Source organism: Geodermatophilus sp. DSM 44513 (assembly GCF_032460525.1).
In the GTDB taxonomy this organism is placed as follows: Bacteria; Actinomycetota; Actinomycetes; order Mycobacteriales; family Geodermatophilaceae; genus Geodermatophilus.
This window is the reverse complement of sequence record NZ_CP135963.1, coordinates 1-230,686: the sequence shown is the minus strand read 5'-3', so window position 1 is coordinate 230,686 and position 230,686 is coordinate 1. Positions and strand designations below refer to the sequence as shown.

General features: G+C 75.3%; 209 protein-coding genes, 3 tRNA genes, 3 rRNA genes, 1 pseudogene and 2 riboswitches (1 of these 218 cut by a window edge). Of the genes and pseudogenes, 104 read left to right on the top strand and 112 right to left on the bottom strand.

From position 1 onward, the window contains the following. Positions 1-1,012, bottom strand: the 5' portion of a protein-coding gene (locus RTG05_RS01080) for an ArnT family glycosyltransferase (RefSeq protein ID WP_166527089.1). Its footprint begins 512 nt before the window's first position; 1,012 of the gene's 1,524 nt are visible here — the first part of the coding sequence; it begins with the start codon at positions 1,010-1,012; the stop codon falls past the left edge of the window. Positions 1,013-1,295: 283 nt separating this feature from the next. On the opposite strand from RTG05_RS01080, the gene RTG05_RS01075 reads away from it, so the two are divergent. Continuing rightward, complete coding sequence (locus tag RTG05_RS01075) at positions 1,296-2,942, top strand: long-chain fatty acid--CoA ligase (RefSeq protein WP_315912200.1); 1,647 nt, start codon at positions 1,296-1,298, stop codon at positions 2,940-2,942. Between the two features lie 123 nt (positions 2,943-3,065). Then, positions 3,066-4,424 (top strand): glycoside hydrolase family 6 protein, encoded by a 1,359-nt coding sequence (locus tag RTG05_RS01070; RefSeq protein ID WP_208104733.1) that lies wholly within the window; start codon positions 3,066-3,068, stop codon positions 4,422-4,424. A gap of 110 nt (positions 4,425-4,534) precedes the next feature. On the opposite strand, the gene RTG05_RS01065 is transcribed toward RTG05_RS01070, so the two are convergent. The 6 genes from RTG05_RS01065 to RTG05_RS01040 form a co-directional block, all read right to left on the bottom strand. After that, a complete protein-coding gene (locus RTG05_RS01065; protein ID WP_166527088.1) occupies positions 4,535-6,010 on the bottom strand; it encodes a glycosyltransferase family 39 protein in 1,476 nt (491 codons plus the stop codon). Positions 6,011-6,123: 113 nt separating this feature from the next. Then, positions 6,124-7,788: a glycosyltransferase gene (locus RTG05_RS01060; RefSeq protein WP_166527087.1), complete on the bottom strand. Its 1,665-nt coding sequence runs from the start codon at positions 7,786-7,788 to the stop codon at positions 6,124-6,126. A gap of 6 nt (positions 7,789-7,794) precedes the next feature. Continuing rightward, on the bottom strand, positions 7,795-9,099 hold the full coding sequence (locus RTG05_RS01055; RefSeq protein WP_166527086.1) for a family 8 glycosyl hydrolase: 1,305 nt from the start codon (positions 9,097-9,099) through the stop codon (positions 7,795-7,797). Then, positions 9,089-10,534, bottom strand: coding sequence for a glycosyltransferase family 4 protein (locus tag RTG05_RS01050; RefSeq protein ID WP_166527085.1), 1,446 nt, complete (start codon positions 10,532-10,534; stop codon positions 9,089-9,091). Before RTG05_RS01050 ends, RTG05_RS01055 begins: the two co-directional genes overlap by 11 nt. Beyond that, positions 10,531-11,262, bottom strand: a complete 732-nt coding sequence (locus RTG05_RS01045; RefSeq protein ID WP_166527084.1) for a dolichyl-phosphate beta-glucosyltransferase — start codon at positions 11,260-11,262, stop codon at positions 10,531-10,533. The genes RTG05_RS01050 and RTG05_RS01045 overlap by 4 nt, the downstream gene beginning before the upstream one ends. A 52-nt stretch (positions 11,263-11,314) precedes the next feature. After that, positions 11,315-11,806, bottom strand: a complete 492-nt coding sequence (locus tag RTG05_RS01040; protein WP_166527083.1) for a GtrA family protein — start codon at positions 11,804-11,806, stop codon at positions 11,315-11,317. 504 nt (positions 11,807-12,310) lie between these two features. Between RTG05_RS01040 and RTG05_RS01035 the strand changes: the two genes are divergently transcribed. Next, on the top strand, positions 12,311-13,444 hold the full coding sequence (locus RTG05_RS01035) for a glycosyl hydrolase family 8 (protein ID WP_166527082.1): 1,134 nt from the start codon (positions 12,311-12,313) through the stop codon (positions 13,442-13,444). A 4-nt stretch (positions 13,445-13,448) separates the two neighbouring features. Here RTG05_RS01035 and RTG05_RS01030 read toward each other — a convergent pair whose 3' ends face one another. Beyond that, entirely contained in the window at positions 13,449-13,778 is a 330-nt protein-coding gene (locus RTG05_RS01030; RefSeq protein ID WP_315912555.1) for a rhodanese-like domain-containing protein, read from the bottom strand. A gap of 60 nt (positions 13,779-13,838) precedes the next feature. After that, the gene (locus RTG05_RS01025) at positions 13,839-15,461 is read right to left on the bottom strand and encodes a methyl-accepting chemotaxis protein (RefSeq protein WP_166527080.1); all 1,623 of its coding nucleotides are present in this window, start codon (positions 15,459-15,461) and stop codon (positions 13,839-13,841) included. Positions 15,462-15,567: 106 nt separating this feature from the next. Here RTG05_RS01025 and RTG05_RS01020 point away from each other — a divergent pair, with 106 nt between their 5' ends. Then, entirely contained in the window at positions 15,568-16,092 is a 525-nt protein-coding gene (locus RTG05_RS01020; RefSeq protein WP_166527079.1) for a PH domain-containing protein, read from the top strand. Further along, positions 16,089-17,612, top strand: a complete 1,524-nt coding sequence (locus RTG05_RS01015; protein WP_315912199.1) for a PH domain-containing protein — start codon at positions 16,089-16,091, stop codon at positions 17,610-17,612. The genes RTG05_RS01020 and RTG05_RS01015 overlap by 4 nt, the downstream gene beginning before the upstream one ends. Positions 17,613-17,707: 95 nt before the next feature. Here RTG05_RS01015 and RTG05_RS01010 read toward each other — a convergent pair whose 3' ends face one another. Continuing rightward, the gene (locus RTG05_RS01010; RefSeq protein WP_166527078.1) at positions 17,708-18,397 is read right to left on the bottom strand and encodes a response regulator; all 690 of its coding nucleotides are present in this window, start codon (positions 18,395-18,397) and stop codon (positions 17,708-17,710) included. Positions 18,398-18,456: 59 nt separating this feature from the next. Between RTG05_RS01010 and RTG05_RS01005 the strand changes: the two genes are divergently transcribed. From RTG05_RS01005 to RTG05_RS00995, 3 genes are all read left to right on the top strand, one after another. Next, positions 18,457-19,191, top strand: a complete 735-nt coding sequence (locus RTG05_RS01005) for a sensor histidine kinase (RefSeq protein WP_166527077.1) — start codon at positions 18,457-18,459, stop codon at positions 19,189-19,191. 203 nt (positions 19,192-19,394) lie between these two features. Beyond that, positions 19,395-20,255, top strand: coding sequence for a manganese catalase (locus RTG05_RS01000; protein ID WP_166527076.1), 861 nt, complete (start codon positions 19,395-19,397; stop codon positions 20,253-20,255). A gap of 94 nt (positions 20,256-20,349) precedes the next feature. Next, on the top strand, positions 20,350-20,547 hold the full coding sequence (locus RTG05_RS00995; protein WP_166527075.1) for a hypothetical protein: 198 nt from the start codon (positions 20,350-20,352) through the stop codon (positions 20,545-20,547). 129 nt (positions 20,548-20,676) lie between these two features. Here RTG05_RS00995 and RTG05_RS00990 read toward each other — a convergent pair whose 3' ends face one another. Both RTG05_RS00990 and RTG05_RS00985 read right to left on the bottom strand, forming a co-directional pair. Beyond that, positions 20,677-22,320, bottom strand: a complete 1,644-nt coding sequence (locus RTG05_RS00990; RefSeq protein WP_166527074.1) for a monocarboxylic acid transporter — start codon at positions 22,318-22,320, stop codon at positions 20,677-20,679. After that, on the bottom strand, positions 22,313-22,708 hold the full coding sequence (locus RTG05_RS00985; protein ID WP_166527073.1) for a DUF485 domain-containing protein: 396 nt from the start codon (positions 22,706-22,708) through the stop codon (positions 22,313-22,315). Before RTG05_RS00985 ends, RTG05_RS00990 begins: the two co-directional genes overlap by 8 nt. A gap of 259 nt (positions 22,709-22,967) precedes the next feature. Here RTG05_RS00985 and RTG05_RS00980 point away from each other — a divergent pair, with 259 nt between their 5' ends. Next, positions 22,968-24,182 (top strand): MBL fold metallo-hydrolase, encoded by a 1,215-nt coding sequence (locus RTG05_RS00980; protein ID WP_315912198.1) that lies wholly within the window; start codon positions 22,968-22,970, stop codon positions 24,180-24,182. A gap of 128 nt (positions 24,183-24,310) precedes the next feature. Here the strand turns inward: RTG05_RS00980 and RTG05_RS00975 are convergent, their stop codons facing one another. Further along, positions 24,311-24,958, bottom strand: a complete 648-nt coding sequence (locus RTG05_RS00975; RefSeq protein ID WP_166529411.1) for an HAD family hydrolase — start codon at positions 24,956-24,958, stop codon at positions 24,311-24,313. 86 nt (positions 24,959-25,044) lie between these two features. Beyond that, entirely contained in the window at positions 25,045-25,899 is an 855-nt protein-coding gene (locus RTG05_RS00970; protein ID WP_166527072.1) for an Fpg/Nei family DNA glycosylase, read from the bottom strand. Positions 25,900-25,997: 98 nt separating this feature from the next. On the opposite strand from RTG05_RS00970, the gene RTG05_RS00965 reads away from it, so the two are divergent. Continuing rightward, positions 25,998-26,177 carry a hypothetical protein gene (locus tag RTG05_RS00965; RefSeq protein ID WP_166527071.1) on the top strand — a complete coding sequence of 60 codons (180 nt, stop codon included), beginning with the start codon at positions 25,998-26,000 and terminating at the stop codon, positions 26,175-26,177. Positions 26,178-26,189: 12 nt separating this feature from the next. On the opposite strand, the gene RTG05_RS00960 is transcribed toward RTG05_RS00965, so the two are convergent. The 4 genes from RTG05_RS00960 to RTG05_RS00945 all read right to left on the bottom strand — a co-directional run bounded on the left by RTG05_RS00960 (position 26,190) and on the right by RTG05_RS00945 (position 29,398). Further along, complete coding sequence (locus RTG05_RS00960) at positions 26,190-26,708, bottom strand: SRPBCC family protein (protein WP_166527070.1); 519 nt, start codon at positions 26,706-26,708, stop codon at positions 26,190-26,192. A gap of 139 nt (positions 26,709-26,847) precedes the next feature. Further along, positions 26,848-28,275, bottom strand: a complete 1,428-nt coding sequence (locus RTG05_RS00955; protein ID WP_166529410.1) for an NAD-dependent malic enzyme — start codon at positions 28,273-28,275, stop codon at positions 26,848-26,850. Between the two features lie 153 nt (positions 28,276-28,428). Then, complete coding sequence (locus RTG05_RS00950; protein ID WP_166527069.1) at positions 28,429-28,869, bottom strand: SRPBCC domain-containing protein; 441 nt, start codon at positions 28,867-28,869, stop codon at positions 28,429-28,431. A gap of 10 nt (positions 28,870-28,879) precedes the next feature. Continuing rightward, complete coding sequence (locus RTG05_RS00945) at positions 28,880-29,398, bottom strand: DUF309 domain-containing protein (RefSeq protein ID WP_315912196.1); 519 nt, start codon at positions 29,396-29,398, stop codon at positions 28,880-28,882. Between the two features lie 159 nt (positions 29,399-29,557). Between RTG05_RS00945 and egtA the strand changes: the two genes are divergently transcribed. The 8 genes from egtA to RTG05_RS00905 all read left to right on the top strand — a co-directional run bounded on the left by egtA (position 29,558) and on the right by RTG05_RS00905 (position 36,882). Continuing rightward, entirely contained in the window at positions 29,558-30,808 is a 1,251-nt protein-coding gene (gene egtA / locus RTG05_RS00940) for an ergothioneine biosynthesis glutamate--cysteine ligase EgtA (RefSeq protein WP_315912194.1), read from the top strand. Further along, positions 30,805-32,127: an ergothioneine biosynthesis protein EgtB gene (egtB, locus tag RTG05_RS00935; RefSeq protein WP_166527067.1), complete on the top strand. Its 1,323-nt coding sequence runs from the start codon at positions 30,805-30,807 to the stop codon at positions 32,125-32,127. Before egtA ends, egtB begins: the two co-directional genes overlap by 4 nt. Beyond that, positions 32,128-32,817, top strand: a complete 690-nt coding sequence (gene egtC, locus RTG05_RS00930; RefSeq protein ID WP_166527066.1) for an ergothioneine biosynthesis protein EgtC — start codon at positions 32,128-32,130, stop codon at positions 32,815-32,817. It abuts the gene before it with no gap. A 16-nt stretch (positions 32,818-32,833) separates the two neighbouring features. Further along, positions 32,834-33,823, top strand: a complete 990-nt coding sequence (egtD, locus tag RTG05_RS00925) for an L-histidine N(alpha)-methyltransferase (RefSeq protein ID WP_166527065.1) — start codon at positions 32,834-32,836, stop codon at positions 33,821-33,823. A 79-nt stretch (positions 33,824-33,902) separates the two neighbouring features. Beyond that, on the top strand, positions 33,903-34,712 hold the full coding sequence (locus tag RTG05_RS00920; RefSeq protein WP_166527064.1) for a DUF4397 domain-containing protein: 810 nt from the start codon (positions 33,903-33,905) through the stop codon (positions 34,710-34,712). A gap of 25 nt (positions 34,713-34,737) precedes the next feature. Further along, positions 34,738-35,412, top strand: a complete 675-nt coding sequence (locus RTG05_RS00915; protein ID WP_166527063.1) for a class F sortase — start codon at positions 34,738-34,740, stop codon at positions 35,410-35,412. Between the two features lie 89 nt (positions 35,413-35,501). Further along, positions 35,502-36,101 carry a sigma-70 family RNA polymerase sigma factor gene (locus RTG05_RS00910; RefSeq protein ID WP_315912192.1) on the top strand — a complete coding sequence of 200 codons (600 nt, stop codon included), beginning with the start codon at positions 35,502-35,504 and terminating at the stop codon, positions 36,099-36,101. Next, complete coding sequence (locus RTG05_RS00905) at positions 36,082-36,882, top strand: anti-sigma factor (RefSeq protein WP_315912191.1); 801 nt, start codon at positions 36,082-36,084, stop codon at positions 36,880-36,882. The genes RTG05_RS00910 and RTG05_RS00905 overlap by 20 nt, the downstream gene beginning before the upstream one ends. A gap of 51 nt (positions 36,883-36,933) precedes the next feature. Here the strand turns inward: RTG05_RS00905 and RTG05_RS00900 are convergent, their stop codons facing one another. After that, positions 36,934-38,868: a putative bifunctional diguanylate cyclase/phosphodiesterase gene (locus RTG05_RS00900; RefSeq protein ID WP_166527060.1), complete on the bottom strand. Its 1,935-nt coding sequence runs from the start codon at positions 38,866-38,868 to the stop codon at positions 36,934-36,936. 128 nt (positions 38,869-38,996) lie between these two features. Here RTG05_RS00900 and egtE point away from each other — a divergent pair, with 128 nt between their 5' ends. Then, the gene (gene egtE / locus RTG05_RS00895; RefSeq protein WP_166527059.1) at positions 38,997-40,127 is read left to right on the top strand and encodes an ergothioneine biosynthesis PLP-dependent enzyme EgtE; all 1,131 of its coding nucleotides are present in this window, start codon (positions 38,997-38,999) and stop codon (positions 40,125-40,127) included. Positions 40,128-40,182: 55 nt separating this feature from the next. On the opposite strand, the gene RTG05_RS00890 is transcribed toward egtE, so the two are convergent. The 7 genes from RTG05_RS00890 to RTG05_RS00860 all read right to left on the bottom strand — a co-directional run bounded on the left by RTG05_RS00890 (position 40,183) and on the right by RTG05_RS00860 (position 50,780). Continuing rightward, positions 40,183-41,565, bottom strand: a complete 1,383-nt coding sequence (locus tag RTG05_RS00890) for an 8-oxoguanine deaminase (protein ID WP_166527058.1) — start codon at positions 41,563-41,565, stop codon at positions 40,183-40,185. 22 nt (positions 41,566-41,587) lie between these two features. After that, positions 41,588-41,872, bottom strand: a complete 285-nt coding sequence (locus RTG05_RS00885) for a DUF4333 domain-containing protein (RefSeq protein ID WP_166527057.1) — start codon at positions 41,870-41,872, stop codon at positions 41,588-41,590. A 255-nt stretch (positions 41,873-42,127) separates the two neighbouring features. Continuing rightward, positions 42,128-42,244, bottom strand: a 5S ribosomal RNA gene (rrf, locus tag RTG05_RS00880). A gap of 115 nt (positions 42,245-42,359) precedes the next feature. After that, positions 42,360-45,507, bottom strand: a 23S ribosomal RNA gene (locus tag RTG05_RS00875). A 466-nt stretch (positions 45,508-45,973) separates the two neighbouring features. Next, positions 45,974-47,493 (bottom strand): 16S ribosomal RNA (locus RTG05_RS00870). Together the 16S, 23S and 5S rRNA genes form the textbook arrangement of a ribosomal RNA operon. A gap of 365 nt (positions 47,494-47,858) precedes the next feature. Continuing rightward, positions 47,859-48,482 (bottom strand): alpha-ketoglutarate-dependent dioxygenase AlkB, encoded by a 624-nt coding sequence (locus RTG05_RS00865; RefSeq protein WP_166527056.1) that lies wholly within the window; start codon positions 48,480-48,482, stop codon positions 47,859-47,861. Positions 48,483-48,521: 39 nt separating this feature from the next. Next, positions 48,522-50,780, bottom strand: coding sequence for a RecQ family ATP-dependent DNA helicase (locus RTG05_RS00860; protein ID WP_166527055.1), 2,259 nt, complete (start codon positions 50,778-50,780; stop codon positions 48,522-48,524). A gap of 59 nt (positions 50,781-50,839) precedes the next feature. Here RTG05_RS00860 and RTG05_RS00855 point away from each other — a divergent pair, with 59 nt between their 5' ends. From RTG05_RS00855 to RTG05_RS00835, 5 genes are all read left to right on the top strand, one after another. Next, positions 50,840-51,679: a PHP domain-containing protein gene (locus RTG05_RS00855; protein WP_208104730.1), complete on the top strand. Its 840-nt coding sequence runs from the start codon at positions 50,840-50,842 to the stop codon at positions 51,677-51,679. Between the two features lie 89 nt (positions 51,680-51,768). After that, positions 51,769-52,719: a carbamate kinase gene (locus RTG05_RS00850; RefSeq protein ID WP_166527054.1), complete on the top strand. Its 951-nt coding sequence runs from the start codon at positions 51,769-51,771 to the stop codon at positions 52,717-52,719. A 13-nt stretch (positions 52,720-52,732) separates the two neighbouring features. After that, positions 52,733-53,836: a barbiturase gene (locus tag RTG05_RS00845; RefSeq protein ID WP_166527053.1), complete on the top strand. Its 1,104-nt coding sequence runs from the start codon at positions 52,733-52,735 to the stop codon at positions 53,834-53,836. 164 nt (positions 53,837-54,000) lie between these two features. Then, the gene (locus tag RTG05_RS00840) at positions 54,001-55,248 is read left to right on the top strand and encodes a Cache 3/Cache 2 fusion domain-containing protein (protein WP_166527052.1); all 1,248 of its coding nucleotides are present in this window, start codon (positions 54,001-54,003) and stop codon (positions 55,246-55,248) included. A gap of 242 nt (positions 55,249-55,490) precedes the next feature. Beyond that, positions 55,491-56,492: a bestrophin family protein gene (locus RTG05_RS00835; RefSeq protein WP_208104729.1), complete on the top strand. Its 1,002-nt coding sequence runs from the start codon at positions 55,491-55,493 to the stop codon at positions 56,490-56,492. A gap of 11 nt (positions 56,493-56,503) precedes the next feature. Here RTG05_RS00835 and RTG05_RS00830 read toward each other — a convergent pair whose 3' ends face one another. Genes RTG05_RS00830 through RTG05_RS00815 form a run of 4 tightly spaced genes read right to left on the bottom strand, consistent with a single transcriptional unit; the run spans position 56,504 to position 62,043 of the window. Continuing rightward, a complete protein-coding gene (locus RTG05_RS00830) occupies positions 56,504-57,118 on the bottom strand; it encodes a hypothetical protein (RefSeq protein ID WP_166527051.1) in 615 nt (204 codons plus the stop codon). Between the two features lie 41 nt (positions 57,119-57,159). Further along, positions 57,160-58,560, bottom strand: a complete 1,401-nt coding sequence (locus RTG05_RS00825) for a YlbE family protein (RefSeq protein WP_166527050.1) — start codon at positions 58,558-58,560, stop codon at positions 57,160-57,162. Next, on the bottom strand, positions 58,557-60,029 hold the full coding sequence (locus tag RTG05_RS00820; RefSeq protein ID WP_208104728.1) for an AllF/FdrA family protein: 1,473 nt from the start codon (positions 60,027-60,029) through the stop codon (positions 58,557-58,559). The genes RTG05_RS00825 and RTG05_RS00820 overlap by 4 nt, the downstream gene beginning before the upstream one ends. A 43-nt stretch (positions 60,030-60,072) precedes the next feature. Continuing rightward, on the bottom strand, positions 60,073-62,043 hold the full coding sequence (locus RTG05_RS00815) for a methyl-accepting chemotaxis protein (protein ID WP_315912190.1): 1,971 nt from the start codon (positions 62,041-62,043) through the stop codon (positions 60,073-60,075). A gap of 238 nt (positions 62,044-62,281) precedes the next feature. Between RTG05_RS00815 and RTG05_RS00810 the strand changes: the two genes are divergently transcribed. The 14 genes from RTG05_RS00810 (at position 62,282) to RTG05_RS00745 (ending at position 78,737) form a co-directional block, all read left to right on the top strand. After that, the gene (locus RTG05_RS00810) at positions 62,282-63,745 is read left to right on the top strand and encodes a uracil-xanthine permease family protein (RefSeq protein WP_166527049.1); all 1,464 of its coding nucleotides are present in this window, start codon (positions 62,282-62,284) and stop codon (positions 63,743-63,745) included. Then, positions 63,742-64,617, top strand: coding sequence for an FAD binding domain-containing protein (locus RTG05_RS00805; RefSeq protein ID WP_166527048.1), 876 nt, complete (start codon positions 63,742-63,744; stop codon positions 64,615-64,617). Before RTG05_RS00810 ends, RTG05_RS00805 begins: the two co-directional genes overlap by 4 nt. Further along, positions 64,614-65,138, top strand: coding sequence for a (2Fe-2S)-binding protein (locus tag RTG05_RS00800; RefSeq protein WP_166527047.1), 525 nt, complete (start codon positions 64,614-64,616; stop codon positions 65,136-65,138). Before RTG05_RS00805 ends, RTG05_RS00800 begins: the two co-directional genes overlap by 4 nt. Further along, positions 65,135-67,549: an aerobic carbon-monoxide dehydrogenase large subunit gene (gene cutA / locus RTG05_RS00795; RefSeq protein WP_166527046.1), complete on the top strand. Its 2,415-nt coding sequence runs from the start codon at positions 65,135-65,137 to the stop codon at positions 67,547-67,549. The genes RTG05_RS00800 and cutA overlap by 4 nt, the downstream gene beginning before the upstream one ends. Then, the gene (locus RTG05_RS00790; RefSeq protein WP_166527045.1) at positions 67,546-68,193 is read left to right on the top strand and encodes an SRPBCC family protein; all 648 of its coding nucleotides are present in this window, start codon (positions 67,546-67,548) and stop codon (positions 68,191-68,193) included. The genes cutA and RTG05_RS00790 overlap by 4 nt, the downstream gene beginning before the upstream one ends. Before the next feature lie 114 nt (positions 68,194-68,307). After that, positions 68,308-69,159: a DUF4240 domain-containing protein gene (locus RTG05_RS00785; RefSeq protein WP_208104727.1), complete on the top strand. Its 852-nt coding sequence runs from the start codon at positions 68,308-68,310 to the stop codon at positions 69,157-69,159. A gap of 341 nt (positions 69,160-69,500) precedes the next feature. Next, complete coding sequence (locus tag RTG05_RS00780) at positions 69,501-70,427, top strand: IclR family transcriptional regulator (RefSeq protein WP_315912187.1); 927 nt, start codon at positions 69,501-69,503, stop codon at positions 70,425-70,427. A 4-nt stretch (positions 70,428-70,431) separates the two neighbouring features. After that, the gene (locus RTG05_RS00775; protein WP_208104726.1) at positions 70,432-71,859 is read left to right on the top strand and encodes an aldehyde dehydrogenase family protein; all 1,428 of its coding nucleotides are present in this window, start codon (positions 70,432-70,434) and stop codon (positions 71,857-71,859) included. After that, the gene (locus RTG05_RS00770; RefSeq protein WP_166527043.1) at positions 71,856-73,343 is read left to right on the top strand and encodes a sugar ABC transporter ATP-binding protein; all 1,488 of its coding nucleotides are present in this window, start codon (positions 71,856-71,858) and stop codon (positions 73,341-73,343) included. Before RTG05_RS00775 ends, RTG05_RS00770 begins: the two co-directional genes overlap by 4 nt. After that, positions 73,340-74,350, top strand: a complete 1,011-nt coding sequence (locus RTG05_RS00765; RefSeq protein WP_166527042.1) for an ABC transporter permease — start codon at positions 73,340-73,342, stop codon at positions 74,348-74,350. Before RTG05_RS00770 ends, RTG05_RS00765 begins: the two co-directional genes overlap by 4 nt. A gap of 91 nt (positions 74,351-74,441) precedes the next feature. Next, complete coding sequence (locus RTG05_RS00760; protein WP_166527041.1) at positions 74,442-75,407, top strand: substrate-binding domain-containing protein; 966 nt, start codon at positions 74,442-74,444, stop codon at positions 75,405-75,407. Positions 75,408-75,456: 49 nt separating this feature from the next. Next, positions 75,457-76,500, top strand: a complete 1,044-nt coding sequence (locus RTG05_RS00755; RefSeq protein WP_166527040.1) for a sugar kinase — start codon at positions 75,457-75,459, stop codon at positions 76,498-76,500. Further along, positions 76,497-77,165 (top strand): bifunctional 4-hydroxy-2-oxoglutarate aldolase/2-dehydro-3-deoxy-phosphogluconate aldolase, encoded by a 669-nt coding sequence (locus RTG05_RS00750; RefSeq protein ID WP_315912186.1) that lies wholly within the window; start codon positions 76,497-76,499, stop codon positions 77,163-77,165. Before RTG05_RS00755 ends, RTG05_RS00750 begins: the two co-directional genes overlap by 4 nt. Positions 77,166-77,252: 87 nt before the next feature. Next, positions 77,253-78,737, top strand: coding sequence for a mucin-5B (locus RTG05_RS00745; protein WP_166527039.1), 1,485 nt, complete (start codon positions 77,253-77,255; stop codon positions 78,735-78,737). 96 nt (positions 78,738-78,833) lie between these two features. On the opposite strand, the gene RTG05_RS00740 is transcribed toward RTG05_RS00745, so the two are convergent. From RTG05_RS00740 to RTG05_RS00730, 3 genes and pseudogenes are all read right to left on the bottom strand, one after another. Continuing rightward, positions 78,834-79,835, bottom strand: coding sequence for an oxidoreductase (locus RTG05_RS00740; protein WP_166527038.1), 1,002 nt, complete (start codon positions 79,833-79,835; stop codon positions 78,834-78,836). Then, a pseudogene (locus tag RTG05_RS00735) lies at positions 79,832-80,398 on the bottom strand (peroxiredoxin family protein); the annotation flags it as partial. The gene RTG05_RS00740 and the pseudogene RTG05_RS00735, both read right to left, overlap by 4 nt. A 130-nt stretch (positions 80,399-80,528) precedes the next feature. Then, positions 80,529-81,647: a serine hydrolase domain-containing protein gene (locus tag RTG05_RS00730; RefSeq protein ID WP_166527037.1), complete on the bottom strand. Its 1,119-nt coding sequence runs from the start codon at positions 81,645-81,647 to the stop codon at positions 80,529-80,531. Positions 81,648-81,780: 133 nt separating this feature from the next. On the opposite strand from RTG05_RS00730, the gene RTG05_RS00725 reads away from it, so the two are divergent. Both RTG05_RS00725 and RTG05_RS00720 read left to right on the top strand, forming a co-directional pair. Next, positions 81,781-82,479, top strand: a complete 699-nt coding sequence (locus RTG05_RS00725) for a CHRD domain-containing protein (protein ID WP_166527036.1) — start codon at positions 81,781-81,783, stop codon at positions 82,477-82,479. Beyond that, positions 82,476-83,093, top strand: a complete 618-nt coding sequence (locus RTG05_RS00720) for a class F sortase (protein ID WP_166527035.1) — start codon at positions 82,476-82,478, stop codon at positions 83,091-83,093. Before RTG05_RS00725 ends, RTG05_RS00720 begins: the two co-directional genes overlap by 4 nt. Positions 83,094-83,168: 75 nt before the next feature. Here RTG05_RS00720 and RTG05_RS00715 read toward each other — a convergent pair whose 3' ends face one another. The 3 genes from RTG05_RS00715 to RTG05_RS00705 all read right to left on the bottom strand — a co-directional run bounded on the left by RTG05_RS00715 (position 83,169) and on the right by RTG05_RS00705 (position 85,941). Further along, on the bottom strand, positions 83,169-84,266 hold the full coding sequence (locus tag RTG05_RS00715) for an alkene reductase (protein ID WP_315912185.1): 1,098 nt from the start codon (positions 84,264-84,266) through the stop codon (positions 83,169-83,171). A gap of 60 nt (positions 84,267-84,326) precedes the next feature. Beyond that, positions 84,327-85,154 (bottom strand): LuxR C-terminal-related transcriptional regulator, encoded by an 828-nt coding sequence (locus RTG05_RS00710; RefSeq protein WP_315912184.1) that lies wholly within the window; start codon positions 85,152-85,154, stop codon positions 84,327-84,329. Positions 85,155-85,266: 112 nt separating this feature from the next. Continuing rightward, positions 85,267-85,941 carry a LuxR C-terminal-related transcriptional regulator gene (locus RTG05_RS00705; RefSeq protein WP_315912183.1) on the bottom strand — a complete coding sequence of 225 codons (675 nt, stop codon included), beginning with the start codon at positions 85,939-85,941 and terminating at the stop codon, positions 85,267-85,269. 441 nt (positions 85,942-86,382) lie between these two features. On the opposite strand from RTG05_RS00705, the gene RTG05_RS00700 reads away from it, so the two are divergent. The 15 genes from RTG05_RS00700 (at position 86,383) to RTG05_RS00630 (ending at position 100,976) form a co-directional block, all read left to right on the top strand. Further along, positions 86,383-86,709 (top strand): TcmI family type II polyketide cyclase, encoded by a 327-nt coding sequence (locus RTG05_RS00700; protein WP_166527033.1) that lies wholly within the window; start codon positions 86,383-86,385, stop codon positions 86,707-86,709. A gap of 28 nt (positions 86,710-86,737) precedes the next feature. Then, positions 86,738-88,447: an acetyl-CoA carboxylase carboxyltransferase subunit alpha gene (locus tag RTG05_RS00695; RefSeq protein WP_166527032.1), complete on the top strand. Its 1,710-nt coding sequence runs from the start codon at positions 86,738-86,740 to the stop codon at positions 88,445-88,447. A 29-nt stretch (positions 88,448-88,476) separates the two neighbouring features. Next, complete coding sequence (accB, locus tag RTG05_RS00690) at positions 88,477-88,974, top strand: acetyl-CoA carboxylase biotin carboxyl carrier protein (RefSeq protein ID WP_315912182.1); 498 nt, start codon at positions 88,477-88,479, stop codon at positions 88,972-88,974. Next, the gene (locus RTG05_RS00685; protein ID WP_315912181.1) at positions 88,971-90,491 is read left to right on the top strand and encodes an acetyl-CoA carboxylase biotin carboxylase subunit; all 1,521 of its coding nucleotides are present in this window, start codon (positions 88,971-88,973) and stop codon (positions 90,489-90,491) included. The genes accB and RTG05_RS00685 overlap by 4 nt, the downstream gene beginning before the upstream one ends. After that, a complete protein-coding gene (locus RTG05_RS00680; protein ID WP_166527030.1) occupies positions 90,455-90,715 on the top strand; it encodes an acyl carrier protein in 261 nt (86 codons plus the stop codon). The genes RTG05_RS00685 and RTG05_RS00680 overlap by 37 nt, the downstream gene beginning before the upstream one ends. Positions 90,716-90,727: 12 nt before the next feature. Next, positions 90,728-91,234 (top strand): SRPBCC family protein, encoded by a 507-nt coding sequence (locus tag RTG05_RS00675; RefSeq protein WP_166527029.1) that lies wholly within the window; start codon positions 90,728-90,730, stop codon positions 91,232-91,234. After that, positions 91,231-92,211 carry an ACP S-malonyltransferase gene (locus RTG05_RS00670; protein WP_166527028.1) on the top strand — a complete coding sequence of 327 codons (981 nt, stop codon included), beginning with the start codon at positions 91,231-91,233 and terminating at the stop codon, positions 92,209-92,211. The genes RTG05_RS00675 and RTG05_RS00670 overlap by 4 nt, the downstream gene beginning before the upstream one ends. Continuing rightward, positions 92,208-92,642, top strand: a complete 435-nt coding sequence (locus RTG05_RS00665; RefSeq protein ID WP_166527027.1) for a cupin domain-containing protein — start codon at positions 92,208-92,210, stop codon at positions 92,640-92,642. Before RTG05_RS00670 ends, RTG05_RS00665 begins: the two co-directional genes overlap by 4 nt. 61 nt (positions 92,643-92,703) lie before the next feature. Continuing rightward, positions 92,704-93,999: a beta-ketoacyl-[acyl-carrier-protein] synthase family protein gene (locus RTG05_RS00660; RefSeq protein WP_166527026.1), complete on the top strand. Its 1,296-nt coding sequence runs from the start codon at positions 92,704-92,706 to the stop codon at positions 93,997-93,999. Next, positions 93,996-95,339, top strand: coding sequence for a beta-ketoacyl synthase N-terminal-like domain-containing protein (locus tag RTG05_RS00655; RefSeq protein WP_166527025.1), 1,344 nt, complete (start codon positions 93,996-93,998; stop codon positions 95,337-95,339). Before RTG05_RS00660 ends, RTG05_RS00655 begins: the two co-directional genes overlap by 4 nt. After that, entirely contained in the window at positions 95,336-95,677 is a 342-nt protein-coding gene (locus RTG05_RS00650; RefSeq protein WP_315912180.1) for an antibiotic biosynthesis monooxygenase, read from the top strand. The genes RTG05_RS00655 and RTG05_RS00650 overlap by 4 nt, the downstream gene beginning before the upstream one ends. Continuing rightward, positions 95,674-98,502, top strand: a complete 2,829-nt coding sequence (locus RTG05_RS00645) for an FAD-dependent monooxygenase (RefSeq protein ID WP_315912179.1) — start codon at positions 95,674-95,676, stop codon at positions 98,500-98,502. Before RTG05_RS00650 ends, RTG05_RS00645 begins: the two co-directional genes overlap by 4 nt. Positions 98,503-98,530: 28 nt before the next feature. Further along, the gene (locus tag RTG05_RS00640; protein ID WP_166527024.1) at positions 98,531-99,796 is read left to right on the top strand and encodes a cytochrome P450 family protein; all 1,266 of its coding nucleotides are present in this window, start codon (positions 98,531-98,533) and stop codon (positions 99,794-99,796) included. Between the two features lie 41 nt (positions 99,797-99,837). Next, positions 99,838-100,548 (top strand): TcmI family type II polyketide cyclase, encoded by a 711-nt coding sequence (locus tag RTG05_RS00635; RefSeq protein ID WP_166527023.1) that lies wholly within the window; start codon positions 99,838-99,840, stop codon positions 100,546-100,548. Beyond that, positions 100,545-100,976 (top strand): VOC family protein, encoded by a 432-nt coding sequence (locus tag RTG05_RS00630; protein WP_166527022.1) that lies wholly within the window; start codon positions 100,545-100,547, stop codon positions 100,974-100,976. Before RTG05_RS00635 ends, RTG05_RS00630 begins: the two co-directional genes overlap by 4 nt. Before the next feature lie 449 nt (positions 100,977-101,425). Here the strand turns inward: RTG05_RS00630 and RTG05_RS00625 are convergent, their stop codons facing one another. After that, positions 101,426-102,082 (bottom strand): RHS repeat-associated core domain-containing protein, encoded by a 657-nt coding sequence (locus RTG05_RS00625; protein ID WP_166527021.1) that lies wholly within the window; start codon positions 102,080-102,082, stop codon positions 101,426-101,428. 562 nt (positions 102,083-102,644) lie between these two features. Beyond that, a riboswitch (cyclic di-AMP (ydaO/yuaA leader) is annotated at positions 102,645-102,789 on the top strand. Between the two features lie 269 nt (positions 102,790-103,058). Here RTG05_RS00625 and RTG05_RS00620 point away from each other — a divergent pair. Further along, complete coding sequence (locus RTG05_RS00620; protein WP_315912178.1) at positions 103,059-103,661, top strand: aggregation-promoting factor C-terminal-like domain-containing protein; 603 nt, start codon at positions 103,059-103,061, stop codon at positions 103,659-103,661. A gap of 117 nt (positions 103,662-103,778) precedes the next feature. Here RTG05_RS00620 and RTG05_RS00615 read toward each other — a convergent pair whose 3' ends face one another. After that, the gene (locus RTG05_RS00615) at positions 103,779-104,768 is read right to left on the bottom strand and encodes an LLM class flavin-dependent oxidoreductase (protein WP_166527019.1); all 990 of its coding nucleotides are present in this window, start codon (positions 104,766-104,768) and stop codon (positions 103,779-103,781) included. A 41-nt stretch (positions 104,769-104,809) separates the two neighbouring features. After that, the gene (locus tag RTG05_RS00610) at positions 104,810-106,654 is read right to left on the bottom strand and encodes an ABC transporter ATP-binding protein (RefSeq protein WP_166527018.1); all 1,845 of its coding nucleotides are present in this window, start codon (positions 106,652-106,654) and stop codon (positions 104,810-104,812) included. A 62-nt stretch (positions 106,655-106,716) separates the two neighbouring features. On the opposite strand from RTG05_RS00610, the gene RTG05_RS00605 reads away from it, so the two are divergent. The 3 genes from RTG05_RS00605 (at position 106,717) to RTG05_RS00595 (ending at position 108,769) form a co-directional block, all read left to right on the top strand. Next, on the top strand, positions 106,717-107,136 hold the full coding sequence (locus RTG05_RS00605; RefSeq protein WP_315912177.1) for a MarR family winged helix-turn-helix transcriptional regulator: 420 nt from the start codon (positions 106,717-106,719) through the stop codon (positions 107,134-107,136). Between the two features lie 117 nt (positions 107,137-107,253). After that, positions 107,254-107,682, top strand: a complete 429-nt coding sequence (locus RTG05_RS00600) for a DUF1707 SHOCT-like domain-containing protein (RefSeq protein ID WP_166527017.1) — start codon at positions 107,254-107,256, stop codon at positions 107,680-107,682. 1 nt (position 107,683) lies between these two features. Then, a complete protein-coding gene (locus RTG05_RS00595) occupies positions 107,684-108,769 on the top strand; it encodes a DNA glycosylase AlkZ-like family protein (RefSeq protein ID WP_166527016.1) in 1,086 nt (361 codons plus the stop codon). Here RTG05_RS00595 and RTG05_RS00590 read toward each other — a convergent pair. From RTG05_RS00590 to RTG05_RS00580, 3 genes are all read right to left on the bottom strand, one after another. Continuing rightward, positions 108,759-110,177 carry an amidase gene (locus RTG05_RS00590; protein WP_166527015.1) on the bottom strand — a complete coding sequence of 473 codons (1,419 nt, stop codon included), beginning with the start codon at positions 110,175-110,177 and terminating at the stop codon, positions 108,759-108,761. The genes RTG05_RS00595 and RTG05_RS00590 overlap by 11 nt on opposite strands. A 2-nt stretch (positions 110,178-110,179) precedes the next feature. Next, on the bottom strand, positions 110,180-110,902 hold the full coding sequence (locus RTG05_RS00585; protein WP_166527014.1) for an alpha/beta fold hydrolase: 723 nt from the start codon (positions 110,900-110,902) through the stop codon (positions 110,180-110,182). Between the two features lie 89 nt (positions 110,903-110,991). Beyond that, positions 110,992-111,930, bottom strand: a complete 939-nt coding sequence (locus RTG05_RS00580; protein ID WP_166527013.1) for an AraC family transcriptional regulator — start codon at positions 111,928-111,930, stop codon at positions 110,992-110,994. A gap of 150 nt (positions 111,931-112,080) precedes the next feature. Between RTG05_RS00580 and RTG05_RS00575 the strand changes: the two genes are divergently transcribed. Beyond that, positions 112,081-112,242, top strand: a complete 162-nt coding sequence (locus RTG05_RS00575; protein ID WP_166527012.1) for a hypothetical protein — start codon at positions 112,081-112,083, stop codon at positions 112,240-112,242. Positions 112,243-112,343: 101 nt separating this feature from the next. Here RTG05_RS00575 and RTG05_RS00570 read toward each other — a convergent pair whose 3' ends face one another. The 7 genes from RTG05_RS00570 to RTG05_RS00540 are packed head-to-tail and all read right to left on the bottom strand — an operon-like array spanning position 112,344 to position 120,636. Beyond that, positions 112,344-114,155 carry a gamma-glutamyltransferase family protein gene (locus RTG05_RS00570; protein ID WP_166527011.1) on the bottom strand — a complete coding sequence of 604 codons (1,812 nt, stop codon included), beginning with the start codon at positions 114,153-114,155 and terminating at the stop codon, positions 112,344-112,346. A 59-nt stretch (positions 114,156-114,214) separates the two neighbouring features. Next, the gene (locus RTG05_RS00565) at positions 114,215-114,919 is read right to left on the bottom strand and encodes a GntR family transcriptional regulator (RefSeq protein ID WP_166527010.1); all 705 of its coding nucleotides are present in this window, start codon (positions 114,917-114,919) and stop codon (positions 114,215-114,217) included. Further along, positions 114,916-116,013 (bottom strand): ABC transporter ATP-binding protein, encoded by a 1,098-nt coding sequence (locus RTG05_RS00560; RefSeq protein ID WP_315912176.1) that lies wholly within the window; start codon positions 116,011-116,013, stop codon positions 114,916-114,918. The genes RTG05_RS00565 and RTG05_RS00560 overlap by 4 nt, the downstream gene beginning before the upstream one ends. Then, positions 116,010-117,089: an ABC transporter ATP-binding protein gene (locus RTG05_RS00555; protein WP_315912175.1), complete on the bottom strand. Its 1,080-nt coding sequence runs from the start codon at positions 117,087-117,089 to the stop codon at positions 116,010-116,012. Before RTG05_RS00555 ends, RTG05_RS00560 begins: the two co-directional genes overlap by 4 nt. After that, a complete protein-coding gene (locus RTG05_RS00550) occupies positions 117,086-118,021 on the bottom strand; it encodes an ABC transporter permease (protein ID WP_315912174.1) in 936 nt (311 codons plus the stop codon). Before RTG05_RS00550 ends, RTG05_RS00555 begins: the two co-directional genes overlap by 4 nt. Continuing rightward, complete coding sequence (locus tag RTG05_RS00545; protein WP_166527008.1) at positions 118,018-118,974, bottom strand: ABC transporter permease; 957 nt, start codon at positions 118,972-118,974, stop codon at positions 118,018-118,020. The genes RTG05_RS00550 and RTG05_RS00545 overlap by 4 nt, the downstream gene beginning before the upstream one ends. Before the next feature lie 6 nt (positions 118,975-118,980). Further along, complete coding sequence (locus RTG05_RS00540) at positions 118,981-120,636, bottom strand: ABC transporter substrate-binding protein (RefSeq protein WP_166527007.1); 1,656 nt, start codon at positions 120,634-120,636, stop codon at positions 118,981-118,983. Between the two features lie 143 nt (positions 120,637-120,779). Here RTG05_RS00540 and RTG05_RS00535 point away from each other — a divergent pair, with 143 nt between their 5' ends. Both RTG05_RS00535 and RTG05_RS00530 read left to right on the top strand, forming a co-directional pair. Next, positions 120,780-122,849 carry a hydantoinase/oxoprolinase family protein gene (locus RTG05_RS00535; protein ID WP_166527006.1) on the top strand — a complete coding sequence of 690 codons (2,070 nt, stop codon included), beginning with the start codon at positions 120,780-120,782 and terminating at the stop codon, positions 122,847-122,849. Next, positions 122,849-124,948: a hydantoinase B/oxoprolinase family protein gene (locus RTG05_RS00530; protein ID WP_315912173.1), complete on the top strand. Its 2,100-nt coding sequence runs from the start codon at positions 122,849-122,851 to the stop codon at positions 124,946-124,948. Before RTG05_RS00535 ends, RTG05_RS00530 begins: the two co-directional genes overlap by 1 nt. A 12-nt stretch (positions 124,949-124,960) precedes the next feature. On the opposite strand, the gene RTG05_RS00525 is transcribed toward RTG05_RS00530, so the two are convergent. Together RTG05_RS00525 and RTG05_RS00520 are read right to left on the bottom strand one after the other, a co-directional pair. After that, on the bottom strand, positions 124,961-125,137 hold the full coding sequence (locus tag RTG05_RS00525) for a hypothetical protein (protein ID WP_166527005.1): 177 nt from the start codon (positions 125,135-125,137) through the stop codon (positions 124,961-124,963). Positions 125,138-125,215: 78 nt separating this feature from the next. Further along, complete coding sequence (locus RTG05_RS00520; RefSeq protein WP_166527004.1) at positions 125,216-125,392, bottom strand: hypothetical protein; 177 nt, start codon at positions 125,390-125,392, stop codon at positions 125,216-125,218. Between the two features lie 155 nt (positions 125,393-125,547). On the opposite strand from RTG05_RS00520, the gene RTG05_RS00515 reads away from it, so the two are divergent. Further along, positions 125,548-127,374 (top strand): sensor domain-containing diguanylate cyclase, encoded by a 1,827-nt coding sequence (locus tag RTG05_RS00515; RefSeq protein WP_166527003.1) that lies wholly within the window; start codon positions 125,548-125,550, stop codon positions 127,372-127,374. A 12-nt stretch (positions 127,375-127,386) separates the two neighbouring features. Here RTG05_RS00515 and RTG05_RS00510 read toward each other — a convergent pair whose 3' ends face one another. Continuing rightward, positions 127,387-127,863: a DnaJ family domain-containing protein gene (locus RTG05_RS00510; RefSeq protein ID WP_166527002.1), complete on the bottom strand. Its 477-nt coding sequence runs from the start codon at positions 127,861-127,863 to the stop codon at positions 127,387-127,389. Further along, complete coding sequence (locus tag RTG05_RS00505; protein ID WP_166527001.1) at positions 127,863-128,048, bottom strand: hypothetical protein; 186 nt, start codon at positions 128,046-128,048, stop codon at positions 127,863-127,865. Before RTG05_RS00505 ends, RTG05_RS00510 begins: the two co-directional genes overlap by 1 nt. Positions 128,049-128,075: 27 nt before the next feature. On the opposite strand from RTG05_RS00505, the gene RTG05_RS00500 reads away from it, so the two are divergent. Together RTG05_RS00500 and RTG05_RS00495 are read left to right on the top strand one after the other, a co-directional pair. Further along, a complete protein-coding gene (locus tag RTG05_RS00500) occupies positions 128,076-128,321 on the top strand; it encodes a hypothetical protein (RefSeq protein ID WP_166527000.1) in 246 nt (81 codons plus the stop codon). A 53-nt stretch (positions 128,322-128,374) separates the two neighbouring features. Beyond that, positions 128,375-129,385 carry an ATP-dependent DNA ligase gene (locus tag RTG05_RS00495; RefSeq protein ID WP_166526999.1) on the top strand — a complete coding sequence of 337 codons (1,011 nt, stop codon included), beginning with the start codon at positions 128,375-128,377 and terminating at the stop codon, positions 129,383-129,385. A gap of 115 nt (positions 129,386-129,500) precedes the next feature. Here the strand turns inward: RTG05_RS00495 and RTG05_RS00490 are convergent, their stop codons facing one another. The 3 genes from RTG05_RS00490 to RTG05_RS00480 form a co-directional block, all read right to left on the bottom strand. Continuing rightward, positions 129,501-129,989: a MarR family winged helix-turn-helix transcriptional regulator gene (locus RTG05_RS00490; protein ID WP_166526998.1), complete on the bottom strand. Its 489-nt coding sequence runs from the start codon at positions 129,987-129,989 to the stop codon at positions 129,501-129,503. Between the two features lie 32 nt (positions 129,990-130,021). Beyond that, on the bottom strand, positions 130,022-130,978 hold the full coding sequence (locus RTG05_RS00485) for an anti-sigma factor RsbA family regulatory protein (protein WP_166526997.1): 957 nt from the start codon (positions 130,976-130,978) through the stop codon (positions 130,022-130,024). 115 nt (positions 130,979-131,093) lie between these two features. Next, a complete protein-coding gene (locus RTG05_RS00480; protein ID WP_166526996.1) occupies positions 131,094-136,181 on the bottom strand; it encodes a SpoIIE family protein phosphatase in 5,088 nt (1,695 codons plus the stop codon). A gap of 201 nt (positions 136,182-136,382) precedes the next feature. On the opposite strand from RTG05_RS00480, the gene uraD reads away from it, so the two are divergent. After that, positions 136,383-136,880, top strand: coding sequence for a 2-oxo-4-hydroxy-4-carboxy-5-ureidoimidazoline decarboxylase (gene uraD, locus RTG05_RS00475; protein WP_166526995.1), 498 nt, complete (start codon positions 136,383-136,385; stop codon positions 136,878-136,880). After that, the gene (uraH, locus tag RTG05_RS00470; protein WP_315912172.1) at positions 136,877-137,194 is read left to right on the top strand and encodes a hydroxyisourate hydrolase; all 318 of its coding nucleotides are present in this window, start codon (positions 136,877-136,879) and stop codon (positions 137,192-137,194) included. Before uraD ends, uraH begins: the two co-directional genes overlap by 4 nt. Positions 137,195-137,208: 14 nt before the next feature. Here the strand turns inward: uraH and RTG05_RS00465 are convergent, their stop codons facing one another. The 3 genes from RTG05_RS00465 to msrA all read right to left on the bottom strand — a co-directional run bounded on the left by RTG05_RS00465 (position 137,209) and on the right by msrA (position 139,637). Then, entirely contained in the window at positions 137,209-137,712 is a 504-nt protein-coding gene (locus RTG05_RS00465; protein WP_315912171.1) for a hypothetical protein, read from the bottom strand. A 53-nt stretch (positions 137,713-137,765) separates the two neighbouring features. Beyond that, positions 137,766-138,890 (bottom strand): class I SAM-dependent methyltransferase, encoded by a 1,125-nt coding sequence (locus tag RTG05_RS00460; protein ID WP_166526993.1) that lies wholly within the window; start codon positions 138,888-138,890, stop codon positions 137,766-137,768. A 93-nt stretch (positions 138,891-138,983) separates the two neighbouring features. Then, entirely contained in the window at positions 138,984-139,637 is a 654-nt protein-coding gene (gene msrA / locus RTG05_RS00455; protein ID WP_166526992.1) for a peptide-methionine (S)-S-oxide reductase MsrA, read from the bottom strand. A gap of 68 nt (positions 139,638-139,705) precedes the next feature. On the opposite strand from msrA, the gene RTG05_RS00450 reads away from it, so the two are divergent. From RTG05_RS00450 to RTG05_RS00440, 3 genes are read left to right on the top strand one after another with little or no spacing between them, the layout of a single operon-like run. Further along, positions 139,706-140,719: an NADP-dependent oxidoreductase gene (locus tag RTG05_RS00450; protein WP_166526991.1), complete on the top strand. Its 1,014-nt coding sequence runs from the start codon at positions 139,706-139,708 to the stop codon at positions 140,717-140,719. Between the two features lie 34 nt (positions 140,720-140,753). Beyond that, positions 140,754-140,957 carry a hypothetical protein gene (locus tag RTG05_RS00445; RefSeq protein WP_166526990.1) on the top strand — a complete coding sequence of 68 codons (204 nt, stop codon included), beginning with the start codon at positions 140,754-140,756 and terminating at the stop codon, positions 140,955-140,957. Beyond that, positions 140,954-141,649: an alpha/beta fold hydrolase gene (locus tag RTG05_RS00440; protein ID WP_166526989.1), complete on the top strand. Its 696-nt coding sequence runs from the start codon at positions 140,954-140,956 to the stop codon at positions 141,647-141,649. Before RTG05_RS00445 ends, RTG05_RS00440 begins: the two co-directional genes overlap by 4 nt. Before the next feature lie 25 nt (positions 141,650-141,674). Here the strand turns inward: RTG05_RS00440 and RTG05_RS00435 are convergent, their stop codons facing one another. Both RTG05_RS00435 and RTG05_RS00430 read right to left on the bottom strand, forming a co-directional pair. After that, positions 141,675-142,187, bottom strand: coding sequence for a VOC family protein (locus RTG05_RS00435; protein ID WP_166526988.1), 513 nt, complete (start codon positions 142,185-142,187; stop codon positions 141,675-141,677). 173 nt (positions 142,188-142,360) lie between these two features. Beyond that, entirely contained in the window at positions 142,361-144,469 is a 2,109-nt protein-coding gene (locus RTG05_RS00430) for an MMPL family transporter (protein WP_166526987.1), read from the bottom strand. An 81-nt stretch (positions 144,470-144,550) separates the two neighbouring features. On the opposite strand from RTG05_RS00430, the gene RTG05_RS00425 reads away from it, so the two are divergent. The 3 genes from RTG05_RS00425 (at position 144,551) to RTG05_RS00415 (ending at position 147,272) form a co-directional block, all read left to right on the top strand. Continuing rightward, complete coding sequence (locus tag RTG05_RS00425) at positions 144,551-145,006, top strand: MarR family winged helix-turn-helix transcriptional regulator (RefSeq protein WP_208104724.1); 456 nt, start codon at positions 144,551-144,553, stop codon at positions 145,004-145,006. Positions 145,007-145,196: 190 nt separating this feature from the next. After that, on the top strand, positions 145,197-145,826 hold the full coding sequence (locus tag RTG05_RS00420) for a superoxide dismutase (RefSeq protein WP_166526986.1): 630 nt from the start codon (positions 145,197-145,199) through the stop codon (positions 145,824-145,826). A 153-nt stretch (positions 145,827-145,979) separates the two neighbouring features. Next, a complete protein-coding gene (locus RTG05_RS00415; RefSeq protein ID WP_315912170.1) occupies positions 145,980-147,272 on the top strand; it encodes an Nramp family divalent metal transporter in 1,293 nt (430 codons plus the stop codon). Between the two features lie 97 nt (positions 147,273-147,369). Here RTG05_RS00415 and RTG05_RS00410 read toward each other — a convergent pair whose 3' ends face one another. Both RTG05_RS00410 and RTG05_RS00405 read right to left on the bottom strand, forming a co-directional pair. Further along, entirely contained in the window at positions 147,370-147,987 is a 618-nt protein-coding gene (locus RTG05_RS00410; protein ID WP_166526985.1) for a TenA family protein, read from the bottom strand. Positions 147,988-148,009: 22 nt separating this feature from the next. Beyond that, on the bottom strand, positions 148,010-148,609 hold the full coding sequence (locus tag RTG05_RS00405) for a TenA family protein (RefSeq protein ID WP_166526984.1): 600 nt from the start codon (positions 148,607-148,609) through the stop codon (positions 148,010-148,012). Between the two features lie 33 nt (positions 148,610-148,642). Next, a riboswitch (TPP riboswitch) is annotated at positions 148,643-148,757 on the top strand. On the opposite strand from RTG05_RS00405, the gene RTG05_RS00400 reads away from it, so the two are divergent. The 6 genes from RTG05_RS00400 (at position 148,746) to RTG05_RS00375 (ending at position 153,392) form a co-directional block, all read left to right on the top strand. Next, entirely contained in the window at positions 148,746-150,083 is a 1,338-nt protein-coding gene (locus tag RTG05_RS00400; RefSeq protein WP_166526983.1) for a purine-cytosine permease family protein, read from the top strand. (Overlaps the previous riboswitch by 12 nt.) Continuing rightward, positions 150,080-151,204, top strand: a complete 1,125-nt coding sequence (gene thiO / locus RTG05_RS00395) for a glycine oxidase ThiO (RefSeq protein WP_166526982.1) — start codon at positions 150,080-150,082, stop codon at positions 151,202-151,204. Before RTG05_RS00400 ends, thiO begins: the two co-directional genes overlap by 4 nt. Next, positions 151,195-151,395 (top strand): sulfur carrier protein ThiS, encoded by a 201-nt coding sequence (gene thiS, locus RTG05_RS00390; RefSeq protein ID WP_166526981.1) that lies wholly within the window; start codon positions 151,195-151,197, stop codon positions 151,393-151,395. Before thiO ends, thiS begins: the two co-directional genes overlap by 10 nt. Positions 151,396-151,400: 5 nt before the next feature. Further along, positions 151,401-152,213 carry a thiazole synthase gene (locus RTG05_RS00385; protein WP_315912169.1) on the top strand — a complete coding sequence of 271 codons (813 nt, stop codon included), beginning with the start codon at positions 151,401-151,403 and terminating at the stop codon, positions 152,211-152,213. Next, positions 152,210-152,779, top strand: a complete 570-nt coding sequence (locus RTG05_RS00380; protein WP_166526980.1) for a thiamine phosphate synthase — start codon at positions 152,210-152,212, stop codon at positions 152,777-152,779. Before RTG05_RS00385 ends, RTG05_RS00380 begins: the two co-directional genes overlap by 4 nt. A gap of 190 nt (positions 152,780-152,969) precedes the next feature. Beyond that, complete coding sequence (locus RTG05_RS00375) at positions 152,970-153,392, top strand: ATP-binding protein (protein ID WP_166526979.1); 423 nt, start codon at positions 152,970-152,972, stop codon at positions 153,390-153,392. 574 nt (positions 153,393-153,966) lie between these two features. Here RTG05_RS00375 and RTG05_RS00370 read toward each other — a convergent pair. Continuing rightward, entirely contained in the window at positions 153,967-154,656 is a 690-nt protein-coding gene (locus RTG05_RS00370) for a hypothetical protein (protein WP_315912168.1), read from the bottom strand. Between the two features lie 322 nt (positions 154,657-154,978). Between RTG05_RS00370 and RTG05_RS00365 the strand changes: the two genes are divergently transcribed. The 3 genes from RTG05_RS00365 to RTG05_RS00355 all read left to right on the top strand — a co-directional run bounded on the left by RTG05_RS00365 (position 154,979) and on the right by RTG05_RS00355 (position 158,750). Next, positions 154,979-156,319 carry an APC family permease gene (locus RTG05_RS00365; protein WP_166526978.1) on the top strand — a complete coding sequence of 447 codons (1,341 nt, stop codon included), beginning with the start codon at positions 154,979-154,981 and terminating at the stop codon, positions 156,317-156,319. Positions 156,320-157,173: 854 nt separating this feature from the next. Further along, positions 157,174-158,160: a nucleoside hydrolase gene (locus tag RTG05_RS00360; RefSeq protein ID WP_166526977.1), complete on the top strand. Its 987-nt coding sequence runs from the start codon at positions 157,174-157,176 to the stop codon at positions 158,158-158,160. 95 nt (positions 158,161-158,255) lie between these two features. Continuing rightward, positions 158,256-158,750 (top strand): ATP-binding protein, encoded by a 495-nt coding sequence (locus RTG05_RS00355; RefSeq protein ID WP_315912167.1) that lies wholly within the window; start codon positions 158,256-158,258, stop codon positions 158,748-158,750. A 14-nt stretch (positions 158,751-158,764) separates the two neighbouring features. Here the strand turns inward: RTG05_RS00355 and RTG05_RS00350 are convergent, their stop codons facing one another. From RTG05_RS00350 to RTG05_RS00315, 8 genes are all read right to left on the bottom strand, one after another. Next, a complete protein-coding gene (locus tag RTG05_RS00350; RefSeq protein WP_166526976.1) occupies positions 158,765-160,360 on the bottom strand; it encodes a YfjP family GTPase in 1,596 nt (531 codons plus the stop codon). Continuing rightward, on the bottom strand, positions 160,357-162,069 hold the full coding sequence (locus RTG05_RS00345; RefSeq protein ID WP_166526975.1) for a GTPase domain-containing protein: 1,713 nt from the start codon (positions 162,067-162,069) through the stop codon (positions 160,357-160,359). Before RTG05_RS00345 ends, RTG05_RS00350 begins: the two co-directional genes overlap by 4 nt. A gap of 30 nt (positions 162,070-162,099) precedes the next feature. Continuing rightward, positions 162,100-162,735, bottom strand: coding sequence for a flagellar brake protein (locus RTG05_RS00340; RefSeq protein ID WP_166526974.1), 636 nt, complete (start codon positions 162,733-162,735; stop codon positions 162,100-162,102). A gap of 103 nt (positions 162,736-162,838) precedes the next feature. After that, a complete protein-coding gene (locus RTG05_RS00335; protein ID WP_166526973.1) occupies positions 162,839-164,371 on the bottom strand; it encodes a phospholipase D-like domain-containing protein in 1,533 nt (510 codons plus the stop codon). A gap of 5 nt (positions 164,372-164,376) precedes the next feature. Next, positions 164,377-165,078 (bottom strand): NYN domain-containing protein, encoded by a 702-nt coding sequence (locus RTG05_RS00330; protein ID WP_315912166.1) that lies wholly within the window; start codon positions 165,076-165,078, stop codon positions 164,377-164,379. Positions 165,079-165,206: 128 nt separating this feature from the next. Beyond that, on the bottom strand, positions 165,207-167,285 hold the full coding sequence (locus tag RTG05_RS00325) for a putative bifunctional diguanylate cyclase/phosphodiesterase (protein WP_315912165.1): 2,079 nt from the start codon (positions 167,283-167,285) through the stop codon (positions 165,207-165,209). A gap of 217 nt (positions 167,286-167,502) precedes the next feature. After that, positions 167,503-168,324 (bottom strand): MFS transporter, encoded by an 822-nt coding sequence (locus RTG05_RS00320; protein ID WP_315912164.1) that lies wholly within the window; start codon positions 168,322-168,324, stop codon positions 167,503-167,505. 53 nt (positions 168,325-168,377) lie between these two features. Next, a complete protein-coding gene (locus tag RTG05_RS00315; RefSeq protein ID WP_166529389.1) occupies positions 168,378-169,604 on the bottom strand; it encodes an HNH endonuclease signature motif containing protein in 1,227 nt (408 codons plus the stop codon). 152 nt (positions 169,605-169,756) lie between these two features. Here RTG05_RS00315 and RTG05_RS00310 point away from each other — a divergent pair, with 152 nt between their 5' ends. Further along, positions 169,757-170,302, top strand: a complete 546-nt coding sequence (locus RTG05_RS00310) for a GNAT family N-acetyltransferase (RefSeq protein ID WP_166526972.1) — start codon at positions 169,757-169,759, stop codon at positions 170,300-170,302. On the opposite strand, the gene RTG05_RS00305 is transcribed toward RTG05_RS00310, so the two are convergent. From RTG05_RS00305 to RTG05_RS00295, 3 genes are read right to left on the bottom strand one after another with little or no spacing between them, the layout of a single operon-like run. Further along, the gene (locus RTG05_RS00305; protein WP_166526971.1) at positions 170,248-170,643 is read right to left on the bottom strand and encodes an SRPBCC family protein; all 396 of its coding nucleotides are present in this window, start codon (positions 170,641-170,643) and stop codon (positions 170,248-170,250) included. The genes RTG05_RS00310 and RTG05_RS00305 overlap by 55 nt on opposite strands. Continuing rightward, the gene (locus tag RTG05_RS00300; protein ID WP_166526970.1) at positions 170,640-170,996 is read right to left on the bottom strand and encodes a cupin domain-containing protein; all 357 of its coding nucleotides are present in this window, start codon (positions 170,994-170,996) and stop codon (positions 170,640-170,642) included. The genes RTG05_RS00305 and RTG05_RS00300 overlap by 4 nt, the downstream gene beginning before the upstream one ends. A gap of 4 nt (positions 170,997-171,000) precedes the next feature. Further along, entirely contained in the window at positions 171,001-172,275 is a 1,275-nt protein-coding gene (locus RTG05_RS00295; RefSeq protein ID WP_166526969.1) for a competence/damage-inducible protein A, read from the bottom strand. A 132-nt stretch (positions 172,276-172,407) separates the two neighbouring features. On the opposite strand from RTG05_RS00295, the gene RTG05_RS00290 reads away from it, so the two are divergent. After that, on the top strand, positions 172,408-172,875 hold the full coding sequence (locus RTG05_RS00290; RefSeq protein WP_315912163.1) for a hypothetical protein: 468 nt from the start codon (positions 172,408-172,410) through the stop codon (positions 172,873-172,875). 10 nt (positions 172,876-172,885) lie between these two features. Here the strand turns inward: RTG05_RS00290 and RTG05_RS00285 are convergent, their stop codons facing one another. Next, a complete protein-coding gene (locus RTG05_RS00285; protein WP_208104722.1) occupies positions 172,886-174,544 on the bottom strand; it encodes a serine/threonine-protein kinase in 1,659 nt (552 codons plus the stop codon). A gap of 361 nt (positions 174,545-174,905) precedes the next feature. Between RTG05_RS00285 and RTG05_RS00280 the strand changes: the two genes are divergently transcribed. The 3 genes from RTG05_RS00280 to RTG05_RS00270 all read left to right on the top strand — a co-directional run bounded on the left by RTG05_RS00280 (position 174,906) and on the right by RTG05_RS00270 (position 177,648). Continuing rightward, on the top strand, positions 174,906-175,088 hold the full coding sequence (locus tag RTG05_RS00280) for a hypothetical protein (protein ID WP_166526967.1): 183 nt from the start codon (positions 174,906-174,908) through the stop codon (positions 175,086-175,088). Between the two features lie 5 nt (positions 175,089-175,093). Continuing rightward, on the top strand, positions 175,094-176,755 hold the full coding sequence (locus tag RTG05_RS00275; protein WP_166526966.1) for an AMP-binding protein: 1,662 nt from the start codon (positions 175,094-175,096) through the stop codon (positions 176,753-176,755). Positions 176,756-176,856: 101 nt separating this feature from the next. Beyond that, complete coding sequence (locus RTG05_RS00270) at positions 176,857-177,648, top strand: enoyl-CoA hydratase-related protein (protein ID WP_166526965.1); 792 nt, start codon at positions 176,857-176,859, stop codon at positions 177,646-177,648. A 95-nt stretch (positions 177,649-177,743) separates the two neighbouring features. On the opposite strand, the gene RTG05_RS00265 is transcribed toward RTG05_RS00270, so the two are convergent. Beyond that, positions 177,744-178,028 (bottom strand): hypothetical protein, encoded by a 285-nt coding sequence (locus RTG05_RS00265; protein ID WP_315912162.1) that lies wholly within the window; start codon positions 178,026-178,028, stop codon positions 177,744-177,746. Between the two features lie 71 nt (positions 178,029-178,099). Between RTG05_RS00265 and RTG05_RS00260 the strand changes: the two genes are divergently transcribed. Further along, positions 178,100-178,738, top strand: a complete 639-nt coding sequence (locus RTG05_RS00260) for an MBL fold metallo-hydrolase (protein ID WP_166526963.1) — start codon at positions 178,100-178,102, stop codon at positions 178,736-178,738. Positions 178,739-178,771: 33 nt separating this feature from the next. Here the strand turns inward: RTG05_RS00260 and RTG05_RS00255 are convergent, their stop codons facing one another. The 4 genes from RTG05_RS00255 to RTG05_RS00240 all read right to left on the bottom strand — a co-directional run bounded on the left by RTG05_RS00255 (position 178,772) and on the right by RTG05_RS00240 (position 180,882). After that, positions 178,772-179,041 (bottom strand): GlsB/YeaQ/YmgE family stress response membrane protein, encoded by a 270-nt coding sequence (locus RTG05_RS00255; RefSeq protein ID WP_166526962.1) that lies wholly within the window; start codon positions 179,039-179,041, stop codon positions 178,772-178,774. Positions 179,042-179,135: 94 nt separating this feature from the next. After that, the gene (locus tag RTG05_RS00250) at positions 179,136-179,408 is read right to left on the bottom strand and encodes a GlsB/YeaQ/YmgE family stress response membrane protein (RefSeq protein WP_166526961.1); all 273 of its coding nucleotides are present in this window, start codon (positions 179,406-179,408) and stop codon (positions 179,136-179,138) included. Positions 179,409-179,532: 124 nt separating this feature from the next. Continuing rightward, positions 179,533-180,021 carry an SRPBCC family protein gene (locus RTG05_RS00245; RefSeq protein WP_166526960.1) on the bottom strand — a complete coding sequence of 163 codons (489 nt, stop codon included), beginning with the start codon at positions 180,019-180,021 and terminating at the stop codon, positions 179,533-179,535. Positions 180,022-180,141: 120 nt separating this feature from the next. Then, a complete protein-coding gene (locus tag RTG05_RS00240; RefSeq protein WP_315912161.1) occupies positions 180,142-180,882 on the bottom strand; it encodes a GntR family transcriptional regulator in 741 nt (246 codons plus the stop codon). Positions 180,883-181,064: 182 nt separating this feature from the next. On the opposite strand from RTG05_RS00240, the gene RTG05_RS00235 reads away from it, so the two are divergent. Continuing rightward, on the top strand, positions 181,065-181,631 hold the full coding sequence (locus RTG05_RS00235) for a TetR/AcrR family transcriptional regulator (protein ID WP_166526959.1): 567 nt from the start codon (positions 181,065-181,067) through the stop codon (positions 181,629-181,631). Between the two features lie 3 nt (positions 181,632-181,634). On the opposite strand, the gene RTG05_RS00230 is transcribed toward RTG05_RS00235, so the two are convergent. Together RTG05_RS00230 and RTG05_RS00225 are read right to left on the bottom strand one after the other, a co-directional pair. After that, positions 181,635-182,852: a metallophosphoesterase gene (locus RTG05_RS00230; RefSeq protein ID WP_315912160.1), complete on the bottom strand. Its 1,218-nt coding sequence runs from the start codon at positions 182,850-182,852 to the stop codon at positions 181,635-181,637. Positions 182,853-183,011: 159 nt separating this feature from the next. Then, positions 183,012-184,658, bottom strand: coding sequence for a CYTH and CHAD domain-containing protein (locus tag RTG05_RS00225; protein ID WP_166526958.1), 1,647 nt, complete (start codon positions 184,656-184,658; stop codon positions 183,012-183,014). Between the two features lie 130 nt (positions 184,659-184,788). On the opposite strand from RTG05_RS00225, the gene RTG05_RS00220 reads away from it, so the two are divergent. Beyond that, the gene (locus tag RTG05_RS00220) at positions 184,789-185,640 is read left to right on the top strand and encodes a DUF2382 domain-containing protein (protein WP_315912159.1); all 852 of its coding nucleotides are present in this window, start codon (positions 184,789-184,791) and stop codon (positions 185,638-185,640) included. After that, positions 185,637-186,032 carry a VOC family protein gene (locus tag RTG05_RS00215; RefSeq protein WP_208104721.1) on the top strand — a complete coding sequence of 132 codons (396 nt, stop codon included), beginning with the start codon at positions 185,637-185,639 and terminating at the stop codon, positions 186,030-186,032. Before RTG05_RS00220 ends, RTG05_RS00215 begins: the two co-directional genes overlap by 4 nt. 25 nt (positions 186,033-186,057) lie before the next feature. On the opposite strand, the gene RTG05_RS00210 is transcribed toward RTG05_RS00215, so the two are convergent. From RTG05_RS00210 to RTG05_RS00190, 5 genes are read right to left on the bottom strand one after another with little or no spacing between them, the layout of a single operon-like run. Next, positions 186,058-186,816: a nitrilase-related carbon-nitrogen hydrolase gene (locus RTG05_RS00210; protein ID WP_166526957.1), complete on the bottom strand. Its 759-nt coding sequence runs from the start codon at positions 186,814-186,816 to the stop codon at positions 186,058-186,060. Further along, positions 186,813-188,003: a pyridoxal phosphate-dependent aminotransferase gene (locus RTG05_RS00205; protein ID WP_166526956.1), complete on the bottom strand. Its 1,191-nt coding sequence runs from the start codon at positions 188,001-188,003 to the stop codon at positions 186,813-186,815. The genes RTG05_RS00210 and RTG05_RS00205 overlap by 4 nt, the downstream gene beginning before the upstream one ends. A gap of 24 nt (positions 188,004-188,027) precedes the next feature. Beyond that, on the bottom strand, positions 188,028-188,249 hold the full coding sequence (locus RTG05_RS00200; protein WP_396349618.1) for an RNA-binding S4 domain-containing protein: 222 nt from the start codon (positions 188,247-188,249) through the stop codon (positions 188,028-188,030). Continuing rightward, on the bottom strand, positions 188,246-188,962 hold the full coding sequence (locus RTG05_RS00195; protein ID WP_166526955.1) for an MOSC domain-containing protein: 717 nt from the start codon (positions 188,960-188,962) through the stop codon (positions 188,246-188,248). The genes RTG05_RS00200 and RTG05_RS00195 overlap by 4 nt, the downstream gene beginning before the upstream one ends. Position 188,963: 1 nt before the next feature. Then, a complete protein-coding gene (locus RTG05_RS00190; RefSeq protein WP_166526954.1) occupies positions 188,964-189,881 on the bottom strand; it encodes an aldose 1-epimerase family protein in 918 nt (305 codons plus the stop codon). Between the two features lie 174 nt (positions 189,882-190,055). Between RTG05_RS00190 and RTG05_RS00185 the strand changes: the two genes are divergently transcribed. Further along, positions 190,056-191,327 (top strand): HNH endonuclease signature motif containing protein, encoded by a 1,272-nt coding sequence (locus RTG05_RS00185; RefSeq protein WP_166526953.1) that lies wholly within the window; start codon positions 190,056-190,058, stop codon positions 191,325-191,327. A 69-nt stretch (positions 191,328-191,396) separates the two neighbouring features. Here the strand turns inward: RTG05_RS00185 and RTG05_RS00180 are convergent, their stop codons facing one another. The 3 genes from RTG05_RS00180 to RTG05_RS00170 all read right to left on the bottom strand — a co-directional run bounded on the left by RTG05_RS00180 (position 191,397) and on the right by RTG05_RS00170 (position 193,806). Next, a complete protein-coding gene (locus RTG05_RS00180; RefSeq protein ID WP_166526952.1) occupies positions 191,397-192,446 on the bottom strand; it encodes a hypothetical protein in 1,050 nt (349 codons plus the stop codon). Beyond that, positions 192,443-193,075: an RNA polymerase sigma factor gene (locus RTG05_RS00175; protein WP_166526951.1), complete on the bottom strand. Its 633-nt coding sequence runs from the start codon at positions 193,073-193,075 to the stop codon at positions 192,443-192,445. Before RTG05_RS00175 ends, RTG05_RS00180 begins: the two co-directional genes overlap by 4 nt. An 89-nt stretch (positions 193,076-193,164) precedes the next feature. Further along, positions 193,165-193,806 (bottom strand): HhH-GDP family DNA glycosylase, encoded by a 642-nt coding sequence (locus RTG05_RS00170; protein WP_166526950.1) that lies wholly within the window; start codon positions 193,804-193,806, stop codon positions 193,165-193,167. A gap of 142 nt (positions 193,807-193,948) precedes the next feature. Here RTG05_RS00170 and RTG05_RS00165 point away from each other — a divergent pair, with 142 nt between their 5' ends. Beyond that, positions 193,949-194,368 carry a DUF1707 SHOCT-like domain-containing protein gene (locus tag RTG05_RS00165; protein ID WP_166526949.1) on the top strand — a complete coding sequence of 140 codons (420 nt, stop codon included), beginning with the start codon at positions 193,949-193,951 and terminating at the stop codon, positions 194,366-194,368. A 100-nt stretch (positions 194,369-194,468) separates the two neighbouring features. Beyond that, positions 194,469-194,846, top strand: a complete 378-nt coding sequence (locus RTG05_RS00160; RefSeq protein WP_315912597.1) for a nuclear transport factor 2 family protein — start codon at positions 194,469-194,471, stop codon at positions 194,844-194,846. Positions 194,847-194,894: 48 nt separating this feature from the next. Here the strand turns inward: RTG05_RS00160 and RTG05_RS00155 are convergent. Further along, positions 194,895-194,977 (bottom strand) — tRNA-Leu (locus RTG05_RS00155). A 175-nt stretch (positions 194,978-195,152) separates the two neighbouring features. Between RTG05_RS00155 and RTG05_RS00150 the strand changes: the two genes are divergently transcribed. The 7 genes from RTG05_RS00150 to pknB all read left to right on the top strand — a co-directional run bounded on the left by RTG05_RS00150 (position 195,153) and on the right by pknB (position 204,855). Continuing rightward, on the top strand, positions 195,153-195,959 hold the full coding sequence (locus RTG05_RS00150; protein WP_166526947.1) for an FHA domain-containing protein: 807 nt from the start codon (positions 195,153-195,155) through the stop codon (positions 195,957-195,959). A gap of 57 nt (positions 195,960-196,016) precedes the next feature. After that, positions 196,017-196,478 (top strand): FHA domain-containing protein FhaB/FipA, encoded by a 462-nt coding sequence (locus RTG05_RS00145; RefSeq protein WP_166526946.1) that lies wholly within the window; start codon positions 196,017-196,019, stop codon positions 196,476-196,478. A 28-nt stretch (positions 196,479-196,506) separates the two neighbouring features. Beyond that, positions 196,507-197,937 carry a PP2C family protein-serine/threonine phosphatase gene (locus RTG05_RS00140; protein WP_315912158.1) on the top strand — a complete coding sequence of 477 codons (1,431 nt, stop codon included), beginning with the start codon at positions 196,507-196,509 and terminating at the stop codon, positions 197,935-197,937. Between the two features lie 40 nt (positions 197,938-197,977). Beyond that, entirely contained in the window at positions 197,978-199,396 is a 1,419-nt protein-coding gene (locus tag RTG05_RS00135; protein ID WP_166526945.1) for an FtsW/RodA/SpoVE family cell cycle protein, read from the top strand. Beyond that, positions 199,393-200,838 carry a peptidoglycan D,D-transpeptidase FtsI family protein gene (locus RTG05_RS00130; RefSeq protein WP_166526944.1) on the top strand — a complete coding sequence of 482 codons (1,446 nt, stop codon included), beginning with the start codon at positions 199,393-199,395 and terminating at the stop codon, positions 200,836-200,838. The genes RTG05_RS00135 and RTG05_RS00130 overlap by 4 nt, the downstream gene beginning before the upstream one ends. Further along, complete coding sequence (locus tag RTG05_RS00125; protein WP_166526943.1) at positions 200,835-202,799, top strand: serine/threonine-protein kinase; 1,965 nt, start codon at positions 200,835-200,837, stop codon at positions 202,797-202,799. Before RTG05_RS00130 ends, RTG05_RS00125 begins: the two co-directional genes overlap by 4 nt. Before the next feature lie 127 nt (positions 202,800-202,926). Continuing rightward, the gene (pknB, locus tag RTG05_RS00120) at positions 202,927-204,855 is read left to right on the top strand and encodes a Stk1 family PASTA domain-containing Ser/Thr kinase (protein ID WP_166526942.1); all 1,929 of its coding nucleotides are present in this window, start codon (positions 202,927-202,929) and stop codon (positions 204,853-204,855) included. A gap of 37 nt (positions 204,856-204,892) precedes the next feature. On the opposite strand, the gene RTG05_RS00115 is transcribed toward pknB, so the two are convergent. Both RTG05_RS00115 and RTG05_RS00110 read right to left on the bottom strand, forming a co-directional pair. After that, positions 204,893-205,552, bottom strand: a complete 660-nt coding sequence (locus tag RTG05_RS00115) for an aminodeoxychorismate/anthranilate synthase component II (RefSeq protein ID WP_166526941.1) — start codon at positions 205,550-205,552, stop codon at positions 204,893-204,895. A gap of 16 nt (positions 205,553-205,568) precedes the next feature. Then, complete coding sequence (locus tag RTG05_RS00110) at positions 205,569-206,336, bottom strand: DUF881 domain-containing protein (RefSeq protein WP_166526940.1); 768 nt, start codon at positions 206,334-206,336, stop codon at positions 205,569-205,571. A gap of 67 nt (positions 206,337-206,403) precedes the next feature. On the opposite strand from RTG05_RS00110, the gene crgA reads away from it, so the two are divergent. Then, entirely contained in the window at positions 206,404-206,676 is a 273-nt protein-coding gene (gene crgA, locus RTG05_RS00105; protein ID WP_166526939.1) for a cell division protein CrgA, read from the top strand. Positions 206,677-207,152: 476 nt separating this feature from the next. Here the strand turns inward: crgA and RTG05_RS00100 are convergent, their stop codons facing one another. Then, complete coding sequence (locus tag RTG05_RS00100; RefSeq protein ID WP_166526938.1) at positions 207,153-208,319, bottom strand: thiolase family protein; 1,167 nt, start codon at positions 208,317-208,319, stop codon at positions 207,153-207,155. Between the two features lie 92 nt (positions 208,320-208,411). On the opposite strand from RTG05_RS00100, the gene RTG05_RS00095 reads away from it, so the two are divergent. Further along, positions 208,412-208,828 (top strand): PH domain-containing protein, encoded by a 417-nt coding sequence (locus RTG05_RS00095; RefSeq protein WP_166526937.1) that lies wholly within the window; start codon positions 208,412-208,414, stop codon positions 208,826-208,828. On the opposite strand, the gene RTG05_RS00090 is transcribed toward RTG05_RS00095, so the two are convergent. The 10 genes from RTG05_RS00090 to RTG05_RS00045 all read right to left on the bottom strand — a co-directional run bounded on the left by RTG05_RS00090 (position 208,825) and on the right by RTG05_RS00045 (position 219,436). Continuing rightward, entirely contained in the window at positions 208,825-209,583 is a 759-nt protein-coding gene (locus tag RTG05_RS00090) for a rhomboid family intramembrane serine protease (protein ID WP_166526936.1), read from the bottom strand. The genes RTG05_RS00095 and RTG05_RS00090 overlap by 4 nt on opposite strands. Positions 209,584-209,714: 131 nt before the next feature. After that, entirely contained in the window at positions 209,715-210,248 is a 534-nt protein-coding gene (locus tag RTG05_RS00085) for a peptidylprolyl isomerase (protein ID WP_166526935.1), read from the bottom strand. A gap of 52 nt (positions 210,249-210,300) precedes the next feature. Continuing rightward, positions 210,301-211,404, bottom strand: a complete 1,104-nt coding sequence (locus tag RTG05_RS00080) for a S49 family peptidase (protein ID WP_166526934.1) — start codon at positions 211,402-211,404, stop codon at positions 210,301-210,303. A gap of 308 nt (positions 211,405-211,712) precedes the next feature. Then, positions 211,713-211,785 (bottom strand) — tRNA-Ala (locus RTG05_RS00075). 24 nt (positions 211,786-211,809) lie between these two features. After that, entirely contained in the window at positions 211,810-212,076 is a 267-nt protein-coding gene (locus tag RTG05_RS00070; protein ID WP_315912157.1) for a DLW-39 family protein, read from the bottom strand. Beyond that, positions 212,044-212,117: transfer RNA gene (locus RTG05_RS00065), tRNA-Ile, on the bottom strand. Before RTG05_RS00065 ends, RTG05_RS00070 begins: the two co-directional genes overlap by 33 nt. 124 nt (positions 212,118-212,241) lie before the next feature. Beyond that, positions 212,242-212,943 carry a DUF3566 domain-containing protein gene (locus RTG05_RS00060; protein ID WP_166526933.1) on the bottom strand — a complete coding sequence of 234 codons (702 nt, stop codon included), beginning with the start codon at positions 212,941-212,943 and terminating at the stop codon, positions 212,242-212,244. A 162-nt stretch (positions 212,944-213,105) separates the two neighbouring features. Then, positions 213,106-215,574, bottom strand: a complete 2,469-nt coding sequence (gene gyrA / locus RTG05_RS00055; RefSeq protein ID WP_166526932.1) for a DNA gyrase subunit A — start codon at positions 215,572-215,574, stop codon at positions 213,106-213,108. 106 nt (positions 215,575-215,680) lie between these two features. Next, positions 215,681-217,726 carry a DNA topoisomerase (ATP-hydrolyzing) subunit B gene (gyrB, locus tag RTG05_RS00050; RefSeq protein ID WP_166526931.1) on the bottom strand — a complete coding sequence of 682 codons (2,046 nt, stop codon included), beginning with the start codon at positions 217,724-217,726 and terminating at the stop codon, positions 215,681-215,683. A 285-nt stretch (positions 217,727-218,011) separates the two neighbouring features. Next, positions 218,012-219,436 carry an APC family permease gene (locus tag RTG05_RS00045; protein WP_166526930.1) on the bottom strand — a complete coding sequence of 475 codons (1,425 nt, stop codon included), beginning with the start codon at positions 219,434-219,436 and terminating at the stop codon, positions 218,012-218,014. A gap of 120 nt (positions 219,437-219,556) precedes the next feature. On the opposite strand from RTG05_RS00045, the gene RTG05_RS00040 reads away from it, so the two are divergent. Beyond that, positions 219,557-221,092 carry an SDR family oxidoreductase gene (locus RTG05_RS00040; protein WP_166526929.1) on the top strand — a complete coding sequence of 512 codons (1,536 nt, stop codon included), beginning with the start codon at positions 219,557-219,559 and terminating at the stop codon, positions 221,090-221,092. 108 nt (positions 221,093-221,200) lie between these two features. Here RTG05_RS00040 and RTG05_RS00035 read toward each other — a convergent pair whose 3' ends face one another. From RTG05_RS00035 to dnaA, 7 genes are all read right to left on the bottom strand, one after another. Next, positions 221,201-223,000: an ABC transporter ATP-binding protein gene (locus RTG05_RS00035; RefSeq protein WP_315912156.1), complete on the bottom strand. Its 1,800-nt coding sequence runs from the start codon at positions 222,998-223,000 to the stop codon at positions 221,201-221,203. A 10-nt stretch (positions 223,001-223,010) separates the two neighbouring features. Beyond that, positions 223,011-223,979 (bottom strand): hypothetical protein, encoded by a 969-nt coding sequence (locus tag RTG05_RS00030; protein ID WP_166526928.1) that lies wholly within the window; start codon positions 223,977-223,979, stop codon positions 223,011-223,013. A 59-nt stretch (positions 223,980-224,038) separates the two neighbouring features. Next, complete coding sequence (locus tag RTG05_RS00025) at positions 224,039-224,539, bottom strand: DciA family protein (RefSeq protein WP_166526927.1); 501 nt, start codon at positions 224,537-224,539, stop codon at positions 224,039-224,041. Next, complete coding sequence (gene recF, locus RTG05_RS00020) at positions 224,536-225,723, bottom strand: DNA replication/repair protein RecF (RefSeq protein WP_166526926.1); 1,188 nt, start codon at positions 225,721-225,723, stop codon at positions 224,536-224,538. The genes RTG05_RS00025 and recF overlap by 4 nt, the downstream gene beginning before the upstream one ends. A 153-nt stretch (positions 225,724-225,876) precedes the next feature. Then, entirely contained in the window at positions 225,877-226,809 is a 933-nt protein-coding gene (gnd, locus tag RTG05_RS00015) for a phosphogluconate dehydrogenase (NAD(+)-dependent, decarboxylating) (protein ID WP_166526925.1), read from the bottom strand. Between the two features lie 112 nt (positions 226,810-226,921). Continuing rightward, positions 226,922-228,085 (bottom strand): DNA polymerase III subunit beta, encoded by a 1,164-nt coding sequence (gene dnaN, locus RTG05_RS00010; protein WP_166526924.1) that lies wholly within the window; start codon positions 228,083-228,085, stop codon positions 226,922-226,924. An 843-nt stretch (positions 228,086-228,928) separates the two neighbouring features. Further along, positions 228,929-230,686 (bottom strand): chromosomal replication initiator protein DnaA, encoded by a 1,758-nt coding sequence (gene dnaA / locus RTG05_RS00005; protein WP_208104720.1) that lies wholly within the window; start codon positions 230,684-230,686, stop codon positions 228,929-228,931.

Below are 230,686 nucleotides of genomic sequence, written 5' to 3'. Positions count from 1 at the left end.
TGTACAGCGAGACCGACTCCCCGGTGTGCACCTGGTACAGCGGGGCCGCGACGCTCGCGACGAGCAGCACGGCGCCGAGCACGGGACGGCGGCGCAGCAGCACCAGTCCGCCCACCAGGCCGACGGCGATCATCGGACCGGCCTCGGCGGCGATCCGCGCGAGCAGCTCGGTGGCGGGCAGCGGCATCAGGCTCTGCCGTTCGATGGTGCTGGCGACCACGCCCGACACCAGCGACCGCGCCCAGGTGCCCGCGCTCACGGCGAGCAGGGCCAGGGCGGTGAGCCCAGCGACGACGCTCACCGCCAGCCCGCGCAGCCGCCGCGCCGGCTCGTGCAGGGTGGAGGCGGCGACGGCGAGCAGGACGAAGGGCGCGTCGATGGCCGAGGCGTACTTGAGCGCGACGGCCAGGGCGAGCAACCCCCCGACCAGGACCGCCCACCACCGCTCCCGCCCGTCGTCGCGACGGGCTGCCCAGCACCCCACGGCGAGCGCCCAGGCGACGGCCGCGATCGACGGGGCGTCGAAGGTGGCGAAGCGGGTGAGGACGAGGACCGGACCGCTCGCGGCGAACACGAGGGCGGCGAACGCGCCGACGCCCAGGTGCCCCGGCCCGCGGAACAGGGTGGTGGCCGTCCAGTAGACCGCGGCGGTCGCGCTCAGCATGCACAGGGCTGAGAACAGCCGGACCAGCGTCAGCCCGCCGATGCCGTCCAGCAGGGCGGCGAACACGGGGTACAGCTGGGGTGCGCCGGTGAACCACTGCTCGGGGTCGCCGTCCATCGGGACGCCGTCGACCCACGAGTCGATCATCCACTGACCGTAGGAGAGGTACAGCGCCTCGTCCTGGAAGGGCGAGTTCTGCAGCCGGGCGGCCGACACGGCCTGGACGAGCAGGAGGAGCGCCAGGGGGAGGTACGGCAGCGCCCGTGAGCCGTAGGACGGCGGCGTGGTGACCGCGGTGGTCCTCGTGTCGGACCTGCCGGCACCCTCGATCGGCCTGGCAACGGCCATGGCGGTGTCCCCCGAACCCCGTCGACTGGTACCTGCGGACGCCACGGAGGAGCCCCTGGCCCCTCGCCCCGGCCCACCGTCGCCCGGACCGTCGGTGACGGACGGGTGCGCAGGCATCCCCAGCGTCCTCCCCGGGCGCGCACCGGGCAAGGGCCGCACGGGCGTCCGGGGTCGGTGAGAGCAAGGACACGGAACGCCTCGTGCCCGCCCCGTCGCCGGTCGTCACCACGGCCAGGTGGACGGCGACGACCGGGGTCCCGGGCCCACCCGCCCGGCATGGAACGTGAGCGGCGTCACTGGCACGATGCTGACCATGCGCGGGCTCATGCAGGACACCCCCCTGACCATCGACGCGATGTTCCGGCACGTGGAGCAGCACTACGGCGACGGGACGATCGTCACCGCGGGCCCCGGAGGGGTCACCCGCAGCACCTACGCCGAGTGGGCCGAGCGCACCCGGCGGGTGGCCGGCGTGCTCGACACGCTCGACATCGGCGCCGACGGCCGGGTGGGCACCTTCGGCTGGAACAGCCAGCGGCACCTGGAGCTGTACTTCGGCGCCCCGAGCAGCGGCCGGGTGCTGCACACCCTCAACGTGCGGCTGTTCCCGGAGCAGCTGACCTACATCACCAACCACGCCGAGGACGAGGTCGTCTTCGTCGACCGCACCGTGCTGCCCCTGCTGTGGCCGCTGGTCGACACGATGAAGACCGTCCGGCACGTGGTGGTCATGGACGACGGCGGGGACAACGAGATCCCGGACGACCCGCGGGTGCTCGACTACGAGACGCTGCTCGCCGACGCCCGGCCGGTCGACTTCGGTGTCACCGACGAGTACTCGGCGGCCTACATGTGCTACACGAGCGGCACCACGGGCAACCCCAAGGGCGTCGTGTACTCCCACCGGTCGACCTGGCTGCACACCATGGGCGTGATGGCGCCCAACGCCTTCGGCCTGGGCATCCGGGACGTCGCGATGCCGGTCGTGCCGATGTTCCACGCCAACGCCTGGGGCATCGCGCAGGCCGCGCCGGCCGCCGGCGCGTCGCTGGTCATGCCCGGCTCGATGATGCAGCCGAAGGCACTGGCCGACCTGATCGTCGACGAGGGGGTCACCTTCACCGCCGGCGTCCCGACGATCTGGCAGGGCGTGCTGCCCCACCTGGCCGGCCGGCCGCACCGGCTGCGCGACATCGGCTGTGGCGGCTCGGCGGTGCCCAAGGCGCTGTCCGAGGCCTACCGGGAGCAGGTCGGCCTGCCGATCCTGCAGGCCTGGGGCATGACCGAGACGCACCCGGTGGCCTCCTCGGGGATCCTGCCGACCCGCTTCGACGAGCTGGACCACGAGGGCAAGGCCGCCCAGCGCGCCCGTGCCGGCATCCCGTTCCTGGGCGTGGAGGCCCGGATCGTCGACGCCGAGACCCTCGAGCCGCAGCCGTGGGACGACCAGGCCACCGGCGAGCTGCAGGTCCGTGGGCCGTGGTGCGCGCAGGACTACTACAACCCGGACGCCGGCGTGGAGCTCACGACGCCCGACGGCTGGATGCGCACCGGTGACGTCGCGGCGATGGACGCCTTCGGCTCCATCCGGATCGCCGACCGCACCAAGGACCTGATCAAGTCCGGCGGCGAGTGGATCAGCTCGGTCGACCTGGAGAACGCGATCATGAGCCACCCGAAGGTGAAGGAGGCCGCGGTCGTCGGCGTCCCGCACCCGAAGTGGGACGAGCGTCCGCTGGCCTGCGTCGTCCTCCGTGAGGGCGAGACCGCGACCGAGGAGGACATCCTCGAGCACGTCAGGCCGCTGGTGGCCAAGTGGTGGGTGCCCGACGCGGTGGAGTTCATCGACGAGGTGCCCAAGACCAGCGTCGGCAAGTTCTCCAAGAAGGACCTGCGCGCCCGTTTCACGGAGTTCCCGGTGCGTGGCTGACCCCCCGTCGGGTGAGGAGGGGCCACCCGTCGGGGTCGACTTCGCTCACCCTTCGGAGGAGATCAAATACTCTGTGTAGCCACAGGTAGTGACTTCTCGAATTCGGTCAACTACTTTGTGCTCATGGTGCTTGCCCCGCCCGCCCCCCCGTCCCATCGCGCGGCCGACACGTCGCGGGCTGCCCGCAGGCACCGGGCCGGACGAGGTCGCCGGCTGCTGTGGACGTCCGGCCTGGCCGCGGCGCTGCTCTGCGCCGGCGTGGTCACCCCGACGCTGGTGGCGCCCGAGGCCCCCGCCACCCAGCAGCCGGCCCTGGAGCAGGCCCGCAAGGCCCGCACGTGGTCCTCCGCAGCACCGCGCGTGCGGTCGGTGCCGCCGCGGACGGCGACCGCGACCACGGCTACTCCGGTCACCTCGACACCGGCGCCGACGGCCGGCGCCACCGCACCCGAGCAGACCACGACCGCCCTGCCACCGGACACGCCGGCCACCACCGCGACCGGTGGGTCCACGCCCACCTCGCCCGGCACCACCGCACTGACGGCGCCCGGGACGGCCGGGACGCCCGGGACGCCCGGGACGACGGTGGCCGCGGTCCCGGCCCCGACCGCCGTCACCGAGGCGGCGACGGGCAACCCGTTGGCCGGCATGACGTTCCACGGCCCGAACGCCGGTGCGGCGCAGGCCGCGGCCCAGCCGGGCCGCAGCGCCGAGGACACCGCCGCGCTCACCGAGCTGGCCCGCACGCCCACGGCGACCTGGTTGGGGGCGTGGAGCGGTGACGTGACCGCGGCGGTGCGCCAGTCGGTGGCCGCCGCCCGTGCCGCCGGAGCGGTCCCCGTCCTCGTCACCTACAACATCCCCGGCCGGGACTGCGGCGGGTACTCCGCCGGCGGCGTCGGCTCCTCCGCCGCGTACCTGCAGTGGGTCCAGGCGGTGGCCGCCGGCATCGGCACGGCGCAGGCCGTCGTGGTCGTCGAACCCGACGCCCTGGCCCAGCTGTGCGGCGACCCGGCGGAGCGACTGTCCGTGCTGCGGTCGGCCGTGGACCTGCTCGAGGCCAACCCGGGCACCGTCACCTACCTCGACGCCGGGCACTCCAGCTGGGTCGCCGCCTCGACCATGGCCGAACGGCTGCGGGCGGCCGGCGGGACCGCCGCGGACGGCTTCGCGCTCAACGTGTCCAACTTCCAGACCACGGCGGCCAACGTGGCCTACGGCCGGCAGGTCTCGGCGCTCCTGGGCGGTGCGCACTTCGTGGTCGACACCAGCCGCAACGGCAACGGCCCGGGCAGCGACTGGTGCAACCCGCCGGGCCGCGCGGTCGGCGAACGCCCGACCGCGGCGACCGGGCAGGCCCAGGTGGACGCCTACCTGTGGATCAAGCGTCCTGGTGAGTCCGACGGCACCTGCAACGGCGGCCCCACTGCCGGCACGTTCTGGGACAGCTACGCGATCGGGCTGGTGCGCGCCGCAGCGTAGGGACGGCCCCCCCGCAGGGGCCCGCGCCGGGCAGGTGACGTGCTGGAACGGCCCCCTCGCAGGGGCCCGCGCCGAGCGGAGCGAGGCGTGGGGGGCGAGGGGGTCCTCCTTCAGTCCGGTACGCCGTCGAGCTGACCGGCCGGGGGCAGCTCGCTGTAGCCGACGCGGTAGACCAGCAGGCGCAGCCCCGGGGACAGCTCCTGGGAGCTGATCCGCTCGAAGCGGCCCTCGAAGTGCTGGAACACCTGTTCCTCGTAGCCCTGGTCGTAGCTCAGCACCAGGTGGAGGTACTGGTGCCCGGCGATGAGGGAGTCGACCTGGCCCGGCAGCGCCGCCGCGTCGAACGCCGGTGTGGCCTCCTGCCGGTCCCAGACGGGGAGGGTGGAGACCCGCGCCGCGCCGTCGTAGTAGTACTCGAACGGGTAGACGGTGAACGGCGAGCTCAGCACCACCACGTCCTGCGGCGTGGCGTCGTCCTCGACCAGCCGGGCCGCCGCCCGGTAGTCCTCGTCGACCGGCGTGTCGGGGTTGGCGGCCTGCACCACCGTGCCGAGCACCGTGACCACGAGCAGGGTCGCGGCCAGCGCGCGGGCCACCGGCCGGGTGAGGCCGCTGAGGAACCGCAGCACGACCAGCAGCAGCGCCGGCAGTGCGGCGACCATGTAGCGGCTCAAGAAGAACGGCGTCACCAGGTGGCTGACGGCGAAGGCCAGCAGCACCGGCACGAACGCGGCGGCCAGCAGGTAGGCCGTCGCCTTCTCCAGCCGCACGCCGACGCGGACGCTGGCCAGCGCGGCCAGCACCAGCAGCGGCCAGGAGGAGAGCAGGATTGCGTTGATCGCGTCGCTCTGGAAGCCGAACAGGAACTGCGAGTAGACGTTGGCCAGGTCGATCGACGAGGGCTCGGGCAGGGACGGGCGGGTCTCCGAAGCCGAGCCGTTGGCCCGGAAGAACAGGAACCACGGCACGTAGGCCGCCCCCACCAGCGCGGCCACACCGGCCATCGCCGGGACGGCGGTCCGCGGCAGCCGCCGCCACAGGAACAGCACGAAGAGGCCCTGCGTCACCAGCACGAAGACGAAGAAGTAGTGCACGTACACGCCGACGACGGCCGCTGCCGCGTAGCCGACCCACGCCGTCCAGCGACCGGTCTGCACGACACCCAGGAAGGCGAGCTGGCTGACCAGGGTGACGAGGACCAGCAGCGAGTACATGCGCGCCTCACCCCCGTACCACTGGAGGAACGGCGAGCAGCTGAAGACGACGAGGGCGAACAGCGCCCACGGACGGCTGAGCACCTTGCGGGCGACCAGGTAGAACACCGGGACGGAGGCCAGCAGGAACAGCAGCGACAGCAGCCGGGCGGTCTCCACGTCGGGGCCCAGGACCAGCCGCCACGTGCGCAGCAGCACGTGGTAGAGCGGGACGTGCACGTCCTGGGCGATGACCCGGAGCATGTCCTCGTAGGTGCGGTTGGTCTGCCAGAGGCTCTGCGCCTCGTCCAGGCGGATGGAGTTCCGCAGGTACTCCACCCGCGCCCCCAGGACGACCAGGCCGAGGCAGAGCAGGTGCACGAAGGCCACCACGAGGGGGTCCCCGCCCCTGCGGGGCACCACGAGGGGCGACTCGTGGTTCCCGCGGGCACGGGGGCCGCCCGGTCGGGACGGTCGGGCCGACCGCAGGTCGGTGGACACGGTGCTCACGGCGATCCTGCGCTCCTCGCGGCGACGAAGTCGTGGGCCGGCTGCAGGACCGGCTCGACCGACGGCGTGGGACGCGGCGTCGGCCGGCCCACGGCGGCCGGCGTCCTGGGCGACGGCGCCGGGGCGGTGACGGGCACTGCGCCGCGGGGCGCACGGGACGGCGAGGCGGCGACGATGAACGGCACCGCGATCGCGAGGTGCACGGCGAGCCAGGTGACGTTGGCCGTCAGCGAGGCGCTGGCGCCCTCACGGGCCACCCCGACGACCAGGGCGGTGACCGCGAGGCCCGCGTAGGCGAACTGCGGGACCACCAGCCGGAGGAAGTTCGGCCGGCCACCGTCGGAGACCGTCTTGCTGGTGACCGCGAACGACGTCTTGCGGTTGGCCAGCACCGCCGCCATCGCGGTGATCTGCAGCCACCAGGCGCTCAGCGAGAAGGAGATGGCCTGGTAGCTGTAGGTGAAGTTGCTCGTCCGCTGCAGCACGTACAGGTTGATCCACATGTACGGCACGAAGGCCAGCGCCAGGGTCATCGTCGAGGTGACGATCGGGGTCTCCCCGGTGAGCAGGAAGACGATCGGGATGAGCGCGTCGACCAGGATCACCGAGCCGGAGAGGTAGTAGCTGGCCGAGAGCAGGTACTGCAGCTTCTGGGCGGTGCTCAGGCCCTCCCGGGTCAGCGGGTTGTACTTGAAGATCACCTCGAGGCTGCCGCGGGTCCAGCGGAACTGCTGCTTGTAGTAGTTGAGGAAGTCGTCGGGGGCCAGGCCCTGGGCCAGGACCTTCGGCACGTAGACGCTCTTCCAGCCCCGCTCGTGCATGAACAGCGAGGTGAGGAAGTCCTCGGCGATGTTGAACTCGCACATGCCACCGGCGTCGGCGATGGCGCTGCGCCGCACGGCCATGTTGGTGCCGCACATGAACGCCGAGTCCAACCGGCTCTTGCCGGCCATGATCGGCCCGAAGAACAGCGTCTGCTGGTCCCAGGCCACCCGGGTGATCCGGTTGTGGTCCTGGTTGGCGTAGAACTGCGGCGTCTGGACGAAGCCCATGTCGTCGGCCACGAAGTACCCCATGACCTCCGTCAGGAAGTCCGCGTCAGGGACGTGGTCGGCGTCGAACACGACGAAGTAGGAGCTGTCGGTGCAGGAGAGGGCGTGGTTGATGTTGCCCGCCTTGGCCCCGCCCGGCGTGGTCCGGGTGATGCACCGGATGCCCAGCTCGTGGGCGAGGTCCTCGACGTCGCGCCAGTCGTCCTTGCCGGCGACCAGCCCGTCGTTGAGCAGGTACACCGTGAACGGCGTCGGGTAGGTCATGTCCCGGGCGGCGCGTGCCGTCTCGCGGACGATGTCGACCGGCTCACCACACACGGTGATGAAGACGTCGACCCGGTCGGCGAAGGCCGGGTCGAACGGCCGGTCCGTGTCGCGCCCCCAGACCGTCCAGCAGTAGCCGATGATCTGCACCAGGTGGAACAGCTCGGTGGCGATCAGGAGCGACAGCAGCAACGTGTTGCCGTGCTCGAAGGCCAGGCTGATGACCAGGGTGTAGGCGACGGCGAGCGCCACGTTCGCCACGAGGAAGCCGCGGTTGGGCTCGTACCGGAGGAACGTCCGGGTGTCGGGTCGGGCGGCCGCGGTGCGACCAGGGGGTGGTGACACGTGCGCCTACTCCTCGGTGACGTTCAGGTCGGGCAACTCGTCCAGGTGCAGGGCCATCCCGAACCACACCCAGGTGGCGTCGTGGTGGTCCAGCTGCACGGTCAGGTCGCCGGTGTCGGTGTCGTAGAGCGGCAGGAGTTCCGTGGCGTACACGTCGTCGGCCAGCTCGGGGGCGACGGTGGTGAAGTACCCCATGGCCCCGCCGTACAGCGCCGGGGACTCCTCGCCGGGGACCGGGCTGCCGTCGCGGTCGTAGGCGGCCGGCAGCCGTCCGCGCTCGGTCCAGCTGTCGGCGAGCACGTCCTGGCGCTGCAGGAGCCGCAGCGCCCGTGGCTCCTGGTTCCAGGCGTGGTCCAGTGCCAGTCGCCACGGCGACCGCAGCGCCTCGGTCCCGAACCCGGTGCCCAGCTCCTCGCCGGCCGCGCGGTACTCCCCGGTGCGGCGGTCCAGCTCGACCCAGTCCGGCGGCAGCCCGCTCGGGCGGGCGGCGTCGAGCGGCTGCTCGGCCAGCTCCTCGAGCAGGGTGTAGGAGCTGTCCACGAGGGACGCCCAGTCGTGGTCCGGGTCGACCTCGGCGAAGACGCGGTAGGCGTAGGGAGCCACGTGCGAGGGGTTGACCAGCACGTCACCGCCGTCCGCCCGCTCGCGGTCGGTGGCCGCGAGCACCGGCTCGCCGTCCACGACGACGACGGACCGCGCCCAGACGGCCTCGATGACGGGGACGGCGTCGTAGAGGTGGTCGTCCTCCTGCCAGCGCGAGTAGGCCATCAGCAGGGCGAACGCGACGTCGACGTCGGCCCCGGTCACGGAGTCCTCACCGCCGAGCTCGTCCTGGACGCCGAAGCTCCCGTCGGGGCGCTCCCCGAACCGCGAGGCCAGCAGGGAGTCCTCCCGCTGCAGGTTGTCCTTGGTCCACTGCCAGCTGTCCGCGAACGTCTGCTGGTCGTCCATCCACACCGCGCGCAGCATGGTGTCGGCCTGGCCCTGAGAGGTGCTGACCCCGTCCGCGGTGGTCATCGTGCGGTTGGTGTCCGCCTGGACGTGGTTCTCCCGGTAGGCCCGCCACAGGTCGGCCAGCATCGTCTTCTCCGAGGCGACCATCGGGCGGTCCGCCGCGACCACGGCGACGGCCCGCTGGACGTCGTCCGCCGCGCGGACACCGACGGTGACCACCGCGGCCGCGGCCACCACGGCCGCGACGACCGTGCGGCGCCGGCGGCGGCGCTGACGGGTCCGGCGTCTGTCCTGCGAGCGCAGCAGCGCGTGGTCGCCCGGGCGAGGGCCCGAGGCGACGGGGGTGTCAGGCCGCATGCCCGCCACCACGCGCGTCCTGTCGTGCCACGGCCACGGGGTGCCGGTCGTCCAGCAGGTCGGCGTGCCGGGCCACCAGCACGCTCACCGACGGGTCGTCGCGGTGGATGCCCAGGCGGACGAGGATCCCCTCGACGTCGCCCTCGTCGGCCCCGGTGAGCAGGGCGCGCACGGTGTCGCCGTCGGAGACCCACACGTCACCGCTGCGCCGGGAGGACTCCCACCCCTCGGGCAGGGCGGACTGCTGGACGCTGAGCACGACCACGAGGTCGTTGCCCGATCGACGCTCCCGGTCGCCGGACCGCCGCCGCTCCAGACGCGCACGCTCGGTGTCCAGCGCCTGCAGCACGCCGTCGGCCGTCCGCGCCCAGGTGAACCGCGCGGCCCACGCCCGTGCCCGCTGCCCGAACGTCCGGGCGACGGCGGGGTCGGTGAGGGTGACGAGCGCCCGGGTGATGGCCTCGGCCAGGACGGACGGCTCACCGTCGACGAGCCACCCGGTCTGGCCGTGGCGGACGGTGTCGCGCAGACCGCTGACCCGCCGCGCGAGCACGGGGACGCCGGCCGCGTTGGCCTCGACCAGCGACACGGCCCAGTCCCCGCCGTCCGAGGCACTGACCGCCAGCCACGCGGTGCTGAGCAGCGTGTCGCGCCGGGCGTCGGAGAGCCGGCCGTGGAAGACCACCCGCGCACCGGTCTCCCGAGCCCGCGCCACCAGCTCCCGGCGCGCCGGGCCGTCACCGATGAGGTGCAGCTCGGCGTCGGGCAGCCGTGCCTGCACGTCGACCATGGCGTCGACGAGGGAGTCCAACCGCTTGTACGGCGTCAGACGCCCGACCACGACGATGCGCGGGGCGGCCGAGCGCTCCCCCCGGACCCCCAGCGTGTCGGCTCCGCAGGGCACGACCCGGACCGGTCCGTCGAAGCGCAGGCGCCGGCGCACCTGCGTGCGCCCCGAGGGCGAGAGCACGACCACGGGCCGTCGCCGGTACACCCGCCGGCTCGCGGGCCCCTCGAGCCACCGGGCCAGCCGGGCCGCGAGGGGGCGCAGCGCCCGGGTGAAGAGGTCCTGGTGCACGTGGTGCACCAGGAGGACGACGGGCGTGTGGCGGCGGGTGACCAGCGGGCTGAAGAAGGGGATGCCGTTCTGCGAGTCGACGACCGCGCCGACCGACGACCGGTGCCGGAGCAGCCACAGCAGCGCCAGTGGGTAGACGCTCCACCAGCGGCCGAGTCGTCGGATGGTGTACCCGTCGACGACCTCCCGTGCCGGGGTGTCGGCCGGGCGGCTGGTCACCAGCACGACGGAGGCACCGCGGGCGGCCAGCTCGCGGGCCAGACGCTCGCAGTACAGCTCCGCGCCGCCGGCCGAGCGGTGCCGCCGGTCGCGCCAGTTGAGGACGACCAGGGTCGAGCCGGGTGTCGAGCGCCTCACGACATCCTCGCCAGGGACGCGCGGACGGCGGCCACCTCGGACAGCACCCGCCTGCCGTGGCTCCACACGTGGAAGGACGAACCGGCCTGGTCGGTCCAGCGGACCGGCACCTCCACGACCGGCAGGCCGAGCCGGTGGGCCACCGCCAGGACCTCGACGTCGAAGGCGAAGCCGTTCACGGTGACCCGGCGGAACACCTGTTCGGCCGCCTCGGCGGAGAAGAACTTGAAGCCGCACTGGGTGTCGGCGACCTGGCCCACCAGCGGCCGGGTCAGCATCCGGAAGGTCGACGAGCCGAACCGACGCACGAGTGGCTGGGGCACCACGTAACTCGCACCCGGGGCCCGCCGGGAGCCGATGACGACCGGGGCACCCCGCTCCAGGTGGGCGACGACGTCGGTGAGCACCTGTGGGGGCGTGGACAGGTCGGCGTCGCAGAAGCCGCGCCACCGGGCGGTGCCGGCCAGGATGCCCCGGCGTACCGCGGCGCCCTTGCCCTGACGGGCGCACCCGATGAGACGCAGCGCGACGTTGTCCGGACTGAGCTCGGCGACCTCGTCGACGACCTCGGCCGACCGGTCCACCGAGCCGTTGTCGACCACCGTGACCCGCGCGTCCACCGGGAGGGTGGCCAGGTGGTCCGCCAGGGCCCGCAGGGTGGCCCCGAGCCGGGCCTCCTCGTTGTAGGCGGGGACGACGACGTCGAGATCTGGCGTGCGCTGGCTCACCGGCGGGCACCTTCCACGAGGAGCGGGGACGAGGGGGTGGTCGACGGAGCGGTCACCCGCGGTCAGCGAGTGGCGTGGGGATCGGACCGGCCAGGTCCGGGACCGGATCGAGGACGTCCACGGCGGTGGGGACGGTGGGTCGTCGCGCGAACACCAGGCGCGAGCTGAGGACGAAGGTGGCGGCCGCGCTGGCCACCGTCGCTGCCACGGCGCTGTGCAGGGGAGGCAGACCGACGACACGCAGGGCCGTGGAGAAGCCCGCGGCGTTGACGCCGAACCCGAAGGCGGCCGAGCCGTTGAACAACGCCGCCCGCCGGGCGAGGGAGCCGACCGTCTGCCGGCCGACGGGGCGCCGGTCGGACCAGGTCCAGTAGTAGCTGAGGAAGAAGTTGACCTGCGTGGCGACGAGGAAGGCGACGACGTTGGCGACCTCGGGTACCGACCACGGCAGCACGGTCTGGAAGACCGCCAGGTGCAGAGCCGTCACGGCCAGCCCGGCGGCGATGAACCGGGTGGTCGCAGCCCGCCACAGCACGTGCAACATCAGACTTCTCCCTCACCGGCGAGGTCACCGGACGTCTCGGGAGCAGCCCCATGATCGACACCCCCCGTGGTATCCGGACCGAAGCTACAAGCGGGGGGAAGTGGGCCGGTCCCGCAGCTCAGCGGCCTCTCACGGGTGGCAGCACCCGGGTCACACACGGTCAGAGACGCGCACGGCGACGGATGACCCCCGCCACAGGTGAACGCTCCCGAGGAGCGTTCCAGATCACATGACGGGCGTCACAGCGGTACCAATGCGCTGATCACGGCCGAGTGGGTCTCTCGCGAGGACGCCTCGGTGAGGGGAGGTGCGTGACTTCCGTAACAGTTCCATAACGAATGTCCGCGATCGGCCCTGTAGCTTGCCCGGCGTGCCTGTCGAGACCACCCCGGGTGTCGGGCGCGGCCCCGGAGCACCGTCCGGCCCGGCCGGAGGTGCGGACAGCGTGTCACCACCCGTCACCCGCGTCGGGTCGGGGCCCTGGTGACGGCCCGCCGGGTCACGGTGGCCACTGTCACCGTCATCGCGCTGCTGGCCGTCCTGGCGGTCGCCCTGTCCACCGTGCGCGGTCGGGGTGACACGGACGCAGCACCGGCCCCGACCACCGGCGTCGTGCCCGTGCCCGCCCAGGAGCTGCGCCCCTACACGGCTGTCGAGGCCGGACGGGCGTTCCTCGGCGGGTACGTGAGCGAGGACGGCCGGGTGGTGCGCACCGACCAGGGCGGGGACACGGTCAGCGAGGGCCAGGCCTACGCCATGCTCGTGGCGGTCGGCCTCGACGACGCCGACGCCTTCGCCCGCAGCTGGAGCTGGACACGGGACAACCTGCAGCGCCCCGACGGGCTGCTCAGCTGGCGGTGGGCCGACGGCCGGGTCGCGGACGAGTCGTCGGCCTCGGACGCCGACCTCGACGCCGCCCGGGCCCTCGTCCTCGCCGGCGAACGCTTCGACCGCTCCGACTACACCGACGCGGGACTGGCGCTCGGACGGGCCGTGCTCGACCTGGAGACCGTGCAGACCCCGGCCGGCCGGATCCTCGTCGCCGGTCAGTGGGCGACCACCCTCCCGCACGCCTACAACCCGAGCTACGCCTCCCCCGCGGCCACCGCCGTCCTGGCGGCCGCCTCCGGTGACCCCCGCTGGGCGGAGCTGGACCAGGGCAGCCGCGCGGTCACCGCTGCGCTGCTGGCCGCCGCGCCGCTGCCCCCGGACTGGGCACAGGTGCGTCGCGACGGCACGGTCGAGGCCATGCCGGGAGCGCAGGGTCGGGGGCAGAGCGTCCGCTACGGCTACGACGCAGCCCGGACCGCGATCCGGTTCGCCGAGTCCTGCGATGCCGCGGACCGTGCCCTGGCAGCGGCCATGGCCGGGCCGCTGGACCGCGGAGGTGACGTCGCCGAGCTCGACCTCGGCGGGTCCCCGCTGACGGAGGGTGAGTCGGTGGTCGCCGCGGTCGCCCAGGCGGCAGCGGTGGCGGCCGCCGGGGACGCCGACCGTGCCGCCCGGGAACTCGTGGACGCCGACCACCTGGCCCAGTCGGTACCCAGCTACTACGGCGCGGCGTGGGCCGCCCTGGGACGCCTCGTCCTCACCGACGACGTGCTGGGGGGGTGCCCGCCGGCACCGGTGGCGCCCTAGGGACTCAGCGCACGAAGGGCTGCTGGCCGGTCTCGCTCACCATGGGCCGGCCGGCGGCCTCCCACTCACCCATGCCACCGCCGACGTTGACGGCGTCGTAGCCGTTGGCGTTCAGCCAGGCGGCGACCCGCGCCGAGCGGCCGCCGCCGCGGCAGGTGACGTAGACCGGGTCGCCCTCGGGCAGGTCGTCCAGCCGGGCCGGTACCTCGCCCATCGGGATGTGGGTGGCCCCGTCGATGTGGCCGGCGACCCACTCGTCGTCCTCGCGGACGTCGAGGACGACGGCGTCCTCGGGCAGCTCGCTGGCGGGCACGGTCGGGACCTGCTGCGGCATCACGGCACCCATCCTGCCAGCGCCCGGACGCAGCCACCCGGGAGCCGGGTGGTGCGGTCGTCAGCCGTGGTAGCGCTGCACCTGCCCCTGCAGCCGGCCGGCCATGAGGGACAGCTCCTGCGCCGCCGCGGAGGTCTGCGCGGCGCCCGACGTGACACTGCGGACGGCGGTGGCCACCGCGTCGACGTTCTGGGCGATGTCACCCGCTCCCGCGGCGGCCTCCGCGACGTTGCGCGCCATCTCGTTGGTGGTCGCGGTCTGCTCCTCGACGGCCGAGGCGATCGTCGTCTGGGCGTCGCTCATCCGCTCGATGATCGCCGAGATCTCGCCGATGGCCTCGACAGCCGCCGTCGTCCCGCTCTGGATGCCCTCGATCCGGCGGGCGATGTCCTCGGTCGCCTTCGCCGTCTCCTGCGCCAGCTCCTTGACCTCGTTGGCGACGACGGCGAAGCCCTTGCCCGCCTCGCCGGCGCGCGCCGCCTCGATGGTGGCGTTCAGCGCCAGCAGGTTCGTCTGCTCGGCGATCGAGGTGATCACCCGGACCACCTCGCCGATCTCCGTGGAGGACCTGCCCAGCTCGGTGACCGTCCGGGACGTGGTGGCCGCCACGGTGACGGCCTGCTGGGCCACGGCCGTGGCGCTGGTGGCGTTCTGCGCGATCTCGCGGATGGAGGCGCTCATCTGCTCGGTGCCGGCGGCCACCGTCTGGATGCCCCCGGAGACCTGCTCCGCCGCTCCGGACACCACCGCCGCCTGGGACGACGACTCCGCGGCCGAGGCCTGCATCGACGCCGACGTCACGGACAGCTCCTCCGACGCGGTGGACAGGGTCTGCACGCCCTCTCCCATGCGCGCCACCACGTCGGCGAGGGTGTCGAGCGCCCCGTCGAGGGCGCGGGCCATGTCGGCCACCTCGTCGCGACCGGAGACCTGCGCGCGGCGGCCCAGGTCGCCCTCGGCGAACGCCGCCGCGACGTCCCCCACGGCCCGCAGCGGCCGGGTCACCGACGAGGCGATCAGCCAGGCCAGGGCCGCGGCGAGGACGACCGCCAGCGCGGTCGAGACCCCGAGCAGGACCTGGGCGGAGTCGGCACGCTCCTCGGCCTGGGCCGCTGCGGCCTCGCTGCGCTGCCGCACGGAGTCGACGACGGCCCCGATCGCGTCGGCCATGGTCACGAAGTGCACCAGCGCCTCGCCGGAGGCGAGCTCCCCGGCGCGCACGGCGCCGCCCGGCTCGGGACTGCGGAACGCCGTGATGATCAGGTGGTCGACCTGGAGGTACTGGGTGAACGCGGCGCGGGCGACCTCCAGCTGGGCTCGTTCGTCCTCGACCAGCGGCAGCGCGGCCAACCGGTCCAGGTCCTCGGTGAAGGCCAGGGTGGAGGCGAGGAACTCCGCGCGCTGGCCGACGTCGTCGGAGGTGGCACCGGGGATGCCCCGGATGGTGTCGAAGGCGTAGCCGGTCTGCCAGCCCGCGAAGTCGGCGGTGCGGAACTTGGCCTGCCCGGCGGCCTCGGTCACGGCCCGCGCGGCGGCCAGGTCGCGGCCGGAGTCGTGCAGCGAGTCCATGCCCGTGAGACCCACCCCGGCGATGACGCCGGTCAGTGCGGTCACCAGGCCGAACCCGACGCCGAGCCGGGTCGCCAACCGGACACCGCGCAGTGACCACCTGCGATCCGTCACGTCCGACTCCTGCCCTCTCGATCGCCCACCAGGGACATCGGCCGATCGCCGCGGTTGTCGAGTCCAACGCCGGGGTCCGGCGGCGGACGCTGACAGGATGGGGGTGATGACCGCCGACGCCGCCGGGCCCGACGCCGGGACGCCCGTCCGCGACCCCGCCTGGCCGCTGTCCCGCTCCGCGATCGGCCTGTGGGTCGTCGAGGGCGTCATCGGCACCCTGTTCTGGGTCGTGGTGGTGGTCGCCGTCCTGGCCTTCCTGCCCGACGGCGGGCCGGCACCGGTGCTGGGCTGGCTGCTGCCCTCGCTGCTCGCCCTGGACGCCGTCGTCACGATCGGCATCCGCCCGTGGGTGCGCTACCGGGTGCACCGGTGGGAGGTCACCGGCGAGGCCGTCTACACCCTCACCGGCTGGCTGACCCGCACCTGGACGCTGGTGCCGATCTCGCGCATCCAGACCGTCGACGTCACCCGTGGCGTGCTGCAGCAGCTGTTCGGCCTGGCCACGGTGGCGGTGCTGACGGCGTCGTCCCAGGGCACGGTCCGGGTGCTGCACCTGGAGGCCGACGTGGCGCAGCGGGTCGCCGACGACCTCGCCCGGCGGGCCGAGCTGGTCCGCGACGAGGTGACGTGAGCCGACCCGAGCACCCCGCCGGGGAACGGGCCTGGCCGGACGCGGCTGCCGGCGACGCACTCGTGCCCGGAGAGCGACCCCGCCGGACCTCGCCGCTGGTGGTGCTGGTGCACACCGCCACCTTCCGGCAGGCTCGCCAGGCGGTGCCGGCGCTCATCCCGGTCGCCGCGGTGGTCGGCCTGGGCGACGGGTTGACCACGGTCGTCGTCCTCGCGGTGGCCGTCACGCTGCTGTCGCTGGCGACCGCCGCACTGAGCTGGTGGCGGTTCAGCTACGCCGACCGGGCGACGGCGGTCGTCGTCACCCGCGGGCTGCTGGCCCGCTCGGTGCGCACGGTGCCCAACGACCGCATCCGCGGCGTGGAGGTGGAGGCCCCGCCGCTGCACCGGCTGCTCGGGCTGGTGCGGGTGCGCATCGACGCCGCCGCGGGCTCGGTCGGGACCAACGAGGAGGAACTGGTCGTCGACGGCGTGCCGCGCGCCGAGGGCGACCGGCTGCGCGCCCGGCTGCTGAGCCGCCGCCCGGCCGCGGCGGACGGGCCCGGCCCGGACGGCCCGGGGCAGCCGGCCGAGGAGGAGATCGCCCGCCTGTCCCCCCGCTGGCTGCTCTACGCGCCGCTGGTCGGCAGCTACCTGGTCGTCCCGGTGGCCGCGGTCGGCACCCTGGTCCGCCTGCTCCAGGAACTCCCGGACGCCGTCGTCCCGGACCTCGCCGGGCCGGAGCCCTCCGCGGGGCTGGTCGTGGCCGTACTGGTCGCCGCCGTGCCGCTCCTGGCGCTGACCGCGGTCGTCGGCGCGGCCGTCGTCAACTGGCGCTACCGGCTGGTGCGCCGCGGCGGCTCCCTGGTGGCTGTCCGCGGGCTGCTCACCCGCCGGCACACCGAGCTGGAGGTCGACCGGATCCGCGGCGGCACGCTCAGCGAGGGGCTGGGCATGCGCTGGGTGCGCGCGGCACGGGTGAACGCCCTGGTCACCGGCCTCGGGCAAGCCAACCGGCGGGGCCAGCTGTTGCCGCTGGGCCCGCGCACCGAGGCGCTGCGGCTGCTGGGCCGGCTGGTCGAGGACCCCGGCCCGCTGACCGGCCACCCGCCGGCGGCACTGCGCCGGCGGCTGGCCCGCGCGCTGACCGCCGGCCTGCTGGTCACCGCCGGCGGGGTCTGGACGACCGCGGCCGCCGGGGGGTGGCCGGTGCTGGTCGCCGGCGTCGTCCTCACGCTGCTGGGCGTGCCGATGGGGATCGGCCGCTTCCGGGCGCTGGGGCACCGGGCGGGGCCGCGGTCGTTCAGCGTCCGCAGTGGCTGGCTGGTGCGCGAGCAGGCGGTCCTGCAGCGGCGCGCCGTCGTCGGCTGGCAGGTGCGGCAGAGCCCCCTGCAGCGGCGGGCCGGGCTGGCCACGGTCCTGGCCTGCGTGGGCGCCGGCAGCGGGGGCTACGCGGCGGTGGACATGGCCGCCGCGGACGTCCCCGGCTTCACCACCGCGGCGTCGTCGGGCTCCTGGGCGGAGACCCTCGCCCCCCGCTGAGCCGTTCACCTCACGGCCGCCCGCGGCGGCGCGTGTCGATCACCGTGCCGGGTAGATGGGCGGCGATGACGTGCGAGACGGCAGCGGCGCGGAACTCACTCCCGCCTGCCGTCACCACGCAGGTGCACCCGGCCGGCGAGCGCGGCGGCCTCCATGCGGGTGGCCACGCCCAGGGTGCGCAGCAGGGCGGCCACCAGCCGCTTCGCCGTCCGCTCGGACACGTGCAGCGTGGTGGCGATCTCCACGGTGCTCGTGCCGTCGGCCACCAGCCGCCACAGCCGGCGCTCGTCGGCGGTGAGCCGCTCGGCCAGCCCCTGCTCCCCGGAGGGCGCGGACTCCTCGAGCAACCGGCGCAGCAGGTCCTCGGGCAGCACCGACCAGCCGTCGAGCACGGCGAGCAGCGGCCGGACCAGCGCCTCGGGGTCGGTGGTCTTGGGCAGGAACCCGGCCGCCCCGGCGCGCAGCGCCTCCAGGACGGCGTCCTCCTCCGCCTGACCGGACAGCGCCACGACCCGCACCGTCGGGTCCGCCCGGCGGATGGCCGCGATCGCCCGCGTGCCGCCCGGCGGCGGCATGTGCAGGTCGACGATGGCCACGTCGGCGTGGTGGCGGCGCACCATCGCGGCGGCCGCCGACGCGTCGTCGGTCGTGGCCACGACGCGCACCCGCCCCTCGCTCACCCCCGGCAGCAGCAGGGCCAGGCCCCGGCTGAACAACGGGTGGTCGTCGACGAGCACGACGTCGACCTCGGGACGGCGCCCAGCACCGGCGTCGGTCGGATCCATCGCTCCCCAGACGGACGGCAGCGCCGGCGCTGCTGACCGGACGCACTCCGGAGGTGCCCATGACCCTCGCCGCCAACCCCTCCACCCCCGCCGAGACCGGTGGCGTGCTGCGCCGCCTGCTGCGCCGCCGAACCCACGACCGGGCCGGCACCCCGGACGCCCCGGCCCCCGACCAGGCACTCGTGCGGGCCCTCTGCCACGACATGCGCTCGCCGCTGGCCTCGCTGGAGGCGCTGCTGGGGGCCCTCGGACCCGCCGGCCCGTCGGCCGGGCCGGCACCGGACCCCCGCGAGGTGCTGGAGCTGGCCCGCGCGCAGACCGCCCACCTGTCCTCGATGCTGCGGACGGCCGCCGCCACGGGCGGTGCGGCCCCGCTGGGCCGCGGGCCGCGCCGGCTGGGTGACGTCGTCCGCGCCTCGGTGGCCGCCGCCGGGCTGCCCGCCGTGCAGCTGACCGTGCGGTTCTGCCCGCACGCCGGGGAGGTCGCCGTCGCCGACGCGCGGGTGCAGCGCATCCTCACCAACCTGCTGGAGAACGCCCACCGGCACGGGGACGGCGCCACCGTCCTGCTCGCCCTCCGGTGCCGTCCCGGCTGGGTCGACCTGGCGCTCACCCAGGCCGTCTCGCGGCCGGAGCGGCTGCTCGGTCACCTGTCCACCGACGCCCCGCCGCCGGACCTCACCGGCCTCGGCCTGTGGTCGGTGCGGCGGCAGACCGCCGAGCTGGGCGGCCGGATCGTGTGGGCCGAGGACGGCACGGCGCTCACGCTGACCGTGCAGCTGCCGGACCGGTGAAGGACCCTCCTGCCCCCCACCGCTCGCACGCTCGCGGCGGGCCCCTGCAGGAGGGCCACGGTCCACTGGCACGAGGGGCCGCACCCGACCGCGGTGTTGTTGGCACCGGGGGGCCAGCGGTCGGCACGGGGGGGCCAGCTGGGGCGGGCAGATCCCGGGTGTCACCGCACCGGCGGTGGCGCGACGACGCCAGGGAGAACCGCATGTTCACGCACACCCACGCCCTGCAGTACGAGGCCAAGCCCGACGGCCCCGACCCGGACTTCGCCCGGAAGATGCAGGAGATCCTCGGCGGCCAGTGGGGCGAGATGACGGTCGCCACGCAGTACCTGCTGCAGGGCTGGAACTGCCGGCTGCCCGGCAAGTACAAGGACATGCTCCTGGCCATCGGCACCGAGGAGCTGGCGCACGTCGAGATGATCATCACGATGATCGACCGGCTGCTCGACCACGCGCCGCTCAAGCCCGACGCCGCCGACCGCACCAAGGAGGCGGCCGCCGGCTACGGGCAGCACAACCCGCAGCACCTGATCGCCAACGGTCAGGGCGCGTCCTACATGGACAGCATGGGCAACCCGTGGACCGGCGCCTACGTCACCGCCAGCGGCAACCTCATGGCCGACTTCATGTACAACGCCACGGCCGAGATGCAGGGCCGCCTGCAGGTCTCCCGCATCTACAACATGACCGACGACCCCGGCGTCAAGGACATGCTGCGGTTCCTCATCACCCGCGACCACATGCACCAGATGCAGTGGCTGGCGGCGGTGGAGCAGCTCAAGGAGGACGGCATCGAGAACATCCCGGTGCCGGAGGCCTTCCCGCTGGAGGAGGAGATCGCCGACCTCGGCTACACCTTCATCGACGCCTCCGACGGCCCCGAGGCCTCGGCCGGCCGCTGGGCGTCCGGGCCGGCCCCCGACGGCCGGGGTGAGTTCCGTGCCCGCCCGATCGAGGCGATGGCCGACGCGCCGATCCTGCCGCCGGGTGACCCGCGGCTGTTCTCCTCGCCCCAGCTGCCGGGGCAGTCGCTGCTGCAGAAGGCCAAGGACCTGCTCACCTGAGCCGATCCGTCCCCTGCGCCGTCGCCGCGCCGGCGGCCGGGTCCCCGCGACCCGGCTGCCGGCCGGCGGGACGCCTCCCCTGGAGGAGAGCACCGTGCACCTGCCCGTCCCCGCCGTCCTGCTGACGGTGGTCTACGCCGCGGCCCTCGCCGTCGCGGTCACCGCACCCGGCCAGCACCTGGCTGCCGGCCTCGTCGTCCTCACCGGCCTGCTCACCCGCTGGGCCGTCCGGCACCGCCGTGCGCACACCGTCCTGGCACCCGATCCCGCACCGGCCCGGGCCGCCGCCTGAGGAGTGTCCTGAACGCGCGAGACGCGCGCCCCCGAGGTGGGGACGCGCGCCACGCAACCGACTGGAACGGCCCGGCTCCCGGGACCCGCCACGAGCGGAGCGAGTGGTGGGGAGGAGCCGGGTCCTTCTTTAGTGCTGGACGGCCTTCTCCGCCCCGATCCCGGTGAACGCCCGGACCTCCAGCTCGGCCCACTTGGGCTCGTCCGGCTTCTCCTTGGACAGCACGGTGCCCAGCCAGCCGAGGAAGAACGACAGCGGGATCGACACCAGGCCCGGGTTGTTCAGCGGGAACCAGGAGAAGTCCACGTCCTGGACCAGCGAGGGGCTGACCCCGGTCGTCGGGTTGACCGGCGCGCCGGACACCACCGGCGAGAAGATGATCAGCGTGATGCACGTGATCAGCCCGCCGTACATCGACCACAGCGCGCCCTGGGTGGTGAACCGGCTCCAGAACAGCGTGTAGAGGATGGTCGGCAGGTTCGCCGAGGCGGCCACCGCGAACGCCAGCGCCACGAGGAAGGCGATGTTCAGCCCGGCCTGCAGCGCCAGGATGCCCAGGCCGATCGAGATGGCCCCGATGACGATCGCGGTGATGCGGGCGACCTTCACCTCGCCGTTCGGCGACACGTCGCCCTTCTTGATGACCGACGCGTAGACGTCGTGGGCGAAGGACGCCGAGGCGGTGATCGTCAGGCCGGCGACCACGGCGAGGATGGTCGCGAACGCGACGCCGGCGATGATGCCCAGCAGCACCGTGCCGCCGAGCTCGAAGGCCAGCAGCGGTGCGGCCGCGTTGACGGCACCGGGGGCGGAGAGGATCCGCTCCGGGCCCACGAGCGCGCCGGCGCCGTAGCCGATGACCAGGCTGAACAGGTAGAAGATCCCGATCAGCCAGATCGCCCAGACCACCGAGCGCCGGGCGTCCTTGGCCGTCGGCACGGTGTAGAAGCGCATCAGCACGTGCGGCAGGCCGGCCGTCCCCAGCACCAGGGCCAGGGCCAGGGAGATGAAGTCCAGCCGGGTGAGGCTGCTCGCGCCGTACTGCGCGCCCGGTGCGAAGACGTCACGGCCCTGCACGGCGTTGGCCGCGGAGTCACCGAGCACCGCGGAGAGGTTGAAGCCGTACAGCGCCAGCACCCACACCGTCATCACCAGCGCGCCGGCGATCAGCAGCGTGGCCTTGATGATCTGCACGTAGGTGGTACCGCGCATGCCGCCGACCAGCACGTAGACGATCATCAGGGCGCCCACGAGGACGACGACCAGCGCCTGGGCCGCCTCGCCGGTGACCCCGAGCAGCAGGGTGACCAGGCCGCCGGCGCCGGCCATCTGGGCGAGCAGGTAGAACAGCGACACCGCCAGCGTGGAGATGGCCGCGGCGGTGCGCACCGGGCCCTGGCGCATCCGGAACGCCAGGACGTCGGCCATGGTGTACCGCGCGGTGTTGCGCATCAGCTCGGCGACGAGCAGCAGCGCCACCAGCCAGGCGACGAGGAAGCCGATCGAGTAGAGGAACCCGTCGTAGCCGTAGACGGCGATGGCGCCGGCGATGCCCAGGAACGACGCCGCGGAGAGGTAGTCGCCGGCGATGGCCAGGCCGTTCTGGGTACCGCTGATGTTGCGGCCGGCGGCGTAGTAGTCCGCGGCGCTGGTGTTGTTGCGGCTGGCCCGGAACGTGATGACCAGCGTGATCAGCACGAAGGCGCCGAAGATGGAGATGTTGACCGCCGGGCTGCCGATCGTGGCGCTCTCGGCCGCGAGCACGTCAGGCACGCGAGGCACCCCCGGTCACCGACGTGCCGCCGTCGCGGGTGCCCCGGGCGTACTCGTGGTGCTCGAGCCGCTCGCGCATCTCGTCGGAGATCGGGTCGGTCCGCTTGTCCGCGTGCGCGACGTAGACGTGGGTGATGACGAAGGTGGACACGAACTGGCCGAGGCCCAGCAGGATGCCGAGGTTGACGTTGCCGAAGACCGGCGTGGCCATGAAGTCCGGGGCGTAGGTGGAGAGCAGGACGTAGAGCAGGTACCAGGCCAGGAAGGCCACGGTCATCGGGAACGCGAAACGACGGAAGCGCCGCTTGAGCTCGACGAACTCCGGGGAGGCCTGCGCCTGGGCGTACTCCTCCGGCGTGAGCAGCCTGCGTTCTTCGGGTGGTGTCACGGTGCGGTCTCCCTGCTCGTGCTCGTCACCTGGTCTGGGTGATCGCGGTCACTCTAGATTCCCGGGCTCCGGAACGGGACCACCGGATGTCGATTCGTTGTGGGCGACCGGACCCGCCCGGGTGGTCCTGCGCCGGCCGCACCGCGGGGCGCGGGCGCCGTCGGGGCGGCCGTCCCGGCCGGGCCACGCCCTCCCGACGGGTGGTGCCACCCTCCTGGAGGACGCCGCCGTCCCGGCCGCGGCTGGGATGCTGGCGGGCGTGCCGTCCACCGCCGTCCGCCGCACCGCGCTCGCCGTCGTCACCCTCGCCGGGCCCGCGACGTGGCTGGCCCGCGCCGCCTGGGGGCTGCCCGTGGCCCTGGGCGCCAGCCAGCGGCGGGTCCGGCCGTACGCCGCCGGGTCGCCGCAGTTCTCCCAGGGTCGCTTCCACAACCGGATCAGCACCCCGGCGCGGCCCCCGGCCAGCGCCCAGCGCGGCCTGCTGCGCCAGGTCCACGAGGAGCGCGACACCGGCCTGCCGGCCCGTCCGGTGCCACTGCGCCGCCCGCAGCTGCCGGCGGAGGCCGCCGAGCTGGCGGTGACCTGGTTCGGCCACTCCAGCGCGCTGCTGGAGGTCGACGGCCGCCGCGTGCTGGTGGACCCGGTGTGGGGCGAGCGGGTCTCGCCGTCGCCGACCATCGGGCCCACCCGGCTGCACCCGGTGCCCCTGCCGGTCGACGAGCTGCCGCAGGTCGACGCGGTGCTGGTGTCCCACGACCACTACGACCACCTCGACCTGCCCACGGTGCGCGCGCTGCTGCGCACCCAGCGGGCACCGTTCGTCGTCCCGCTGGGGCTGGGGGCTCACCTGCGCCGGTGGGGCGTGCCGGAGGAGCGGGTCCTCGAACTGGACTGGGAGGGCGCGGTGCGGGTCGCCGGGCTGACCCTCACCTGCACCGAGGCGCGGCACTTCTCCGGCCGGTTCTTCACCCGCGACACCACGCTGTGGGCCTCCTGGGTGGTCGCCGGGCCGCGGCACCGGGTCTTCTTCGGCGGCGACACCGGGTACACGCCGGCCTTCGCCCAGATCGGCGCCCAGCTGGGGCCCTTCGACCTCACGCTGCTGCCGATCGGCGCCTACAACGACGCGTGGGCGCTCATCCACATGACGCCGGAGGAGGCCGTCCGGGCGCACGGCGACCTCGGCGGCGGCCTGCTGGTGCCGGTGCACTGGGCGACGTTCAACCTGGCCTTCCACCGGTGGGCCGAGCCCGTGCAGCGGCTGGTCGCCGCGGCGGAGCGCTCCCAGGTGCGGGTGGCGGTGCCGCAGCCGGGCCAGCGGGTCGACGTCGCCGGCCCGCCGCCGCTGGTCGACTGGTGGTCCGAGGTCGGTTCACCGGCCGGGGCGCCGGCCCGCGAGGGCGACGGCGGGGCGAGCAGCTCGGTGGTGGCCCGGGCGGCGTCCTGGCTGACCGCCCGCCGCCCGGCCGACTAGAGGAGGACCCCCGTGCCCCCCGCCAAGAAGGACCTTCCTGCCCCCCACCGCTCGCGAGCTCGCGGCGGGCCCCTGCAGGAAGGCCGTAGGGCTCGCGGCGGGCCCCTGCACGGGGGCCGGGACCGAGGTCAGGGCAGCAGGCGGGCGACCTCGGACAGGTCGGCGGCCTCCACCTGCGGCGTGCCGCCCTGCGGGTCCAGTCGGTGGCCGGGGCGGCGCAGCCGGACGACGTCGATCCCCGCGGCCAGCGCACCCCGGACGTCGCGGGCCGAGGTGGCCACGTGCAGCAGCCGGCCACCGGCCCGCTCCCGCGCCCGCAGGTACAGCTCCGGCGCCGGCTTGTAGGCGCCCAGCCGCTCGGAGGTGAGCACGTTGGCGTCCTCGACCAGCGGGGCCACCCGGGTGCGGGCGAAGACCGCGTCGTCCACGTTGGACAGCACCCCGACCTGCGCCCGCGCGGCGAGCAGCGGGATCCCGTCGGCGACGTCGGGCCACAGCGGCCAGTCGGCCACCGAGTCCAGCAGCGCGACGACGTCCGCGTCGGCGTCCCGGGCGACCCCCAGCTCGGCGTAGGCGGCGGCGAGTGCCCGCCGGCAGTGCTCGGCGAAGGGCACCCAGGCCGGCTCGTCGCGCTGGGAGGCCTTGTTGGCCGCGTCCCACACGTCGTACAGCCGCTCGCCGGGGGCGCCGGTGATCCGGGCCAGCGCGGCCGAGCCACCGGTGCGCGAGTCGATCAGCGCGCTGAACAGGTCCAGGGTGACGAGCACGGCCCGCATCATGCCCGTCCCCGGCCCCGCTGCAGGGCCCCGCCGCGAGCCTGCGAGCGGGTGGGGGGCAGCGGGGTCCTTCCGGGGGTCCTCTCTCAGCGGAGCAGCTTGGACATCCGCCGGTCGGCCAGCGGCTTGCCGCCGGTCTGGCAGGTCGGGCAGTACTGCAGCGAGGTGTCGGCGAAGCTGACCTCGCGCACGGTGTCCCCGCACACCGGGCAGGGCAGCCCGGTGCGGGCGTGCACCTGCAGCCCCGAGCGCTTCTCGCCCTTCAGGGTCGCCGCACGCTGCCCCACCTGGCGGGCCAGCGCCCCGGTGAGGACCTCCCGCACCGCGTCGTACAGGCGCAGGGCCTCCTCGTCGGTGAGCTTGTCGGCCATCTTGAACGGCGACAGCCGCGCGGCGTGCAGGATCTCGTCGGAGTAGGCGTTGCCGATGCCGGCGAGCAGCGTCTGGTCGGTGAGCGCCCCCTTGAGCTGGCCGCTGCGCCCGGCCATGAGCGCCACGAAGGTGTCGCGGTCGACGGCCAGCGCGTCGGGGCCGAGCCGGGCGATGCCGGGCACCTCGGCCGGCGAGCGGACGACGTACACCGCCAGGCCCTTGCGGGTGCCCTGCTCGGTGAGGTCGAAGCCGTCGCCACCCTCCAGGTGCACCCGCAGCGCGAGCGGGCCCTTGCCGGGCCGGGGCGGGGCGGGCGGCAGGCCGGTGCGCCAGTGCAGCCAGCCGGCCCGCGCCAGGTGGACGACGAGGTGCAGGCCGGAGACGTCCAGGTCGAGGAACTTGCCGTGCCGGGCGACCCCGGTGAGCTCCAGGCCGCCGAGCGCGGACAGCGGCGGGTCGAAGGTCTTGATCGCCTGGACGGCGGCCAGGTCGACGCGGGTCACCACCGAGCCCACGGCGGACTCCTGCAGGAACGCGGTCAGCGCCTGCACCTCGGGCAACTCGGGCACCCGGCCAGTGTCCCGCGCGGGGCGGCACCGCGTCGTCCTGCGATCGTGTGTACTGACCAGCGGGGGCCGCCGGCTCCCGCTCGAGGGGAGGCCCGGGGATGACCGAGAGCGAGCAGGGCCGGCCGCCGGTGGACGAGACCCGTCCGTCCGCGCCGGACCAGGACACCGACGGCGCACCCTCCGTCCCGACCGACAGCGGTGTCGGCATGGGCCTCGGGGAGGCCGACACCTTCGAGCCGGAGGAGTCCGACCCGGCCGAGGAGGACGGGGGCAGCTGACCCCGCGCCCGGTCAGGAGTCCGTCGGCGGGGCGACGTCGCCCGGGGGCTCTGGCGGGAGCACCTTGCCGCCGGTGCCCTCGACCTGCTGCTTGATCGACTGCAGGGCCGCGCCGAGCCCCTCGTGCACCGGGTCGCGGTCGCCGGACTGCGCCTGGATCTGCTCCTCCGGCCCGCCCGGACCGAAGTCCAGGTGCACCGTGAGCCGGGTACCGCCACCGTCGTCGGCGACGTCCAGCCGGCCGCTGTAGGTGCGCTCGGTCTGCGCGCCCCAGCGCAGGGTGCGGGCGTCCGCGTCGGCGAGGAACCAGCCGTCGTTCTCGAACCGGTGGCCCTTGACCTCCCCCACCAGGTGCACGCCGGTCGCGTCCTGCACGTCCGGGTCGGTCTCGGTGCCCTCGGCCAGCGGCCGCTCGGCGGCCTCCTGGATGGGTGGCAGGTAGTGGGGCAGGTGTGCCACGTCGCTGACGTAGGCGAACACCTCCTGCGGGCTCGCGTCGATCGTCGTGCTGTCCTCGTACGTGCCTGCCACGTCGCCGCCTCCTCGTTGGGTGGAGCGGCTCTACCCGCGGCCCGGGGTGGCACGCGCACGGCAGGCGGCCGGCCCCCCGACACGCGGGGGGCCGGCCGGCCCGGACGGCGGTGCGCGACCGGGACCAGGTCGCGCCGTCTCAGCCGGTGACGTCCTCGGCGGAGCCCACCGGGGCGGTCGCACCGGGCTCCTGGCGCGCCTGGTCGGCCACCGCCGCGGCGACGGCCGGCGTGACGGCCGGGTCGAAGACGCTCGGGATGATGTAGTTGGCGTTGAGCTGGTCGTCGGTCACCACACCGGCGATCGCCTCCGCGGCGGCCAGCAGCATGCCGTCGCTGATCTCCCGCGCCCGCGCGTCCAGCAGCCCCCGGAAGACGCCGGGGAAGGCCAGCACGTTGTTGATCTGGTTGGGCAGGTCCGAGCGGCCGGAGGCGACGACGGCGGCGTGCTGCCGGGCGCCCACCGGGTCGACGTCCGGGGTCGGGTTGGCCATCGGGAAGACGACGGCCCGCTCGTTCATGCCGGCCAGCGCCGCGACCGGCAGCACGTTGGCGGCGCTGACGCCCACGAACACGTCGGCACCGACCAGGGCGTCGGGCAGCTCGCCGCGGCGGCCGTCGGGGTTGGTGCGCTGCGCCAGGTCCCGCTTGGCCGGGCTCAGCCGCTCGTCGTCCGGGGACAGGATGCCCTCGCGGTCCCACACCAGCACGTGCCGGGCGCCGGCCTGCAGCATGAGGTGCACGATCGCGGTGCCGGCCGCGCCACCGCCCGCCACGACGATGCGGACGTCCTCCAGCCGCTTGTCGACGACGCGCAGCGCGTTGCGCAGGGCGGCCAGCACGACGATCGCCGTCCCGTGCTGGTCGTCGTGGAACACCGGGATGTCCAGCTTCTCGCGCAGCCGGGCCTCGATCTCGAAGCAGCGCGGCGCGGCGATGTCCTCGAGGTTGATGCCGCCGAAGCCGGGGGCGATCAGCTCGACGGTGCGGACGATCTCGTCGACGTCCTGGGTGTCCAGGGCGATCGGCCAGGCGTCGATGTCGGCGAACCGCTTGAACAGCGCGGCCTTGCCCTCCATGACCGGCATCGAGGCGCCCGGGCCGATGTCACCCAGGCCGAGCACCGCGGACCCGTCGGTGACCACGGCGACGGTGTTGCCCTTGATGGTCAGCCGGCGGACGTCGTCGGGGTTGTCGGCCAGCGCCAGGCAGACCCGCGCCACACCGGGGGTGTAGGCCATCGACAGGTCGTCGCGGGTCTTCAGCGGCACCCGCGAGGCGACCTCGAGCTTGCCGCCCAGGTGCAGCAGGAAGGTGCGGTCGCTGACCTTGCGCACCGTGACGCCCTCGACGGCGCGCAGTGCGGTGACGACCTCCTCGGAGTGCGCGGCGTCCGCGGCCGAGCAGGTGACGTCGACGGTGAGCCCGTCGGAGCGGGAGTCGACGACGTCGATCGCGGTCACCGCCCCGCCGGCCGACCCGACCGCGGTGGCGATCCGCCCGATGGAGGCCGGGTCGCCGTCGGCGGTCAGCCGGACGGTGATCGAGTACGACGCCGACGTGACCAGCCCGCGGGCCGGTGGCGGGGTCGCCGGCTCGCCGAGGGAGGTGTCGTCGGTGCTGGGCGCGGCTGCTGCGGTCTCAGTGCTCATGGCGTCGCCCATGGTCGCACCACGACCGTCCGGGCAGTAGTTCCGGTCACAGCGGTCACGCCCGGCCGCTCAGGTGGTGGGGCGGGAGGTGCGCCCCTCGGCGCGGGCCCTGAGCCCGGAGCAGAAGTGCCGGAACGAGGGGTTGAGGTCGGGGGTGGAGCGCCCGAGCAGCCCGGCCAGCGGGCCGGTGTGGTCCTCCCGGACGGTGAGCAGCGTGCCGCCGCCGTCCTGGCCGGCGAGGGAGTACGTGCGCTCGATGACCGCCAGCCCGGCCGGCAGGCCGCCGCGCCAGCGCATGAGCTCGCGCGGGCGCAGCTCGGTCACCGTCACCCGGAACGGGCGGCTGCGGATCATGGTGGCGTAGAGCGTCAGCCGCTCCCCCAGCGCCACGCGGCCCTCCACGCGGTCGACGCCGGAGTCCCAGTCCCGCCAGCTGCCGACGTCGACCAGCAGCGCCCAGACCTGCTCGGGGCCCGCGTCGATCCGCGTCGCCGCCTCGAAGCTCCTCACGTCGCCCTCCTCACCCGGCCGCCGGGCCGTCGTCGGGCCGGTGTCGGGTACCACCTTGCCCGGCCCGCAGCCGGGGCGCGAGGGCCGCGGGATCGCCGTCCCCGGGCGGCGCGGCGGCCAGCCGGCGGCCCCAGGCGACCAGGCCGGCCACGTCGACCCGGTGCGGCGGGTCGGCCGCGTACCCCTCGACGTTGCCCGCGCCGCGCTCCAGCAGCCGGGCGCCGCCCCGGGCGTTGCCGCGCGCCACGTGGGTGAGCCCGACCGCGAGCTGGGCCAGCCCCCGCCACAGCTGCCGCTCGCGCTCCGGAGCGGACTTCCAGGCGTCCTCCAGCACCTCGTGGGCGTGGAACGGGCGGCCCGCGTCCAGCAGCCGCTGCGCCTCCGCGAGCGCCTCCCCCGGCGTCCGGGGCACGCCCTCCGGCGCCCGCTCCTCCCCCGCGGCGCCGCGGGGCAGCGGCCGCCCCAGGGCGTCGCGCGGCCGGTCGTTGCGCGCCCGACCTGCGGGGTCCCTGTCCCGGTCGCCGTCCACGGACCGATCCTCGCGCGGCCACCGCATCGGGTGCCCGGGGGTGGGCAGCCGAGCGGGTGACGTGCAGGATGGGCACCGAGGACGGCTGCCACGGCGGGCCGCCCCCGCACCGACCCGCGGTCGACGTCGACCGGTCCGGACCTGGAGGGGGTGGGGCCCGTGGCCCCGATCACCGAGGAGCACACGGCCGTCCTGGACCTGGACGCCGCCGTCGCGCACGTCACCGCCGCGGCCCTGCGGGACGGTCCGCTCGGCACCGTCGGCCTGGAGCTGGAGGCCCACCTGGTCGACCTGGACGCGCCGGCCACCCGGGTTCCCTGGGCCCGGGTCAGCACACTGGTCGAGGCGCTGCCCGCCCTGCCGGGTGGCAGCCGGGTCACCCTGGAACCCGGCGGCCAGGTGGAGCTGTCCGCGCCGCCGTACCCGGACGCCGGAGCCGCGGTGGCCGCGCTGCGCGCCGACCGCAGCGTCCTCGCCGCGGCCCTGGCCGCCGAGCGCCTGGCGCTCGCCCCGGTGGGCGCCGACCCGCTGCGCCCCCCGGCGCGGGTCTGCCCGGCCGCCCGCTACGCCGCGATGGAGGCGCACTTCGCCGCCGTCGGCTGCGCCCGGGCCGGGACGGCGATGATGGCCGGCACCGCCGCGCTGCAGGTGAACCTGGACGCCGGTCCGCGGGCGGGCTGGGGCGAGCGGGTCGCGCTGGCCCACCGGCTGGGCCCCACGCTGGTCGCCGTCGCGGCGTGCTCACCGCTGGCCGGCGGGCGGCCGACCGGCTGGGTGTCGCAGCGCCAGCGGGTGTGGAGCGACCTGGACCAGGCCCGCTGCGGCCCGCTGCTCGGCGGCGCCGACCCGGCGGGCGAGTGGGCGGGGTACGCGCTCAGCGCACCGGTGATGCTGGTCCGGCACGGCGCCGGGGCGGTGCCGGTGCGCACGCGCGTCCGGTTCGCCGACTGGCTCAGCGGCGCCGTCCCCCTGGGCGGCCGGCGGCCGACCACCGCGGACCTCGACTACCACCTGACCACGCTGTTCCCGCCGGTGCGGCCGCGCGGCTACCTGGAGGTCCGCTACCTCGACGCCGCCCCCGAGCCGTGGTGGCCGGCGCTCGCGGCGGTGACCGCGGCGCTGCTCGACGACCCGGTCGCCGCCGGGCACGCCGCCGAGGCCACCGCCCCGGTCGCCGGCGCCTGGGACCGGGCCGCCCGCGCCGGCCTGGCCGACCCGGCGCTGCACACCGCCGCCCGCGCCTGCCTGGCCGCCGCGGCCGACGCCGTCCCCGCCGCCCTGCGGCCGGAGGTGGCCGCCCTCGTCGACCTGGTCGACCGGGGCCGCTGCCCCGGCGACGACCTGCTGGACACCGCCCGGGCCGGCGACGCCACCGCCGCCCTCCTCTCAGCGACGGGAGACCCCCGATGACCGACCCGACCGAGACCCTCGCCCGCGACCTGGAGACCGCCCGGGCCCGCACCCTGCGGCTCACCGACCACGACGAGCCCGAGTTGCTGCGCCAGCACACCCCGCTGCTGTCCCCGCTGGTCTGGGACCTCGCGCACATCGGCCAGCAGGAGGACCTCTGGCTGCTGCGCCACGGCGACCCCCGCCGCGCCGGGCTGCTGCCGGCCGACGTCGAGGCGCTCTACGACGCGTTCACCCACCCGCGGGCGGTGCGCGCCCGGCTGCCGCTGCTGCCCCCGGTGGAGGCGCGCTCCTACTGCGGCGAGGTGCGCGGCCGGGTGCTGGACCGGCTCGGTCGCCTGGGCCGGGACGACGACGGCGACCCGTTCGACTTCGCCATGGTGGTCAGCCACGAGCAGCAGCACGACGAGACCATGCTGCAGGCGCTGGCCGTGCGCACCGGCCCGCCGCTGCTGGGCGCCGGGACACCGCTGCCGCCCGGCCGCCCCGGCGTGGCCGGCACCTCGGTGCTGGTGCCCGGCGGGGAGTTCGTGCTGGGCGTGGACGCCGCCGAGGAGCCGTTCTCGCTGGACAACGAGCGCCCCGCCCACGTCGTCGACGTGCCGGCCTTCCGCATCGGCCGGGTGCCGGTGACCAACGCGGAGTACGCCGCGTTCGTCGCCGACGGCGGCTACACCGACCGGCGCTGGTGGTCCGCGCGGGGCTGGGCGCACCGGGTCGAGGCCGGCCTGGAGCGCCCGCAGTACTGGGGCCCCGACGGCACCCGCACCCGGTTCGGCGTGGTGGAGACCGTGCCGCCCGACGAGCCGGTGCAGCACGTCACGTGGTTCGAGGCCGAGGCGTACGCGGCGTGGGCCGCGGGCACGGGGACCGCGGCGGCCGGGGCCCGGCTGCCCACCGAGACCGAGTGGGAGAAGGCCGCCGTCTGGGACCCCGCCCTGCGCCGGCGCCGCCGCTTCCCGTGGGGCTCGGCGGAGCCGACGTCCGCGCTGGCCAACCTGGGCGGTGACGCGCTGCGGCCGGCACCGGTGGGCGCCTACCCCGCCGGCGCGTCGGCGTACGGGGTCGAGCAGCTGATGGGCGACGTCTGGGAGTGGACCTCCTCGGACTTCACGGCCTGGCCCGGGTTCCGCCCGATGCTCTACGCCGACTACTCCGCCCCCTTCTTCGGCGGCGACTACAAGGTGCTGCGCGGCGGGTCGTGGGCGGTGGGGGCCTCGATCCTGCGGCCGAGCTTCCGCAACTGGGACCACCCGGTCCGCCGGCAGGTGTTCAGCGGGTTCCGGCTGGCCTGGTCGGTGGACGGGACGGACGCCTGAGTGTGCCGCCACCTGGCCTGGCTGGGCCGGCCGCGCACGCTGGCCGAGCTGGTGCTGGAGCCGCCGTCCTCGCTGCTCGTGCAGTCCTGGGCGCCGCGGCGGCAGCGCCACGGCACGGTGAACGCCGATGGCTGGGGCGTCGGCTTCTTCAGCCCCGGCCGGGCCCGGCCGGCGCGCTGGCGCTCGGCGCGGCCGCTGTGGGGCGATGCGTCGTTCGCCTCGGTCGCCCCGGTGGTCTCCTCCGGCTGCGTGCTGGCCGCCGTCCGCTCGGCCACCGCCGGCATGCCCCTGGAGGAGAGCGCGGCGGCGCCGTTCACCGACGGGCGGTGGCTGCTGTCGCACAACGGCCGGGTCGACCGGGCGGTGCTGCCCGCCGTGCGCGACGCGGAGTCCACGGTCGACAGCGCCCTGCTGGCCGCCCTGGTGTTCACCCGGGGCCTGGACGCCCTCGGCGCCACGGTGCGCGAGGTGGCCGCCGCCGACCCGGCCGCCCGGCTCAACCTGCTGGCCGCCGACAACACCCGCCTGCTGGCCACCGCCTGGGGCGACACGCTGTCCGCCCTGGTGACCCCCGACGGCACCGCGCTGGCCAGCGAGCCGTGGGACGACGACCCGCGCTGGACCGACGTCCCCGACCGGTCCCTGGTCGAGGTCACCCCCGACGGCCTGACCACCACACCGCTGACCTGACGAGCTCTGGAGACCCGTGTCGATCCCGCTCACCAACCACCTCGCCGACGAGGACGCCGCCCGGGCGCTGCGCACCGACGCGCGCGCCGGGCTGACCGCCACGCCCAAGTCGCTGCCGCCCCGGTGGTTCTACGACGAGCGCGGCAGCGCCCTGTTCGACGAGATCACCCGGCTGCCGGAGTACTACCCGACCCGCGCCGAGCGGGCCGTGCTGGCCGCGCACGCACCCGAGGTCGCCGCCGCGTCCGGCGCCGACGTCCTGGTCGAGCTGGGCAGCGGCACGTCGGAGAAGACCCGGCTGCTGCTGGACGCGCTGCGCGACGCCGGGACGCTGCGCCGGTTCGTGCCCTGCGACGTCGACCCCACCGTGCTGCGGGCCGCCGGCGAGGCCATCACCGCCGAGTACCCCGGGGTGGCGGTCGAGGCGGTGGTCGGCGACTTCACCAGGCACCTCGGTGAGCTGCCCCGGTCCGGACGTCGGCTGGTGGCCTTCCTCGGCTCCACCATCGGCAACCTCGAGCCCGGCGAGCGGGCGGCCTTCCTCGCCGCGCTGGCCGCCACCCTGCAGCCGGGGGACTCCTTCCTGCTCGGCACCGACCTGGTCAAGGACCCCGCCCGCCTGGTGCGCGCCTACGACGACGCCGCCGGCGTCACCGCGGAGTTCAACCGCAACGTGCTGCGCGTGCTGGACCGGGAGCTGGGCGCCGACGTCGACCCCGACGCCTTCGAGCACGTCGCGGTGTGGGACGCCGAGCACGAGTGGATCGAGATGCGGCTGCGCTCGACGGTCGAGCAGGTGGTGCACGTACCCGCCCTCGGCCTAGACGTCCGGTTCGCCGCCGGGGAGGAGATGCGCACCGAGGTGTCGGCGAAGTTCCGCCGCGAGCGGGTGGCGGCCGAGCTCGCGGCGGCCGGGCTGCGGATGACGCACTGGTGGACCGACCCCGCCGGAGACTTCGGGGTCTCCCTGTCCGTCCCGGCGGAGCGGGATCACCCGGTCGGGTGACGGGGGGCTGCATCCGGGGTGGCGGGGGTCGCGGAAGGAGGGGTGTCAGGCACACCGCACCCGCCGTGGAGGAACACCGATGTCCCGCACCGCCTTCGCCCTCGCCGCCGGCGCGACCGGCACCCTCGTCGTCCTCAGCGCCTCCCCCGCGCTCGCCGACAGCCACACCGCGACGGTCTCCGTCCTGCACGCCATCCCGGACACCCCGGTCGACGTGTACGCCAACGGCGAGCGGCTGATCGACGACTTCCAGCCCGGCACCCTGACCGACCCGCTGGAGCTCCCGGCCGGCGACTACGACCTCGCCGTCTTCCCGGCCGACGCGGCCGACGACTCCGGCAGCCCGCTGCTGTCCGCCGACGGGGTCGCCGTCCCCGCCGGGGCCAACGCCACCGTGGCCGCCCACCTGACCGCGGAGGGCCAGCCCGCGCTGACCCCGTTCGTCAACGACACCTCCGAGGTCGCCGCCGGCCAGGCCCGGGTGACCGTCCGGCACACCGCCGCCGCGCCCGCGGTCGACGTGCGCGCCGGCGGCCAGGTCGTCATCGACGGGCTGACCAACCCGAACGAGGAGTCCCTGACCGTGCCCGCCGGCACCGTGAGCGCCGACGTGGTCCTCGCCGGCACCGACACCGTCGCGATCGGCCCGGCCGACCTGGCGCTCGAGGAGGGCACCACCACGATCGTCTACGCGTGGGGCTCGCAGGACGCCGGCTACGAGCTGGCCGTCCAGACGATCGCGTCGCACTCCGCGCCGTCCGGCGTCCCCGGCGGCTCGGCCGGCCTGGTCGACGACGGCGGCCTGCCGCTGCCGGTGGTCGCGGTGTCGCTGGCCGGCCTGGTGGCCGCCGGTGTCGGCGTCCGCCGGCTCGCCGGCTCGCGGGCCTGACCGCACCGGCACCGAGGAAGGGGTGATGCGTCCCGCCGCCGCCGTCGCGGCCCTGGGGGTGGCCGTCGCGGTCGGCGTGCCGACCGGCTGGCAGCTGACCCGGGAGCCGGCGGCGGCGGGCGCACCGCTCGAGCAGGTGCTCGCCGAGCCGGGCCCGCCGGTGTCGTCCGGATCGACGACGGCACCGGCGGGCCCGGGCTCCCTGCCCCCGGTGACCGTCCGGGACGCGGCACCCACCGTGGCCGCCGCCGCGCCGGCCCCGGTGCGGCTGCGGGTGCCCGATCTGGGCATCGACGCGCCGGTGGACCCGGTCGGCGTCCGGGACGACGGTCAGATGGCCATCCCCGACGACGTGGAGCGGGTGGGCTGGTACCGGTTCGGCCCGGTGCCGGGAGAGGCCGGCTCGGCGGTGCTCGCCGGGCACGTCGACGACCGCGAGCAGGGGCTGGGCGAGCTCGCGCCGCTGCGCACCGCCGAGGTCGGCACCGAGGTCGAGGTGACCGACGCCGCGGGAACCGCCACCCGCTGGCGGGTGGTGTCCCGCGAGGAGATCGTCAAGCAGGCCCTGCCGCTGGACCGGCTCTTCGCTCGCGAGGGGCCGCCGCGGCTGGTGCTCATCACCTGCGGCGGGGAGTTCCTCCCCGAGTACGGCAGCTACGAGTCCAACGTGGTCGCCATCGCGGAGCCGGTGCCATGGTGAAGGACCTCGCTGCCCCCCGCCGCTCGCACGCTCGCGGCGGGACCCTGCAACGAGGCCGACGGCGACGCGTCCCGGCTAGGGTCGGATCCGTGAGCACCGACGCCGATCCGACGCCGGGGTACCCCCCCGAGCCGGACGACGCCGAGGTGGGCCGCCGGTTCGCGGCCGGGGACGAGCAGGCGCTGGCCTGGGCCTACGAGCGCTTCGCCGGGCAGGTGCACGGCATGGCGGTGCGCGCCTTCGGCCCGGGCCCGGACGCCGAGGACGTCACCCAGCAGGTGTTCGTCTCCGCCTGGACCGGCCGCGCCGGCTACCGCCCCGAGCAGGGCCCGCTGCCGGCCTGGCTGGTCGGCGTGTGCCGCCACAAGATCGCCGACACCTGGGCCCGCCGCGACCGGCAGCGCCGCGCCGCCGAGGCCGCCATGAGCCAGGCCCGCACGGCACCGGAGACCAGCGGCCCGCAGGTGGACACCACGGTCGCCGACCGCGTGCTGCTGCTGACCGAGCTGGAGCAGCTCGGCCAGCCGCAGCGGGGCATCATCGAGCTGGCGTTCTTCGAGGACCTCACGCACACCCAGATCGCCGCCCGCACCGGCCTCCCCCTGGGCACGGTCAAATCCCACATCCGGCGCACGCTCGAACGCCTGAGGACACGCCTGGAGGTGGACGGTGCAGCACTGCACGCCTGAGCAGCTCTCCCTCGCGGCCCTGCGCGAGCCGCTGCCGGACGCCGACGCGGCACACCTGGACGCCTGCGCGCGCTGCCGCGACGAGCTGGCCGAACTGCGCCGCGGCGTCGACGCACTCGCCGTGCCGGAGCTCGCCGCGCCGCGGGCCGCCGTGCCGCCGCCACCGGCGGTGTGGGCGGCGATCGCCGCCGCCACCGGGGTGCGCACCGCGCCGCGGCCCGAGGTGCTGGCCGCCGCGGCGACGGCCCCCGCGCCGCTGGCCGCCGTCCCCCCGCCGGCCGCCCCCGCCCCCGAGCCGGCCCCGGCACCGGCGGGAGCTGCGGCGGCGGTCGTGCCGCTGCGGACCGGCCGCTCCCGGCTGCTGCTGGCCGCCGCGGCGTCCCTGGTCGTCGGTGTCGGCATCGGCGCCGGCGCGGTGGCCCTGGGCACCGGGGAGGACCGGGGTGTCTCGGTGGCCGCCGCCGCGCTGGCCCCGCTCGCGGACAGCGGCGCCACCGGCGAGGCCCGCGTGGTCGAGCGCCCCGACGGCACCCTCGCGCTGGAGGTCGACCTCGCCGCGGCCGACCCGCAGGGCGGCTTCTACGAGGTCTGGCTGCTCGACGAGGCCGTCGAGGACCTGGTGTCGCTGGGGGTCGTGCGCGGCGGGCGCGAGGTCGCACTCACCCTCCCGCCCGGCGTGGACCTCGGGGAGTACCCGATCGTCGACGTCTCCGTCGAGCCGCTGGACGGCGACCCCGGGCACTCCGGTCAGTCGATCGCCCGCGGCGAGCTGGAGCGCTGACGGAGGCCCTCCGGTCACCCGACGGCTCGCGACGGGCCCCACCGGTCCGGCTCAGGTGAGGGCCAGGCCGGCCGGGGCGGTGGAACCGGCCAGCCACGGCAGCACCGCGGCGGCCTCCATCGGCCGGGCGATGAGGTGACCCTGGGCCTCGTCGCAGCCCAGCTCGACCAGCCGGCGGCGGACCTCCGCGGTCTCCACGCCCTCGGCGACGACGACCAGGCCGAGGTCGTGGCCCAGCTGCACCACCGACCGGGTCACCGCCTCGTCGGCGGGACTGTCCAGCAGGTGGGTCACGAACCCGCGGTCGATCTTGAGCCGGTCCACCGGCAGCGTCTTGAGCAGCCACAGCGAGGTGTACCCGGCCCCGAAGTCGTCGACGGCGACGCAGATGCCCATCGCCCGCAGCGCCCGCAGGGTGGCCGCGGCGCGCTCGGGGTCCACCGTCATGGCGGTCTCGGTCACCTCGACCTCCAGTGCCGAACCGGGCAGGCCCTCCGCGGCGAGCAGCTCGCCCAGCCGGGCGGCGAGGTCGGTCTCCAGCAGCGTGCCGGGGGTGACGTTGACGGCCACGCCGACGTCCGCCCCGGCCGCCCGCCAGCCCGCGCACCGGCGCAGCGCCTCGCGCAGCACCCAGTCGGTCAGCGGGGGCATGAGCGCGGTCCGCTCGGCCTGCGGCAGGAACGCCGCGGGCAGCAGCAGACCGCGCTCGGGGTGCTGCCAGCGGACCAGCGCCTCCAGGCGCACCGGGCGCCCGGTGCGCAGCGCCACGACCGGCTGGAAGTGCAGCCGCAGCTGGTCGGTGTCGATCGCCGTGCGCAGCTGGGCGAGCAGGTCGAGCTGGTCCTGGTCGTGCGGGTCGGTGACCGGGTCGTAGCGGCGGACGCCGCCGCCGTCCCGCTTGGCCTGGTACATCGCGACGTCGGCCCGGCGCAGCAGGTCCACCAGGGTGGTCCCGTGGTCGGGGCTGAGCGCGAGGCCGACGCTGACCCCGACCTCGAGGGTCACCTCGCCGACGGTGAACGGCCGGTGCAGGGCCCGGGCGACCTGCCCGGCCACCCGCTCGGCGGCCGCGTCCGAGCCCAGGTCGCGCAGCAGGACGGCGAACTCGTCCCCGCCCAGCCGGGTGACCACGTCGGTCGGCCGCACCGCCGCACGCAGCGCGCCGGCCACCTCGACCAGCAGCAGGTCGCCGACGGCGTGCCCGAGGGTGTCGTTGACGGTCTTGAAGCCGTCCAGGTCCAGCAGCAGCAGGGCGGTGAGCGGTCCGCTCGCCGCCCGGGCCCGGCGCGGCGGGTCCAGGACGGTCAGGGCCTCCTGCCGCAGCAGCGTGCGGTTGCCCAGGCCGGTGAGCGGGTCGTGCCGCGCCTCGTGCTCGCGGCGCAGCAGCCGCTGTCGGGTGACCACGCCGACGGCCACGACGACCACCAGCAGCGTCACCCCCCCGACGTGCACGTTCCGGGTGGCGGAGTCCAGGCGGGCGACCAGGTCGTCCTGCGGGAGCAGCACCTCCGCGACCACGCCGCTGGGCCGTCCCTCGGCGTCGCGCGGCTGCACCAGCACGGTCGCGGTCGGGGTGCCCCGGTCCTCGTCCAGTTCGAAGGTCACCTGGGGGGACCCGGCCAGCACCGGCACCAGGCGGGCCAGGTCGTCGCCGGAGAGCGGGTCGGCCAGCGCCGCGTCGCTGTAGAGCAGCTGGCCCTTGGGGGTCCACAGCTGCAGCCCGGTGAGCCGGCTGCTGCGGACGAGGGACCGGACGCCGCGGTCGATGCGCTGCGTGCTCGGCGGGGAGAGGGCCGGGCGGGCGGAGCCGCGGGTGAGCTCGGCCTCGACCAGCAGCTCGGTGATGACCTCGGCGCGGTCGACGACCTGCTGGAGGGCGGTGTCGGACTGGCGACGCTCCAGGACCGTCGCGGTCCCGGCGAGGCCGGCGACGGCGACCACCAGCAGCAGGGCCAGCCCGCGCCAGGACGTCAGGACCCGCACCACGCCGGCCACCCCCTCCGTGGCCCCTCTGTTCGAGGCCGTCCCGTCCTCATCGGCCGTCGGGGTCGCCGGGTCGAGGACGCTCACCCCATCGGGTCGGGCCCCGCCGCCGGCCCGCCTAGCGTGGGGGCGTGACCGCGCCCGGACCCGCTCTCGTCCACGAGGACCTCGGCGCCGCCTGGCGCGCGGCCCGGCCCCGCCCGGCCGGCCGGCACCTGGACAGCGCCGCGTGCAGCCGGCAGAGCTCCCGCGTGCTCGAGGCCGTCGCCCACCACGCCCGGAACGAGGCCGAGCTGGGCGGGTACGTGGCCGAGGCGACCGTCGGGGAGCTGCTGCAGCAGGGCCGGTCGGTGCTCGGCGGGCTGGTCGGGATGGCCGCGGCGGACGTGGTCTTCGTCGAGTCCGCGCAGGCCGCGCTGAACGCGCTGCTCGCCGCCTGGCGGCTGCCGGCCGGGTCGCGGGTGGCCTGCCTGCCCGGCGAGTACGCGCCCAACGCCGCCCACCTGCAGGCGGCCGGCCTGGCCGTCGAGCGGCTCCCGGTCGACGGCCTGGGACGGGCCGACCTGGACGGCGTGGCGCGGCTGCTGGCCGGCGACCCGCCGTCGCTGGTGCACCTGACGCACGTCGCCAGCCACCGCGGCGTCGTCCAGCCGGCCGGCGCGGTCGCGCAGCTGTGCCGCGCGGCGGGGGTGCCGCTGGTGCTCGACGCGGCCCAGTCGCTGGGTCACGTGGACACCGACGTGGGCGCCGACGTCGTCTACTCGACCTCCCGGAAGTGGCTGGCCGGGCCGCGCGGGGTCGGGGTGCTGTGCGTGCGCCCGTCCGTGGCTGCGGCACTCACGCCGCTGCTGGCCCCGCCGGACGGCGTCCCCCCGCTGCGGGCGCTGGAGTCCGGGGAGGCGCACGTGGCCGGCCGGGTGGGCCTGGTGCTGGCCGTCGGCGAGCACCTCGCTGCCGGGCCGGAGCCGGTCCGGGAGCGGCTGGCCGCGCTCGGCCGGGCCACCCGCGAGGTGCTCGACGGCGCGGGGGGCTGGCGGGTGGTGGAACCGCGCGAGGAGCCGACCGCCACCACGACGCTGCGCCCGCCCGACGGCGCCGACGTCGTCGCCACCCGGGCCCGGCTGCTCGGCGAGCACGGCGTCGTCACCACCGCGATCGGCCCGCAGCGCGCACCGGGTGAGATGACCGGGCCGGTGCTGCGGGTCTCCCCGCACCTGGACGCGACCGCCGACGACCTGGAGGCCCTCGCCGCCGCCCTGTGACGGCCTTCCGCGCGCGAATGGCCGCCGTCGAGGGCCTTCCGCGCGCGAACGGTCGCTACAAGGCGGCCTGGATGCGGGCCGACACCCGCCGGTGGACGGCGAGCCGCTCGTCGAGGGCCGGGTGCACGGGGACGCCGTCCTCGACGACGAACCGCCCGGCGACGACGGTGTGCCGCGCCGCGACCGGGCCGCACCGCAACCAGGCCTCCACGGGGTCGGACAGCGCGCCGGCGAACGCCGGACCCTCCAGCGACCACACGGCGAGGTCCCCGCACGCGCCGACCGACAGCTCGCCGACCTCCCCGGTGCGCCCCAGGCACGCCGCTCCCCCGCGGGTGGCCATCTCCAGCGCGTCGCGGGCCGACATGGCGGCCGCGCCGTGCCGCAGCTTGCCCTGCAGCATCGCCGTCCGGGCCTCCAGCCACAGCGACGCGGAGTCCGCCGACGACGACCCGTCCACGCCCAGCCCGACCGGCGCCCCCGCGGCCCGCAGCTCCGCGACCGGCGCCAGACCGCTGCCGAGCACCATGTTCGACGACGGGCAGTGCGCCGCGCCGACCCGCGCCGCGCCCAGCCGCGCCACCTCGCCGGCGTCGGGCCACACCACGTGCGCCAGCCACACCCGGTCGGTCAGCCAGCCGACGTCGGCCAGGTGGTCGACCGGGCGGCGACCGAAGGTGGCCAGGCAGAAGGCGTCCTCGTCCCGCGTCTCGGCCAGGTGGGTGTGCAGCCGGACGTCGAGGTCCTCGGCGAGCTCGGCGGTGCGGCGCATCAGCGCGAGCGAGACGCTGAACGGCGAGCACGGGGCGAGGGCGATGCGGGTCATCGCGTGCGGCGAGCGGTCGTGGTGGGCGGCCACCAGGCGCTCCGAGTCGGCCAGGATCTCGTCGTCGTCCTGGACGACGGACACCGGGGGCAGGCCGCCGTCCTCCACCGACAGCGACATCGAGCCGCGGGTGGGGGAGAAGCGCACGCCGAGCTCGCGGGCGGCGGCGACCTCCGCGCCGATCAGGTCGCCGCCGCCGCGCGGGTGCACGTACAGGTGGTCGGTCGAGGTGGTGCAGCCGGACAGCGCCAGCTCGGTGAGCCCCACCCAGGCGCTGACGAAGGCGGCCTCCTCGTCCAGCCGGGCCCACAGCGGGTACAGGGTGACCAGCCACTCGAACAGGCCGCCGGTCAGCGCCGGGGCGTAGGCGCGGGTGAGGTTCTGGTACAGGTGGTGGTGGGTGTTCACCAGCCCAGGGGTGACCAGGCAGCCGCGGGCGTCCACCAGCCGCGCCGCCACCGGGGCGGGATCGCCGGGCCCGCCGACGCCGGTCACCACCCCGCCGGTGACCGCCACCCAGCCGCCGGCGATCTCGCGGCGGGCGTCGTCGACGGTGGCCAGCAGCTCGGCGTCGTGCACCAGCAGGTCAGCAGTCGTCTCCACGGGCGGCATCCTGCCTGCACCGGACACCGGCTCAGTCGACCCGCTCGACGTCGAAGTCCGCGACCCCGTCGGCGACCGCGGTGACCACGACCCGCCACGCCGTCCGCTCACCGGTGGCGGGGTCGACGGCGGTGCACTCGGTGCTCGCGTCGACCTCGGCGTCGAGGTCGCCGGGACAGGACACCGCGGGCGCGACGCCGGACCGGGCCTGCAGCGCGCCGGCCACCCGGGCCTCCAGCTCCGCCTGGGCAACCGAGGCGCCGCACGCGGTGAGGCCCAGGGCCAGGACAGGTGCAGCGAGGAGGTGGCGCGGCACAACGGCGACCCTAGCGACGGCGGTCTGCGCCCGTCGGCGTCACGCCCCGGCCCGCCGGGACACCGCACGAGCTGCGAGCACCGCCTCCGCCGCCCGCACCACGCGAGGCAGCTCGCTGCCCCACACGGTGGCCACCCCGCCGCCCTCCAGCCGGACGCGGCGTACGGCCGGTATGCCGGCGTCCGTGGTGGTGGCAGACGCCCTGGACGCACGTAGGGCCCTCACCGGGTGGTGAGGGCCCTAGGCGAACGGTTTGTCCGGCGGCGTCCTACTCTCCCACCCCGTCTCCGGGGCAGTACCATCGGCGCTGAGAGGCTTAGCTTCCGGGTTCGGAATGGGTCCGGGCGTTTCCCTCTCGCCATGGCCGCCGTAACACGGTGAACGGTGGAACCAGCCAATCTGGTTCGTGCGTTCAGAACCGCACAGTGGACGCGAAACACCTGCAAGTGACTCGACCGTGTCCCCGCACCCCCGCCAGGGGGTGTGTGTGGTCAAGCCCTCGGCCTGTTAGTACCGGTCAGCTCCACACCTCACGGTGCTCCCACTTCCGGCCTATCAACCCGCTGGTCTGAGCGGGGGCCTTACCCCATTGACTGGGTGAGAGACCTCATCTCGAAGCGAGCTTCCCGCTTAGATGCTTTCAGCGGTTATCCCTGCCGAACGTAGCCAACCAGCCGTGCACCTGGCGGTACAACTGGCACACCAGAGGTTCGTCCGTCCCGGTCCTCTCGTACTAGGGACAGCTCTTCTCAAGTCTCTTACGCGCGCGGCGGATAGGGACCGAACTGTCTCACGACGTTCTAAACCCAGCTCGCGTACCGCTTTAATGGGCGAACAGCCCAACCCTTGGGACCTACTCCAGCCCCAGGATGCGACGAGCCGACATCGAGGTGCCAAACCATCCCGTCGATATGGACTCTTGGGGAAGATCAGCCTGTTATCCCCGGGGTACCTTTTATCCGTTGAGCGACACCGCTTCCACCTGCCGGTGCCGGGTCACTAGTCCCAGCTTTCGCTCCTGCTCGACCCGTCGGTCTCACAGTCAAGCCCCCTTGTGCACTTGCACTCGACACCTGATTGCCAACCAGGCTGAGGGGACCTTTGGGCGCCTCCGTTACCCTTTGGGAGGCAACCGCCCCAGTTAAACTACCCACCTGACACTGTTCCTGATCCGGATCACGGACCCAGGTTAGACATCCAATTCGACCCAGAGTGGTATTTCAACGGCGACTCCACCGACACTGGCGTGCCGGCTTCCCAGTCTCCCACCTATCCTACACAAACCGAACCGAACACCAATATCAAGCTGTAGTGAAGGTCCCGGGGTCTTTCCGTCCTGCCGCGCGTAACGAGCATCTTTACTCGTAGTGCAATTTCGCCGAGCCTGTGGTTGAGACAGCTGAGAAGTCGTTACGCCATTCGTGCAGGTCGGAACTTACCCGACAAGGAATTTCGCTACCTTAGGATGGTTATAGTTACCACCGCCGTTTACTGGCGCTTGAGTTCTGAGCTTCGCACACTTACGTGCACTGACCCGTCCCCTTAACGTTCCAGCACCGGGCAGGCGTCAGTCCGTATACATCGTCTTACGACTTCGCACGGACCTGTGTTTTTAGTAAACAGTCGCTTCTCACTGGTCTCTGCGGCCGCCCACCGCTGCCCACCGCTTGGGTGTTCACAGCAGACGGCCCCCCTTCTCCCGAAGTTACGGGGGCATTTTGCCGAGTTCCTTAACCACAGTTCGCTCGATCGCCTCGGTATTCTCTACCTGACCACCTGAGTTGGTTTGGGGTACGGGCCGCTCGGAACTCGCTAGAGGCTTTTCTCGGCAGCATAGGATCATCGAATTCACCGCAATCGGCTATGCGTCAGGCCTCACCCTGCATGAGGGGCGGATTTGCCTACCCCCCGGGCCACACCCTTGCACCGGTACCACCACTCACCGGCTACGACTACCTTCCTGCGTCACCCCATCGCTTACCTACTACCACTCCGGGCCTCACGCTCCCCACCGGCGCTCCAAAGAACACCAGCAGTTCGGGTGGTTAGCATCGGTGGCCTCAGCATGGGCGTTCCTTCGCGGGTACGGGAATATCAACCCGTTGTCCATCGACTACGCCTGTCGGCCTCGCCTTAGGTCCCGACTCACCCTGGGCGGATTAGCCTGGCCCAGGAACCCTTGGTCTTCCGGCGGGGGAGGTTCTCACTCCCCTCTCGCTACTCATGCCTGCATTCTCACTCGCGTGGCGTCCACGGCTGGATCACTCCGCCGCTTCCCCCGCCACACGACGCTCCCCTACCCACCCCACCACCTGGCCGCCACCCCGCAGGGCAACGACAGGCTGACGGTGGAGTGCCACGGCTTCGGCGGTGTGCTTGAGCCCCGCTACATTGTCGGCGCGGAACCACTTGACCAGTGAGCTATTACGCACTCTTTCAAGGGTGGCTGCTTCTAAGCCAACCTCCTGGTTGTCTCTGCGATCCCACATCCTTTTCCACTTAGCACACGCTTAGGGGCCTTAGCCGATGATCTGGGCTGTTTCCCTCTCGACTACGAACCTTATCGCCCGCAGTCTCACTGCCACGCTCTCACTTACCGGCATTCGGAGTTTGGTTGACGTCAGTAACCTTGTGGGGCCCATCGGCCATCCAGTGCTCTACCTCCGGTAAGAAACACGCGACGCTGCACCTAAATGCATTTCGGGGAGAACCAGCTATCACCGAGTTTGATTGGCCTTTCACCCCTACCCACAGCTCATCCCCCAGGTTTTCAACCCTGGTGGGTTCGGTCCTCCACGCGGTCTTACCCGCGCTTCAACCTGGCCATGGGTAGATCACTCGGCTTCGGGTCTAGGACACGCGACTATTCGTCCATACGGACACGCCCTGTTCGGACTCGCTTTCGCTACGGCTACCCCCCACGGGTTAACCTCGCCACGCACCACTAACTCGCAGGCTCATTCTTCAAAAGGCACGCAATCACCGCCGCACCGAAGTGCGATTCACGGCTCTCACGGCTTGTAGGCACACGGTTTCAGGTACTGTTTCACTCCCCTCCCGGGGTACTTTTCACCTTTCCCTCACGGTACTCGTCCGCTATCGGTCACCAGGGAGTATTCAGGCTTAGCGGGTGGTCCCGCCAGATTCACACCGAATTCCACGGGCTCGGTGCTACTCGGGAACACGTCACAAGGAGGACCAGTGCTTTCGCCTACGGGGCTCTCACCCTCTCCGGCGACCCCTTCCAGAGGCCTTCGGCTAACACGCAGTCTTTCTCACTCCTCCACGTACCGGCAGATACGCACGGACGGTCCCACGACCCCGCTCCCACAACCCCTGCCGGGTATCACATGGAAACGGTTTAGCCTCATCCGCTTTCGCTCGCCACTACTCACGGAATCACGGTTGTTTTCTCTTCCTGTGGGTACTGAGATGTTTCACTTCCCCACGTTCCCTCCACACGCCCTATACATTCAGGCGCAGGTCACACCACATGACTGGTGCGGGGTTCCCCCATTCGGACATCCTCGGATCAACGCTCGGTTGGCAGCTCCCCGAGGCTTATCGCAGCCTCCTACGTCCTTCATCGGCTCCTGGTGCCCAGGCATCCACCGTGTGCCCTCAACAACTTGGCCACACACAAACACCGCACACCGCGCCCGGAAGGACACCAGTGTGCGGGCCTACAAGAACTCTGCAATCAGAGTCAAAAGATGCTCGCGTCCACTGTGCAGTTCTCAACGTACGACCAGACACCGGCCACCCGACCCCACCAGACCCGCCCACCCCCCAAGGGGCACGCGGCGGTATGAGATGCAGACCGGCCCTGCGCAGACGAAACGGTCACCCGCTCCCTCAGGACCCAACAGCGTGCCTACGAACCGACCACCCACCCCACCCCGTTCCCCACGCCGCACCCCCCGAGGAGGACACGACGCCGTACTAGGAGCAGCACCGAGCTGCCGGCCGAACTGGTCAGCGTTCCACCCTCGAGCACCACCCCAGGAACACCCCACCCCCCACAGGCGGGGGGCCGTCGCGTCCTGGGCGCGGCTCTGCACCCACCCACCCATCCGGGCGAGCAGGCGAGATGCTCCTTAGAAAGGAGGTGATCCAGCCGCACCTTCCGGTACGGCTACCTTGTTACGACTTCGTCCCAATCGCCGATCCCGCCTTCGACGGCTCCCTCCACGAGGGTTGGGCCACCGGCTTCGGGCGTTACCGACTTTCGTGACGTGACGGGCGGTGTGTACAAGGCCCGGGAACGTATTCACCGCAGCGTTGCTGATCTGCGATTACTAGCGACTCCAACTTCATGGGGTCGAGTTGCAGACCCCAATCCGAACTGAGACCGGCTTTTGGGATTCGCTCCACCTCACGGTATCGCAGCCCTTTGTACCGGCCATTGTAGCATGTTTGCAGCCCTAGACATAAGGGGCATGATGATTTGACGTCATCCCCACCTTCCTCCGAGTTGACCCCGGCAGTCTCCCATGAGTCCCCACCATCACGTGCTGGCAACATGGAACGAGGGTTGCGCTCGTTGCGGGACTTAACCCAACATCTCACGACACGAGCTGACGACAACCATGCACCACCTGTGCACGGCCCTTACGGACCCCGCATCTCTGCGAGATTTCCGTGCATGTCAAGCCTAGGTAAGGTTCTTCGCGTTGCATCGAATTAAGCAACATGCTCCGCCGCTTGTGCGGGCCCCCGTCAATTCCTTTGAGTTTTAGCCTTGCGGCCGTACTCCCCAGGCGGGGCGCTTAATGCGTTAGCTGCGGCACGGAGACCGTGGAATGGCCCCCACACCTAGCGCCCAACGTTTACGGCGTGGACTACCAGGGTATCTAATCCTGTTCGCTCCCCACGCTTTCGCTCCTCAGCGTCAGTTGTTGCCCAGAGACCCGCCTTCGCCACCGGTGTTCCTCCTGATATCTGCGCATTTCACCGCTACACCAGGAATTCCAGTCTCCCCTGCAACACTCGAGTCTGCCCGTATCGACTGCAGGCCCGGAGTTGAGCTCCGGGTTTTCACAGCCGACGCGACAGACCGCCTACGAGCTCTTTACGCCCAATAATTCCGGACAACGCTTGCACCCTACGTATTACCGCGGCTGCTGGCACGTAGTTGGCCGGTGCTTCTTCTGCAGGTACCGTCACTTCCGCTTCGTCCCTGCTGAAAGAGGTTTACAACCCGAAGGCCGTCATCCCCCACGCGGCGTCGCTGCGTCAGGCTTCCGCCCATTGCGCAATATTCCCCACTGCTGCCTCCCGTAGGAGTCTGGGCCGTGTCTCAGTCCCAGTGTGGCCGGTCACCCTCTCAGGCCGGCTACCCGTCGTCGCCTTGGTAGGCCACTACCCCACCAACAAGCTGATAGGCCGCGGGCCCATCCCCAGCCGGACGAATCCTTTCCACCACCAGACCATGCGGCCAGCGGTCACATCCGGTATTAGCCCCAATTTCTTGGAGTTATCCCAGAGCCAGGGGCAGGTTACCCACGTGTTACTCACCCGTTCGCCACTGATCACCCACCGAAGCAGGATCACCGTTCGACTTGCATGTGTTAAGCACGCCGCCAGCGTTCGTCCTGAGCCAGGATCAAACTCTCCGTAGATGTTCGAACCCCGGCCGAGAACCGAGAACTGGACGCTCTCGATCAATCAACCAAAGGAACCCACAAAGGGGTTAGTTACTTGGCACTGACTTTCGGCACGCTGTTGAGTTCTCAAAGAGCGGACGCGACCGTACTCGGGCCTTTCGGCCTTCATCCGGGGCGGTGTTCTCAATGTACACCACGCTCCGCAGCAGTCGAACCTCAGGTGGTTCGTCCGGCGGTTGACCGGGCTGGTGACCCAGCCCGTTCTCGTGCGGTGCAGAGAGGACAGTACACCCGTCGCGGGGCGCTCTGCAGGGGGTCCCCGACCCCGGTGCAGGGCCCGCCGCGAGCGCGTCAGCGGTGGGCGGCAGGAGGGTGCTCCATCAGGCCACGCCGCGGGGCCGGAACTGCACGCTGACCCGGGGGCCCACGGGGCGGGCCGTCTTCGGCACGCAGTGCTCCCACGTGCGCTGGCAGGAACCGCCCATGACCACGAGGTCCCCGTGTCCCAGGGAGAAGCGCAGGCTCTCCCCGCCACCGACCGGGCGCAGCAGCAGGGGCCGCGGGGACCCGAAGGACACGATGGCCACCATCGTGTCCTGGGTGCGGCTGCGCCCCAGCCGGTCACCGTGCCAGGCGACGCTGTCCCGGCCGTCGCGGTACAGGCACATCCCGGCGGTCACGAACGGCTCCCCGAGTTCCGGGCCGTAGTGCGCGTCGAGGTCCTCGCGCGCCCGGGTCAGCAACGGGTGCGGCAACGGCTCACCCCCGCCGTACCACCGCAACAGCCGCGGGACGGCGACCTCACGCTCGTACACCTGCCGCCGGTCGGCGCGCCAGCCGATGTCCCCGAGCAGCACCTCGAGCACCTCGTCGGAGCCGGAGACCCAGCCGGGCAGGTGGTCGACCCAGGCCCCGCGGCCGAGGTGGTGCCTGGTGACCGCCAGCGGGCCGAGTGCGGCCTCCTCGGCGAGGTCCCACATCGACGGCTGGCGGGCGAGCGACATGCGGGGAGGCTACGCCGATTCGAACGCGTGTACGAGACGCTAGGCCGTGAGGGCGAGTGCGAAGGGCAGCACCCGCGAGGCGCCGGCCAGCCGCAGCTCGCGACCGGCGACGGTCATCGTCCAGCGGGAGTCGGCCAGGTCGTCCACGAGCAGCACCGGCACCGGGCCGAGCTCCCCCAGCCGGGCCCGCAGCTCCGGGCCGACCACGATCCGCTGCCACACCCCCGCGAGCCGGAAGGCACTGTTGCCGCCCGGCCCCCCGGTCGGGCCGCCGTGCGCCAGGGACAGCTCACCCAGGTACGGCAGCCGGCCCAGCCCGGCCAGCCCCTGCGCCAGCCCGGTGACCAGCCGCGGCCGGCGCCGGGAGGGGACGGCGACCACCGCGGCCGGCCGCTCGGCCCAGTCCCAGGCGCCGAGCACGCGCGCGCAGGCCCGCAGCAGCTCCTCGTCCGGCGGCACGTCGCGGCCCCGCTGCAGGGGCCCGCGCTGAGCCCGCGAAGCGTGGGGGGCAGCGGGGTCCTTCCTGTCGAAGGCGGCGTCCGGGTCCTCCTCCAGCCCGGGGGCCTCCAGCTCCACCACGCCGCCCACGCCGTCGTCCCCGAGCAGGGTGCGCAGCCGCTGGCCCCAGCCGAGGTCGGTGAGCCGGGCGACGGCCCGGCCCGGGTCGAGCTGCTCGCCGGCGGCGATCTTGCCCTTGACCCCGACGCCGAGCCGGTCGGCGCCGGTCGGCCACTGGGCCCGCGGGGCGAGCTCCACACCCGGGCGGTCCAGCGCCGCCGACGCCGCGGCGGCCGCGCCCTCGGGGACCTCGGTGGCGTACCAAGGGCCGGCGCAGACGTCGCAGCGGCCGCAGGCCGCCGCGGTCGGGTCGTCGAGCGCCTCCTGGAGGAAGGCCATCCGGCAGCGGGCCGCCTCGACCGGCCGTGCGTAGGCGATCATCGCCCGCTGCTCGGCCTCGCGGGTCTGCGTCACCCGGGCGTACCGGTCGGCGTCGTAGACCCACGGCCGGCCGGTGGACCGCCAGCCCCCCTGCACCCGCTCGACCGCGCCGTCGACGGCGAGCACCTTGAGCAGCAGCTCCAGCCGGGAGCGGCGGACGTCGGCCACCGTCTCCAGCCGGGCCACCGACCACGCCCTCCCGTCGGCCATGGCCGCGAGCACCGCGGCGGCGTGGTCCTCCCGGGGCATGGAGGAGGTGGCGAACCACTGCCAGATGGCGAGGTCCTCCGGGCCGGGGAGCAGCAGCACGTCGGCGTGCTCGACCGCGCGACCGGCGCGCCCGACCTGCTGGTAGTAGCTGACCGGCGAGGACGGCGCCCCGAGGTGGACGACGAAGCCCAGGTCGGGCTTGTCGAAGCCCATGCCCAGCGCCGAGGTGGCGACCAGCGCCTTGACCCGGTTGGCCCGCAGCGCCTCCTCGGCGTCCTTGCGGTCGGCGTCGTCCAGCCGGCCGGTGTAGGCGCGCACCTCGTGGCCGGCGTCCCGCAGCAGGGACGCGGTCTCCTCGGCGGCGGCGACGGTGAGCGTGTAGACGATGCCGCTGCCGGGCAGGTCGCCGAGGTGGGCGGCGAGCCAGGCCAGCCGGGCCCGGTCGGTGGGCAGCCGCAGCACGCCCAGGCGCAGCGAGTCGCGGGCCAGCGGCCCACGCACCGTCGTCACCCCCACGCCGCCGACGCCGAGCTGCTCGGCGACGTCGGCCACCACCCGCTCGTTGGCAGTCGCGGTGGTGGCCAGCACCGGCGTGCCGGGCGGCAGGGTGCCCAGCAGGTCGCGGATGCGCCGGTAGTCGGGCCGGAAGTCGTGGCCCCAGTCGGAGACGCAGTGCGCCTCGTCGACGACCACCAGGCCGCACCGGGCCACCAGTCCGGGCAGCTGCTCCTCGCGGAAGCGCGGGTTGGTCAGCCGCTCCGGGGAGACCAGCAGGACGTCGACCTCGTCGGCGGCCAGCGCCGCGGCGACGTCGTCCCACTCGGTCGCGTTGGCACTGGAGATCTCCACCGCCCGGATGCCGGCGCGGGCGGCGGCGGCGACCTGGTCGCGCATCAGCGCGAGCAGCGGGCTCACCAGCAGCGTGGGGCCGGCACCGCGGCGGCGCAGCAGCGCGGTGGAGACGAAGTAGACCGCCGACTTGCCCCACCCGGTGCGCTGCACGACCAGGGCCCGCTCGGAGCGCTCGACCAGCGCGGCGACGGCGGCGTCCTGGCCCTCCCGGAACACCGCGTCGGGCCGGCCGGTCAGCTCGCGGAGGACGCCGAGGGCCTCGACGGCGACGTCGGCGGACGGGGCTGCGGTCGTCATGGCCCCGACACTAGGCAGCCCGGGAGACAGGACCGGCCAGCGCGCGCATGCTGGGGACGATGCGAGAGGATCCACAGGCGATGCGACCACCGGACAACCACGTGCACACCAGGTGGTCCTGGGACACCTCGAGCTCCTCGACGATGGCCCGGGCGTGCGAGCGGGCGGTGGCCCGGGGCCTGCCCGCCGTCGCCTTCACCGAGCACCTGGACTTCACGACCTGGCTGCCCGCGGACCGGGCGACCGCGGACGGACTGGTCGACCGGCACGCCTCCCGCCACGCGCCGATCGACGTCGAGGGCTACGCCGCCGAGCTCGAGGAGTGCCGCGCACGCTTCCCGGAGCTGCGGATCTGGTCCGGCGTCGAGACCGGCGAGCCGCACCTGTTCAGCGCCAGCGTCGCCGCCCACCTGCGCGACGCCCCCGTGGACCGGGTGCTCGGGTCGCTGCACTCCCTGCCCCAGGACGGCCGGCTCTACGGCGTGGGCCGGCTGCTCTACCCGGACCCCGACACGACGATGCGCCGCTACCTGGCCGAGGTCGTCGACATGGTCGAGGGCAGCGACGTCTTCGAGGTGCTCGCGCACGTCGACTTCCCGCGCCGCTACTGGCCCGGCGGCAGCGACCGGTACGCCGAGAAGGACTACGAGGAGGAGTACCGGGCGGTGTTCCGTGCGCTGGCCGGCACCGGCCGGGCGCTGGAGGTGAACACGACCAGCCCGCTGGCCTCGGTGGACCAGGTGCGCTGGTTCCACGAGGAGGGCGGTGCCGCGGTCAGCTTCGGCAGCGACGCGCACGCCCCGGCCGTCGTCGGCCAGCACTTCGACCTGGCGGTGGACGTCGTCGAGGCCGCCGGCTTCCGGCCCGGTCGGGACGCCTTCGACTTCTGGCGCCGCTGAGCTGGTCCAGGGCCGGGGTGCTCCAGCGCTGACGTGCTCCAGAGCCGGGGTGCTTCAGCGCTGAGAGATCTCCGGCTACGGTCGGCCCGGTGAGCCCCGGCCGCGTCGTGATCGCCCTCGGGGGCAACGCGATGACCGGCCCGGACGGCTCGGCCACGCCCGCCGCCCAGCGGGACGCGATCGCCGTGGCCTGCCGGCACGTCGCGGCCGTCGTGGCGACCGGGGCCGAGGTCGTGCTCACCCACGGCAACGGGCCCCAGGTGGGCAACCTTCTGGTGAAGAACGAGCTGGCCGCCCACGAGGTCCCGCCGGTGCCGCTGGACTGGTGCGTGGCCCAGACCCAGGCGACGATCGGCTTCACGCTGGCCGACGAGCTCGACGCCGCCCTGGCCGACCGGGGCCTGCCGCAGCGCACCGCCGTCCTGGTCACCCGCACGCTGGTGGACGCCGACGACCCGCACTTCGCCGAGCCGTCCAAGCCGATCGGCCGCCACCTCCCGCGCGAGCATGCCGAGCGGTCCATGGCCCACGGCCAGGTGTGGGAGGACCGCGGCCCGCGCGGCTGGCGGCGGGTCGTCGCCTCACCGGAGCCGCGCGGCGTGGTCGACGGGCCGGCGGTCCGGGTGCTGCTGGCGGCCGGGTTCGTCGTCGTCTGCGCCGGCGGTGGCGGTGTCCCCGTCGTGGACGACCACGTCGACGGGCACGCCCTGCGCGGCGTGGAGGCCGTCGTCGACAAGGACCTCACCGCCGCGCTGCTGGCCCGGGACCTGGGCGCCGGCACGCTGGTGATCGCCACCGACGTCCCGCACGTGGTGGTCGGCTTCAGAACGCCGACCGCCCGGCCGCTGGGCCGGGTGACCCCCGCGGAGCTGCGCGCGCACGCCGCGGCCGGGGAGTTCGCCCGCGGCTCGATGGCCCCCAAGGTCGAGGCCGGGCTGCGCTTCGTCGCCGGTGGCGGCAGCCGCGCGGTCATCACCTCCCTCGAGCACATCGCCGACGCCGTCGAGCGCGACGACGTCGGCACCGTCGTCACCCCCTAGGAAAGAGGAAGCCGTGCCCGCACCCATCGAGGTCCGCAAGATCCCGCTGCACAACGTCAGCGACGCCTCCGAGCTGACCAGGCTCATCGAGGAGGGCGTCGTGGACGCCGACCGCGTCGTCGCCGTGATCGGCAAGACCGAGGGCAACGGCGGGGTCAACGACTACACGCGGATCATCGCCGACCGGGCCTTCCGCGAGGTGCTGCTCGAGAGGGGCACGCGGAGCAAGGAGGAGGTCGGGGAGATCCCGATCGTGTGGTCCGGCGGCACCGACGGCGTCATCAGCCCGCACGCCACCGTCTTCGCCACCCTGCCCGAGGACGCCGTCGAGAAGACCGACGAGCCCCGGCTGACCGTCGGCTACGCGATGAGCGACGTCCTCCTGCCCGAGGACATCGGCCGGATCGCCATGGTGGAGAAGGTCGCCGAGGGCGTGCGCCGGGCGATGCAGGCTGCCGGCATCACCGACCCCGCCGACGTCCACTACGTGCAGACCAAGACGCCGCTGCTGACCATCGACACCATCCGCGACGCCCGCGAGCGCGGGGAGACGACGTCCCTGCAGGAGCCGCACGGCTCGATGGACCTGTCCAACGGCACGACGGCCCTCGGTGTCGCCGTGGCGCTGGGCGAGATCGAGATGCCGAGGCAGGAGCAGGTCATGCGCGACCTCTCGCTCTACTCCTCGGTCGCCTCGTGCTCCTCGGGCGTGGAGCTCGACCGGGCCCAGATCGTCGTCGTCGGCAACGCCCGCGGGCACGGCGGCAGCTACCGGGTCGGCCACTCGGTCATGACCGACGCGCTGGACTCCGACGGCATCTGGAACGCGATCCGCGACGCCGGCCTCGAGCTGCCGGAGCGCCCGCACCCCAGCGACCTCGGCGACCGGCTGGTCAACGTGTTCCTCAAGTGCGAGGCCGACCCGACCGGCTACGTCCGCGGCCGGCGCAACGCGATGCTCGACGACTCCGACGTCTCCTGGCACCGGCAGATCAAGGCGACGGTCGGCGGGGTGGCGGCGTCGGTGACCGGCGACCCGGCGGTGTTCGTGTCGGTCGCCGCGGTGCACCAGGGCCCCTCCGGCGGCGGCCCCGTGGCGGCGATCGTCCGCGCCTGAGGGAGGACCCCGCAGGTGGGAGCGCCGTCTGCGCCGGAGCAGTGACCCTGCGTGCGGCGCGCCTCACGCCCGGTCGCCACCGGCGTCCTATCGTCAGCCGCGCCGGTCGGCGTCGATCCGGTACCCGTGGGGTGCGTCGGCCAGTGGCGTGGAGGAGTCGAGTGGTGCGCAGGTCGTCGGCACAGGGGACCGTCCTGCCCGACCCCGTCGTCCAGGAGCCGCCGGCGCGGGCGGCTCCCGGCCGGGCCCGCCGGCGGCTGGAGCGCGAGGGCGGGGCCGAGGCGGCCGCCCGGCGGGCCGGCGAGCTGACCCGCGCCAGCTGCGAGGTCTCCACCACCTCGCGGGAGGCCGCGGAGTCCCTCGCCGAGCTGCGCGGTGCGATCGGCGACATCGCCCAGTGCACGACCCAGGCGTCGTCGATCACCGGGGACGCGGTCCGCGACGCGCAGGCCGTGGACGAGCGGATCGCCGCGCTGCAGGGGGCCACCGACGCGATCAGCGAGATCGTCCGGCTGCTGGCCGCGATCAGCCAGCAGAGCCGGTTCCTGGCGCTCAACGCCTACGTCGAGGCCGCCCGCGCCGGCGAGGTGGGCCGCGGCTTCGCCGTCGTCGCCGACGAGGTCAAGCAGCTCGCCGAGCGCACCGCCCGCGCCGCCGGCGACATCGGCGCCCAGGTGGAGGCGGTGCACCGGGAGACCCGCTCGGCCGTCGACGTCGTCTCGCGGATCACCACGACGCTGGGGTCCATCGCCGCGGCGCAGGACACCGTGGCGGCGGCGGTCGAGCAGCAGCGGGCGGCCACCGACCGCGTCGTCGACAGCGTGGAGCGGGCCGCCGGCGGGTCGGCGCGGATCACCGAGGCCGTCGCGGCCCTCGCCCAGGAGCAGCGCGAGACCTACGTCCGCCGGGCGCTGGCCATCGCCGAGGACCTGCTGGAGGAGGCCGGTGGGGTGTCCCTCGGCGAGGGCCGCCGCCGGGTGAGCGTGCGCGACCAGGTCACCGGCGCGGTGCGCGAGGTCGACCTGCCCGACCTGCTGCTCGGCGGCGTCCCGCTGACCCGGGACGACGACCCGCGGCGTCCCGCGCCGCTGGTCGACGAGGTGGTCGCTCTGGTCGGGGGCAGCTGCACGCTGTTCCAGCGGCTGGACGGCGACGGCGGCATGGTGCGCGCGACCACCACCGTCCGGACCGCGCAGGGACGGCGCAACGTGGGGACCGCCATCCCCCCGCGCGACGCCGACGGCAGCCCCCACCCGGTGCTGGCCGCCGTCCTGGCCGGGCGGACCTACACCGGAGAGGCGACCGTCGCCGACCGCCCCTTCTTCACCGCCTACGAGGGACTGCACTCCACCGACGGCGAGCTGGTCGGCATGCTCTACGTCGGGCTGCCGCTGGACGCGCTGCCCGGCTGAGCCTCACACCGGGACTGCACCCGGGCGATCTCCTCGCGCGCCGGGTCTGCCAGCTCCCGCCGGATGCGGTCGTGCTCGGCCTCGGCGTCGGAGGCGCGGTGGGCCTCGGCGTCGACGGGCCCGGGCGCACCCGGCCGACGACGACGTTGCGGATCACCGGGACAGTCTGCTGCTCCGCAGCCCGACCCGTCCCCGGTGACCGGCCGTTCCCGGCACCCGGCGTTGCGGCACGGTGACACACCGTGTGGCCGGACTCACGCCGCCGTGGAGTCGCGGGTCGCGGACCGGGCTGGGGACGATGGGACGTCCCGGCCGACGGCCACCCGCCGACCACGGAGCGCGCCCTGATCACCTCGCGGGTCCCCCGTCCGAGCCACGCCTGGCGGGCCATCGCCGTCCCGTTCACGGTCCTGCTGCTGTGGGACGTGCTGGTCACCGTCCTGTACCACGCCGGGGCGCGCGGCTTCACCGGCATCGACATCCAGTTCACCCTGTTCGGGACGGCGATCGCGCTGTTCACCGGTTTCATGGTCAACGCCGCCTACCAGCGCTGGTGGGAGGCGCGGACGCTGTGGGGGCAGGTGGTCAACTCCTCGCGGAGCCTGGCCCGGGAGGCGCTGGTGCTCCTCGACGAGCGCGGCGAGGGCGCCCGGCCCGGGCTGGGGCCGCAGGTGGTCCGGGCCCAGGTGGCCTACGTGCACCTGCTGCGGACGGCGCTGCGCGGCCAGCCGGTCCCGGACGAGGCGCGGGCCCACCTCGACGACGCCGTCCGCGAGGGGGTCGAGCGCTCCACCAACCGGCCCAACGCCGTGCTCACCCACGTCGGCCGGCTGCTGGCCGAGGCCGCGCACCGCGGGGTGCTCAGCGACTACCGCCGGGTGCAGATGGAGGCCACGCTGGTCGTCCTCACCGACGCCCAGGGCGGGCTGGAGCGGATCAAGAACACCCCGCTGCCGGTGCAGTACCGCTTCCTGCCGCGGTTCTTCGCGCAGGTCTTCGGCGCCATCCTGCCCTTCGCCGTGGTCAACGACCTGGGCTGGGCCACCCCGATCGGCTCGGGGCTGGTCGGGCTGATGTTCCTGCTGGCGGTGCAGATCGGCGACGAGCTGGCCGAGCCGTTCGCCGACGCCGTCTACGACGTCCCGATGACCGCGCTGACGCGCACCATCGAGATCGACCTGGTGGAGATGATCGGCGCCGAGCCGCCCAGCGCGCTGCGGCCGGTCGACCGGGTGCTCTGGTAGCCCGCGGTCGGTCAGCGCCGGGCGAACCAGCTGTCTGCCGGCAGGTCCGGCGGGGGCAGCGGCTCGTGGTCGCCGTACTCCGGAGGGGGCTCCCACGGCCAGAGGGTGACCACCCGCGCGGCGGCCCGGCCGATCGCGGTCCCGTCCAGCTCGGTCACCGTCTCGGCGATGCCCAGCTCGTCGCAGCGGACGACGAACCGCAGCGGCCCGTCGGGCGGCAGCGGGGACAGCCACCACGACTGCTCGATCGTCGCCGCTCCCCCCGATCCGCCGCCCGGGTGGAAGACGACGTCCACGCCGTCCGCCCCCGGGAGGCTGCTGGCCCTCCGGCCGTCGGCGAACTCCACCCCGAGCAGGAAGCGGCCGCCGTCGGGGCCGTGCCGCCAGACCAGCTCGTCCAGGGTGTGCGCGAAACGCCCGCGCGCCGACGGGCGCATCCGCACGGTCAGCTCCAGGGACAGCCCGGTCGTGTGGACCTGCAGGCCGACCAGCGCGACCGCCACGTCGTCGGTGCGCGCGAGCAGCAGGTTCTGCGGCAGGGCGACGGGCACCTCGTTCTCGGGCGCCTGCATCCGCCGCTGCGCGTCGTCGTCGGGCTCGCTGTGCAGCTGGCTGCTGGTCCACATGCGCGGAGCCTGGCGGTCGGCGTCCGCCGGGGCAAGCGACGTCAGGCGGCCGCCCGGGCCTCCCGCGCGAGCGCGGCCAGCGCGGCGTCGAAGCACTCCCGCGGCGGCTGGACCAGACCGGCGCCCACCTGGCCGGTCCCGGCGACCCGCCCGGCCATGCCGGTGTTGATCTGCGGCAGCCAGCCGGTGCGGGCGACGGCCAGGACGTCGATGCCGGTCGGTGCGCCGCGGAAGCCGAGGACGGGCACCTGCATCGCCGGGTTCTCGGCGAGGGTGAGCTGGTACATCCGCTCGGTGGTGGCCAGCGCGTCGGGCACGGAGCCGCCGACGAAGCGGACGATCGCGGGTGCCGCCGCCATGCAGAAGCCGCCGACGCCGTAGGTCTCCATGATCGCGGAGTCGCCGATGTCGGGGTTGGCGTCGTCCGGGCCGAAGTCGCCGAGGTACAGCCCGACCGGGGTGTTGGCCGGGCCGGTGAACCAGCGGTCGCCGGTGCCGGCGGTGCGGATGCCGAACTCCGTCCCGTTGCGGGACATCACGGTGACCATCGTCGAGCCGGGCACGTGCCCGACGGCGTCCATCGCCAGCTTGGCCGTCGGCATGCCGAGGTTGAGGAAGAAGTGCTCGTTGCCGCCGATGAACCGCAGCACCGCCGCGACGTCCGAGGACGGCGCGTCCACCGCCACGACCGCCGGGGACAGCTCGCGCAGCGTCATCAGCGAGCCGGCGCGGTTGCGGTTGTGCCCCTCGTCGCCCATCTGCAGCATCTGCGCGAGCACGGCCCGGACGTCCAGCGGCTCGGGCATCGACCGCACGGCGGCCTGCAGCACCGGCCCCAGGACGTCGCGCATCCAGCGCAGCCGGTCGAGCACCTCCTCCCCGAAGGCACCCATCCGCAGCACCTTGCCCAGGCCCTCGTTGAGGTTGCAGTGGGCCCGCCCGCCACCGACCGGGTCCTGCAGGCACCACAGCCACATCGACGGGCTCGTCACGCCGGCCATGGGCCCCACCGCGGAGTGGTGGTGGCACGGGTCGAGGGCGACCCCGCCCGAGGCCAGCAGCCGCTCGGCCTCCTCGGCGGTCGACGCCCAGCCCTCGAACAGGCAGGCGCCGACCAGCGCGCCGCGCAGCGGGCCGGACGCGTCGGCCCACCCGATCGGCGGGCCGGCGTGCAGCAGGGTGCGGTCGGGCAGCCCGAGGACGTCGCGCGCCGGGCGGACGTCGACCAGGTGCGACCCGGCGGCCATCACCCGCTCGACGGCGGTGCGGTTGGCCGCGGCCCGGCGCCGGTCGAGGGCCAGCGCGGCGAGGTCGGCGGGGTCCGCCGACGGCGGCGGGCGCCAGTCGACGTCGTGCACGTCGGCGCCCTGGGCGCGCAGCGCGGCGGAGAAGACGTCGACACCGGCGGCGACGACCGCCGGGGGGCTGTCCAGGAGGGTCACCGCGCGGCTCCCAGCAGGTCGAGCGCGTGCCGGGTGGCCCGCGCGTTGGAGGCGTGCACCGCGGCGCCGGCCGCGGCCAGGGCGTCGGCCTGGCGCGACCAGCCCTGCGGGTCGGCCTCGGTGCCGACCAGCGCGACGACGGCCGGGAGGCCGGCCGCCTCGATCGCCGGCACCAGGGTGGCCGCCGGGTCGGGGTCGGCGCCGTGGCCCAGGACGACGTCCAGCAGCAGCACCGCGGGCTCCCCGGACGTCGCGATCCGGGTCAGCGCCTCCAGCCGCAGCGTGGGGTCGATCATCGGGTGCGGCCGGCCCACGGTGAGCGCGTCGTCGCCGAGGTCGACCACCAGGTGACCCGGGGCGGACAGGTCCGTGCCGAGGTGCAGCTCCGGGCGCAGCGGGGTGTTGGACCGGATGTCGCCGAGCCGCGGGGCGGCCAGCAGCATCGCCTCGTCGGCCAGCGTGCCGCCGGCGTAGAGGCCCTTGAGGACGGCGCCGCGCGCGGCCGGACGGGTGGCGCCCCGGGACGGCCACTCCGGCACCGCGACGCCCAGGTCGGCGAGCAGCGCCTCGACGGCGGCGGTGAGGTCGGGGCTGTCCGGGGACAGCGCCGCGGACCGGACGGGCACCGACAGCCGGCCGGCGGCCTCCGCCACCCGGGCCGCGACCGACGGCGCCGGTGGCTTGGACACCAGCAGCACCCGCTCGGTGGCCGGGTCGGCGTCCAGCAGGACCAGCGCGTCCAGGGTGGCCAGCCCGCCGACGGCCTCGGACAGGTCGCGCCCGCCGACGCCGATCAGGTGCGAGACGCCCACGCCGGCCGCGTCGAGCAGGCAGGACACCTGCTGGGCGCCGGTGCCGGACGCCGCCACGATCCCGACCGGGCCGCGCCGCACCACGTTGGCGAAGCCGAGCGCGAGGCCGGAGACGATCGCCGTCCCGCAGTCCGGGCCCATGACCAGCACGCCGGCGTCGTGGGCGGCCCGCTTGAGCGCCACCTCGTGCTCCACCGGCACGCCGTCGGAGAACACCAGCACGCTCGCGCCCGCGGCGATCGCGTCGGTGGCCTCGGCGACCGCGTACGGCCCGGGGACGCTGATCACGGCCAGCGCCGGGCCGTCGCCGTCGAGGGCGTCCAGGCCGGCGCCGACCGTGCGCAGCGGCACCGTCTGCGCAGGCCCGGTAGCGCGCTCGCGGGCGGCCAGCGCGGCGTCGACGGCGGCCACCGCGCCGGCCAGCGCACCGTCGTCCGCGGCGGCGACCGCGACCAGCAGCTGGTCGGGCGACGCGCCGCCGTCCGGGGCCAGGCCCATGCCCGCGGCCAGCTCCAGGTTGAGCGGCGTGGCCATGGCGACGAGCACCGCGGTGACGCCGTCCCGCGCGCCGACGTCCCGGCTGACCTGCATCAACCGGACCGAGTCGGCGTACACGCCACTGCGCAGGGAGACGTGCCGGACGCCGGTCGTGGTCACCCCGCGCACCGTACCGGCGCCGGCCCGGCCCGGTGCCGGGCGCTCACCGGGCCAGCTGGAAGCGGGCCACCAGGGCGCCGAGCTGGTCGGCGGTGCCGGTGAGGTCGTCGGCGGCGGCGCGCAGTCGCTGGGCCGACCCGCTGGTGGACTCCACCGCGGTGGTGATGCCGTCGATGGTGACGGTCATGCCCGAGGAGCTGCCGGCCGCCTCCACCACGGAGCGGTTCATCTCCGCGGTGGTCGCCGTCTGCTCCTCCACCGCCGAGGCGATGGTGGTCTGGAAGTCGTCGATCTGCCCGATGATCGACGAGATCTGCCCGATGGCCTCCACCGCCTGGGTGGAGTCGGCCTGGATGGCGGTGATCCGCCCGGAGATCTCCGTGGTGGCCCGGGCCGTCTCCTGGGCCAGCTCCTTGACCTCGTTGGCGACGACGGCGAAGCCCTTGCCCGCCTCACCGGCGCGGGCGGCCTCGATGGTGGCGTTGAGCGCCAGCAGGTTGGTCTGCTCGGCGATCGCGGTGATGGTCCGGACCACGCTGGCGATCTGCACCGAGGACTCCCCCAGCTTCGCGACGGTCGCGTTGGTCGAGCCGGCGACGTCCACGGCCTGCCCGGCCACCCGGGCGGCCTGGGCGGCGTTCTGGCTGATCTCCCGGACCGAGGCGCCCATCTGCTCCCCGCCGGCGGCCACCGTCTGCACGCAGCCGGCCACCTGACCGGCCACCGCCGACACCTGCCGGGTGGCGGCCGAGCCGGTGGCCGCGTCGGCGGCGACCCGGTCGGCCAGCGCCAGCAGCCCGGCGGAGGAGGCGGACAGGCCGGCGGCGGTGTCCCGCGTGGCGGCGAGCACCCGGGTCAGGTCGTCGAGGCTGACGTTCAGCGCCGCGGACAGCTGACCCACCTCGTCGCCGGAGGTGACCGGCAGCCGTCCGGTGAGGTCGCCCTGCGAGACCCGCTCCAGGACGGCGGCCGCCCGGCGCAGCGGCCGGGCGATCGCCCCGGCGATCCGCACGGTGGCCAGGCCGACGGCCACCGCGGCCAGCCCGGCGACGGCGAGGATGGCCGACAGCAGCGAGGCGGCCGGCGCCGCCGCCTCGCCGGCGTCCTGGCGCATCAGGACCCCCCAGCCGTAGCCGGCGAAGCCCAGCGCGCCGGTGGACGCGGCGTAGCCGTGCACCTGGTCGGTGCCGCCGGCATCGGGATAGGGGGCCTGGCCCGACCCGGACTCACCCCGGGCCAGCGCGACGGCGGCGGGGAGGCCGGCGGCGGCGAGGTCCGCGCCGTCGGCGCCGTCGGCGCCGGGCCCCTCGAGCACCACGCCGTCGCCGCGCAGCACCTGGCCGGCCACGGTGGCCAGGCCGCGCTCCTGCAGCTTGCCGACCTGCTCGTCGAGGACCTGGCCGACCACCCGGTCCCAGGACGTGAGGTTGACCCACACCCGCACCGGCCGGCCCGTCTCGTCGAACACCGGGGCGGCAAAGGCCAGGGACAGCACGTCCCGCCCGGTCGCCGCGGTCACCAGCGGCTCCACCGCGGCGTCGCCGTAGTACGTCGCCCCCCGCTGCAGCGCGAGCGCCCCGGTGAACCAGTCGGCGCCGGCGACGCTGGTCCCGACCAGCCCCTCGGTGCGCACCTGCCCGCCGTCGCCGGTCAGCGTGTTGGTCGCCACCACCGTGCCGTCGAGGTCCGCGACGAGCAGCACGTCGTAGATGCCGTAGGCCTTGCTGTAGAAGTCCGCCGCCGCCTGCACGGTGGCGGCGTCGCCCCGCGCGGCCGGGTTGAAGGCGAAGGCCTGCACGTCGCCGTACCGCTCGAACAGGTTCCGGTCGATCTTGTCGATCGTGGACACCGCCTCGCTCTGCAGCAGGTCGCCGGCCGCCGCCCGCCAGTCCCCGCTGGCCTTGCGGTGGGCGACCACGCCGAGGACCGCGACGGGCACCAGGACCAGGACGACGACCAGCACGGTGAGCCGGGTGCGCAGGGAGGCACTCCGCGGACGGCGGGGGAGGGGCACGGCGCCTCGTCTCGGGGGTCAGCGGGAGAGCCGTGGTGCCGGCCCCGGCGCTGCTGCGGTGGAGTGACTCCATCCTCGGCGGGCCCGAGGCCGTTCCTGACCCACCCCGGCGTCCGGCCTCAACACACGCCGACGCAACGACGATTTAGCACTGAGGTACTTCCGCCCCCCGGTCGGGCGTGTCACATTGGCCCGCCTGGGGCCGGGCACGTCCCCGGGGCAGGTCGAGGAGGCGGGCATGGCGTTCGGCTGGAAGCTCTACGGGGACGGCAAGACCCCGCCGCTGGGCGAGGCGGTGGCCCCCGACGAGCGGCTGTCCTGGCCGCGGACCGCCGGCATCGGCGCGCAGCACGTGGTCGCCATGTTCGGCGCCACCTTCGTCTTCCCGATCATCATGGGGCTGGACGCCAACCTCGCGATCATGATGAGCGGCGTCGCGACGATCATCTTCCTGCTCGTCGTGAAGAACCGGGTGCCCAGCTACCTGGGCACCAGCGCGGCGTTCGTCGGTGGCGTGGCGGCGATCCGGGCCAACGGCGGCGACTCCGGCGACGTGGTCGGGGCCCTGCTGGTCGCCGGCGTGGTGCTGGCGCTGGTCGGCGTGCTCATCCACGTCGCCGGCCTGGGCGTCATCAACCGGGTGTTGCCCCCAGCGGTCACCGGCGCGGTGGTCATGCTCATCGGCTTCAACCTGGCCCCGGTGGCCGCCAGCACGTACTGGCCGCAGGACCAGTGGGTGGCCCTGGCCACGATGACCTTCGTCATCGTCGCCTCGCTGGCGCTGCGCGGCTTCCTCGCCCGCATCTCGATCCTGCTCGGGCTGGTCTTCGGCTACCTGCTGTCGGTCCTGCTCGACGTGACCGCCGGGCCGATCACCTCACCGGGGCCGACGGGCGAGGTGTCCACCCGCGACCGGATCAGCTTCGACTCCGTGGCCGCCGCGGACTGGTTCGGCCTGCCCGACCTCACCGCCCCCTCCTTCTCGCTGAACTACAGCCTGCTGGTCGTCCCCGCCGTCATCGCCCTGGTCGCGGAGAACGTCGGCCACGTCAAGGCGGTCGCGGAGATGACCCGGCGCGACCTGGACCCGATGATGGGCCGGGCCGTCATGGCCGACGGCGTGGCCACCGTCGTCGCCACCTCGGTCGGTGGCTCCCCCACGACCACCTACGCCGAGAACATCGGCGTCATGGCCGCCACCCGCGTCTACTCGACCGCGGCCTACTACGTGGCGGCGGTCGTGGCGATCCTGCTCGGGCTCATCCCGAAGTTCGGCGCGCTGATCAACATCGTCCCCGGCGGGGTGCTTGGCGGGATCACCGTCGTCCTCTACGGGATGATCGGCCTGCTCGGCGCCAAGATCTGGAAGGAGAACCGGGTCGACTTCGCCAACCCGATCAACCTGGTGCCGCTGGCCGCCGGGATCATCATCGGGATCGGCAACGTCACCCTGGTCTTCAGCGACGAGTACGTGCTCAACGGCATCGCGCTGGGCTCCATCGTCGCCGTCCTGGCCTGGCACCTGGCCCGGGCGCTGGCCCCGGCGGACATGAGGGCCGCGCTGCAGCGCGAGGGCACGCACCCCGCGGCGGGCACCACCTTCGGCCACGCCCACGGGGCCGACCCGTCGTCGGTCGACGAGGGGGGCCGCCCGGGTGTCCCCGGCACGCGGACGCCGGGAGAGGGCACCCTGGAGCGGTGAAGCCCGCCCCCTTCCGGTACGCCGACCCCGGCTCGGTCGCCGAGGCGCTCGAGGTGCTCGCCGCCGAGGAGGGTGCCAAGGTGCTCGCCGGCGGCCAGTCGCTGCTGCCGCTGCTGTCGATGCGGCTCGCCGCGCCCGCGGTGCTGGTCGACCTGAACCGGGTGCCCGGCCTGGACGCCGTCGAGGCAACCGCGGACGGCGTGCGGGTCGGGGCGCTGGTCCGGCACGCGGGGCTGCTGGCCCACGCCGGGGCCGCAGAGGTGCAGCCCCTGCTGACCCGGGCGACGGCCAACGTCGCCCACCCGGCGATCCGCAACCGGGGCACCACGGTCGGCTCCATCGCGCACGCCGACCCCTCCGGGGAGATGACCGCGGTGCTCGCGCTGACCGGCGGCTCGGTCACCGTGGCCGAGCCGTCCGGGGAGCGCACCGTCGGCTGGCGGGACCTGTTCGTCGGCCCGCTGGAGACCTCGCTGTCGGCCGCCGCCGTGGTCACCTCCGCCTGGTTCCCCGCGCTGCCGCCGCGGTCGGGCACCGCCTTCGCCGAGGTGTCCCGCCGCCGGGGCGACTACGCGGTGTGCGGCGGGGGTGTCGTCGTCACCCTGGACGCCGACCGCCGCGTCGCCGCCGTCCGCGCCGCCTACGTCTCCGTGGGCCTGGTCCCCGAGGTGCACGACCTCACCGAGGCGGTGGCCGGGTCGCCGGTGGAGGACGCCGACTGGGCGGCCGCCGGCGCGCTGGCCCGCACGCTGGTCGACCCGGACGGCGACCTGCACGCCAGCGCGGACTACCGCCGGCTGCTGGTCGGCGTGCTGACCGAGCGGACGCTGGCCACCGCCGGTGCCGAGGCCGCCGCCAGGGCCGCCGCGTGAGCACTGCTCCCGACGCCGAGCGCACCGTCCGGCTGACCGTGAACGGCGTCCCGCGGGAGGCCACCGTGCCGGTGCGCCGGGTGCTGGCCGACGCGCTGCGCGACGACCTCGGCCTGACCGGCACGCACGTCGGCTGCGCGCACGGGGTGTGCGGCTCGTGCACCGTGCTGGTCGACGGCGACCCGGTGCGCTCCTGCCTGGTGCTCGCCGTGCAGGTCCACGGCGCCGCGGTCACCACGGTGGAGGGGCTGGCCCGCGACGACGGGCGGGGCGGGCAGGTGCTGCACCCGGTGCAGGAGGCGTTCCGCGAGTGCCACGCGCTGCAGTGCGGCTTCTGCACCCCTGGCTTCCTGGTCACCATCGCCGCCGGGTTGGAGGCCCGCGACCGGTCGGCGGAGATCACCGACGAGGACGTCGAGGACCTCGTGGGCGGCAACCTCTGCCGGTGCACCGGCTACGCGAACATCAAGAAGGCCGTGCGGCACGCGGCGGCGACGATGCGGGAGGGGGAACGGCCGTGACGACCAAGCTGTTCGGTGAGCCGGTCCGCCGGCGGGAGGACGCGCGGCTGGTCACCGGCCGCGGCCGCTACCTCGACGACATCGGCGCGGGCGCGCTCGCCGCCGCGTTCGTGCGCAGCCCGCACGCGCACGCCCGCGTGCTCGACGTCGACGTGGACGCCGCCCTCGACGTCGAGGGCCTGGTCGCGGTCTACACCTACGAGGACCTCACCGGCCCGCTGGCCGAGCCGCTGCCGGTGCTCATACCGCACCCGCAGCTGCACGCGCCGCGGACCGGCTACCCGCTGGCCAACGGCGAGGTCAACCACGTCGGTGAGCCGGTGGTCATGGTGGTCGCCACCGACCGGTACGTCGCCGAGGACGCCGCCGAGCGGATCGTAGTCACCTACGAGGAGCTGCCCGCGGTCGTCGGGGTGGACGCCGCCCGCGCGGCGCGGGCCTGCGTGCACGAGGAGATCCCGGACAACGTCGCCGCCGTCCACCACCAGGAGACCGGGGACGTCGAGGGGGCACTGCGCCGCTCAGGCCGGACGCTGTCGTTCACCCAGTACGTCGAGCGCAGCGCGTGCATGCCGCTGGAGGGCAAGGGCGTGCACGCCCGCTGGGACGCCGACGACTCCTCGCTGCGGGTGCACACCAGCACCCAGGCCTCCACCTCGGTGCGGGCGGCGATCGCGGCGAAGCTGCAGCTCCCGCTGGACCAGGTGGAGGTGGTCGCCCCGGACGTCGGCGGCGGCTTCGGCGTGAAGATCGTGCACCCGTGGCCGGAGGAGCTGCTGGTGCCGATGGCCGCGATCGCGCTCGGCCGCGAGGTGAAGTGGGCCGAGGACCGCCGCGAGCACTTCATCTCCAGCGCCCACGAGCGCCAGCAGCGGCAGGAGGTCCGCGTCGGGTTCGACGACGACGGCCGGCTCACCGCGCTGGACGTGCACATCTGGCACGACAACGGCGCGTACACGCCCTACGGGATCATCGTGCCGATCGTGACCGCCACCCAGCTGGTCGGCCCGTACGTGGTCCCGACGTACCGGGTGCGGGTGGAGAGCGTCTACACGAACACGGTCATCGTCACCCCCTACCGCGGGGCCGGTCGGCCGCAGGGCTGCTTCGCGATGGAGCGGACGATGGACCGCATCGCCGACGTCCTCGGCCTGGACCGCGCCGAGGTCCGCCGGCGCAACCTGATCACCCCGGACCAGTTCCCCTACGACCACCACCTCACGTTCCAGGACGGCCGGCCGGTGGTCTACGACTCCGGCGACTACCCAGGGCTCCTCGGGAAGCTCGAGGCGCTGGTCGGCTGGTCCACGGTCGAGGAGCTGCGGGCCGACGCCGCGGCACGCGGGAAGCTGCTCGGCGCCGGGATGGCGCTGTACGTCGAGGGCACCGGGCCCGGCCCGTACGAGGGCGGCCACGTGCAGGTGCTGGGCAGCGGCAAGGTGCTGGTGTCGACCGGCCTGACCAGCCAAGGCCAGGGGCACGAGACGGTGTTCGCCCAGATCGTGGCCTCCGAGCTCGGGGTGCCGATCGAGGACGTCGAGGTGACCACCGGCGACACCCGCCGCTTCGGCTACGCGGTGGGCACCTTCGCCTCCCGCGCGGCGGTGATGAGCGGCAACGCGGTGGCGCTGGCCGCCCGCGGGGTGCGGGCCAAGGCACTGCGGATCGCCGCGGAGGTGCTGGAGGCCGAGCCGGACGACCTGGAGATCGACGAGGGCGTGGTGCAGGTGCGCGGCACGCCGGGGGCGTCGATCCCGCTGCGCACGGTTGCGGTGCTGTCCAACCCGCTGCGCTACGCCTTCGACGAGGCGGCGAAGCAGGCCACCCAGTTCGCCACGCACGACGACTCGAGGCCGCCGGTGGCCCCCGGGGACGCGCCGGGCCTGGAGCACCGCGACTACTTCTCCCCGCTGCGCTCGACGTTCGCCTCCGGCGCGCACGCGGCGGTCGTGGAGGTCGACCCGCAGACGTGGGAGATCGACGTCGTCACCTACGCGGTGGTGCACGACTGCGGCAACGTGGTGAACCCGATGATCGTCGAGGGGCAGGTGCACGGCGGCGTGGCGCAGGGCGTGGGCGGGGCGCTGTACGAGCGGATGGCCTACGACGCCGACGGGCAGCTGCAGAACGCCTCGTTCATGGACTTCCTGATGCCCTACGCCTCCGAGGTGCCCGACGTTGTGATCGACCACCAGCAGACGCCCTCGCCGCTCAACCCGCTGGGCATCAAGGGCGCCGGCGAGGCCGGGGTCATCCCGGGGTCGGCGGCGCTGGCGTCGGCCATCGAGGACGCGGTGGGCCGGCGGATCACCTCGATGCCGATCTCCCCCACCGAGCTGTACGACCTGGTGCGCTCGGAGACCGCGGAGCGGACGGCGGCGTCGCTGCGCCGGGCGGGGGCCCCGGCGTGAAGCTGGACGGCTCCGCGGTGCTGCACGCCGACCCCGAGCGGGTGTGGGCGGTGCTCACCGACCCGGAGGTGCTGGCGCGCACCATCCCGGGGTGCCAGACGCTCGAGGCGGTGGGTGAGGACTCCTACCGGCTGGACGTGTCGGCCGGCGTGGGCGCGATCCGCGGGACCTACGCCGGGGAGGTGCACCTGACCGACCAGCAGCCGCCGACGTCCTACGTGATGCACGCGTCCGGCGCCGGGGCCCCGGGGCAGGTGCGGGCCACGGTGCGCATCGAGCTGGCGCCGGCCGAGGACTCCTCGACCGTGCTGACCTGGTCGGCCGACGCGGTGGTGGGCGGCCCGGTGGCCGGGGTGGGGCAGCGGATGATCAGCGGCGTGGCCAAGCGGACGGCCGCGCAGTTCTTCACCGCGGTGGACGCCGAGCTGACCGGCACCGTCGTGCCGATCGCGTCGGCCCCGTCGGCGGCCGCGGCGGCCCGGACGGACGCCGGGGCGCCCGAACCGCGGGTGTTCACCGGACGCGCCGGCGTCCCCGCGGGAACGCCCGGCGACCTGCGCACCCTGGCGCTGGGCGCCGTCGGCGGCAGTCTGCTCACTCTGGTCGGCGTCGCTGTCGGCTGGCTGCTGGGTCGCCGCGCCTGATGCCCCGCCTGCGCCCCGGGTCGCTCAGGTGGACCCCGTCCGTCGCGACGGGTAGGCCGGTCCCCGTGGTCACGGATCCGCTCGGACACCGGGTCCCGTCCGTAGCCTGCGGGCGTGCACGTCGAGGAGTTCTGGGCGCTGATCGATGCCGCGCGCGCCGGCCTCGACACCACTGACCCCCCGTCGGCTGTCGAGGAGCAGGTCGACGCCCTACGCGTCCTGCTCGACGACCTCACCGACGCCCGCTTGCTGGCCTTCCAGCAGCGGGTCTCCGAGCAGACCGCCCGGGCGGACGACTGGCGGCTGTGGGCGGCCGGCTACCTGGCTGCGGGCGGGATGAGCGACGACGCGTTCGACGACTTCCGGCTCTGGCTGGTCCTCCAGGGCCGGGAGACGTTCGAACGCCTGCTCACCCGTCCCGATCTCCTGGCCGACGTGCCCTGGGACGACGGGGGCGGAGCCTTCTCCGCGGCTGAGGAGCTCGGCCACCTGGTCGAGGAGATCCTGAGGGGCCGCGGCACCGATGCCGGCGACGCCCTGGTCCCGGCCGCCCCGGCCAGCCGACCGTGCCGGGATCCCTTCGACGAACAGGACGACGAGTGGTCCAGCCGGGTGTTCCCCCGGTTGTCGGCCCGTCTGGCTGTGGCGGCCGACGCGCTGGGCCACCACCCCGACCCGTCCCCGACCGCAGGTGACGTCCCGGACCTGCCCACGACACCGCGGGACGCGGGGTTCCCGCAGGCCGTCGAACCAGTGGAGCCCCTGCTGGCGGCCGCCCTGTACGAGCGCGGACACCTGCACCCGCACGACCGTCCCATGCTGGCGGCCCACTGGCTGGCGGAGGACCGCGGCGGCGAGGCCGTCCTGGAACTGGCCTCGATGCGCGGCCACGAACCCGACACCGCGGCGGCCGCGCACGGCGCCGACCCCCCGGAGGAGCGCGGCGCGGTGATCGGCTGGTCGTAGCTGCGGTCGTCGACGGACAGCGGACGTCGACGACCGCAGCTGTGGCGGTGGTCGAGGACCGACACACAGTCGTCCGACTCTGGGCCGGCGCGGCCTCCACAAGGGTTCGCCGACCGGCGGGTCATCCTCCGACGCCTGGTCGGCCGTGGGGTCGGCCGCACGCGCCCACGCGCACCCGACCGACCTGTGAGGGGGACCGCCGCCCGCGGCACCACCGGCCGGGCCAACGGGTCGCCGTCCTCGCTCTCCGCCGCTCCTGCGGTGTCCCGCCCGGCCCGCGACCTCCCGCACCGCCTGCGGCGCTTCCTCGGCTGCACGCGGGCAATCGCGACGGATGGATCTTGACGGCCCGTTATGAGCTGTGCCACAGTCCACATCAGTCGAAATACTCGAAAGAAGTTCGAGAAACTCGAATGCACAACACCGGGGTATCGCAGAGCGTCGAGCGGGCCTTCGAGCTGCTGGAGCACGTCGCAGCCGCCGGCCCGGCGGGCATCTCCTTGGCTGACCTCGCGGCGACGGTGCCGACCGCCAAGAGCACCACCCACCGTTACGCCGCGACGCTGCTCCAGATCGGGGTCCTGGAGCGCGCACCGATGGGCCGCCTGCGCCTGGGACTGGGCCTGGTGACCCTCGCCAGCTCCTATCTCGCCGACCACGACGTGCGCGCAGCGGCTGAACCGGCTCTGCGCCAGTTGGTCGAGCTGACGAACGAGACGGTGCACCTGGGCGTCCCGTCGGGGTCCGACATCGTCTACATCGCCAAGGTCGAGAGCCCGCAGTCCGTCCGCCTGGTCTCGCGGGTGGGTGCCCGCGTCGCCATGCACTGCAGCGCCATGGGCAAGACCGTGCTGGCCCACCTCTCCCCCCAGCGTCGGGCCGAGCTCCTGACCGAGCCGCTGCCCCTCCGCACCGAACGGACGCTGGTCGGCGACGCCCTGCTGGAGGAGCTGCAGCGTGTGCGAGCGCAGGGGTTCGCCATCGACGACGAGGAGAACGAGCTGGGCGTGCGGTGCCTCGGGGTGCCGATCCTCGACGCTGACGGCGAACCGGTCGCCGCAGTCAGCATCTCGGCGCCCGCGTCACGGATGAGTCACGAGAAGTACTGCGCCATCGCCGCGCAGGTCCGCTCGATCGTGGCCGGCATCCCGCTCACCGGGGGGCTCGCGCCCACCCCGGTCCACCACCTGGCCGATCGACCGGTGGGCGCACGTCTGCGTCCCGCCGCCGCTGTGAGCACCGCTGCCGCGGTCACCGACGAGGAGTAGAGCCATGACGATGCTCAGCGAGGGCGCTGCGATCGACGACGTCAGCCCCCTGGAGATCACGAACCCCGCGAACGGCGCCGTCCTGGGCGAGATGCCGGTCGCCACCCCCGAGCAGCGACAGGCGGCCGTCGACGGCGCGCAGCACGGTCGCCGCGCCATGGCGGCCATGGCGCCGCACGAGCGGGCCGGGTTGCTGCTGCGCATCGCGCAGGCCGTCGAGGAGCGCGGCGAGGAACTCAGCACGCTGCTGGCCGCGGAGAACGGCAAGCCGATCCGGCAGACCCGCGAGGAGGTGAAGGCGGCGGTGCGGATCTTCCGCGGCTTCGCCGCCGAGGCCACCCGCGTCTTCGGCCGCCAGATCCCGCTCGGCGCCGTGCCGGGATTGGAGCGCCACCTGGCCGTCACCGTCCGCGGGCCCGTGGGCGTGGTGGCCGCGGTGGTGCCCTTCAACTACCCCGTCGAGCTGTACGCGCACAAGGCCGCCGCCGCCCTCGCCGGCGGCAACGCGGTGCTGGTCAAGCCACCGGAGAAGTGCCCGCTCGCTCTGCTGGAGATCGCCCGCATCGTCGAGGAGGCGGGCGCCCCGCCCGGAGCGCACCAGGTGGTCACCGGTGGCGCCGACGCGGCGCGCTTCCTGGCCAGCAGCCCGGGCATCCAGCTGGTGAGCCTCACCGGGAGCACCGACGCCGGGCGGGCACTGGCGGCCCTGGCCGCCGACACGCTCAAGAAGCTGCACCTGGAGCTGGGCGGCAACGACGCGATGATCGTCTGCGCCGACGCCGACCTCGAGAAGGCCGCCGAGGCCGTCGTCCTCGGTCGGCTGGCACGCGGCAACGGGCAGATCTGCTGCGCGGTGAAGCGCGTGTACGTCGACCGCCGCGTGCACGACGACTTCGCCGACGCCCTGCGCGCCCGGGCGACCGGGCTCGTCGTCGCGGACCAGTTGGACGAGGGCACCGACGTCGGTCCGCTGATCACCCGGGACGCCGCCGTCACGGTCGAGCTGGCGGTGAGCCAGGCGCTGAATCGAGGTGCCCGCCGCCTGGTCGGCGGCGACCGGGACGGTGCCTTCTTCCACCCCACCGTGCTGGTCGACGTCACCCCCGACGAGGAGAGCGTCGCCGAGGAGGTCTTCGGCCCGGTCGTGCCGCTGCTGCGGGTCGAGGACCCGGAGTCCGCCGTCGAGCTGACCAACGACTCCCCCTACGGGTTGCAGGCTGCCGTCTTCACGCGGGACGTGCAGCGGGCCTTCTCGCTGGCGTCCCGGCTCGAGGTCGGCAGCGTCGTCATCAACGGCTCGACGGCACTGCGGGCGGAGAACCTGCCCTTCGGCGGCGGGAAGATGACCGGCGGGGCGCGCGAGGGCCTGCACGACACGCTGCTGGACATGACCGAGCAGAAGAACATCATCGTGATGGACGCCCTCTCGTGAGGCTCGTCGTCGAGGACGTGCACAAGTCCTACGCGGGCGTCGAGGTGCTGCACGGGATCACCCTGGACGGGCACGCCGGCGAGGTGCTGGCCATCTCCGGCGCCAACGGCGCGGGCAAGTCCACGCTGATCAACATCCTGTCCGGCGCCACGCCGCTGGACCGGGGTCGGATCAGCATCGACGGCCACCCCGTGGTGCTGCGCAGCCCGCACGACGCCCACTCCGCCGGGATCCGGACGGTGCACCAGGAGCTGAGTCTCGTCCCGCAGGTCAGCATCACCGAGAACCTGCTGCTGGGCGAGTTGCCCACCCGCCGGTCCGGCGTGGTCGACTGGCGGGCGGCGCACGCCCGGGCCCGCGAGCTGCTCACGCGTGTCGGCTTCGGCGACGTGGACCCCCGGCGGGCCCTCAGCGAGCTCTCCGTCGCCCAGCAGCAGCTCGTCGAGATCGCCAAGGCGCTCACCTCGGAGCCGAGGGTCCTCATCCTCGACGAACCGTCCGCCGTGCTCGCGGGGGAACACCTGGACCGGTTGTTCGAGGTCGTCGACGACCTCCGGCGCCGCGGCGTGCTGGTGCTCTACGTCTCCCACCGGCTGGGCGAGGTGATGCAGCTGGCCGACCGGGTGAGCGTCATCAAGGACGGGCGGCTGGTCTCGACCGTGCCGACCGCCGAGACGAGCGAGGACGAGATCGTCCGCGCGATGGCCGGCCGACGCCTCGACCAGGTCTACCCGGATCGTGACCGCGCGGCGGGGGCCCCGGTGCTCCGCGTGCGTGGCCTCACCCGCACGGGCGCCTTCGAGGACGTCACGCTCACCGTGGGGGAGGGCGAGGTCGTGGGCGTCTTCGGCCTGGTCGGCAGCGGGCGCAGCGAGGTCGCGCACTGCATCTTCGGTGCCGAGCCCGCGACGTCGGGCACCGTGGAGGTCGGCGGCTCACCGGTGGTGCTGCGCTCCCCGCGCCAGGCCATCGCCGCAGGCGTCGCGCTGGTGACGGAGGACCGCAAGCGCACCGGTCTGGTGCTGCCGATGACGGTGCAGGACAACACCACGCTGGCGACCATGCGGGCCGTGCGCCGCCGCGGGCTGCTCGACCGCCGCCGCCAGCGGGCCGTGGTCGACGACGCGGTCCGCCGGCTGGACGTCCGCCCGGCCCGCCCGACGATGCCCGTGGTGCAGCTCAGCGGCGGGAACCAGCAGAAGGTCGTCCTCGCCAAGTGGCTGCTCACCCAGCCGCGGGTGCTCATCCTCGACGAGCCGACCCGCGGGGTGGACATGGCCGCACGGGTGGAGATCTACCGGCTGATCGACGAGCAGACGCGGTCCGGGCTGGGGGTCCTGTTGATCTCCTCGGACCTCACCGAGGTGCTGGGCGCCAGCGACCGCGTGCTCGTCATGCACGAGGGCCGCGTGGTGGGCGAGCGCCGGCCCGACGACACCGACGAGGACGAGCTCCTCGCGCTGGCCGTGGGGGTGGCGGCATGAGCGAGAGCACCGCAGTCCGCGTCGAGGTCGACAGCGCGGACCCGTCCGCCCGCCGGCGGTCGCCGTGGCAGGTCCTCGCCACGAACCGCTCCGTCGTCGTGAACGGGACCTTCGTCGCCGTGTTCGTGGTGGGCGTGGTGCTCGCCGCGTCGACGAGCGAGGTGTTCCTCAGCCAGGCGAACCTCACCAACCTCGTCCGGCAGATGGTCACCACCGGGTTGCTCAGCGCCGGTCTGCTCGTCGTCATCCTCACCGGCGGCATCGACCTGTCGGTCGGGTCGGTCGTCGGCCTGTGCGGTCTGCTGTTCGCCGGGCTGGTGTCCGGGCTCCCGCTGCCGCTGGCCCTGCTGCTCGCGCTCTGCGCCGGGGTGGCGGTCGGGCTGGTCAACGGCACGCTCGTCGCCCGCTTCGGCCTGGCGCCCTTCGTCGTCACGCTGGCCGCGCTGACGACGGTGCGGGGGCTGACCTACGTGTACTCCGAGACGCCGATCACCCCCGAGTCACCGGCGTTCCTCGTCCTCGGCTCCGCGTCCGTGGGGCCGCTCCCGCTGGCCGCCCTGGTCATGGTCGCCGTCTTCGCGCTGATCTGGGTGCTGCTCGCCCGCACCCCGGCCGGTCGCGCCCTGTTCGCCATCGGGGGCAACCGGGAGGCGGTGCGCCTGGCCGGCATCGACGTGCGCCGCCACCTGGTGCTGGCCTACGCGATCAGCGGGGCGTGTGCGGCACTGGCCGGCGTCATCCTGGCCTCCCGCGTCGGGATCGCCCAGCCGAGCGTGGGCGTCGGCTTCGAGCTCGATGCCATCGCGGCCTGCGTGATCGGCGGCGCCAGCCTCGCCGGGGGGCGCGGCAGCATCTGGGCCACCCTCGGCGGCGTCGTCCTGCTCGCGCTGATCGACAACCTGCTGAACCTCTACGACGTGCAGAGCTTCTGGCAGCAGGTGCTCAAGGGCTTGATCATCATCGGCGTCATCCTGCTGCGCCGCGGCGAGCAGGTGCGGTCGCCATGACTTCCCCAGCGCCCCTCCCGAACCCCCCAGGAGTTCGGCCACCCAGCTTCCCCACCACCCAGGACCCACGAAGGACGACCGGAGGACAGAGATGAAGCGAACCGTCTGCACCGCGGCAGCAGCCGCACTGGCGATCGGGCTCACCGGGTGCGGCGCCGAGGACACGGCGACCGCCTCGGCGCCGGCCGACGACGGCGGCTACACGATCGGCATGGCCAACTTCACGCTGGCCGCCCCGTACTTCCTGAGCATGTCCGAGGCGGTGCAGGCGGAGGCAGAGGCTGAGGGGGCCACCGTGGTGAGCACCGACGCCCGCGGCGATGCCACGCAGATGACCTCGGACATCGAGGACCTGCTGGCGCAGGGTGTGGACGGGATCATCATCAGCGGAGGCCCACTGGAGTCCGCCCCGGCAGCCCTGAACGCCATCAAGCAGGCCGGCAAGCCGGTGGTCCTCGTCGACCGGAAGTTCCCCGGCGAGTACACCAGCTGGATCGGCCCGGACAACGAGGCCATCGGCGTCCAGAGCGGCGAGTACATCGTCGAGCGACTCGGTGGGCAGGGCACCGTCGCCGTCATCAAGGGCGGACCGGCCGACAACACCATCGGGCTGAACCGCACCAACGGCATGCTGTCCGTCCTCGAGGACCAGCCGGGCATCACCGTGGTCACTGCGCCCGCCTTCGCCGGCTGGAGCTCCGACGGGGGTCTGGCCGCCATGGAGAACCTGCTCGCCAGCAACGACGGCATCAACGCGGTCTTCTGCGAGAACGACGCGATGTGCCTCGGGGCGCAGCGGGCCACCAGCGCCGCCGGTCGCGAGGACATCGTCGTGGTCGGCGTCGACGGTCAGAAGGAGGCGCTGAAGGCCATCATGGACGGCCCCAACTACGCCTTCACCAGTGTCAACGACGCGGACGCGATCGGCCGGGCCGGCCTGGACCGCATCCTCGAGGTCCTCGACGGCGCGGAGGTGGAGAAGGACACCGTCCTGCCGTCGGAGCCCGTCACGCAGGAGAACGCCGACGACCTCTACGACCCGAACAGCATCTTCTGATGCGGGCGCACCGGGTGCACTCGCCGAGCCGGCCGAGCCGGTGACAGCGGTGCGGACGGCGGCCGCGGTGCAGGCCGGGACGGGCGGTGGCGCACCTCCCGCAGCGGGGGACGAGCAGCACGGTCGCCGTCCGCCCGGGGCGCTGCTCCTGCTGGGGGAGGGCCTGTTGGAGGTCGGCCTGGACCCCGCCCGGGGGGACTGCCTCGGGCGGGGGTACGGCGGGGACGTCGCCAACGTCGCCGTCATGGCCGCCCACCTGGGTGCCGACGCCCGTCTCGTCACGCGCATCGGGGACGACGGCCCCGGACGCGCGCTGCACGAGTTCTGGGCGGAGGCCGGCGTCGACACCAGCGGCGTGCGGGTGGATCCCTCCGCAGCCACCGGGCTCTACGTCAACGAACGGCTGCCCGACGGCGGCCACCGCTTCGACTACTACCGGGCCGGCTCGGCCGCCTCGGAGATGACGGTCGAGGACGTCGGCGGTGGGGCGCTGCTGGACCTGTGGGCCCTGCACGTCACCGGCGTGTCGTTGGCCGTGTTGCCCGGTGCCCGCGGAGCGGTCTGGCGGACGGCCGAGGCCGCTCGACACACCGGCGCACTGGTCTCCTTCGGGGTCAACTACCGGCCGGGACTGAGCCCCGACCGCGACGAGGTGCTCGACTTCGCGCGCCAGGCGGACCTGGTCTTCCTCTCCGAGGAGGACGCGCTGCACCTGCTCGGCACCAGCGACAGCGGTCGGGTCCGGGCGGCACTGGGGTCGGGACCCGCGGAGGTGCTCCTGACCCGCGGCAGCGAGCCGGTGTGCGTCATGACCCGGGACGCCGCCGTCATGGCCGTCCCGCTCGAGGTGGACCCGGTGGACACCGTCGGCGCCGGGGACGCCCTGGCCGGTGCCTACCTGGCGCTGCGCGCGCGCGGCGCGAGCATCGAGGAGGCGGTGGACGTCGCCGTGGTGGCCAGCGCGCTGTCCTGCCGCCGCGCCGGCTGCGCCGCGTCGTACCCCACCGCGGACGAGGTCGAGGACGCACTGGTCGAGCGACGCGCGGACCGGGAGCTGGAGGCACTGCGCGCGGTGCCGGAGGGCGCCCGGTGACCGCGCCGGCGAGCACTGGTCCGCTCCCTCCCGCGGCAACGGGGCCCGCGCCGACCGCTGAGCAGGTCGCCCACCGCCTGTGGCGGGCCGGCGTGCTGCCCGTGCTCCGGACGCCCGAGCCGGACACCGCTCACGACGCGGTGCACCGACTGGCCCGGGCGGGCGTCACGGTCGTCGAGCTGACCGCGACCACACCGCAGTGGCCGGCTCTGGTGCGCGAACTGCGCGCCAGCCTGCCGGACCTGACCGTGGGGCTGGGGACCGTGCGCAGCTCAGACGACGCCGAGACCGCCGTGGCAGCAGGTGCGCACTTCCTCGTCACACCCTTCCCGGTACCGGGCGCGCGGGCGGTCAGTGCCGCGGCGGGTGTGCTCCTGGCCGAGGGCGCCTTCAGCCCCGGTGAGGTGGCGGCCGCCGCGGCGGGGGGCCTGGCCAAGCTCTTCCCCGCGCACGTCGGCGGCCCCGCCTACCTGCGGTCGCTGCTGGCGGTGCTGCCCGAGGCCCGCGTCATCCCCACCGGGGGGATCGGCCTCGACGCCGCGGACCAGTGGCTGGAGGCGGGTGCCTTCGCCGTGGGCGTCGGCGGCGCCCTGTTCGCCGGTGACCTCGACACCACAGCGGCCCGGCTGGCCCGCTACGACCGCGACCGGCTCGACCTCCACTGACCGCGTGGACCGCCGGTCCCGCTGCACCACCCCTCCTGCACGCACACCCGTACACGCACACCCACCGACACAGAGAGGTTGACGAGGATGACCGACAACCCGACCCGGAGCACCAAGCGTTCACGCGCCCGGAAGTTGGTCCTGCCCTGCATCGCCGCGCTCACCGCACCACTGCTCGCCGCAGGCGCAGGCCAGGCCGCGACCGCAGCCGAGCCGGAGGCCGCCGCGGGGGGCGGTGCGGTGGAGCGGCAGTGGCGACTGCAGCACCAGGAGAGCTTCGGCAAGCCGCTGCCCGGAGCCGACGCGCCGTGGACGGCCGAGGACCGCAGCACCAGACCGCCCTACAGCCTGTACGGCATGAAGTACGACGGCGGGGCGCAGTGGGAGGTGAAGTACGGGCCGGAGTACTTCGCCGAGTCGCTGGCCAGCTTCACCACCTACCGCAAGTCGTTCTCGTTCGGCAAGGACGGGTGGCTCACCGCGGAGCTGTCCGCCCGGGAGTCCGGTGGGGGCGACGGGGACAGCTTCACCGACACGGCGGACCGCCCCCAGGTCGTCTCCGAGGTGCTGCCCGGTGCCGGTCGGGTCGCCCGGCTGGACGTCCCGAGCCACACCGGCGGCGCCATCATCCGCTCCACCGAGCCGCTGCCCCAGGAGTACCGCATCGAGTACGACCTGAAGACCATCGACTTCGGCGGCGAGCGCAACGGGACCCTGGAGTACGACGGCAAGCTCAACGGCTACGCCACGGAGGGCTGCAAGACGCTGCACCCGTGGAACGCCACCGGTGGCAGCGACCCGGCAGCGGTGTGCGACTGGCCCTCCGTCCGCGAGGGGGTCCCCGGCTCACGCCAGCCCGGCGCCTACAACCAGTTCCACTTCCTGAGCATCATGGACGTCCTCCCGGTGCCGCAGAACAACGGCTGGCCGCACTTCCACCGCAAGATCATGATGGACGCCTTCAACCCCCACCCGGACCGCACCACCAAGGGCAAGGTGTGCAACTCCGACACCGGTGAGTACTACGACTATGACACCGAGAGCACTCGCAACGCGGTCAACATGCTCTGGCTCGGCCCGCAGACCGGCGCCACCCGCACGGGTGCGAACAACCGGCAGATGTTCGTCAGCAGCTGTGACGAGAACAGCATCGCGGGCACGCAGATCTCGGCGGCGGAGATGCAGCCCGAGCTGATGCCCAAGGAGGACTACACCTTCGCGATCGAGCGCACGAAGACCGGCTACACGATGGAGGTGAGCGGGAACTTCCGGCACGTGGGAGAGGAGACCTACCGCTTCAGCCGGGACTTCGTCGACGACAACGTGCTGGCCGGCAAGCTGGAGACCGACGTGCCCATCTGGCACTACAACGTGACGCCCGAGGAGTACGACGGGCGCTTCAACTCCTTCGTCGAGGAGAAGGGGCCCTTCGGCACCGCCCGGGTGGACGACATCTGGCCCGCCGGGTCCGCCTACCCGGACTACTTCTTCATCGGCGACGGCTACACCAACGTGGCCGAGGGCAATGCGACCATCGACGACATCAGGCTGTACGTGCCCAAGGACGCCTGACCGCACACCGCCCCGCGGGTGGCACGAACCCCACCCGCGGGGCGACGGTCGGGTGGCTGACGGAGACTGGCGCCGACCACTGCTCACCACACCAGCTCACTGGCTGGATCCCTGACCCCGACGCCTGCGATGGGGCTCGCGCCTCGCTGTGCGACGTCCGCTGGACAGCCCGCCGGGTGCGACCTCCAGCGGGATGCCGGTCGCGCGTGCGGAGACCTGCCAGAGAACGTCGATCTGCTCCTGCAGGCGGTGGCGGCGCAAGACCGGCCGGCGCACCGCGGGGCCGTGCGAGCCGTAGCGCGGCGCGTACAGCTCTCCGCCGCGGGCCCGCGGGTCGGTCACGGCCCGCAGCTGCGGCCGGGCGCCCTGGAACGGCGACATCCCCGACCGCGCGGTCAGCACCTGGAAGAACGCGCCCACCCAGCCGGCGCCGCCCTCCCGGGCCGCCCGTGTCTGCAGGTCGGTGTCGGTCAACCCCGGGTGCGCCACCAGCGAGAGAGCCGGAACGCCGGCCGCGGCGAACCGCTGCTGCAGCCCCAGCCCGAAGTGCAGGTTGGCCGTCTTCGACCGCGCGTACGCCGCCCACGGCCGGTAGCCGCGCAGCAGGTGCGGGTCGGCCGCGTCCAGCCGCCGGGCCCGGTGCCGTGCGGTGCTGGTCACGGTCACCACCCGCGCGGCCGACGCCCGCAGCAGCGCCGGCAACAGGTGCGCGGTCAGCGCCCAGTGCCCGAGGTGGTTGACGCCGAACTGCAGCTCGAAGCCGTCGGCCGTCATCCGCCGCGGCGTCGCCATCACCCCGGCGTTGTTCACCAGCAGGTCCACCCGCTCGTGCCGGTCGAGCACCGCACGCGCCGCGGCCAACACCGACGACAGGTCGCCGAGGTCCAGCGGCACCACCTCGACGGACGCCGTAGGGTGCGCGGCCCGCAGGCGGGTCACCGCAGCGGCCGTCTGGCCGGGGTCACGGGCGGCCATCACCAGGTGCGCGCCCGCGCGCACCAGCGCCATCGCCGTCTGCAGGCCGAGGCCGCCGTTCGCCCCGGTCACCACCGCCGTCCGCCCGGTCAGGTCCGGGATGTCCCGTTCGGTCCAGCTCACCCCTGAGGCGGTGGGTGCTCGGCGCGCCACTCGTCGAAGGCCGCCAGGAAGGACTCGGCCATCTGCTTCTCGGCCAGGAGCTGCTCGCGGTCGCGCTCGTCGACCATCCGCTCGGCCAGCGCGCCGGTGTTGAACGTGATCGCGCGGAAGTACGGGATGAACGACCCCGGCTGGAACGCCCGCTTCGAGGGCTCGGGATCGACGTCCGGCGGGTCCCAGGCGGCCGGGGCCGGCAGCGGGTCGAGCCCGAGCGCCTCGACGGCGGCCAGGACGGGCTCGTCGTCCGGACGGTCGGTGAAGTCCCGGGACAGCTCGTGGAACACCTCCCGGCCGTCCGGGGCCACCACCACGACGACGGGGCGGAAGATCGACGCGTCCTCGTCCCAGGCCCCCAGCGGCTTGGCCAGCCGGGTGCCGTCGGGGTCGCTGACCCAGCGGTAGGGCAGGTGCCAGGTGCGGTCCATCGCGAGCTGGACCTCGGGTGGGTCGGTGGAGGCGAGCACCACCTCGGCACCGGCGTCGGCGAGTCGGGACAGGGACCGGGCCAGGCGGACCGCCTGGGCGCAGCAGTAGGGCTACCAGTCGCCGCGCAGGCCGATCAGCACCAGGGCGGCGCGCTCGTCGGAGCGCAGGGCGAGCAGGTCGGCGGAGTCCACCCACCGACCCTACGAGCAGCCGTCCGCGGCCGCCGGGTCAACCGAGTGCCGCGTACACCGCGCGCACGTACGCCGCGCTGCGGTCCGAGCCGAGGACGCCGGGGGCCATCCGGTTCATCAGGTAGCTGATCGTCAGCCGGCGGTCCAGGTCCATGACCACCAGCGACCCACCCCAGCCGCCCCAGAAGAAGGTGCGCCCCTCCGGCACGTAGGGCACCAGCGGCGAACCCAGGCAGTAGCCGACGCCGAACCGGAACGGCGCGCCCAGCACCAGGTCCACCCCATCGGACTGCTGCTCGAAGACCGTCTCGACGGTCCGCGGGGACAGCAGGTCCGCACCCCCCAGGCTCAGCGTCCGCATCACCTGCAGCAGCCCCCGGGCGTTGGTGTGCCCGTTGAGCGCGCCCAGGTCGGCGCGGCGCCAGTCCGGTGAGTTGGCCGCCGCGGCCGACGCGAGCGGTGCGGTGAACGTCCGGTACGCCACCGACGCGGGGTCCAGCTCGCGCGGGTCACCCGAGGGCGGCGGCGGGACGACCGGGGCGATGCGGTCCCAGTCCGCCTCGCGGGCGCCGATCTGGAAGTCCGCGCCCAGCGGCCCGGCGACCTCCTCGGCCACGAACTGCCTGAGGGTGCGCCCGGTGACCCGCCGGACCACCTCGCCGACCAGGTGCCCCTGGTTGTTCGCGTGGTAGCCCGACGCCGTCCCCGGCTCCCACCAGGGCCGCTGCCACGCGAGCCGCTCGGTGGCGCCCTCCCAGTCGTACATGTCGCCGATCGAGAACGGCGGGTCCCAGCCGGAGACGCCCGACGTGTGCGACAGCAGGTGGCGCACCTCGACGTCCCGCTTGCCCTTGGCGGAGAACTCCGGCCAGTAGTCGCCCACCGGCGCGTGCACGTCGAGCTCCCCGCGGTCGACCAGCAGCAGCGCGGCCAGCGCGAGCACGCACTTCGTCGTCGACCAGCCGTTGACGAGGGTGTCCGCGGTCCACGGCGTCGTCCGCTCCACGTCGCGGTACCCGCCCCACAGGTCGACGACGGTCTCCCCGTCCAGGTCGACGGCGACCGACGCGCCCAGCTCGTCGCCGTCCAGTGCCAGCGACAGCGCCTCCCGCACGCCGGAGAAGCGGTCCTCGCAGCTGCCGTGCACCTCGGCCATCGGGCCCTCCCTCCCCGGGCGCCCCCGGACGCCGCGTGCCCCGATCAGACCACGCGGGCCCGGCGGTGAACGGCCGCGGCGCGGGCTCCGTAGACCCGGGTGACCGGCACCACCCTGCGAGTCAGGAGCTCCCATGTCCCGTTCGTCGCTCGTCCGCACCGCCGTCGTCGCCGGAGCCGCCGGGGCGCTCGCTCTCACCGGCGCAGGCACCGCCGCCGCCGAGACCGAGGTCCCCGAGCCGGCCTCCTTCACCAGCGCCTTCACCGCGATGGCCACCCCCGACATGGTGGTCGACCCCGACGGGGTGGTGACCCCGGGCGAGCCCGGCGCCACGGGCACGTTCACCTACCGGATCAACTCCGACACCGAGGTGATCTGCTACGACATCCGGCTGGACGGCGTGACCCCGCCCTACCAGAGCCCCGCCAAGACGGCGACGCACATCCACGAGGCCCCGGCCGGCAAGCCCGGCCCGCCGCGCATCGCGCTGCCCAACCCCGAGGACGACGGCAGCGGCCGGCTGGTCAGCACGGGCTGCCTGCAGGGCCCGTTCACCACCGGTGTGGCCCCGAACGGCACGGACACCGGTGAGGGCTTCACCCTCGACCAGATCGAGGCCGACCCGTCGGCCTTCTTCACCGACACGCACACCACGGCGTACGCCGCCGGCGCGGTGCGCGGCCAGCTGACGGCGGTGCCGGTGGGCGGCATCGCGACCGGTGCCGGCGGAACAGCGGACGACGGCGCGCCGGCCGGGCTGGTGGCCCTGGCCGGGGCCGCGGTCGTGGGCACCGCCGGCGCAGTCGCCCTGCGCCGGACCCGCCGGCAGTGACCGGTCGCGGGCCCCTGCGCACGCTCGCCGCGACCGTGGGGGCGCTGGTCGTCCTCACCGGGTGCGCGGGCGTGGCGCAGGCGCCCGCGGTACCCGCCGTCCCGGACCGGCCGGTGCCCGTGACCCCGGCGCCGGCCGCCGGCGGTGCGGTCGTGGCCGACCCGAGGGCCGCGCCCGAGCCGACGTCGGTCGCCGTCCCGGCCATCGGCGTCTCCTCGCCCCTGCTCGCCCTCGGCCTGACCGCGGACGGCGCCGCCGAGGTGCCCGCGGAGTTCGAGCGGGCCGGGTGGTTCACCGGCGGCGGCCGCCCGGGGGCCCGCGGGCCGACCGTGCTGCTCGGCCACGTGGACTCCACGGACGGCCCCGCGGTCTTCTACGACCTGCGTGAGCTGCGCCCCGGCGACGTCGTCGAGGTGACCGTCGCCGACGGCACCGTGGCCCGCTACGCCGTCACCGGGACCGAGCGGTTCGCCAAGGACGCCTTCCCGACCGCGGCCGTGTTCGGCGCGACCGCGGACGACGTCCTGCGGCTGGTGACCTGCAGCGGGGAGTTCGACCGCGGCGCCCGCAGCTACACCGACAACCTCGTCGTCACCGCGCAGCGCACCGGCTGACCCGGCCCGTGGCCTTCCGCGCGCGGAAGGCCCCAGGCGGCCTTTATCGCGACATTGGCTGCCGGGGGCCGGGCCCTAGCCGGCGCGCAGCGCCTCGAGGGTCGGGTAGTCGGTGTAGCCCTCGGCACCCGCGGCGTAGAACAGGTCCGACCGCGGCTCGTTCAGCTCGTGCCCGCCCGCCCACCGCTCGACCAGGTCCGGGTTGGCGATCGCGGCGCGGCCCACGGCGACGGCGTCGGCGTGCGCGGAGTCGATCAGCCGCACCGCCTCCTCGCGGGTGGTGACCGAGCCGAAGCCGCTGTTGGCGACCAGCGGGCCACCGAAGCGCTCGCGCAGCTCCTGCACCAGCTCCCCGGCCGGCTCGGCGTGCAGCACCGACAGGTACGCCAGGCCCAGCGGCCGCAGCTGGTCCAGCAGCGCCCCGTAGGTGGCGCGGACGTCGTCCCGCTCGGTCTCCAGCGCGTCCTGGATGTCGTGCTCCGGGGAGATGCGCAGCCCGACCCGGCCGGCGCCGACGGTCGCGGCCACCGCCCGCACCACCTGGACGACGAAGCGCGCCCGGTTGGCCGGGGAGCCGCCGTACTCGTCGGTGCGCCGGTTGGACGCCGGGGAGAGGAACTCGTGCAGCAGGTAGCCGTTGGCGCCGTGGATCTCCACGCCGTCCAGCCCGGCGTCGACGGCGCGCTTCGCGGCGGAGACGAAGTCCTGCAGCGTCTGTCGCGCCTCGTCGACGGTGAGCGCGTGCGGCACCGGGTAGCGCTGCCTGCCCCGCGACGTGTGGCCCTCGCCGTCGATGGCGACCGCGCTGGGGGCGACGACCCGGCGGCCACCGTTGACGTCGGGGTGGGTCACCCGGCCGCCGTGCATCACCTGCATGACGACGGTGCCGCCGCGGGCGTGCACCGCGTCGGCCACGCGGCGCCAGCCCGCGGCCTGCTCGTCGGTGACGATGCCGGGCTGGCCGACGAAGGCCTGCCCCTCGTGGTTCGGGTAGGTGCCCTCGGTGACGACCAGTCCGAGGCCGGCGCGCTGCCGGTAGTGCTCGACGACGAGGTCACCGGGGACGCCGGAGTCGCCGGAGCGCATCCGGGTCAGCGGGGCCATGACGACGCGGTTGGCGAGCTCGAGGTCGCCCAGGGTCACAGGGGAGAACAGGTCCACGTCCTGGTCCATCGCGGCAACGGGGGTGGACCATTCCGGCCCACCCCCGTCACGCCGATCACAGGGAGGTCGCTAGGCGGCCGGGGAGCTCTCCCGGGTGACCAGGATCGCCAGCTCCGTGCGCGAGCGGATGTCCAGCCGGCGCATCGACGCGGTCAGGTGGCTCTTGACCGTGGCGAGGCTGAGGAACAGCCGGCCGGCGATCTCCTCGTTGCTCATCCCCTGGCCCACCAGCTCCGCGACCTCCCGCTGGCGGCCGGTCAGCCGGTCCAGCGGGCCGAGGGCCGGCGCCGACACCGCCTGCGGGCCGGCCGTCAGGTGGCGCACCAGGTGGCTGGTGGCGGCCGGGTCCAGCGCCGCCTCGTCCCGGGCCAGGGCCCGGACGCCGTCCACCAGCCGCTGGGCACCCGAGCGGCGGGGCAGGAAGCCGCGGACGCCGGCCCGCAGGATCTCCACCAGCTCGGGCTCGGTGTCGGTCTCGGGCTCGGCGAGCACGAGGACGGCGGTGTTGTCGCACAGCTCGCGCAGCAGCGGCAGGGCGTCACCGGCGACCAGTCCCTGCCGGACGACGACGACCACGCTGCCCTCCCCGTCGGCGGCCTCCAGGGCCTCGGGCAGGTGGGTGGTCTCCGCGACCACCGCCATGTCGGGTTCGGCCTCGAGCACCACGCGCAGCCCGATGCGGAAGACCTCGCGGTCCTCGCAGAGCAGCACCGTCACCAGCGTCGTGGGCGTCCGGCAGGCGTGCGGGTGGACCGGGACCGGCCGGGCGGCCCGCGGTGTGGGCACGGCCGCCTCGAGGCCGCGCTGCTCGTGGTGTGTTCGTACGGGTGTGCTGACCAGGTACTGGTCCATGTCGTCCCCCTGCAACCGGCACCGATGGACCGGCACCGTCGACACGCGCCCGTCTCCTCCAGGCTGGAGTGACTCTAGCGTCAGATGTGCAGGTCGTGCTCAGCACGTTCCCAGACAACTCCCAGGAACGTAAGCTCTCCCTGCGCGGCGGACGGACTCACAGGCCCGCCGGCCGGACCCCGCGGCCGTTGCCGGGCCGGGTGCTCCGGTGCACGTGGATCGCCAACTGCGTCCGGTCGCGCAGGCCCAGCCGGCGCAGCGCCACCGTGATGTGCCCCTTGACCGTGGGCCGGCTGACCTCCAGCCGGGCCGCGATCTCGGCGTTGGTCAGGCCCTCGGCCACGAGCGAGGCCACCGCCTGCTGCCGGGCGGTCAGCAGCCCGTGCGGCGGCGCGTGCCCGCTGCCGTCGCCCGACCGCTGGCCCCGGTCCAGGCGGTGCAGCAGCTCCCCGGTCACGCTGGCGTCCAGGACGGTCTCGCCCCGGGCCACCGCCCGCACGCACTCGACCAGCCGTTCGGGGCTGACCGTCGTGTGCACGTAGCCGCGCGCACCCGCGCGCAGCACCTCCACCAGGTCGCTGCCGGCCCCGGCCTCCCCGAGCAGCACCACCCGGATGCCCTGGGCGGTCAGCTCGCGCACCAGGTCCTGCAGCACCGGACCCTGCCCGTCGAGCCCGACCAGGGTGACGTCCGGGCGGACCGTCGCGGCCAGCGCGAGCGCCTCGTCGACCCCGTCGGCCTCGGCCACGACGGACAGGCCGGGGATGCGGCGCAGCACGGTGCGCAGGCCGTGCCGGAGGACCTCGTGGTCGTCGCAGATCAGCACCCTCACCGGTGGACAGGAGTCGGAGCCCACCGGGCCGTCGCCAGTGCCATCCGGTTCGTCCATGAACCTGCTCCGCTCCTGACCCGGCCTCGGGAAGGGCCACCGGGTCGGTTCCGGAAGTTAGGCCTCAGCCGTCCCACCCGCCACACCCGTGTGCGAGGCGGCGCGCCCGACCTCGGCGAGTTCATACCCGGGTAGTGCGCCGGCCTCCTCCCTGACGCCGGGGTCCTCCACCTCGGGGTCCGGGTGACCGGTCCGCAGGGAGGAGGCGACCGGGCCGTCCGGAGGCCGTCCCCCCACCTCGTGGGGGTGGGTCGCAGACCCCCCCGTCCCCGTGGACCTGCCCCCGGGTTCGGACCTGCGGCCGATGCCCGCGGCCACCGGGCCGCCCTAGCGTCGAGACACCCCCGAGCCCTCACCGGGCCGCAGCGACGCTGGGAGTCCCCTGTGCACCAGACGATGATCATCGCCAAGATGGCGCCGACCGACGCGGACGCCGTCGCCTCCGTCTTCGGCCGCTACGACGCGACCTCCATGCCGCACGAGATCGGTGTGCGGCAGCGGTCGCTCTACCGCTTCCACGAGCTCTACGTCCACCTCATCGACTTCGACCGGCCGGCCGACGAGGCGATGAAGATCGCCCAGGCGCTGCCGGAGTTCCGCACCCACAGCGAGGACCTGCGGCCCTACATCGAGGCCTACGACCCGAACTGGAAGTCGCCGCGCGACGCGATGGCCAGCCGCTTCTACCACTGGACGTCGTCCGCGGAGTGAGCGGGACCCGGACGACTGGGAGGCCGTCATGACACGTTCCCCGGTGACCACGGCTGCCGCCGTCCCCGCCGGCACCGACCAGGCCGGATGGGTGTGCTGCCCCGACTGCGGGTGGCTGCTGTACCGCAAGCGGCTGGACCGCAACCTGCACGTCTGCCCCGAGTGCGACCACCACCTCCGGCTGGGCGCACGGGCCCGCATCGACCTGCTGGCCGACCCGGGCAGCTTCAGCGAGGTCGCCTTCCAGCCCGGCGCGCCGGACCCGCTGACCTTCACCGACCTGCGCGAGTACCCCGAGCGGCTGGCCGAGGCCGAGCGCCGCTCCGGGGAGACCGAGGCCGTGGTGGTCGGGATCGCCCGGATCGGCGGCGCCGAGACGGTCGTCGCGGTCATGGACTTCGCCTTCCTCGGCGGCAGCATGGGCGTCGAGGTGGGCCGCCGGATCACCGGCGCCGCCGAGCTCGCCCTGGAGCGCGGGCTGCCCCTGGTCACCGTCTGCGCCAGCGGCGGTGCCCGCATGCAGGAGGGCGTGTTCTCCCTCTTCCAGATGGCCCGCGTCAGCCAGGCGTTCGGCCGGCTGCACGAGGCCGGCCTCCTGTCGGTGTGCGTGCTCACCGACCCCACCTACGGGGGCGTGTCGGCGTCCTTCGCCACCCTCGCCTCGGTGCTGGTCGGCGAGCGCGGCGCGCACGTCGGCTTCGCCGGCCCGCGGGTGGTGCAGGAGACCATCCGCGCCGAGCTGCCGGCCGACTTCCAGACCGCGGAGTTCCTCCTCGCCCACGGCCTGGTCGACCGGGTGGAGACGCGCGCCGACCTGCGGCCGCTGCTGGTCCGCCTGCTCGCCCTGCACGGCGCCGGCGCGATCCTGGAGGCACCGGCCCGCCGGGACGCCGGGGACACCGTGCCCGAGGCGGGGGACGCCGACCCGTGGGACGTCGTCCAGAAGGCGCGCGACGTGGACCGGCCGACCACCCTGGACTACCTGCACACGGCCTTCGACGACTTCGTCGAGCTGCACGGCGACCGCGCCTTCGCCGACGACGCCGCCGTGGTCGGCGGGATCGCCTCCATCGGCGGGCGCACCGTCGTCGTGATCGGCCAGGAGAAGGGCCACACGGTCCGCGAGCGGGTGGCCCGCAACTTCGGGATGCCGCACCCGGAGGGCTACCGCAAGGCGATGCGGCTGCTGGACCACGCCGAGACCTTCGGGCTGCCGGTGGTGACCCTCGTCGACACCCCCGGTGCCCACCCCGGCCCGGAGGCCGAGCAGCGCGGCCAGTCGCACGCCATCGCCGAGACGATCATGCGCAGCAGCCGGCTGCGGGTCCCGGTCGTCGCCGTGGTCACCGGCGAGGGCGGCAGCGGCGGCGCGCTGGCGCTGTGCACCTCCGACCGGCTGCTGGTGCTGGAGAACGCCTACCTGTCGGTCATCAGCCCCGAGGGCTGCGCGGCCATCCTGTGGCGGACGGCGGTGGCCGCACCGACCGCCGCCCGGGCGATGCAGCTGGGCGCGGCGCACCTGCGGGAGTCCGGCATCGCCACCTCGGTGGTGCCCGAGCCCCCCGGCGGCGCACACACCGACCCCGCCGAGGCGGCCCGCCTGCTGCGCACGGCGCTGATCCGCGAGCTCGAGGACGTCTGCCGCCTCGACGTGGCGACCCTGCTCGACACCCGCGCCCGGCGGCTGGACCGCATCGGCGGCGACAGCAGCCGGGCCCTGCAGCCGGTGGAGGGGTGACCGTGTCCGCCAGCGAGCTCTCCCCGAGGATGAGCACCACCCCCGCCACCGGTCCGGCCGACGAGACCCGGGCCCTGCGCGACGAGGTCGTCGCGCTGGCCCACAGCCTGCCGAGCGGCCTGCGCCGGCTCACCGTGCGCGACGGTGAGCGGGCCATCGAGGTCGAGTGGGCCGCCGAGGTCCCGGTGACCACGGTGACGGTCCCGGCCGGGACCACCACCGCCCGCGACCTCCCGGTGGCGGTGGCCGACGCGGCAGCGGACGCGGCGGAGGGGACGGTCACCGTCCGCTCCCCCCTGGTCGGCACCTTCTACGCCGCACCCTCCCCCGGCGCGGACCCGTTCGTCCGCGTCGGCGACGAGGTCGAGCCGGGCCAGACCGTCGGGATCGTCGAGGCGATGAAGCTGATGAACCCGATCGTCGCCGACGAGGCCGGGGTGGTCGCCGAGGTCCTGGTCGGCGACGCGGAGTCCGTCGAGTACGACCAGGTCCTGCTGCGGCTGCGGCCCACGGGGCGGGCCCGGTGATCGGCCGCCTGCTCATCGCCAACCGCGGTGAGATCGCCGTCCGGGTCGCCCGCGCCTGCCGGGAGCTCGGCATCGAGGTCGTCGCCGTGTACTCCACCCCCGACCGGCACTCCGCGGTGGTCGAGATGGCCGACGAGGCCGTGCACATCGGGCCGGCCGCCCCGCGGCGCAGCTACCTGCACGTGGCCAACATCGTCGAGGCGGCCCTGCGCACCGGGGCCGACGCGATCCACCCGGGGTACGGGTTCCTCTCCGAGGACCCGGACTTCGCCGAGATCTGCGCCGCCGAGGGGCTGACCTTCGTCGGCCCGCCGCCGGCGGTGATGCAGCAGATGGGCAACAAGGCGACCGCGCGCCGGCTCATGGCCGAGGCCGGGCTGCCGCTGCTGCCCGGCGTCGTCGAGCCGGTGGGCACCGTCGACGAGGCCCGGGTGATCGCCGCCCGGATCGGCTACCCGGTGATCATCAAGGCCGCCGCCGGCGGTGGCGGGCGCGGGATGACCGTGGTCCGTGACCCCGCCGACCTGGCCGAGGCGTTCACCACCACCCGGGCCACCGCCCGCGCGGTGTTCCGCGACCCGGCCGTCTACGTCGAGCGGCACCTCGCCGGGGCGCGGCACGTCGAGGTGCAGGTCCTCTGCGACACGCACGGCTCCGGCGTGTCCCTCGGCGAGCGCGACTGCTCGCTGCAGCGGCGGCACCAGAAGCTGCTCGAGGAGGGGCCGGCCGGCCACCTCACCCCCGAGCAGCGCGCCGAGCTCGGCCGGCTGGCCGTGCACGGCGCCCTGTCCGTCGGCTACACCGGCGCCGGCACCATGGAGTTCCTGGTCGACGACACCGGGTCGGCCTTCTTCATGGAGATGAACGCCCGCATCCAGGTCGAGCACCCGGTCACCGAGCTGCTCACCGGCGTGGACCTGGTCCGCGAGCAGATCCTGGTCGCCGCAGGCCGGCGCCTGCAGCTGCGCCAGGAGGACGTCGTCCCGCGGGGGGCGGCCATCGAGTGCCGGATCAACGCGGAGGACCCCACCCGGGGCTTCGCCCCGGCGCCCGGCCGGCTCGACGTGCTGCAGGCGCCCGACGGGCCCTGGACCCGCTTCGACACCGGCTACCGCCAAGGCGACACGGTCAGCCCGGACTACGACTCGCTGCTCGGCAAGCTCGTCGTCTGGGCCCCCGACCGCGAGCAGGCCATCCGGCGGATGGATCGGGCGCTGGCCGAGATGCGGGTCGAGGGCCCCGGCGTGCACACCACCATCGCCCTGCACCGCGCCCTGCTGCGCGACCCCGACGTCGTGGCCGACCGGCACGACGTGCAGTTCCTCGACCGCGCGCTGCCCGACGTGCTCGCCCGGGCCGCCGCCCTCGCCGACGCCCCGGCCGCCGGCCTGCCCGCCGCCGCGCGCGGCTCGCTCTCCCTCGTCCAGACCCCGGCCGCGGACCCGCAGCCGGAGACCACCACACCGGAAGGACCCGAACCGTGCCCGACACGACCTTCACTCTCAGCGACCTCATGAGCCTGCTCTCCGAGAAGGCCGGGCTGCCCACGACGTCGCACACGACCGACCCGGACGCCCGCTTCTCCGACATCGGCCTGGACTCACTGGCGTTCCTGTCCATGCAGACCGAGCTGTCGGACCGCTTCGGCACCGAGATGCCCGACGACAACGCCGAGGGCTACACCCTCGGCGAGATCGTGGAGCGGGTCGACGCCGCCCAGCGCTCCGCCGGCATGGCCTGAGGGAGGTCCGACGTGAGCAGCACCACCGAGACCGCCGGGCACACCGAGAACTCCATCCACATCGACGCCCCGATCGACCACGTCTGGCGGATGACCAACGACCTGCCGGCCTGGCCGGAGCTGTTCACCGAGTACGCCTCGGTCGAGATCCTCGAGTCGACGGACAGCTACTTCAAGTTCCGGCTGTCGATGCACCCGGACGAGAACGGCAAGGTCTGGAGCTGGGTCTCCGAGCGCGAGCTCGACGAGGCCGCCCGCGAGGTCCGCGCCCGCCGGGTGGAGCCGGGGCCGTTCGAGTTCATGGACATCCGGTGGAACTACTCCCCCGAGGGCTCCGGCACCCGGATGGACTGGGTGCAGGACTTCCGGATGCGCCCGGAGGCCCCCATCGACACCGAGGGCATGACCAAGCGGATCAACGCCAACAGCAAGATCCAGATGGAGGTCATCAAGGGCAAGGTGGAGGCCGCGGCCGGCAAGGACGCCGGGGCCACCACGGAGGGCGAGCCGACGACGTGAGCGGGGGCCCGCCCGCCGTCGCCGTGGTCCTCGCCGGTGAGGCGGGTGTCCGCGCCGGCGCGGTCGACGCCTGGCTCGCCGACGACGCCGCCCGGCAGGTGGTGGACGAGGCCTCCGCCGTCGTGGGCCGCGACGTGGCGACCTGGTGGCGGGACCCGCTGGCCCTCAGCTGCGACACCACGGCGGCGCACGTCGAGGTCGTCGTCAGCGGGGTCGCCGGCTACCGCAGCCTGGTCGCCCGCGGCCTGCGACCGGTCGTCGTCGCCGGCCACGGGGTCGGCGAGTACGCCGCCCTGGTGGCCACCGGCGCCCTCCCGCTGGACCAGGCCGTCGAGCTGGTGCACTGGCGCGCGGAGCTGCTGTCACTGTCCCCGCGCCCGTCCTGCGCTGGCATGGCGGCCGTCGTCGGCCCCGGTGCGGCCGGGGTCGCCCGCACGGTCGTCGCGGACGTCGGCGGCGCCCTCGCCGTCGCCTCGGTCGACGGCCCTGCCCAGGTCGTGCTCGCCGGCGCGTGCGACGAGCTGGCCCGGGCGCGGGAGGCGGTGCACGCCGCGGGGCTGGACCTGGTCCGGCTGCCCGGGCGCACCGCCTGCCACAGCCCGCTCGTGGAGACGACCGCCCGGCACCTCGCCGCCGCGCTCGCCGACCTCGAGTGGTCCGAGCCCGACGTGCCGGTCGTGCCCAACGCCGACGGCCGGCCCACCCGGGACCCGCAGCAGCTGGCCCGGTGCCTGCGGGCCCACCTGACCTCGACGGTGCAGTGGGAGGCGACCTCCCGCGCGCTGGTCGAGGCCGGGGCGACGGCGGTCGTCGAGGTCGCCGCCGTCCCCGTCCTCGGACCCCTGGTCCGCCAGGTCCACCCCGACCTCCCGGTGCACCTCGCCGCCGGGCCCGGGACCCCCATCCCGACGACGTCCCCCACGACGTCCCCGGAGCCCGCCACCGCGGTGCCCGTCCCCACCGGAGGAGACTCATGACCACCATCCAGCACGCGCCGTCGGCCAAGATCCGCTGCGGCCCCACCGTCCACCGCGCCGACACGCCCCCCAACCGGCGCCGGGGCGGCGACATCCGCGTCCTGCTCTCCCCGGCCAGCGTCGGGTCCACCGCCGGCTTCATGGGCACCCTCACCCTGGAGCCCGGCGAGGTCGTCACCGAGCACTGGCACCCGTACTCCGAGGAGTTCCTCTACTGCCAGGAGGGCGACGTCCTGGTCACCCTGGACGGCGAGGAGCGTCGGCTGACCACCGAGTCCGCCGTGCACATCCCGATCGGCGTCAAGCACCGCATCGTCAACGACTCCTCGACCACGGCGACCTTCGTGTTCCTCTGCGGCCCGCTGGCGCCGCGGCCGGAGCTGGGCCACGTCGACACCGAGCCGTCGCCGGGCTCGATGGGCGCGCAGTGAGCACCGCGACGACCAGGCAGGACAGCAACGAACAGGACAGCGGACAGGACGGAGTGCAGCAGTGAGTGCAGGTCGACGGCGGGTCGTCATCACCGGGATCGGGGTGGTGGCGCCGGGGTCCATGGGCCGTGAGGGCTTCTGGGACATGATCACCGCCGGCCGGACGGCGACCCGCCGGATCAGCTTCTTCGACCCGAGCCGCTTCCGGTCGCAGGTGGCCGCCGAGGTCGACTTCGACGGCCGCCGGCAGGGGCTCACCGCCCAGGAGGTGCACCGCAACGACCGCTTCGTGCAGTTCGCGATGGTGGCCGCCGACGAGGCGGTCGCCGACAGCGGGCTGCGCATGGGGGTCGGCGGCGCGCCGGACGCGCCCGAGCCCGAGCGGGTCGGCGTCACCATCGGCAGCGCCGTCGGTGCCACCACCCGGCTGGAGGACGAGTACGTCCAGGTCAGCGACGCCGGCAAGCACTGGCTGGTCGACCCGCGCTACGCCTCGCGGTTCCTGCACCAGGCCCTGGTGCCCAGCTGCGCGGCCACCGAGGTGGCCGTCCGGTTCCGGGCCCAGGGCCCGGGGACGGTCGTGTCCACCGGCTGCACGTCGGGCATCGACGCGGTCGGCTACGGCAGCCAGCTGATCGAGGACGGCGACGCCGACGTGGTGCTCGCCGGCGCCAGCGACGCGCCCATCTCCCCGATCTCGATGGCCTGCTTCGACACCATCCGGGCCACGACGGGCAACAACGCCGACCCGGAGCACGCCTCCAAGCCCTTCGACGCCCGCCGCGACGGCTTCGTCATGGGCGAGGGGTCGGCGGTCATGGTGCTGGAGGAGCTGGAGCACGCCCAGAAGCGCGGCGCGGAGATCTACTGCGAGGTCACCGGCTACGCCAACCGCTGCAACGCCTTCCACATGACCGGCCTGCGACCGGACGGCATCGAGATGTCCGAGGCCCTGGACCAGGCACTGGCCCAGGGGCACATCGACGGCAGCGAGGTCGGCTACGTCAACGCCCACGGCTCGGGGACCAAGCAGAACGACCGCCACGAGACCGCCGCGGTCAAGCTCAGCCTCGGCCAGACCGCCTACAGCGTGCCGATGAGCTCGCTGAAGTCGATGGTCGGGCACTCCCTGGGCGCCATCGGCTCCATCGAGATCGCCGCCACCGCCCTGGCCGTGCAGCGGCAGGTCGTCCCCCCGACGGCCAACTACGAGGTGCCCGACCCCGAGTGCGACCTGGACTACGTGCCCAAGACCGCCCGCGACCACAAGGTCGACGTCGCCGTCTCCGTCGGCAGCGGCTTCGGCGGTTTCCAGTCGGCCATCGTGCTGGCCAAGCCCGATCGGAGGCCCGCATGAGCGACACCACCGTCATCAGCGAGGAGGGCGTGGTCACCGAGGTGGCCGGCACCGCCCGGGACACCGCCCCCCGGGGCCGCACGATCACCGCCCCCCGGCACGGCGCCACCCGGCTGCTGGTCACCGGCATCGGCGTGGTCGCCCCCACCGGCATCGGCGTCGAGGAGCACTGGCAGGCCCTGCTGCGCGGGGAGCTGGCGGTGCGGCCCATCGAGGGCTTCGACGCCGAGCAGTACGGGGTGACCGTCGCCGGTCAGGTGCGCGACTTCGACGCCGAGCAGTACATCGTCCCCCAGCTCAAGGTGCAGACCGACCGGTGGTCGTGGATGTCGCTGGCCGCGGCGACGCTGGCCGCGGAGGACGCCGGCTACATCCCGCCGGAGGAGGCCTACGCCACCTCGGTGTTCCTGGCCGCCGGCTCCGGGGGCAACGAGTTCAGCCAGCACGAGATCCAGCGGCTGTGGTCCAGGGGCCCGCGGTCGGTGGGCGCCTACCAGTCGATCGCCTGGTTCTACGCGGCCAGCACCGGCCAGGTGTCGATCCGCGACGGCTACAAGGGCCCCTCCGGCGTGGTGGTCAGCGAGGGCGCCGGCGGGCTGGACAGCATCGGCTGGGCCCGGCGCGTGGCCCGACGCGGCACGCCGGCGGTGCTGGTGGGCGGCACCGAGGCCGGCGTGACGCCGTACGCGCTGCTGTGCCAGGTCACCAGCGGGCGGCTGTCCACCGCGCCGCGCCCGGAGGACGCCTACAAGCCCTTCGACCGGCGGGCCAACGGCCAGGTCATCGGCGAGGGCGGGGCGATCCTGCTGCTCGAGGAGGCCGACGCCGCCGCCGGACGCGGGGCACAGCGGATCTGGGGCGAGGTCGTCGGCTACGCCGCCACCCACGACGCCCACCACCACGAGGACCCCGCCCCCGACGCCACCCAGTACACGCGGGCCATCCGGCTGGCGCTGGCCGACGCCGGCGTGGCGCCCGACGAGGTCGGGATGGTCATCGCCGACGGCGCGGGCATCCCCGAGCTCGACGCCCTGGAGGCCACCGCGATCACCGCGGTGTTCGGCGAGCGCGGCGTGCCGGTGACGGTGCCGTCGAGCTGGACCGGACGGCTGATGGCCGGCGGGTCGGCGCTCAACGTGGCCACCGCGCTGCTGGCCATGCGCGACGGGCTGGTGCCGCCCACCGGCAACGTCGAGGAGCCGGTGGAGTCCTACGGGCTGGACCTGGTGCGCGAGACGCGGGAGGCCGACCTCGACGTCGTGGTCGTCCTCGCCCGGGGCTTCGGGGGCTTCAACAGCGCCCTCGTGCTGCGCCGCCACCGGGCAGAGGAGGCGGCGTGACCGAGCCCGCGGCGGGCATCCGCACGATCCTGCGGATGCGCACCCGGGAGGGCTGCGAGGCGGAGTTCGAGGCGGCCTGGCGCCGGGCCGCCGCCGAGATCAGCCGGGTGCCGGGCAACCGGCAGCAGGAGCTGATCCGGGACGCCGACGACCCGCGCACGTTCCTCATCACCAGCGACTGGACCGACCGGGCCGCGGTGGACGCGTTCGGCCGCAGCAGCGCCCGGGAGAACCTCACCGAGGCGCTGCGGGACCTGCGCGAGGACGCCGGCCGCAACACCTACGAGGTGCTGGCGCGGATCCCGGGCGGACAGGGCCCGGCGGAGGGGGCGCCGTGACGGTGCCGGGGGGCAACGGCCGGGCGGCCGTGCGCACCATGCTGCGGATGCGCGCCCGGGAGGGCTGCGAGGAGCAGTTCGAGGCGGCGTGGCACCGGGCCGCGGCCGAGATCAGCCGGGTGCCGGGCAACCTGCGCCAGGAGCTGATGCGCGACGAGGGCGACCCGCGCTGGTTCGCCATCGTCAGCGACTGGACCGACCGGGCGTCGGTGGACGCCTTCGGCCGCAGCCCGGCCCGGGAATGGCTTCCCGAGTCAGTGCGCGACCTGCGCGAGGACGCCACCCGCTCGACGTTCACCGTGCTGGCCACGGTGGACGCCGCCGAGCGGGGTCGGCCGGTGCGCATCGACTTCTCCACCAGCGTCAAGCCCGGCGAGCAGGTGGCCTTCGAGCGCGCCTACAAGACGGTCACCGAGCGGATCGGGGACTCCCGCGGCTACGTGCGGGAGGAGCTGCTGCGCGACGCCGCCGGCCTGCGCTACCACATCTTCGCGGAGTGGGAGTCCGAGGACGACTTCGTGCAGTGGGTGGAGGACCCCTCCCACATGGCCGCCGGCGCCCCGCTGGCCCGCTGGCACTCCGTGGAGTTCCGCCGCGAGGTGCTGGAGATCCGGCAGCGGCCCGACGCCGACGCCGACTTCCCGCCCCTGGCCTCCCCCGGCGGGGACGTCGAGGTGGACCGGGTGCGCGTCGACACCGCCGTCGCCGTCGAGCCGTGGGAGGCCGAGGCCTTCGAGCTGGCCTACCTCGCCGCCGCCCAGCTGGCCCGCCGTGCCCCCGGGCACGCCCGCGAGGAACTGCTGCGCGAGCCCGACGGTCGGCGCTACCACGTCGTCGCCGAGTGGGACTCCGAGCAGCGGTTCACCGACTGGGCGGCGGAGCCGGCGAACTGGTCGGCCGGGCCGCTGGGCCGCTGGCTGGCCCGCGGCGAGGAGCGGCGGGTCTTCGCGCTGCGGGTGCGACCGGTGCCGCCGTCCGTCGCCGCCGCCGCCGGCGCGCAGGCCGCACCCGCGCCACCCGCCGTGCCCGAGGGCGTGCCCGCGACGCCGGAGCCGGACCTGGAGCTGGTGGCCGGGCAGCCGGTGACGGTGCCCAGCGCCAGCGTCGAGGAGTTCGTCGGCAAGCCGGAGGACGCCCCCGCGGTGACCACCGTGCTCGACCCGGCGGACGCGACCGAGCGCCCGGGCCGGCCGGCGGAGGTGCTCGTCGTCGGCGCCGGGCCCGCGGGGCTCACCCACGCCATCGAGCTGGCCCGCCGCGGCGTCGCCGTCCGCGTCGTGGACAAGCGCCCGCAGGCCTCCACCCAGGCGGACAAGGCGATCGGCATCCACTGCCGGACGATGGAGATCTGGGAGGACCAGGGCATCGTCACCGAGGCCATGGACGCCGGGATCTGGCTGTACGGGCAGACGGTGTTCGTCAACGGCGTGCAGACCCACCAGGTCGACTGGTCCGGCCTCGACGAGCTGCCCTACGCCCACCTCGGGCTGCCGCAGTACGACACCGAGCGCCTCCTCACCGGCAAGCTGACCTCGCTCGGCGTCCAGGTGGAGCGCGGCGTGGAGCTGGCCGCCTTCACCCAGGACGACGAGGGCGTCACCGCGCAACTGCGGCACGCCGACGGCGGGGTGGAGACCACCCGGGCGCAGTACCTGGTCGGCTGCGACGGGGCGCACAGCGCCGTCCGGTCCGGCCTGGGCCTGCAGTTCGAGGGCGGGCTGTCGATGTTCCCGCAGCTGTTCATGCTCGGGGACGTCGACGTCGACTGGGACCTGCCGGCCGGCCACCTGGTGCGCTTCGTGCGCATCGAGAACGAGGACGACTTCACCGGGATGCTGGTCTGCGTCCCGCTCAAGGGCCGCAACCGCTACCGGATCGCCACCCTGGCGCCGCAGAAGTGGCAGGACGCGGTCGGCTCCGGCGCCGTCCCGGCCGGGTTCTGGCAGGAGTACGAGCCGCCCACGCTGGCCGACGTGCAGGCCGCGATCGACGACCAGGGCCCGCCCGGGACCACGGCGAGCAACCTGCGCTGGTCGTCGATCTTCCGGATCAAGCACGGCATCGTCGACCGCTACCGCGAGGGGCGGGTGTTCGTCGCCGGCGACGCCGCGCACCTGCACCCACCGGCCGGCGGGCAGGGCATGAACACCGGGATCCAGGACGCCTGGAACCTCGGCTGGAAGCTCGCCCTCACCGTCCGCGGGCTGGCCGCCCCCGGGCTGCTGGACAGCTACGACGCCGAGCGCCGTCCCGCCGGGAAGATGATCGTCGACCGGGCCGTGTCGATCGCGTTCACCGACGAGATGGACATGGACGACGAGAAGGCCCAGTTCCTGCTCGAGATGCAGATGACCATGAACTATGCCGGCAGCCCGCTGGTCAGGGAGACCCCCGGCTTCCCCGCGGGCCCCGAGCCCGGGCACCGGGCGCCGGACGTGCAGGGCCTGCGGCGCTTCGGCGTGGCCCACCCGCTGCGGCTGTTCGACCTCACCCGCGGCACCCACTCGACGCTGCTCCTGCACGCCGACGCCGGTGCCTCGGAGGAGCAGCTGCTCGCCCTGGAGAAGCTGGCCGTGGGGGTGCGCCAGTACAGCCGCGGCGAGGTCGACGCCTACCTGGTCGCCGACCCCGACACCCGCGTGCCGCTGCTGGTCGACCTGCCCGTGGTCCGGGACGCCGACCGGGCGTTCGCGGCCGCCTACGGCACGACCGGCGCCGGGACGGCGGCCTACCTGGTCCGCCCCGACGGGCACGTCGGCTTCCGCAGCCGCCCGGCCGCGGAGGCCGCGCTGATGGACCACCTCGCCGGCGTCTTCGCCCCGTGACCACCCCTCCCGACCCCCTGGAGACGACATGACCCAGACCGCACCCGCACAGGCGACGGGCGACGACGTCGTCCCCGGCGCGGAGATCTACACCCCGGAGTTCCGGGCCGACCCCTACCCCGTCTACGCCCGGCTGCGCGCCGAGCGGCCCGTGGTCAAGGTGCGCACGCCGCGGTTCGACTCCTTCCTGGTCACCCGCTACGACGACGCCCGGCAGGCGCTGTCGGACGGGCGGCTGTCCAAGGACCTGTACCGGGCCGGCGACACCTACCTCGCGGTGTTCGGCGAGAAGGCGCGGCAGATCAACACCAACATGCTGAACTCCGACCCGCCCGAGCACAGCCGGCTGCGCCGCCTGGTCACCCAGGCGTTCACCCCGCGGCGGATCGAGGCCATGCGCCCGCGCGTGGAGGAGATCGTCGAGGGGCTGCTCGACCGGATGGCCCCGAACGGGCGGACCGAGTTCGTCGACGAGTTCGCCCTGCGGCTGCCGCTGGCGGTCATCGGCGACCTGCTGGGGATCCCCGAGTCCGACCACGAGGAGATCCTCGCCGGCACCCAGGTCATCCGGACCGTGGGCACCGGCGGGCGCAGCCCCCAGGAGGACCGGGCGGCCATCGGGCAGGCCCAGGAGCGGCTGCACGCCTACTTCACCGGCCTGGTCGCCGCCAAGCGCGCCGAGCCCGGCGAGGACCTGGTCAGCGCGCTGATCACCGCCCGCGACGGCGACGGCCGGCTGTCGGAGGCCGAGCTGGTCTCCACCTGCTTCCTGCTGCTGTTCGCCGGCTACCAGACCACCTCGGACTTCCTGGGCAACGCGGTCGTGGCGCTGCTGACCCACCCCGAGGAGATGGCCGAGCTGCTGGCCGACCTCGACCGGGTGCCCGACGCCGTGGAGGAGCTGCTGCGCTTCGACGGCTCGGTCCCGGTGTCCAGCTTCCGGTTCGCCACCGAGGACCTGGAGATCGGTGGCGTGACCATCCCCGAGGGGTCGATCGTCACGATCGTGCTCTCCTCGGCCAACCACGACCCGGCCCTCGTCGAGGACCCGGACGCCCTGGACCTCAGCCGCGGCGACACCCCGCACATGGCCTTCGGCCACGGCGTCCACTACTGCCTGGGCACCGCCCTGGCCCGGCTGGAGGCAACGACGGCGCTGCGGCGGATCCTGGTCCGCCTGCCCGACCTGCAGCTCGCCGTCCCCGTCGAGGAGCTGCAGTGGCTTCCGGCCGCCTCGGCCTTCCGCGGGCTGCTCGAGCTCCCGCTGACCTTCTCCCCCTCCCCCTCCCCCTGATCCCCGGCACCCACCACCTCCCAACCCGCAGAGGAGCAGTCATGACCTGGCGTCCGTTCCGCAACGTGATCGTCTGCCACATGGTCCCCGGCAGCGAGGACAAGGTCGGTCCCGTCTTCGGCCAGTACGACCCCACCACCCGACCGCAGGACCTCGGCGTCGTCGGCCGCCTCCTGCTGTCCTACGAGGACCTCTACCTGCACGTCATCGAGCGCAAGGAGGACCCGGAGATCTCCGGCCAGCGCCGGGGCCTGCCGGCGTTCCAGCAGATCGCCGAGGCCATCGCCCCGTACGTGACGCCGTACCCGAGCTACTGGCAGAACCCGTCGCACTCGGTGGCCAAGCAGTTCTACGAGTGGTTGCCCGAGGGCGACGTGCCCGAGGACCGGGAGCTGACCGTCATCGTGCAGCGGATGAAGCCCGGCTCGGAGGCCGACATCGCCCGGGTGTTCGCCGAGTCCGACGCCACCGGCCTGCCCGCGGAGACCGGCGTGACCGGGCGCTGGCTGTACGGGATCGACGACTGCTTCGTGCACCTGCTCGAGCAGGACGCGGCCAAGGCCGCCGCCGTCCGGGCCGACCACGAGTCCCAGGCGCCGGCCCCGGCCTTCATCAAGGTCATGGAGGCGCTGCGCCCCTACGTCAGCCCGTACCGGCCGGAGACCTGGCAGAGCCCCAAGGACTCCGTCGCCCACGTGTTCTACCGCTGGCAGGCCGAGGACTGGCACCCCGAGCTGGAGCCCGCCCGATGAGCCTGCGGGGGTTCAACGCGCTCATGTTCCTGGTGGAGGACGTGGCCGCGGCCACCGAGTGGTACACCGAGTTCCTCGGCGTCCCGCCGGTGTTCACCCGTCCCGGGCGGGGCGGGAAGGCCATCTACGCGAAGTTCTCCGTCGGCGAGCGCGAGGACGAGCTGGCCCTCGCGGACGTCAGCCGGGCCCCCGAGGGCCGGCTTGCCGGGCCCGGCGGCGCGGTCGTGCACTGGTCGGTCGACGACGTGCCGGCCACCCTGGCGCGCCTGACGGCGATGGGCGCCCGGGAGTACGTGCCGGTCACCCCGCACGGGCCGTTCGTCACCGCGATCGTCGTCGACCCGTTCGGCAACCTGCTGGGCCTGCACGGCGTCGCGGCCACCCCGCACTACAGCGACGAGGACCTCGCCCCCGCACGGTCGAGCTGACTCGCGGCTGGTGGCCGGCCCGGGATCCCCCGGGCCGGCCACCGTCCTATCACTCTCACAGTCTCCCGAGCAAGCGTCCCGCTCCTTCAGCGTGCTCCATTCCGTAGCCTTTCGCTTCGGCTACCCATCCTGCCCCGTCAAGGGCTGTGTCCACTAAGCGTTGGGCCGATCCCGATAAGCGGATCCACCACTCGGTCGAACTGTTATCTATCCCCCTTCACTCCGTTTCCCTCACCGGCAGGATTTTTTGGCTTACGAAGTCGTCTTCCCTCAATTGTGAAAGCGATGACGGACACGCAGAGCAGAGCCACTCGTACACCGCTTAGCCAAGCTGAGTCATCCTCCTCGTTGACGAAGTAGAGGACGCTGCCCAAGAAGAGGGTGACTGCACCGATCCAGGAGTACATACTTCGTCTGACATCAGGACCCACGCCTACTTCTCCCTACTCTCAACTGAATTCACAACCGATGCCAGCGATTCCGAGGGCTCTGCCCCCGTAGACAACGCCAGTCTTCACCGCAAAGGACTGGGGACTGAAAGACAAAGCAGCACCCAAGATGGCTCCACTGCGACAGAAGAAGGTCTTGACGCTGTACTTGTTGGGCCCGGGGTCGGTCGCTCCGCAGTAATAGCCGCCGGTCGAAGAGTTCACGAAACACCGCTCCAACCCGAGTGGGTCCACGAAGTTGATCGGATTGCTGGCGGCGTATTCGTAGCGGTTGGCGCGGCGGGGATCGCCGAGAGTCTCTAGGGCGTCTTGCTGGGTGAAGCGGCCGACGACGGGGTCGTACCAGCGCTGGCCGGAGCGGACGAGGTCGGGGTCGCGGTCGATGGTGCCGCCGGCGTAGCCGAACAGTTGGTAGGACTTGATGGCCGAGGCGTTGACGCCGGTGGCGGTCATGCTGTCCCAGGGGTCATAGGTGTAGGCGGCGGTCTGGGCGCCGGTGTGGTTGATGGTGGCGACGATGGAGCCCAGGCCGTCGAGGGCGAGGTAGTGGGCGTTGGCACAACGATAGCCAGCGGGGTGCCCTGGGCAGTCCCTGGAGATAGCTGAGGCGGCTGCCCCCGTCGGTGTAGGACTCGACCACCGGCAGGCCGGCGTCATCGGTGCGGCCGTAGGTGTAGGTGCGTCCGCGGCCATCGGTGATCAGTTCGGTCTGGTCGGTGCTGGCGTAGGTGTAGGCACCGCCGCTGTAGCCGTCGGTGAAGCCGGTGAGCTGGCCGGCGCCGTTGTAGGTGTAGGAGCCGTGGCTGTCGGCGGTGGTGTTGCTGGCGGCGTCGGGGGAGCAGCCAGCCACAGCCAACCTCGAGGGGAGAAGAGACGGGACTGAGCACCAGTCCATGAGGCATTATGTGCTCAAGCTGCGATGACACGCTGTTCAACACGCCGTACTCGGAGCGGCGGACCGGTCCGGCCGACGACCACCCGTCGCCTCGTTCCACCTACCGTGACTCCTGCCCGTCCCGGCAGTGAGGATCACCCGACTGCAGACCTCCCCCACGTCAGGGCCGTCGCGGACGGTGAGCCGGTGAGCGCGTGTCCCGGTGTGTCGTCGGCCTGTCGCCGGACGGGACGGAAAGGTCCGCCCCAGCGTTTGTCACGGGATGGTCACGGCCTTACGTTCTGGGCGTCCGGACGGTCGTCTCCTCCCCAGCCGGGGAGCCCGCGCCGGATGCCGCCGAGTCGCACACGCGAGCCGGGGACCCACCTGTACCACCGGGGTGAGTCCCGCTCCCGGACACCCGGGAGCGGGTAGGGCACTCCCAGCCCGAACCCGTCAGCTGACCTGGTAGGCGGCCAGGGGAGAACGGAGCACCACCGCGCGCCCGGGGCCATCTCGCCCCCGCGCCCACAGGTCCGGGACCGTCGCGCTCCCGCCTGCCCTCGACCAGGACCCAGCCGTCGCACGGCACCCCTGCAGCCGGACCGAGTCCGCCGTCCGGCCGGTGCCGCACGCCCGGCTGCCGATCCCTGCCCGTCCCGGCCTCGAGCCACGACTCCCCCGTCCGACCCGCACCCCACGCGCCGTCGGCCGTCGACGCGCGCGCCCACGCGAACAGCACCCCAGGAGACCCGCCCGATGCACGCACGCACCAGCACCCGCCGCGCCCTGCACCTGCTCACCGCAGCCGGCACCATGACCGTCGCACTGACCTTCACCGGCCAGGCCGTCGCCCAGGCCACCCCGGGTGACTCCGGCCGGGGCTGGGACGGGAACCGCTCCGACGGCGACCGGCAGCGGTGGGACCGCGACGACGCGGCCGACGCCCCCGCTCCCGCCGCGGAGGCCGCCGCACCGGCGGAGGCCCCCGCGCCCGCCCCGGCACCCGCGCCCGCGCCGGCCCCGGCGCCTGCACCGGCTCCCGCCCCGGCGCCTGCCCCCGCCGCCACCGGGACGCAGGCCTACAAGGACTACGCCGCCGGCCAGGTCGGGGACGCCGCCCAGTTCGACTGCCTCGACGTGCTGTGGGAGGCCGAGAGCGGCTGGAACCCGGACGCGCAGAACCCCACCAGCACGGCCTACGGCATCGCCCAGTTCCTCGACTCGACCTGGGCGGCCACCGGCATCGCCAAGACGTCGGACCCGTACCGGCAGATCGACGCCGGCCTCATCTACATCGAGGACCGCTACGGCAGCCCCTGCGCGGCCTGGTCCTTCCACGAGGCCAACAACTGGTACTGAGCACCGGCCGCTGACCGGTCGCCCGTGCCCCCCGACCGGGGCACGGGCGACCGGGCGGCGGACTCCCGGCCCCCTGCAGGGGCCCGTCGCGAGCGCGCGAGGGGCGGGGGTCCTCCGTCAGGCCGGGGCGAGAGCCATTGCCTCGGCGGTGAGCTCGACGGAGCGCAGCCGGCCCTCCACACCGGGGAACTGGTGGGCGACGATGAGTTCGTCGGCACCGGCCTCGGCCGCGAAGGCGGTCAGGTACCGGCGCACCTCGTCCGGCGTGCCGACGGCGGTGTGGGTCAGCATCGAGTCCACGTGCACCCCCGCGCCACCCTCGAGCAGCAGCTGGGCCTCGTCGTCCGACATCGGGCGGCCACGGCCGAACAGGCCCACGGCCAGCCGGCGCCGGGCGGCGCCGAAGGCCTCCTGCGCGGCTTCGTGGGTGTCCGCGGCCACCGCGTTCACACCGGCGATCACGTACGGGGCGTCCAGCTGCGCCGACGGGCGGAACTCCCGCCGGTAGGCCTCCACGGCCGGGCGCAGCATCGCCGGGGCGAAGTGCGAGGCGAAGGCGTAGGGCAGGCCCAGCGCGGCGGCCAGCGTGGCGCCGAACGTCGAGGACCCCAGGATGTACAGCGGGACGTTCGAGCCCCGGCCGGGGACGGCGTGCACGCCCGGCACCCGGGACTCCCCGGTCAGGTACCCCTGCAGCTCCAGCACGTCCTGCGGGAAGCGGTCGGCCGAGCCCGGGTCGCGGCGCAGTGCGTACATGGTGTTCTGGTCCGAGCCCGGCGCGCGGCCCAGCCCGAGGTCGATCCGGCCGGGGTGGGCGGCGTCCAGGGTGCCGAACTGCTCGGCGACGGTCAGCGGCGAGTGGTTGGGCAGCATGACGCCGCCGGCACCCAGCCGGATCGTCGAGGTGTGCGCGCCGACGTGCGCGATGAGCACGCTGGTCGCCGAGGAGGCGATGGTCGGCATGTTGTGGTGCTCGGCGTACCAGACCCGGCGGTAGCCGGACCGTTCGGCCTGCTGGGCCAGGGCGACGCTGGCGGCGATGCTCTCGGCCGGCGTCTGCCCCCGGGAGATCGGCGCCAGGTCCAGGACGGACAGCGGGGTGCTCATGCCGGGCCCAACCACCGCCGTCCCGCCGTCCTTCCCACCGCTCAGGCGGCCAGCGCGGGCTGCCGGTCGCCGGCGGCCACCAGTGCCGCGTAGCGACCGCCCCGGGCCAGCAGCTCCTCGTGCGTGCCGGTCTCCACGACCCGGCCGGCGTCGAGGACGGCGATCCGGTCCGCGTGCCGCACGGTGGACAGCCGGTGCGCGATGGTGATCGTCGTCCGCCCCCGGGCGGCCTCGTCCAGCGCGGCCTGCACCGCCCGCTCGGTCCCGGTGTCCAGCGCGCTGGTGGCCTCGTCGAGCACCAGCACGCGCGGGTCGCGCAGCAGCGTGCGGGCGATGGCCAGCCGCTGCTTCTCCCCGCCGGAGAACCGGTGCCCGCGGGCGCCGACGACGGTGTCGTAGCCCTCGGGCAGGCCGACGACCACGTCGTGGACCTGCGCGCGGCGGGCGGCGTCCTCGATCTCGGCGTCGGTCGCCTCGGGCCGGGCGTGCCGCAGGTTCTCCCGCACGGTCGTGTGCAGCAGGTAGGTCTCCTGCGCCACCACGCCGACCACCCGGGACAGCGTGTCCAGCGACAGGTCGCGCAGGTCGACGCCGTCGACGGTGACCCGGCCGGCGGTGGGGTCGGCCAGCCGGGCGACCAGCGAGGCCAGCGTGGATTTGCCCGAGCCGGTGGGGCCGACCAGCGCCAGGGTCGTGCCGGCGGGGACGGCGAGGTCGACGCCGTCCAGGGCCGGCCGGTGCCCGTCGGGGTAGGTGAACGACACGCCCTCCAGGCGCACGTCGCCGCGGACGCCGGCCGGGTCCAGCGGCACCGGGTCGGCCGGGTCGTCGACCTCCACGGGCAGGTCGAGGTACTCGAACACCCGGCTGAACAGCGCCATCGAGGCGGTGACCTGCACGCCGACGTCCAGGAGGCCCATGAGCGGGCGGAACAGCGTGCCCTGCAGCGCGGTGAAGGCGACCAGCGTGCCGATGGTCATGCCGCCGGAGGTCGCCGGCAGCCCCGCGGCCAGGTAGACGAGCGCCGGGATGCCGGCGAAGACGATGCTCATCGTGGCCATCCGCCAGCGGCCGGCGAGCTGGGCGCGCACCTCCAGGCCGACCAGGTCCTGCGAGGTGTCGGCGAAGCGGCGGGACTGGGCCGGCCCCGCGCCGAGGGTCTTGCCGAGCAGCACACCGCTGACCGACAGGCCCTCCTCGACCTGGGCGTGCATGTCGGCCAGGTGCCGCTGACGCTCCGCGGTGACGGTGCGCCGCATCCGGGCGACCTTGCGGGTGAGCAGCACCGCGGGCGGCAGCACGACGAGCGAGAGCAGCGACAGCCGCCAGGACAGCGCCACCATGGCCGCGATCGTGCCGACGACGGTGGTCGCGTTGGACGCCAGCGACGTCGCCGTCGAGGTGACCACCGACTGCATGCCGGAGATGTCGTGGGTGAGCCGGGACTGCACCTCCCCGCCGCGCGTGCGGGTGAAGAAGCCCAGCGACTGGCGCTGCAGGTGGCTGAAGACCGCCGTCCGGAGGCCGTGCATGACCCGCTGGCCGACGGTGGTGGACAGCCAGGTCTGCACCACGCCGAGGACGGCGGTGGTCGCGGTGACGGCGAGCATGCCGAGGACGGCCCAGACGAGCAGCCGCACGTCCTGCCGCGGCAGCGCCTCGTCGATGACCAGCCGGACGAGGAACGGCGTCGCCAGCGCCACCGCGGAGGAGACGACGATGAGCACCACGACCACGGCGACCTGCCAGCGGAAGGGCGTGAACAGCGCGGTCACCCGGCGCAACGGCACGGGGTGGCGCTCGAGCTGGGCGCGGTCGGCGGGGTCGGACCGCTGCCCGGGGCGGCCGCCGCCGCCCGGTCCCCTGGTGCCCTCGATGGCGACCACCTCCTGATGATGAGGTTACCTCACCGTGAGGCAACAGCAGGACGGCCGCTAGGCTTCCCGGCGTGCCGGACGACGACGCCGAGATGCTGGGCGAGCTGCTCGTGCGGGTCGCCCGCGGCCAGCGCCGGCGGTGGCGGGACGCGCTGGCCCCGTGGGAGCTCTCCCCCCACCACGCCCGTGCGCTGCGCGTGGTCACCGCCCGGCCCGGCACCCGGCTGTCCGACCTCGCCGAGGCGCTGCACATCGCGCCGCGGTCGGCCACCGAGGTGGCCGACGCGCTGCAGGCCCGGGGGCTGGTCGAGCGGGCGCCGGACCCCACCGACCGGCGCGCCGTGGTGCTCACCCCGACCGACGAGGGCCGCCGGGTGCAGGCCGAGATCGCCGCGGCCCGGGCCGCCGACACCCGCGACCTGTTCGCCCGTCTGGACGCGGCCGACCGCGCGACGCTGGCCCGCATCCTGCGCACCCTGGCGGACGACTGAAGAAGGACCACTCTTCCCCCCACGCCTCGCGAGCTCGGCGCGGGCCCCTGAAGAGCGGCCACCCCCCGCCTGCCGGAGGGCCGGTTCCGGCAGGGCTCCTGTGCCACGATCGGGAACGTGATCGAGCCGGTGCACCCCGACCAGCTGCGCGTGTCCGACCCCGAGCGGGCCGCGGTGCAGGAGAGGCTGCGCCGCGCCGTCGGGGCCGGGCAGCTGGACCTGCACGAGTTCGACACCCGCGTGCAGGCGGTCTGGGCCGCCCGCACCCGCGGTGACCTGGCCCGGGTCACCCGCGACCTCCCCGAGCCGCCCCCGGCCGCACCTCCCCCGCCGCCGTTGGACCGCTGGTTCAGCGACGACGACGCCGGCACGGCGATGCGCGTGCTGGCCGTCGTCTGGGCGAGCATCGCCGCGGTGAACCTGCTGGTGTGGGGGCTGGTCTCGGTCACCAACGACGACGTCTACCCGTGGTGGATCTGGCTGTCCGTCCCCGGGGGCGCCCTGCTGGTGCTGTACGTGGTCGGCATCGGGCGGCCGCGGCGTTGACGTGACCCCCACCCTCACCCGCCGGCAGGTGCTCGACCTGCGGGTGCACGCCCAGCAGCTCGGCCGCGTCGCCGGGGACCCGGCCGACACCGCCGTGCTCGACCTCGGTGTGCAGGACACCGGGCCCGACGGCGGCCGGTGGGCACTGGCGCTGCGCGGCGTGGACGCCCGCGACGGCGAGCTGGCCACCCTGTGGACGCTCCGCGGCGCCCCACACCTGTACCGGCGGGCCGACCTGCCCGGCGTCGTGGCGGCGACCGCCCCGTTCTCCGAGGCCGACGCGGCCAAGCGCGTCTTCGACGCCGCCAAGCCGCTCCGGGCCGCCGGGATCGGCACCCTCGAGGCGCTGGACACCGTGGCCGCCACCATGCGGTCGGTGGTGAGCGCCCCGATGGTCAAGGGCGAGGTCTCCGGGCGGCTGACCGAGCTGCTGCCCGCGCCCTACCTGCGCCACTGCCGCCCGTGCGACGCCACGCACCTGTTCGAGCAGCCCTTCCGGCTGGCCGCGCTGCGCGCCGGCCTCGAGCTCGAGCCGGGCACCTCACCCCCGGTGCTGCGCCCGGTGCCCGGACTCACACCGGCCACCGAGGTGCCCCCGCACCTGGACGTCGTCCGCGGCTACCTGCGGCTGCTCGGCCCGGCGACCCCGGCGCTGGTCGCCGGCTACCTGGACGCGCCGGTCGGGGACGTGCGGGCCCGGTGGCCGCAGGACGCCGTCGAGGTGACGGTGGACGGTGAGCGGCGCTGGCTGCTCGCCGAGGACGCCGCCCGGCTGGCCGGTGTCCCGCCCGCGCGCGGCGTGCACCTGCTCGGCCCGTTCGACCTGTTCCTGCAGGCGCGTGACCGGCCGCTGCTGGTCGCCGACCCCGCCCGCGCGAAGACCCTCTGGCCGGTGCTCGGCCGGCCCGGCGCAGTGCTCGCCGACGGCGACGTCGCCGGCACCTGGCGGCCACGCAAGGCCGGTGCGTCCCTGGTCGTGGCCGTGGAGCTGTGGGCGCCGGTCGCGCGCGAGCAGGTCGTCACGGCCGCCGAGCGTCTGGCCGCCTCCCGCGGGGTGGCCCTGCGGCAGCTCGCGGTCACGGACTGACCTCCGCCACCGGGCTGCGCAGCAGGACCCGGTCCGGCCGGGCGGCCTCCAGCTGCGCCGCCAGACCGAGCACCAGGCCGTCGGCACCGGGAGCCGCACCCAGGTGCACACCCACCGGCAGCCCGTCGCGGTCCAGGCCCCAGGGCAGGCTCAGCCCGGGGCCGCCGGTCACGTTGTAGACCCCGACGAACGGCGACAGCCGGAAGATCTCGGCGAACAGCTCCCGGGCGCTGCGGTCGGTGTGCAGCTCACCCAGCGCCGGCGCCGGCTGCGCCGTGGTCGGGCTCAGCACCACGTCCACCCCGCGCACCGCCGTCGCGAGGACCAGGGCCAGCCGGCGGACCTGCAGCTGCGCCTCGACGAGCTCGGCCGCGGTCGTGCGCCGCCCCTGCTGCAGCAGGTCGAGGACCGCGGGCTCCAGCGTGTCCGGGGAGGCCCGGCGGCCGGTCTGCCGCTCGAGCGCGTCGACGGCCGCGGCGAGGTGGCCGGCGACCACCCGCCCGAGGACCGGCCCCACCTCGGCGGCCGCCTCGATCGCGGGCAGCGGGACGACGGCGTGCCCGAGCCGGTCGAGCACTGCGGCGCTCTCCCGTACCGCGGCGACGTGGGCGGGCGCGACCGGCCGACCGGCCGGCGCCTCCTCCAGCAGGCCCACCCGGCACCGCGGTGGCGCGCCGAGCTCGGGCGGGACGGCGGGCAGCGCGTACGGCTCCCCCGGGGCGGGCCCAGCCGTCACCGAGAGCAGCAGCGCGCTGTCGGCGACGGTGCGGGTGACGGCGTGCTCGTGGCTCAGGCCGGCCCAGTCGTCGAGGCGGAACGGTCCCATGGGGTTGCGGCCCCGGCTGGGCTTGAGGCCGACCAGCCCACACCAGGCGGCCGGGATGCGCGTGGAGCCGCCGCTGTTGGTGGCGTGCGCGGCCGGCACCATCCCGGCCGCCACCGCGGCCGCCGCACCGCCGCTGGACCCGCCGGCGGAGCGGCCGGGCCGCCACGGGTTGACCGTGGCGCCGTGCAGCAGCGGCTCGGTGGTGGCGTTCAGGCCCAGCTCCGGGGTGTTCGTGCGACCGAGGACGAGGGCGCCGGCGGCCTCCAGGCGGGCGACCAGCGTCGAGGTGCCGCGGGCGGGCAGGCCGGCGAACAGCCGGCTGCCCCGCGACAGCGGCAGCCCCGCCACCTCGGCGTGCAGGTCCTTGACCAGCAGGGGCAGCCCGGCCAGCGGGCCGGACGGCGGCCCGGTGCGGGCCAGCCGGCGCAGCGCCGGCTCGGGGTCGAGGGCGACGACCGCGTTCAGCGGCCCGTCGCGCTCCTCGATGCGTCGCACGGCGGCCTCGAGCACCTCCCGGGCGTCGACCGCGCCGGAGCGCACCGCGGCGGCCAGCGCGGCCACCGTGCCGTCCAGCAGCTGCACGGTCAGTCCCGCCCGGCCTCGACGAGCTTGTCGGCCAGGCCCGCCGGGTCGGAGAAGAGCACCTCGTGCGAGCCGTGCATCTGCACCAGCCGGAACGCGCCCAGCCGCGAGGACATCCCCGGGTGCCAGCTGAACTCGGCCGCCGGGAAGACGTTGTCGTCGGTGGCGTGCAGGTAGGAGCGGGGCACCGGCAGCTCCGCGAAGCCGGCCAGCGCCAATGGCTCGGTGGAGCGCGCCAGCGGCTCGGGGGTCATCCGCGCGTACGCGGCGCGCGCGGTGTCCAGGTCGGCGTCGTTGCAGAAGCCGTCGCGGAAGGACTCGAACGGCAGCATGACCGTCCCGTCGCCGGCCGCCTCCGCGAGTGCCTGGAACGCCGGAGCCACCGATGCAGGGACCTCGTCGAAGACCGCGGCGCCGTCCCGGACGACGTAGGCGTTGTGGAAGACCATCCGCCGCAGCCGCGCCGGCACACGCAGCGCCACCTGCTGCACCACCGCCCCGCCGAAGCTGTGCCCGACCAGGACGACGTCCCGCAGGTCGCCGTCCTCCAGGAGGTCGACGACGGCGTCGACCACCTGCGTCATCGTCACGGCGGGGTCCCCGGCCGGGCCGTTGCCGGGCAGCGTCGGGGCGTGCACCTCGTGACCGGCGGCCTCCAGGTGGTGCCGGACGCCGTCCCAGCACCCGCCGTCGTGCCAGGACCCGTGGACGAGGACGAACCGCATACCCGCTCCCAGTGCTGCGTGTCCCGGTGCGCCGCCTGCCGGTGCACCGTGGGAGGTGGACGCTAGGGAGGCGGGGTGCGCGGCCGCTGTCAGGTGCCTGCCGGGTACCGGTCAGCTGCGTGCCGGGCCCGCCACTCGGCGGGCGTGACGCCGTGGGTCCGCCGGAACCAGGCGCCGAGGTGGGACGCCGAGGCGAAGCCGTACCGGGCGGCCACGTCGGCCACGGTCGCGTCCGGGGCGGCCGCCAGCACCCGGCCGCAGGCGCGCAGCCGCTGGGTCCTCACGTGCTCGGCGGGGGTGCGCCCGCCGGTGGCGAAGGCCCGGTGCAGCTGACGGACGGACACCGCCAGCCGGCCGGCCAGCCACGGCACCGACAGCGCGGGGTCGTCCAGGTGCCGCTCGGCCAGCCGCTCGGCGGCCACCCGCAGCGCCACCAGCGGGTCGCCGGCGGTGTCCCCGACGCTGCGCCGCAACAGGAGGTGCAGCAAGGAGTCGAGGACGCCGGCCAGCTCCTCCCCGTCGGGTCCCGGGGCACCGGACACGGCGGCCATCAGGTGCGGCAGCTGGCCGGCCAGCGGCCGCCCGCCGCTGCCGAGCGGCACCGAGCGGACCGGTCCGTCCAGTGCGGGGCAGGTCCGGGCGACTCGCGCGGCGGGCAGCGCGACGAACAGCAGAGACGACGGCGCCGGGTACTCCACCGCGAAGGGCTCGCCGCCGGGGACCACCACCAGCCGGTCGGGGCCGATCGGGCCCGTGCCCGCCCGGTGGGTGATGCGCCCCCGGCCGCGGCGGGCGAGCAGCAGGAAGACGCTGCCCGCGGCCGCCGACGCGGGGTCCGCGCGTCGTTCGGCGGCCAGGGGTCCGATGCGGGCGGAGACCAGGCGGGCGTCTCCGAGCGCCACGTCCACCAGCGTCGCCTCGAACCGGTCGGCGGACGGCGCGTGCACCACCTGGTCGACCAGCGACCCGCCGACCGCGTGGGTGAAGGAGCTCAGCCCGGTGGGTCCCACGAAGCGTTGCGGCACCACGCCTCCCTCCCACCGGGTCCCGGGGCCGGATGCTAGGCGGCTCGCGCCCGGTGGCGAGGGACGCGCACCCCGGGAGAGTGGGACCACCGGGCGTCCGGACGCCGTCCGCGGGGTACCGCCCGGGGACGTGCCACCGACCGAGGAGTTCCCGTGACCGGTCCCGACGACGCCTTCCTGGCGCCCGACGACGCCCTGCTGGACCCCGACGAGGAGCCCACCGGGCCCGACGAGGTCGGGGAGCGCCCGAAGCCCTCCGGCGCCGCCGTCGACGACGCCGGCCGCTCCGGTACCGGCGCGGAGGAGACCGGGTAGCCCGGGGGCGGCCCGCGTCAGCGCCCGGCGGCCCCGCGTCAGCGCCCGGCGGCCCCGCGTCAGCGCCCGGCGGCCCCGCGTCAGCGCCCGGCGGCCCCGCGTCAGCGCCCGGCGGCGTAGCCCTGCATGCCGCGCGGGTTGGCCCCGGCGCGGAGCAGGCCGGTGTCCGGGTCCCGCGACACCGCCGACAGCCGGCCCAGCGACCAGGCGTCGGAGACGGTGACGTCGTGCCCCCGGCGGCGCAGCTCGGCGATGGTGTCGTCGCCGAGCCGGGACTCCACGACCACCTCGCCGGGCGAGGACTGCCGCGGGTAGAACGACGACGGGAAGCTGCTGGTGTGCCAGGCCGGCGCGTCGATGGCCGCCTGCAGGTCCAGCCCGCCGACGGTGTGCGCCAGCCAGAAGCACAGCTGCCACTGCTCCTGCTGGTCGCCGCCGGGGGTGCCGAAGGCCAGGGTCGGGACGCCGCCGCGCAGGGCGAGGGACGGCGTCAGCGTGGTCCGCGGGCGCCGGCCGGGCACCAGGGAGTTGGGCAGCCCCGGCTCCAGCCAGAACATCTGCGCCCGGGTGCCCAGCGCGAAGCCCAGCGACGGGATCACCGGCGAGCTCTGCAGCCAGCCGCCCGACGGGGTGGCCGACACCAGGTTGCCCCACCGGTCGACGACGTCGACGTGGCAGGTGTCGCCGCGGGTGGTGCCGCGGGTGTCCACGGTGGGCTCGCCGACCCCGGCCAGGGTCTCCGCCGACGGGTGCAGCCGGTCGGAGACGTCCGTGACGAAACGCGGCAGCACCGGCGCACGACCCCCCGGGGAGCCGGGGCGCAGGTCCCGGTCGGCCTGCGCACCGACCAGCGCGCGCCGCTGCTCGGTGTAGCCCGCCGACAGCAGGTCCTCGACCGGGACCTCCGCCGCGTCGCCGTACCAGGCCTCCCGGTCGGCCATCGCCAGCTTGACCGCCTCCACGGAGGCGTGCACCAGGTCGGCGCCGGCGACGCCCCCGGCGTAGCCGGCCGGTCCGGCGGCCGGCAGCCCGTCGAGGACGGCGAGCGCCTGCAGCAGCGACGGGCCCTGCGACCACGGCCCGGCCTTGGCCAGCGTCCAGCCGCGCCAGTCCAGCGTGACCGGGGCCTCGTAGGCCGGCGTCCAGGCGGCCATGTCCTGACCGGTGAGGAACCCGGCGTGCGCGCGGCCGGAGTCGTCCACGACCGGCTGCCGGCAGAACGCGTCGACCGCCTCGGCGACGAAGCCGGAGTACCAGGCCGCCAGGGCCGCGTCGATCTGCGCCTCGCGGGAGGGACCGCGGGCCTCCTCCACCAGCCGCCGGTAGGTCGCGGCGAGCACCGGGTTGCGGAACAGCGCACCGCCGGCTGGGGGTGCCCCGTCGTCGGTGAGCCAGGTGGCCGCCGAGGTGGGCCAGTGCTCGCGGAAGTGGTCGGCGACCGAGGCCACCGTCGCGGCGGCCCGCGGCACCAGCGGGTGGCCGTCCTCCGCGTAGCCGATGGCGAAGCGCAGGACGGCGTCCAGCGGCATCGTGCCGTGGTCGCGCAGCAGCGTCAGCCAGCCGCCCACCGCGCCGGGCACGGTGGCGGCCAGCAGGCCGGTGCCGGGGACCAGCGGCAGCCCGAGGTCGGTGAACCCCTCGATGCTCGCCGCGGCCGGCGCGACCCCCTGCGCGGAGAGCACGACCGGCCGGCCGGCGTCGGTCCCCTCCGCGCGGGCGAACAGCACCGGCACCTCGCCGCCGGGGCCGTTGAGGTGCGGTTCGACCACCTGCAGGGTGAACCCGGCCGCGACGGCGGCGTCGAAGGCGTTCCCCCCGGCCTCGAGGGTCGCCATCCCGGCGGCGCTGGCCAGCCAGTGGGTGGAGGCCACCATGCCGAAGGTGCCGGTCAGCTCCGGTCGCGTCGTGAACACAGGGGTACCACCTGGGGGTCGGGCCGGCGGGCTGCCGGCGGGGTGGGGGTGCGCCGGTCTCAGGGGTGCCGGTCGCGGGGAGCCGGGAGGGCCGCCGCAGCGGCGGCGCCGACGTGCTCGGCGGCGGCCTGCTCGGCGTCCTCCGGGTCGCCGGCGGCGATGGCCTCGACCAGCCGCACGTGCTCGGTCCAGGAGTGCGGGGCGCGGTGCGCGACGCCGATCCGGAAGACCCACTCCACGTGCCGGTAGAGCGACACCGACAGCGTGCTCAGCCAGCGGTTGCCGCCGATGTCGATGATCCGTCGGTGCAGGGTGCTGTTCAGCTCGGCGACCAGGTCGAAGTCCTGCGCCTCGGTGGCCAGCCGGGCGGCGTCGAGCAGGTCCCGGAGCCCGGCGATGTCGGCCGGGCCGGCGCGCTCGGCGGCCTGCCGGGCGGCGAGGGTCTCCAGCCGCCGCCGGACGGCGAACAGGTCGTGCATGCTCGTCGCGTCCGGGGTGGCCACCACCACGCCGCGCCGGGGCAGCTCCAGGACGAACCCCTCGGCCTGCACCACCCGCAGCGCCTCGCGGACCGGGTTGCGGGAGACGCCGAAGTCCTCGGCCAGCCGCTCCTCAGTCAGCCGCTCACCGGGCGCGTAGACCCCGTCGATGATCCGGGTGCGCAGCTCGTCGAGCACCTGCTCGCGCAGCGGCGCGTGCCGGTCCCCGATGGTCGGGCTGCCCCGCACGGGGGACGGCGCGGCGCTCGCGGGCGGGGAGCTCACGGGCGCGCGACGTCCGCGGCCGCGACGTCCGCGGGCGCGCCCGGCGCGGCGGGGCCGGCCGTCCCCAGCAGCCGCACGTCCGGCCCGGTCCCGTCGTCGGCCACCAGGTGGCAGGCGACCCGCCGGCCGGCGACCTGCCGCAACTCCGGCACCTCGCTGCGGCAGCGGTCCACCGCCACCGGGCAGCGGGTGTGGAACCGGCACCCGGGCGGCGGGTCGACCGGCGAGGGGATGTCGCCGGTCAGCACCACGCGCCGGCGGCTGCGCTGCTCGCGCGGGTCGGCCAGGGGCGCCGCGGACAGCAGCGCCTGGGTGTAGGGCATGCGGGGGGAGTCGAAGACCTGGGCGCGGGTGCCCTGCTCGACGAGCTGGCCGAGGTACATCACCGCCACCTCGTCGGCGAGGTACTCCACCGCGGACAGGTCGTGGGTGATGAACAGGCAGGCGAAGCCGAGGTCGCGCTGCAGGTCGGCAAGCAGGTTGAGCACCGAGGCCTGCACCGACACGTCGAGGGCACTGGTGGGCTCGTCGGCGATGAGCAGCCGGGGGGAGGACACCAGCGCCCGGGCGATGCTCACCCGCTGGCGCTGCCCGCCGGACATCTCGTGGGGGTAGCGCTCGGCCACCTGGCGGCGCAGCCCCACCTGCTCCAGCACGTCGCCCACCCGCTGCGCCCGGGCCCGGCGGGAGCGGTCGCCGTCGAGCAGCCGCAGCGGCTCGCCGACGATGTCACCGACGGTCAGCCGCGGGTCCAGCGAGCTGGCCGGGTCCTGGAAGACGATCGACACGTCCCGCCGGTGCGGGCGCAGCCGGCGGCGGCTCAGCGAGGTGACGTCGGTGCCGGCCAGCCGCACGGTGCCCGACGTCGGTTCCAGCAGCCGCACGATGCAGCGGCCGACCGTCGACTTGCCCGACCCGCTCTCGCCGACCAGGGCCAGGACCCGGCCCCGGTCGATGCGCATGGAGACGCCGTCCACGGCCCGCACCGACCCGAAGTGCATGACGAGGTCCTCGACCTCCAGGGCCGGGGGCTCGCCGGCACCCGGCCCGGCCGGCGCCGTCCCCGCCGCGGGGGTCCCGGTGGCTGTGCTCACGCTCGCTCCTGCGGGTCGGCGGGGGGCTCGGGAGGGACGTCGGCACGGTGCCCGGCGGGGTGCCAGCAGGCGAACCGGTGCACCGCCCGGTCCGGGGTCTCCGGTGCCAGCGGCGGCCGCGAGGTGCGGCACCGGTCGGAGGCCGCGGGGCAGCGGTCGGCGAAGGTGCAGGCGTCGGGCTGCTCGCTGAGCACCGGCACCAGCCCGGGGATCTCCTGCAGCCGGCCGTCCGACGCCCGCCGTCCGGCGGTGGGCACCGCGCCCAGCAACCCGGTCGTGTAGTGGTGCCGCGGGGCGTCGAAGAGCTCCTCCGTCGGGGCGGTCTCCACCACCCGCCCGGCGTACATCACCACGACCCGGTCGGCGATGTCGGCCACCACCCCCAGGTCGTGGGTGATCAGCACGATGGCGGTGCCCAGCCGCCGGCCCAGGTCGCGCAGCAGGTCCAGGATCGCCGCCTGCACGGTGACGTCCAGCGCGGTGGTCGGCTCGTCGGCGACCAGCACCTTGGGGTCGCAGGCGAGCGCCATCGCGATCATCACCCGCTGGCGCATCCCGCCGGACAGCTGGTGCGGGTACTCCCCCACCCGCCGCGCCGGTGAGGGGATGCCGACCAGGGTCAGCAGCTCCACCGCGCGGTCGGCCGCCTGCCTGCGGTTCATCCCCTGGTGCAGCCGGAGCACCTCGATGATCTGCCGGCCCACGGTGAACACCGGGTTCAGCGAGGTCATCGGCTCCTGGAAGATGTAGGCGACGTCGTCGCCCCGGATGCGGCGCAGCGCGCGGTCCCCGGCCCCCACGAGCTCGGTGCCCTCCAGCAGCACCGACCCGGTCACCCGGGCGGTGCGGGGCAGCAGGCCCGACAGGCTCATGGCCGTCACGCTCTTGCCGCAGCCGGACTCCCCGACGACGGCGAGCACCTCCCCGGGCCACACGTCGAAGGACACCGCGTCCACCGCGGAGACGGTCCCGTCCTCGGTGGTGAAGCCGACCGAGAGGTCCCGCACGGAGAGCACCGGCGCGCCGGCCACCGCGCGCGTCCCGGTGCCGGCCGCACCCACCTGCGTGCCGGTCACCGCCGCGACGCCCGCGGGTCGAGGGCGTCGCGCAGCGCGTCGCCGAAGAGGTTGAACGCCAGCGTGACCACGACGATCGCCAGCCCGGGCACGATCGCGGTCCACGGCGCCTGTGCCGCGTACTGCTGGGCCTCCGACAGCATGGTCCCCAGGCTGGGGGACGGCGGTTGGATGCCCAGACCCAGGAAGGACAGCACCGCCTCGCCCAGGATGGCCACCGGGATGGTGACGGTCGCCTGCACGATGATCGCCGACAGGGCGTTGGGCAGCACGTGCCGGCCGAGCACCCAGAGGTCACCGGCGCCGTCGACGATCGAGGCGGCCACGAAGTCCAGCCCCTTGAGCCGCAGCGTCTCCGAGCGGACGACCCGGATCATGCCGGGGATCTGCGAGATGCCGATCGCCAGCGCCGCGTTGCCCAGGCTGGCGCCGCGGATGGCCGCCAGGCCGACGGCCAGGATGAGGAACGGGAAGGCCAGCATCAGGTCGGTGAAGCGGGAGATGACCGCGTCCAGCGCCCGGAAGTAGCCGGCGGCCAGCCCGAGGGGCACCCCGACCGCGAGCGCGACCAGGACGGCCAGCACGCCGACCTGCAGGGAGGCGCGCAGCCCGTAGAGGATGCGGGACAGGATGTCGCGGCCCAGGTCGTCGGTGCCCAGCAGGTACCCGACCGTGCCGGGCACCTGGAACGGCGCCTGGAAGTTCACCTGCGCGGGCGGGTACGGCGCGAGCACCGGCGCCAGGACCGCGGCCACGACGGCCACCGCCAGGATGGCGAACCCGATGACGCCCAGGGGGTTGCGGCGCAGCCGGCGCAGCACCCGGCGGCGGCGCACCGGCGCGACCGGCGGCGGGGGGTCCACCGCCCCCAGCCCCGCCCGGGCGGGGACCACCGTGGGGGTCTGCGGCGGGGTGGTCTCCGAGGTGGTCACGTCGCGGCTCCTGCCACCCGGATCCGCGGGTCGATGAGCGAGTACGCCAGGTCGACCAGGAAGTTGACGATGATGTAGGCCGACGCCGTCACCAGGACGACGCCCTGGATCACCGGGTAGTCGCGCTGGAAGACCGCGTCCAGCGTCATCTTGCCGAACCCGGGCAGCCCGAAGATGCGCTCGGTGACGACCGCACCGGAGATCAGCACGCCCAGCTGCAGGCCGACGATGGTGACGACGACGACCAGGCTGTTGCGCAGCGCGTGCCGGCCGATCAGCGCCCCCGGGCCGAGACCCTTGGCGCGGGCGGTGCGGATGTAGTCCGCGCCCAGGGCCTCCAGCATCGACGAGCGCGTCTGGCGCATGAGCACCGCGGCCAGGCCGGTGCCCAGCACCAGCGCCGGCAGCACCAGGTGGTGCAGGTTGTCCAGCGGGTCCTCGGTGAACGGCACGTAGCCCGAGGCCGGGAACAGCCCGGCGCCCACGGCCAGGTAGAGGATCAGGATGAGGCCGAGCCAGAAGTTCGGCACCGACAGGCCCAGCAGGGCCACCGCGTTGGCCGCCCACTCCGCCGGCCGGCCCTGCCGCACCGCCGCGAGCACGCCCGCACCCACGCCGATCACGATGGCCACGGCCAGCGACAGGACAGCCAGCTCCAGGGTCACCGGGAGCGCCGCAGCGAGCATCTCGGTGACCGGGATGTCGGTGCGGGTGGAACGGCCGAGGTCGCCCTGCAGGCTGTTGGCCACGAACGTCCCGTACTGGACCACCAGCGGGTCGTCGAAGCCGTACTGCGCCCGGATCGCGGCCAGCGACGCCGGGTCGCGCTCCTCCCCGGCGAAGGCCAGCGCGGGGTCCCCGGGGAGCGCGCGCACCCCGAGGAACACCACGATGGTGGCCAGGACCAGCGTCAGCGCCGACTGCCAGAGCCTGCGCAGCAGGTAGGCACGCACGACCGGTCAGCCGGTGAGGCCGGCGAAGGCGACCCGCAGGACGCCGTCCGGGAAGACCTGGACGCCCTGGACGTCGTCGGTGACGCCGCTGAGGTTGCGCTGCCGGTACAGGTAGACGATCGGGTCGTCGGCCTGGATCAGGCTGACCGCCTCGCCGTAGAGCCGGACCCGCTCCTCGGTGTCGGTGGAGGTCCGGGCCTGCTCGAGCACCGCGTCCAGCTCGGCGTTGCTGTAGCCGGCGACGTTCTGCCCACCGCCGGTGCCGAGGAAGTTGGTGATGTTGGCGTCGGGGTCGACCCGGCCGGACCAGCCCAGCTGCAGGGACTCGTAGTCGCCGCGGTCCTGCTGGTCGAGCAGCGAGGAGTACTCCACCGGCTCGATGGACAGGGCGAAGCCGCCCTCCTCCAGGTTGGCCTGCAGGGCCTGCGCGAGGCGCAGGGTGTCGGGGTTGTTCGACACGATCATCGACAGCGGGTAGGGCTGCTCGACGCCGGCCTCCTCCAGCAGCTCCCGCGACCGGGCCGGGTCGAACTCCGTGCACTCCTGCGCGGCGTCGCTGCTGAACTCGCTCTCCGGGCTGATCGGCGAGCACGCCGGGCTGTACAGGTCGTTCCACACGGCGCGCACCAGGCCCTCGCGGTCCACCGAGTACTCGAACGCCTGGCGGACCCGCGGGTCGTTGGCCACCGGCGTCCCCACGTCGCCCGGCGGGGTCCCGAGGCCGTCGACGTTGCCCACGTTGAAGGTCACGCCCTGGTAGCCCAGCGAGTTGGTCTCCAGCACGGTGATGCCCTCGGTGCCGCGCAGGCCGGGCACGTCCTGGGTGGACAGCGTGTCGGCGACCTGGGCGTCACCGGACTGCAGGTTGGCCGCGCGGATGCTGGCGTCCGTGATGATCCGGTAGGTGATCCGGTCGAGGAACACCTTGTCGGCGTCGTAGTAGTTGGGGTCGCGCTCGACCTCGATGGAGTTCTGCGCGACCCGGTTGACGAACTTGAACGGGCCGACGCAGACCGGGGCGGTGGAGAAGTCCTCGCCCAGCTCGGTCAGCGCGGTCGGGCTCAGGATCATCCCGGCCCGGTCGGCCAGCGCGGCGGTCAGCGGCGCGAACGGCTCCTCGAGCGTGATGACGACCGTCGTGGGGTCCGGTGCCTCGACCGAGCTGATCGGCCCCAGCTCGCCGCGCCGCGCCGACGTCTCCGCCGACAGGCTGCGGTCCAGCGTCGTCTTCACCGCCGCCGCGTCGAACGGCGTCCCGTCGGCGAACACCACGCCCTCGCGGACCGGGATGGTCACGGTCAGGCCGTCCTCGGAGACCTCCGGCAGGGCGGTGGCCAGCTGCGGCACGATCTCGGTGTCCGCGTCGAGGTCGTAGAGCTTCTCGCACATGGTGTGGAAGACGTAGCGGGAGTACAGCGACCGCGACGTCACCGGGTCCAGCCGGTCCGGCTCGGCCGACAGCGCGACCACCAGCTCCCCGCCCTGCTGCACCGCACCGGCGTCGGCCGGCTCGCCGACGCTCTGGTCGGGGGCCTCCTCCGCCGGCCCCTCGGCCTGCTGGACGGGCGAGCAGGCGGCGATCAGACACGTCGCGGCCAGGCCGGTGGCGGCCAGCGCCCGCCGTCCTGCACGACCGGGTGACGAGGGGGTGCGTCGCGACATGGGTGCTCCTGGGGGTCCGGCGGGGGACGCGACCGTATCCTGTATCCAAAGTCACGGTGAAGGGGTGGCACGGAAATGACACCGGGCCGTGACCCCGGCCGGCGCCTTCTGCCGTCGATGCCTCAGCACTAAGGTTCTCGGGCATGCAGCCGCGCCGGGTCCGCATCGGCGTCGACACCGGCGGGACGTTCACCGACGTGGTGGCCGTCGACGAGGAGACCGGCGCGACGACGACCACCAAGACGCCGTCCACCCCGGCCGACCCGGCGGCGGGGTTCCTCACCGGTGTGCGCAAGGTCCTCGACCTGCTGGGTCTGGACGGCAGCGCGGTCACCGCGGTCAGCCACGGGACGACGGTGGCGACCAACCAGCTGCTCGAGGGCCGGCTGGACCGGATCGGGTTCCTCACCACCGAGGGCTACGAGTCGGTGCTGGAGATCGCCCGGCAGTCGGTGCCCGACGGCTACGGCAACAGCTGGTTCTGGGTCAAGCCGCCGCGGATCGTCCCCGCCGACCTGGTGCACACCGTGCGCGGCCGGCTGGACCCCCGCGGGCGCGAGGTCCGCCCGCTCGAGGAGGACGACGTCCGCGCCGCCGCCCGGTCCCTGCGCGCCGCCGGCGTCACCACCGTCGGCGTCTGCCTGCTGCACTCCTACGCCGACGACGCCCACGAGCGCCGCGTGCTGGAGCTGCTGCGCGAGGAGCACCCCGACGCCGTGGTCTCCATCAGCTCGCAGGTGCTGCGGGAGTACCGGGAGTACGAGCGGTCGGTGACCACGCTGGTCGACGCCGCGGTCAAGCCTCGGGTGGCCGCCTACGTGACGGCCATCCGCGAGCGCCTCGACGGCCTCGCGCCCGGGGTGCCGTTCCACGTGATGAAGAGCAACGGCGGGGTGCTGTCGGCCGAGGAGGTCGTGCACCAGCCGATCACCACCGTGCTGTCCGGCCCGGCCGCCGGCGCGCTCGGCGCCGCCCTGGTCGCCGGGGCCGCCGGCTTCGACCGGGTGCTCACCTGCGACGGCGGCGGCACCTCCACCGACGTCACCGTCGTCGTCGACGGCGAGCCGGCGCTCACCACCGAGGGCCAGGTCGGCGCGTACCCGTCGAAGATCCCGATGATCGACGTGGTCACCGTCGGCGCCGGCGGCGGGTCGGTCGCCTGGCTGTCGCCGGAGGGCACGCTCAAGGTGGGGCCGCGCTCGGCCGGCGCCGACCCCGGGCCGCTGTGCTACCCCTCCGGCGGTGAGGAGCCCACGGTCACCGACGCGCACCTGGTCCTCGGCCGCATCCCGCCGCACCTGCTGGGCGGGGAGATCCCGCTGTCGGTCGACGCGGCGCGGGCCGGACTGGCCGCGCTCGGGCAGCGGCTGGGCCTGTCGCTGGAGCGGACGGCGCTGGGCGTCCTGGAGGTCTCCGCGTGGAACCAGGCCAACGCGCTGCGCCAGGTGACCGTCGCCCGCGGCCTCGACGTCCGCGACTTCACGCTCACCACCTTCGGCGGCTCCGGGTCACTGCTGGCCTGCCGGCTGATGGACGTCCTCGGCCTGCCGCGCACGCTCGTCCCGCCCGACCCGGGCAACCTCAGCGCGTTCGGCCTGCTCACCGTCGACGTCCGGAACGACTCCGTGCAGACGGCGATCAGCCGGCACGACGGCCTGGACCTGGACCGGGTGCGGGCGGTCTACGCCGACCTGGAGGCCGACGCCCGGCGGGCGCTGGACGGCGAGGGCTTCGGCCGCGCCGAGCAGCGGGTGCAGCGCAGCGCGGACCTGCGCTACGCCGGCCAGGCGTTCGAGGTGCGGGTGCCGGTGACCGACGGGGAGCTCACCGCGGCCGCCGCCGACGACGTCGCGGCCGCCTTCCACGCCGCGCACCGGCAGCTCTACGGCTACGACCTGGACGGCGACCGGCGGCAGGCCGTCGAGTGGGTCAACCTGCGGGTGACCGGGATCGGGCCGATCCGCCGTCCGGCGCTGGTGGAGCTGCCCCCCGCCGACGGGCCCGTGACGGACCGGGCCGTCACGGGCACCCGGCCGGTCTGCTTCGACGACGGCTGGGTCGACACCCCGACCCACGACCGCGCCCGGCTGGCGTCCGGGGACGTCGTCGCGGGCCCCGCGGTGGTCGAGGAGTTCGGCTCGACCGTGCCGGTGCACCCCGGCTTCCGCGCGACCGTGGACCGCCGCGGCAACCTGCTGCTGGAGAGGGCTTGATGACCGACCATCCGCGCGCGGAAGCCCCCTCGGGTGGGACCCCGGACGGCCAATATCGCGATAAAGGCGACTCGGCGGGTGCCGACCCGGTGCTGGTGGAGATCGTCGCGGGCACGCTGGCCGCCATCGAGAAGGAGGTGGAGACCTCCATCGGCCGCACGTCGCGGTCGCCGATGATCCGCGACGCGCACGACTTCCGCGCCGGCATCCACGACCGCCGGCTGCGCAAGCTCACCGGCCGCTCCTACTCCGCGCTGGTGCACCCGGTGGTCCGCGACCACCCGATCCCGACCATGCACCCCGGCGACGTCTACTTCCACAACGACGTCTACCTCTCCGAGGGCGGCATCGGGCACCTGCCCGACCTGTGCGTGACGGTGCCCGTGTTCGCCGACGTCGACGGGACGCCCACCGTGGTCGCGTTCGTGCAGGCGTTCGGCCACCACGACGACATCGGCGGGTCGGTGCCCGGGTCCATGCCGTCGCGCGCGACCAGCGTGTTCGAGGAGGGGCTGATGGTCCCGCCGATCAAGCTGTGGGACCGCGGCGTCCGCAACGAGGCGGCGCTGACCATCATGACCCGCAACTCGCGGATGCCGGACTCGCTGGCCGCCGACCTGGATGCGGAGTGCTCGGCCTGCCTGGCCGGGGCGCGGCGGCTCGGCGAGCTGTTCGACCGCTACGGGGTGGCCGCCGTCGAGGAGTGCTTCGACGCCATCCTGGCCGCCTCCACCGAGGTGTTCCGCCGGGAGCTGCTGTCCCGGATCCCCGACGGCACCTACGTCTGGGAGGACTACGCCGAGCACGACGGCGTGGACCCGCCGCGGCTGCACCGCCAGCGGATCACGCTGACCATGCGCTCGGACCACGAGGTGCCGCTCGTCATCGACTTCACCGGCACCGGCCCGCAGGCCAAGGGGCCGATCAACCACTGCGGCGACCACGCCGACGGCAACTTCCTCAAGAAGTGGCTGGCACCGATCCTGCGCAACCTGGCCGAGACGCCGGAGCGGATGGCGCAGCTGGACGTCAACGAGGGCGTCGTCCCGCTGATCGAGATGCGCTTCCCGGAGAAGGGCACGCTGCTCACCCCGGTCTTCCCCGCGCCCACCAACGCGCGCACCTTCGTGATCCTGCGGCTGCTCGGGGTGCTGGCCGGCGTGCTCGCCAAGGCCACCGGCGGCCGGATGCCCGCGGACCAGGAGACCATCCGCTACACCGGCGTGTACGGGCTGGACGACGACGGCGAGCCCTACCTGATGCGCGAGGTGCTCGGCGGCGGCTCCGGCGGACGGTGGTACGCCGACGGGGAGGACACCATCCACGTCGTCCCCGACTCGCGGAACCTGCCGACGGAGTTCACCGAGAGCCGCTTCCCGCTGCGGGTGGAGCGCCTGGGCCTGGCGGTGGACTCCGGCGGCCCGGGGCGGTACCGGGGCGGCTGCGGGTACGACAAGCACATCCGGGTGCTGCGCGACGCGCACTTCATGTCCATCGCCGACCGCTCGATCCTGTCCTGCTGGGGCGTCAACGGCGGCCGGGCCGGGCGGCCGTTCCGGGTCACCGTGGACCCCGGCGGGCCGGGCGAGCACGACGTCGACGCCCTCGCCGACGCCGAGCCGCTGCCCGCGGGCACGGTCGTGCGCATCCGGACGACGGGCGGCGGCGGGTGGGGCGACCCGCTGGACCGGCCGGTCGCCGAGGTGCTGCGCGACGTCGCCTGGCGCAAGGTGTCGGTGGCCGGCGCCCGGGAGGACTACGGCGTCGTCGTCCGGGACGACGGGACCGCCGACGAGCCGGCCACCGAGGCGCTGCGTGCACGGGTGCGGGCCGCCCGCACCGGGGACGAGGCGTTCTTCGACCGCGGCCCGGGCTACGCCCGGCTGTCCGGCGGGGCGACGGCCAACGAGTTCGACGTCCTGGGACACCCGGCGGGACCGCCTCCGGTGCGGCAGGCTCGGGACGTGGCCACCCCCCGTGAGGACGACGAGCCCGAGAACAACCTGCGCCCGGGCCAGCACGACGAGGGCGGCCACGGCGGCATGGCCACCCGCGAGCTGGACGCGCGGCGGGCGGACGGCGAGCCCGAGGAGGACTGAGGGCCGGTCCGGCTACGCGGGCTCGTCCGCGCCGCTCTCCAGGCCGTCCTCGTAGACCTCCTGCGGCACGTTGCCCCGGTCGGCGTCCTCGTCACCGCCGGGGACGGCGGCGGGCGGGTCCTCGCGGGACATGGCGTCGCTGGGGACGTCACCGGAGCTGCCGTCGGCCGGGCCGGGGCTCTGCGTCATGGGGTCTCCTCCAGGGGTCTGCTGCGGGGCTGCTGCCGCGGGGCTGCTGCTGCGGGGCCCGTGGCGCCGGGCGGCCGGTCAGGTGCCGAGCTCGGTGCTCCCGGCCTGCGGCTTGACGTCCTCGCCGGCCGGCCCGTCGTCGTCCGTGCCGCCCGGGTCGTCGGTGGCCTCGGCGACGTCCTCGGGGGCCGTCGGCGTCTCCCGCAGCACGTTCTCGCCGGCCTGGTCACGGTCGGTGCCGGGTACCTCGGTCATGGTGACCTCCTCGTCTCGGTCGCCCGGTACCCGGCGGCCCCGGGGCCAACCGGACCTCCCCGGGGGTCACCTGCGGGGCCGGTGGGTCACCGGGACGGGTGAGGCCACCGGGACGGGTGGGTGCAGCTGCGGGAGGGCCGTGCCGATGGGTCGGTGTGAGCAGCTCCCGCCCCTCCCCCGTCGTCACCGCACCCTGGCGGTACGCCGGCGCGGGCACCGCGGTGGTGGCCGCCGGTCTGCTCCTGCCGGCCGGGCCCTGGCGGTCCGGTACGGAGGTCGCCGTCTACCTGCTCGCCCTGCTGGCCGTGCGGTACGCACTGCGGGAGCACCGCCCGGTCCTCCTCCTGACCTGGCGGGTGACCGCGGTCGCGCTGGCCGCCCTGGGCGCCAGCGCCGTCGCCCAGGTCCTCGAGCAGGCCGGCGTGGCCGCGGACGTGACCGGGGTGTGGGAGGCCCGGCTGGACCTGGCCGGCTACCTGGGGGTGACGGTGGCCGCGCTCACCGCGCTGGCCGGCGGCCGGCGCCGGCGGGACTGGGACGCGTGGGCGGACACCGGCAGCCTCCTGCTCGTGGCCGCGCTGGCCGTGACCGTCCTGACCTCGGAGGGCCGGCAGCTCCACCGCGGCCTCGCCGAGCTGCTGGTCGGCCTGCCGCTGGTCACCGCCGTCGTGCTCGTCGCCTGCGTGCGCGTGGCCGTGGTCGGCAGCGGGCGCTCGCCGAGCGGGATCGCCCTGCTGCTCTCCGGCACCCTGGGCCTCGCCGGCACCGCGATCCGGATCGCGCAGGACGCCGAGGTCGCCCCCCTCGTGGAGGCCCTCTCCGAGTTCGCCGTCGTCGCCACCGCCTTCGCCGCCCGGCACCCGTCGGTGGCGGTGCTCGGCCGCGGCGCCGACCCCGGCTCCGCGGTCACGGTGAGCCGGGTGTTCGGCCTGGGCACCGCCCTGCTGGCCACCCCGGCGCTGGTGTTGCTGTGGACGCTGCGGCAGGGCGGGACCGGCTACTGGCTGGCCGCCGGTACCGCGGTGCTCACCGTGCTGGCGCTGTGGCGGCTGGGCCGGCTCACCGCCGAACGCGAGCGGGTGCGCACCGCGCTGGCCGCCAGCGAGGCCCGGCTGCGGGTGCTGCTGGAGAACGCCGCGGACGTCATCGCCATCGTCGACGGCGACGGGCGGATCAGCTACGTCAGCCCGGCCGTGCGCGAGCTGTTGGGCCACTCCCCCGGCGACCTGCTCGGCCGCCGCGCGCTGGACCTGCTCGACGCCGGGCAGCGCGGCCGGCTGCGCCGGGCCGTCCGCCGGTCACCGGGCGGCGGGCCCGTGGACGCGGACGTCCGGCTGCGCGACACCACCGGCGCCGGCCGGTGGGTCGAGGTCAAGGTCAGCGACCGGGTCGCGGCGATCGGCGTCGACGGCTGGGTGGTCAACCTGCGGGAGATCACCGACCGCAAGGTGCTCGAGGGCGAGCTGCGCCACCGCGCCGCCACGGACCCGCTGACCGGGCTGCACAACCGCGCCGAGTTCCTGCGCCGGCTGGCCCGCGTCACCGCGGCCGTCCCCGCCGCCGGGGCCCCCGCGGTGCTGTTCGTGGACCTCGACGACTTCAAGCGGGTCAACGACTCCCTGGGCCACGCCGCCGGCGACGAGGTGCTGGTCGCCGTCGCCGGCCGGCTGCGGCACGCCGTCCGCGCGGGGGACGCCGTCGCCCGGCTGGGCGGGGACGAGTTCGCCGTCCTGCTCGCCGCGGGCCCCGCGGAGCGGGTCGACGAGGTGGCCGCCCGGCTGACCGCCGACCTGGGCGCCCCGCTGCAGGCGGCCGGCCGGACCCTCACCGTCACCGCCAGCATCGGCGGCGCGCGGGCCGTGCCCGGTGACACCCCGGAGACCCTGCTGCACCGCGCCGACACCGCCATGTACGGCGTGAAGAGCGGCGGCAAGGGCGCCTACCTGGCCGCCGCGGTGGACGCGGTCCCCGCCGGCGCCTGACCACCGCACCGATCAGCGGCGGCGGCGCCACCAGCGCGACCGGGCCGGCGGCGGGGCGGGGGCCGGCACCGGCGGTGCCGGCGGCGGTCGGGTCGCGTGCCACAGCCGCACGAGGGCGTCCTCGTCGGCCAGTCCCGGGACGGCGTCCGGTCCGTCCTGGGGACGCCGCCAGTGTGCCTCCACCCGGGCGTTGAGGTCGGCGACCGTCGCCCGCACCACCGCCTCGCTGGGCATCGCCGGCACCGCCAGCGCGAGGTCCTCCCGCTCCCGCCGCAGCGCCATGCCCGGCGGCAGCAGGTCCCGCGGGTCGGCCTCCTGGCGGCGCGCCCACTCCAGCGCCCACTCGTAGCTGGTCTGCTCCCGGACCCGTCGCGGCAGCGGCCGGCCACTGCCCTCGAGCCCGTCGAACGCGCCGCGCGCCTGCGCCTGGGTGATCTGGTGGTCGATCCAGGTCTCGAAGGCCATGCCGGGGGGCTTGCGCTCGGTCATCACCCTCCTGGATACCCCAGCCGGCCGGCCAGCCACCCGGCCGCGGTCGGCCGCCGGCCCCGGGCGAGGAAGCGCACCAGCAGCAGGCCGTCCACGACCGCCAGGACGCCGGCGGCGGCGTCCGCCCGCTCGGCGTCCGGCACGTCCAGCCGCGACCCGAGCCAGGACAGCCAGCCGTCGGCCACCGCCGCGGCCACCCCGCGCTAGCCGCCGTGCCGGGGACCACGCGGCTGCTGCTCCACGCCCTCGGCGTCCCGGCGCTGTCCGCCCGCCCCGGCCGGCTCAACGTGTCCACCGCCCGCGGCTTCGACCGGGCGCTGGTCGGCGACTGGCTGCGCCCGGCCCGCACCGACGCCGCCGTGCGCGCGGACCTCACCGCGTTCCTGCGCACCGTCCGCCCCGGGCCGCTGGTGGCCGCCGCCGTCCGGGCGGTGCTGGCGACGGCCCCGAAGGGGTGACGGGAGGGCGCTGAGCCACCCGCGCGGGGACGGCAGGCCCCAGGCTGGCCGCCGTGCCGCTGTCCGTGCCCGGGTTGCCCGAGGTGCCGCCCGAGCTGGCCGGACCGGTCGCGGTGGCCCTGGCCCGGCCGGTGCGCGACCTGCCGCGGGCCGACGCGCTGCCCGGCGGCGTCCTCTACGAACCGAAGTGGGACGGCTACCGCCTCGTCGTCGTGCGCACCGGCGGCAGCACCCGGGTGTGGTCCCGGCAGGGCCGCGACCTGTCCGCCCGCTTCCCGGACGTCGTCGCCGCGGCCGTGGCGCAGGTGCCGGCCGGCACGGTGCTCGACGGCGAGGTGGTGGTGTGGAACGGCACCCGGCTGGACTTCGGCCTGCTGCAGCAGCGGATGGTGGCCCCCGCCGGCCGGGTCGGCGCGCTCGCGGCCGCCGCGCCGGCGTCCTACGTCGCCTTCGACCTGCTCGCCCTGGGCGGTGCGGACCTGCGCGGCCGGCGGCTGCGCGAGCGGCGGGCGGCGCTGGAGGAGCTCGCCGCCCGGTGGGCGCCACCGCTGCAGCTCTCCCCGGTCACCACCGACCCGGCCGAGGCGCGGCAGTGGTCGGCGGACTTCCGCCCGGCTGGGGTGGAGGGGCTGGTCGCCAAGGGTTCGGGCACCCGCTACGCCCCCGGCCGCCGCGAGTGGCTCAAGGTGAAGTCCTGGGAGAGCACCGAGGTGCTCGCCGGCGGGGTCATCGGCCCGCTGGAGCGGCCCGGGCAGCTGGTCGCCGGGCGGTACCGCGACGGGGAGCTGGTCGTCGTCGGCCGGACCGGCCCGCTGTCACCGGCGCAGTCCGCCGGGCTGGCCGCCGTCCTGACCCCGGCCGGGCCGGACCACCCGTGGCCGGAGCGGATCGGCACCGGCGCCTTCGGGGGCGGCCGGCTGTCGGTGGCGCTCACCCGGGTGCGCCCGGACGTCGTCGTGGAGGTCAGCGCCGACGCCGCGCTGCAGGCCGGCGTGTTCCGCCACCCGCTGCGCTTCGTCCGCGTCCGCCCCGACCTCACGGCCGACGACGTCCCGCGGGTCTGAGCAGGTCGTGCCGTCGAGGAGTCGGCCCCGGAGCGGTCCACGACGAGACGGCGGGAGGGCTCGGCGCAGGTCGGGCACGGCACGTGGCCGCGGTGCGGTCCGGAGGACCGCCGTGTCATCGCCCCAGAGCCACCAGGAGGCGGCTGAGCAGGGCGGCCAGCGCCTGCTGGTCGTCGTCGGACAGGCCGGCCAGCAGCCGCCGCTCGGTCTCCAGGTGGTCGGGCAGGGCGGCGTCGAGGGCGGCCAGGCCGGCCGCGGTGAGCGTGACGACGACGGCGCGCCCGTCGGCCTCGCTGCGCTCGCGGGTGATCAGCCCCCGCTCCTCCAGCCGGTCCAGCCGCTGGGTGATGGCCCCGGAGGTGACGAGCGCGGTCCGCATCAGGGCGGTCGGGGTCAGCTGGTACGGGGAGCCGGCCCGGCGCAGCGCGGCCAGCACGTCGAAGGAGGGGACGTCCAGGCCGTGGCGGGCGAAGGTGGCGCGCTGGGCGAGCAGCACCTCCCGCTGCAGCCGGGAGATGCGCCCGACGACGCCCATCGGGCGGCAGTCCAGGTCGGGCCGCTCCCGGGCCCACTGGGCCAGGATCCGGTCGACCGCGTCCCCCACCCCGGTACCTCAGCAGTGAGGCAACGGGGGCGTCAAGCAGGCTGCAGGCGGGTGCCGAGCCGGACGGTGAGGCCGTCGGGCCCGGGGAGCAGGTCGACGGAGTCCCACAGCTTGCGGGCCAGCCACAGGCCCATGCCGCCGCGGCCGAGGTCGCTGCCGTGGGCGGGTCGGAACCCGGCCATCGGGTCGGCGAAGGAGTGCCCCGCGTCGGTGATGGCGCAGACCAGCCGCTGACCTCCGGTCCAGATCCGCACCGACACCGGCCGGGCGCCGTGCCGGAAGGCGTTGGCGGCGACCTCGGCGGCGGCCAGGTGCAGGTCCGCCCGCTGGTCGGGGTCGGGCACCAGCTCGGCGAGGGCCCGGCCGACGCGGGAGCGCAGGGCGCGCAGGCTGGGGACGTCGTCCAGCGCGAGCACCGGCGCGGTGTCCTGCAGCGGGTCGCGCGGCCAGGGCAGCTGCGGCAGGTAGTCGGCGGGGTCGCGGTACGCCGGGCTGGGCGCCCACGCGCCGTCGTGCACCAGCGCGGGGTGCGTGACCGCGGCGGCCGCGACCACCGGGGCCGGCAGCCGGGTGCGGTCGTAGACGCACAGGGCCTCGACCGGGGTACCCACCACGAACCGGTTGACCGCGGACTCGAAGCGCAGCCCCTCGCGCCAGTCGGCGGGGCCGGGCCCGGAGTCCACCAGGGAGAGGACGCGCAGCCGGACACCCTCGGGCAGCTCCCGGACCAGCCGGTCGGTGTGGCCGATCGCGTCGGGGGCCCGGGCGCCGACCAGGCTCAGCCGGGGTTCGTCGCGGACCCGCCCGGCGCGCTCGCCCAGCTCGCCGCACAGCACGGCCACGACGTCCGGCGGGCAGCTCAGCGCGACGACGTCCCCGGCGCGCAACCCGGCGTCGATGTACGGCAGCGCCACGGCCAGCAGCCCGCGCTCCCCCGCCACGACGGCGGCGGCGTGGGCCGCCCGGGGTGAGGTCGCGTGCGCACCCACCGCTCGGTCCTCCTCGCCCGGGTCCGGAGCCGGGGGCCCCGGCCGACTGGGAGGCCATCCTGGTACACCGGCGGCCCACCCGGCGTGCCGGGGGTGGGCCGGCGCGGCGTGCGGGCTACGGCGTGGACGGGGACGGGACCTCCCGGTGGCCGACCCCGGCGAGGGCCAGCACCCGCGCCGGCGGCGTGCCCGGCCGGGCCTGCACGCGCAGCCCGACGCCGGCCGCCCGTGCCCGGGCCACGGCCTCCAGCACCAGCCCGACGCCGGCGCTGGCCAGGTAGCCGGTGGCGCCGAGGTCCAGGGTGGCCGTCGTCCCCGGGGCGAGCCCGTCGAGGTGGCTGAGCAGCTGCCGGCGCACCGGGCCGACGGTGGCCAGGTCGACCTCGCCGAGCAGCGCCAGGCGCGGGCCGCCCGGCCCGTCGTGCACGCTCAGCGCCGCAGTCCCGTCCGGGGCCGGGCCCGCCGGGCCGGGCCGGGGAGGGGTCCGCGGTCCCGGGACGGCGGGGGCGATGCGGAAGCGCACGGTGGTGCCGGCCGACCCCGGGGGGTGGTCCACCTCGACGTCGGAGGCCAGCGCGCTGATCATCTCCAGGCCGCGGCCGCGGTGGCCGCGGTCGGCCGGCGGGGGCCGCCACGCCCCGGTGTCGCACACCTCCACCCGCACGCCGCCGTCCGGCTCGCGGGTCACCGTGCAGCGGCACTCGCCGTCGTCGGGGGAGGCGGCGTAGGCGTGCTCCACGGCGTTGGCCAGCGCCTCGCCCAGCGCGAGCTGCAGGTCCTCGGTGGTGCCCGCGGGCAGACCGGCCAGCGCCGCCCACGCCGTCACCGCCCGCCGGACCCCGGACAGCCGCCGCGGGTCGGCCGGCACCCGCGCGACCAGGGGCTCGGGCAGCAGCCGGGCGGCGATCAGCGCGACGTCGTCGGGCTGGGAGGCGTCGGCGAGGACCTCGGTGAGCAGGTGCCCGGTCAGCACCGCGGGGTCGGCGGCGGCGTGCCGCGCGGCGGCGGCCCGGACGCGCTCCAGGCCGTCGTCGAGGACCTCGCCGCGCCGCTCGACCAGCCCGTCGGTGTAGAGCAGCAGGGTGTCCCCGGCCGTGACGGCGGCCGTGCCCTCGGTGTGGGGACGCCGGCCGGTCACGCCGAGCACGGTCCCGGACCCGGCCCCGTCGAGCAGCCGCGCGCCGGCCGCGGTGACGAGCAGGGCCGGCGGGTGCCCGGCGCGCGCCCAGCGGACCGTGCCGGCCGCGCCGTCGACGACCAGGCAGGCGGCGGTGGAGGCCAGCGCGCCCGGCAGCCGGGCGGCGAAGCGGTCCAGCAGCTCCAGGGCCTCCGCCGGGCCGCAGCCCTGCAGCAGGGCGGTGGACAGCGCGCTGCGCAGCTGGCCCATGACCGCGGCGGCCGCCGGTCCCTGCCCGACGACGTCGCCCACCGCGATCGCCACCCGGCCGCCGGCCAGCTCCACGACGTCGTACCAGTCCCCGCCGGCCTGGGCGCCCTCGGCACCGGGCAGGTAGTGCGCGGCCAGCGCCAGCCGCTCCAGCGCCGGCAGCTGCGCGGGCAGCAGGCTGCGCTGCAGCGTCTCGGCGATCCCCCGCTCGGCGCGGTAGAGCCGGGCGCGGTCCAGGGCCTGCGCGCACTGCTCGGCGACGGCGAGCAGCATCGTCCGCTCACCGGGGAGGAACCGCTGCACGGCCGACCAGGCCAGGGACAGGACGCCGACCGGCCGGCCGGCCACGGTGAGCGGCAGCGCGGCGACCGACGGCATGCCGGAGGCGCGCACCGCCTCGGCGAGCTCGGGTGGCAGCCGGTCCCCGTCCGGGGCCGGCGCCGCGCCGACGTCGGGCAGCCACACCGGACGGCCCTCGGTGACCGCCGTGGTCGTGGGCGTGGGCGCCGTCAGGGGCACGGTCTGCCACGCCCGCCGGGCGACCTCGTCCGGGCCGTCGACGGCCAACGCGGTGAGCGCACGGTGCGTGGCGTCCAGCTCGTGCACGGCCACCCAGCTGTCCGGCCCGCTCACCGCGCGCAGGTGCTCGACGGCGGCCCGTGCGACCTCGGCCGGGGTGGTCGCGGCCGACAGCTCCGCGGTGACCCGCTGCAGCAGCACCAGCCGGCGGGCGGCGGCGCGCTCCTCGGCCAGCAGCAGCGCGTTGTCCACGGCCAGCGCCGCGCGGGCGGCCACCTCCTCGAGCAGCTCCCGGTCGTCCTCGGTGAACGGCGGCGCGTCGTCCCGCCGGCCCAGGGCCAGGACGGCCAGCACCCGGCCCCGCGCGCTCAGCGGCAGCACCAGCAGCGAGGCGACCGGCAGCGCCCGGGCGACGGGCGGCAGGTCGTCGACCGCGTCCGGCAGCCCGGTCGGGTAGAGCACCGGCATACCCGTCCGGACCACGTGCGGGGCGGCGCCGATCGCCGGGTCGGTCGCGGCCAGCGCGGCCGCGGCGTCCTCGTCGGCCGCGGCGACGGCGGCCCACTCCAGCCCGCCGTCCTCGCCGACGAGGCGGATGGTGCACAGCTCGGCCAGCCGCCGGTCGACCAGCAGGCGGGCCAGGGCGCCGGTCTGGCCCTCCACGGCGGCCTGCCGGTCCAGCGCGGTGCCCACCTCGGCGAGCAGCGCCTGCCGGGCCGTCTCCCGGGTGCGCGCGTTGATGTCGGTGCAGCTGCCCACGTACCCGGCGAACGTCTCGCCCGCCCCGATCGGGGCGGCGCGCTCCAGCACCCAGTGGTAGGCGCCGTCGGCGCGCCGCAGCCGGACGTCGACCTCCCAGCCCCCGCGGCGCGCGGTGGCCGCGGCGACGACCGCGCCGTAGCGGTCCCGGTCGTCCGGGTGGACCCCCTGCACCCAGCCGTCGCCGACCTCCTCGCGCGCCGGGCGGCCGGTGAACTCCGTCCAGCCGCGGTTGACGAACACCCGGCGCCCGTCGCGGTCGGCCACCCAGATCAGCGCGGGGGCCAGGTCGGCCATCGCGGTGAACTGCTCCTCCGCGGCCCGCCGGGCCCGGCCGAGCTGCAGGTGGGCGCTGACCCGGGCGAGCAGCTCCTGGGCGGAGAACGGCTTGACCAGGTAGTCGTCCGCCCCGGCGGCGAGGCCCTCGACGGCGGCCTCCTCACCGGCCCGCGCGGACAGCAGCACCACCGGGACCCGCGCGGTGCGCGGTTCGGCGCGCAGCGCGGCCAGCAGCCCCATGCCGTCCAGCTCCGGCATCATCACGTCGCTGACCAGGAGGTCCGGCGGGTCGGCCAGCGCCGCGTCCAGCGCCTGCCGCCCGTCGGACACGGTCCGGACGTCGTAGTGCGGGGCCAGCAGCCGCCGCAGGTAGCCGCGCATGTCGGCGTTGTCGTCGGCGACCAGCACCCGCCCGGTGGGTGCCGCCGCGTCGCGGGGCGGCGGCACGGGCTCGTCGCCGTCGTCCTCGGGCAGCCACCGCAGCGCCTCGGTGACGAACGGCGCGGCGGCCGGGGACACGGCCGGTGCGCCGGCGGGCCCGGCCAGCTGGTCGGCCGGCAGGTGCCCGGTGCCCGACGGCAGGGTGACGGTGAACGTCGTCCCGGCCCCGGGGGTGCTCTCGACGCCGACCGTCCCGCCGTGCAGGCCGACCAGCTCGCGGACCATCGCCAGGCCGATGCCGCTGCCCTCCCCGGAGCGGCCGCGGGCGTCGGCGACGCGGTGGAAGCGCTCGAACAGCCGGGGCAGCTCCTCGGCCGGGATGCCGGTGCCGGTGTCGCTGACGGTGAGCCGCGCGCCGCCGTCCTGCGGCCGCAGCCGCACCGTGATGCCGCCGGTGGGGGTGAACTTCAGCGCGTTGGACAGCAGGTTGAGCACGACCTTCTCCCACATGTCCCGGTCGACGTGCACCGGCGCGCCCAGCGGCGGGCAGTCGACGGTGTAGTCCAGCCCCGCCCGGACGACGGCCGAGCGGAAGACGCTGGCCAGCTCGGTGGTGGTGGCGGCGAGGTCGACCGGCTCGAAGCGGGCGTCGATCCGGCCGGCCTGGATGCGGGAGAAGTCCAGCAGGGTGTCGACCAGCTTGCGCAGCCGCTGCGCGTTGCGCTCGACCACCTCCAGCTCCTCGGCCAGCTGGGGGTCGGCCGTGACCGCCGGGGAGGCGCGCAGCTCGGCGACCGGCCCGGCGATGAGCGTCAGCGGGGTGCGGAACTCGTGGCTGACGTTGCTGAAGAAGTCGGTCTTGGCGCGGTCCAGCTCCGCCAGCGCCTCGGCCCGCCGCCGCTCGGCCTCGTAGCTGCCGGCGTTGGCCAGCGCGGCCGAGACCTGGCTGGCCACCAGGCCGAGGAAGTCGCGGTAGGCGTCGTCCCAGCGGCGGTGCGGGTTCAGCCCCACCACCAGGAAGCCGGCGACCGGCCCGCGGTCCTGCGCGGAGGAGGCGATCGGCAGCGCGACCGCCTGCACCGGCGGCACGTCCCAGGCGCCGGTCGGCAGGCCCGGGCGGTACCGGCCCAGGTCGTCGACGACGACGTCCTCGCCGGCCAGCAGGCGCCGCAGCGGCACGTCGTAGCGCCCGCCCGGGGTCACCACCGACGGCACCGCGGACCCGGGCCCCAGACCGGAGGCGCAGCGCAGCCGGGCGCTGCCGTCGTCCACCAGGTAGACGGCGGCGAACGGCAGGTCGGCGGGGTTGCCGGCGAGCTGCTCCTCGACGGCGGCGAGCACACCGGCCTCGGTGCGCGCGGCCCCGACGGCCGCGGCGAGGTCGCGCAGCGTGGCCATCCGCCGCTCGCCGACGACCTGCTGGGTGGTCTCGGTGACCACGCAGAACAGGCCGCCGGTGCCGCCGTCGTCGTCGGGCAGCGGGCTGTAGGAGAAGGTGTGGTAGGTCTCCTCCGGGTAGCCGCTGCGCTCCAGGAACAGCAGCAGGTCCTGGTCCCAGGTGGCGGCGCCGTCCTGCAGCACCGCCTGGGTGCGCGGGGCGATGTCGGGCCAGATCTCGGCCCACACCTCCGACGCGGGGCGGCCCAGCGCCCACGGGTGCTTGGCCTGCAGCGTGTCGTGCCGGTAGGCGTCGTTGTAGAAGAACCGCAGCTCCGGGCCCCAGCCGGCCCACATCGCGAAGCGCGACGTCAGCAGGATGCGGACGGTGTGGCGCAGCCCGGAGGGCCACCGCTCCGGCGGGCCGAGCGGGGTCCGCGCCCAGTCGACCGCGGCCATCGCGCGGCCCACCTCGCCACCCCCGGCGAACAGTGACCCCACAGGGACCTCGTCGCTCACCGCGCCGTTCCGGTCATCGTCGGTCACTGCGCCCTCACGGGGGGATCGTAGGTCGGCCGCCGCCGGTCGGGGGCCGGCCGGGCCGCGCCGGGCAGCGGGGGCCGCCCGGGCCGCGGCCCGGACGTCCTCGGGCACGGCCCCGCCGACCCTGCCACGGCCGGCGCCGGCTGCGATGCTCGACGGGTGTCCGCCCTCGACGACCTCAACGCCGGGCCCGCCGACCGCGCGGTGCAGCTGCTGCGCTCGTGCAACGCCGCCCCGCGGTTCGCCGCCGAGGTGGTGGCGGGGCGGCCCTACCCGGACGTCGACGCGCTGGTCGCCCGCGCCGACGAGGTGGCCCGGGGGCTGCCGTGGGCGGAGGTGGAGCTGGCCCTGGCCGGGCACCCGCGCATCGGCGAGCGGCCCGAGGGCTCCTCGCCCGAGGCGGCGGCCTCCCGCCGGGAGCAGAGCGCGGTGGGCGGGGCGGACGACGCCACGCGGGCCGCCCTGGCCGAGGGCAACCGGGCCTACGAGGAGCGCTTCGACCGGGTGTTCCTGGTGCGGGCGGCGGGCCGGTCAGCGGAGGAGCTGCTGGCCGAGCTGCGCCGCCGGCTGAGCAACGACGAGGCGGCCGAGCGCGCCGAGGTGACCGCCCAGCTGGCCGAGATCACCGCGCTGCGGGTGCGGGGGCTGGTGTCGTGAGCGTGTCCACGCACGTCCTGGACTCCGTCCTCGGCCGCCCGGCCGCCGGGATCGCCGTCCGGCTGTACGCGGGCGGGGACCTGGTCGGTGAGGGGGTCACCGACGCCGACGGCCGGTGCCGGCCCGCCGGGGGCCCGACCGCGCCGGGGCTGCACCGGCTGGTGTTCGACACGGGCCGGTGGTTCGCCGGGCAGGGGCGGGACGCCTTCTGGCCGGAGGTGGTGCTCACCTTCGACGTCCGCGACCCCTCGGGTCACCACCACGTGCCCCTGCTGCTGGCCCCGTTCGGGTACTCCACCTACCGCGGCAGCTGACCCGCCGGACGCACTCAGCGGCCCCAGGTGTCGTCCTGCGGCCCCGCGTCGACCCGGATGCCGCCGAGGACGACGTCGGCGTGGATGCGCAGGTCGGCGCTGCGCTCGTCGTCGGTGTGCACGATGCCCTCGCCCTCGGCGAAGTCCACGCCGCCCGGGCCGCGGTGGCTCCACCACACCCGCCAGCCGGCCGGCACGGTCACCGCGAGGCCGTACCCGAGGCCCCGCACCGTGAGGTCGACCCCGCCGGGCACGTGCGGCACCCCGGTCAGGTCGAGCCGGGCGCCGGCCAGCACGAGGTCCAGCCGCACGCGGGACAGGGCGGGGTGGACCGGGCGCAGGTCCGCCCCGCCCAGCACGACCACCCGCCGGATGCCGGCCGTGCTCTCGTCGCCCTCGTCCAGGCGCCAGGCCGCGAGCCGGCCGCCGACGGCGAGCGCGGCCGGCAGCGCCACCCAGCCGAGCAACCGGGGCAGTCCCGGGGGGACGGCGGGCGGCGGGGTGCTCCGGGTCCTCATGCGTCCAGCGTGCCTGCCCGGCGTGCGGACTGCCCAGGCCCGCGGGCCGGGCGTCAGCGCGCGGTGGAGACGGTGACGGTGTAGCGCCGGTCGGCCGCGGCGACCCGGGTGGGGCCGACCAGCCGGCGCAGTGCGGCCCGGTGCGGCAGCCGGTTGTTGTAGACGCACCACAGCTGCCCGCCCGGCCGCAGCACCCGGCCCGCCGCGGCGAACAGCCGGTCGGCCGCACCGGTCACCACGGCCGCGCCGAGGTGGAACGGCGGGTTGCAGACGACGAGGTCGACGCTCGCGTCGGCGACGGTGGACGCCGCGTCGTCCCGCACCACCCGCACCCGACCGGCCACCCCGGAGGCGGCGGCCGTCGCCTCGGCCGAGGCCACCGCCGCGGCCGACTGGTCGCCGGCCAGCACGGCGAGCTCCGGCCGGGCGAGGGCGAGGGCGGCGGCCAGCACGCCGGTGCCGCAGCCGAGGTCCAGCGCCGTCCGGGCGCCGGGTGCCGCGCCGGGCAGGGCGGCCAGCAGTGCGCGGGTGCCGCCGTCCACCTTGGTGCCGGCGAAGGCCGCGCCGTGCGCGCACACCGTCAGCCCGAGCTCGGGGTGCTCCTGCCGGCGTGGGAAGGAGGACGTTCCGCCCGGGCGCGGCCCGCGGGCGACCAGCACCCGCGACTTCTGCCGGGCCAGCGTCGCGTGCACCTCGCCGAACCCGGCGGCCAGGACGTCGTTCATCGCGTGCGTCATGTGCTTGACCCGCCCGCCGACGAGCAGCGTGGCGTCGGGCGCGGCCGATCCGGCCACCACCTCGGTGAGCTCGCGCAGCGCGTCCAGCGACCGCGGCGCCTTGGCCAGCACCAGTCGGGCGCCGTCGGCCACCCCCGGGCCCAGCGGCAGGGAGGCGTACGTGCCGGCCAGCCCGGTGCGCGCGGCGTTGTGGGCCAGGGCGAGCTCGCCGACCAGCAGGTCCTGGTGCACCCGGACGTCGCGGGCCCCGGCGGCGACCGCGCCGAGGGTCAGCGCGCCGTGCGAGTCGTCGACGACGGCCACCTCCCCGGGGCCGGTCGCGGCCAGCAGGGGCGCCGCCTCGTCGAGCAGGAGGCGGTCGGTGGCGTCGACGGCGACCAGGTCCGGCGCCTCGACGTCCGGCTCCCGCCGCAGCTGCCCGAGCAGCCCGAGGTCCGCCACGTGCCCTCCTCCACCGGCGAGATCGGCGATCTCGCGCGCGTACGGCCCGGGAACCGTACGAGATCGCCGATCTCGCCGGGACGGGAGCGAGGACTACACGCCGGACAGGCCCACCGGGCAGGAGACGCCGGTCGAGTGGGTCGGGCAGTAGCCGTTCGGCACCTTGTACAGGTACTGCTGGTGGTAGCCCTCGGCGTAGAAGAACTCGCCCAGCGGCGCGATCTCGGTGGTGATCTCGCCGTAGCCGGCCGCGGTCAGCCGCTGCTGGAACGCCTCGCGACTGGTGCGGGCGGCCGCCTCCTGCTCCGGCCCCTGCACGTAGACCGCCGAGCGGTACTGGGTGCCGACGTCGTTGCCCTGGCGCATGCCCTGGGTGGGGTCGTGGTCCTCCCAGAAGGCCTTGAGCAGCTGCTCGTAGGAGGTGAGCGCCGGGTCGAAGACCACCAGCACGACCTCGGTGTGCCCGGTCCGCGCGGAGCAGACCTCCTCGTAGGTCGGGTTCGGGGTGTACCCGCCGGCGTAGCCGACCGCGGTGGAGTAGACGCCGGGCAGCTCCCAGAAGACCTTCTCCACGCCCCAGAAGCACCCGGCACCGAAGACGGCGGTCTGCAGGCCCTCGGGGAACGGCGGGCGGATGCGGTTGCCGGTGACCGCGTGCAGCTCGGGCACGCCCGGCAGCGGGTCGGGGCGGCCGGGCAGGGCGTCCTCGCGCGACACCGGCTGGGTCTTGGTGCGGGAGAAGAACATGCCCCGAGCGTATGCGCGGCGCGCAAGGGGCCCGGCGGGCCGAGCAGCGCCGATGTGAGGATCGGGGCATGGCGACGACGCGCGAGTGGCACCTGGCGGCCCGGCCGCACGGGGAGCCGGTCCCCGGGGACTTCGAGCTGGTCGAGGTGCCCGTCCCGGAGCCGGCCGACGGGCAGGTCGTCGTCCGGAACGTGGTGATGAGCGTCGACCCGTACATGCGCGGCCGGATGCGCTCGACGCCGTCCTACGCCCCGCCGTGGCAGGTCGGCGAGGTGATGAAGGGCGGCGCCGTCGGCCGGGTGGTCGCCTCCCGCGCCCCGGAGCTGCCCGAGGGGTCGCTGGTGCTCACCGACGCCGCGTGGCGGGAGACCGCCGTCGTGGACGCGGCGGCGGCCACCCGGCTGCCGGCGGCGGAGGACGTCTCCCCGTCCTGGTACCTGGGCGTGCTCGGCATGCCGGGCCTCACCGCGTACGCCGGGCTGTTCCGGGTCGGCGCGTTCCGCGAGGGGGACGACGTGTTCGTCTCCGGGGCCGCCGGCGCGGTGGGCAGCCTGGTCGGCCAGTTCGCCCGGCTGCGCGGCGCGGGCCGCGTGGTGGGCAGCGCGGGGTCGCCGGAGAAGGTGGCCTGGCTGCGCGACCTCGGCTTCACCGCGGCGTTCAGCCACCGGGACGGCGTCGCGCGCGGGCTGGCCGAGGCGGCGCCGGACGGCATCGACCTGTTCTTCGACAACGTCGGCGGGGACCACCTGGAGGCCGCGGTCGACGCGCTGCGGGTGCACGGGCGGGCCGCGCTGTGCGGGGCCATCTCCGGCTACAACGCCGTCGACCCGCCGCCGGGCCCGCGCAACCTGTTCCTCATGGTCGGCAAGCGGCTCACCCTGCGCGGCTTCCTGGTCAGCGACCACGCCGACCTGCGCCCGGAGTTCACCGAGACGGTGACCGGCTGGCTGCGCTCCGGCGACCTCGTCGTCCGGGAGACCGTGCGGGAGGGCATCGAGCAGGCGGTGCCGGCCTTCCTGGACCTGCTGCGCGGTGGCAACGTCGGGAAGATGGTCGTCCGGCTGGCCCCCGACCCCGACTGACGGGCACCCGCGGCGCCGGGGAGGATGGCCGACCATGTGGCTCCTCCTCACCAGCCGGCTGCGCACCTGGCTGCTGCTCACCGTCGTCGTCCCCCTCGCCACCGGCCTGCTCCGCCGCGCGGGGCGGGCGCTGGAGCGGCGCACCGGCGCCACCTCGGTGACCCGCGCCCTCTACAAGGCCGGGGACCTCGGCGACCGGGCCCGCACGACGCTCCGTGGCGGGCGCCGGCGCCGGTGACGACCGGCGGTCCGCAGCCGGCCCTGGAGTACCGGGCGGCCCCCGGCCCGACCCAGCGGGCGCTGGCCGTCTTCTGCCACGGCGGCACCGTGGCCAGTGTGCAGCCGCCGCGGGAGCGGGCGCTGTCGCTGCTGCGGATGCGCGCCATCGAGCAGTTCGTGCACGGCGCGGCCGCCGACCGGGGGGTGGGCACCTGCCTGCTGCGCTACCGGGTGGCGGGGTGGAACGGCGCCGCGGCCGACGCCCACGCCGACGTGCGCTGGGCGCTGCAGGAGCTGCGGGCCCGCCACGGGGACGACGTCCCGGTGGTCCTGGTCGGGCACTCGATGGGCGGGCGCGCGGTGCTGCGCGCCGCCGACGACGCGCAGGTGGCGGCGGTCTGCGCGCTGGCGCCGTGGACGCCGCCGGGCGAGCCGGTCGGGCACCTGCGCGACCGCACGGTGGCCGTCCTGCACGGCCGTGGCGACCGCTGGGTGCCGGAGGCGCTGTCGGCGGACTTCGCCGACCGGGCGCGGCAGGCCGGCGCGCACATCGCCCGCTTCACCATCGCCGGGGGCCACAGCATGGTGCGCCGGGCGCCGGTGTGGCACGCCTTCGTCCGGGACGTCGTCCTGGCCGGGGCGGGCCTGGCGCCGTGGCGGGCCGACCTGCGCCGCGCCCTGGCCGACTCCGCGCTCGCCGTCCCCCTCTAGGACCTCGGCCCGGCCGGAGCGACGCTCAGGCGGGGACGGACACCCCCACGCCGCCGCGGGTCGACGCGCCGTAGCGGGCGGTGTCGCGGTCGAGGTCCAACGGCGCGGTGAGCGGGGCGCCCTCGGTCAGCTCCGGGGTGATCAGCGCGGCCGGCACCAGCCAGGACACCTCGAACTCCAGGCCGTCGGGGTCCCGGGCGTAGAGGGCCTTGGTCGTGACGTGGTCGGCGGCGCCGGTGAGCGCCCCGACCCGGTCCAGTTCCGCGCGCACGCGGGCCAGCTCGGCGAGGGTGTCGACCTCCCAGGCCAGGTGGTAGAGCCCGACGGTGCGCCGGCCGGCCTCGGAGGGCCTGGCGCCGGGGCCGACCTGGAACAGGCCCAGGTCGTGGTCGTTGGTCGACCCCTCGGCCTGCAGGAAGACCGCGGTGCCGGGGATCTCGTTGGTCACCCGGAAGCCGAGGACGTCGCGGTAGAAGGCCAGGCTGCGGGCCAGGTCGCGGACGTAGAGGACGGCGTGGTTCAGGCGCTGGACGGGCACGGCGGGCTCCTCGGGTGGACGGTGACCAGCCCAGTCTGCTCCCGACTGCTTGAGAGTTCAAGGACCGCGTGCCCGCGTCCCCGGCGCGGCGGCGGGGTCGGTCCGCCGCGCCGGGGACGCGGTGTTCACGGGGACGCGGTGTTCATGAGGACGCGGTGTTCACGGGGCGGGTGTCACGGGGTGGGGACCAGGGCGGCCGCCCCCTCCCGGTGCGGCGTCCCACCATGGGGCGGCTCGGGGGCCGGCGCCTGCGGGCGCCCGGGCCACCAGAACCGGTCGCCGAGCCAGAAGGCCAGGGCCGGCACGATCACGGTGCGCACCAGCAGGGTGTCCAGCAGCACGCCGACGCAGACGATGACGCCGATCTGGGTGAGCGTGACCAGCGGGAGGACGCCGAGGACGGCGAACACCGCGGCCAGCAGGATCCCGGCGCTGGTGATGACCCCGCCGGTGACCCGCAGCGCGGTGAGCACGCCGGCGCGGGTGCCCAGCCGGGCGGCCTCCTCGCGGGCCCGGGTGACCAGGAAGATGTTGTAGTCGACCCCGAGCGCGACGAGGAACAGGAAGGACAGCAGCAGCACCCCCTCGTCCAGGGCGGGGAAGTCCCACACGGTGGTGAACAGCAGCCAGCTGGCGCCGACGCTGGCCGCGTAGGAGGCGACCACGGTGAGCACGAGCAGCAGCGGGGCCACCAGCGAGCGCAGCAGGGCGACCAGCACCGCGGCCACCAGCACGAGGACCAGCGGGATCACCACCAGCCGGTCGCGGGCCTCGGCGTCGGCCAGGTCCACCGCCGTGGCCTCCGACCCGCCGACCGCCGCACCGGCGTCCGGCACCGCGGCCACGGCCTCGCGCAGCTCGCGCACGGCGGTCTCCGACGCCGCCGACCCCGGTTCGGCGTCCAGGACGACGTCGACCTGGGTGACCTCCGGCCCGCCGAGGCCGACCGCGGCCGAGGCGACCCCCTCCACGCCGGCCGCCGCGTCGGCCACCGCCGGTGCGGCGGCCGTGGTGGTGAGCACCGCGACCGGCTCGGCCGACCCGGCGGGGAAGGCGCCGGCCAGCGTCCGGGCGCCGAGCACCGACTCGGGCTCGGCGCGCAGCTGCTCCACCTGGGACAGCCCGGTCTGCAGCCCCAGCCCGCCGACCGACAGCAGGGCCAGCACGGCGATGCCGAGGGCGGCGACCAGCCGCGGGGCACGGGCCACGCCCTCGCCGAGGCGCCCCCACACCCGGCCCTCGGTGCCGCGGCTGCCGACGCGGGGCACGAGGGGCCAGAACAGCCCGCGCCCGCACAGCACCAGCGCGCAGGGCAGTACGACCAGCCCGGCGACGACGGCGACGGCGACGCCGAGGGCGGCCGCCGCACCCAGCGCCCGGCTGCCCTCGCGGGTGGCCAGCAGCAGGGTGAGGCAGGCCAGCACGACGGTGCCGCCGCTGGCCAGGATGGCCTCGGCGGTGCGCGCGACGGCGGTGCGCATCGCGGCGAACCGGTCGGCGGTGACCCGCAGCTGCTCGCGGTAGCGGGCGATGAGCAGCAGCGCGTAGTCGGTGGCCGCACCGAACACGAGCACGCTGGTGATGCCGACCGTGCTGCCGTCGTAGGCCAGCCCGAGCCGCGGCAGCACCTGGTCCAGCAGCGCGAGGGTGGCCTGCTCGGCGGTGGCCACCACGGCCAGCGGGACGATCCAGAGCACGGGGCTGCGGTAGGTCACCAGCAGCAGCACGGCCACCACCGCGGCGGTGACCAGCAGCAGCGTGGTGTCGGCCCCCTCGAAGACGCGCAGCAGGTCCGCGCCGAACGCCGGCCCACCGGTGACCTGCACGGTGAGCCCGCCGGGCAGGTCGGCGCCGACGGCCTCGCGCAGCGCGGCCACCCGGTCGGCCACGGCCTCGTCCCCGCCGGTGGTGTCCAGCGGGACGACCAGCACGGCCACCGCGCCGTCCGGGGAGACGTCCGGCGGGCCGGCCACGGTGCTGCCGGCGGCCCCGGCCCCGGCCGCGGCGGCCTCCTGGGCCGCGGCGAGGTCGGCGGGGGACAGCGCGCCGCCGTCGCTGCGACTGACCACCGCCAGCACCGGCTCGACGCCGGTCTGCGGCAGCTGCGCCTGCAGCCGCTCGGCCTGCGCCGACTGGTAGTCGTCGGGCAGCCCGGAGGAGGACGGGGGCGCGACCTGGTCCGGCGCCGGTGCCAGCAGCACCGCCGCCGCGGCGGCCAGGTAGAGCACGAGCACCGCCCAGGCGCGACGGCGGCGGGTGACGAGGGCGGACAGACGGTCCACGGTGTGCTCCCTGGGACGACGGGTGGCTAGTATCTCTCGACGCGACAAGTATCTCGACGCATCGAGAGGATGGCACGACGGATGACGTACGGGCAAGCGGCACTCCCCCCCGACCCCGCCGATCGGGTGCAGGAGCTGACCCGGGAGCTGATGCGCCGGATGGTGGCGCTGGCCGGCGAGCTGATCACGAGCACCGGGCTGAACACCTCCGACCTCGCCGCCCTGCGCGCGCTCGACGCGGCGGCCGGCGACGGGACGCCGGTCAACACCCTCGGCGCGCAGCTGGGGCTGTCCTCCGGTGCGGTCACCGCGCTGGTCGACCGGCTGGAGCGGCACGGGCTGGTCCGGCGGGAACGGGACACCGGCGACCGGCGCCGGGTGCTGGTCGTGCTCGCTCCCGCGGCGCGCGCGCTCGGCGCCGAGCGGATGGTGCCGCTGGCCCGCCGGCTGCAGGCGGCCACTGCCGAGCTGGATGCCGCCGAGCTGGCCGCGGTGGAACGCTTCCTGCACGCCGTCCTCGACGACCCCGGGCACTGACCCGAGCAGCCATTGTCGCGATAAAGGCCGGAGGGGTGGCCATTGTCGCGATGAAGGCTGCTCGGGGGCCTTCCGCGCGCGGAACGCCGGAGGAGGTGGTCTGGCCCGGGCGGGCCACGGGTCGGCCCCGACGTGTCAGGGGCGCGGGGCAGGACCACCTGCGTCCAGCACGCGCGACGGAGGGAACCCGATGCCCGACTACCAGCTCCCCGACCTGCCCTACGACTACGGGGCGCTGCAGCCGCACATCTCCGGCGAGATCATGGAGCTGCACCACTCCAAGCACCACCAGACCTACGTCACCGGCGCCAACACCGCGCTGGAGAAGCTCGCCGAGGCGCGCGCGAACGACGGGCTGGGGACGGCGAACCTGCACGAGAAGAACCTGGCGTTCAACCTGGCCGGGCACGTCAACCACTCGGTGTTCTGGCCGAACATGAGCCCCGACGGCGGCGACCGCCCCGACGGCGAGCTGGCCGCGGCCGTGGACGACCAGTTCGGCTCCTTCGACGCCTTCCGGGCGCACTTCACCGCCGTCGCCGGCGGCGTCCAGGGCTCGGGCTGGTCGATCCTGGCCTGGGACTCCGTGGGCCAGAAGCTGCTCATCTGCCAGCTCTACGACCACCAGGGCAACCTCGCCGTCGGCCTGGTCCCGCTGCTCATGCTCGACATGTGGGAGCACGCCTTCTACCTGCAGTACCGCAACGTGAAGACCGACTACATCGACGCGTGGTGGAACGTCGTCAACTGGGCCGACGTCACGCGGCGGTTCACCACGGCGCGCACGGCCACCGCGGGGCTGATCGTCCCGGCCGCCTGAACGTGCTCCCGGGGCCGCGGGGACCCGCGGCCCCGGGACGTCAGGGCAGCCTCACCTCGGCCCGCGCGGGCCACGCCCTGGCCCGACCGTGACACCCCCGGCGGGCAGGACAGCAGCGACCACCGCGCACCGCCCGTCCCCTGCGAGGCCCCCGTGTACCTGTCCAAGACCGAGGCCGCCGTCCTCCCGACCACCCTGGTCGCCGGCCCCCGCCGCCCCGCGCAGCCGACCGCGCGGCGGCGGATCTGGCCGCTGCTGGGCCCGGCCTTCGTCGCCGCGGTCGCCTACGTGGACCCGGGCAACTTCGCCACCAACTTCTCCGGCGGCGCCTCCTTCGGCTACACCCTGCTGTGGGTGATCGTCGCGGCGAACCTCATGGCGATGCTCATCCAGAGCCTCACCGCCAAGCTCGGCCTGGCCACCGGCCGGGACCTCGCCACCAACTGCCGCGAGCAGCTGCCCCGCCCGGTCACCCGCGGGCTGTGGCTGCAGGCCGAGGCGGTCGCCATCGCCACCGACCTGGCCGAGATCGTCGGCGGCGCGGTCGCGCTCAACCTGCTCTTCGGCGTCCCGCTGCCGATCGGCGGCCTGATCACCGCCGTCGTCGCCTTCGTGCTGCTGGCCGCGCAGTCCCGCGGGCACCGCCCCTTCGAGCGGGTCATCACCGGGCTGCTGCTGGTCATCGGCGCCGGCTTCGCCTACACGCTGGTCGGCTCCGGTGTCGACGTGGGCGGCATGGCGTCGGGGATGGTGCCCTCCTTCGCCGGCCCGGACAGCCTGGTGCTGGCCGCCGGCATCCTCGGCGCCACGGTCATGCCGCACGTCATCTACGTGCACTCCGCGCTCACCCCGGGCCGCTACGGCGACGTGGTCACCGCCGGGCGCACCCGCGAGGGACGGCGCGGGCTGCTGCGCGCCCAGCGGCTGGACGTGCTGGTGGCCATGGGCGTGGCGGGGCTGGTCAACGCCGCGATGCTGGTCATCGCCGCCCAGCTGTTCACCGGCTCGGCCGAGCAGGCCGGCTCGCTGGAGGGCGTGCACGCCGGGCTGGGCGACCAGCTCGGTGCCGGCGCGGCGCTGGCCTTCGCCCTGGCGCTGCTGGCGTCGGGCTTCGCGTCGTCCTCGGTCGGCACGCACGCCGGCCAGGTGGTCATGGCCGGCTTCCTCAAGCGGCACATCCCGGTGCTGGTCCGCCGGCTGGTGACCCTCGCCCCGGCGCTGCTGGTGCTGGTGCTCGGGGGCGACCCGACCACCGCGCTGGTCTGGTCCCAGGTCGTGCTCAGCTTCGGCATCCCGTTCGCCCTGGTGCCGCTGCTGTGGCTGACCAGCCGGCGCGACCTCATGGGCGGCTGGGTGAACCGGCGGGTCACCACCGTCGCCGGGTGCGTCGTCGCGGCGCTGATCATCGCCCTCAACGGCCACCTGCTGCTGGGCTTCGTGCTCTGAGCCCGCTCGCTCCACGGCCGAGCGTGTGCGCCGCCGCCCTGCTCCACCCGTCGGGAGGGGGCCTCGGCGCACACCGTCGCCGTCCGGCGAGCGCCCGTCAGGCCCCGCGCCAGGCGGCGTCGAAGAAGCCGACCTCCAGTGCCATCGCCCGCCGGTACGCCGTCCGGACGGCGGGGACGTCGGCGGCGTGCGAGTCCAGCAGCCGCTCCAGCGTGCCGGCCAGCGCGTCGAACCCCGGGTCGGCGTAGGTGGTGACCCACTCGGCGTAGTCCCCGGCGCGCCCGGGCGACAGCGAGCGGCCCAGGTGCGCGTACAGCCGCATGCACGGGGTCATCGCCGCGCAGGTCGCACCGACCCCGCCGAGGGACGCCGTGGCCAGCAGGAAGTCGGTGTAGGCGGTGGTCGCCGGCAGCGGCTGCACGCCGGCCAGGTCGATGCCCCAGCGGGCCGCGTAGCCGGCGTGCAGCGCCAGCTCCTCGCGGACCCCGGCGAGCAGGTCGGCGAAGGCGTCCAGGGTGGCCCGGTCGGGGCTGTGCGCCACCCCGAGGGCGTAGCCGCGGGCGAAGGACTCCAGGAAGAACGCGTCCTGGGCGACGTAGCCGGCGAAGCGCTCCCGCGGCAGCGTTCCGTCGCCGATCCCGGCCACGAACGGGTGCGCCAGCGCCGCGGCGGCCAGGTCGGCGTTCGCCGCCCACAGGTCGGCGGACAGGCTCACAGCGCCGCGTCCAGCGCCGTGCTCACAGCGCCGCGTCCAGCGCCATGTCCCAGAAGGCCACCTCGGCCGCGACCACCTCGGCGAAGGTCGCGTCGGCGTCCGGCGCGGGCGTGCCGTCGGCCGCCGCCGCCAGCCCGGCGACGTAGCCGGCGAACCCCGGCGTCGTCCAGTGCTCGACGAACTCCCGGTACCCGGGCGCGCCGGGCCGCGCGTGCGACCACGCGTCCAGGTAGGTGCGCTCGATGGTCCACAGCGCGGTCAGCGCCGTCCCGGCGTCAGCGGCGTCCAGCCGCCCGAGCAGCTCCGCGTAGCCGGCGGTGGCCGGCCGGGCCGGCGCCCCCAGGTCCAACCCGCGGACGGCGGCCTGCTGCTCGAACCAGGCCAGCTCCTCGACCAGCGCCACCAGCCCGCCGGCGAGCACCGCCTGCGCCGGCCGGGGCGCGCGGGCCAGCAACCGGGCCTGGAAGCGCAGCAGGTCGGCGACGAAGCGGGCGTCCTGCACCAGCCAGGTGTCGAAGGCGGCGACCGGGACGGTCCCGTCGCGCACGGCGTCGAGGAACGGGTGCCGGGTGGCCCGCCGCCAGTCGTCGGGGGAGCGGGAGGGGAGGTCGGCGACCGGCACGGCGGGGACTGTACGGACCGGGTCTAGGGTGGGCGCTGCACGTGCGGGAGCTCGGGCACCACCGGGCTGAGAGGGCGACTCGAGGCGTCGCCGACCGCTGGAACCTGACCGGGTAATGCCGGCGTAGGGAGCAGTCATGAGCACGTCGAACGCCGTCCCCGCGACCGGGGAGGCCCCCCTCACCCTCGCCGAGGCGCCCGCCCCCGTCCTCGGCCTGCGGGACACCTTCGGCCTGTGGGCCAACCTGGGCGTCAGCCTGCTGCTGCCGGTGGCCGCCGTCTTCGTCGTCCTCCCGGGCCGGCCGCTGTCGACCACGATCGGCGCCATCGTCGTCGGCGCCGTCATCGGCGCCACGCTGCTCGGGCTGGCCGCCGCCGCGGGGGCGCGCGAGCGGGTGCCCACGATGGTGCTGCTGCGCGGGCTGCTCGGCCGGCGCGCCTCCGCGCTGCCCACCGCGGTCAACCTGGTGCAGTGCGTCGGCTGGGCCACCTTCGAGATCGTCATCATCGCCGAGGCGGCGTCCCGGGTGCTGGACGCACCGCGGTGGCCGTTCGTGCTGCTCGCCGGGGTGCTGGCCACCGCGATGGCGCTGCGCCCGCTCGGGGTCGCCCGGGTGCTGGCCCGCTACGCGATCTGGGCGGCCCTCGCGGCGGTGGTCTACCTGTTCGTCAACGTCCTGGCCGAGCCGCTGCCGCCGCTGACGCAGGGCGCGGCCACCTCGTTCTGGACGGCGGCCGACATCGTCATCGCGCTGCCGGTCTCCTGGTTCCCGCTGGTCGCCGACTACACCCGGCACGCCCGCAGCGCCCGGGCCGCGGGTGCCGGCGCGGGGCTGGGCTACGGCCTGGCCACGATCGTGATGTTCACCCTCGGCGTCGTCGCGCTGGCCGCCTACGGCAGCGCCGGGTTCGACGTCATCGACGCGCTGCTGGCCGTCCCGCTGGGGGCCCTGGCCGTGCTGGTGCTGGTCACCGTGGAGCTGGACGAGGCCTTCGCCAACGTCTACTCCACCGCGGTGTCCGCGCAGAACATCGTCGCCCGGGCCGACCGGCGGCTGCTGGCCGTCGGCGTCGGCACGGTCGCCACGCTGCTGGCCCTGACCTTCGACATCGCCGCCTACGAGCCGTTCCTCTTCCTCATCGGCGCGGTGTTCGTGCCGCTGGCCGGTGTGCTGCTCGTCGCCTACGCCAGCACCCCGCGCGGGGCCTGGGACACCTCCGACACCGCCCCCGCACGGCCGGTGTTCCTGCTGCCGTGGGCGGCCGGCTTCCTCGCCTACCAGCTCACCCTGCCGACCTACTTCGCCGGCCCGGGTGCGGGCTGGACGGCGTGGTGGGCCGCCCGCCAGGCCGACCTGGGCATCGACCCGGCCAACGGCTGGTCGGCGTCCCTGGTCGGCCTGGCGGTGGCGGTGTCGCTCACCGCGCTGGTCTGCCTGCCCGGGGTGCTGCGCCGGCGGAGGGCGGCGGCATGACCGACGTCGCGGTCGCCGGCGGGGGGCTGATCGGGCTGGCCACGGCGTGGCGGGCCGCCCGGCGCGGGCTGTCGGTCACCGTCGTCGACGACTCCCCCGGCACCGGGGCGTCGGCCGCGGCGGCCGGCATGCTCGCCCCGGTCACCGAGGCCGGCTACCGCGAGGAGGCGCTGCTGCGCCTGGGCCTGGCGTCGGTCGAGCGCTGGCCGGCCTTCGCCGCGGAGCTGCGCGAGGCCACCGGGGCCGACGTCGGCCTGCGCACCGCCGGCACCCTCGTCGTCGGCTTCGACTCCGACGACGTGCAGGAGCTCGCCGCGCTGCACGCCTACCAGTGCGAGCTGGGGCTGGCCGCCGAGCGGCTCACCCCGCGGGAGGCCCGCCGCCGCGAGCCCGCCCTGACCCAGCGGGTGCGCGGCGGCCTGCTGGTCGCCGGCGACCACTCCGTCGACGGCCGGGCGCTGCACGCCGCCCTGCTGCGCGCGGCCGAGGACGCCGGCGTGCGGCTGGTGCGGGAGCGGGTCACCGCGCTGCGGGTGGACGGCGGCCGGGCGGCCGGGCTGGAGACGGCCGACGGGGGCACGGTGCTGGCGGGCGCCGTCGTCCTGGCCCTCGGGGCGCACAGCGGCGGCCTGCCCGGGGTGCCACCCCTGCCGGTGCGCCCGGTGAAGGGGCAGGTCCTCCGGCTGGCCGGGGCGGCGGACCTGCTGGAGGGCACGGTGCGCGCGCTGGTCCGCGGCCGGCACGTCTACCTCGTCCCCTACGCCGGTGACCGGCTGGTGGTCGGCGCCACGGTCGAGGACCGCGGGTTCGACCCCACCGTCACCGCGGGCGGGGTGCACGACCTGCTGCACGACGCGATCGACGTCGTCCCCGGGATCGGCGAGTGCGAGCTGGTCGAGACGCTGGCGCGCTGGCGGCCGGGCACCCCGGACAACGCCCCGCTGCTCGGCCCCGGCCCGCTGCCCGGGCTGGTGCTGGCCACCGGGCACCACCGCAACGGCGTGCTGCTCACCCCCGTCACCGCCGAGGTGACCGCCGAGCTGCTGGCCACCGGCACGCTGCCGGAGCTGGCCGCCCCCTTCACCGCCGACCGGTTCGAGAGGCAGTCGTCGTGGAAGTGACCGTCAACGGCGCGCGCACCGAGCTGGCCGCCGGCGCCACCGTCGCCGACCTGGTCGCCGCCCGCAGCGGTGGGCACGACCGGGTCGCCGTCGCGCTCAACGGGGACGTCGTCCCGCGCAGCAGCTGGCCGGCGACGCAGCTGTCCCCCGGCGACACCCTCGAGGTGCTCGCCCCCACCGCAGGAGGCTGATGACGATGACCACACAGGACCTGGCCCCGGCCCTGGAACGCGAGGAGGCCGCCGACCCGTTCGCCATCGCGGGGGAGACGTTCACCTCCCGGCTGCTGCTCGGCACCGGCGGCGTGCCCAGCCTGGAGACCCTGGAGGCCGCGGTGCGGGCCTCGGGCAGCCAGCTGGTCACCGTGGCGCTGCGTCGGGTGGAGGCGTCCGCCAGCGCGTCCATGCTCGGGGTGCTCGACCGCTGCGGCGTGCGGCTGCTGCCCAACACCGCCGGCTGCCGCACCGCCCGCGAGGCGGTGCTCACCGCCCGGCTGGCCCGGGAGGCCTTCGGCACCGACTGGGTCAAGCTGGAGGTGATCGGCGACGAGCACACCCTGCTGCCCGACGCCGTGGAGCTGCTGGACGCCGCCGAGCAGCTGGTCGCCGACGGGTTCACCGTGCTCGCCTACACCACCGACGACCCGGTGCTGGGCCGGCGGCTGGCCGACACCGGGTGCGCCGCGGTGATGCCGCTGGGCTCGCCGATCGGCAGCGGCCTGGGCATCCGCAACCCGCACAACGTCGCGCTGCTGCGCGCCGCCGTCGACGTCCCGGTGGTGCTGGACGCCGGCATCGGCACGGCCTCGGACGCCGCCCTGGCCATGGAGCTGGGCTGCGACGCGGTGCTGCTCGCCTCGGCGGTCACCCGCGCCCGCGACCCGGAGCGGATGGCGCTGGCCATGCGGCAGGCGGTGGAGGGCGGCCGGCTGGCCCGGCTGGCGGGCCGGATCCCCCGCCGCTGGCACGCCGAGGCCTCGACCTCCTTCGAGGGCCTGCCGGACCTGTGACCGCCCTGCCCCGGCTGCTGGTCGTCACCGACCGGACGCAGGCCGCCGGGCCGCTGGCCGACGTCGTGGCCGCGGCGGTGGCCGCCGGCGCCCGCGCCGTCCTGCTGCGCGACCGCGACCTGCCGGTCGGCGAGCGCGCCGCCCTCGCCGACCGGCTCCGGGCGGTCCTCGACCCGGTGGGCGGGCTGCTGGTCACCGCCGGCTCGGGCGGCGGACCCGCCGTCCACCTCGCCGCCGCCGAGCCGTTCCCCGACCCGCGCCCGGCGCTGGTCGGCCGCTCCTGCCACTCCGCGGACGAGCTGGCCCGCGCCCGTGCCGAGGGCTGCGACTGGGCGTTCCTCTCCCCCGTGTTCCCGACCGCCTCCAAGCCCGGCCACGGCCCGGCCCTCGGCGTCGACGGCTTCGCCGCCCTGGCCACGCACGGCCCGCCGGCCTTCGCGCTCGGCGGGGTGTTCCCGGAGCACGCGCCGGCGCTGCTGGGCGCGGGTGCGGCCGGCATCGCGGTGATGGGCCCGGTGATGCGCGACCCGGCCGTCGTCGCCGACTACCTGGCCGCCCTCGGCTGACCCGGGCGGGGGTGCCCGGCGGCACGACCCGGCGCGGTCTGTGACCCGTGTCTCACCCATGTTTGCGGTCGGGTCCGCAGACCCATACGCAGGTGTCCCGGTTCGCCCGCGAACCGTCGGTCGGCCACGTCCGCCGGGCGTGGGCCAGGGTCCGCCCCCGAGCGGGCGGAGCACGTGAGGGGACCACGGCGTGACAGGCGAGGCGGCCCGGCAGCTGTGGCCGTCCGCACGGCCGCCGGTGGCCCCCGAGCACCTCGCGTGGCGCCTGGGCACCGTGGCCGAGCTGCCCCAGGTCCGCGCCGAGGTGCGGGCGCACCTCGGCGGTCCGCGGTCCGCCGACCTGTGCGACCGGCTCGTGCTGGCCCTCGACGAGATGGCCTCGAACGCGCTGCGGCACGGCGGCGGGGAGGTGCGCGCCTCGGTGCGCCCCGTGGCCGACCGCTGGCTGGTCGAGGTCTGCGACGGCGCGCCCGGCTCCCCGCCGACGCCCGCGGTCGGCCGCGACCCCAGTGAGGGCGGGCTCGGGCTGTACCTGATCGCCGAGCTGGCCGTCGAGCACGGTTGGTACGTCAGTGCCGGGGCCAAGCACGTCTGGGCCGTGCTCGCCCCCTGACCCGGCGGTCGGACGGCTCCGGGCGGTCCGGTCCGGCGCGGGGCTGCCCGAGGACGGCCGACGGCGGGCACCCCCCGCGTCCTGGAGGGGGCCCGCCGTCGGCAGGGGTGGTGGCGTGCGGTGCCGGGTGGCGCCCGTCCTGCGGTGCTCGTCCGCTGCTGCCTTCCTCCGGCGGGTGCCCGGGCCGGTCTCCTGCGGTCGACACCCGGGACCGTCGGGCGCCCCGGTCAGGTCGGTGCCGGTCAGAGACCCGGGGGACGGGTACTGGCACGGACCTGTCGCCCTCGGACGGTCCCCGTCGCCGGACAGCCGTGCCGCGCCGCGGTCGCCGCCGCCCTGGAGGGTCCGCGCGCCGCGTCGGGGCGCGGTCGGCGGGAGGTCGGGGCGGCTACCGGTGGAGCGGGACGTCTGGGGCGGCGGGACTGCCACCGTCGGAGGACGCACCGGGGGGCGGTGCGGGTCGGTCGGGCGGAGCGGAGACCCCCGTGGCCTGGCGCACGGCCACCGGGGGAGTGGCCGGCTGCCGGAGCCGGGAGGCGGTGCGCTGGACGGGCGGGGAGGACGGCGTCCTCCCTCAGGGTGGCTGACCCCGGGCCGGAGGGGGCCGCGGGTCGCCGCGCGACCGGGCCGGCGCGGCCGACCGGGCCCCCCGGGGCCGGGCGCTCCCCTGCGCGGTCCGCGGTGCGGGGGCAGGCCGCGGTGCCGGCGTGTGCCGGGCGAGCGGGGCGACCACCGGGACGCGGGGGGAACGGACCGGCCGGGGGGTCCGGGCCGGACGGAGCGCCGCGGCGGGGGAAGGCGCCGCGGGCTGGATCGTGGGCGTGCTGGGCAGCTCGGTGAGCACGACCGGGCCGCCCGGGCGGGGCGCCGGGGCGGACGGGGCCGGCCGGCCCCAGGCGAGGTGCGCGCCGGCGGGGCCGGCACCCCACAGCGCCAGCCGGCGGACCAGGCCGCGGATCCGCTCGCGCAGCCGCGGCCGGGGGGCCGGCGCGGGGGCCGGCGCGGTCCAGGTCGGCGTCGCCGGGGTGGGTGCGGCTGCCGGTGGCGGGGTGGCCGGCCGGGGGCGCGTCGCCGGCACCGGGACGGGCCGGACGGCGGACGGCCGGCGCGCCGGGCCCGCGCGGTGCACCGCCGGGCGGGCGGGCCGGGACCCGGTCCGCCCCGGCAGCGGCTCGGCCCGGTCCAGCAGGTCCAGCAGGCCACCGAGGGACAGCTCGTCGGGCCGGTCCGACGTGCGCTGGGCCAGTGCCCGGTCGTTCGCCATGACGTCCTCCCTGTCGGTGCGCCGCGGTGCTGCGGACAGGGAGAACGGTAGGGACGACGGCGCCCCGCGACGGCCCGCTGCGCCACCCCTCGGAGTGCGTGTGACCCAACCGTTGCGGCGACCCGGCGGGGGTGCCGGTGACCCCGCGCAACCGGCGGAGGCGTGTCGACAAGCCGCGCGTCCCGAGCGTGGGACGCGCCGGTCGAGGCGCCGGTCACCCCGGGCCGCGGTCCGACCCGCCCGGCGTGTCGCGCTCTCCCGCGGCGGGTGACGCGGGCCGGTGCGGCGTTTGCCCGCACGGCGCGCTGCGCAGAACCCGTCGATGAGCACGCCGGAGGCGCCCCCCGCCGACCAGACCGGGACCAGGCTGCGCCGGGCCGTCACCGGGAAGCTGCTGTTCCTCTTCATCCTCGGCGACGTCCTCGGCGCGGGCGTCTACGCGCTGGCCGGCTCGGTGGCCGCCGAGGTCGGCGGGGCGATCTGGGTGCCGCTGCTGGTCGCGCTGCTGCTGGCCCTGCTCACCGCGGCGTCCTACGCCGAGCTGGCCACCAAGTACCCGCGGGCGGGGGGTTCGGCGGTCTACGCCGAGCGCGCCTTCCGGCAGCCGGTGCTGGCCTTCCTCGTCGGCTTCTGCATGCTCGCCGCCGGGGTGACCAGCGCGGCCGGGCTGGCGCTGGCCTTCGCCGGTGACTACCTCGGCGTCTTCCTGGACGTGCCCGCCGCGCCGGCCGCGCTGGTGTTCCTGCTGGTCGTCGGCCTGCTCAACGCGCGGGGCATCAAGGAGTCCCTGGGCGCCAACGTGGTGATGACGGTGGTCGAGGTGTCCGGCCTGGTGCTCGTCGTCGTCCTCGGCGCGCTGGTGCTCGGCCGCGGCGACGGCGACCTGGGCCGCACGGTGGAGTTCCCGTCCGGGGTGGCCCCGGCCACGGCGGTGCTGGCCGCCGCACTGCTGGCCTACTACTCCTTCGTCGGGTTCGAGACGTCGGCGAACATCGTCGAGGAGGTCCGCGACGTGCGCCGGGTCTACCCGCGGGCGCTGTTCGGCGCGCTGCTGGCCGCCGGCGCGGTGTACGTCCTGGTCGGCCTGGCGGCGTCGGTCGTCCTGCCGCCGGACCAGCTCGCGGCCTCCTCCGGCCCGCTGCTGGAGGTGGTGCGGGCCGCGGACGTCGGCGTCCCCGACCGGCTGTTCAGCGCGGTGGCGCTCATCGCGGTGGCCAACGGCGCACTGCTCACCATGATCATGGCCAGCCGGATGGCGTACGGGATGGCCGAGCAGCGGCTGCTGCCCGGCGTCCTGGAGCGGGTGCTGCCCAACCGGCGCACGCCGTGGGTGGCCATCGCCGTCACCACGGCCGTCGCGATGGGGCTCAGCCTGGCCGGGGACCTCACCACCCTGGCCAGCACCGTGGTGCTCCTGCTGCTGTTCGTGTTCCTCAGCACGAACACCGCGGTGCTGGTGCTGCGCCGCGACACCGTGGCGGCGGAGCACTTCCACGCCCCGACCGTGCTGCCGGTGCTGGGCATCGCCTCGTGCCTGCTGCTCCTGTCGCAGCAGGAGGCACGGGTGTGGGGGTTCGGCGGGCTGCTGCTGCTCGGCGGGGTCGTGCTGTACCTGCTCACCCGGCTGACCGACCGCAGGTCCGGGGCCACCGGGGCCGGCTGACGGTGCCGGGTCCACGACCGCACCCGGTCCAGCCAGTGTCCCGGAGCCGGCACCGGCCGGAGTGGGCCGGGTGGCCGGCGGGACGGGTGCGCCGGCACGGGGTGCACCGGCCGGGAAACGGGACGCCGCTCGGCTGCGGCTACGGCCGCCGGCCGGGCGGCGGGGACCGGGACGGGCCGGGCCACGGGCACCAGGACGGGTCGTGGCACGGCCACCGGGGCCGGTACCGGGACGGGCGACGGGACCGCGGCCGGGACCGGTGGCCGCGGGGCCGGGACCGCCGGTGCCGCGACCGGCGGGCGCGGTGCCGGGAGCGCCGGTGCCGCGACCGGCGGGCGGGGAGCCGGGAGCGCCGGTGCGGCCAGGGGCAGCGGCACCGGTGCCGCGACGGCCGGCCTCGGCGCCGGGAGCGCGGGGGCGGCGGTCCGGTGCACCGGGCGGCTCCACCCGCGCGCCTCCGCGGTGCGCTGCGCGGCGGTCCGTCGCGGCGCGGGACGGGTCGCCAGGGCAGCACGCGCGTCGGCCGCACGCTGGGCGGCGGTGCGTCGTGCGGCGGGCACGGGGGCGGGCGGGTGCAGGGGCACGGGGTCTCCTCGGGAGGACCGCGGCTCGGGCGGTCGTCCGTGCCGAACGGTAGGGGCGCGCACCTCCCGCACCCCTGGCACCAGTGGCACCACGTGACCGAACAGTTGTCCGGCCCCTCGGCACCGTGGGGTGACCGTCCCGGACACCCCGCCCGGGGTCGACAAGGCGCCGTCCGGCGGTCCGGAACGGGCCGTTGCCGCGGTCGGTCACCCCGGCGGGCGCGACGCTCCCGGCGTGTCGGCGCGCACCGGCTCTGCTGGGATGGCCGGGTGGCCGTCCCCGTCCCCCTCGTGATCGACACCGACCCGGGCATCGACGACGCCCTGGCCATCCTGCTGGCGGTGGCCAGCCCGGAGGTGGACCTGCGGCTGGTCACCACCGTGCACGGCAACGTGGACCTCGCGCAGACCACCGAGAACGCGCTGCGGGTGCTGCACCTGGCCGGGCGGTCCGACGTCCCGGTGGCCGTCGGCGCCCGGGACTCGCTGGTGTACCCACAGCGCGAGCGGGCCGGGCACGTGCACGGCGAGGCCGGCCTGGGCGGGGTGCGGCTGGCGCCCTCGCCCGCCGCGCCCGACCCGCGACCGGCGGTGGTCGCACTCGCCGAGGTGCTCACCGCGGCCACCGAGCCGGTGACGGTGGCCGCGATCGGCCCCTGGACCAACATCGCGCTGCTGCTGGCCACCCACCCCGAGGCCGCCGAGCGGATCGGCCGGCTGGTGCTCATGGGCGGCTCGGCCGCGCGGGGTGGCAACGTGACCGCGGCCGCGGAGTTCAACGTGTGGTCGGACCCGGAGGCCGCCCAGCGGGTGCTCGGCTCCGCCGTCCCCACCGTGCTCGTCGGGCTGGACGTCACGCTGCCGACCGTCCTCGACGCGGACGGCATCGCCCGGTTCGCCGCCGCCGGACCGGTCGGGGCGACCGCCGCCGCGATCGTGCGGCAGTACCTCGACCACTCCCGCAGCAGCTACGGCACCACCGGCGTGGTGCTGCACGACGCGCTGGCCCTCACCGAGGCGATCGTCCCGGGGACGCTGGGCACGGTGCGCCGGGACGTCGTCGTGGACACCACCCTGGGCGCCGGCCGCGGGCAGACCCTGGTCGACCGGCGGGCGCCCTCGACGTCCCCCACCGCCGTCGAGGTGGCCGAGACGGTGGACAGCGCCGCGGCGGTGGGCCTGCTGGTGGACCGCCTGGAGTCCCTGGCCCGGGCGGTGGGCCCGCTGTACCGACCGGGCGGCCCGGCGGACGGGTGACACCCGGCGGTGCGGGAACCCCGGGCGTCGGCCAGGATGGGTCGACGGCCGGGTGGGGTCCCGGCCCGCTCCCCAGCAGCGGTGGAGGAGGTCCCTTGGGTCCGGAGCCGTGGCCGCGCGAACCCGTGCCGTCCCTCGTCGGCGACGTGTGGCACTGGCAGCTCGAGGCGATGCAGGTCGTGTCCCGGGTGCGGGCCGACCTGCGGGCGAGGATCGCCCACCCGTCGGTCTCCTCGACGTCCACCGACGACGCCCGTGACGGGCTGCTGCTGGTCTTCGAGGAGCTGGCGTCCAACGCGCTGCGGCACGGTGGTGGCGCGGTGCGCGCGCTGGTGGTCGCCGGCACCGACGGCTGGCTGCTGGACCTCAGTGACGAGGCACCCGACCGCCCCCCGGTCCCGGCCGTCGACCGCGACCCGGCCCTGGGGGGCATGGGGCTGCACCTGGTGGCGCAGCTGTCCACGGCCTACGGCTGGGAGTGCCGGCCGGGGCGCAAGCACGTCTGGGCGAGGCTGCCCAACGGCCTGGCACCGCTGGAGCCCGCCCCGGACCGCGTCCCCGAGCCCCGCGCCGGCGACCACCCGCGCTGAGGGGTCCCGCCGGCCTACCGGCCGGCCCGGGCGACGGCGGCGCAGAAGCGGTCGTGGTCCTCCCGCACCTCGGCCATCGGGCCCAGCACCTCCTCCTGCGCCACGGCCTCGACCGCCGCGTACAGCCGCTGCTCGACCCGCCGCGCCCGCCGCCGGGCCCGCAGCGCGACCAGCGGCCGCACCACCAGCGCCAGCAGCACCCCGGCCAGCAGACCGCCGACCAGCAGCAGGGTGGGCAGCGGGATCCCCTCCACCCGCGGCAGCGGGACGACGTCGTCGAGCTGGACGAAGCCCAGGGCCACCAGCGCCAGCAGCCACAGCGCCCCGGCCAGCGCGACCAGGGTGAGCAGCCACTGCAACCCGCCGACCGCCCGCTGCCACAGCGGGGTGCGCGGCGAGCCCAGGTCGGTGCCGCCGACGGCCCGGTCCAGCCGGTCGGCCAGCTGGTCCTCCGACACCTCGACGGTGCGCCGCAGCTCGTCGCGCCAGACCTGCGGCAGGCCCGCACCCGCCGCCTCCCGGGCCGCGCGCACCGCCCGGGTCACCCCGGCGCGCTGCACCGCGCCGGCCGAGGGCAGCGACGTGCGCGCGCCCACCGTGTCCCCGTCGCCGCGGCCCAGGTGCAGCCGCTCCAGCGGGTCCGCGCGCAGCTTGCGGGTCCAGCGCACCACCGGCCAGCCGGTGGTCGCCGTCCCGCTGCGGCGCACCGACCGCTCGACCGCCGAGACGACGGCGGGCACCCCGGCGGCCTGGGCCAGGGCGTCGGTCAGCTGCCCGTGCTCCGCCCGTCCCCCGCCCGCCCGGCCGTCGGGGGCGGCGCAGTGCGCGGCCAGCGCCGCCGCCGTCCCCCGGACATCGGCGGTCAGCCGGTCGGTCGCCGCCCGCCGGGCGGACACCCGCCGGGCCAACTCGGCGCGCAGCTCGCCCACGCCGGCGCCGGTGCGCGCCGAGACGGCCAGCAGCGGCGTGCCGGCCAGGCCCTCCCGGTCCAACAGGGCGCGCAGGTCGGTCAGGCAGGCCCGCGCGGCCGCGGCGTCGAGCCGGTCGACCTGGTTGAGGACGACGAGCAGCACGCCGGCGTGCCCGGCCAGCGGCACCAGGTAGCGCTCGTGGACGGCGGCGTCGGCGTACTTCTCCGGGTCCAGCACCCACACCAGCACGTCGACCAGCTGCACCAGCCGGTCGACCTCCAGCCGGTGCTCCTGCCTGACGCTGTCGTGGTCGGGCAGGTCCAGCAGCACCAGCCCGTCCAGTGCCCGCTCGGGGGCGTGCCGGTGCCGGCGGGGCACCTGCAACCAGTCCAGCAGCCGGTCGGTGTTCTCGTCGGCGCCCCAGACGGTGGCGTGCGCGACGCCGGTGGTGGGCCGGCGCACGCCGGGGGTGCTCACCTCCGCGCCGGACAGCGCGTTGAACAGGGTGGACTTCCCGCTGCCGGTGGCCCCGGCCAGCGCGACGACGGTGGCGTCGCCGAGCGCCTCCCGGGCACCGGCCTTGGCCAGCAGGGTGCGGGCCCGGTCGACCTCGGGCAGCTCCAGGCGGTCCCCGGCGACGTCGACGGTCTCGCGCAGCGCGGCCAGCCGGTCGGCCAGCGGCGGGGTGCGACCCCTCATGCCCGGTCCCGGGCCGCGGCCAGCGCGGCCGCGGCGGCCCGCAGCCGCGCGGGCGCCTCCGGGTCCGGGCCGGCGGAGTCGACGAGGACGTCGAAGCGGGCCTGCTCGTAGCGCAGCAGCGCGTCGGCGCGGGCCTGCAGGTCCTCCCGCGCGCGGGCGGCCAGCGAGCGGACGGCGGCGTCGCCGAGGAGGGCCTCCAGCAGCCGCTGCCCGATCGCCGTCGTCGAGCCGGCGACCACGACCTCCCCGCCGGTGAGCCCACCGGTCTGGGCGAAGACGGCGACCATGACCACGGCGCCGGTGCCGTTGACGCCCCAGGACAGCACCCGGGCGCGGTTGCGCTTGCCGGCCCCCTCCTCGCGGACCAGGTCCAGCACGTACCCCTGCCAGTCGCGCACCTGCGCGGCGGCGGCCTCGGGGAAGTCCGGCGACACCCGGTCCAGCTGGTCGTCGGCGGCCGACAGCAGCGGCGGGCCTGCCGGCAGCGCCCGCCAGGCGGTGACGGTGCGCTCGGCGGCACGGTCGGCCTCGGCGCGCAGCAGCGTCTCCACGCTGCTCTCCAGCGCGCCCTGCAGCTCGTCGGCCGGCGAGGACCGGCCGGTCAGCGCGGCGCCGACCCGGTCCCGCAGCCGGCCGATCGAGGTCTGCAGCGAACGCATCCACTCACCGGTGCCGACGAACTCCTGCCACCGGGTGAGCACCTCCCCGCGCAGCAGGCTGCCGCTGCGCACGCCCTCGCCGATCCCGTCGTAGGCGGCGGTGTAGGCCGCGGCGGCGGCCTGCCGCAGCGCGGTCGCGGCCTGCGCCTGCTCCTCGACGGCGGCCGCGACCCCGGCCACCCGGTCGGCCAGGCTGGCCAGCGCGCCGGTGAGCGTCTGCCGGACGACGGCGGCGCGCTGCTCCTGGTCGGCGGCGAGCGCGTGCAGCCACTGCCGCAGGGGGGCGACCTGGTCCGCGGGGAGGAGCCCGTCGACCAGCGGCCGCTCCTCGACGACGAACAGCCGCACCCCGGACAGGCCGGCGCGCTCCAGCATGCCGGCCAGGTCGGGGGCGATCTCCGCGGCGGCGCCGGCCGGCACCCGGTCCAGCACGACGGCCAGCGCGGTGCCCCGCTGCTGCGCCGTCCGGAGCACGTCCCAGGGGACGGCGTCGGCGTAGCGGGCCGCGGTGGTGACGAAGACCCACAGGTCGGCGGCGGCCAGCAGCTGGGCGGCCAGCTCGCGGTTGGACTCCACGACGGAGTCGACGTCGGGGGCGTCCAGCAGCGCCAGCCCGGGCGGGACGTCGTCCCGCGGCACCAGCTGCAGCGTGCCGGACCCACCCTGCGGCTGCCCCGCCGCCCCGCCGGTGACCCGCGCCAGGCCGGGCAGCACCCGGTCGCCGGAGAAGGCACCCACGTCGGCGCGGGCGCAGACCAGCACCGGCGCCCGGGTGGTCGGGCGCAGCACGCCCGACGTCGTGACGTGAGCCCCGACCAGGCTGTTGACCAGCGTGGACTTGCCGGCGCCGGTGGAGCCGCCGACCACGGTGAGCAGCGGGGCGTCGAGGTCGCGCAGGCGGGGCAGCAGGTAGTCGTCGACCTGCTCGACCACCCCGCGGGCCGCGCGGCGGGCGGCTTGGCTGCCGGGCGTGTCCAGGCCGAGCGGGGCGGTGGCGACGGCGTCCCGCAGGGCTGCCAGGGCCTCGGGCAGGCGGGCGGTCGTCGTCACGCCTCCGGGTCTATCCCGCCGCGGCTGCTTCTAGTCCGCGCCGCGGGCGCGCTCCTCGCGCATCGCCTGGAAGACCCGGCGGCGCATCCGGTCCTGCAGCTTCTCGGGCAGGTCGACGAAGCGCAGCGACAGGCCCCACTTGGCGCCGCGGGCCTGGTGCCGGACGACCTCGGCCGGGGCGGCGACGGCGACGTCCTCCAGCCGCACGGTGAGCGGGACGACCGTGCCCGGCTCGGGGGGGTGGCCGTAGGCGTCCACGACGGCGCGGACCCCGCCCTCGCTGACGTCGAGCGTCTCGCCCTCCAGGTCGGTGCCGCCGACCCGGACGACGACGGGGAGGGTGAGCCGCACCCGCACCGCCTCGCGCCGCTGGGAGTGCTCGGCCGCGCCGACGACGTCGAGGTGCCAGCGGGGGTGGGTCCCTCGCTCGACGGTGGCCACCCGGGCGGGCATCGACCACCCGCTGACGGCGTCCCGCCAGAAGACCTGCACCGCGTCCCCGACCCGCACGACGGGGTCGTCGTCGAAGTCCCCGGAGGAGGGCCGGACGACGAGGGTGTCGGTCTCGACCCGCTCGACCCGGGTGCTCACCGAGGCGCGGCCGCCGAGGAGGATCACCTCGGCGTCGGCGTTGGCCTCGGGGCGCTGAGCGCCGACGGCGTGCATCGTCCCCCTCTGTCCTGTGCTCGGTGCCGCGCGGAGTCGCGCGGTGTCGCGTCGGAACGGTAACCCGATCGGGTGCACGCTCCCGCGCCGTCGACCACCTCCATCACCCGCGGGGGTGAGCCGGTCGCCGGCGCCGTCCCCGGCCGGCCAGCCGGGGTCGGAAGCTGCGGCGGACCCGCTCCCACCGGTCCGGGGTCCGCTCCGCGTCGAGCAGTCCGGTGTCGGCCAGCACCTGCCCCACCGGGCCGAGGTCCGGCGGGGTGAAGGGCACCAGCGAGCGGCCCACCGGCCGGCGCAGGCTCTCCACCGCCCGCAGCAGCGACCCGCCGCAGGCCTCGACCGCGGCGGCGACCGCGGCCGGGGACACCCCGAGGTGCTCGCCGAGCAGCCGGTCGCGCAGGCCGGTGACCGCCGCGGCCAGCTCCGCGGCGCGCGGGTCGCCGGGGCGCACCTCGATGGACACGTCGCACTCGGTGTCCAGGCCCATCGAGCGGTTGTTGAGGTTGGCCGAGCCGATCCGCAGCAGCCGGTCGTCGACCACCGTCACCTTGGCGTGCACGTAGACCGGGCGCCGCGCCTCGGTGACCGGGACGTAGAGCTGGAAGCGGCCGTGCACGTCGGCGTCCCGCACGAGGGCGAGCAGCGCGGCGCGCGCGGTGCCCATGGCCTTCTCCTGCAGCCACCCGTCGGCGGTCTCGGGGTTGACGACGACGAACTCCGGGCCGTCGGGCTCGCCCAGCCGCTCGGCGATCGCCTCGGCGATCCGGCGGTTGGCGAAGTACTGGCTCTCGATGTAGACGCAGCGCCGGGCGGCGGCGACCACGGCCAGCCACAGCAGCTCGACCTCGTGCACGAGGGGGGTCCCGCCGTGCTCGGGGCGGGTGCGCGAGACGGCGACGTCGACGTCGGTGAGCAGCGGCTCGACGTCGTCGGGCCAGCAGGCCTCCTCGTCGGCGCCGACGTCCGCGACCGGCTCCAGCGCCTCCCCGGTGCCGCTCTCCCAGCGCTCCCGCGCCAGGTCGCCGAGCGCCCGGGCGGCCGGGCCGGACACCAGGCTGGTCACGTCGTGCCAGGGCCCGGTGAGCCGGTGGGAGGAGGGACGGCGGCGCAGCGGGTGCCGGTCGAGGTGGTCGGAGGTGTCCCAGCGGTCGGCGGTGACGTCGATCCCGCCGGCGAAGGCCAGGCAGTCGTCGACGACCACGATCTTCTGGTGGTGCGCACCGCCGACGGGGTGGTGGGTGTCGACGGTCATCCGCAGCCGGTCCGGGGTGCGCCGGTCCAGCAGCACGACCGGCACCAGGCCGCGGCCCAGGGCCCCGACGACGCCGTAGTCCCACACCAGGACGCCGATCTCCAGCTCGGGGTTGGCCCGCACCGCACCCTCGAGCACCCGGCCCAGCGCGTCGGCCCGCCGCCGGCCCGGCCGGCGGGGGTCCATCCGGATCCGCGGGTCGAAGTCCCACCCGATGAACAGCACCCGCCGCCGTGCCTGCAGCACCGCCGCGCGGAGGGCGGCGAAGTAGTCGGCGGCGTCGACGAAGACGGCGTACCGGTCGGCGCGCTCGACCCGCCAGCAGGTCTCCCCCGGGACGAGCAGGTCCTCCGTCGCGACCGGCCCGCCGCCCTCCTCGACCACGCAGGTCAGCCGTTGCGGCGCACGTAGGAGGTGACGAAGTCGCGCAGGCTGCGGGTGGGCCGCAGCCACGCGCCGTCGGCCGGGAGGGCGTCCAGGCGCACCCGGTCCAGCGGGACGGCGAAGGCGCCGGGCACGTCCTCGATGTCGATGAACTCCAGCAGCTCGGAGCTGATCGCGTAGCCGGCGACCTCGCTGAAGGCCACCACGGTCACCCGGGTGCCGGCCCGGGCCAGCTCCTCCAGCGGCTCGGCGAAGTTGCGCCCGTCGCCGGAGAAGACGACCAGCCGGCGCAGCCGGTGGCTGTGCCGGCGGACGTCGATGTGGTCGAGCATGGCCTGGTCGATGTCGTCGTCGGGCTGCTGCTTGGGCCGGGCGAAGACGGCGTAGCCGAAGCTGCGCAGCGCCTCCACCCAGCGCTGCAGGCTGCCCACCACGGGCGGGATGTTGGCGAAGACGCACGCCTCGACCTCCGGCACGTCACCGGCCGCCCCGACCGTGCCCGGGTCGCCGGCGCCCTGGACGAACCAGGCGGCGATCGCGTCGAACCGGGGCCGGGTCTCCGCGGTGGGTCGGGCGCCGATGACCGTGGAGAGGGTCATGTCGATGTTGGGCGCGTCCCAGATGAGCAGGTCCAGCGCGGGGCGCTCCCGGCCGTCGGGGGCGTCGGGCCCGGCTGTCGTCTCGGCGGCTGCGTCCACGGCGGTCACGGGGGCAGTCTGCCCCGCCGGCGCCCGCTAACCGACGGGCGGCACCGCCGTCCAGCGTGGCGGACCGGCCGGGGAGGTGGCCCGGCGCGGCGTCCGGCGGCGCAGTCGGGGGGCTCGCACCGGTCCGGTCAGTACCCGCCGCTGCGCAGCGCCAGGGCGCACGAGTCGCCGCCGGCGGCGCGCACCCGGGACGCCCAGCGGGGGACGTCGGCGGCCGGCATCGGCCGGGCCAGGAGGTAGCCCTGGGCCAGCTCGCAGCCGGCCTCCCGGACCATCTGCAGGTGCGCGGGGGTCTCCACCCCCTCGGCGACCGAGCGGATGCCCATGGTACGGGCCAGCGCGACGATCGCGGCCAGCACCGGCCCGCTGCCGCCCGCGGCCAGCCGGGCGGCGGCGGTGATCAGCGACCGGTCGATCTTGAGGGTGCCGATGGGCAGGGCGAGCAGCTGGGCCAGCGAGGACCAGCCGGTCCCGAAGTCGTCGATGGCCACCACGACGCCGGAGCTCTGCAGCAGCGCCAGCTGGTCCTCGGCGCGGGTGGGGTCCTCGGCGACGCTGGTCTCGGTCAGCTCGAGCACCAGCTTCTCCGGGGCCAACCCGGAGTCGTGCAGCGCCACCCGCACGTCGCGCACCAGTGTCTCGGTGGAGAAGTGCCGGGCGCTGATGTTGACCGCCATGCGCAGCGGCAGGCCCTGCGCGGCCCAGGCGGCGGCCTGCCGCGTCGTCTCGCCGAGCAGCCAGCGGGTGATCGGGATGAGCTGGCCGGTCTCCTCCGCCACGGAGAGGAAGGCGTCGGGGGCCAGCAGCCCGCGCTGGGGGTGCTGCCAGCGCAGCAGCGCCTCCACCCCCTCCAGCTCGCCGGTGTCCACCCGGACCACCGGCTGGTAGTGGACGACGAACTCGTCGACGGCGCCGTCCCGCAGCCGGTTGGCCACCTCCAGCCGCCAGCGCGCGGCCTCCCGCAGCCCGGGGGAGAACACGTGCACCTGGTCGCGGCCGGCGCCCTTCGCGGCGGAGGCGGCGGTGTCGGCGCCGCTGAGCAGCTGGTGCACCGGGTCACCGCCGGGCTGGGCCGTGGCGACCCCGATGCTGGCGGTCAGCGGGACCGGGATGCCCTCGGCGGTGAAGGGCTGGGACAGCGCCGTCCGCAGCCGGAAGGCCAGCGCCGCCGCCTCGGCGGTGTCGCAGCCGCGGGCCAGGACGACGAACTGGTCACCGCCCAGCCGCCCGACGGCGTCGCCGGGGCGTACTCGTGCGGTGAGCCGCGCGCCGACCTGGCGCAGCAGCTCGTCACCGACCTCGTGACCGAGGGAGTCGTTGACCCCCTTGAAGCCGTCGAGGTCCAGGAGCAGCAGCGCCACCTGGTCGGGGTCGTCGTCCAGGGCGTCGCCGACGAGCTCGAGCACCCGGGCGCGGTTGGGCAGGCCGGTGAGGTCGTCGTGGGCAGCCCGCCATGCCAGGGCCTGCTGGTCGCGCACGCGTTCGGTGATGTCGGCGTGCGTGACGACGACCTGGCCGGACGGTTCCACCCGGGCGGCCTGCAGGCGGACGTAGCCGCGTTCGGAGCCCATCGCGTGCGCGTAATCGTGCACGAAGGGGCGGGCGCCCACCGCCCGCCCGCCGGCGAGCAGTCCGCGGATGCCGGCGCCGATGAGCCGCCGGTCCTCCGGCGTCAGGTGCTGGGACAGGACGTCGAGGTAGCGGTCCCCGACCACGCCGGGCCGCAGTCCGGCGTCCCGGATGGCGAGCCCGGTCTCCGTCCAGCTCCGGTTCACCGACGCGATGCGCCCGTCGCCGTCGAGCAGCACGGTGGCCTGCGGCAGTGCCTCCAGGACGGCGGTCAGCTGCGCCACCCGCTCGGCGCGCTGTTGGGCGCTGCGGTGCTCGTCGTCGACGTCGCGGACGAAGGCGGTGAGCCCGTCGGGGTCGGCGAAGGCCCGGATCTCGAACCAGCGGCCGCGCGGCGGGTGGAAGTAGGTGAAGCACCGCGCCTGGCCGTCGGCGAAGGCCGCGCGGCACTCGGCCTCGATGAACGAGCCGGTGGCCGTCGGGAAGCAGTCCGCGGTGCGCCGGCCGACCAGGTCCTCCGGGTGGCGGTCCACCAGCTCCGCGGCGGCGGCGTTGACGTAGGTGAAGCGCCAGGCGCGGTCGATCCGGTACACGCCGTCCGGCACGGTGGACAGCGGGTCGTCCGTGTCGACGTGCACCCGTGACTGCACCCTGCCCGCTTCCTTCTCCCCCGGCGGCACACGCAAGTCCCCCCCGGCGGGGACTCCGCCCCGCGGCCGCCCTCGACGGCGCCGGGCGTCCGATGCGCCACCGAGGGTAACCACACGCGTGTCGTTTGGGAGCGGGAACGGCACAGTTCCGTCACGCTGCGCACCGGAACTGCGACGGACGGCTCTCCCACCTGCGCCGTTGCCGTCAGCGTGACGGAACGCCACCCTCCTCCCCGGCGTGGGCGACGTGCCCGAGCTGCGGCCAGATGAGGGCGAGGACCACCGCGGAGCCGACGAAGCCGAACCAGAACGTCCCGGTGACTCCCCAGGCGCGCGCGATCAGCCCGCCGGCCAGCTGCCCGAGCAGGATGCCGCCGTAGACGCCCATGGCGTAGAGGCTGCCGACGCGGCCCTGCAGGCCGAGCGGGACGGCGCGCATCCGCACCGTCCGGGCCGTCGTCCCCCAGACGAAGGCGTGGGCGCCGAAGACGGCCATCACCACCATCGCGACCCAGGCCGTGGTGGTGACGGCGAGCGCCAGGTGGGTCAGGGTCTCGATCACCAGCCCGACGCGCATGAGGGTGGCCAGGCCCAGGCGCCGCTCGAGCCGGTCGTAGGACACCGTCCCGACGATGCCGCCGAGGGCGCCCACGGAGGTGAGCAGGCCGTAGCCGACCGGGCCGAGGCCGAGCCGCTGGTCGGCGTAGAGCACCAGCACCGCCCAGGCGGCGCCGAAGGTGACGTTGAAGCTGACGATGGTGAGGGTCAGCGTGCGGACCGCGGCGTTGCCCCACGTCCAGCGCAACCCCTCGGCGACGTCCCGGCGGACGTGGGCGCGCTGCACCGACTGCTCGTGCGCCGGCAGCCGCATGCGCGAGAGGAGCAGCGCGGCCAGTGCGGGCAGCACGGCCTGCGCGGCGAACGGCCACGCCGTCCCGGCGACGAACAGTGCGGCGCCCACGGCGGGACCGGCCAGCTCGTTCATGGTGAGCGAGCCGGCCATCAGACGGGCGTTGCCGACGAGCACGCACGACAGCCGCGCGTTCCACGTGGAACGCGCGGTCGGTCGCGGCACCCCGGTCAGGCGGCGCCGCTCATCGGTGGTCCGGTGGTCCACGGTCCGGTGCGGATCTGGGTGCCGTCGGGGCGCCAGGTGTGCCAGCGGCCGTCGGTGTCGCGTTCGACGCGGAAGCCGTGGTGGACCTTGGTGTGGTGGCGTTCGCACAGCAGCGCGGAGTTGGCCAACGAGGTCTCCCCGCCGTTGGCCCACTCGAGCAGGTGGTGCACGTCGCACCACCCGGTGGGTGCGCTGCAGCCGGCGAACACACAGCCGCCGTCGCGGACCTCGGCGGCGCGGCGCAGGTGGGGTGGGACCAGGCGCAGGGTGCGGCCGTGGTCCAGCGGGGTCCCGTCGGGACCCATCACCACCCGGGTGACCGCGCCGTCGCAGGCCAGCCAGCGGGCCCGGGCGGCGGAGATGAGCGCCCCGGAGGCCAGCCGGCCGGCACCCGGGCCGGTGGCGGCGTCGACCAGGTCGGCGATGCCGATGGTGACGATGACCTGTGGCTTGTGCCCGCGCAGCACCGGCAGCGCGCCGGTGGCCAGGGCGGTGTCGGACAGCTGCACCAGCGCGTCGGCCTGCTGCTGGGTGCGGGTGCGCTGGTCTGCGGCGCAGCGGCCGGCCTGGGTGATCGCCTCGACCGCGGTGGTGAACCGTTCCCCGCCCACGGCGTCCAGGTCCCCGCGGAAGCTGATCGACCCGTCGGCGTGCCGGGTGATCGACAACCGGCGGCCCTCGGTGGGGTCGGGCTCGGGGCCGTCGGCGTCCAGGCGGTCGGCGTAGTGCCGCACCGCCCGGGTGGTGTCGGCGTACGGGCGGGTGCGGGCCACCCCGGTGAGCAGCTCGTCGAACGCGGCCACATCGACGCCCTGGTCGGCGGCCAGGGCCAGCATCCGGGGCTCGGCGATGGCGCCCAGCACCGCCGCCTGCTCGGCGGTGACCTCCCCGGCGGCGAACGCCGCAGCCATCACCGGCAGCTGCCCCAAGGCCCGACCGGCGCGCACCACCCGGGCGGCCTCGGAGTCCGACAGGTGCCCGTGGCCGCGCAGCCAGGAGCCCATGGTCGTCAGGCCGTCGTGCTCGGCGGCACCGACGCCGTCGCACTCGGCCACCGTGCGGGCGATCTCCGCAGCGATCCGGTTCTGCGCCACCAGCAGCGGGCGCAGCCGCTCCAGCAGCGCGGGGCCGAACAGCGGGGTCAGGTCCTCGGCGGCCAGAGCATCGACGGAGGCCAGCAGCTCGTCCACGAACACCCCTCCCACCGGCCCGATCACGTGTTCGAAGTCTACCGCAGACGAGGGCCGTGATCCTCACGAATCCCCAGGTCAGACGTCTGTCCACAGATGTCCCGATGGTCTGGACACCCCAGCGCCGACTGGTGGCCGGATACCGTGCGCACGTGCAGCTGGAGACGTCCCGGCTCCTGATGCCGCCGCTGTCCAGGGAACACGCCCCGGCCCTCGCGCGGGTGTACGCCGACCCCGAGGTGGCCCGGTACGTCGGCGGCTCGGCGCTCGACGCCGAGGGCACCGCCGCCCAGGTGCAGCGCTTCGAGGCGGTCTGGCGCGAGCGTGGCTTCGGGCAGAGCGCGCTGCTCGACCGTGCGACGGGGGACCTCCTCGGCCGGGCGGGGCTGCACCCGTGGCCGGCGTGGGACGAGGTCGAGCTCGGCTACGTCCTCGCCCGGCACGCGCAGGGCCGCGGTCTGGCCACGGAGGCCGCCGGCGCCTGGCTGCAGGTCGCGTTCGGCGAACTCGGCCTGCCGCGCCTCACCGCGGTCGTCCACCCCGACAACGGCCCCAGCCACGCCCTGGCGACCCGGCTCGGTTTCCGGGTGCACCGCGAGGACGTGACCCCGGCCGACGTCCCGGTCGTGGTGTACGAGCGGCTTCAGCGCAGCGGGTGGACCAGCCGGCCGATCGCCAGCCGGGCCAGCGGGGCGTAGCCGAGCACCACCGGCGCCGGGCCGCTCACCCGCAGCCCGGTGGTGCTCCCGCCGTCCGGGGCGGCGCTCACCCAGTGCAGCAGGTGCAGCCGCACCGGCCCGGCCGACACCGTCCACGACCACTGCCGGGCCGCCTCGTCGACCGTCTCGACGAGGAACGGCAGCCTCACCCCCAGCGGGCCGTGCACCCGCCCGCGCACCCCGGCGGCCAGCCGGTCGACGGGCACGGAGACCCCGGTGATCTGCGGCGCCCACTGCGGCCAGCGGGCCGGGAGGACGTAGCGCTCCCAGGCCTCGGCCGGCGCCTCGGGCCCGGTGGCGTGCAGGGTCAGGACCGTCACGGCGTCTCCTCGCTGGTCGGCACGGGCCGGGTGCGGCACTGCACGACGACGGCCACCAGCCCGTCGGCCGACCCGGACGCGTGCTCCTCACCCGGCGCCCACAGGGCCGCCTCGCCGGCCCGCAGCGGGCGCCGCTCCCCCGGCGGCCCGGACACCCAGCCGGCGCCCTCGACCACGAGGAAGAGCAGCCACCACCGGGTGGGGTGCCGGCCGATCACGCCGCCGGGGGCCAGCCGGACGACGTCCACCGCGAACCCGTCCTGCGACCCCGGGACCACCGCCGCCCGCACGAGCTCCACCCCACCGCTGCCGTACGCGACGAGCGACCGGGCGGACGGAGTCAGGAGCTCCACGCCGTCACGCCGGCGGGCCGCCGAGCAGCAGCTGCCGCAGCAGGTGCACCGCCAGGGACACCGACCGCTCGCGCACGGCCGACCGCGAGCCCGGCAGCACGACCGAGCGCGGCAGCCGCTCGGACGACGGGCCGACGGCGCACAGGTGCACGGTCCCGACCGGCTTGTCCGCCGACCCGCCACCCGGGCCGGCGATGCCGGTGATGCCGATACCGACGTCGGCCCCGAAGCGGGCCCGCGCACCGTCGGCCAGGGCGGCCGCCACCTGCGGGCTCACCGCCCCGTGGGCCGCCAGCAGCTCCGCCGGGACGCCGACCAGCGCCTCCTTGGCCGAGTTGGCGTAGGACGCCACCCCGCCCAGCACCCAGGCCGAGGACCCGGCCCGCTCGGTCAGCCGGGCCACCAGCAGCCCGCTGGTGCACGACTCCGCCGTCGCCACGGTGAGCCCGCGGTCGGCGAACGCCGAGGCGACGACCTCGTCGACCGTCGGGCCGGTGGAGAACAGCGTCGGGCCGTGCGCCTCCGTCACCGCCGCGACCAGCCGGTCGTACTCCGGCTGCGCGTCCGGGCCGAAGCGGGTGACGATCTCCAGCTCGCCGTCGCGCAGGCAGGTCGTGACCTCCAGGCCGGGGAACTCCGCCTGCCGCAGCGTGGCGGCCAGCTGGGACTCCAGCGTCCCCCACAGCCGCAGCGTCTCCTGCCGCAGCTCCTCGCGGCCGGCCAGCGCCGCCTGCACCGGTGCGGCGGCCAGGGCCGCCGGCCACATGCCCTGCAGCTCCGACGGCGGCCCGGGGAGGACGACGACCACCGGCCCGTCCCGCCCGTCGGCCGGCGGGACGACCAGACCCGGCGCGGTCCCGACCGGCGCCAGCACCGCCGCGCCGTCCGGCACCAGCGCCTGCTTGCGGACGCCGGCCGCCGTCGCCTCCGGGTCGGCGCGCCAGCCGCGGCGGGCCATCAGCCGCTCGACGATCGCGGCGATCTCTCGTTCCAGCGTGGGGTCCACCGCGGACGGGCGGCCCTGCACCTCGCCGACGACCTCCGCGGTCAGGTCGTCGGCGGTGGGGCCCAACCCCCCGGTGGTGATGACCAGGTCCTCGCCGGCGAGGAAGCGCAGCGCGCCGCGCAGGTCCGCGGGCCGGTCGCCGACGACGAGCACCGCGCCGACGTCGACGCCCAGGCGGCGCAGCTCCTCGGCCAGCCACGGGCCGTTGCGGTCGGCGACCCGGCCGGTGAGGACCTCGGTCCCGGTGACGACGATCCCCGCGCGCACGGCCACCCGGCCGACCCTAGTGAGCCCCCGGCCGGCCCGCGTGCCGTGCCCGTCGGCGGGGCCGCCCGCTACCGTCGGGGGACGGACCGGCCCACCGCCGCGCCGGTCCCCGCCCGTGCGCCCGAGCGAGGAGCGACCGTGCCGCAGCCGACCCCCCGCCCCGAGCCGCCGGCGCCGCGCAGCCCGGGCGACCCCGGGTCCCCCGCTCCCGCCGGCGTGCACCCGGCACGCCCGGACCGCGCGGTGCGCGCGGCCCGCACCGGCGCCGGGCTGGTCGCGCTGTCCCTGCTGCTGCTGCAGGTCGGTCTGCTGACCGGCCGGGACGGCGGGCTGCCGCTGTGGTCGGCGGCGCCGCTGTGGTCGGTCTTCACGACCCTGGCGACCGCCGTCGGGGTGCTGCCGTTCGCCGGCCGGCTCCTGCCCGCGGCCCGTCGGCGTCCCGACGCGGCCTGGCAGGTGGCCGCCGGCGGTCTCACCGGCACGGCGGCGTTCTGGGTGCTCGTCGTGCTCCCGCGCGTCGACAGCGACCACGGCTTCGTCCTCACCGCCGCGCTGGCCGCCCTGGGCGCGGCCCTGTGGGTGGCCCCCGGCCGGGACGGCGGCTGACGCCCCCGGGTCAGCGGTCGCTGCGGTCCCGGTACCCGTCGTCGGCGGGCGGCTCCGCCGCGGCGGGGAGCTCCTCCGCGGGGGGTGCCACCTCGGCCGGGACGTCCTCCGGCGGGTCGGCACCCTCCGGCCCGGACGTCGGCGGGGCCCAGGGTGCCTCGGGCGCCGGGGCCGACGGGGGCGTCTCCTCCGGGCGGTCCGGCGGCGGGGCAGACGGGGACGGCGGCTGCGACGGCTCCGCACCCGTCGGCGACGCCTCCACCGTGCTGGGCGGCGGCGTGCTCGGTGTGACCTCCACGGGGGCCGGCGCCGACGACCGCGCCGCGCCGTACCCGTCGGACACCCGGGTGGCCGGCGAGGAGCTGCGCGGCGGCACGGGGACGGGCTCGGGGGCGACGGCGAACAGCAGCCGCACGGCGTCGCCGGGCCGCAGCTGCGCCCCGGCCGGGTCCACGGCGGTGACCAGCCCCGGACCCGCGGACGAGGTGACCTCCTCCACCCGCTGCACGAGCAGCCCCAGCGCGGACAGCGCCAGTGCCGCCTCGTCCACCTGCCGGCCGACGTAGTCCTCCGTGGCGAGCACGATGCGGGCGTCCTCGGTCCGGGCGGCGACCACGGTGGGCCGGCGGTCGTCCCCACCGGCGGAGACGGCCGCGAAGACGCCCGCGGCCGCGCCGGCGCCCAGCAGCAGGGTCACCACCGGCACGAGGACGGCGGCCAGCCGGCGCCGGTGCGTGCCGGCCCGGTCGCCGGGGCGCGGTGCGCGGTGCCGGCCGGTCGGCGGGCCGAGCCGGACGGTGGTCGGGGTGGGCGGGGGCTCGGGCTGCGGCCGGCCGGCGCGCACGTCCTCCACCGCGGCGACGAAGGCCGCGCCGTCGGGGATCCGGGCCGCGGGGTCCTTGGCCAGGGCCCGCCGGATCAGCGTGCGCACGCCGGCGGGGAGCTCGTCGGGCAGCGGGTCCGGGTCCTCCCGGACCTGCTTGAGCGCGATGGTGACGGCGTTCTCGCCCTGGAACGCCGGGTGGCCGGTCAGGCACTCGTAGCCGACCAGACCCAGGGCGTAGACGTCACTGGCGGGCAGCGCGTGCCGGCCCTCGGCCACCTCCGGGGCGAGGTACTGCGGGGTGCCGATCACCTGGCCGGTGCGGGTCAGCGGCACGCTGCCGGCCGACCAGGCGATGCCGAAGTCGGTGATCGTCACGCTGCCGTCGTCGCGGACCAGGATGTTGCCCGGCTTGACGTCGCGGTGCACCAGCCCGACCCGGTGGGCCTCGGCCAGCGCGGAGGCGGCCTGCTCGAGCAGCAGGAGGGTCTCGGCGGCCGACAGCCGGCCCTGGCGCTGCAGCACCGCCGACAGCGGCCGGCCCTCGACCAGCTCCATGACCAGGTAGGCCAGCGTCTCGCCGCTGCCGTCGGTGGCCTCGGTCTCGCCGTAGTCGAAGACCGCGGCGATGTGGGGGTGGCTCAGCGCGGCGGCGTGCTGGGCCTCGGCGCGGAAGCGCGCGCGGAACGTGGGGTCGCCGGTGTACTCGCTGCGCAGCACCTTGACCGCCACCGGCCGGCCCAGCAGGACGTCGGTGCCCCGCCAGACCTGCCCCATGCCGCCGGCCGCGATCAGCTCGGCGAGCTCGTACCGCCCGCCCACCTCGCGCCGGCCCGGCTCCACCACCGCGGCCCACCCCCCGCCCGTGCCCGGCCGTCGTGCACGGCCCGGGGACGCCGGAGCCCCCGACCCTGGATGACCCGTCCCCCGTCCGAGGACACGCACCCGGGCACCGGTGCACCCGGGGGGCGTGTCGTCGTCGTGCGCCCCTGATGGTCCCAGGTCTGCGCCACCGCGGGGGGAACGGTTCATCACGAACCGGCGACGACGACCGGGCCGCCGCGTGTCCGCACGCCGCTGGTGCACCGACGGTGCACCGCCCGTCCCGGGTGCCGGGACGGCGCTTGCCAGGACCCCGGCCCGGCTGTGACGGTGGTCACCCCGGCGGTCCCAGGGGGCCGCCCGACGGAGAGAGAGGACGGCCCCCGTGACCGACGCCGCCGAGCAGGCCGAGGGAGAGGCGCCGACCACCACGGTCCCCGGCACGACCGGGGTGCTCGCCGAAGGGCCCACCGACCGGGGCGGGCGGGGTCCGGACGAGGAGGTCGGCGCGCCGGACCACCTGGTCGCCGCGACCGGTTCGCCGGTCGACCCGCCGGCGGTGGGGTGACGGCCGTGGGCGCCTACACCGACCGGCCGTGGCTGGCCCTCTACCCGGAGGGCACCCCGACCGACATCACGCCCGGGCACGCCACCGTGCTGGAGGTCTTCCAGGCGTCGCTGGCGGCCGCACCGGACGCCGTGGCGATCCGCTACTTCGACGGCGTCCTCACCCTCGCCGACCTCGACGCCGCCTCCGACGCCCTCGCCGTGGGCCTGGCCGACGCCGGCTTCGCCCCCGGTGACCGGATGGGCCTCTACGTGCAGAACGACCCGGCGTTCATCATCGGGCTGCTCGGCGCGTGGAAGGCCGGCGGCGCGGCGGTGGCGATCAACCCGATGAACAAGGCCCGCGAGCTCACCCACCTGCTCACCGACTCCGGGGCCACGGCGCTGCTGTGCCTGGAGGAGCTGTACACGTCGGTGGCCCGCGACGTCCTGCCGCGGACCGACGTGCACACGGTGGTCACCTGCTCGGGGACGGACCGGCAGTCGCGGGACGACGAGCGGGTGCTGGGCGGCGTCGTCCGCTCCCGGCCGGAGGGCACCCTGGACCTCGAGGAGCTTGTGGCGACCTCGGCGGGGCGGCGGCCGGAGCCGGCGTCCCTGCGCGGGGACGACGTGGCGGTCCTGACCTACACGTCGGGGACGACGGGCGTGCCCAAGGGGGCGATGAACACCCACGCCAACATCGTGTTCAACGCGCAGGTGTACCGGGACTGGGTGCGGCTGACGCCGGAGGACAGCGTGCTGGGCGTGGCGCCGCTGTTCCACATCACCGGCCTGGTCGGGCACGTCGCCGTCGCGCTGCTCACCCCCTGCCCGCTGGTGCTGGCCCACCGCTTCCACCCCGAGGTGGTGCTGGACGCCATCCGCGAGCACCGGCCCACGTTCACCGTCGGGGCGATCACCGTGTTCATCGCGCTGTCCGGGGTGCCCGGCGTGGGCCGGGAGGACTTCGCCTCGCTGCGCACCGTCTACTCCGGCGGCGCGCCGATCGCCCCCGCCGTCACCGACGCCTTCGAGGCGGTGACCGGCCTCTACGTCCACAACGTCTACGGGCTCACCGAGACCAACTCGCCTTCGCACGCGGTGCCGCTGGGCCGTCGGGCGCCGGTGGACCCGGACTCCGGGGCGCTGTCGGTGGGGGTGCCGGTGTGCAACACCGTCGTCCGGGTCCTCGGCGAGGACGGCCAGGAGCTGCCCCCCGGCGAGGTCGGGGAGATCGTCACCTCCGGGCCGCAGGTGGTGCCCGGCTACTGGGGCAGGCCGGAGGCGACCGCGGAGTCGCTGCCCGGCGGCGAGCTGCGCACCGGCGACGTCGGCTTCATGGACGCCCACGGCTGGTTCTACCTGGTCGACCGCAAGAAGGACATGATCAACGCGGCCGGGTACAAGGTGTGGCCGCGTGAGGTCGAGGACGTCCTCTACGGGCACCCCGCGGTGCGCGAGGCGGCGGTGGTCGGCGTCCCGGACGCCTACCGCGGGGAGTCGGTGAAGGCGTTCGTGTCGCTCAAGCCCGGCACGTCGGTGACCCCGGAGGAGGTCATCTCGTTCGCCCGGGAGCGGATGGCGGCCTACAAGTACCCGCGCACGGTCGAGGTGGTCGACGAGCTGCCCAAGACGACGACCGGCAAGATCCTCCGCCGGGAGCTGCGCGACCGGGCTGCCGGGTGATCAGCTGAGCCGATCCCGCAGGGTCCTCGCTCACCGCCGGTCGTGAGCCAGGACCCTGCGGGGTGAGCCAGGACGACGACCGACCGACGAGGAGGGCGACGATGCCCGACGTACCAGGGCCCGAGACCGTGAGCCGCGAGGACGCCGGCGGGGTCGCCACGATCACCATGCTGCGCGCCGGGCTGACCCACCGGTCCCGGCGCGAGCTGCTCGACGCCGTCCGGGGGGTCGCCGCCGACGACGCGGTGCGGGCCGTGGTGCTCACCGGCACCGGGCGCGCCTTCTGCGTCGGGCAGGACCTGGGCGAGCACGTCGAGGCCCTGCGCGGGGACGCGGCGTCCTCGCTGTCGGTCGTCGAGGAGCAGTACAACCCGCTGGTGCTGGCCGTGGCGGGGCTGCGGGTGCCGGTGGTCGTCGCGGTCAACGGCGCCTGCGCCGGCGCGGGCCTGGGCCTGGCGCTGGCCGGTGACCTGCGGGTCGCGGCCGCGGGCGCGAAGTTCACCACCGCGTTCGCCGGCATCGGGCTGTCCAGCGACTCCGCGCTCGCCTCCCGCCTGGTGCACTGCGTGGGCGGCTCGCGGGCCGCCGAGCTGCTGCTGCTGCCCGACCCGTTCCTGGCCGAGACCGCCGCACAGTGGGGGCTGGTGCACCGGGTCGTCGAGCCCGAGCGGGTGCTGGCCGAGGCGCAGGCGCTGGCCGCGCGGCTCGCGGCCGGGCCGACCGCCGCCCACCGGGCGATCAAGACCGTGCTCGCGACGGCGGCCACCGACTCGCTGGAGGACACCCTGGCGCTGGAGGCGCGGCTGCAGACCGAGCTGGGCCGCACCGCCGACCACCGGGAGGCCGTCGAGGCCTTCCTGGCCAAGCGCCCGCCGGAGTTCACCGGGCGCTGACGAGAGGACCCCCTCGCCCCCACGCCTCGCTCCGCTCGGCGCGGGCCCCTGCGAGGGGGCCGTTCCAGCACCGTCCGGGCGGGGCGGGGCTGGCCTCAGCGGGTGAGGACGACGCAGGCCGGGCAGACGTCGCGGGCCGGCGTCGGCCAGGGCTGCTCGACGTCGACGCGGGCCAGCGAGCCGCAGACGGTGAGCTCGCAGGCGCCGTCGACCTCGGCGATGGGGCGGTGCAGCGCGACGGCGTGCCACAGGGCGGACGTCGGGCCGTGGGGGCGGCTGCGGGCGGCGACCACGGTGGCGGAGACGCTGGCGGGGACGGCGGCGGGGGCGCTCATGCCCTCGAGGTCGGCACCCCGCGGCCGCGGGGTGAGCGGCGCCACGCCCGTCTCACCCCCACGGGTGAGGGAGTCCACCCGGCGGCGGGTTGGCGGCCGCGGGGCAGGATGCGGTCATGGAGCTCACCAAGCACGGCCACGCCTGCGTCGTCCTCAGCGAGGGCGACCGGCGGCTGGTGATCGACCCCGGCGCCTTCACCGACCCGGCGGCCCTGGACGGGGCCAGCGCGGTCCTGGTGACCCACGAGCACGCCGACCACCTCGCACCCGACGTGCTGCGCCGCGCCCTGGACGCCGACCCGGCCCTGGAGGTCTGGACCAACGGCTCGGTCGCCGAGCGGCTGGCGGGTGCGGGCCCGCGGGTGCACGTCGTGGGACACGGCGACGCGGTGACCGCCGCCGGGTTCGAGGTGCACGTGCACGGTGAGCTGCACGCCGTCGTCCACCCGGACCTGCCCCGGATCGCCAACGTGGGCTTCCTCGTCGACGGCGCGGTGTTCCACCCGGGTGACGCGCTCACCGTCCCCGACGAGCCGGTGGCCACGCTGCTGCTGCCGGTGCACGCGCCGTGGTCGAAGGTGTCCGAGGTGGTCGACTACGTGCGCGCCGTGGACGCCGACCAGGCGTACGCCGTCCACGACGGGTTGCTCAACGACGACGGCCTGCGCGTCGTGGGGACGCTGCTGGGCGAGGGCGGCCCCGGCACCCCCACCCCCTACAGCCGGCTCGCGCCGGGGGACTCCGTCGAGCTCTGAGCCGTCGAGCCCCGAGCCGCCTCGGGGCGCAGGTCAGCCGCGGACGGACCGGTTGCGGCCGGCCACGCCCTCCGCGATGCCGATCAGCAGGACCGCGACGAGCAGGGCGAACAGGAAGCCCCAGGCGTTGAGCTCGGTGATGGAGCCGACGGCCAGCCAGTCGGCGATGAGGCCGCCGATGACCGCGCCGGCGACCCCGAGCACCAGCGTGGCGAACACGCTCATGCGCTGCCGGCCGGGCTTGACCAGGCGGGCCAGCACCCCGATGACCAGGCCGACCGCGACGAGCCCGAGGACCTGCACTGGGTGCCTCCTGGTGTCCGGGAGCGGGCGCCGGCCCAGCTGGGCCGGCCGGGCCGGGGGGCTCCGTCGAGCCGCGGAGCCCCCCGGCCGCCGGTCAGCGGATGGCGCGGCTGTTGCGCCCGGTGAGCGTGGACGCCGCCACGACCAGCACCGCGGCGAGGACGATCGAGATGATCCACCGCACCCAGTCGATGCCCGAGGTGGCGGCCACTCCCAGCGCGCCGCTCACGTAGTAGCCGATGAGCACCCCACCGATGCCGCAGAGGATCGTGAGCCAGATGGGCGTGTTGTCCTTGGCGCCGGGTGCGACGAACTTCCCGAGCAGGCCGATGATGAGACCCGCGACGATCAGACCGATGATCTCCATGGCACATCTCTCCCATACCTCGACCGGCGTGCGCTGTCCCTGCACAGTGCTGGGCGTGCCGCCGGTGCAGGGAGGTCCTGTACCCCCAAGATCATGCCCACACACGCGGCGACACGATCGGGGGTCACCGGGCGGGTGACTGCGCCACGTGCGCGGGGAGCCGGTCCAGCTCGCCGTCCACCGTGCGCTGCACCATCTCGCGCACGCCGCCGCGCATCAGCCGCTGGGTGGCCCGCTGCACCAGCCGCCCCCCGGAGTGCGCCTCGTGGCTGACGGAGATGTCCACCCGGGTGGCGCCGGGGCCGGCGTCGGAGAGCTCGATCGTGGTCGTCCAGGTCTCGGGGGTCAGCCGCAGCCGGGTGGTGACCCGTTCCCGCGGCACCCACTCGACGATCTCGCCCTGCGGCGCGCCGGCGGGCGGCTGCACCCCGTCGTCCAGGCGGCCGGGCACGCAGACGAACCGCGTCCCGCGGCGCGGCGGGCCCGCGCCGTCGACGACGTAGGAGACGTCGCAGACCGCGCAGTAGGGCGCGAGCACGGCCAGCGCCTCCCACACCCGACGCCGCTCGTGCGGCACCTCGCGGGTGCCGCTGACGGTGACCGGCTGGGGCATGGGACCTCCGGGGACGGCGGGTGCGGCCCCGTCGACGGTAGCTGGCGACCTCTCCGGGCGGCCCTCCTGCAGGGGCCCGCCGCGAGCTCGCGAGCGGTGGGGGGCAGGAGGGTCCTCTCTTCAGCGGCCGCCGACGGAGACCTCGAACTCCACCTGGCTGACGTCGGGCCGCAGCCGGGAGAAGCTGTGCACGAGGGGGTGCCCGGCGCTGTCGCGGACCGTCGTGCGGACCACCAGCAGCGGCGAGCCCGCGACCACCTGCAGCAGGTCGGCCTCCTCCGGCGCCGCCGTCCCGACGTCGACGGCGATCCGGGCGTGGGCGAGGTCGGCGGCGTACTCGCGCCGGAGGAACTCGTACAGCGACCCCTCGCTCAGGTCGGCCTCGGCCGCCCGTGGGTACCGCGCCACCGGCAGGAAGCTGTGCGCCACGTGGTTCGGGGCGCCGTCGACGCTGCGCAGCCGGACCAGCTCGACGACGTCGGTCGCGGGCTCGAGGCCGAGCTCGGTGGCGACCGGCGGCTGCACCGGGACGACCCGCTGGGTGAGGACCGTGGTGCCCACCTGCGCGCCCTGCTCGGTCATCACCGAGCTCCAGCCGGCGATGCGGTGCACGAAGCTCTCGCGGTACTCGTGCCGGATGGCCGGGCGGGTCACGTAGGTGCCCCGGCCCTGCTGGCGCACCAGGTGCCCGTCGGCCACCAGGCCGTCGACGGCGCGGCGCAGCGTGATCCGGCTGACCCCGTACTCCCCGCAGAGCACCGGCTCCGGGGGCAGCACCGTGTGCTCGGGCAGCGCGGACACCCGGCGGCGCAGGTGCTCGCGGACCGAGAGGTACTTCGGCCCGGACACGGCGCTGGTCACGCGTCCGACCGTACTGGTGGTGCAGACGTCTGGTCATCTCAGACGTCTGCCCCTGACCAGGACGGGTCACGGGACCGCGTGCCCGGCCGGTCCGGCTCGGATGATGGGATCCCCCCGGCGTCCTCGCCCGGCCACGGGGGCCGACCGCGGGAGACCGCCGGGACCTGAGGGGTGAGCCGACCGTGACCCAGGCGCACCGCGCCCGCCAGTACGCGGCCACGCACCGGCGGATCTACGACGCCGCGCTGCGCCTGTTCGTCGACGACGGCTACGACTCCGTGTCGATCGCCCGGATCGCCGACGCCGCCGGCGTGTCGGTGCCGACGTTCTACGCGCACTACACCGGCAAGGACGAGTTGGTCATGGCGTTGCCGCAGCGCGAGGAGGTCGTCGCCCTGCTCGCCGCGGTGCCGGCCGACCGTCCGTTCGCCGAGCGGCTGCGCGACGTGCTGTGCCAGTTCCTCTGCGGCCTGCCGCCGGAGCGCCGGTCCGACGCCCTGGTCCGCTGGCGGCTCATCGCGGCCACCCCGGTCCTGCGCTACCGGGCGGGGGAGTTCGAGCGCCACACGGCCCAGCTGTTCCTCGACGCGCTGGGCGAGGACGCCGAGCGCGACGCCACGGCCGCCCTCGTGCTCGCCGCCTACCTGTCGGTCTACACGCAGGCGCTGCTGCGCTGGGCGGAGTCCGGCGGCGAGCGCCCGCTGGAGGAGGTCTGCGCGGAGGCCCTCGACGTCCTGCGCACGCTCTGACCGTCAGGGGGCGCGCAGCTCGACGACGGCCACCTCGGGGCGGGCGCCGACCCGCATCGGCGGACCCCAGAAGCCCGCCCCGGTCGTGACGTAGAGCTGGGTGTCGCCGACCCGGGACAGGCCCTGCACGGCCGGCTGGTCCAGCCGCACCGCGTAGTCGAAGGGCCACAGCTGCCCGCCGTGGGTGTGCCCGGACAGCTGCAGGCCCACCCCGGCGGCCGCGGCCTGGGCCACCTGCACCGGCTGGTGGGCCAGGAGCACCACGGGGACGGCGTCGTCGCGACCGTCCAGCGCCGCGTCCAGGTCGGCGCCGTGGCCGGGCACCCCGGAGCCCAGCGCCGTCCGGTCGTCGATGCCGGCCAGGTCGACGTACGCCCCGCCCCGCCGGATCGGCACCCGCTCGTTGCGCAGCACCTCGACGCCGAGGGTCGGCAGGTGCCGCAGCCAGGTCTCGGTGTCGACGAAGTACTCGTGGTTGCCGGTGACGAAGTAGACGCCCTGCCGGCTGACCAGGTCGGCCAGCGGGGCGGCCTCCTCGCGCAGCTCGGCCAGCTCCCCGTCGACCAGGTCGCCCACGATCGCCACGACGTCGGGCTGCTGGGCGTTGACGATGTCCACCAGGCGCTCGAACCGCCGCCCGCCGTACAGCGCGGAGAGGTGACCGTCGGAGAAGGTGACGATCCGCAGGCCGTCCAGGGCCGGGTCCAGTCCGGCGAGGGTCACCGGCACCCGCCGGACGACGGGCGGGCTGTTCGCGAACCAGGCGCCGACCCCGGCCGTGCCCAGCGCCACCGTCCCGGCCGTGGCGGCCAGCCCGCGCGCTAGCAGGAGGCGGCGCCCAGGGTCGATGACACCGCCGTCCTGCCGGACGGCACCGCGGCCAGGTGCCGTCCCCGGCTCACGTGGAGCCGCTGCGTCGTCCCTGCGCGGAGGCCTCCGGCCCCCACTCGGGACGACCTCCTCGTCCCCGGCGGGCGCCGGGCTCGGCGCACTGCCGAACCGCCGGCGCAGCAGCAGGCGCACGGGTTCCAGGGCCAGCAGGGTCAGGAACAGGTAGAAGAGGACGCCCAGCCACCCGAAGCCGACCCACTGCAGCGCGGTGGTCAGCGCGGAGTCCTCGCGCCGGAGCACGACCGCGGCCATGGGCAGCGGGGCGAGCAGCAGCAGGCCCAGGGTCATCCGCCGGCGGGTCCGGCCGGGCCGGGTGGTGCTGCGGACCACCCGCCACCACACGTAGCCGTGCAGGACGACGATGGCCAGGAGGACGACGGTGACGAACCCCAGCAGGCCGATCAGGGACAGCAGGACCTCCTCGCGCCCTCCCGCGCGCAGGCTCGCGGCGGGCCTCCGGGGAGAGGCCGGCGGGGGCGGGGAGTCGCCTCAGGCTAGCCGGGCGACCGTCCTGATCGCCCGCCGCAGCTCCGGCTCCAGGGCCCAGAACCCGTCCTCGGACGCAGCGGCCCGGGCCTCCTCGAGGGCGTGCAACCGGCCGAAGGTCCAGGCGTTCTCCCCCGCCGCGAAGGCGGCCCGGCCCAGCCGTGCCGCGACCTCTCGGGTGACGACGGTGTCCTGCGCCGCGCCCAGCAGCTCCTGCACCTGCTTGGCGCAGGTGATCAACGCGGTGGCCGGCTCGCCGAACGTGTCCACCGTGACCTCCGCGGTGTAGCGGACCCGCTTGGTGGCCTTGCGCACCTCGTGCAGCACGAGGGAGCGGGCCTCCCCCTCCGCCTCGCGGGCCGCCTCGACCTCCGCGCGCAGCCGCTTGCCGCTGCGCCGGACGGCGTCGGCGAGCACGCCCGGCGCCGGCGCGGCGGCCGCCTCGGTCACCGGCGGGTCGGCCAGCAGCGCGTCGAGGGCGTCCAGCATCTGCAGGTAGCGCCGTTCGGTGAGGGTGCGGGTGACCTGGCGGGCACCGGCCACGTGGTCCTTGATCTCGGTCTGCTGCAGCCGGGCGGCGACCGGCCCGAGCACCAGCTCCACGGGCTGGGCCGCGACCAGCTCGCGCAGGTGGGACAGCGCGACCTCGGTGTCCCGGGCGCCGGACAGCTGCGCGCCCACCCACTGCAGCTCCGTGCGCAGCGGGTCGGTCCGCTCGCGGGCCAGCACCGTGCGGTAGGCGGCCAGGATGCTGCGCAGCCGGCGGCAGGCCACCCGCAGGTCGTGCACGCCCTCGGGCCGCTCGGTGCGCACCGCGAGGTCGGCGTCGCGCAGGGCCTGCAGCTGACCGGCCACCGCCCCGAGCACGACCTCCCCGGCCGTCCGCGTCGGGACCGCCCTCTTCCCCTTGCCGCCCTTCTCGCCCTCCTTGCCGCCCTTCCTGCCCTTGCCGCCCTTCCTGCCCTTGGCGTCCTTCCTGCCCTTGCCGTCCGGCTGCCCGGCGGCCGGGACGGGGGCGGGCAGCACCGGACCGGGCAGCCGCCCCTCCAGCACCCGGCCCAGCTTCGAGGAGGCGCCCGAGGGGCGGGCACCGGCCGCGGTCAGCCGCTCGCCGACCGCCTCGAGCAGCGCCTCGTCACCGTCGACCAGCTCGACCTCCACCTCCCGCCAGCTGGTGACCGTGGCCGGCTCGCCGGGGTCGGTCGCCAGGGCGGTGCCCACCACCGAGTCGTCGGCCACCTCGGCGAGCACCCGGCCGGCGCCGTCCAGCAGCCGGTGCACCACCCGGCGCGTGCTGATCGTCGCCACCGGGCCCGTCGTCGCGGTGCCCAGCAGGCCGAGCGCGGGGGCGACGACGGCCCGCGGGGCCGTGCGGGTCGCCCGGCCGGCCGGCTGGTGCAGCTCGCGCCGCGAACCGCCCTTGCCGGGCAGCTTGAGGTGCCAGCCGGCGTCGGTGCCCCCGGTGCGCCGCCGCAGCGTCACCCGGGCGCGCAGCAGCCGGAGGTCCGGGGTGTCGTGGTAGGTCGCCTCGAGCGACTGCTCCTCCGGTTGCCCGACCGCGACGACGTCCCCGGCTCCGGTGAGGTCCGGGAGGGAGAAGGTGTCGTCGGCCTCGAACTTGCGCTCCACCTCGACGTGCTCGCTGCTCACCGTGCCACCGTAGGCAGGTCCCCCCAGCTCAGCACCCCGGCCCGCCGCGCGATGTTCGACCGGTGTCCCCGCTGGGCACGGTCGCCCGGAGGGTCCGTGCGGGCCCCGGAGGACGAGGGGAGCCGACCCGGTGTTGAGCGAGCGAGAGCTGTCGGCGGCGATCGGCAGCACGGCCTACGGGCCCGACGGCGAGAAGATCGGCACGGTCGAGCACTTCTTCACCGACGACCGCACCGGGGCCGCCACCTGGGTGGCGGTCTCCACCGGGCTGTTCGGCACCCGGCACAGCGTCGTCCCCGCGGCCGACGCCACCCTGACCGAGGGCAGCGTGCGGCTGCCGGTCACCCGGGACGCCGTCCGCGCCGCCCCTGCGGTGCCCGACCAGCACCTGGCCCCCGAGGACGAGGCGCTGCTGCGCCGGCACTACGGCCTGGACGCGATCCCGGACGCCGGCCCGGACGCCGGTCCGGCGCCCGTGACCGGTGACGACGCCACCCGCGACCTGTCCCTCCCGCCGCAGGGCGCACCCGCCGCCCGGCACGACACGGTGGCCGTCGACCGGGCGGCCGCCGCCGTCCCCCCGGCCACGGCGGACCGGACCGACGGCGCCATGACCCGCAGCGAGGAGCAGCTGCGGGTGACCCTGCAGCGCCACCCGGCCAAGCGGGTGCGGGTGGTGAAGTACGTGGTCACCGAGGAGGTGACGGTCACCGTCCCGGTCCGCCGCGAGGAGATCCGGGTCGAGGAGCTGCCGCTGGACGCCGACACCGCTGCTCCGAGCGTGCGCACCGGCACCGGCACTGGCCTGCCCGAGGTGATCGTGCTGCACGCCGAGCGCCCGGTGGTGACCACCGAGGTCGTGCCCGTCGAGCGGGTGCTGTTGCGCACCGAGGTGGTCACCGAGCACGTGCAGGTCCGGGACACCGTGCGCCGCGAGCGGGTGGACGTCGACACCGACGGCGTCGCGGCCCCGCGGACGTGACCACGCTGCTGTCGGCCTACCTCGGCTACCGCGACGCCCGGGCAGCGCTGGACTGGCTGACCGCGCTGGGCTTCACCGAGGTGCGGCGCCAGGAGGGGCCCGACGGTGTCGTCACCCACGCCGAGGTCCGCTGGGGCGACGCCGTGGTCGTGGTGGACGGTGGGGAGGACGTCGACCCCCCGGCGCCCCCGCTGGTCGGGCAGAGCACCGGGCGCGGCCTGTACCTGCGCGTGGACGACGTCGACGGGGCCTTCGAGCGGGCCGTCGCGGCCGGCGGCCGGTCGGTGGTCGAACCGGAGAACACCATCTGGCACACCCGCCGGGCCCGCGTGCTGGACCCCGGCGGACAGGAGTGGACCCTCGGGACCTACGAGCCCGGCGTCGCCTGGTAGCAGTGGCCCGCGGCCGGCCTCGTCCTCAGCGCCGGTCGGCGAGGAAGGCCAGGCGCTGCCGGGTGGCGGTGACCTCGGCGGGGTCGACGTCGGCCACCAGCACCGTCTCCACGCCGGCGGCGGTCGCCAGCAGCTCGCCCATCGGGCTGACGATGCGGCTGTCCCCGCTGTGCTCGGTGCCGTCGCCGGCGGTGCCGACCCGGTTGCAGGCCACGACGTAGGCCTGGTTCTCGATGGCCCGTGCCTGCAGCAGGGTCTGCCAGTGCGACCGCCGGGCGGCCGGCCAGTTCGCCGTCACCAGGTAGACGTCGGTGTCCAGCGCCGCGTGCCAGAAGAGGTCGGCAAAGCGCAGGTCGTAGCAGACGAACGGGGTGACCCGCAGGCCGCCGACCTCCACGGTCACCGGCTTCTCACCGGCCCGGAAGCGCTCGTGCTCGCCGCCGTGGGTGAACGGGTGCATCTTGCGGTAGCGGTGCACCGTGCCGTCGGGGCCGGCCAGCACGAACGAGTTGAACGGGAGCTCCCCGTCAGGGGCGACCTCCGGGCAGCTGCCGGCCACCCACACCCCGTGCGCGGCGGCCTGCTCCTGCAGGAACCCCGCCGACGGGCCGCCCTCGGGCTCACCGATCCCCGGCGTCATGGAAAAGCCGGTCGAGAACGTCTCGCTGAGCAGCACGAACTCCGCCCCGGCGCCGGCCGCACGGGCCACCAGCGGCGCCAGCCGGGCGAAGTTCGCCGCCCGGTCCTCCCAGACGATGTCGTGCTGGACCACCCCGAACCTCATGCCGCCATCCTCCCCAGTCGTCCGACCGCCTCGTCGAGCACGGCGTTGCTCTTGCAGAACGCGAAGCGCACCAGGTGCCGGCCCAGGTGCGCGTGCTGCGCGGAGTAGAAGACCACGGTGGGCACGGCGACCACACCTGCCCGCTCGGGCAGCGACCGGCAGAAGGCCAGCCCGTCGCCGTCGGGCTGCACCGGCCGGACGTCGACCGTGGCGAAGTAGGTCGCCTCCGGGCACACGACCGGCAGCCCGGCAGCGGTCAGCCCCTCGACCAGCCGGTCGCGACGGCGTTCCAGGTCGCGGGCGATGCCGGCGAAGTACGCGTCGGGCAGCGCCAGCCCTGCGGCGACGGCCGGCTGGAACGGCCCGCCGTTGACGTAGGTGAGGAACTGCTTGGCCGTGCGGACGGCGGACACCAGCGGCGCCGGGCCGCAGATCCAGCCGACCTTCCAGCCGGTGACGTTGAACGTCTTACCGGCGCTGCCGACGACGAGCGTGCGATCGCGCATGCCCGGCACCGTGGCCACCGACGTGTGCCGGGCGCCGCCGAAGACCAGGTGCTCGTAGACCTCGTCGGCGAGCACGAGCAGCTCGTGCTCCATGGCCAGCGCGGCCAGCGTGCCGAGCTCCGCGCGGGTGAACACCTTGCCGGTCGGATTGTGCGGGGTGTTGAGCAGCAGCACCCGCGCCCGCGGGGTGACCGCGGCGCGCAGCTCGGCGGCGTCGAAGGTCCACGGGCCCGTGCCGCCGGCCGGCGGGTGCAGCGGCACCGGCCGGGCGACCCCGCCGGCCATGGCGATCCCCGCGGCGTAGCTGTCGTACATCGGCTCGAAGAGCACGACCTCGTCGCCGGGCTCCAGCAGCGCCAGCAGCGCGGCCGTGATGGCCTCGGTGGCGCCGGCGGTCACCAGCACCTCGGTGTCGGGGTCGTGGCCGTGCCCGCCGAAGCGCTGCACGTGCTCCGCGACCGCCCGGCGCAGCTCCGGGGTGCCGGGGCCGGGCGGGTACTGGTCGGCGGCGGTGCCGATGGCCGCCCGGGCGACGTCGAGCACCTCGGGCGGCCCGGGGTAGTCGGGGAAGCCCTGCCCGAGGTTGATCGATCCGGTGGCGACGGCGAGCGCGCTCATCTCGGCGAACACCGTCGTCCCGAAGCCCTGCAGCCGGGAGGACAGGTACGGCGCGCGGGTCATGGCGGACAGCGTTCCACGTGGAACTCAGGTGATGCGCACGTCCTCCATGCCCTCGACGCTCACCACGTCGCCCCTGCGGACCTGCCGGCCGCGCCGCTCCTCGGGCTCGCCGTTGACGCGGACGGCGCCGGTGAGCAGCACGTCCTTCACCTGGGCGCCGGTCGGGACGGCGTCCACCAGCTTGAGCAGCTGCCCCAGCCGGATGGACTCCTCCCCCGGCCGCAGCTGCACGGTGCGCACGCTCACCACCCGGCCAGCTCGTCGCCCACGGCGACGGCCCCCGGCCGGGTGACCAGCGCGGCGACCGCCAGGTAGCCGTCGCGTTGCCGGTGGACGGTCGTGAGGACGCCGGTGTCGCGGCCGATCCCACCGGGTTGCGGGCGGGTCACCATGACACATCGGGGCACCTGCGCGACGACGTCCAGCTCGCTGTCGCCCAGCCGCACCCGCTGCCCGACCAGCGCGTCCTCCCCCTCGCCGTCGAGCACGACGTTGGCGCGGAACCGGCGCCGGTCCCAGTTGCCCAGCGTGCCGGTGGAGACCAGCGAGACCCGGGTGCGGGAGCTGTCGTGGAAGGCGCCGCGGGCGCCGGTGAAGGTGTCCCAGTCGTACTCCCCGGCCTCACCGACGCCGAAGGGGTTCTCGTAGTGCCGCTCCCCCGGCGCGTCGGCGGCGGCCCGCAGCGTCACCGGGCGGCCCAGGCACGCCGACAGGACGGCGTCCTCCGCCGTGACGGACCCGTCCGGCAGCACCACCTCCACCCCGCCGTCGGCGTGCAGCCGGCCGGTGAGGAACAGCAGGTCGGGCACCCGTCGGGCGGTCAGCCCCAGGCCGGTGGCGGCGTCGAACAGCGCCCACTGCCGGTCGCCGGCCAGCCCGTCGGCGCCGACCTCGCTGGTGGACAGCCGCTCGCCCTGCAGCGACTTGACCGGGTAGCGCCACAGCTCGGTGACCTGCACGTCACACCTCCCAGCCCAGGGTCCAGGTGCCCGACCAGTCCGCGCCGGACTCGAGGACGACGAGGTCGACCCCGTCGGCCAGCGCGTTCGGCGGGCAGGTCATCGGCTCGACGGCGACGCTGCGCCGCCGCTGCCCGGACGGGAGCGTGTCGCCGGTGAAGACCTGCAGCCACGGCCAGGCGCCGTCGAGGGCCAGCTCCAGGGTGCCGAGGGCCGCGCTGCGCAGCCGCACCCGCGCCCAGCCGTCGGCGTCGCGGTCCAGGTCGGTGAGGGGCGTGTCGAGCACCCGGTCCCCGATCCGGCCGACCGCGCCGTCGAAGGGACGCCGCTCCCCCGTCGGCAGGCCGCCGTCGTCCACCACGAGCTCGGTGCGCGCGGGCAGCTCCAGCTCCGCGTCGGCGACGCCGCCGTCCTGCTGTGTACCGACGGCCAGGTACGGGTGGAACCCGGCCCCGAACGGGGCCGGCTCGTCACCGGCGTTGCGGACCCGCATCGTGACGGTGAGCCGGCCGGGGGCCAGCACGTGGTCGACCGCGGCGGCCAGCCGGAACGGGTAGCCGGAGCGGGCCTCGACCACGGTGCCGACGGTGACCGCGTCGGGCCGGCTCTCGAGGACGCCCCACGGCTGCCAGCCGACCAGCCCGTGCATCGCGACGGGCTTGTCCGGGCCGGCGAGGTCGAGCTGCAGGTCGCGGCCGGCCCAGCTCCAGCGGCCGTCGCGGACGCGGTTCGGCCAGGGCAGGAGCACCCGGCCGCGACTGCCCCGGGGCACCGTGCCCGCGGCGTAGCCGTCGAGCAGCTCGCCGCCTCCGGCGGTCAGGGAACGCAGCGCCCCACCCCGCAGGTCGACGGCCAGCCGGGCGTCCCCGCTGGTGATCTCGACCTCGGCGGGCTCGGTCGGGGGCCAGGCAGCGCTCATGGACCCACCCCACCACACCGGCGCGTCGACCGACGCCGGGTACAGGTGGCCGGGGCTCGCGCCAACGCCTGCGATGGAACTGTGGACAGGCGCTTGACCTGCGGATTCGTGTTGATCAGCTGACCGCTACCCGGTAGACTTCGAACAGGTGATCGGGCCGGTGGGAGGGGTGTCGTGGACGAGCTGCTGGCCTCCGTCGATGCCCTGGCCGCCGAGGACCTGTCGCCGTTGTTCGGTCCGGCGCTGTTGGAGCGGTTGCGCCCGCTGCTGGTCCTGGCCAACCGGATCGACGCCGAGATCGCCCGCACGGTGGCCGAGTGCGACGGCGTCGGTGCCGCCGAGCACGACGGGCTGAAGACCATGGGCTCCTGGTTGCGCGGGCACGGGCACCTGTCGGACTCCGAGGCCGCCCGGGTGGTGCGGGCGGCCCGCGCGCTGACCCATCTGCCGGCGATGGCCGCGGCGTTCGCCGCCGGGGAGGTCACCGCGGAGCAGGCGGCGGTGCTGGGCACCATCGCCGAGCCCCGGATGCTGGCCCTGGCCGCCGACCAGGGCGTCGATGTGGCCGCGTTCGACGAGCTGCTCACCGGCGTCGCCCGTCAGCGTCCGTACGCCGACACCACGAAGGCGGTGCGGCACTACGCCGACCGCCTGGACGCCGACGGCCCCGAGCCCGACCCCACCGAGGGCCGCCGGTTGTCGATCACCCGGCACGCCGACGGGTCGGTGTCGGGGCGGTTCGACCTGGACGCCGTGGGCGGCGAACGGTTCACCACCGCGGTCGAGGCGATCACCCAGGCCGGCCGCTGCGCCGCAGACCAGCGCACCCGCACCCAACAGCAGGCCGACGCGCTGGTGCAGCTGTCCGACACCGCCCTGGCCACCGGCGCGCTGCCGGTGCTGCGCGGCCACAAGCCGCAGGTCATCGTCACCATCGACATCGCCGACCTGGTCGACCCCGCCACCGGCCCGGGTGCCGGCCGGCTGGCCTCCGGGGCGCTCATCTCCGCCGCCCGGGCCCGCTGGCTGGCCTGCGACGGCGCGGTCACCCGCGTCGTGCTCGGCCCGGACGGGCGGCCGCTCGACTACGGCCGGGACGTGCGGCTGTTCCCCGCCCACGTCCGCCGCGCCGCCGAGGTCCGCGACGGTGGGTGTGTGTTCGCCGGCTGCGGGGCCCCGACGTGGTGGTGCGACGTGCACCACCTGGTCGCCTGGATCGACGGCGGGCCCACCGACCTGGACAACGCCGCACTCCTCTGCGAACGCCACCACACCAAGGTCCACCACGGCTTCCGCGTCGAGCGGCAACCCGACGGCAGGTGGCGCACCTGGCGCCCCGACGGCACCCAGATCCTGACCGGGCCACGCATCACCGGACCCGACGGCACCGGGCCACCCGGACCCAACCCGCGGACGACCGGTCCACCCGTGACCACCGCCGCCTGACGGCACAGCACGCGACGCCGAGCCGCACGACCTCCACGGTCGTGCGGCCCGACGTGCGTGTCCCCCAGCTCAGGGTGCGTAGGTCACCTGCGCCGCGAGCTCGAGGACCTGCTGCTGGGTGAAGGCGTCCGGCACCTGCAGGACGAAGGTCGTCCCGTCGGGGAACTGCGCCTGCAGGAACCAGTGCTGCTGGTCCAGGTAGCCGGAGTCACACAGGACCAGCTGCGCCGGGCGGCCGTTCACCGTCACGTCGAGCTGGGGGCCGACCGGCGCCATGATCGACTCCCGCACGTCGTCGGGCGGGATCACGTCCTCCGGCAGCGGGAGGTGCACGGTGAGTGTCTGCTGCTCGTAGGCGTCGTTCACCAGGGTGAGGACCCGCCCCATCTTGAAGTCGAGGACCGACCACCCCGCCGGCGCCAGTCCCACCGCGAGCACGGCCGGCTGCGGGCGGTCGACCAGGCTCTCGGCGACCGCGGTGACCCGCGCCGGGTCGTCGTACGCGCCGTGTCCCTCGATGCGGACCCACTGTCCGTCCTCGCGCTCCCACACCAGCTGGGTGTAGCCACGCCGGGTGCAGTCGAGGTCCGTCTCGGGTCCAGTGCACCAGGGGCGGGAGCCGCGGACCAGCTCGGCGTCCCGGCCGGCCACCTCGACCTCGCGGGGCCTCCCGACCTCTTCGTCGGGGGCTGGGGAGGGCCGCTCCGGCTCGTCGTCCCCGACGTGGATCGAGAAGCCCTCCCGATCCCCCGCGTCGTGGTAGCTCGCGATCATGGCGCTGGTCCCGCTGCCGTCGAAGGCGGGCCGCAGCCCCGGCGGCTCCGGGTCCAGGGACAGCGGGAAGGTCGGCATCTCGAAGTCGACGAGGGTGACGCTCCCCGGCGGCGGACCCACCGGATCGGGTGCGGCGATCACGACCGCGCCGGCCCAGGCAGCGGCAACGGCCACCAGCCCGGCGCCCAGGCGCAGGGCGGGCCGCCGGCCCGGCAGCGGCCGCCGGCGCGCGGTCGGCCGGCCGCCGATCTCGGCGAGCAGGGTGGCGCGGGCGGCGTGCCGGGCCTGGGTGCTGAGCGCCGGGCCCTCCGGGCCGGCCGCGCGGAGCAGGGCGATGTCGTTCATCGGGGGTCCTCGAGGGGGGAGGCGGGGCCGAGCACGGCGCGCGTCTGGCGGCGGGCCCGGTTGAGGCGGGAGCGGACGGTGCCGGTGGGCACGTCGAGGACCGCGGCGATCTCCTCGTAGGACAGCTGACCCCAGGCGAACAGCAGCAGGACGTCGCGGTCGCGGGCGTGCAGCCCGGCGAGGGCGGCGGCGAGCGGGCCGCGCAGTGCCTCCGCCGACCACCGGCCGGCCGAGTCCGCGGGGTCGTCGCCGTGCTCCGGCGGCTGGGCAGCCGCCCGGGCCAGTGCCCGGTACCGCCGCCGCTCGGCCCGCGCGTGCCCGTGCAGCAGGTTCGTGGCGATGCCGATCAGCCACGGACGGACGTCGAGGCGCTCGGGCCGGTAGTCGGTCCGCCGGCGGAAGGCGATCAGGAAGGTCTCGCTGAGCAGGTCGTCGGCGCGCTCACCGGCGCGGCGACCCAGGTAGCGGTGCACCTCCGCGGCGTGCCGGTCGAACAGCTCGGCGAACGACTCCGGCTCGGTGACGGACCGGGCGACGAGCTCGGCATCCGACCGCCGGTCCGGCCGAGCGGCGGACGGGGCCGGCGGCTCGGGTGGTCCGACGTCCGTCCAGACCGGGCTTGGGTGCACGGATCGTGATGATCCGGCCGCGAGGGGTGATGTGGTCACATCCCTCCATGTCCGGAGCGGCGGATCGGGTTCACGGCCCCGGCGCTCGCTCAACCGCCGAGCGGGTCCGCGTCGTCCCCGAGCAGCCGGATCCGGACCAGCCCCGCGGCGAACCGGGCGAGCTCGTCGCCCGGGACGAGGCCGGCCAGCGCATCGACGTCGGGAGGCAGACCCACCCGCCGCGCACCGTCGAGAGCCCGGTCGTCGAGGTGCGGGCGCACCCACGGCCAGACGGCCTGCACCTCCCGCAGGAACACCGCCGCCCCCGTGGGCCCGATCCCCTTGACCTCCTGGAGCAGCCCGGCCGCCCGGCCGGGGTCCCCGTCCGCCTCGGCGGCCAGCCGGCGCAGGTCACCGCCGTAGCGGTCGAGCACCAGCTCGGCCATCTCCTCGAGCTGGGTCCCCGTCCGCTCGTCGTAGCGGCGGTAGTGGGCCCGGCCGAGGGCCTCGACGAGCTCGCGCCGGTCCGCCGACCGCATCCGCTCCGGCGTGGTGAACCCGGCCCCGCGCAGCTCGACCGCGGCGGCGACCGCGATGCCCGCGTCGATCCGCGCCGACAGCAGCTCGGCGAGCACGAGGAGCTGGAACAGCGGTGCCGGGGTGTCCGCGAGCCGGATCCCGGCCTCCTCGGCGTAGGTGGTGCCGTACCGGTCGAGGACGGCGCGGGCGGTCTGCGCGGCGGAGCGACTCATGCCGCACCCAGTACCCGCGCCAGCACCGGCAGCAGCCCTCGGAGGCCTGACGGCGTTCCACGTGGAACCGGTGACGTCCGTCAGTACCGCGCGGGCCCGGCCCCGCCCGAGACTGGGGACCCGTACCGAGGAGGAGCCCGAGATGCCCGAGCCGCACCTGCGCGCCGCCGACGCCGACCGCAGCGCCGTCGCCGCCCGACTGGGTGACCAGATGAGCGCCGGGCGGCTCACCGTCGCCGAGTACGACGAGCGGCTGGCCCGCGCCTACGCCGCCCGCACCTACGGCGAGCTGGCGGCGCTCACCGAGGACCTGCCACTGCCCGCCGTCCAGGCTCGGTCCGCCACTCCCGTCGTCCGCACCGGGTGCGGCGGAGGCAGCCTCGAGGCGGCTCGGCGCTCCTGGGCCGTCACCGCGGTCGTCGTGCTCGCCGTCTGGACGCTCACCTCGATCGCGCAGGCCGACCTGCAGTACTTCTGGCCGTTCTGGGTCATCGGCCCGTGGGGCGCGGTGCTGCTGGCGCAGACGCTCGCCCGCGGACGCGGTCGGCAGCCGCTCAGCTGAGTGCTACCGGGCCGGTCGGCCGAGCGGGTGGGGACGCCGGGAGGCGGGTAGGTGGCCGGGCCAGTGCCCCGACGACCAGGAGGACGACCCCGTGCACTCCATGACCGAACGCTTCACCGACGCCCTGCACCGGATCGACAGCGACCGCGACGTGGCGCCCATGATCGAGCTCACCGGGGACGACGCCGAGCTGTCCAAGCTCGACGAGCACCACCAGACCAGCGGCAAGGACGGCGCGAAGACGTTCTGGGAGGACTACCGCAACGTCTTCGGCGACCTGGAGACCACCTTCACGCACAGCGTCGTCGGCGAGGACAGCGCCGCCCTGGAGTGGACGTCGACCGGCACCCTGCGCAGCGGCAAGCCGTTCCGCTACCGCGGCGTGACCGTCATCCAGGGCGACGATGAGCGCCTCACCGGCGTGCGCACCTACTACGACTCCGCGGCGTTCATCCAGGAGCGCGGGGGCACCGCCTGACGACGCGAGGGCCCCGGGGAGGTCTCCCCGGGGCCCTCGTCGCACCTGTGGGCAAGGGGGGAGTTGAACCCCCACGTCCTCTCGGACACACGGACCTGAACCGTGCGCGTCTGCCATTCCGCCACTTGCCCCGGCGAGGGACGACAGTAGCAGCCTCCCCCCGGGCGTCCGGGACGGGCCCGGACGGCGTCCCGGCGGGGTCGTCGTGCGCCCGCCGACGTGAGTCGGTCCGCGGCTGGCCGGCCCGCACCCGGCTACGATCACGGATGGCAGACCGGAGGACCGAGCGAGCGCAAGGGAGCGACTGTGGGCGTGCTGCAGCGCTTCGAGCGACGACTGGAGGGCATGGTCGGGCTGGCGTTCGCCCGCATCTTCAAGGGCAAGGTGCACCCCGCGGAGATCGCCAAGGCCCTCACCCGCGAGGCCGACGAGCAGCGCGCCGTGATGGGCGAGGGCCGGGTGCTCGCGCCCAACGTGTACGACGTGCGGCTGGGCGCCACCGACTACGACCACCTCGCCGAGTGGTCCGAGCAGCTCGCCGCCCAGCTCGCCGACATGGTCACCGAGCACATCGAGGCCGAGGGCTACCAGGTCTTCGACGCCGTGCAGGTGCGCCTGCAGCGGGACGGCGAGCTGCCCACCGGCGTCTTCGAGGTCAGGTCGCACGTCGCCGACCCGGCCCGCCCGGGCACCCCGCTGGGCGGCACGGCCGGTCCGCGCAGCGGCGCGATCCCCCCGGTGCCGCCCGTGCCGGGCCGCATGGCCACCGACACCGGCCGGCAGTCGCCCTCGACCGTGGTCGGGCGCGCCGGCAGCCGCCCCGGCGTCACCCACGTGCTGCTCGTCGACGGCCCGGGCACGCGGCACGAGCTGACCACCGGGCGCAACGTGATCGGCCGCGGCACCGACGCCGACATCCGGCTGCCCGACACCGGGGTGAGCCGCAAGCACGTCGACGTCGTCCTGGACGAGGGGACGGCGATCGCCGAGGACCTCGGCTCCACGAACGGCACACTGGTCAACGGCCGCCGGATCACCCGCCAGCCGCTCGCCGACGGCGACGTCATCCGCATCGGCCACTCGGTGCTGGTCTACCGGCAGGACGGCGCGTGAGGCCGGTGGTGCGCCCGTGACCGACCCCGCGAGGTCCGGCACCGGCGGGGTGCGGTCGTGACCCCCGAGATCGTGCTGCAGATCTTCCGCTTCGGCTTCCTGCTGCTGCTGTGGCTGTTCATCTTCGCCGCCTTCCGGGTGGTCCGCGCCGACCTGTTCGGCGGCCGCGCCGGCCGGGTGTCGTCGGTGCCGCCGCGGGCGGCCAGGGCCGGCGGCCGGAAGGCCCGTGGCCCGCGGACGCTGGTCGTCACCGCCGGCCCGCTGAGCGGCACCAAGATCACCCTCGGTGACCAGCCGATCCTCATCGGCCGTGCCGACGACTCGACCCTGGTGCTGACCGACGACTTCGCCAGCTCCCGGCACGCGCGGCTGACCAACCGCAACGGCCAGTGGTACGTCGAGGACCTCGGCTCCACCAACGGCACCTACCTCGACCAACAGCGCGTGCAGGGCCCGCTGCTGGTCGCCCCGGGTCAGCCGATCCGCATCGGCCAGACCGCCCTGGAGCTGCGCGCGTGACCGGCGGCACCGCGGGGAGCCGGCCCCGATGAGCCTCGCGCTGCGCTACGCAGCCCGGTCCGACCGCGGCCTGGTCCGCGGCAACAACCAGGACTCCGTCTACGCCGGCCCGCGGCTGCTGGCCGTCGCCGACGGCATGGGCGGGCACGCCGCGGGCGACGTCGCCAGCAAGGTGGTCATCGCCGCGCTGGAGCACCTGGACGACGACGCGCCGTCCGGGGACATGCTGCGGGCGCTGCGCGAGGCGGTCTTCGACGGCAGCGAGCACCTGCGCGAGGTGATCCGCGAGTCCCCGCAGCTGGAGGGCATGGGCACCACGCTGACCGCCGTCCTGTTCGCCGGCGGCCGGCTGGCGCTGTGCCACGTCGGCGACTCGCGGGCCTACCTGCTGCGCGACGGGGTGCTGCAGCAGATCACCCACGACGACACGTTCGTCCAGACGCTGATCGACGACGGGCGGATCACGCCCGAGGAGGCCAACCACCACCCGCAGCGCTCGCTGCTGCTGCGCGCGCTCAACGGCCAGGACGTCGACCCGGACCTGTCGATGCGCGAGGCCCGGGCCGGGGACCGCTACCTGCTGTGCTCCGACGGCCTGTCCGGCGTGGTCAGCGAGGAGACCCTCGCCGAGGCGCTGCTGGACCCCGACCCGCACTCGACGGCCGACCGGCTGGTCGAGCTCGCCCTGCGCAGCGGCGGCCCGGACAACATCACGGTGATCGTGGCCGACGTCGTCGAGGACGGCGGAGGCGGCACCTACCCGGTCGACCCGGTGGTCGACGGCGCCGCGGGCGACAACGTCGGGCAGCGCGCGGTCGACCCCCGCTCGGCCGCCGGGCGGGCCGCGCTGGCCGGCCCGCAGCCGGCCCCGCCGGAGGCCGGGGTCGGTGGAGGAGCCGGCCGGGTCGCCGCCCCGCCCCCCGGTCGCGGGCGGCGCCGGGTGCTCGCGGCGCTGGCCGCCGTCGTCCTGCTCGGTGTGGCCGCGGTGGGCGCCTACCTGTGGGTGCTGTCCAACTGGTTCGTCGGGGTCCAGGACACCGCCGGCGGCCAGCAGGTGACCGTGTTCCGCGGGCTGGACAGCTCGCTGCTGGGGGTCGAGCTCAACCGCGTCGCCGACGTCACCGACCTGCCCGTCGCCGACCTGACCCCGGCCGGCGCGAGCAAGGTGCAGCGCGGCATCGAGGCCACCGACGCCGGCCACGCCGAGCGCATCGTGGCGATGCTGCGCGACCAGCGCCTGCAGGTCTGCCCGCCCCCGCCGGAGGCCGAGCCGACCCCGTCCCCGGCCCTGCCCAGCGCTGAGCCGTCGACGCCCCCCGTCCCGGCCGACCCGGCGGCGCCGAGCGCCGCCCCGACCGACGCCGCGCCCGCCACGCCGAGCCCGACCTCCGCCGCGCCCACGTCGCCGCGCGCCACGGCCACACTGGAGCCCGGCGTGGACTGCCGGGAGGCGCCGTGAGCCGGCCGGCGACCCGACGTCGGGTGGGGGAGGAGGTCGCATGAGCAGCGGTCCCGGCACCGACCCCCGCGCGGCGGTGGGCACGGAGGCGCCACCCACGCGCCGCGGCACCGAACTGGCCCTGCTCGGCTTCGCCGTCGTCATCACGCTGGTCGCCCAGGCGATCGTCGACCTCACCGTGACCGGCGCGCTGACCACGGAGCTGGCCACCTTCGGCGTCTGGTTCACCGCGCTGTGGACCGTCGCGCACCTGGTCGTGCGCCGCTGGGCCCCCTACGCCGACCCGCTGCTGCTGCCGTCGGTCGCCCTGCTGGTCGGCCTCGGGCTGTCCTTCATCCACCGGCTCGACCTCGCCGCCCAGCAGGCCGGCAGCACGGTCAGCCGCGAGGACGCCCCCGTGCAACTGGTGTGGGCCACCCTCGGCCTGGTCCTGTTCGTCGCCGTCCTGCTGGTGCTGCGCGACCACCGGCTGCTGTCCCGCTTCGCCTACACCCTGGCGCTGGTCGGCCTGGTGCTGCTGGCCATCCCGGCGCTGCTGCCGGCCTCGCTGTCGGAGGTCAACGGCGCCAAGATCTGGATCCGGGTGGCCGGCTTCAGCATCCAGCCCGGCGAGTTCGCCAAGATCTGCCTGACCGTCTTCTTCGCCGCCTACCTGGTCGACAAGCGCGACGTCCTGGCGCTGGCCAGCCGCCGCGTGATGGGCCTGGAGCTGCCGCGCGGCCGCGACCTCGGCCCGGTGCTGGTGGCCTGGGGGCTGTCGATCCTCGTGCTGGTCTTCGAGCGCGACCTGGGCAGCTCGCTGCTGCTGTTCGGCATCTTCGTGGTGATGCTCTACGTGGCCACGGAGCGGGCCAGCTGGCTGGTCATCGGCCTGGGCCTGTTCGCCGGCGGCGCGCTGATCGCCTACCAGCTGTTCGGCCACGTGCAGCAGCGCGTCGACTCCTGGCTGGACCCCTTCGAGTACTACGACGGCTCGGGGTTCCAGGTCGCGCAGGCGCTGTTCGGCCTGGGCACCGGCGGGCTGTTCGGCGCCGGCCTCGGCGGCGGGCGTCCCGACCAGGTGCCGGTGGCCAAGAGCGACTTCATCGCCGCCGCGGTGGGTGAGGAGCTGGGCCTGTTCGGCCTGGTCGCGGTGATCATCGTCTACCTCGTCCTGGTCGAGCGCGGCCTGCGGACGTCGCTGATCTGCCGGGACGCCTTCGGCAAGCTGCTGGCCGCGGGCCTGTCCTTCGCGATCGCCTGGCAGGTGTTCGTCGTCCTGGGCGGCGTCACCGGGCTGCTGCCGCTGACCGGGCTGACCACGCCGTTCCTCGCCTACGGCGGGTCCTCACTGGTGGCCAACTTCGTGCTGGTCGCGATCCTGGTGCGGATCAGCGACGCCGCCCGCCGCCCGGCCGCCCCCGCCGGGCCGCCGCGGCCGGCCCTCGGCGACGCCCCGACCGAGGTGGTGCAGACGTGAACGCCCCGCTGCGCCGCGTTGCGATCAGCGTGCTCGTGCTGTTCACGCTGCTCATCGTCAACGTCAACGTCATCCAGGTGGTCCGCTCCGAGGAGCTGCGCGCCGACGGCCGCAACACCCGCGTGCTGGCCGAGGAGTACGACCGCGAGCGCGGCTCGATGATCGTCGGGGGCACCGAGGTCGCCTTCTCCGTGCCGACCGACGGCCGGCTGAACTACCTGCGGCAGTACGCGAACGGCCCGGTGTACGCGCCGGTCACCGGCTACTACTCGCTGGTCTACGACACCTGGCAGATGGAGCGGGCCGCCGACGGGGTGCTCGCCGGCACCGACGACCGGTTCTTCGTCCGGCGGGTGGCCGACCTGTTCACCGGCCGCGAGCCCGCCGGCGGCGACGTCGTGCTCACCCTGGACCCGGCCGTCCAGGAGACCGCGATGGCCGGCCTGGAGGGCGTCACCGGCGCCGTGGTGGCCCTGGACCCGGCCACCGGGGCGGTGCTGGGCATGGCCAGCACGCCGACCTACGACCCGACGCTGCTGTCCAGCCACCAGCCCGCCGACATCCGGGCCTACGCCGAGCAGCTCGAGGCGCTGGAGGTCGACCCGCGGCTGAACCGGGCGATCGACGCGCGGTACTCGCCCGGGTCGATCTTCAAGGTGGTCGTGTCGGCCGCGGCGCTGGCCGACGGCGGCTACACGCCGGACACCGTGGTGGCGGCGCCCGAGGAGCTGGTCCTGCCCGGCACCACGACGCCGCTGGAGAACTTCGGCGGCTCGGACTGCGACCCCAGCGGCCGGCAGAGCCTGCTGGACGCCCTCACCGTCTCCTGCAACACCGCGTTCGCCCAGCTGGGCATCGACCTCGGCGAGCAGCGGGTCCGCGAGATGGCCGAGGCGTTCGGCATCACCGGCGAGGGGTACGAGATCCCGCTGACCGTCGAGGGCAGCACCCTGGGCGAGATCGAGAACGACGCCCAGCTCGGCGTGAGCTCCATCGGCCAGCAGGACGTGCAGCTGACCCCCCTGCAGGCGGCGATGATCGCCTCCGCGGTGGGCAACGACGGGTCGCTGATGCGCCCCTACCTGGTCGACCAGGTGCGCGCACCGGACCTGTCGGTCATCGACGAGGCCGACCCCGACGAGCTGGGCGAGCCGGTCTCCCCGGAGGTCGCCGACCAGCTGACCGAGATGATGGTCAGCGTCGTCGAGGACGGCAGCGGCCGCCGGGCGCGGATCGACGGCGTCACCGTCGCGGGCAAGACCGGGACGGCGGAGAACGCCGGGCCCGACCACAACTGGTTCATCGGGTTCGCCCCGGCCGAGGACCCGCAGATCGCCGTCGCGGTCTTCGTGGCCAACGGCGGGGGCACGGGCGGCGACGTGTCCGCGCCCATCGCCCGTGAGGTCATGCAGGCCCACCTCGAGGGACAGGGCGGCTCATGACGCTGTCGACCGGGACGATGCTCGCCGGGCGCTACGAGATCACCGCACCCATCGCCACGGGCGGCATGGGCGAGGTGTGGCGGGCCCGCGACCGCGTCCTGGACCGCGAGGTCGCCGCCAAGGTGCTGCGCAGCGAGTTCACCGGCGACCCGAGCTTCCTGGCCCGCTTCCGCAACGAGGCCCGGCACACCGCCGCGCTGTCGCACCCCAACATCGCCTCGGTCTACGACTACGGCGAGACCGAGGACGACCGCGGGTCGCAACTGGCGTTCCTCGTCATGGAGCTGGTCGAGGGCAAGCCGCTGGTCACGATCCTGCACGAGGAGGGGACGCTGCCGGTCGACTGGACGCTGCACGTCCTCGGTCAGGCCGCCGACGGCCTGTCGGCAGCGCACCACGCCGGTGTCGTGCACCGCGACATCAAGCCGGGCAACCTCATCGTCCGGCCCGACGGCGTGGTGAAGCTGACCGACTTCGGCATCGCCCGGGCCCGGGACGCCACCCCGCTGACCCGCACCGGCATGGTCGTCGGCACGGCCCAGTACCTCTCCCCCGAGCAGGCGCAGGGCTTCGAGGTCACCGCCGCCTCCGACGTCTACTCCCTCGGCGTCGTCGGCTACGAGTGCCTGACCGGCGGCCGCCCCTTCGACGGGACGTCGCAGGTCGCGGTGGCCCTGGCGCACATCAACCGGCCGCCGCCGCCGCTGCCGACCGAGGTGCCTCCGGCGGTGCGGCTGCTGGTCGAGCGCGCCCTGGCCAAGGACCCCGCCGACCGGTTCCCCGACGGCGCCGCGTTCGCCACCGCCGTCCGGTCGGTGGCCGCCGGCGACGGCCTGGCCGCCGGGAACGGTCGAGCCGCCGGCAACGGTCTGGCCGGCCACGGCCTGGCCGCCGGGACGGGCCTGGCCGCCGCGGCGGGTCCGGCCTCCGGCAACGGACGCGTCTCCGGTCAGGCCCCCGCCGTCCGGGCACCGGGCCCCGGGACCATGCCGCCCGTGCCGCCGGCCACCGGTGCCGCAGCCCGGACCGAGGTCGTCGACGACCTCGCCGACACCCGCACGCAGGTGATGGGCGCCGCCTCGGTGGGCGGTGCGCCGGTCACCGGCGCGCGGACGTCGGCGCACGCCGTGCCACCGCTGCGCCGTCCCCCGGAGGACGACGGGGACGGCTCCGCCCCGGCCGGTGCCGACGGCGGCCGGCGCAGCCGCTGGCCGCTGCTGGTGGCCGGCCTGCTGGTGCTCCTGCTGCTCGGCGCGGGCGCCGCGTTCCTGCTGACCGGCGGCGACGGGGACCCGGCGGGCACCACGGCCGACCCCACCGCCACCACCGCGCCGACCGAGGCCGCCGCCCCGGGGACGGTGCTCGTCGACAGCGCCGCCTACGTCGGCGACCCCGTCGGCGACGTCGAGGCGCTGCTGGCCGGCCAGGGTCTGGTGGTGTCCACCGAGGAGGCCGACGCCGACGACCTCGCCGCGCTGGGCCAGGCGCTGGACGAGGGCGACGTGGTCACCACCGACCCGTACGGCGAGGACGTGGCGGTGGGCTCCACCGTCACCCTCTACTACGCCCCCCGGGACTACGCCCCGGAGACCGGTGGGCCGGACACCGGCACCGGCACCGGCCAGGACGACGCCCCCGCCGCCCCGACCACGGCCGCGCCGGCACCCACGACGGCCCCCGCCCCGACGACCGGCAGCGACGAGGGGCAGGCCGGCGACACCGGCCGGGACGACGACGACGAGCGCGACGACGACAGCGGGCAGCGCCGCGGAGGCGCGGACCCCACGCCCACCGCCACCACGGCCCCCACGGCCGACCCGCCGGGCGATGGGACGGCCTCGCCGAGCACCACCCTCCCGGGCAACTCCCCGCCGGCGTCCCCGTCGCCCAGCGCCCCGGCGACCCCGGGCACCGACGTCGAGGGGCAGGCGGCGCCGACGACCGGAGGCGCGGGCGAGTGAGCCGCCCCCCTCGCGCCACCCGGGCCCGGGGGGTCGCAGCCGTTAGGCTGCCCGCCGGCCCCACCGTCCGATGCGGTGCGCCGAGCCCCGCCCGGACGCAGCACCGCACCGCCCGAGAGGACCTCCGATGACCACGCCTCCCGTGCTGGGCGAGCGCTACGAGATCGGCGGGGTGCTCGGCCGCGGCGGCATGGCCGAGGTGCACCGCGGCCGTGACCTGCGGCTCAACCGCGAGGTGGCGGTCAAGGTGCTGCGCCAGGACCTCGCCCGGGACCCCTCCTTCCAGGTCCGCTTCCGCCGGGAGGCGCAGGCCGCGGCGTCGCTGAACCACCCGGCCATCGTCGCGGTGTACGACACCGGCGAGGACCGCACCGCGCGCGGGGCCACCCCGTACATCGTCATGGAGTACGTCGAGGGGGAGACGCTGCGCGACCTGCTCCGCCGGGAGGGCGTGCTCTCCCCCGAGCAGGCGATGACCCTCACGGCCGACATCTGCAACGCCCTGGACTTCAGCCACCGCAACGGCATCGTGCACCGCGACGTGAAGCCCGGGAACGTGATGATCACGCCCGAGGGCACCGTGAAGGTCATGGACTTCGGCATCGCCCGGGCGGTGTCGGACTCCGCGGCGACCATGACCTCCACGGCCGCGGTGATCGGCACCGCCCAGTACCTCTCCCCGGAGCAGGCCCGCGGGGAGAGCGTCGACGCCCGGTCCGACGTGTACTCGACCGGCTGCCTGCTCTACGAGCTGGTCACCGGCGCGCCGCCGTTCACCGGCGACTCCCCGGTCTCGGTCGCCTACCAGCACGTGCGCGAGGACCCCCGGCTGCCGTCCTCGGTGAACCGGGCCGTCCCGCCGGAGCTCGACGCCATCCTGCTCAAGGCGCTGAGCAAGAACCCGGCCAACCGCTACCAGTCCGCCGCCGACATGCGCAGCGACCTGCTGCGGGCGCTGGCCGGCCAGCGGGTCGAGGCCACACCGGTGATGGGCGACGCGGAGAAGACCGCGATCATCGGCGCCCCGCCCGGCGGCTACGGCGGCCGGGACTGGGACGGCGAGGACGACGAGGACCGCGCCCGACGGCGCAACCGCGTCATCGCCGCGGTCGTCGCCGGGCTGCTGCTCATCGGCGGCGTGGTCGCCGTGGCCCTGCTGGTCAACCGCGGCGGCGAGGAGCCGGCCGCCGACGCGCCCGCGGCCACGCAGGTCTCGGTGCCCAACGTGGTGGGTCAGACGGAGGCGGCGGCCACGACGGCGCTGCAGGCCGCCGGGCTGACCCTGGGCCCGTCGACGACGCAGGTCACCCAGGACCAGGCCCAGGTCGGCACCGTGCTGGGCACGACCCCGCCGAGCGGGACCCAGGTCGACCAGGGCAGCGCCGTGGCGCTCGTGCTCGGCGTCGGGCCGGACACCGTGGAGGTCCCGGCGGTGATCGGCCTCGACGTCGACGACGCCGAGGAGACGCTGGAGAACGCTGGCTTCTCGGACGTGACCACCGAGGAGGTCGACTCCGTGGCCCCGGAGGGGCAGGTCACCGGGGTCGAGCCGGGCGAGGGCCAGGCGGTCGACCCGGACACGACCGTCACGCTGCAGGTCTCCAGCGGCAGCGCCGTGGTCCCCGACGTGGTCGGCCAGCAGCAGGCCGCGGCCACCCAGGCACTGCGGGCGGCAGGCTTCACCAACGTCGTCCCCGAGCAGGTCGAGGCCGCGCAGCCGGCCGGCACCGTCGTCGCCACCGACCCCGCGGCCGGCCAGCAGGCGTCCGCCGACGACGAGATCACCCTGCAGGTCTCCAGCGGCCCGGCCGAGCCGGAGACCGTCGCCGTGCCGAACGTCGCCGGCCGGTCGGCCAACGCCGCGCTCGACGCGCTGGAGGGCGCCGGGTTCACCGACGTCACCGTCGTCGACGCCACCGGCGAGGAGGTCGACCCCGCGCAGGCGACGGCCGTCGGGACCGACCCGCCGGCCGGCTCGCAGGTCACCGTGGACACCCCGGTCACGCTCACCGTCCAGGGACCCGCGGAACCGCCCGCCGACACCCCCGGCGGCTGAGCGGCGGGCCCGCGCGGAGGGCCGGCCGCGCCGCCGCTCAGGAGGCGGTGGTGGTGACGGTGGTGAGCCGGTGGGCCGCGGTGCTGGCCGCCTCGAGGGCCGCGGGGTCGACGGGCAGGCCGCAGGTCTGCAGCCAGGTGGCCAGCATCCGGTGGCCGCCCTCGGTGAGCACCGACTCAGGGTGGAACTGCACGCCCTCCACCGGCAGCTCCCGGTGCCGCAGCGCCATCACCACGCCCGACGGCGTGGTGCCGGTGACCTCCAGCTCCGGGGGCACGGTGTCGCGGTCCACGGCGAGGGAGTGGTAGCGGGTGGCGGTGAACGGCGACGGCAGCCCGGCCAGCACGCCGGCGCCGTCGTGCACCACCTGGCTGGTCTTGCCGTGCAGCAGCTCGGGGGCGCGCACGACCTCGGCACCGAAGGCCTCGCCGATCGCCTGGTGGCCCAGGCACACGCCCAGCACCGGCGTGCCGGCCTCCGCGGCCGCGCGCACCATCGGCACGGTCACGCCCGCCTGCGCCGGCGTCCCCGGGCCGGGGGACAGCAGCACGCCCGCGACGTCGAGGTCGGCCAGCTCGTCGACGGTGACGGCGTCGTTGCGCCGCACGACGCAGCGCACGCCCAGCTGGCCCAGGTACTGGACCAGGTTGTAGACGAAGCTGTCGAAGTTGTCGACGACGAGGACCGGCCGGCTCACGGTCCCTGTGTACCAGTCAGCCGGCCGCGGCCCGGGCGTACTCCATGGCCGGCGGGGCCTCGTACCCCGGCACGGTGAGCTCCCCGCGGTCCTGGACGGCGAACCCCAGCCCGTAGTCCTGCACCGCCTGCTGGAACACCCGCACCTGCGGGGAGGCGGCCAGCTGGGCCCGGACGGCGTCCGCGTCGGCCACGGCGGTCACCACGAACGGCGGGGAGTAGGTGCGGCCCTGCAGGAGCAGCACGTTGCCCACGCACCGGACGGCGCTGGTGGCGATCAGCCGCTGGCCCATGATGGCCACCCCGTCGGCGCCCGCGGCCCACACGGCGTTGACGACGGCCTGCACGTCGGACTGGTGGATGACCACGTCGTCGGGCTCGGCCCCCGTGGGCAGCGAGCCGTCCGGGCGCCGTGGGGCGTCGTCCAGGGTGATCTCCACGCCGGGGCCGGTGAGGGGCAGCAGGCCGGCGGAGAGCAGGTCGGCGTCCCCGGCGTCGCGGGCGGCGGCCACGTCGCCGTCCCGGGCGGCCGCGGCGTCGGTGAGGGCCTGCACCTGGGCCTGCAGCGCCGTCAGCTGGTCCTGCTGCTCGGCGACGACGACCTCGCGGGCGCGGATGAGCGCGGACAGCTCGGTGGCCTCTCCCCCGCGCAGGTCGGTGCCCTGGGCGGTCTGGCTGGACGTGGCGAACAGCAGCCCGGCGGCGAGCGCCACGACCGGGACCAGCGCGGCCCACGCCGTCTGCTCGCGGGTGAGCCGCGGGCGCAGGCTGCGGGCTGTGGCCACCTCCGCAGCTTAGGCTGGGCCCGTCACGGCCGGTCGCGACGGACCGGCCCCGGAGGGAGTCCGCACGGTGCCCAAGTCCAAGGTGCGCAAGAAGTCGGTCTACACGCCACCGCAGGGTGCCCGCCAGCCGGGGACGGCCGCCGCCCGGGTCGCCGGGCCGAGCCCGCGCTGGTACGCCCCGCTGATGGTGACCCTCATGCTGCTCGGGTTGCTGTGGATCGTCGTGTTCTACGTCGCCGGCGAGCAGATCCCGTTCATGTCCGGGCTCGACGTCTGGAACTTCGCCATCGGCTTCGGCCTCATGGTCGCCGGCCTGGTCATGTCGATGCGCTGGCGCTAGCGGGGGACCGCGCCGCTGCGGCCCTCGTCCCACCCGGGACGGGGGCCGCTCGTCTGTCATCACACGGATACACACAGTGTTGTCCACAGACGGCGCTGTGCACAGTCGGAGAGCGCTGTCCACAGGTCGACAAGGCGCTGGACCCCCAGGGTTGTCCACGACATGTGGAGGACGGTTGTTCGACGGCGAGCCGCTGACCTGCGGCTGCACTGCTCCTGTGGTGGGTGGGACGGGAAGGGCACCCCGGTGACTACAGGACTGTAAGTCCATCCCCAGTTGTGCACAGCGCTGTGGACGAGTCGACACGTCGCCGGCCCCGAGGTCGGGGGTCCGGTCGCCGTCCCGACCCGGGCGTGGTAGGCCGACACGCCGCCTGACCACGGCAGACGCCCGCCTCCCCGCACCGCCGGCGGAACGGCGGCGGCCCCCGGTCCGCTGAGGACCGGGGGCCGCCGGGCGGGGACCGTGCACGGGCCTCAGTCGGAGGCCAGCAGCTCCAGGACGGTGGCGTTGGCCATCCCGCCGCCCTCGCACATCGTCTGCAGGCCGTAGCGGGTCCCGGTGGCCAGCATGCTGTGGACGAGGGTGGTCATCAGGCGTGCCCCCGACCCGCCCAGCGGGTGGCCCAGCGCGATGGCGCCGCCGCGGGTGTTGAGTCGGCCGGCGTCCACCCCGGTCTCGGCCAGCCAGGCCAGCGGGACGGGCGCGAAGGCCTCGTTGACCTCGAACAGGCCGATGTCGTCGACGGACAGGCCGGACCGCTGCAGCACCTTCTGCGTGGCCGGGATGGGCGCGGTGAGCATGACCACCGGGTCGTCCCCGGCCACCACGGTGGTGTGGATGCGCACCAGCGGGCGCAGACCGAGCTCGCGGGCCCGCTCGGAGGTGGTGACCAGCAGCGCGGCCGACCCGTCGGAGATCTGGCTGGCGTTGCCGGCGGTGATGACGCCGTCGGCGCGGAACGGGGTCTTCAGCGCGGCCAGCTTCTCCAGGGTGCCCCCAGGGCGGATGCCCTCGTCGGCGCGGACAACAGTGCCGTCCGGCGCGGTGACCGGCACGATCTCCTCGTCGAAGGCGCCGTCGGCCTGGGCCTTGGCCGCCGACTCGTGCGAGGCGAGGGAGTACTCGTCGAGCCGGGTGCGGGAGAACCCCCAGCGCTCGGCGATCATCTCCGCGCCGACGCCCTGGTTGGGGAACACCCCGTCGTAGCGCTCGAGGAACCGCGGACCCAGCGGCGCCCCGGCGCCGGCGGCCTCGGCGTAGGTGGAGCCCATCGGCACCCGGCTCATGGACTCCACGCCACCGGCGACGACGACGTCGGCCTGGCCGCTCACGACGGTCGCGGCGGCGAAGGCCACCGCCTGCTGGGAGGAGCCGCACTGCCGGTCGATCGTCGTCCCGGGCACCGACTCCGGCCAGCCGGCCGCCAGCACGGCGTTGCGGCCGACGTTGAACGTCTGCTCGCCGACCTGGCTCACGCAGCCCCAGAAGACGTCGTCGACCACGGCCGGGTCGACGCCGGCGCGCTCGACCAGCGCCTCGAGCACGGCGGCGGACAGGTCGACGGCGTGCACCCCGGACAACCCTCCCCCGCGCTTGCCCACGGGGGTGCGCACCGCGGCGCAGATGACGGCGTCTCGCATGGGAACTCCTCGTCGACCGGGGCGGTGTTCCGCCCGTCCGGCGATGGTAGGACGTCCACGCACCCGCCTGGCCCCGCTGGCAGGCTGGGGCCGTGCAGTGGTCGCCACCCGCGGGACAGACGGCCGTCCTGGCGGTCGCGGGGCTCCTGCTCGCCGGCGCCGCGGTGCTGCTGGACCCGCTGGGCCGGGTCCTGGTCGGCGGGGCCGCCGTCCTGCTGCTGGGGCTGGCCGCCCGCGACCGCCTGCTGCGCCCGCGGCTGTCGGCCGGGCCGACCGGGGTCGCCGTCCGCCGGCTGGGTGGCCGCACCGAGCTGCCGTGGGCGCGGCTGCAGGTGCGGGTGCGCGACACCCGGCGCCTCGGCCTGCGCTCGCGGCTGCTGGAGCTGGACACCGCCGCGGGGCCGGACGACGACGGCGGGCAGCTGGTGGTGCTCGGCCGCCTGGACCTCGGCGCCGACCCGGCCGAGGTCGCCCGGCTGCTGCTGGCCCTGGACCCTGCGGCCGACTAGCCGAGGACGACGAGCGTGGAGACCGTCAGCGCGACCACGACGAGCGAAGCGGTGAGCAGCATGAGGCCCAGCACCTGCAGCTCGGTGCGCCGGCGGGCCAGCACCACGATGCCGGTGGCCACGAAGCCGGCGACCAGGCCGCCCAGGTGGCCCAGCAGCGAGACGCCGGGCAGGAAGCTGACGAAGACGTTGATGGCCAGCAGGGTGAGCAGGCCGCGCAGGTCCTCCCGGCGGGCCATCATGACGACGGCGAGCCCGCCCAGGAGGCCGTAGATGGCCGCCGACGCGCCGGCCACCGGGCGTCCGGGCGCGCCGAACAGCTGCAGGGCGACGGCCCCGCCGAGCAGCGAGACCACGTAGACCGCCAGGTAGCGCCACCGGCCGAGCTGGCGCTCCAGCTCCGAGCCGAACACCAGCAGCGCCAGCATGTTGAGGACCAGGTGCATCAACCCGATGTGCAGGAACGCCGCGGTGAGCAGCCGCCAGTCCTCCCCCAGCTGGACCAGCACGGGGATCTGCGCCAACCGGGCGAACACCGGGGACAGCTCGTTGTCCAGCGGGTCGGCACCGGCCAGGCCGGCGGACACGGCGGTGACCACGAACACGGCCACGTTGAGCACGATCAGGCTCACCGTGGTGACGCCGAACCGCCGTCCGGCCCGGCGCAGCAGCGGCGTCTGACGGACCCGGCGGACGCCGGCGTTGCCGGCGCGCACGTCGTCGGGGCACTGGAAGCCCACCGAGGCCGGGGTCATGCACTCGGGGCAGATCGGCCGCCCGCACCGCGTGCAGGAGATGCGGGTCGGCCGGTCGGGGTGCCGGTAGCAGGCGGGGGCAGGGGGCGCCGGCGGTGGCTGGCCGGCGCCCCCGTCGTCCGGGGTGGTGGTCAGCTGCGCTGCACCTCGACGGACTGCAGGACGACGTCCTCCGCCGGGCGGTCCCCGCGGCCGGTCTTCACCTTGCCGATGCGATCGACGACGTCCCGGCTCTCCTGGTCGGCCACCTCGCCGAAGATGGTGTGCTTGCCGGTCAGCCAGGTGGTCGCAGCGACGGTGATGAAGAACTGCGAGCCGTTGGTGCCGGGCCCGGCGTTGGCCATGGCCAGCAGGTAGGGCTTGGTGAAGGCCAGCTCGGGGTGGATCTCGTCGCCGAACTGGTAGCCCGGGCCGCCGATGCCCTGACCCAGCGGGTCACCGCCCTGGATCATGAACCCGTCGATGATCCGGTGGAACACGGTGCCGTCGTAGAGGCGGTCGGTCGTCTTCGCGCGGGTCTGCGGGTGGGTCCACTCCCGGCGTCCCTCGGCCAGGTCGGCGAAGTTCGCCACCGTCTTGGGCGCGTGGTCGGGGAACAGGTCGACGGTGATGTCGCCGTGGTTGGTGTGCAGGACGGCGCGTCGGGCAGGGGTCGCTTCGGTCACGACGTCCACTCTCCCACCGGACGGGCGCGGGCGTCGCAGTGGCCTGAGGTGCTCAGCCCTCGGTGCAGGCCGCCGCCAGCCCCCCGTGATGGGCCAGGACCAGCGGGGCGCCGGTGCAGACGGTGCTGCGGCCGGGCTCCGGCGCCGCCGCGCCGGTGCCGTCCACGGGGGAGGTCGCGCCGAGGAGGGACTCCAGGAAGCCGGGCCCGGCCACCCGGTCCACCCGGGTGTCCTCGGGGTCGACGCCGTTCATCTCCGCGGCGTACCGGTAGGCCTCCTCGCGGCCCAGGACCCGGTCGACCAGGCCGCGGTCCACGGCGGTGTAGCCGTCGAAGACGAAGGCCCCGAGCTGGTCGACGATCGTCGGCGCCGGGATGCCCCGCGCCTGGGACACCCACGACACGAACTCCGCGTACTCGCGGTCCAGGCCGGCGTTGAGGACGGCACGCTCCTCCTCGGTGATGTCGCGGTAGGGGTTGCCGAGGTCCTTGCCGCGGCCCCGCGTGAAGTACTCCTCGGTGATGCCGCCCTCGGTGGTCACGCCCGGCTCGAGCAGCGAGCCCGGGATGCCGGTGACGTCGCGGAAGCGCTGGAACGGGCCCATGACCACGCCGATGCTGCCGACCAGGCTGCCGTGGTCGGCCACGATCTGGTCGGCCCCGGCCATGGCGTACACCCCGCCGGAGGCGGAGATCCCCTGCACGTGCGCCATCACCTGGTTGCCGGTCCGCTGCTGGTAGCGCTCCACGGCGTCGGCGATGGCGCGCGAGCCGTAGATGGTGCCGCCCGGGGTGTTGAGCTCCAGGACGAGCCCGTCGGCGTCCTCGGCCGTCAGCGAGTCGATGGTGTCGGCGACCTCGTAGCCGTACGTCGACCCGCCGAAGGTGGCGCCGTCACTGGCCCCGCCCAGGATGACGCCGGTGACGGGCACGGCGATCAGCCGCGCGCCGGCGGTCGGCTCACCCCAGACGGTCTCCGTCACCGGCCCGGTGGTCTCGGCCTCGCCGCCCGCCGAGGCGAGCCCGACGAGGGCGAGCACCATGACCACGACCAGGCCCAGGCCCACCGTCCCCAGCGCGAGCCCGGCGCCCAGGCTCGCGCCGAAGCCGAGGCCGAGCCCCCGCCGGAACGGGCTCGGCGGGGCCGGCGGCGGCATCGGACGCCAGACGGGTGGGGGCGACGACAGCGGGGGCGACGACGGCGGAGGCGACGACGGCAGGGGAGAGGACGGCCGGCCCGGCGGCGGGGGCGCGTCGGGTGGCGGCTGCTGGGTGCTCACGTCGGGCCCTCCAGGGTCTCGGGACAGCGAGACGCGACAGTACTGACCGGGCTCGGCGGTGGGCCGTCCCGCGCCGAACCGTCACGGGAGCGTGACCAGGACCCAGGGGCCGGCTCCCGGACCGGGGGGTGGCGTCTCGCCGGGGGGCCGGCGCGGGAACGCAGGCCGACGGCGGTGTCGGGGAGTGGAGACGAGGGGAATCGAACCCCTAACCCCCGCCTTGCAAAGGCGGTGCTCTGCCAATTGAGCTACGTCCCCGGGTGGGAGGTGCGACCCCCGGGCTCAGCGCGTGGTGGGTCTGCTGACCGCCTGGGGGCCGCGGGTGGCCTCGGCCCAGAGGTCGGCCTCCGTGCGGCCGGCCGACCGCCTGCGGACGGCGGCGAGGGCGCTCGCAGCCGCAGCCGCGAGGACCAGTTTCCTGAGCACGCGGGGTACCTCCTCGACGGGAGTCCCCCTCGGGAGGGGGCCGGGACCCGACCCCGGGAGCGGGGAGGGCCGGTGGTGCCGGGACACGGGTGGGCCTGGGAGGACTTGAACCTCCGGCCTCATCCTTATCAGGGATGCGCTCTAACCGCCTGAGCTACAGGCCCGTGGACCTCGACGATCGTACCCGGCGGCCAGCGGCGTCCCGCACCAGGGGTGGGGCTGCGGGCACCGGGTGCAGCGGCCTCCCTGCGGCCCGCCGCGAACGGTCGGTGCAGGGAGGCCCCCCTGCTAGTCGCGCTCGGAGAGGGTGACCTCCAGGCCGCCGACCAGGTCGGAGCACATGTTGTAGATGAACGCCGCGACGGTGCACAGCGCGGTGAGCAGCACGATGTTGATCGCGCCGATGACCGCGGCACCGCCGAACACGATGCCGGGGGTGATGACCTCGCTGCGGCCGTCGGCGCCGGAGGCGGTGCCGAGCTGGCCGAACAGGTCGTTGAGGGTGTCGAAGACGCCGAGGCCGGACAGCACGCCGTAGAGCACGCCGACGGCGACCATCCAGATGAAGAAAAGCGCGATCGACAGCACCAGCGAGATCTTCAGCGCGGAGAACGTGTCGATGTGCCGCAGCTGCAGGCGGGCCCGCCGCGGACCGCGGGCGGTCTTCTGGCCGCCACCGAGGGCGCTCTTGGCCGCGGCGACGGCCGGCTGCGCCCCGGTACCCGGCTGCACCGGGGCACCGGACTGCGCCCCGGTCGCCGGCTGCGTCCCGACCACCGGCTGCGCCGCGGTCCCCGGGGCGACGGCGGCCTGCGCGCCGGTCGCGGCAGCCTGCGCCCGGGCGGTGTGCGCGCCGGGGATGGACTGGGTGGACCCCACCGACGGCGTGCCGTCGGTGGGGGGCTGCTGGCCGGGCGCCGTCCCCTGTGCCGGGGCGGTGTCGCCGCTCCGGGACCCGGTGCGCACCGAACCCTGCGTCCGGTCGCTCATGCGAGTCTCCCGTTCCCCAGCGGCCTGTGCCGCTGCCTCGCACCCGGGGGTCCCGGCGCGCGGCCGGGGGCGCCTGGGCGCCCGTCATGGTCGGGACGACGGAGGCGGGGTGCCCCGACCCGGGGGTACCGGGCACCCGCCTCCACCGTCGTCCTCACCAGACTAGGCGGACGCCTCGTCGTTGTCCGTCGTACGGGCGATCGCCACGATCGACACGTCTTCGGGCAAGTTCATGAGCTTGACACCCATGGTGGCGCGGTCCTTGTTGTGCCGGACGCCGTTGACCGGGGTCCGGATCACCCCGCCGCCGGAGGTGATGGCGTACAACTCGTCGCCGAGCTGCACCGCCAGGGCGCCGACCAGGTTGCCCTTGCGCGCCTTGGGGTCGGCGGTGAGGACGCCCTTGCCGCCGCGGCCCTGCGGCGGGTAGTTCTCGATGCCGGTCCGCTTGGCGAACCCGCGCTCGGTGGCCACCAGGACGTCGACGCCCTCCTGGACGACCATCATCGACAGCAGCTGGTCGTCGTCGGACAGGGCGATGCCCCGGACGCCCTCGGTGGCCCGGCCCATCGGGCGGAGCGTGGCGTCGTCGGCCTTGAACCGGATCGACATCGCCTTGCGGGTCACCAGCAGCAGGTCCTGGTCGGGGTCGATGAGCGCGGCGCCCACCAGCTCGTCGCCCTCGCGCAGGTTGATCGCGATGACGCCGCCACTGCGCGGGGAGTCGAAGTCGGTCAGCCGGGTCTTCTTCACCTGCCCGTTCGCAGTGGCCAGGACCAGGTACGGGGCGACCCCGTAGTCCTTGATCTGCATGACCTGGGCGATCTTCTCGTCCGGCTGGAAGGCCAGGATGTTGGCCACGTGCGCGCCGCGGGCGGTGCGGGTGGCCTCGGGGAGCTCGTAGGCCTTGGCCCGGTACACCCGGCCCTTGTTGGTGAAGAAGAGGATCCAGTCGTGGGTGGAGCCCACGAAGAAGTGGTCGACGATGTCGTCCTGCTTCAGGGTCGCGCCCATCACGCCCTTGCCGCCGCGGCGCTGCGAGCGGTAGAGGTCGCTCTTGGTCCGCTTGGCGTACCCGGTGCGGGTGATGGTGACGACGACCTCCTCCTCGGCGATGAGGTCCTCCATGGAGACGTCACCGTCGTTGGCCACGAACTTCGTGCGCCGGTCGTCGCCGAACTTCTCCACGATCTCGGCCAGCTCGTCGCGGACGATCCGCCGCTGCCGCTCCGGGGAGTCGAGGATGGCCTGCAGGTCGGCGATGCGGGCCTCGATCTCGGCCAGCTCGTCGACGATCCGCTGCCGCTCCAGCGCCGCCAGCCGGCGCAGCTGCAGGTCCAGGATCGCGGTGGCCTGCACCTCGTCGACGTCCAGCAGCTCCATCAGGCCGGTGCGCGCGGCGTCGGCGGACTCGCTGCCGCGGATCAACGCGATGACGGCGTCGAGCTGGTCGAGGGCCTTGGCGTAGCCGCGCAGGATGTGCGCGCGCTCCTCGGCCTTGCGCAGCCGGTAGCGGGTGCGCCGGACGATGACCTCGACCTGGTGGACCACCCACTTGCGGACCAGCTCGTCGAGCCGCAGCGTCCGCGGGACGCCCTCGACGATGGAGAGCATGTTGCAACCGAAGGACGTCTGCAGCTGGGTGTGCTTGTAGAGGTTGTTCAGCACCACCTTGGCAACGGCGTCCCGGCGCAGGGTGATGACCAGCCGGCGGCCGACGCGGTCGCTGGACTCGTCGGCGATCTCGCTGATGCCCTGCAGCCGGCCGTCGCGGACGGCGTCGGCGATCGCCTCGGCCAGGTTGTCCGGGTTGACCTGGTAGGGCAGCTCGGTGACGACCAGCTGGACCCGGCCGCGGGTGTCCTCCTCGACGGTGACGACGGCCCGCATGCGCACCGACCCGCGCCCGGTGCGGTACGCGTCCTCGATGCCCTCGCGGCCGACGATCAGCCCGTGGGTCGGGAAGTCGGGGCCCTTGACCCGCTCCATGCACGCGGTGAGGGCCTCCTCCGGCTCGGCGTCCGGGTGGTCGAGCACCCAGTAGGCGGCCTCGGCGACCTCGCGCAGGTTGTGCGGGGGCATGTTGGTGGCCATGCCGACCGCGATCCCGGCCGAGCCGTTGACCAGCAGGTTCGGGATGCGCGAGGGCAGGACCAGCGGTTCCTCGGTCCGGCCGTCGTAGTTGGCCTGGAAGTCGACGGTCTCCTCGTCGATGCCGGCCAGCATCTCCATGGCCAGCGGGGTCAACCGACACTCTGTGTAGCGCATCGCTGCCGCAGGGTCATTGCCCGGGGAGCCGAAGTTGCCCTGCCCGTCGATCAGCGGGTACCGCATCGCCCACGGCTGCGCCAGCCGCACGAGGGCGTCGTAGATCGCCGAGTCGCCGTGGGGGTGGTAGTTGCCCATCACCTCCGCGACCGGCCGGGCGCACTTGACGTAGCCGCGGTCGGGGCGGAAGCCCTGGTCGTACATGGCGAACAGCACCCGGCGGTGCACCGGCTTGAGGCCGTCGCGGACCTCGGGCAGCGCGCGGCCGACGATCACGCTCATCGCGTAGTCGATGTAGCTGCGCTGCATCTCCTGCTGGAGGTCGACCGGCTCGACGCGGTCGCGGGCGGGTGTCTCGGTCACGGTTCAGGTCTCCGGTGGTGAGGCGAGGTCGTGCGTCCGACGCGTGGCCCCCTCGCAGGGGCCCGCGCCGAGCGGAGCGAGGCGCGGGGGGCGAGGGGGTCCTTCTTCAGACGTCCAAGAACCGCACGTCCCGGGCGTTGCGGGTGATGAAGCTGCGGCGGGCCTCGACGTCCTCGCCCATGAGGATGCTGAACAGCTCGTCGGCGGTGGCGGCGTCCTCGAGGGTGACCTGGCCGAGCAGCCGGGTCTCGGGGTTCATCGTGGTCTCCCACAGCTCGCTGGCGTTCATCTCACCGAGCCCCTTGTACCGCTGGATCATCTCCTCGCGGACCCGGCGGCCCTCCTCCTTGCCGGCCTTGAGCAGCGCGTCGCGCTCCCGGTCGGAGTAGGCGTACTGGTCGCCCCACTTGCCGCCCCACTTGATCTTGTACAGCGGGGGGCGGGCCAGGTAGACGTGGCCGGCCTCGACCAGCGGCCGCATGAAGCGGAACAGCAGGGTCAGCAGCAGCGTGCAGATGTGCTGGCCGTCGACGTCGGCGTCGGCCATCAGCACGATCTTGTGGTAACGCAGCTTGGCCAGGTCGAACTCGTCGTGGATGCCGGTGCCGAAGGCGGTGATCATCGACTGGACCTCGGTGTTCTTGAGCACCCGGTCGATGCGCGCCTTCTCGACGTTGATGATCTTGCCGCGGATCGGCAGGATCGCCTGGAACATCGAGTCGCGGCCGGACTTCGCCGAGCCCCCGGCGGAGTCGCCCTCGACGATGTAGACCTCGGAGTTGCGCGGGTCGGTGGAGCGGCAGTCGGCCAGCTTGCCGGGGAGCCCGGTGGAGTTCAGCGGGTTCTTCCGCGCCAGCTGGCGGGCCTGCTGGGCGGCGCGGCGGGCGCGGGCGGCGGAGCTGGCCTTGGTGATGATCTGCTTGGCCTCGGCGGGGTTGGCCTCGAACCAGTGCCCGATCTGCTCGTTGCAGACCCGCTGCACGAAGCCCTTGACCTCGGTGTTGCCGAGCTTGGTCTTGGTCTGACCCTCGAACTGCGGGTCGCCGAGCTTGACCGAGACGATCGCGGCCAGGCCCTCGCGGATGTCCTCGCCGGTGAGCTTCTCGTCCTTGCTCTTGAAGAGCTTCTTGTCCTCCGCGTAGCGGTTGACGATCGAGGTCAGCGCGGCGCGGAAGCCCTCCTCGTGGGTGCCGCCCTCGTGGGTGTTGATGATGTTGGCGAAGGTGTGCACCGACTCGGAGTAGGCCTCCGACCACTGCATCGCGACGTCGACCGACATCGCCGTGTCGTTCTTGCCGGTGCCGTCGGCGGAGAAGCCGATGACCGACCGGTGGATGGCGGTCCGGGTCCGGTTCAGGTGGGCGACGTAGTCCTTGAGGCCGCCCTCGTAGAGGTAGGTCACCTCGGTCGGCTCGAAGGCCGGCTCCTCGGCGTGCGCCGCCGGTGCCGCCTCGGCGAGGGACACCTCGTCGGCCATGCCGGTCTCGGCCCTGCTGTGACCGGGGCGCTCGTCGCGCAGCACGATGCGCAGGCCGGCGTTGAGGAAGGCCATCTCCTGCAGCCGGCGGCTGATCGTGTCGAAGGAGTAGGCCGTCGTCTCGAAGATGCCCGGGTCGGCCCAGAAGGTGATCTGGGTGCCGCGCTTGCGCGTCGGGCCGATCTTCTCCAGCGGGGAGGGCTTGGCCTCGGCGTAGTGCTGGTGCCACTCGGTGCCGTCGCGCCAGATGCGGACGTCGAGCTCGCTGGACAGCGCGTTGACGACGGTGACGCCCACGCCGTGCAGGCCGCCGGAGACCCCGTAGCTCTTGCCGTCGAACTTGCCGCCCGCGTGCAGGATGGTCAGGACCACCTCGACGGTCGGCCGCTTCTCCACCGGGTGCAGGTCGACCGGGATGCCGCGGCCGTTGTCCTCCACCCGGACGCCGCCGTCGGCCAGCAGGGTCACCCGGACGGTGTCGCAGTAGCCGGCCAGGGACTCGTCGACGGCGTTGTCGACGACCTCCCACACCATGTGGTGCAGGCCCCGCTCGCCGGTCGAGCCGATGTACATGCCCGGGCGCTTGCGGACGGCCTCCAGACCCTCGAGGACGGTGATGGAGCTGCCCGAGTAGGCGTTCTCAGCCGGGGCATCGGTCTTCGGTCGCGCGACCACGTGGGGCCTTCCTGTCGCGCACCCGGCCCACGGCGCCCGACGAGGACAGGGGCGCAGAACGGCTCTCAGCCGGATGCTGGCGGTTTCTGCCTCCGAGGATACCGGGTGGGACGACAGGAACGCGGCCGTCCCGGCCCTCACGCCGTGTCTGCGCCACTCGCAGCACGTCTGCCACCACCGGTGTTGCCCCCGCCCCCGACACGCCGCCCGGGAGGTGCTGGAACGGCCCTCTCGCAAGGTCCCGGCCCGAGCGGAGCGAGGGTCGGGGGGCGAGGGGGTCCTCCTCTAGTTGCGCGGACCGGTGGGGCGCTCGCCGGTCAGGTGGCCGGGGTCGAACCGGGGCGTCCCGGCGCCGCCGCGCCTGGTCGCCAGGACCGTCACGCCCCACAGCACGACGCCGATGGCCAGCAGCACACCGGCGATCCGGTACTGCTCGGCGGGGCGGCCGGCCCAGGGCGTGGCCAGGTAGGCGCAGGCGAGTGCCCCGACGACGGGCAGCACCGTGGGGGTGCGGAAGTGGTCGGCGTCCACCGGGTCGCGGCGCAGCACCAGGACGGCGACGTTCACGACGGTGAACACGATGAGCAGCAGCAGGGCCGTGGTGCCGCCGAGGGCCGGCACCTCCCCGACGAAGGTGATCAGCCCGAACGCCAGCGCGGTGGTGAACAGGATGGCGGTGGTCGGCGTGCGGCGGCGGAGGTGCACCGCGCCGAGGAGGCGCGGCAGCACCCGCTCACGGCTCAGGCCGTAGACCAGCCGGCTGGCCATCAGCATGTTGATCAGCGCCGAGTTGGCGACGGCGAACATGGTGATGACGCCGAACAGGCCCAGCGGGAAGCCCGGGGCACCGGCCTCCACCACCTGCAGCAGCGGGGTGTCGCCCTGGCTGAGCCGGTCGGCCGGCACCAGCGCGATCGCCGAGATCGACACCAGCACGTAGATCAGGCCGGTGAGGCACAGCCCGGCCAGCAGCACCTTCGGGAAGATCCGCCGCGGCTCCTTGCACTCCTCGGCCATGTTGACCGAGTCCTCGAAGCCGACCATCGCGAAGAAGGCCAGCCCGGTCGCGGCGATGACCCCGCCGACCACCGAGCGCTCGCCGGTGTCGAACTCCGTCACCCGGGAGAAGTCCCCGCCCCCGCCGCCGAGGGCCCAGACGCCCACGCCGATGACGATCAGCAGGCCGGTCAGCTCCACGCAGGTGAGCACCACGTTGGCCTTGACGCTCTCGCCGACCCCGCGCAGGTTGACCAGGGCGATCAGGGCCATGAAGCCCAGCCCGATGAGGGTGATCCCGATGCCCTCGCCCACGCTCAGGTCGAAGACGCGGGCGAAGTTGGCGCTGAACGCCCGCGCTGCGGTGGACGCCGAGGTGATGCCCGAGCTCATCACCGCGAAGGCCACGAGGAACGTCACGAAGTGGACGCCGAACGCCTTGTGCGCGTAGAGCGCCGCACCGGCGGCCTGCGGGTACTTGGTGACCAGCTCCAGGTAGCTGAACGCGGTGACCAGGGCGACGAGGAAGGCGACGAGGAACGGCAGCCAGACCACGCCGCCGACCTGCGCGGCGACCTGGCCGGTCAGTGCGTAGATGCCGGTGCCCAGGACGTCGCCGACGATGAACAGCAGCAGCAGGCCCGGGCCCATCACCCGCCTGAGCGCCGGCTGGCCGTCGGACGTGCGGTCGGGCGCTGCCGTGGTGTCGGCCATGGGGACCCCCCGGGTGGTGGTACCGGTGCGTGCGACCGCCGTCGGCCGGGTCCGATCGTGGCGGGTGGGCCCTCCCGACGCGACCCGAGCGCGTGCGGCGTCCGCGCCGGACACTGGGGCATGGCCGAGACCGAGGGCACCCCTGCCGTCCCCGCAGCGAAGACCTGCCTCGTCACCGGGGCGACCGGCTACATCGGCGGCCGGCTGGTCCCCGAGCTGCTGGCCGCCGGGCACCGCGTCCGCGTGATGACCCGGTCCCCCGAGCGGCTGCGCGACCACCCGTGGGCCGGGGACGTCGAGATCGCCCGGGCCGACGCCGGCGACCCGGAGGCGGTCGCCGGGGCCTGCGCCGGGGTCGACGTCGTCTACTACCTGATCCACGCGCTGGGCACCGGCAGCGAGTTCGAGGACACCGACCGGCGGACCGCGCAGGTCATGGCCGGTGCCGCCCGCGAGGCCGGGGTCGGCCGGCTGGTCTACCTCAGCGGGCTGGACCCCGACGACGAGGAGCTCTCCCCGCACCTGCGCTCGCGGGCGGAGGTCGCCGCGATCCTGCTCGGCTCCGGCGTCCCGACCGTCGTCCTGCGGGCCGCGGTGGTGCTGGGGTCGGGGTCGGCGTCCTTCGAGATGCTGCGCTACCTGACCGAGCGGCTGCCGCTGATGATCACGCCCCGGTGGGTGCACAGCCGCATCCAGCCGATCGCCATCCGCGACGTGCTGCGCTACCTGGTCGGCTGCGCGACCCTGCCGAGCGACGTGCACCGCTGCTTCGACATCGGCGGCCCCGACGTCATGACCTACCTGGAGATGATGCAGCGCTTCGCCGCCGTCGATGGGCTCAGCAGGCGGCGGATCCTGCCGGTGCCGGTGCTCAGCCCGGCGCTGTCCAGCCACTGGGTCGGCGTGATCACCCCCGTGCCGGCGTCGATCGCCCGGCCGCTGGTGGAGTCGCTGCGCAACACCGTCGTGTGCTCCGAGCACGACATCGCCCGGTACGTGCCCGACCCGCCCGAGGGGCTGCTGGGCTTCGACGACGCCGTCCGGCTGGCCGTGCAGCGGGTCAGGGACCAGACGGTGGCCACCCGCTGGTCCTCGGCGTCCGTGCCCGGGGCCCCGTCGGACCCGCTGCCCACCGACCCGGACTGGGCCGGCGGCACCCTCTACCTGGACGAGAAGAGCCGGCTGACCGACGCCTCGCCCGAGGACCTGTGGCGGGTCGTCGAGGGGATCGGCGGCGACAGCGGCTGGTACTCCTTCCCGCTGGCCTGGGAGGTGCGCGGCTGGCTGGACCGGGCCGTCGGCGGCGTGGGCCTGCGGCGCGGGCGACGCTCGCCCTCGGACCTCTACGTCGGCGAGGCCCTGGACTTCTGGCGGGTCGAGGAGCTCGACGAGGGCAGGCTGCTGCGGCTGCGCGCGGAGATGCGGCTGCCCGGGCTGGCCTGGCTGGAGTTCCACGTGGAACCACAGGAGGACGGGCGCACCCTGCTGCGCCAGAAGGCGACGTTCAAGCCCTCCGGGCTGTTCGGGCACCTGTACTGGCGGGTCCTGGTGCCCTTCCACGGCCCCATCTTCGGCGGCATGATCCGCAACATCTGCCGCGCGGCCGAGCAGGGGACGGCGGCCTCCGTGGGCTCGCACCGCGCCCAGGCGGCGTGATCTGTGTCGGCCCCTCGATGATCAGCTGAGCTGACCGTTGCCGGTCCTGGCTCACTGCCGGTGGTGAGCCAGGACCCTCGATGACCAGCTCAGCTGATCATCGGCGGGTCACACCAGCAGTTGGGCGGCGGCGAGCTCGCGGTAGAGGGGGCTGGTCTCCACCAGCTCCTCGTGGGTGCCGCTGGCGACGACCTGCCCGGCGTCGAGCACCACGATCCGGTCGCTGTCCAGCACGGTGGACAGCCGGTGGGCGACCACGAGCAGCGCCCGGTCGGCCGACGCGGCGGCCAGGGTGTCGCGCAGCAGGGCCTCGTTGCGGGCGTCCAGGCTGGCGGTCGGCTCGTCGAGCAGCAGCAGCGCGGGGCGGGCCAGCAGCGACCGGGCGATGGCCAGCCGCTGGCGCTGCCCGCCGGACAGCAGCACGCCGTCGTCCCCCACCGGCACGTCCAGGCCGCGCGGTGAGCGCTGCACCACCCCGGTGAGCCCGACGTCGGCCAGCACCGCCCACAGCTCGGGGTCACTCGCCTGCGGGGCGGCCAGCAGCAGGTTGTCCCGCACCGACCCGGCCAGCACCGGTGCCTCCTGCTCGACGTAGCCCAGCCGGGCGCGCAGGCCGGCCCGCGGCAACTCGCGGACGTCGGTGCCGGCCCACCGCACCGCCCCGCCGGTCAGCGGGTAGAAGCCCTCGACCAGCGCGAGCACCGTGGACTTCCCCGCCCCCGAGGGCCCGACCAGGGCCACCCGGCTGCCCGCCGGCACCGACAGCGACACCCCGCGCAGCACGTCGGTGCCGTCCGGGTAGCCGAACGAGACGTCGTCCAGCTCCAGCAGCGGCACCTCCCGGGACGGCGGCGTCACCGGCACGGGCAGCAGCGCGCCGCCGCGCTCGGGCCGGGCGTCGTCCTCCGGCGCCAGGCCCAGCACCTCCTGGATGCGGGCCAGGGCACCCAAGCCGGTCTGCAGCTGGGTCCACGCCCCGATCGCCTGGCCCAGCGGCAGGACCAGCAGGAACAGGTAGAGGATGAAGGCGACCAGGTCGGCGACGGCGATCGAGCCGGTGGCCACCCGGTAGCCGCCCAGCCCCAGGACTGCGAGGAAGGCCCCCTGGACGGCGATCGACCCGGCCGGGCTCACCAGCGCCTGCAGCCGGGCCACCCGCACGCCGGCGGCGTACGCCCGCCCGGCACTGGCCGCGACGACGTCGACCTCGCGGGCGGTCGCGCCGCTGGCCCGGATGGTGCGCACCGCCGACAGCGCCCGCTCGACCGCGGCGGTCATCGCGCCGACCTCCGCCTGGGCCTGCTGGGACAGCCGCCGCACCCCGCGGGAGACCGACACGACCACCGCGAGACCGACCCCGACCGACCCGACGGTGACCAGCAGCAGCCAGCCGTCGACCAGCGCCATGGCGACCAGCGCGCCGACGGCGACCACCGCGGAGCCGGCCACCTCGACGACCCCGGAGGTCACCGTCGCCCGCAGCAGCGTGGTGTCCGCGCCGACCCGCGACATCAGGTCCCCGGTGCGCCGCCGGTCGTACTCGACCACGGGCAGCCGCAGCAGTCGGTCGGTCAGCGTGCGCCGGGTGGTCAGCACGACGCCCTCGGCGGTGCGCTGCAGCAGGTACCCCTGCACCGCGTTCAGCGCCGCCGACGCGACCAGGACGACGACCAGCAGCGCCACGACCGGCAGCAGCCGCCCGCCGGACCCGACCACCTCGATCACCCGGGCGACCAGGGCCGGCTGGGCCAGCGCCCCGGCCGCCGCGACCAGCGACAGGGCGGCGGCCAGGGCCAGCGGACGCCGGTGCGGGCGGACCAGGGGCCACAGCTGGCGCAGCGTGGCCGAGGGCGCCGTCTCCGCCGAGAGAGCGGCCTCCACCGGGGTGTCCACCGCGGGGCTGCTCACCGCCGCCGGCTCAGAGGACCGGGGCGAGGGCACCGACGACCGCGGTGAGCAGCCGGGCGTGGTGCTCGATGAGCTGCGGGCGGTGCCCGTCCGGGCGGATCGCGGCGATCCAGCCGCCCACCGAGACGCCCCCGGCGGTCCCGGCCGTCGTCCAGAACTCGTCCCCGTCGTCGGTGCCCAGCAGCATGCCGCGGACGGCGTCGGAGCCGACCAGCGCGCGGGCGGCCGGACCGTCCTCGGCGGCCAGCAGCACCCAGCGGCCGTCGAAAGCGGGGTCACCGCTGGGCACGTGCACCAGCCCGCCGGTGCGGTGCTTCCAGAAGCGGGCCGGCGAGAGCCGCAGCGCCGGTAGCGCACCGAGCACGGGGGCGGCGGTGACCGCGTACTCGGGCACCGCGTAGCGCCCGGAGGCGAACAGCACGTCGAAGGCGACCAGGTCCAGGGTGCCGTAACGGCCGCGCATCACGCCGGCCGGCCGGTGGTCCTTGGTGGCACGGACCGGTGCGGTGCGCACCAGTTCGGCCAGGGCGGCGTCCTCCGGGCCGGTGCCGTCGGAGAGGTCCCAGCCCTGCTGGACTGCCCAGGCCTGAGCTCCCACGGTGTCGCCCTGGTAGGCGAACACCCGCTCCACCTCGCCGGGGGTGCGCGGCCGGCGCGGACCGAACAGGCCGGGCCCGGGCGGCTGGTCACCGGCGGTCTGCGGTCCGGCCGGCGGGGCCTGCGCCGGGCGGTCGGGGACGGCTGGCGGGAGGTCCCAGCCCGGCGGCTGCCAGGCGGTGCTGCCGCCTTGCTGCTGGCTGCCGGCCGGTGGCTGCTCGGCCGGCGGTTGCGGGGCCGGTGGCTGCGGGGCCGGTGGCTGCGGCGTGCTGGGCTCGGCGCCGGAGCGGTCGTCGCCGCCGAGGTGGCCCGGCTCGCGCCAGCCGCTGCCCTCGTCGGGCTGGTCGCGGTCGAAGCCGTCGCGGTCGCGCGGGCTGCTCATGCCTGCCTCATCCCCATGTGTGCCGTCCTCCCGGAGCCGCCCGCGCCGCGCGGCGGCTCCTATCCGTACGTGTCCCGGGGTCCGCGTCCGCGGACCGAGCGGGGCCCCTTCTTCCAGCTCGGGGCCGTCGGTCCGACAACGCGCAGGCGGGTCACGACGTCCCCGCCGACCGAGGCGTGCAACCGGGCGAGGATCGTCGGGGTCAGCAGCCGCAGCTGGGTGGCCCACGCGGTGGACTCCGCCACGACCAGCAGCTCCCCCTCGGTCAGGGTCTGCGGGGTGCAGTGCGCGGCGATGTCCGGGCCGACCAGCGCCGACCACCGGCCGAAGACCGCACCGACCTTCGTGTGCTGCGACCAGTCCTGCGCCTGCACCAGGTGGTCGACCAGCCGGCCCAGCGGCTGCGGGTCGTCGTCCCCCGGGCGCGGGCCGCTCCAGGCCCGCTTGGGCCCGGCGATCCGGCGGCGGGTGGGGCGGGGCCGGGCCGCGGATGCCGCCCGCGCGGCCTCCAGCGCGGCGCGTGCGATGTCACTGGGCCGGGCCGGCCGCTCCTCGCTCATGGGACCTCCTCCCGCACCGCACCGTCCTCGGCGGTCACCGGGTCCAGCGGTACCGCCTGGCCCCCGGCGACCTGCACCACCGCGCCGCGCAGCTGCTCGGGGACGTCGTCGAGCACCGCGGCGGTCACCAGCGCCTGCTCCGCCGAGCGGGCCACCGAGGCCAGGGCGGCCCGGCGGTCGGCGTCCAGGGTGGCGAAGACGTCGTCCAGCACCAGGATGGGCTCGTCGCCGTCCTCCCGCAGGAGCGCGAAGCAGCCAAGCTTCAGCGCCAGGGCCAGCGACCAGGACTCCCCGTGGCTGGCGAAGCCCTTCGCCGGCATCGGCCCCAGCAAGATCACCAGGTCGTCGCGGTGCGGGCCGACCAGGGTCATCCCGCGGTCGACCTCGTCGCCGCGGCGCTCGGCCACGCGCTCGAGCAACGCCGCCGACAGGTCCGCCGCGCCGGGCAGCGCCGCACCCTCGCCGATCGGCGTCCCGTCGCCGGCCAGCGGCACGGTGCTGGCGTAGCCCAGCGCGGCTCCCGCGGCGTCCACCCCGGCGACCCGGGCGTGGGCCCGGGCCACGTGCGGGGCCAGATCGGCGACCAGCCGCAGCCGGGCGGCCAGCAGCTGCCCCCCGAGGTCGACCAGGTGACCGTCCCAGACGTCGAGGGTGGCCAGCGCGTTCCCGCGGGCCAGGCGGGCGGTCTTGAGCAGCGCGTTGCGCTGCTTGAGCACCCGGTCGTAGTCGCTGCGCACGCCGGCCAGCCGCGGGGTGCGGCTGACCAGCAGGTCGTCGAGGAACCGCCGTCGCTCCGCCGGGTCGCCGCGGACGAGCACCAGGTCCTCCGGGGCGAACAGCACCGACTTCACCAGCCCGAGCAGCTCGCGCGGGCGGGGCAGCGGCGCGCGGTTGACCCGCACCCGGTTGGCCCGCCCCGGGTTGATCTCGACCTCGACCAGCAGCTCGCGGTCCTCCCGGCGCAGCGCCGCGCGGACCACCGCCTGGGCGGCGCCCTGCCGGACCATCGGGCCGTCGCCGGCGACCCGGTGGCTGCCCAGCGTGGCCAGGTAGCCGACCGCCTCGACCAGGTTGGTCTTGCCCTCGCCGTTGCGGCCGACGAAGACCGTCGGCCCCGGGCGCAGGGCGAGGTCCACCCGGTCCCAGTTGCGGAACGACCCCAGCTGCAGGTGGCGCAGGTACACCTCAGCGACCTCGGGGTGAGGTGCTGGAACGGCCGCCCTCCAGGGGCCCGCGCCGAGCGTGCGAGGCGTGGGGGGACGGTGAGGTGCTGGAACGGCCCCCGTGCAGGGCCCCGCCACGAGCCTGCGAGTGGTGGGGGGCACGGGGGTCCTTCTTCATGCCGGGCGCTCGACCTCCTGCTCGCGGACAGCCTGCACCGCGTGCCCGCCGAACTGGTTGCGCAGTGCGGCGACGGCCTTCATCGTCGGGGAGTCCTCCTGGCGGGAGGAGAAGCGGGCGAACAGCGACGCGGCGATCGTCGGCATGGGGACGGCGTTCTCGATGGCCTGCTCGACGGTCCACCGGCCCTCGCCGGAGTCCTCCGCGTACCCGCGGATCCGGTCGAGCTGCGGGTCCTCGTCCAGGGCCCGGACGAGCAGGTCCAGCAGCCAGGAGCGGATGACGGTGCCCTGCGTCCAGGACTTCACCACGCCGGGGACGTCCTCGATCAGGTCGACGGCGGCCAGCAGCTCGTAGCCCTCGCCGTAGGCCTGCATCATCGCGTACTCGATGCCGTTGTGGACCATCTTGGAGAAGTGCCCGGCGCCCACCGGCCCGGCGTGCACGAAGCCCGCGCCCGGCATCTCCTGACCGGACTCGTCCGTCGGCGACGGCGGCTTGAGCGCGTCGAACACCGGCTGGACCTTCGCGACGTCGTCCTTGGTCCCGCCGACCATCAGCGCGTAGCCGTTCTCCAGGCCCCAGACGCCGCCGGAGACGCCGGCGTCGATGTAGCCGATGCCCTTCTCACGGCACAGCACGTCGTGGACCTGGTCGTCGGTGTACTTGGAGTTGCCGCCGTCGACGATGACGTCGCCGCTGTCGAGCAGCTCGGCGAGCTCCTTGACGGTCGCCTTCGTCGGCTCGCCGGCCGGCACCATCACCCACACGACCCGGGGTGCGCTCAGCGCGCCGATCAGCTCCTCGAGGGTCCCGACGTCCCGCTTCCCGGGGCTGCGGTCGTACCCCACGACCTCGTGGCCGGCGCGGCGCAGCCGCTCGGCCATGTTGCCGCCCATCTTGCCCAGCCCGATCAGACCCAGCTGCACGGTCAGCTCTCCTTCGCGTCGGTGACGTCGTCCAGCATTGCGCGTCTGGAACGGCCCTGCTGCAGGGTCCCGCCACGAGCTCGCGAGTGGCGGGGGGCAGCGGGGTCCTCTTTCAGCCCGGCAGGCGCACCGGCATGATCAGGTAGCGGTAGCTGCCGGGACGTTCGGCGGGGCGCGCGGGCGCCGCGTCGTCGTCGGCCGCCGGCTCGGACACCCCGGAGAGCACGGCGGGCTTGAGCGGGCTGGTGAAGTCCATCCGCGCCCGCGGGGTGTGCACGGCGGCCAGCCCGTCGAGCAGGAACGTCGGGTTGAAGCCGATGGTGAGCGGGTCGCCGTCGAACTCGACGTCGCAGCGCTCCTCGGCCTGGCCCTCGTCGTCGGTGCCGCCGGCCCGCAGGGTGACCTGGCCGGGGGTGAACTCGCAGCGCAGCGGCGTGCCGCGCTCGGCGACCAGGGCGACGCGCTTGGCCGCGTCGGTGAACAGCCCCACCGGGAGCGTGGCGTTGCTCGCCGAGTCGGTGGGCATGATCGCCCGGTACTTCACGAACTCGGCGTCCAGCAGCCGGGTGGTGGTCTGCCGGTCCTTGCCCGACAGGCCCAGGATGCCCTCACCCGAGCCGCCCGAGGACAGCGACAGGGTGACCTCCGGGCCGCTGGTCAGCGTCTTCGCGGCGTCGGCCAGCGTGCGGGCGGGCACCAGCACCGCCGCGGTCACGCCGGGGGTGTCCGGGCGCCAGGCGAACTCGCGGACGGCGAGGCGGTAGCGGTCGGTCGCCGCCAGCGTCACCAGGTCGTCCTCGATCTCCAGTCGGACGCCGGTGAGCATGGGCAGCGTGTCGTCGCGCCCGGCGGCCACGGCGACCTGGCCGACGGCCTCGGCGAACACGTCGCTGTCGACGACGCCGGCCGACGACGGCATCGCCGGCAGGGACGGGTAGTCCTCGACCGGCAGCGTGGGCAGGCTGAAGCGGGCGTTGCCGCAGGAGATGGACAGCCGCGGCCCCTCGGCGGTCAGGACGACCGGGTGCGGCGGCAGCGCGCGGGTGATCTCGGCCAGCAGCCGGCCGGGGACGAGGACCCGGCCGCTCTCGGAGCCCTGCACGTCGACCTCGGCACGCGCGGAGACCTCGTAGTCGAAGCCGGACACCGACAGCTGGCTGCCGTCGACCTCGAGCAGGATCCCGGCCAGCACCGGCACCGACGGCCGTGGCGGCAGGCTGCGTGCCGTCCACGCGACGGCATCGGCGAGCACCTCACGCGCCACCCGGAACTCCATGACCCACTCCACCCCAGCCGTCGTCGTGTCGCTGCCTTGCTCTGCGGTCCTGCGATCGCGGTGCTCATCGTGCCCTGTGCCGCCGACCGGTGGTGAGCACCGGCCCTCGTCGGGGCCCTCACCGCGCAGCGTCCCCACCCAGAGTGTGGTTCGAGAAGACCCGATCTCTCTCCCTCATCCTCGTCATCACAGTTGTGGAAGCTGGGGATCGGGGCCGTCCGCGCAGGTCAGGGGCGCAGTCGACGTGTTGACCGGCTGTGGGTGGCCGTGGGGGTCGCTGTGTCGACACGTGGACATCTCGACGGTTGCCCACACCGGTCGCCGGCTCTCCACCCCCTGTCCCCCGGTTACCCCAGGTCCGTCCCCAGGCCGTACCCAGCCCCCGGACGGCGGGCCCGGCTCTCGTCCGCAGCCCGCCTCGGTCGCGTCCCGGTCCCGCCCCGGCACCGCGCCGTCGACCGGTGTCCCCGCAGGTCAGGACGGTGCTGCGCGGTACCGGGAGCCGACGGGGCGGCCGGGCGCGGGAGCCGTTCGTGACGGCAGGTGAGCGGACGGCGAGCGATCTCCCCAGGCTGTGCACATCGTTGGGGACAACTCGTCGACTCCTCGACCCGTCGCACCCGCCGGACCGGGGGACGGCAGTGGCTGGGAGCACTCCTGAGGAGGGGCGGTGCGGGACCCATCCGCGCTCGGGGACGGCGGCCAGCCGGGACACGGGCAGCGGCTCGAGGGCGTCATCGGCCTCGGTGCAGGGTCCCGCGGCGAGCGTGGTGACGTGCTGGAACGGCCCCGTTCGAGGGGCCCGCGCCGAGCCTGCGAGGTGTGGGGAGGAACGGGGTCCTCCTACTGGCGGGCGCGGCTCTTGATGCGCGCGGTGAGCTCGGTGACCTGGGTGTAGGTGGCCCTCCGCTCGCTCATCAGGTTGGTGATCTTCTTGACCGCGTGCATGACCGTGGTGTGGTCCTTGCCGCCGAAGGAGGCCCCGATCCGCGGCAGGGACAGCTCGGTGAGCTCCCGGCACAGGTACATGGCGATCTGGCGGGCGTTGACCAGCGTGCGGCTGCGGTTGGCGCCCTGCAGCTCCTCCATCGTCACGGAGAAGTACTCCGCGGTCGCCGCCATGATGATCGCCGCGGTGATCTGCGGGCCCTGCTCGTCGCTGATCAGGTCCTTGAGCACCAGCTCGGCCAGCGGCAGGTCCACCTGCTGGCGGTTCAGCGACGCGAACGCCGTCACCCGGATCAGCGCGCCCTCGAGCTCGCGGATGTTGGTCTGCACCTTGCTGGCGATGAACTCCAGCACCGGGTCGGGCACCTGCAGCCGCTCGCCGTAGGCCTTCTTGCGCAGGATGGCGATGCGGGTCTCCAGGTCCGGTGCCTGGACGTCGGTGATCAGCCCCCACTCGAAGCGGGTGCGCAGCCGGTCCTCCAGCGTGGTCAGCTTCTTCGGCGCCCGGTCGGAGGTGATGACGATCTGCTTGCTGGCGTTGTGCAGCGTGTTGAAGGTGTGGAAGAACTCCTCCTGCGTCCGCTCGGCGCGCTCCAGGAACTGGATGTCGTCGATCAGCAGGAAGTCGATGTCGCGGAACCGGCGGCGGAACTCCTCGGCCCGCCCGGAGTGCACCAGGTTGATGAACTCGTTGGTGAACTCCTCGGTGCTTACGTACCGCACCCGCACATTGGGGAACATCCGCGCGGCGTAGTGCCCGATGGCGTGCAGCAGGTGGGTCTTGCCCAGCCCGGAGTCGCCGTAGACGAACAGCGGGTTGTAGGCCCGCGCCGGCGCCTCGGCCACGGCGACGGCCGCGGCGTGGGCGAACCGGTTGCTGTTGCCGATGACGAAGGAGTCGAAGACGTACTTGGGGTTGAGCCCCGGGTCCTGCGCGCCGGTCGTGCGCCGGTCACCACCGAACAGCGGGACGGCGTCGCCCCCCCGGGAGCCACCGCGGCGGCCGCGGGACGGGCCGGACGGCTCCGGGAGGCCCCCGGTGCCGCCACCGCCGTCCAGTTCGAGGGGCAGCACGGCCACGCCGTCCTCGTCGAGGTCGGTGCCTCCCCAGTCGCGCTCGGCCGCCCGGGTGCCACGACCGGCCGCCCGCCGGGCCGGGGGGCTCCAGTCGGTCGGCGCCCACTCCTCGACGTCGCGCTCGGCGGGGCGGGCCTCGGGTGCCTCGGCGCCGTCCTCCCACGCGGGGCGCACGTCGGCGCGCACGCCGAAGGCGCTGCGCCCGTCGTCGGTGCGGTCCTGGGTCTGCCGGTCCTCCTCGGCGCGCTGGGCCTCCACCACCGACCACGGACGGCGGGTGGGCACCTCGGGCCGCGGCGGGGCGGGCGCCGCGGCGGGTGCGTCCTCCACCTGGACGGCGACGCGGATGTCCCGCCCGAGGTGTTCGGACAGCGCCTCGGCGAGCACCCGGCGCATCCGGGACTCCAGCACGGTCTGGGTGAACTCGTTGGGCGCGGAGAGCACCGCGGTGTCCTCGAACACCCCGACGGGCCGGGTGAGGTTGAGCATCGCGTTCTGCTGCGGGGACAGGCTCGTGGCCAGCCGCTCGCGGATCTGGTCCCAGACCGTCGCCAGGTCCACCGCGGCATCGGCCAT

Coding starts and splice junctions, on each gene's coding strand:
- RTG05_RS00915 (WP_166527063.1), top strand. CDS start 34,738: ATGCGTCCCGCCGCCGCCGTCGCGGCCCTGGGGGTGGCCGTCGCGGTC.
- RTG05_RS00855 (WP_208104730.1), top strand. CDS start 50,840: ATGCGAGAGGATCCACAGGCGATGCGACCACCGGACAACCACGTGCAC.
- RTG05_RS00890 (WP_166527058.1), bottom strand. CDS start 41,565: ATGCCGCCCGTGGAGACGACTGCTGACCTGCTGGTGCACGACGCCGAG.
- RTG05_RS00385 (WP_315912169.1), top strand. CDS start 151,401: ATGACCACACAGGACCTGGCCCCGGCCCTGGAACGCGAGGAGGCCGCC.
- RTG05_RS00350 (WP_166526976.1), bottom strand. CDS start 160,360: ATGAGGGGTCGCACCCCGCCGCTGGCCGACCGGCTGGCCGCGCTGCGC.
- egtB (WP_166527067.1), top strand. CDS start 30,805: ATGACCGACCCGACCGAGACCCTCGCCCGCGACCTGGAGACCGCCCGG.
- RTG05_RS00775 (WP_208104726.1), top strand. CDS start 70,432: ATGACGATGCTCAGCGAGGGCGCTGCGATCGACGACGTCAGCCCCCTG.
- RTG05_RS00445 (WP_166526990.1), top strand. CDS start 140,754: ATGTGGCTCCTCCTCACCAGCCGGCTGCGCACCTGGCTGCTGCTCACC.
- RTG05_RS00060 (WP_166526933.1), bottom strand. CDS start 212,943: ATGAGCGACCGGACGCAGGGTTCGGTGCGCACCGGGTCCCGGAGCGGC.
- RTG05_RS00040 (WP_166526929.1), top strand. CDS start 219,557: ATGGCCGAGACCGAGGGCACCCCTGCCGTCCCCGCAGCGAAGACCTGC.
- RTG05_RS00100 (WP_166526938.1), bottom strand. CDS start 208,319: ATGCGAGACGCCGTCATCTGCGCCGCGGTGCGCACCCCCGTGGGCAAG.
- RTG05_RS00365 (WP_166526978.1), top strand. CDS start 154,979: ATGAGCACGCCGGAGGCGCCCCCCGCCGACCAGACCGGGACCAGGCTG.
- RTG05_RS00125 (WP_166526943.1), top strand. CDS start 200,835: ATGACGCTGTCGACCGGGACGATGCTCGCCGGGCGCTACGAGATCACC.
- RTG05_RS00090 (WP_166526936.1), bottom strand. CDS start 209,583: ATGACCCCGGCCTCGGTGGGCTTCCAGTGCCCCGACGACGTGCGCGCC.
- RTG05_RS00030 (WP_166526928.1), bottom strand. CDS start 223,979: ATGAGCAGCCCGCGCGACCGCGACGGCTTCGACCGCGACCAGCCCGAC.
- RTG05_RS00205 (WP_166526956.1), bottom strand. CDS start 188,003: ATGACCCGCGCGCCGTACCTGTCCTCCCGGCTGCAGGGCTTCGGGACG.
- RTG05_RS00245 (WP_166526960.1), bottom strand. CDS start 180,021: ATGCCCCAGCCGGTCACCGTCAGCGGCACCCGCGAGGTGCCGCACGAG.
- RTG05_RS00625 (WP_166527021.1), bottom strand. CDS start 102,082: ATGACGCCGGCCTGCCGGTGGTCGAGTCCTACACCGACGGGGGCAGCC.
- RTG05_RS00465 (WP_315912171.1), bottom strand. CDS start 137,712: ATGAGGACCCGGAGCACCCCGCCGCCCGCCGTCCCCCCGGGACTGCCC.
- RTG05_RS01010 (WP_166527078.1), bottom strand. CDS start 18,397: ATGGATCCGACCGACGCCGGTGCTGGGCGCCGTCCCGAGGTCGACGTC.
- RTG05_RS00260 (WP_166526963.1), top strand. CDS start 178,100: ATGGAGCTCACCAAGCACGGCCACGCCTGCGTCGTCCTCAGCGAGGGC.
- dnaA (WP_208104720.1), bottom strand. CDS start 230,686: ATGGCCGATGCCGCGGTGGACCTGGCGACGGTCTGGGACCAGATCCGC.
- RTG05_RS00630 (WP_166527022.1), top strand. CDS start 100,545: ATGAGCCTGCGGGGGTTCAACGCGCTCATGTTCCTGGTGGAGGACGTG.
- RTG05_RS00715 (WP_315912185.1), bottom strand. CDS start 84,266: ATGGACCAGGACGTGGACCTGTTCTCCCCTGTGACCCTGGGCGACCTC.
- RTG05_RS00635 (WP_166527023.1), top strand. CDS start 99,838: ATGACCTGGCGTCCGTTCCGCAACGTGATCGTCTGCCACATGGTCCCC.
- RTG05_RS01030 (WP_315912555.1), bottom strand. CDS start 13,778: ATGCCGCAGCAGGTCCCGACCGTGCCCGCCAGCGAGCTGCCCGAGGAC.
- RTG05_RS00450 (WP_166526991.1), top strand. CDS start 139,706: ATGGCGACGACGCGCGAGTGGCACCTGGCGGCCCGGCCGCACGGGGAG.
- RTG05_RS00420 (WP_166526986.1), top strand. CDS start 145,197: ATGCCCGACTACCAGCTCCCCGACCTGCCCTACGACTACGGGGCGCTG.
- RTG05_RS00725 (WP_166527036.1), top strand. CDS start 81,781: ATGTCCCGTTCGTCGCTCGTCCGCACCGCCGTCGTCGCCGGAGCCGCC.
- RTG05_RS00965 (WP_166527071.1), top strand. CDS start 25,998: ATGACCGAGAGCGAGCAGGGCCGGCCGCCGGTGGACGAGACCCGTCCG.
- RTG05_RS00615 (WP_166527019.1), bottom strand. CDS start 104,768: ATGAGCACCCCGCTGTCCGTCCTGGACCTGGCGCCGATCTCCCGGGGG.
- RTG05_RS00640 (WP_166527024.1), top strand. CDS start 98,531: ATGACCCAGACCGCACCCGCACAGGCGACGGGCGACGACGTCGTCCCC.
- RTG05_RS01020 (WP_166527079.1), top strand. CDS start 15,568: ATGACCGCCGACGCCGCCGGGCCCGACGCCGGGACGCCCGTCCGCGAC.
- RTG05_RS00140 (WP_315912158.1), top strand. CDS start 196,507: ATGAGCCTCGCGCTGCGCTACGCAGCCCGGTCCGACCGCGGCCTGGTC.
- RTG05_RS01055 (WP_166527086.1), bottom strand. CDS start 9,099: ATGCGGCCTGACACCCCCGTCGCCTCGGGCCCTCGCCCGGGCGACCAC.
- pknB (WP_166526942.1), top strand. CDS start 202,927: ATGACCACGCCTCCCGTGCTGGGCGAGCGCTACGAGATCGGCGGGGTG.
- RTG05_RS00535 (WP_166527006.1), top strand. CDS start 120,780: ATGCAGCCGCGCCGGGTCCGCATCGGCGTCGACACCGGCGGGACGTTC.
- RTG05_RS00830 (WP_166527051.1), bottom strand. CDS start 57,118: ATGTGGACCAGCAGCCAGCTGCACAGCGAGCCCGACGACGACGCGCAG.
- RTG05_RS00190 (WP_166526954.1), bottom strand. CDS start 189,881: ATGAGCGCTGCCTGGCCCCCGACCGAGCCCGCCGAGGTCGAGATCACC.
- RTG05_RS00080 (WP_166526934.1), bottom strand. CDS start 211,404: ATGCCGCCGCCGGCCCCGCCGAGCCCGTTCCGGCGGGGGCTCGGCCTC.
- RTG05_RS00210 (WP_166526957.1), bottom strand. CDS start 186,816: ATGAGGTTCGGGGTGGTCCAGCACGACATCGTCTGGGAGGACCGGGCG.
- RTG05_RS00745 (WP_166527039.1), top strand. CDS start 77,253: ATGACCGACAACCCGACCCGGAGCACCAAGCGTTCACGCGCCCGGAAG.
- RTG05_RS00665 (WP_166527027.1), top strand. CDS start 92,208: ATGACCACCATCCAGCACGCGCCGTCGGCCAAGATCCGCTGCGGCCCC.
- RTG05_RS00025 (WP_166526927.1), bottom strand. CDS start 224,539: ATGAGCGAGGAGCGGCCGGCCCGGCCCAGTGACATCGCACGCGCCGCG.
- RTG05_RS00525 (WP_166527005.1), bottom strand. CDS start 125,137: ATGACGCAGAGCCCCGGCCCGGCCGACGGCAGCTCCGGTGACGTCCCC.
- RTG05_RS00920 (WP_166527064.1), top strand. CDS start 33,903: ATGTCCCGCACCGCCTTCGCCCTCGCCGCCGGCGCGACCGGCACCCTC.
- RTG05_RS00765 (WP_166527042.1), top strand. CDS start 73,340: ATGAGCGAGAGCACCGCAGTCCGCGTCGAGGTCGACAGCGCGGACCCG.
- accB (WP_315912182.1), top strand. CDS start 88,477: ATGAGCACCACCCCCGCCACCGGTCCGGCCGACGAGACCCGGGCCCTG.
- RTG05_RS00730 (WP_166527037.1), bottom strand. CDS start 81,647: ATGGCCGAGGTGCACGGCAGCTGCGAGGACCGCTTCTCCGGCGTGCGG.
- RTG05_RS00655 (WP_166527025.1), top strand. CDS start 93,996: ATGAGCGACACCACCGTCATCAGCGAGGAGGGCGTGGTCACCGAGGTG.
- RTG05_RS00400 (WP_166526983.1), top strand. CDS start 148,746: ATGAGCACGTCGAACGCCGTCCCCGCGACCGGGGAGGCCCCCCTCACC.
- RTG05_RS00530 (WP_315912173.1), top strand. CDS start 122,849: ATGACCGACCATCCGCGCGCGGAAGCCCCCTCGGGTGGGACCCCGGAC.
- RTG05_RS00865 (WP_166527056.1), bottom strand. CDS start 48,482: ATGTCGCTCGCCCGCCAGCCGTCGATGTGGGACCTCGCCGAGGAGGCC.
- RTG05_RS00250 (WP_166526961.1), bottom strand. CDS start 179,408: ATGGAGATCATCGGTCTGATCGTCGCGGGTCTCATCATCGGCCTGCTC.
- thiO (WP_166526982.1), top strand. CDS start 150,080: ATGACCGACGTCGCGGTCGCCGGCGGGGGGCTGATCGGGCTGGCCACG.
- RTG05_RS00860 (WP_166527055.1), bottom strand. CDS start 50,780: ATGACGACCGCAGCCCCGTCCGCCGACGTCGCCGTCGAGGCCCTCGGC.
- RTG05_RS01005 (WP_166527077.1), top strand. CDS start 18,457: ATGACCCTCGCCGCCAACCCCTCCACCCCCGCCGAGACCGGTGGCGTG.
- RTG05_RS00170 (WP_166526950.1), bottom strand. CDS start 193,806: ATGAGTCGCTCCGCCGCGCAGACCGCCCGCGCCGTCCTCGACCGGTAC.
- RTG05_RS00810 (WP_166527049.1), top strand. CDS start 62,282: ATGGCGTTCGGCTGGAAGCTCTACGGGGACGGCAAGACCCCGCCGCTG.
- RTG05_RS00045 (WP_166526930.1), bottom strand. CDS start 219,436: ATGGCCGACACCACGGCAGCGCCCGACCGCACGTCCGACGGCCAGCCG.
- msrA (WP_166526992.1), bottom strand. CDS start 139,637: ATGTTCTTCTCCCGCACCAAGACCCAGCCGGTGTCGCGCGAGGACGCC.
- RTG05_RS00510 (WP_166527002.1), bottom strand. CDS start 127,863: ATGACCGAGCGCAAGCCCCCCGGCATGGCCTTCGAGACCTGGATCGAC.
- RTG05_RS00165 (WP_166526949.1), top strand. CDS start 193,949: ATGCCCGAGCCGCACCTGCGCGCCGCCGACGCCGACCGCAGCGCCGTC.
- RTG05_RS00425 (WP_208104724.1), top strand. CDS start 144,551: ATGACGTACGGGCAAGCGGCACTCCCCCCCGACCCCGCCGATCGGGTG.
- dnaN (WP_166526924.1), bottom strand. CDS start 228,085: ATGGAGTTCCGGGTGGCGCGTGAGGTGCTCGCCGATGCCGTCGCGTGG.
- RTG05_RS00695 (WP_166527032.1), top strand. CDS start 86,738: ATGACACGTTCCCCGGTGACCACGGCTGCCGCCGTCCCCGCCGGCACC.
- RTG05_RS00370 (WP_315912168.1), bottom strand. CDS start 154,656: ATGGCGAACGACCGGGCACTGGCCCAGCGCACGTCGGACCGGCCCGAC.
- RTG05_RS00180 (WP_166526952.1), bottom strand. CDS start 192,446: ATGAACGACATCGCCCTGCTCCGCGCGGCCGGCCCGGAGGGCCCGGCG.
- RTG05_RS00135 (WP_166526945.1), top strand. CDS start 197,978: ATGAGCAGCGGTCCCGGCACCGACCCCCGCGCGGCGGTGGGCACGGAG.
- RTG05_RS00975 (WP_166529411.1), bottom strand. CDS start 24,958: ATGCGGGCCGTGCTCGTCACCCTGGACCTGTTCAGCGCGCTGATCGAC.
- RTG05_RS01040 (WP_166527083.1), bottom strand. CDS start 11,806: ATGTTGCACGTGCTGTGGCGGGCTGCGACCACCCGGTTCATCGCCGCC.
- RTG05_RS00070 (WP_315912157.1), bottom strand. CDS start 212,076: ATGAGGCCGGAGGTTCAAGTCCTCCCAGGCCCACCCGTGTCCCGGCAC.
- RTG05_RS00585 (WP_166527014.1), bottom strand. CDS start 110,902: ATGCGGTTCGTCCTCGTCCACGGGTCCTGGCACGACGGCGGGTGCTGG.
- RTG05_RS01070 (WP_208104733.1), top strand. CDS start 3,066: ATGGTGCTTGCCCCGCCCGCCCCCCCGTCCCATCGCGCGGCCGACACG.
- RTG05_RS00540 (WP_166527007.1), bottom strand. CDS start 120,636: ATGTCGCGACGCACCCCCTCGTCACCCGGTCGTGCAGGACGGCGGGCG.
- RTG05_RS01000 (WP_166527076.1), top strand. CDS start 19,395: ATGTTCACGCACACCCACGCCCTGCAGTACGAGGCCAAGCCCGACGGC.
- RTG05_RS00340 (WP_166526974.1), bottom strand. CDS start 162,735: ATGCACGCCGTCGGCGCTCAGCGCCCCGAGGCCAACGCCGACGCCGAG.
- RTG05_RS00160 (WP_315912597.1), top strand. CDS start 194,469: ATGACCGAACGCTTCACCGACGCCCTGCACCGGATCGACAGCGACCGC.
- RTG05_RS00270 (WP_166526965.1), top strand. CDS start 176,857: ATGCCCGACGTACCAGGGCCCGAGACCGTGAGCCGCGAGGACGCCGGC.
- RTG05_RS00760 (WP_166527041.1), top strand. CDS start 74,442: ATGAAGCGAACCGTCTGCACCGCGGCAGCAGCCGCACTGGCGATCGGG.
- RTG05_RS00520 (WP_166527004.1), bottom strand. CDS start 125,392: ATGACCGAGGTACCCGGCACCGACCGTGACCAGGCCGGCGAGAACGTG.
- RTG05_RS00620 (WP_315912178.1), top strand. CDS start 103,059: ATGCACGCACGCACCAGCACCCGCCGCGCCCTGCACCTGCTCACCGCA.